Source organism: Shinella sp. R2-11, from assembly GCF_055330205.1.
This window is the reverse complement of the sequence record NZ_JBVAPC010000003.1, coordinates 1-224,277: the sequence shown is the minus strand read 5'-3', so window position 1 is coordinate 224,277 and position 224,277 is coordinate 1. Positions and strand designations below refer to the sequence as shown.

The 224,277-nt window shown below is 65.9% G+C and carries 201 protein-coding genes, 1 tRNA gene, 1 pseudogene and 1 riboswitch (1 of these 204 only partly in view); of the genes and pseudogenes, 90 read left to right on the top strand and 113 right to left on the bottom strand.

Annotation, left to right across the window (positions count from 1 at the left end):
• The 8 genes from ACZ1A1_RS09490 to ACZ1A1_RS09455 all read right to left on the bottom strand — a co-directional run.
• Positions 1 to 874, bottom strand: partial view of an ABC transporter substrate-binding protein gene (locus ACZ1A1_RS09490; RefSeq protein WP_463619710.1) — the 5' portion only. It extends 776 nt beyond the left edge of the window; the window shows 874 of its 1,650 coding nt (coding positions 1-874); the start codon lies at positions 872 to 874; the stop codon falls past the left edge of the window.
• Positions 875 to 1,048: 174 nt separating this feature from the next.
• Positions 1,049 to 1,663, bottom strand: coding sequence for a TerC family protein (locus ACZ1A1_RS09485; protein WP_463619709.1), 615 nt, complete (start codon positions 1,661 to 1,663; stop codon positions 1,049 to 1,051).
• Between the two features lie 196 nt (positions 1,664 to 1,859).
• The gene (locus ACZ1A1_RS09480) at positions 1,860 to 3,512 is read right to left on the bottom strand and encodes a metallophosphoesterase family protein (protein WP_463619708.1); all 1,653 of its coding nucleotides are present in this window, start codon (positions 3,510 to 3,512) and stop codon (positions 1,860 to 1,862) included.
• A gap of 32 nt (positions 3,513 to 3,544) precedes the next feature.
• Entirely contained in the window at positions 3,545 to 4,345 is an 801-nt protein-coding gene (locus ACZ1A1_RS09475) for an inositol monophosphatase family protein (RefSeq protein WP_463619707.1), read from the bottom strand.
• Positions 4,346 to 4,367: 22 nt separating this feature from the next.
• Entirely contained in the window at positions 4,368 to 5,429 is a 1,062-nt protein-coding gene (locus ACZ1A1_RS09470) for an ABC transporter ATP-binding protein (protein ID WP_463619706.1), read from the bottom strand.
• A complete protein-coding gene (locus ACZ1A1_RS09465; protein WP_463619705.1) occupies positions 5,426 to 7,660 on the bottom strand; it encodes an ABC transporter permease in 2,235 nt (744 codons plus the stop codon). Before ACZ1A1_RS09465 ends, ACZ1A1_RS09470 begins: the two co-directional genes overlap by 4 nt.
• A gap of 66 nt (positions 7,661 to 7,726) precedes the next feature.
• Positions 7,727 to 8,755: an ABC transporter substrate-binding protein gene (locus ACZ1A1_RS09460; RefSeq protein ID WP_463619704.1), complete on the bottom strand. Its 1,029-nt coding sequence runs from the start codon at positions 8,753 to 8,755 to the stop codon at positions 7,727 to 7,729.
• A 120-nt stretch (positions 8,756 to 8,875) separates the two neighbouring features.
• Positions 8,876 to 9,868, bottom strand: coding sequence for an ABC transporter substrate-binding protein (locus ACZ1A1_RS09455; RefSeq protein WP_463620099.1), 993 nt, complete (start codon positions 9,866 to 9,868; stop codon positions 8,876 to 8,878).
• Positions 9,869 to 10,164: 296 nt separating this feature from the next.
• Here ACZ1A1_RS09455 and ACZ1A1_RS09450 point away from each other — a divergent pair, with 296 nt between their 5' ends.
• The 3 genes from ACZ1A1_RS09450 to ACZ1A1_RS09440 are packed head-to-tail and all read left to right on the top strand — an operon-like array spanning position 10,165 to position 13,621.
• Entirely contained in the window at positions 10,165 to 10,851 is a 687-nt protein-coding gene (locus tag ACZ1A1_RS09450) for a winged helix-turn-helix domain-containing protein (protein ID WP_463620098.1), read from the top strand.
• A complete protein-coding gene (locus tag ACZ1A1_RS09445) occupies positions 10,848 to 12,980 on the top strand; it encodes an ATP-binding protein (RefSeq protein ID WP_463619703.1) in 2,133 nt (710 codons plus the stop codon). The genes ACZ1A1_RS09450 and ACZ1A1_RS09445 overlap by 4 nt, the downstream gene beginning before the upstream one ends.
• A 56-nt stretch (positions 12,981 to 13,036) precedes the next feature.
• Positions 13,037 to 13,621, top strand: a complete 585-nt coding sequence (locus ACZ1A1_RS09440) for a tyrosine phosphatase family protein (protein ID WP_313194319.1) — start codon at positions 13,037 to 13,039, stop codon at positions 13,619 to 13,621.
• Positions 13,622 to 13,658: 37 nt separating this feature from the next.
• Here the strand turns inward: ACZ1A1_RS09440 and ACZ1A1_RS09435 are convergent, their stop codons facing one another.
• On the bottom strand, positions 13,659 to 14,168 hold the full coding sequence (locus ACZ1A1_RS09435; protein WP_313194318.1) for an NUDIX hydrolase: 510 nt from the start codon (positions 14,166 to 14,168) through the stop codon (positions 13,659 to 13,661).
• 96 nt (positions 14,169 to 14,264) lie between these two features.
• On the opposite strand from ACZ1A1_RS09435, the gene ACZ1A1_RS09430 reads away from it, so the two are divergent.
• From ACZ1A1_RS09430 to ACZ1A1_RS09410, 5 genes are all read left to right on the top strand, one after another.
• Complete coding sequence (locus ACZ1A1_RS09430; RefSeq protein ID WP_463620097.1) at positions 14,265 to 15,605, top strand: ArgE/DapE family deacylase; 1,341 nt, start codon at positions 14,265 to 14,267, stop codon at positions 15,603 to 15,605.
• Between the two features lie 38 nt (positions 15,606 to 15,643).
• Positions 15,644 to 17,026 (top strand): MocR-like ectoine utilization transcription factor EhuR, encoded by a 1,383-nt coding sequence (ehuR, locus tag ACZ1A1_RS09425; protein ID WP_463619702.1) that lies wholly within the window; start codon positions 15,644 to 15,646, stop codon positions 17,024 to 17,026.
• An 81-nt stretch (positions 17,027 to 17,107) separates the two neighbouring features.
• Complete coding sequence (locus tag ACZ1A1_RS09420; protein WP_463619700.1) at positions 17,108 to 17,974, top strand: aspartate racemase/maleate isomerase family protein; 867 nt, start codon at positions 17,108 to 17,110, stop codon at positions 17,972 to 17,974.
• Positions 17,904 to 19,019 (top strand): M24 family metallopeptidase, encoded by a 1,116-nt coding sequence (locus tag ACZ1A1_RS09415; RefSeq protein WP_463620096.1) that lies wholly within the window; start codon positions 17,904 to 17,906, stop codon positions 19,017 to 19,019. The genes ACZ1A1_RS09420 and ACZ1A1_RS09415 overlap by 71 nt, the downstream gene beginning before the upstream one ends.
• The gene (locus ACZ1A1_RS09410) at positions 19,006 to 20,202 is read left to right on the top strand and encodes a M20 metallopeptidase family protein (RefSeq protein WP_463619699.1); all 1,197 of its coding nucleotides are present in this window, start codon (positions 19,006 to 19,008) and stop codon (positions 20,200 to 20,202) included. The genes ACZ1A1_RS09415 and ACZ1A1_RS09410 overlap by 14 nt, the downstream gene beginning before the upstream one ends.
• Before the next feature lie 8 nt (positions 20,203 to 20,210).
• Here ACZ1A1_RS09410 and ACZ1A1_RS09405 read toward each other — a convergent pair whose 3' ends face one another.
• The 3 genes from ACZ1A1_RS09405 to ACZ1A1_RS09395 are packed head-to-tail and all read right to left on the bottom strand — an operon-like array spanning position 20,211 to position 23,422.
• The gene (locus tag ACZ1A1_RS09405; protein WP_463619698.1) at positions 20,211 to 21,755 is read right to left on the bottom strand and encodes a DHA2 family efflux MFS transporter permease subunit; all 1,545 of its coding nucleotides are present in this window, start codon (positions 21,753 to 21,755) and stop codon (positions 20,211 to 20,213) included.
• Positions 21,748 to 22,971, bottom strand: a complete 1,224-nt coding sequence (locus ACZ1A1_RS09400) for an HlyD family secretion protein (protein ID WP_313194311.1) — start codon at positions 22,969 to 22,971, stop codon at positions 21,748 to 21,750. Before ACZ1A1_RS09400 ends, ACZ1A1_RS09405 begins: the two co-directional genes overlap by 8 nt.
• Complete coding sequence (locus ACZ1A1_RS09395; RefSeq protein ID WP_463619697.1) at positions 22,964 to 23,422, bottom strand: MarR family winged helix-turn-helix transcriptional regulator; 459 nt, start codon at positions 23,420 to 23,422, stop codon at positions 22,964 to 22,966. The genes ACZ1A1_RS09400 and ACZ1A1_RS09395 overlap by 8 nt, the downstream gene beginning before the upstream one ends.
• Before the next feature lie 341 nt (positions 23,423 to 23,763).
• Between ACZ1A1_RS09395 and ACZ1A1_RS09390 the strand changes: the two genes are divergently transcribed.
• The 3 genes from ACZ1A1_RS09390 to ACZ1A1_RS09380 all read left to right on the top strand — a co-directional run bounded on the left by ACZ1A1_RS09390 (position 23,764) and on the right by ACZ1A1_RS09380 (position 26,147).
• Positions 23,764 to 25,077, top strand: a complete 1,314-nt coding sequence (locus ACZ1A1_RS09390) for an MFS transporter (RefSeq protein ID WP_463619696.1) — start codon at positions 23,764 to 23,766, stop codon at positions 25,075 to 25,077.
• Between the two features lie 23 nt (positions 25,078 to 25,100).
• Positions 25,101 to 25,679, top strand: a complete 579-nt coding sequence (locus ACZ1A1_RS09385) for an LOG family protein (RefSeq protein WP_463619695.1) — start codon at positions 25,101 to 25,103, stop codon at positions 25,677 to 25,679.
• A 93-nt stretch (positions 25,680 to 25,772) separates the two neighbouring features.
• The gene (locus tag ACZ1A1_RS09380; protein ID WP_463619694.1) at positions 25,773 to 26,147 is read left to right on the top strand and encodes a GFA family protein; all 375 of its coding nucleotides are present in this window, start codon (positions 25,773 to 25,775) and stop codon (positions 26,145 to 26,147) included.
• A 57-nt stretch (positions 26,148 to 26,204) separates the two neighbouring features.
• Here the strand turns inward: ACZ1A1_RS09380 and ACZ1A1_RS09375 are convergent, their stop codons facing one another.
• The 3 genes from ACZ1A1_RS09375 to oiaX form a co-directional block, all read right to left on the bottom strand.
• Positions 26,205 to 26,402 (bottom strand): hypothetical protein, encoded by a 198-nt coding sequence (locus ACZ1A1_RS09375; RefSeq protein WP_463619693.1) that lies wholly within the window; start codon positions 26,400 to 26,402, stop codon positions 26,205 to 26,207.
• A gap of 74 nt (positions 26,403 to 26,476) precedes the next feature.
• The gene (locus tag ACZ1A1_RS09370) at positions 26,477 to 27,772 is read right to left on the bottom strand and encodes a four-carbon acid sugar kinase family protein (RefSeq protein WP_463619692.1); all 1,296 of its coding nucleotides are present in this window, start codon (positions 27,770 to 27,772) and stop codon (positions 26,477 to 26,479) included.
• 3 nt (positions 27,773 to 27,775) lie between these two features.
• Positions 27,776 to 29,032: a 3-oxo-isoapionate-4-phosphate decarboxylase OiaX gene (gene oiaX, locus ACZ1A1_RS09365; RefSeq protein WP_463619691.1), complete on the bottom strand. Its 1,257-nt coding sequence runs from the start codon at positions 29,030 to 29,032 to the stop codon at positions 27,776 to 27,778.
• A 148-nt stretch (positions 29,033 to 29,180) separates the two neighbouring features.
• Between oiaX and ACZ1A1_RS09360 the strand changes: the two genes are divergently transcribed.
• Positions 29,181 to 29,897 carry a transcriptional regulator NanR gene (locus ACZ1A1_RS09360; RefSeq protein ID WP_463619690.1) on the top strand — a complete coding sequence of 239 codons (717 nt, stop codon included), beginning with the start codon at positions 29,181 to 29,183 and terminating at the stop codon, positions 29,895 to 29,897.
• Here the strand turns inward: ACZ1A1_RS09360 and apnL are convergent.
• The 9 genes from apnL to ACZ1A1_RS09315 form a co-directional block, all read right to left on the bottom strand.
• Positions 29,894 to 31,759, bottom strand: coding sequence for a D-apionate lactonase (gene apnL, locus ACZ1A1_RS09355; protein WP_463619689.1), 1,866 nt, complete (start codon positions 31,757 to 31,759; stop codon positions 29,894 to 29,896). The genes ACZ1A1_RS09360 and apnL overlap by 4 nt on opposite strands.
• A complete protein-coding gene (locus ACZ1A1_RS09350) occupies positions 31,756 to 32,790 on the bottom strand; it encodes a Gfo/Idh/MocA family protein (RefSeq protein WP_463619687.1) in 1,035 nt (344 codons plus the stop codon). The genes apnL and ACZ1A1_RS09350 overlap by 4 nt, the downstream gene beginning before the upstream one ends.
• A 2-nt stretch (positions 32,791 to 32,792) precedes the next feature.
• Entirely contained in the window at positions 32,793 to 33,857 is a 1,065-nt protein-coding gene (locus ACZ1A1_RS09345) for an ABC transporter permease (RefSeq protein WP_415213381.1), read from the bottom strand.
• Positions 33,857 to 35,401: a sugar ABC transporter ATP-binding protein gene (locus tag ACZ1A1_RS09340; RefSeq protein ID WP_463619686.1), complete on the bottom strand. Its 1,545-nt coding sequence runs from the start codon at positions 35,399 to 35,401 to the stop codon at positions 33,857 to 33,859. The genes ACZ1A1_RS09345 and ACZ1A1_RS09340 overlap by 1 nt, the downstream gene beginning before the upstream one ends.
• Position 35,402: 1 nt before the next feature.
• Complete coding sequence (locus tag ACZ1A1_RS09335) at positions 35,403 to 36,038, bottom strand: DUF2291 family protein (RefSeq protein ID WP_463619685.1); 636 nt, start codon at positions 36,036 to 36,038, stop codon at positions 35,403 to 35,405.
• Positions 36,039 to 36,105: 67 nt separating this feature from the next.
• Positions 36,106 to 37,047: a D-ribose ABC transporter substrate-binding protein gene (locus ACZ1A1_RS09330; protein WP_313194298.1), complete on the bottom strand. Its 942-nt coding sequence runs from the start codon at positions 37,045 to 37,047 to the stop codon at positions 36,106 to 36,108.
• Positions 37,048 to 37,163: 116 nt separating this feature from the next.
• On the bottom strand, positions 37,164 to 37,991 hold the full coding sequence (locus ACZ1A1_RS09325; protein WP_463619684.1) for a phosphogluconate dehydrogenase C-terminal domain-containing protein: 828 nt from the start codon (positions 37,989 to 37,991) through the stop codon (positions 37,164 to 37,166).
• A gap of 304 nt (positions 37,992 to 38,295) precedes the next feature.
• Positions 38,296 to 39,996 (bottom strand): dihydroxyacetone kinase family protein, encoded by a 1,701-nt coding sequence (locus tag ACZ1A1_RS09320; RefSeq protein ID WP_463619683.1) that lies wholly within the window; start codon positions 39,994 to 39,996, stop codon positions 38,296 to 38,298.
• Between the two features lie 201 nt (positions 39,997 to 40,197).
• Positions 40,198 to 40,974 carry a hypothetical protein gene (locus ACZ1A1_RS09315; RefSeq protein ID WP_463619682.1) on the bottom strand — a complete coding sequence of 259 codons (777 nt, stop codon included), beginning with the start codon at positions 40,972 to 40,974 and terminating at the stop codon, positions 40,198 to 40,200.
• A gap of 299 nt (positions 40,975 to 41,273) precedes the next feature.
• Here ACZ1A1_RS09315 and ACZ1A1_RS09310 point away from each other — a divergent pair, with 299 nt between their 5' ends.
• The 4 genes from ACZ1A1_RS09310 to ACZ1A1_RS09295 all read left to right on the top strand — a co-directional run bounded on the left by ACZ1A1_RS09310 (position 41,274) and on the right by ACZ1A1_RS09295 (position 44,434).
• Positions 41,274 to 42,050, top strand: a complete 777-nt coding sequence (locus ACZ1A1_RS09310; RefSeq protein ID WP_463619680.1) for a DeoR/GlpR family DNA-binding transcription regulator — start codon at positions 41,274 to 41,276, stop codon at positions 42,048 to 42,050.
• A complete protein-coding gene (locus tag ACZ1A1_RS09305; protein ID WP_463619679.1) occupies positions 42,047 to 42,814 on the top strand; it encodes a triose-phosphate isomerase in 768 nt (255 codons plus the stop codon). The genes ACZ1A1_RS09310 and ACZ1A1_RS09305 overlap by 4 nt, the downstream gene beginning before the upstream one ends.
• A 13-nt stretch (positions 42,815 to 42,827) precedes the next feature.
• The gene (gene derI, locus ACZ1A1_RS09300; RefSeq protein ID WP_119255678.1) at positions 42,828 to 43,286 is read left to right on the top strand and encodes a D-erythrulose-4-phosphate isomerase; all 459 of its coding nucleotides are present in this window, start codon (positions 42,828 to 42,830) and stop codon (positions 43,284 to 43,286) included.
• A gap of 191 nt (positions 43,287 to 43,477) precedes the next feature.
• Complete coding sequence (locus ACZ1A1_RS09295) at positions 43,478 to 44,434, top strand: sensor domain-containing diguanylate cyclase (protein ID WP_313194292.1); 957 nt, start codon at positions 43,478 to 43,480, stop codon at positions 44,432 to 44,434.
• Positions 44,435 to 44,449: 15 nt separating this feature from the next.
• Here the strand turns inward: ACZ1A1_RS09295 and ACZ1A1_RS09290 are convergent, their stop codons facing one another.
• On the bottom strand, positions 44,450 to 44,947 hold the full coding sequence (locus ACZ1A1_RS09290; protein WP_463619678.1) for a hypothetical protein: 498 nt from the start codon (positions 44,945 to 44,947) through the stop codon (positions 44,450 to 44,452).
• A 260-nt stretch (positions 44,948 to 45,207) separates the two neighbouring features.
• Here ACZ1A1_RS09290 and ACZ1A1_RS09285 point away from each other — a divergent pair, with 260 nt between their 5' ends.
• Positions 45,208 to 46,482, top strand: a complete 1,275-nt coding sequence (locus ACZ1A1_RS09285) for a BtaA family protein (protein ID WP_463619677.1) — start codon at positions 45,208 to 45,210, stop codon at positions 46,480 to 46,482.
• Positions 46,479 to 47,126 carry a class I SAM-dependent methyltransferase gene (locus tag ACZ1A1_RS09280; protein WP_463619676.1) on the top strand — a complete coding sequence of 216 codons (648 nt, stop codon included), beginning with the start codon at positions 46,479 to 46,481 and terminating at the stop codon, positions 47,124 to 47,126. The genes ACZ1A1_RS09285 and ACZ1A1_RS09280 overlap by 4 nt, the downstream gene beginning before the upstream one ends.
• Before the next feature lie 43 nt (positions 47,127 to 47,169).
• On the opposite strand, the gene ACZ1A1_RS09275 is transcribed toward ACZ1A1_RS09280, so the two are convergent.
• The 4 genes from ACZ1A1_RS09275 to ACZ1A1_RS09260 all read right to left on the bottom strand — a co-directional run bounded on the left by ACZ1A1_RS09275 (position 47,170) and on the right by ACZ1A1_RS09260 (position 50,699).
• Positions 47,170 to 48,342 (bottom strand): pyridoxal phosphate-dependent aminotransferase, encoded by a 1,173-nt coding sequence (locus ACZ1A1_RS09275; protein ID WP_463619675.1) that lies wholly within the window; start codon positions 48,340 to 48,342, stop codon positions 47,170 to 47,172.
• A gap of 30 nt (positions 48,343 to 48,372) precedes the next feature.
• Positions 48,373 to 49,146, bottom strand: coding sequence for an amino acid ABC transporter ATP-binding protein (locus ACZ1A1_RS09270; protein WP_415215233.1), 774 nt, complete (start codon positions 49,144 to 49,146; stop codon positions 48,373 to 48,375).
• Positions 49,147 to 49,180: 34 nt separating this feature from the next.
• Entirely contained in the window at positions 49,181 to 49,849 is a 669-nt protein-coding gene (locus ACZ1A1_RS09265) for an amino acid ABC transporter permease (RefSeq protein WP_313194286.1), read from the bottom strand.
• Positions 49,850 to 49,919: 70 nt separating this feature from the next.
• Positions 49,920 to 50,699: an ABC transporter substrate-binding protein gene (locus ACZ1A1_RS09260; protein WP_463619674.1), complete on the bottom strand. Its 780-nt coding sequence runs from the start codon at positions 50,697 to 50,699 to the stop codon at positions 49,920 to 49,922.
• Between the two features lie 242 nt (positions 50,700 to 50,941).
• On the opposite strand from ACZ1A1_RS09260, the gene ACZ1A1_RS09255 reads away from it, so the two are divergent.
• Genes ACZ1A1_RS09255 through ACZ1A1_RS09240 form a run of 4 tightly spaced genes read left to right on the top strand, consistent with a single transcriptional unit; the run spans position 50,942 to position 53,838 of the window.
• Entirely contained in the window at positions 50,942 to 51,649 is a 708-nt protein-coding gene (locus ACZ1A1_RS09255) for a FadR/GntR family transcriptional regulator (protein WP_162911285.1), read from the top strand.
• Between the two features lie 58 nt (positions 51,650 to 51,707).
• Positions 51,708 to 52,193 carry a 2,4'-dihydroxyacetophenone dioxygenase family protein gene (locus ACZ1A1_RS09250; protein WP_313194330.1) on the top strand — a complete coding sequence of 162 codons (486 nt, stop codon included), beginning with the start codon at positions 51,708 to 51,710 and terminating at the stop codon, positions 52,191 to 52,193.
• Positions 52,171 to 52,926 (top strand): SDR family NAD(P)-dependent oxidoreductase, encoded by a 756-nt coding sequence (locus ACZ1A1_RS09245; protein ID WP_463619673.1) that lies wholly within the window; start codon positions 52,171 to 52,173, stop codon positions 52,924 to 52,926. Before ACZ1A1_RS09250 ends, ACZ1A1_RS09245 begins: the two co-directional genes overlap by 23 nt.
• Before the next feature lie 36 nt (positions 52,927 to 52,962).
• Entirely contained in the window at positions 52,963 to 53,838 is an 876-nt protein-coding gene (locus tag ACZ1A1_RS09240; RefSeq protein WP_463619672.1) for a helix-turn-helix transcriptional regulator, read from the top strand.
• Positions 53,839 to 53,895: 57 nt separating this feature from the next.
• On the opposite strand, the gene ACZ1A1_RS09235 is transcribed toward ACZ1A1_RS09240, so the two are convergent.
• Entirely contained in the window at positions 53,896 to 54,993 is a 1,098-nt protein-coding gene (locus ACZ1A1_RS09235; RefSeq protein WP_463619671.1) for a branched-chain amino acid aminotransferase, read from the bottom strand.
• 353 nt (positions 54,994 to 55,346) lie between these two features.
• Here ACZ1A1_RS09235 and mcpU point away from each other — a divergent pair, with 353 nt between their 5' ends.
• On the top strand, positions 55,347 to 57,452 hold the full coding sequence (mcpU, locus tag ACZ1A1_RS09230; protein ID WP_463619670.1) for a methyl-accepting chemotaxis protein McpU: 2,106 nt from the start codon (positions 55,347 to 55,349) through the stop codon (positions 57,450 to 57,452).
• Between the two features lie 67 nt (positions 57,453 to 57,519).
• On the opposite strand, the gene ade is transcribed toward mcpU, so the two are convergent.
• From ade to ACZ1A1_RS09215, 3 genes are all read right to left on the bottom strand, one after another.
• On the bottom strand, positions 57,520 to 59,307 hold the full coding sequence (gene ade / locus ACZ1A1_RS09225; RefSeq protein ID WP_463619669.1) for an adenine deaminase: 1,788 nt from the start codon (positions 59,305 to 59,307) through the stop codon (positions 57,520 to 57,522).
• A 66-nt stretch (positions 59,308 to 59,373) separates the two neighbouring features.
• Complete coding sequence (locus tag ACZ1A1_RS09220; RefSeq protein WP_313194278.1) at positions 59,374 to 60,771, bottom strand: NCS2 family permease; 1,398 nt, start codon at positions 60,769 to 60,771, stop codon at positions 59,374 to 59,376.
• A 48-nt stretch (positions 60,772 to 60,819) separates the two neighbouring features.
• Positions 60,820 to 62,622: an adenine deaminase gene (locus tag ACZ1A1_RS09215; protein WP_463619668.1), complete on the bottom strand. Its 1,803-nt coding sequence runs from the start codon at positions 62,620 to 62,622 to the stop codon at positions 60,820 to 60,822.
• 116 nt (positions 62,623 to 62,738) lie between these two features.
• On the opposite strand from ACZ1A1_RS09215, the gene ACZ1A1_RS09210 reads away from it, so the two are divergent.
• Positions 62,739 to 63,683, top strand: coding sequence for a LysR family transcriptional regulator (locus tag ACZ1A1_RS09210; protein WP_463619667.1), 945 nt, complete (start codon positions 62,739 to 62,741; stop codon positions 63,681 to 63,683).
• 16 nt (positions 63,684 to 63,699) lie between these two features.
• Here the strand turns inward: ACZ1A1_RS09210 and ACZ1A1_RS09205 are convergent, their stop codons facing one another.
• The 8 genes from ACZ1A1_RS09205 to ACZ1A1_RS09170 form a co-directional block, all read right to left on the bottom strand.
• Entirely contained in the window at positions 63,700 to 64,803 is a 1,104-nt protein-coding gene (locus ACZ1A1_RS09205) for a mannitol dehydrogenase family protein (RefSeq protein WP_463619666.1), read from the bottom strand.
• Between the two features lie 14 nt (positions 64,804 to 64,817).
• The gene (locus ACZ1A1_RS09200; protein WP_463619665.1) at positions 64,818 to 65,813 is read right to left on the bottom strand and encodes a Gfo/Idh/MocA family protein; all 996 of its coding nucleotides are present in this window, start codon (positions 65,811 to 65,813) and stop codon (positions 64,818 to 64,820) included.
• Positions 65,810 to 66,691 carry a sugar phosphate isomerase/epimerase family protein gene (locus ACZ1A1_RS09195; RefSeq protein WP_463619664.1) on the bottom strand — a complete coding sequence of 294 codons (882 nt, stop codon included), beginning with the start codon at positions 66,689 to 66,691 and terminating at the stop codon, positions 65,810 to 65,812. The genes ACZ1A1_RS09200 and ACZ1A1_RS09195 overlap by 4 nt, the downstream gene beginning before the upstream one ends.
• A gap of 23 nt (positions 66,692 to 66,714) precedes the next feature.
• Positions 66,715 to 67,548 carry a carbohydrate ABC transporter permease gene (locus tag ACZ1A1_RS09190; RefSeq protein ID WP_119255642.1) on the bottom strand — a complete coding sequence of 278 codons (834 nt, stop codon included), beginning with the start codon at positions 67,546 to 67,548 and terminating at the stop codon, positions 66,715 to 66,717.
• Positions 67,545 to 68,468, bottom strand: coding sequence for a carbohydrate ABC transporter permease (locus ACZ1A1_RS09185; protein WP_119255641.1), 924 nt, complete (start codon positions 68,466 to 68,468; stop codon positions 67,545 to 67,547). Before ACZ1A1_RS09185 ends, ACZ1A1_RS09190 begins: the two co-directional genes overlap by 4 nt.
• A 107-nt stretch (positions 68,469 to 68,575) precedes the next feature.
• On the bottom strand, positions 68,576 to 69,778 hold the full coding sequence (locus tag ACZ1A1_RS09180) for an ABC transporter substrate-binding protein (RefSeq protein WP_463619662.1): 1,203 nt from the start codon (positions 69,776 to 69,778) through the stop codon (positions 68,576 to 68,578).
• A 24-nt stretch (positions 69,779 to 69,802) separates the two neighbouring features.
• Positions 69,803 to 70,783, bottom strand: a complete 981-nt coding sequence (locus ACZ1A1_RS09175) for an alpha/beta hydrolase (protein WP_463619661.1) — start codon at positions 70,781 to 70,783, stop codon at positions 69,803 to 69,805.
• A complete protein-coding gene (locus tag ACZ1A1_RS09170; protein WP_313194268.1) occupies positions 70,780 to 71,466 on the bottom strand; it encodes a GntR family transcriptional regulator in 687 nt (228 codons plus the stop codon). The genes ACZ1A1_RS09175 and ACZ1A1_RS09170 overlap by 4 nt, the downstream gene beginning before the upstream one ends.
• 101 nt (positions 71,467 to 71,567) lie before the next feature.
• Here ACZ1A1_RS09170 and ACZ1A1_RS09165 point away from each other — a divergent pair, with 101 nt between their 5' ends.
• Positions 71,568 to 72,644, top strand: coding sequence for an ABC transporter ATP-binding protein (locus ACZ1A1_RS09165; protein WP_463619660.1), 1,077 nt, complete (start codon positions 71,568 to 71,570; stop codon positions 72,642 to 72,644).
• Here ACZ1A1_RS09165 and ACZ1A1_RS09160 read toward each other — a convergent pair.
• Positions 72,637 to 73,581: a LysR family transcriptional regulator gene (locus ACZ1A1_RS09160; protein ID WP_463619659.1), complete on the bottom strand. Its 945-nt coding sequence runs from the start codon at positions 73,579 to 73,581 to the stop codon at positions 72,637 to 72,639. The genes ACZ1A1_RS09165 and ACZ1A1_RS09160 overlap by 8 nt on opposite strands.
• 120 nt (positions 73,582 to 73,701) lie before the next feature.
• On the opposite strand from ACZ1A1_RS09160, the gene ACZ1A1_RS09155 reads away from it, so the two are divergent.
• From ACZ1A1_RS09155 to ACZ1A1_RS09125, 7 genes are all read left to right on the top strand, one after another.
• Entirely contained in the window at positions 73,702 to 74,748 is a 1,047-nt protein-coding gene (locus ACZ1A1_RS09155) for an aromatic ring-hydroxylating dioxygenase subunit alpha (RefSeq protein WP_463619658.1), read from the top strand.
• Positions 74,749 to 74,761: 13 nt separating this feature from the next.
• A complete protein-coding gene (locus ACZ1A1_RS09150) occupies positions 74,762 to 75,868 on the top strand; it encodes an FAD-binding oxidoreductase (protein WP_463619657.1) in 1,107 nt (368 codons plus the stop codon).
• Between the two features lie 159 nt (positions 75,869 to 76,027).
• Entirely contained in the window at positions 76,028 to 77,983 is a 1,956-nt protein-coding gene (locus tag ACZ1A1_RS09145; protein WP_463619656.1) for a DUF2817 domain-containing protein, read from the top strand.
• A gap of 52 nt (positions 77,984 to 78,035) precedes the next feature.
• A complete protein-coding gene (locus ACZ1A1_RS09140; RefSeq protein WP_463619655.1) occupies positions 78,036 to 78,836 on the top strand; it encodes a transporter substrate-binding domain-containing protein in 801 nt (266 codons plus the stop codon).
• Between the two features lie 77 nt (positions 78,837 to 78,913).
• The gene (locus ACZ1A1_RS09135; RefSeq protein ID WP_463619654.1) at positions 78,914 to 79,621 is read left to right on the top strand and encodes an ABC transporter permease; all 708 of its coding nucleotides are present in this window, start codon (positions 78,914 to 78,916) and stop codon (positions 79,619 to 79,621) included.
• Positions 79,622 to 79,624: 3 nt separating this feature from the next.
• Complete coding sequence (locus ACZ1A1_RS09130; RefSeq protein WP_463619653.1) at positions 79,625 to 80,311, top strand: ABC transporter permease; 687 nt, start codon at positions 79,625 to 79,627, stop codon at positions 80,309 to 80,311.
• An 89-nt stretch (positions 80,312 to 80,400) separates the two neighbouring features.
• Entirely contained in the window at positions 80,401 to 81,456 is a 1,056-nt protein-coding gene (locus ACZ1A1_RS09125) for a diguanylate cyclase domain-containing protein (RefSeq protein WP_463619652.1), read from the top strand.
• Positions 81,457 to 81,478: 22 nt separating this feature from the next.
• Here the strand turns inward: ACZ1A1_RS09125 and ACZ1A1_RS09120 are convergent, their stop codons facing one another.
• Positions 81,479 to 82,081 (bottom strand): hypothetical protein, encoded by a 603-nt coding sequence (locus tag ACZ1A1_RS09120; RefSeq protein WP_313194260.1) that lies wholly within the window; start codon positions 82,079 to 82,081, stop codon positions 81,479 to 81,481.
• Between the two features lie 224 nt (positions 82,082 to 82,305).
• On the opposite strand from ACZ1A1_RS09120, the gene ACZ1A1_RS09115 reads away from it, so the two are divergent.
• Positions 82,306 to 83,592 carry a glucoamylase family protein gene (locus tag ACZ1A1_RS09115; RefSeq protein WP_463619651.1) on the top strand — a complete coding sequence of 429 codons (1,287 nt, stop codon included), beginning with the start codon at positions 82,306 to 82,308 and terminating at the stop codon, positions 83,590 to 83,592.
• 2 nt (positions 83,593 to 83,594) lie between these two features.
• Positions 83,595 to 85,100 carry a mercuric reductase gene (locus ACZ1A1_RS09110; protein WP_463619650.1) on the top strand — a complete coding sequence of 502 codons (1,506 nt, stop codon included), beginning with the start codon at positions 83,595 to 83,597 and terminating at the stop codon, positions 85,098 to 85,100.
• Positions 85,101 to 85,108: 8 nt separating this feature from the next.
• On the opposite strand, the gene ACZ1A1_RS09105 is transcribed toward ACZ1A1_RS09110, so the two are convergent.
• Positions 85,109 to 86,875, bottom strand: a complete 1,767-nt coding sequence (locus ACZ1A1_RS09105) for an ABC transporter ATP-binding protein/permease (protein WP_463619649.1) — start codon at positions 86,873 to 86,875, stop codon at positions 85,109 to 85,111.
• 348 nt (positions 86,876 to 87,223) lie between these two features.
• Here ACZ1A1_RS09105 and proV point away from each other — a divergent pair, with 348 nt between their 5' ends.
• The 4 genes from proV to ACZ1A1_RS09085 all read left to right on the top strand — a co-directional run bounded on the left by proV (position 87,224) and on the right by ACZ1A1_RS09085 (position 91,299).
• Entirely contained in the window at positions 87,224 to 88,456 is a 1,233-nt protein-coding gene (gene proV, locus ACZ1A1_RS09100) for a glycine betaine/L-proline ABC transporter ATP-binding protein ProV (RefSeq protein WP_463619648.1), read from the top strand.
• 24 nt (positions 88,457 to 88,480) lie between these two features.
• The gene (locus tag ACZ1A1_RS09095) at positions 88,481 to 89,365 is read left to right on the top strand and encodes an ABC transporter permease (RefSeq protein ID WP_463619646.1); all 885 of its coding nucleotides are present in this window, start codon (positions 88,481 to 88,483) and stop codon (positions 89,363 to 89,365) included.
• Positions 89,366 to 89,417: 52 nt separating this feature from the next.
• Positions 89,418 to 90,293 carry a glycine betaine ABC transporter substrate-binding protein gene (locus ACZ1A1_RS09090; RefSeq protein WP_463619645.1) on the top strand — a complete coding sequence of 292 codons (876 nt, stop codon included), beginning with the start codon at positions 89,418 to 89,420 and terminating at the stop codon, positions 90,291 to 90,293.
• A gap of 223 nt (positions 90,294 to 90,516) precedes the next feature.
• A complete protein-coding gene (locus ACZ1A1_RS09085; RefSeq protein WP_463619644.1) occupies positions 90,517 to 91,299 on the top strand; it encodes a pyrroline-5-carboxylate reductase in 783 nt (260 codons plus the stop codon).
• A 64-nt stretch (positions 91,300 to 91,363) separates the two neighbouring features.
• Here the strand turns inward: ACZ1A1_RS09085 and ACZ1A1_RS09080 are convergent, their stop codons facing one another.
• The gene (locus ACZ1A1_RS09080; protein WP_313194251.1) at positions 91,364 to 91,798 is read right to left on the bottom strand and encodes an Lrp/AsnC family transcriptional regulator; all 435 of its coding nucleotides are present in this window, start codon (positions 91,796 to 91,798) and stop codon (positions 91,364 to 91,366) included.
• A gap of 128 nt (positions 91,799 to 91,926) precedes the next feature.
• On the opposite strand from ACZ1A1_RS09080, the gene ACZ1A1_RS09075 reads away from it, so the two are divergent.
• From ACZ1A1_RS09075 to ACZ1A1_RS09060, 4 genes are all read left to right on the top strand, one after another.
• On the top strand, positions 91,927 to 94,977 hold the full coding sequence (locus ACZ1A1_RS09075; protein WP_463619642.1) for an aminotransferase class III-fold pyridoxal phosphate-dependent enzyme: 3,051 nt from the start codon (positions 91,927 to 91,929) through the stop codon (positions 94,975 to 94,977).
• A 406-nt stretch (positions 94,978 to 95,383) separates the two neighbouring features.
• Complete coding sequence (locus tag ACZ1A1_RS09070) at positions 95,384 to 96,559, top strand: efflux RND transporter periplasmic adaptor subunit (protein ID WP_463619641.1); 1,176 nt, start codon at positions 95,384 to 95,386, stop codon at positions 96,557 to 96,559.
• Between the two features lie 13 nt (positions 96,560 to 96,572).
• On the top strand, positions 96,573 to 99,716 hold the full coding sequence (locus tag ACZ1A1_RS09065) for an efflux RND transporter permease subunit (protein ID WP_463619640.1): 3,144 nt from the start codon (positions 96,573 to 96,575) through the stop codon (positions 99,714 to 99,716).
• Between the two features lie 130 nt (positions 99,717 to 99,846).
• Positions 99,847 to 100,713, top strand: a complete 867-nt coding sequence (locus tag ACZ1A1_RS09060; protein WP_463619639.1) for a DMT family transporter — start codon at positions 99,847 to 99,849, stop codon at positions 100,711 to 100,713.
• 17 nt (positions 100,714 to 100,730) lie between these two features.
• Here ACZ1A1_RS09060 and ACZ1A1_RS09055 read toward each other — a convergent pair whose 3' ends face one another.
• From ACZ1A1_RS09055 to lsrF, 7 genes are all read right to left on the bottom strand, one after another.
• Positions 100,731 to 102,464 (bottom strand): glycerol-3-phosphate dehydrogenase/oxidase, encoded by a 1,734-nt coding sequence (locus ACZ1A1_RS09055; RefSeq protein WP_463619638.1) that lies wholly within the window; start codon positions 102,462 to 102,464, stop codon positions 100,731 to 100,733.
• Positions 102,461 to 103,963: an FGGY-family carbohydrate kinase gene (locus ACZ1A1_RS09050; RefSeq protein WP_463619637.1), complete on the bottom strand. Its 1,503-nt coding sequence runs from the start codon at positions 103,961 to 103,963 to the stop codon at positions 102,461 to 102,463. The genes ACZ1A1_RS09055 and ACZ1A1_RS09050 overlap by 4 nt, the downstream gene beginning before the upstream one ends.
• Before the next feature lies 1 nt (position 103,964).
• On the bottom strand, positions 103,965 to 104,930 hold the full coding sequence (locus ACZ1A1_RS09045) for an ABC transporter permease (RefSeq protein ID WP_313194244.1): 966 nt from the start codon (positions 104,928 to 104,930) through the stop codon (positions 103,965 to 103,967).
• A 5-nt stretch (positions 104,931 to 104,935) separates the two neighbouring features.
• On the bottom strand, positions 104,936 to 106,474 hold the full coding sequence (locus ACZ1A1_RS09040) for a sugar ABC transporter ATP-binding protein (protein ID WP_463619636.1): 1,539 nt from the start codon (positions 106,472 to 106,474) through the stop codon (positions 104,936 to 104,938).
• Between the two features lie 58 nt (positions 106,475 to 106,532).
• Complete coding sequence (locus ACZ1A1_RS09035) at positions 106,533 to 107,648, bottom strand: sugar ABC transporter substrate-binding protein (protein ID WP_463619635.1); 1,116 nt, start codon at positions 107,646 to 107,648, stop codon at positions 106,533 to 106,535.
• Positions 107,649 to 107,764: 116 nt separating this feature from the next.
• Positions 107,765 to 109,720 (bottom strand): SDR family oxidoreductase, encoded by a 1,956-nt coding sequence (locus ACZ1A1_RS09030; protein ID WP_463619634.1) that lies wholly within the window; start codon positions 109,718 to 109,720, stop codon positions 107,765 to 107,767.
• Between the two features lie 64 nt (positions 109,721 to 109,784).
• Entirely contained in the window at positions 109,785 to 110,672 is an 888-nt protein-coding gene (gene lsrF / locus ACZ1A1_RS09025) for a 3-hydroxy-5-phosphonooxypentane-2,4-dione thiolase (protein ID WP_119254921.1), read from the bottom strand.
• Between the two features lie 369 nt (positions 110,673 to 111,041).
• On the opposite strand from lsrF, the gene ACZ1A1_RS09020 reads away from it, so the two are divergent.
• Positions 111,042 to 111,839, top strand: coding sequence for a DeoR/GlpR family DNA-binding transcription regulator (locus tag ACZ1A1_RS09020; protein WP_313194239.1), 798 nt, complete (start codon positions 111,042 to 111,044; stop codon positions 111,837 to 111,839).
• Positions 111,840 to 111,979: 140 nt separating this feature from the next.
• Here ACZ1A1_RS09020 and ACZ1A1_RS09015 read toward each other — a convergent pair whose 3' ends face one another.
• From ACZ1A1_RS09015 to ACZ1A1_RS09005, 3 genes are read right to left on the bottom strand one after another with little or no spacing between them, the layout of a single operon-like run.
• Entirely contained in the window at positions 111,980 to 112,285 is a 306-nt protein-coding gene (locus tag ACZ1A1_RS09015) for an antibiotic biosynthesis monooxygenase (RefSeq protein ID WP_424548160.1), read from the bottom strand.
• A 35-nt stretch (positions 112,286 to 112,320) separates the two neighbouring features.
• Positions 112,321 to 113,883 carry an autoinducer-2 kinase gene (gene lsrK / locus ACZ1A1_RS09010; protein WP_463619632.1) on the bottom strand — a complete coding sequence of 521 codons (1,563 nt, stop codon included), beginning with the start codon at positions 113,881 to 113,883 and terminating at the stop codon, positions 112,321 to 112,323.
• 4 nt (positions 113,884 to 113,887) lie between these two features.
• Complete coding sequence (locus ACZ1A1_RS09005) at positions 113,888 to 114,835, bottom strand: sugar-binding transcriptional regulator (RefSeq protein WP_463619631.1); 948 nt, start codon at positions 114,833 to 114,835, stop codon at positions 113,888 to 113,890.
• A 240-nt stretch (positions 114,836 to 115,075) separates the two neighbouring features.
• On the opposite strand from ACZ1A1_RS09005, the gene lsrA reads away from it, so the two are divergent.
• From lsrA to ACZ1A1_RS08980, 5 genes are all read left to right on the top strand, one after another.
• Positions 115,076 to 116,578, top strand: a complete 1,503-nt coding sequence (gene lsrA / locus ACZ1A1_RS09000) for an autoinducer 2 ABC transporter ATP-binding protein LsrA (protein WP_463619630.1) — start codon at positions 115,076 to 115,078, stop codon at positions 116,576 to 116,578.
• Positions 116,571 to 117,602 carry an ABC transporter permease subunit gene (locus tag ACZ1A1_RS08995; protein ID WP_463619629.1) on the top strand — a complete coding sequence of 344 codons (1,032 nt, stop codon included), beginning with the start codon at positions 116,571 to 116,573 and terminating at the stop codon, positions 117,600 to 117,602. Before lsrA ends, ACZ1A1_RS08995 begins: the two co-directional genes overlap by 8 nt.
• Entirely contained in the window at positions 117,599 to 118,612 is a 1,014-nt protein-coding gene (locus tag ACZ1A1_RS08990; protein ID WP_463619628.1) for an ABC transporter permease subunit, read from the top strand. Before ACZ1A1_RS08995 ends, ACZ1A1_RS08990 begins: the two co-directional genes overlap by 4 nt.
• Positions 118,613 to 118,614: 2 nt before the next feature.
• Complete coding sequence (lsrB, locus tag ACZ1A1_RS08985; RefSeq protein WP_337182647.1) at positions 118,615 to 119,646, top strand: autoinducer 2 ABC transporter substrate-binding protein LsrB; 1,032 nt, start codon at positions 118,615 to 118,617, stop codon at positions 119,644 to 119,646.
• A 65-nt stretch (positions 119,647 to 119,711) separates the two neighbouring features.
• Positions 119,712 to 120,965 (top strand): class II aldolase/adducin family protein, encoded by a 1,254-nt coding sequence (locus ACZ1A1_RS08980; protein ID WP_463619627.1) that lies wholly within the window; start codon positions 119,712 to 119,714, stop codon positions 120,963 to 120,965.
• A gap of 9 nt (positions 120,966 to 120,974) precedes the next feature.
• Here the strand turns inward: ACZ1A1_RS08980 and ACZ1A1_RS08975 are convergent, their stop codons facing one another.
• From ACZ1A1_RS08975 to ACZ1A1_RS08965, 3 genes are all read right to left on the bottom strand, one after another.
• Entirely contained in the window at positions 120,975 to 122,843 is a 1,869-nt protein-coding gene (locus ACZ1A1_RS08975; protein WP_463619626.1) for an FUSC family protein, read from the bottom strand.
• 200 nt (positions 122,844 to 123,043) lie between these two features.
• Positions 123,044 to 123,820 (bottom strand): SDR family oxidoreductase, encoded by a 777-nt coding sequence (locus ACZ1A1_RS08970; protein WP_463619625.1) that lies wholly within the window; start codon positions 123,818 to 123,820, stop codon positions 123,044 to 123,046.
• Between the two features lie 11 nt (positions 123,821 to 123,831).
• Positions 123,832 to 124,569: a FadR/GntR family transcriptional regulator gene (locus ACZ1A1_RS08965; protein WP_409530022.1), complete on the bottom strand. Its 738-nt coding sequence runs from the start codon at positions 124,567 to 124,569 to the stop codon at positions 123,832 to 123,834.
• Positions 124,570 to 124,788: 219 nt separating this feature from the next.
• Here ACZ1A1_RS08965 and ACZ1A1_RS08960 point away from each other — a divergent pair, with 219 nt between their 5' ends.
• From ACZ1A1_RS08960 to araH, 3 genes are all read left to right on the top strand, one after another.
• Positions 124,789 to 125,772, top strand: coding sequence for an arabinose ABC transporter substrate-binding protein (locus tag ACZ1A1_RS08960; protein WP_460927208.1), 984 nt, complete (start codon positions 124,789 to 124,791; stop codon positions 125,770 to 125,772).
• 63 nt (positions 125,773 to 125,835) lie between these two features.
• Positions 125,836 to 127,368, top strand: coding sequence for an L-arabinose ABC transporter ATP-binding protein AraG (gene araG, locus ACZ1A1_RS08955; protein WP_463619624.1), 1,533 nt, complete (start codon positions 125,836 to 125,838; stop codon positions 127,366 to 127,368).
• Positions 127,365 to 128,315, top strand: a complete 951-nt coding sequence (gene araH, locus ACZ1A1_RS08950) for an L-arabinose ABC transporter permease AraH (RefSeq protein WP_463619623.1) — start codon at positions 127,365 to 127,367, stop codon at positions 128,313 to 128,315. Before araG ends, araH begins: the two co-directional genes overlap by 4 nt.
• A 63-nt stretch (positions 128,316 to 128,378) precedes the next feature.
• Here araH and ACZ1A1_RS08945 read toward each other — a convergent pair whose 3' ends face one another.
• The 18 genes from ACZ1A1_RS08945 to ACZ1A1_RS08860 form a co-directional block, all read right to left on the bottom strand.
• Entirely contained in the window at positions 128,379 to 129,266 is an 888-nt protein-coding gene (locus ACZ1A1_RS08945) for an aldose 1-epimerase (protein WP_463619622.1), read from the bottom strand.
• Entirely contained in the window at positions 129,263 to 130,018 is a 756-nt protein-coding gene (locus ACZ1A1_RS08940) for an SDR family oxidoreductase (protein WP_463619621.1), read from the bottom strand. Before ACZ1A1_RS08940 ends, ACZ1A1_RS08945 begins: the two co-directional genes overlap by 4 nt.
• A 7-nt stretch (positions 130,019 to 130,025) precedes the next feature.
• On the bottom strand, positions 130,026 to 130,757 hold the full coding sequence (locus ACZ1A1_RS08935) for an ATP-binding cassette domain-containing protein (protein ID WP_463619620.1): 732 nt from the start codon (positions 130,755 to 130,757) through the stop codon (positions 130,026 to 130,028).
• Complete coding sequence (locus ACZ1A1_RS08930) at positions 130,754 to 131,737, bottom strand: ABC transporter permease (RefSeq protein WP_313194221.1); 984 nt, start codon at positions 131,735 to 131,737, stop codon at positions 130,754 to 130,756. The genes ACZ1A1_RS08935 and ACZ1A1_RS08930 overlap by 4 nt, the downstream gene beginning before the upstream one ends.
• A 70-nt stretch (positions 131,738 to 131,807) precedes the next feature.
• Positions 131,808 to 132,782 (bottom strand): sugar ABC transporter substrate-binding protein, encoded by a 975-nt coding sequence (locus ACZ1A1_RS08925; protein ID WP_313194220.1) that lies wholly within the window; start codon positions 132,780 to 132,782, stop codon positions 131,808 to 131,810.
• Positions 132,783 to 132,915: 133 nt separating this feature from the next.
• Positions 132,916 to 134,118 carry a mandelate racemase/muconate lactonizing enzyme family protein gene (locus ACZ1A1_RS08920; protein WP_463619619.1) on the bottom strand — a complete coding sequence of 401 codons (1,203 nt, stop codon included), beginning with the start codon at positions 134,116 to 134,118 and terminating at the stop codon, positions 132,916 to 132,918.
• Positions 134,119 to 134,120: 2 nt separating this feature from the next.
• Complete coding sequence (locus ACZ1A1_RS08915) at positions 134,121 to 134,855, bottom strand: FadR/GntR family transcriptional regulator (protein ID WP_463619618.1); 735 nt, start codon at positions 134,853 to 134,855, stop codon at positions 134,121 to 134,123.
• 155 nt (positions 134,856 to 135,010) lie between these two features.
• A complete protein-coding gene (locus ACZ1A1_RS08910) occupies positions 135,011 to 136,258 on the bottom strand; it encodes an enolase C-terminal domain-like protein (protein ID WP_463619617.1) in 1,248 nt (415 codons plus the stop codon).
• A gap of 72 nt (positions 136,259 to 136,330) precedes the next feature.
• Entirely contained in the window at positions 136,331 to 137,086 is a 756-nt protein-coding gene (locus ACZ1A1_RS08905; RefSeq protein ID WP_463619616.1) for an ATP-binding cassette domain-containing protein, read from the bottom strand.
• Between the two features lie 3 nt (positions 137,087 to 137,089).
• A complete protein-coding gene (locus ACZ1A1_RS08900) occupies positions 137,090 to 138,061 on the bottom strand; it encodes an ABC transporter permease (RefSeq protein WP_313194215.1) in 972 nt (323 codons plus the stop codon).
• A 59-nt stretch (positions 138,062 to 138,120) separates the two neighbouring features.
• Entirely contained in the window at positions 138,121 to 139,101 is a 981-nt protein-coding gene (locus ACZ1A1_RS08895) for a substrate-binding domain-containing protein (protein ID WP_463619615.1), read from the bottom strand.
• A gap of 86 nt (positions 139,102 to 139,187) precedes the next feature.
• Positions 139,188 to 140,384 carry an AGE family epimerase/isomerase gene (locus ACZ1A1_RS08890; protein ID WP_463619614.1) on the bottom strand — a complete coding sequence of 399 codons (1,197 nt, stop codon included), beginning with the start codon at positions 140,382 to 140,384 and terminating at the stop codon, positions 139,188 to 139,190.
• A gap of 14 nt (positions 140,385 to 140,398) precedes the next feature.
• Positions 140,399 to 141,184 (bottom strand): SDR family NAD(P)-dependent oxidoreductase, encoded by a 786-nt coding sequence (locus ACZ1A1_RS08885; RefSeq protein WP_463620095.1) that lies wholly within the window; start codon positions 141,182 to 141,184, stop codon positions 140,399 to 140,401.
• On the bottom strand, positions 141,184 to 142,116 hold the full coding sequence (locus ACZ1A1_RS08880; protein ID WP_463619613.1) for an SMP-30/gluconolactonase/LRE family protein: 933 nt from the start codon (positions 142,114 to 142,116) through the stop codon (positions 141,184 to 141,186). Before ACZ1A1_RS08880 ends, ACZ1A1_RS08885 begins: the two co-directional genes overlap by 1 nt.
• Positions 142,113 to 143,147 (bottom strand): NAD(P)-dependent alcohol dehydrogenase, encoded by a 1,035-nt coding sequence (locus ACZ1A1_RS08875; RefSeq protein ID WP_463619612.1) that lies wholly within the window; start codon positions 143,145 to 143,147, stop codon positions 142,113 to 142,115. The genes ACZ1A1_RS08880 and ACZ1A1_RS08875 overlap by 4 nt, the downstream gene beginning before the upstream one ends.
• Complete coding sequence (locus tag ACZ1A1_RS08870) at positions 143,144 to 144,133, bottom strand: ABC transporter permease (RefSeq protein WP_313194210.1); 990 nt, start codon at positions 144,131 to 144,133, stop codon at positions 143,144 to 143,146. The genes ACZ1A1_RS08875 and ACZ1A1_RS08870 overlap by 4 nt, the downstream gene beginning before the upstream one ends.
• A gap of 2 nt (positions 144,134 to 144,135) precedes the next feature.
• On the bottom strand, positions 144,136 to 145,641 hold the full coding sequence (locus ACZ1A1_RS08865; RefSeq protein WP_463619610.1) for a sugar ABC transporter ATP-binding protein: 1,506 nt from the start codon (positions 145,639 to 145,641) through the stop codon (positions 144,136 to 144,138).
• A gap of 81 nt (positions 145,642 to 145,722) precedes the next feature.
• The gene (locus ACZ1A1_RS08860; RefSeq protein ID WP_463619608.1) at positions 145,723 to 146,715 is read right to left on the bottom strand and encodes a substrate-binding domain-containing protein; all 993 of its coding nucleotides are present in this window, start codon (positions 146,713 to 146,715) and stop codon (positions 145,723 to 145,725) included.
• Positions 146,716 to 146,865: 150 nt separating this feature from the next.
• Between ACZ1A1_RS08860 and ACZ1A1_RS08855 the strand changes: the two genes are divergently transcribed.
• Complete coding sequence (locus tag ACZ1A1_RS08855) at positions 146,866 to 147,555, top strand: GntR family transcriptional regulator (RefSeq protein WP_313194207.1); 690 nt, start codon at positions 146,866 to 146,868, stop codon at positions 147,553 to 147,555.
• Between the two features lie 9 nt (positions 147,556 to 147,564).
• Here the strand turns inward: ACZ1A1_RS08855 and ACZ1A1_RS08850 are convergent, their stop codons facing one another.
• Positions 147,565 to 148,479 (bottom strand): hydrogen peroxide-inducible genes activator, encoded by a 915-nt coding sequence (locus tag ACZ1A1_RS08850; RefSeq protein WP_415212426.1) that lies wholly within the window; start codon positions 148,477 to 148,479, stop codon positions 147,565 to 147,567.
• A gap of 166 nt (positions 148,480 to 148,645) precedes the next feature.
• On the opposite strand from ACZ1A1_RS08850, the gene katG reads away from it, so the two are divergent.
• Complete coding sequence (gene katG, locus ACZ1A1_RS08845; RefSeq protein ID WP_463619607.1) at positions 148,646 to 150,820, top strand: catalase/peroxidase HPI; 2,175 nt, start codon at positions 148,646 to 148,648, stop codon at positions 150,818 to 150,820.
• Between the two features lie 52 nt (positions 150,821 to 150,872).
• Here katG and ACZ1A1_RS08840 read toward each other — a convergent pair whose 3' ends face one another.
• A complete protein-coding gene (locus ACZ1A1_RS08840) occupies positions 150,873 to 151,049 on the bottom strand; it encodes a hypothetical protein (protein WP_313194204.1) in 177 nt (58 codons plus the stop codon).
• A 140-nt stretch (positions 151,050 to 151,189) separates the two neighbouring features.
• Between ACZ1A1_RS08840 and ACZ1A1_RS08835 the strand changes: the two genes are divergently transcribed.
• Entirely contained in the window at positions 151,190 to 151,882 is a 693-nt protein-coding gene (locus ACZ1A1_RS08835) for an AprI/Inh family metalloprotease inhibitor (RefSeq protein ID WP_463619606.1), read from the top strand.
• Between the two features lie 6 nt (positions 151,883 to 151,888).
• On the opposite strand, the gene ACZ1A1_RS08830 is transcribed toward ACZ1A1_RS08835, so the two are convergent.
• Positions 151,889 to 152,050 (bottom strand): hypothetical protein, encoded by a 162-nt coding sequence (locus tag ACZ1A1_RS08830; protein ID WP_162911275.1) that lies wholly within the window; start codon positions 152,048 to 152,050, stop codon positions 151,889 to 151,891.
• Positions 152,051 to 152,298: 248 nt separating this feature from the next.
• On the opposite strand from ACZ1A1_RS08830, the gene ACZ1A1_RS08825 reads away from it, so the two are divergent.
• Positions 152,299 to 153,177 carry a DMT family transporter gene (locus tag ACZ1A1_RS08825; RefSeq protein ID WP_409530020.1) on the top strand — a complete coding sequence of 293 codons (879 nt, stop codon included), beginning with the start codon at positions 152,299 to 152,301 and terminating at the stop codon, positions 153,175 to 153,177.
• 6 nt (positions 153,178 to 153,183) lie between these two features.
• Here ACZ1A1_RS08825 and ACZ1A1_RS08820 read toward each other — a convergent pair whose 3' ends face one another.
• The gene (locus ACZ1A1_RS08820; RefSeq protein WP_463619604.1) at positions 153,184 to 154,965 is read right to left on the bottom strand and encodes an IlvD/Edd family dehydratase; all 1,782 of its coding nucleotides are present in this window, start codon (positions 154,963 to 154,965) and stop codon (positions 153,184 to 153,186) included.
• A 165-nt stretch (positions 154,966 to 155,130) separates the two neighbouring features.
• Here ACZ1A1_RS08820 and ACZ1A1_RS08815 point away from each other — a divergent pair, with 165 nt between their 5' ends.
• Positions 155,131 to 156,033 carry a DMT family transporter gene (locus ACZ1A1_RS08815; RefSeq protein WP_463619603.1) on the top strand — a complete coding sequence of 301 codons (903 nt, stop codon included), beginning with the start codon at positions 155,131 to 155,133 and terminating at the stop codon, positions 156,031 to 156,033.
• A 112-nt stretch (positions 156,034 to 156,145) separates the two neighbouring features.
• Here ACZ1A1_RS08815 and ACZ1A1_RS08810 read toward each other — a convergent pair whose 3' ends face one another.
• The 3 genes from ACZ1A1_RS08810 to ACZ1A1_RS08800 form a co-directional block, all read right to left on the bottom strand.
• Entirely contained in the window at positions 156,146 to 157,717 is a 1,572-nt protein-coding gene (locus ACZ1A1_RS08810; protein ID WP_313194199.1) for a GMC family oxidoreductase, read from the bottom strand.
• A gap of 83 nt (positions 157,718 to 157,800) precedes the next feature.
• A complete protein-coding gene (locus ACZ1A1_RS08805) occupies positions 157,801 to 158,331 on the bottom strand; it encodes a gluconate 2-dehydrogenase subunit 3 family protein (RefSeq protein ID WP_463619602.1) in 531 nt (176 codons plus the stop codon).
• 56 nt (positions 158,332 to 158,387) lie between these two features.
• A complete protein-coding gene (locus ACZ1A1_RS08800) occupies positions 158,388 to 158,783 on the bottom strand; it encodes a VOC family protein (RefSeq protein WP_463619600.1) in 396 nt (131 codons plus the stop codon).
• A gap of 212 nt (positions 158,784 to 158,995) precedes the next feature.
• Between ACZ1A1_RS08800 and ACZ1A1_RS08795 the strand changes: the two genes are divergently transcribed.
• On the top strand, positions 158,996 to 159,304 hold the full coding sequence (locus ACZ1A1_RS08795; protein WP_313194196.1) for a ribbon-helix-helix domain-containing protein: 309 nt from the start codon (positions 158,996 to 158,998) through the stop codon (positions 159,302 to 159,304).
• Positions 159,305 to 159,307: 3 nt separating this feature from the next.
• On the opposite strand, the gene ACZ1A1_RS08790 is transcribed toward ACZ1A1_RS08795, so the two are convergent.
• Positions 159,308 to 160,123 (bottom strand): MerR family transcriptional regulator, encoded by an 816-nt coding sequence (locus ACZ1A1_RS08790; RefSeq protein ID WP_463619599.1) that lies wholly within the window; start codon positions 160,121 to 160,123, stop codon positions 159,308 to 159,310.
• Positions 160,124 to 160,326: 203 nt separating this feature from the next.
• On the opposite strand from ACZ1A1_RS08790, the gene ACZ1A1_RS08785 reads away from it, so the two are divergent.
• Together ACZ1A1_RS08785 and ACZ1A1_RS08780 are read left to right on the top strand one after the other, a co-directional pair.
• Positions 160,327 to 161,604: a 4-aminobutyrate--2-oxoglutarate transaminase gene (locus ACZ1A1_RS08785; RefSeq protein WP_119255582.1), complete on the top strand. Its 1,278-nt coding sequence runs from the start codon at positions 160,327 to 160,329 to the stop codon at positions 161,602 to 161,604.
• Between the two features lie 94 nt (positions 161,605 to 161,698).
• Complete coding sequence (locus tag ACZ1A1_RS08780) at positions 161,699 to 163,180, top strand: NAD-dependent succinate-semialdehyde dehydrogenase (RefSeq protein ID WP_463619598.1); 1,482 nt, start codon at positions 161,699 to 161,701, stop codon at positions 163,178 to 163,180.
• Positions 163,181 to 163,214: 34 nt separating this feature from the next.
• Here ACZ1A1_RS08780 and ACZ1A1_RS08775 read toward each other — a convergent pair whose 3' ends face one another.
• Genes ACZ1A1_RS08775 through ACZ1A1_RS08760 form a run of 4 tightly spaced genes read right to left on the bottom strand, consistent with a single transcriptional unit; the run spans position 163,215 to position 165,576 of the window.
• A complete protein-coding gene (locus tag ACZ1A1_RS08775; RefSeq protein ID WP_463619597.1) occupies positions 163,215 to 163,610 on the bottom strand; it encodes a type II toxin-antitoxin system VapC family toxin in 396 nt (131 codons plus the stop codon).
• 3 nt (positions 163,611 to 163,613) lie between these two features.
• Positions 163,614 to 163,853: a type II toxin-antitoxin system VapB family antitoxin gene (locus ACZ1A1_RS08770; protein WP_463619596.1), complete on the bottom strand. Its 240-nt coding sequence runs from the start codon at positions 163,851 to 163,853 to the stop codon at positions 163,614 to 163,616.
• Positions 163,854 to 163,910: 57 nt separating this feature from the next.
• On the bottom strand, positions 163,911 to 164,555 hold the full coding sequence (gene maiA / locus ACZ1A1_RS08765; protein ID WP_463619595.1) for a maleylacetoacetate isomerase: 645 nt from the start codon (positions 164,553 to 164,555) through the stop codon (positions 163,911 to 163,913).
• 4 nt (positions 164,556 to 164,559) lie between these two features.
• Positions 164,560 to 165,576, bottom strand: a complete 1,017-nt coding sequence (locus ACZ1A1_RS08760; protein WP_463619594.1) for a fumarylacetoacetate hydrolase family protein — start codon at positions 165,574 to 165,576, stop codon at positions 164,560 to 164,562.
• Between the two features lie 113 nt (positions 165,577 to 165,689).
• On the opposite strand from ACZ1A1_RS08760, the gene ACZ1A1_RS08755 reads away from it, so the two are divergent.
• Positions 165,690 to 166,250 carry a DUF2585 domain-containing protein gene (locus ACZ1A1_RS08755; RefSeq protein WP_463619593.1) on the top strand — a complete coding sequence of 187 codons (561 nt, stop codon included), beginning with the start codon at positions 165,690 to 165,692 and terminating at the stop codon, positions 166,248 to 166,250.
• A 2-nt stretch (positions 166,251 to 166,252) separates the two neighbouring features.
• Here the strand turns inward: ACZ1A1_RS08755 and hmgA are convergent, their stop codons facing one another.
• Complete coding sequence (gene hmgA / locus ACZ1A1_RS08750; RefSeq protein ID WP_463619592.1) at positions 166,253 to 167,581, bottom strand: homogentisate 1,2-dioxygenase; 1,329 nt, start codon at positions 167,579 to 167,581, stop codon at positions 166,253 to 166,255.
• Positions 167,582 to 167,662: 81 nt separating this feature from the next.
• Between hmgA and ACZ1A1_RS08745 the strand changes: the two genes are divergently transcribed.
• Positions 167,663 to 168,121 carry a MarR family winged helix-turn-helix transcriptional regulator gene (locus ACZ1A1_RS08745; protein WP_463619591.1) on the top strand — a complete coding sequence of 153 codons (459 nt, stop codon included), beginning with the start codon at positions 167,663 to 167,665 and terminating at the stop codon, positions 168,119 to 168,121.
• 82 nt (positions 168,122 to 168,203) lie between these two features.
• On the opposite strand, the gene ACZ1A1_RS08740 is transcribed toward ACZ1A1_RS08745, so the two are convergent.
• Both ACZ1A1_RS08740 and ACZ1A1_RS08735 read right to left on the bottom strand, forming a co-directional pair.
• Positions 168,204 to 168,761, bottom strand: coding sequence for a DUF488 domain-containing protein (locus ACZ1A1_RS08740; RefSeq protein ID WP_463619590.1), 558 nt, complete (start codon positions 168,759 to 168,761; stop codon positions 168,204 to 168,206).
• Positions 168,758 to 169,201, bottom strand: a complete 444-nt coding sequence (locus ACZ1A1_RS08735; RefSeq protein ID WP_463619589.1) for a DUF1810 domain-containing protein — start codon at positions 169,199 to 169,201, stop codon at positions 168,758 to 168,760. The genes ACZ1A1_RS08740 and ACZ1A1_RS08735 overlap by 4 nt, the downstream gene beginning before the upstream one ends.
• Before the next feature lie 401 nt (positions 169,202 to 169,602).
• On the opposite strand from ACZ1A1_RS08735, the gene ACZ1A1_RS08730 reads away from it, so the two are divergent.
• Entirely contained in the window at positions 169,603 to 169,908 is a 306-nt protein-coding gene (locus tag ACZ1A1_RS08730) for a hypothetical protein (protein WP_463619588.1), read from the top strand.
• 98 nt (positions 169,909 to 170,006) lie between these two features.
• Here ACZ1A1_RS08730 and ACZ1A1_RS08725 read toward each other — a convergent pair whose 3' ends face one another.
• Together ACZ1A1_RS08725 and ACZ1A1_RS08720 are read right to left on the bottom strand one after the other, a co-directional pair.
• On the bottom strand, positions 170,007 to 170,198 hold the full coding sequence (locus ACZ1A1_RS08725) for a DUF3008 family protein (RefSeq protein ID WP_119255569.1): 192 nt from the start codon (positions 170,196 to 170,198) through the stop codon (positions 170,007 to 170,009).
• Positions 170,199 to 170,343: 145 nt separating this feature from the next.
• Complete coding sequence (locus tag ACZ1A1_RS08720; RefSeq protein WP_119255568.1) at positions 170,344 to 170,814, bottom strand: Lrp/AsnC family transcriptional regulator; 471 nt, start codon at positions 170,812 to 170,814, stop codon at positions 170,344 to 170,346.
• Positions 170,815 to 170,952: 138 nt separating this feature from the next.
• On the opposite strand from ACZ1A1_RS08720, the gene putA reads away from it, so the two are divergent.
• From putA to purN, 3 genes are all read left to right on the top strand, one after another.
• Positions 170,953 to 174,615, top strand: a complete 3,663-nt coding sequence (putA, locus tag ACZ1A1_RS08715; protein ID WP_463619587.1) for a trifunctional transcriptional regulator/proline dehydrogenase/L-glutamate gamma-semialdehyde dehydrogenase — start codon at positions 170,953 to 170,955, stop codon at positions 174,613 to 174,615.
• 616 nt (positions 174,616 to 175,231) lie between these two features.
• The gene (gene purM, locus ACZ1A1_RS08710; RefSeq protein WP_463619586.1) at positions 175,232 to 176,305 is read left to right on the top strand and encodes a phosphoribosylformylglycinamidine cyclo-ligase; all 1,074 of its coding nucleotides are present in this window, start codon (positions 175,232 to 175,234) and stop codon (positions 176,303 to 176,305) included.
• Complete coding sequence (gene purN / locus ACZ1A1_RS08705) at positions 176,302 to 176,967, top strand: phosphoribosylglycinamide formyltransferase (protein WP_463619585.1); 666 nt, start codon at positions 176,302 to 176,304, stop codon at positions 176,965 to 176,967. The genes purM and purN overlap by 4 nt, the downstream gene beginning before the upstream one ends.
• A 145-nt stretch (positions 176,968 to 177,112) precedes the next feature.
• Here the strand turns inward: purN and ACZ1A1_RS08700 are convergent, their stop codons facing one another.
• Positions 177,113 to 177,889, bottom strand: coding sequence for a L,D-transpeptidase (locus ACZ1A1_RS08700; protein ID WP_463619584.1), 777 nt, complete (start codon positions 177,887 to 177,889; stop codon positions 177,113 to 177,115).
• A gap of 234 nt (positions 177,890 to 178,123) precedes the next feature.
• Between ACZ1A1_RS08700 and ACZ1A1_RS08695 the strand changes: the two genes are divergently transcribed.
• From ACZ1A1_RS08695 to ACZ1A1_RS08680, 4 genes are all read left to right on the top strand, one after another.
• Positions 178,124 to 179,521, top strand: coding sequence for a methylmalonyl-CoA mutase family protein (locus ACZ1A1_RS08695; RefSeq protein WP_463619583.1), 1,398 nt, complete (start codon positions 178,124 to 178,126; stop codon positions 179,519 to 179,521).
• 205 nt (positions 179,522 to 179,726) lie between these two features.
• Positions 179,727 to 181,856 (top strand): methylmalonyl-CoA mutase, encoded by a 2,130-nt coding sequence (gene scpA / locus ACZ1A1_RS08690; RefSeq protein ID WP_463619582.1) that lies wholly within the window; start codon positions 179,727 to 179,729, stop codon positions 181,854 to 181,856.
• A 325-nt stretch (positions 181,857 to 182,181) separates the two neighbouring features.
• A complete protein-coding gene (locus tag ACZ1A1_RS08685; RefSeq protein ID WP_463619581.1) occupies positions 182,182 to 183,141 on the top strand; it encodes a glutathione S-transferase family protein in 960 nt (319 codons plus the stop codon).
• Position 183,142: 1 nt separating this feature from the next.
• Positions 183,143 to 183,496: a hypothetical protein gene (locus ACZ1A1_RS08680; RefSeq protein ID WP_463619580.1), complete on the top strand. Its 354-nt coding sequence runs from the start codon at positions 183,143 to 183,145 to the stop codon at positions 183,494 to 183,496.
• On the opposite strand, the gene ACZ1A1_RS08675 is transcribed toward ACZ1A1_RS08680, so the two are convergent.
• The 4 genes from ACZ1A1_RS08675 to ACZ1A1_RS08660 form a co-directional block, all read right to left on the bottom strand.
• The gene (locus tag ACZ1A1_RS08675; RefSeq protein ID WP_463619579.1) at positions 183,493 to 185,118 is read right to left on the bottom strand and encodes a cisplatin damage response ATP-dependent DNA ligase; all 1,626 of its coding nucleotides are present in this window, start codon (positions 185,116 to 185,118) and stop codon (positions 183,493 to 183,495) included. The genes ACZ1A1_RS08680 and ACZ1A1_RS08675 overlap by 4 nt on opposite strands.
• 187 nt (positions 185,119 to 185,305) lie before the next feature.
• Complete coding sequence (locus ACZ1A1_RS08670; protein ID WP_463620094.1) at positions 185,306 to 186,316, bottom strand: ligase-associated DNA damage response exonuclease; 1,011 nt, start codon at positions 186,314 to 186,316, stop codon at positions 185,306 to 185,308.
• Positions 186,317 to 186,428: 112 nt separating this feature from the next.
• Entirely contained in the window at positions 186,429 to 186,875 is a 447-nt protein-coding gene (locus ACZ1A1_RS08665) for a MarR family winged helix-turn-helix transcriptional regulator (RefSeq protein ID WP_463619578.1), read from the bottom strand.
• Positions 186,876 to 186,938: 63 nt separating this feature from the next.
• The gene (locus tag ACZ1A1_RS08660) at positions 186,939 to 189,239 is read right to left on the bottom strand and encodes a putative bifunctional diguanylate cyclase/phosphodiesterase (protein ID WP_463619577.1); all 2,301 of its coding nucleotides are present in this window, start codon (positions 189,237 to 189,239) and stop codon (positions 186,939 to 186,941) included.
• Between the two features lie 233 nt (positions 189,240 to 189,472).
• On the opposite strand from ACZ1A1_RS08660, the gene ACZ1A1_RS08655 reads away from it, so the two are divergent.
• The gene (locus ACZ1A1_RS08655; protein WP_463619576.1) at positions 189,473 to 190,837 is read left to right on the top strand and encodes a TIGR03808 family TAT-translocated repetitive protein; all 1,365 of its coding nucleotides are present in this window, start codon (positions 189,473 to 189,475) and stop codon (positions 190,835 to 190,837) included.
• 94 nt (positions 190,838 to 190,931) lie between these two features.
• On the opposite strand, the gene ACZ1A1_RS08650 is transcribed toward ACZ1A1_RS08655, so the two are convergent.
• Both ACZ1A1_RS08650 and ACZ1A1_RS08645 read right to left on the bottom strand, forming a co-directional pair.
• Positions 190,932 to 191,432, bottom strand: coding sequence for a copper chaperone PCu(A)C (locus tag ACZ1A1_RS08650; RefSeq protein WP_463619575.1), 501 nt, complete (start codon positions 191,430 to 191,432; stop codon positions 190,932 to 190,934).
• A 109-nt stretch (positions 191,433 to 191,541) separates the two neighbouring features.
• Complete coding sequence (locus tag ACZ1A1_RS08645; protein ID WP_463619574.1) at positions 191,542 to 191,913, bottom strand: hypothetical protein; 372 nt, start codon at positions 191,911 to 191,913, stop codon at positions 191,542 to 191,544.
• Positions 191,914 to 192,129: 216 nt separating this feature from the next.
• Here ACZ1A1_RS08645 and ACZ1A1_RS08640 point away from each other — a divergent pair, with 216 nt between their 5' ends.
• The gene (locus tag ACZ1A1_RS08640; protein WP_313194170.1) at positions 192,130 to 192,789 is read left to right on the top strand and encodes a glutathione S-transferase family protein; all 660 of its coding nucleotides are present in this window, start codon (positions 192,130 to 192,132) and stop codon (positions 192,787 to 192,789) included.
• On the opposite strand, the gene ACZ1A1_RS08635 is transcribed toward ACZ1A1_RS08640, so the two are convergent.
• A complete protein-coding gene (locus tag ACZ1A1_RS08635; RefSeq protein ID WP_463619573.1) occupies positions 192,749 to 193,690 on the bottom strand; it encodes a LysR substrate-binding domain-containing protein in 942 nt (313 codons plus the stop codon). The two genes, ACZ1A1_RS08640 and ACZ1A1_RS08635, sit on opposite strands and share 41 nt — an antisense overlap.
• 103 nt (positions 193,691 to 193,793) lie before the next feature.
• On the opposite strand from ACZ1A1_RS08635, the gene ACZ1A1_RS08630 reads away from it, so the two are divergent.
• Positions 193,794 to 193,991: a hypothetical protein gene (locus ACZ1A1_RS08630; protein WP_463619572.1), complete on the top strand. Its 198-nt coding sequence runs from the start codon at positions 193,794 to 193,796 to the stop codon at positions 193,989 to 193,991.
• 54 nt (positions 193,992 to 194,045) lie between these two features.
• Complete coding sequence (locus tag ACZ1A1_RS08625) at positions 194,046 to 194,390, top strand: MmcQ/YjbR family DNA-binding protein (RefSeq protein WP_463619571.1); 345 nt, start codon at positions 194,046 to 194,048, stop codon at positions 194,388 to 194,390.
• Positions 194,391 to 194,402: 12 nt separating this feature from the next.
• On the opposite strand, the gene ACZ1A1_RS08620 is transcribed toward ACZ1A1_RS08625, so the two are convergent.
• Together ACZ1A1_RS08620 and ACZ1A1_RS08615 are read right to left on the bottom strand one after the other, a co-directional pair.
• Positions 194,403 to 194,798 (bottom strand): VOC family protein, encoded by a 396-nt coding sequence (locus tag ACZ1A1_RS08620; RefSeq protein WP_463619570.1) that lies wholly within the window; start codon positions 194,796 to 194,798, stop codon positions 194,403 to 194,405.
• Between the two features lie 112 nt (positions 194,799 to 194,910).
• Entirely contained in the window at positions 194,911 to 195,918 is a 1,008-nt protein-coding gene (locus ACZ1A1_RS08615; RefSeq protein WP_463619569.1) for an asparaginase, read from the bottom strand.
• An 81-nt stretch (positions 195,919 to 195,999) separates the two neighbouring features.
• Here ACZ1A1_RS08615 and ACZ1A1_RS08610 point away from each other — a divergent pair, with 81 nt between their 5' ends.
• Complete coding sequence (locus tag ACZ1A1_RS08610) at positions 196,000 to 196,737, top strand: DUF3750 domain-containing protein (RefSeq protein ID WP_463619568.1); 738 nt, start codon at positions 196,000 to 196,002, stop codon at positions 196,735 to 196,737.
• 64 nt (positions 196,738 to 196,801) lie between these two features.
• Positions 196,802 to 197,227: a GFA family protein gene (locus ACZ1A1_RS08605; RefSeq protein ID WP_463619567.1), complete on the top strand. Its 426-nt coding sequence runs from the start codon at positions 196,802 to 196,804 to the stop codon at positions 197,225 to 197,227.
• Between the two features lie 15 nt (positions 197,228 to 197,242).
• Here ACZ1A1_RS08605 and ACZ1A1_RS08600 read toward each other — a convergent pair whose 3' ends face one another.
• The gene (locus ACZ1A1_RS08600; protein WP_463619566.1) at positions 197,243 to 198,103 is read right to left on the bottom strand and encodes a sigma-70 family RNA polymerase sigma factor; all 861 of its coding nucleotides are present in this window, start codon (positions 198,101 to 198,103) and stop codon (positions 197,243 to 197,245) included.
• A gap of 108 nt (positions 198,104 to 198,211) precedes the next feature.
• Here ACZ1A1_RS08600 and ACZ1A1_RS08595 point away from each other — a divergent pair, with 108 nt between their 5' ends.
• Complete coding sequence (locus tag ACZ1A1_RS08595; protein WP_463619565.1) at positions 198,212 to 198,670, top strand: carboxymuconolactone decarboxylase family protein; 459 nt, start codon at positions 198,212 to 198,214, stop codon at positions 198,668 to 198,670.
• Positions 198,671 to 198,776: 106 nt separating this feature from the next.
• The gene (locus tag ACZ1A1_RS08590) at positions 198,777 to 200,201 is read left to right on the top strand and encodes an MFS transporter (protein ID WP_463619564.1); all 1,425 of its coding nucleotides are present in this window, start codon (positions 198,777 to 198,779) and stop codon (positions 200,199 to 200,201) included.
• A 6-nt stretch (positions 200,202 to 200,207) separates the two neighbouring features.
• Here ACZ1A1_RS08590 and ACZ1A1_RS08585 read toward each other — a convergent pair whose 3' ends face one another.
• The 5 genes from ACZ1A1_RS08585 to ACZ1A1_RS08565 form a co-directional block, all read right to left on the bottom strand.
• On the bottom strand, positions 200,208 to 201,209 hold the full coding sequence (locus ACZ1A1_RS08585) for an NAD(P)H-quinone oxidoreductase (RefSeq protein WP_463619563.1): 1,002 nt from the start codon (positions 201,207 to 201,209) through the stop codon (positions 200,208 to 200,210).
• Positions 201,210 to 201,304: 95 nt separating this feature from the next.
• A complete protein-coding gene (locus ACZ1A1_RS08580) occupies positions 201,305 to 203,095 on the bottom strand; it encodes an EAL domain-containing protein (RefSeq protein ID WP_463619562.1) in 1,791 nt (596 codons plus the stop codon).
• A 124-nt stretch (positions 203,096 to 203,219) separates the two neighbouring features.
• On the bottom strand, positions 203,220 to 203,657 hold the full coding sequence (locus tag ACZ1A1_RS08575; RefSeq protein ID WP_313194158.1) for an EamA family transporter: 438 nt from the start codon (positions 203,655 to 203,657) through the stop codon (positions 203,220 to 203,222).
• Positions 203,654 to 204,043 (bottom strand): fluoride efflux transporter CrcB, encoded by a 390-nt coding sequence (crcB, locus tag ACZ1A1_RS08570; protein ID WP_463619561.1) that lies wholly within the window; start codon positions 204,041 to 204,043, stop codon positions 203,654 to 203,656. Before crcB ends, ACZ1A1_RS08575 begins: the two co-directional genes overlap by 4 nt.
• Before the next feature lie 100 nt (positions 204,044 to 204,143).
• A riboswitch (Fluoride riboswitch) is annotated at positions 204,144 to 204,207 on the bottom strand.
• A gap of 62 nt (positions 204,208 to 204,269) precedes the next feature.
• Positions 204,270 to 204,818, bottom strand: coding sequence for an HdeD family acid-resistance protein (locus tag ACZ1A1_RS08565; RefSeq protein WP_313194156.1), 549 nt, complete (start codon positions 204,816 to 204,818; stop codon positions 204,270 to 204,272).
• A gap of 151 nt (positions 204,819 to 204,969) precedes the next feature.
• Here ACZ1A1_RS08565 and betI point away from each other — a divergent pair, with 151 nt between their 5' ends.
• The 7 genes from betI to cysN all read left to right on the top strand — a co-directional run bounded on the left by betI (position 204,970) and on the right by cysN (position 214,112).
• Complete coding sequence (gene betI / locus ACZ1A1_RS08560; protein WP_463619560.1) at positions 204,970 to 205,605, top strand: transcriptional regulator BetI; 636 nt, start codon at positions 204,970 to 204,972, stop codon at positions 205,603 to 205,605.
• A gap of 41 nt (positions 205,606 to 205,646) precedes the next feature.
• The gene (gene betC, locus ACZ1A1_RS08555; protein WP_463619559.1) at positions 205,647 to 207,176 is read left to right on the top strand and encodes a choline-sulfatase; all 1,530 of its coding nucleotides are present in this window, start codon (positions 205,647 to 205,649) and stop codon (positions 207,174 to 207,176) included.
• 1 nt (position 207,177) lies between these two features.
• Entirely contained in the window at positions 207,178 to 208,641 is a 1,464-nt protein-coding gene (betB, locus tag ACZ1A1_RS08550) for a betaine-aldehyde dehydrogenase (RefSeq protein ID WP_463619558.1), read from the top strand.
• Positions 208,642 to 208,844: 203 nt separating this feature from the next.
• The gene (gene betA / locus ACZ1A1_RS08545) at positions 208,845 to 210,497 is read left to right on the top strand and encodes a choline dehydrogenase (protein WP_463619557.1); all 1,653 of its coding nucleotides are present in this window, start codon (positions 208,845 to 208,847) and stop codon (positions 210,495 to 210,497) included.
• 386 nt (positions 210,498 to 210,883) lie between these two features.
• Complete coding sequence (locus ACZ1A1_RS08540; protein ID WP_463619556.1) at positions 210,884 to 211,636, top strand: phosphoadenylyl-sulfate reductase; 753 nt, start codon at positions 210,884 to 210,886, stop codon at positions 211,634 to 211,636.
• 45 nt (positions 211,637 to 211,681) lie between these two features.
• On the top strand, positions 211,682 to 212,635 hold the full coding sequence (gene cysD, locus ACZ1A1_RS08535; RefSeq protein WP_119255529.1) for a sulfate adenylyltransferase subunit CysD: 954 nt from the start codon (positions 211,682 to 211,684) through the stop codon (positions 212,633 to 212,635).
• 1 nt (position 212,636) lies between these two features.
• The gene (gene cysN, locus ACZ1A1_RS08530; RefSeq protein ID WP_463619554.1) at positions 212,637 to 214,112 is read left to right on the top strand and encodes a sulfate adenylyltransferase subunit CysN; all 1,476 of its coding nucleotides are present in this window, start codon (positions 212,637 to 212,639) and stop codon (positions 214,110 to 214,112) included.
• Between the two features lie 310 nt (positions 214,113 to 214,422).
• On the opposite strand, the gene ACZ1A1_RS08525 is transcribed toward cysN, so the two are convergent.
• Entirely contained in the window at positions 214,423 to 214,929 is a 507-nt protein-coding gene (locus ACZ1A1_RS08525) for an MgtC/SapB family protein (protein WP_463619553.1), read from the bottom strand.
• Positions 214,930 to 215,089: 160 nt separating this feature from the next.
• On the opposite strand from ACZ1A1_RS08525, the gene ACZ1A1_RS08520 reads away from it, so the two are divergent.
• From ACZ1A1_RS08520 to ACZ1A1_RS08505, 4 genes and pseudogenes are all read left to right on the top strand, one after another.
• A tRNA-Pro gene (locus tag ACZ1A1_RS08520) sits at positions 215,090 to 215,166 on the top strand.
• Between the two features lie 214 nt (positions 215,167 to 215,380).
• Positions 215,381 to 216,049 (top strand): annotated as a pseudogene (locus tag ACZ1A1_RS08515) (efflux RND transporter periplasmic adaptor subunit); the annotation flags it as partial.
• A complete protein-coding gene (locus ACZ1A1_RS08510) occupies positions 216,046 to 219,120 on the top strand; it encodes an efflux RND transporter permease subunit (RefSeq protein ID WP_463619552.1) in 3,075 nt (1,024 codons plus the stop codon). The pseudogene ACZ1A1_RS08515 and the gene ACZ1A1_RS08510, both read left to right, overlap by 4 nt.
• 36 nt (positions 219,121 to 219,156) lie before the next feature.
• Positions 219,157 to 219,564 (top strand): helix-turn-helix domain-containing protein, encoded by a 408-nt coding sequence (locus ACZ1A1_RS08505; RefSeq protein WP_463619551.1) that lies wholly within the window; start codon positions 219,157 to 219,159, stop codon positions 219,562 to 219,564.
• 447 nt (positions 219,565 to 220,011) lie between these two features.
• Here ACZ1A1_RS08505 and ACZ1A1_RS08500 read toward each other — a convergent pair whose 3' ends face one another.
• Positions 220,012 to 221,268 carry an ATP-binding protein gene (locus ACZ1A1_RS08500; protein WP_463619550.1) on the bottom strand — a complete coding sequence of 419 codons (1,257 nt, stop codon included), beginning with the start codon at positions 221,266 to 221,268 and terminating at the stop codon, positions 220,012 to 220,014.
• Positions 221,265 to 221,999 carry a response regulator gene (locus ACZ1A1_RS08495; protein WP_463619549.1) on the bottom strand — a complete coding sequence of 245 codons (735 nt, stop codon included), beginning with the start codon at positions 221,997 to 221,999 and terminating at the stop codon, positions 221,265 to 221,267. Before ACZ1A1_RS08495 ends, ACZ1A1_RS08500 begins: the two co-directional genes overlap by 4 nt.
• 209 nt (positions 222,000 to 222,208) lie before the next feature.
• Between ACZ1A1_RS08495 and ACZ1A1_RS08490 the strand changes: the two genes are divergently transcribed.
• Entirely contained in the window at positions 222,209 to 222,733 is a 525-nt protein-coding gene (locus ACZ1A1_RS08490) for a hypothetical protein (protein ID WP_463619548.1), read from the top strand.
• 303 nt (positions 222,734 to 223,036) lie between these two features.
• A complete protein-coding gene (locus tag ACZ1A1_RS08485) occupies positions 223,037 to 223,666 on the top strand; it encodes an invasion associated locus B family protein (protein ID WP_415215535.1) in 630 nt (209 codons plus the stop codon).
• Positions 223,667 to 223,718: 52 nt separating this feature from the next.
• On the opposite strand, the gene dgoD is transcribed toward ACZ1A1_RS08485, so the two are convergent.
• Positions 223,719 to 224,277 (bottom strand): galactonate dehydratase (gene dgoD / locus ACZ1A1_RS08480; RefSeq protein WP_463619547.1); only part of this gene is annotated, 559 nt, incomplete at its 5' end.

The window sequence follows — 224,277 nt, the reverse complement described above, 5'->3', positions numbered from 1 at the left end:
TCTTGGAAACGGCTTCCAGGTCGCCCGGCTCCAGGTTGCGGGCGACGTCCACGTCGCCGGCTTCCAGCATCAGGCGCTGGGTCGCGCTTTCCTTGACATGGCGGTAGATGACGCGGGTGAGCACGGGCTTTTCGCCATAGTAGTTGTCGTTGCGCTCCAGCACGACGATCTCGTTGGCGCGCCAGTCGCGGATCTTGAAGGGACCGGAGCCGGCATAGTTGGTCTTCATCCAGGCATAGCCGAAGTCGGTGTCGTACCTGTAGTCGTCGCTCGGCTTGGTGGATTCGGCGTGTTCCATCACCAGCTTCTTGTCGAGCACGGCGCCGACGGTCGCGGTGAGGCAGTTCAGCACGAAGCTCGGCGCATAGGGCTTGTCGACGGTGAAGACGAAGGTGCCCTCGTCCACGGCCTTCGCCTTTTCCGCGACGTTGTCGCCCGTCAGGCCGAACTGGGTGAGGATGAAGGCGGGGCTCTTGTCGAGCTTGACGACGCGCTCGAAGGACCAAGCGACATCCTCGGCGGTGAGCGGGTTGCCGGAGGCGAACTTGATGCCCGGCTTCAGCTTGAACGTGTAGGTGAGGCCGTCGTCGGAGACGGTCCAGCTCTCGGCGACGCCGCCCTTCACCTTGGTCGTGTCGGCGATGTCGAGGCGAACGAGCATGTCATAGGCATTGCCGATGAACTCGGCCGGCGTCAGCTCGAAGGATTCGGCCGGATCGAGCGTGATCGTGTCGTCGATGGCCCAGGCCTGGACGAGCGTATCGGCCGGCGTCTCGGCAAAGGCAGGCGCCATGCCGCCGGTGGCCAGCAGCAGCGTGAAGGCCGCGCCGGCGAGCAGCGGGCGAATGCGCGAATTGATCTTTTCCCTGTTCATTCCGGTTCCCCATTTTCGATTGTGCTTGAAGGCCGTGGCACGGGATCGATGCGCCGATGCCATTTCCGCAATACAATCATAATACTGATGGGAAAAACAATCCCCCTTCGGAGACTGTCCCGGTTCGCTTCTCGCAGCAATCGAAAGCCAGCCGAAAATGCCGCGCGGAAGGGGTCAGCTTGCCGGAATGTAGGGCATCACTTCGAGCGCGCCGCGATAGATCATGTCGAGCGCGACATAGAGGATGATCGCAAGGCCGATATAGGCGATCCAGCGATGCTTGTTGAGCAGGCGGGCGATGAAGTTGGCCGCGATGCCCATCAGCGCGATGGAGAGCGCGAGGCCGACGACGAGGACGCCCGGATGCTCGCGCGCCGCGCCGGCGACGGCAAGGACGTTGTCGAGCGACATGGAGACGTCGGCAACGACGATCTGCGTCGCGGCCTGGAAGAAGGTTTTTCGCGGGGCGCCCTCGGACGTGGCGCCGTCCTCGCCCTCCTCGTGCCCGCCGCGCAGTTCGCGCCACATCTTCCAGCAGACCCAGAGCAGAAGAAGGCCGCCGGCGAGCAGCAGGCCGATGATCGCCAGCAGGTGCACGGCGACCGTGGCGAAGATGATGCGGAGGACCGTCGCCGCAAGGATGCCGACGAGGATCGCCTTCTTGCGCTGGGTAGGCTCCAGGCCGGCCGCGGCAAGGCCGATGACCACCGCATTGTCGCCCGCCAGCACGAGATCGATCGCAATGACCTGCAAGAGCGCCGTGAGGCCGGCCGTCGTCAGAATTTCCATGCTTTGCCACCTTCGGATCTGCACGTTGGGTGGAGGCCATCCCCTGCCCGCCGATACCGATCAGTACCCTTTCGGATTTGCGCTTTGCAAGACCGGCGAAAGAAGATCAGGCCACGACGCGGGCGCAGCCACGGATTTCCCCGGGCGAGCGCGATGTTTCCCCTCTTCCATTAGCTTGTTGTTCCTGACTGCCGGCCTAACGGGCAATCCTGATGGCGTCGGTTTCCGGTGATCCGGTCAAGATCTCCCAGTCGCGTGAGAAAGTGAGGCGACGGAAATCGTCCTTCCGGAAGTGCCGGCGGAATATTCGCAGGAGGCTGGCGGAAAGGCCCCCGCCGGCCGGCATGCCGCAGATATCCAGCAGCGCATCGAAGGTCGCGCGCTCGTCCTCCGGCATTTCCAGGCGCCAGGCGGCGTTGTGGCGGGCGATATAGATCGCCTCGACCAGCCGCATGGCCGGGATGGCCGCGAACCGCGCGGCCTGCTCCGGGGAAAGCGCTATGCCCGCCCCTTCGCGCGCGATGTCCGCCAGCGTCATGCGCCGGATGGCGGCGCGGGCTTCCGGCGTCCATTCCTTCGCGAAGAAGCGGTGATGGACGATCTCGCGCAGGTGCCGGATGGCGAAGGCGTCGAAATCGCCGGCATCCAGCAGGTCGCCGACATCGAGGCCGCTTTGCTCCGCCTCCCGGCGATAGGCCGAGAGGATCGCCGGGTCGAGGGCGAGGTGCGCTACGCGTATGGTTTCTAGCTCGGCCCCGTCGTCGTGAAGCGTCAGCAGCCGGTAGCCGCCGGGATAGCCGGCGGTCGAGGGCACGGCGACATTGACGATGCGATCCTGCCGCGAAACGTTGTCGATGTGCAGGTGCCCGCTGAAATGCAGCCGGAGGCCGGCCCTCACGAGCAGCGCGGCGGTGTCCTTCGACGGCGTGCGGCGCACGAAGATCGTCCGCCCGAACAGCCGCCGCTCGTCCTCCAGGGTCGCGTCGAACGGGTCGACGGCGGGATAATGGGCAAAGGCGATCAATCGTTTGCCCAGTCGTTCGGCCCGCCGGGAGACATCGGCGATCCAGTCCAGCAGATAGGGCCGGTGCGCCACCAGCGCGTTGTAGCCGGCATCCGTGCTGTCGTCGAAAGCCTCTTCCGCAAGGTCGAAATCGCCGTCGCGCGGCACGAAGACATTGCCGTCGATGGAAAGCAGCCAGACGCCCTCGACCGGTTCGACCAGATAGGACGCATCGATGAAACGGCGCTCGTGGCGGCCGTCCGGCGAGGACAGAGTGTATTGCCGGTCCGCGAGATCGTCGGACGCGCCGAACGGCGTTTCCCAGTGCAGCGCGGTGCCGTCGCGGAAGAAGCCGAGCCCGCGCGGCAGGCTTTCCGCATAGGAGCGGCAGCGCATGGCGGCGTTGAACAGCACGCCCTCGCCATCCGGCCGCGATCCCGAGACCAGGAAGAACCCGCCGTCCTCCAGCAGGAAGCTCCGGTCGAGGCTTCGGCCGGAATAGCCGTAGACGTCATGGTTGCCGACGGTCGAGAAGAACCGCATGCCGAAGCGGTCGGCATAGGACTGCATCAGCGCAAGCGAGGCCGCGACGCTTTCGTCCTGCCCGTCGTCGGAATAGTCGCCGACGACGATGACATGGCGGATGCCCCGCGCGGCGATGTCCTCGAGCACCGCGCGAAAGCCCGCCTCGCTCTCGTTGAAGAGACGCGTCGACTGGACCGTGTCGGCGAGCGTGCGCAGCTCCATCCCGCCCGGCAGGCGGTCGGCCGCGATGCGGCCCCCGCGATAGTTGCCGCGCACATTGTGCAGATGCGGATCCGCGATGATGGCGAACCGTTGGTGCATTATCGTTCCTCTCCTGGCCGGGTGGGCAGCCTTCAGTCCAGTTGCGCGAGCCTTGCGAGCGCGTCGCGCGCGCCCGGCCCTGCGGCGACGACGGGGGAGCCTTTCGTCAGCCGCTCGCCTTCCGTCGGGAAGGGGTGATACCAGCCGCCTGCCTCCTTGACGAGGCAATAGCCGGCAAGGCAATCCCAGGCATGCATGTAGGGCTCGTAATAGCCGACGAGCCGGCCAGCGGCGACATAGGCCAGCATCAGCGCGCCGGAGCCGTTGCGGATGAAGTTGCCGCCCGCCTGCAGCAGGCGGCTGACGATGTCGGCGACGACCTCGGGCGTGACATGGCTGTTGGCGCCGATGCCGGTCAGGGCGTTCTCGACGGTGCGGGAGGGGTCGAGCGTCAGCACACTACCGTTGAGCTTCGCCCCCCTGCCGGCGGCGGCGGCATAGAGCTCGCCATGGCAAGGCGCGCCGATGACGCCGACGACCGGCACGCCCTCATGCAATACGGCGACCGAGACGCACCAGTTCGGCATGCCGTTGACGAAGGGCGCCGTGCCATCGATGGGATCGACGACCCAAGTATAGCCGGATGTACCCGCTGCAAGGCCGAACTCCTCGCCGAGGAAGCCATCTTCCGGGAACAAGGCCTCGACCCGGTCGCGGATCAGCGTCTCCACGTTGCGGTCGGCGATGGAGACCACGTCCTGAAGGTCGCGCTTGGTCTCGATCACCAGGGAATCGCGCCGGTTAAAGTAATCGAGCGCCATCGCCCCGCCCTCCTGCGCGAGAAGCTTGGCGAGGGCGAAGCGTTTGTCGAGGGCCGTCTCTTGCGACGTCATGCGTTTATTCCTTGCGATGGGGTCAGGTATTGATGAGGGCGATGCCGCGGTTCTTGAACTTGAGCGTGGCATCCGCGGCGGCGGGCAGGATGCGGTCGACGGCGTGGTCGACAATGAAGAGCGTGCCGACATCGGTCTCGACTTCGTATTCGACATGGTCGCCGAGGTAGGCCGAGTGCAGGATGCGGCCGGAAAGCCCCTCGCCGCGCCCTTCGGTGAGCGTCACCGAGCCCGGCCGCACGGCAAGGTTCGCCGCGCCGGGCCTTGCCCGCCCGGCCGGCACGCGATGCTCGAACCCGCCGACGCGGACCTTCGCCTCGTCGTTCTCGACGCCGATCACCTCGCAGGCGATCACATTGGCCTCGCCCATGAAGTCGGCGATGAAGGAGGAGGCGGGCGCCTCGTAGAGCTCGCGCGGGGCGCCGGACTGGGCGATCTCGCCGTCCTTCATGACGATGATGCGGTCGGAGACGGCGAGCGCCTCGTCCTGGTCGTGCGTGACATAGACGGCGGTGAAGCCGAGACGCTGCTGGAGCTCGCGGATATCCGTGCGCACCTTGCGGCGCAGGCGCGCATCGAGGTTCGACAGGGGCTCGTCGAGCAGCAGCACCTGCGGCTCCAGCACCAGCGCCCGGGCGACGGCGACGCGCTGCTGCTGGCCGCCGGAAAGCTCGGCCGGCAGGCGGTGACCCATGCCGGCGAGGCCGACGAGCGCCAGCCCCTCCTCCGCCCGCTCCCGCGCCTCCCTGCGCGAGAGGCCGGAGGATTCCAGGCCATAGGCGACATTGTCGAGCGAGGCCATGTGCGGGAAGAGCGCATAGGACTGGAACACCATCGAGACGTCGCGCTCGTTGGCCGGCAGCATGGTGACGTCCTTGCCGCCGATGAGGATGCGCCCGGCGGTCGGATGCTCCAGGCCGGCGAGCATCCTGAGCGTCGTCGTCTTGCCGCAGCCGGAGGGGCCGAGCAGCGTGACGAGCGTGCCGGGCTCGATGGTGAGCGACAGGTCCGGGATCGCGGTGAAGGCGCCGAAGGTCTTCTTGACGTTCTCGAAGGTGACGGAACCGGCTTTGGGCTTGATCATGCGATTTTCTCCTGGCGGGAGGAAGAGGACGGGGTGAGGCCGGCGACGCGGTTCTCGCGCCTGAGCCGCCGTTCACCGACGAGAAGCTGGAAGCCGGCGATGACCGCGATCATCACGACGATCAGCATGGAGGAATAGGCGATCGCCACGCCGTATTCGCCGTTCTCGACGAGGCCGACGATATAGGCGGTCGCCATGTTGTATTCGGCGCTGACGAGGAAGATGACGGCGCTGATGGAGGTGATGGCGCGCACGAAGGAATAGACGAGCGCGGCGGTGATGGCAGGGCGCAGGAGCGGCAGGATGACCTTGCGGATCGTGCGGAAGCTGCCGGCGCGCAGCGTCAGCGAGGCCTCGTCGAGGCTCTTGTCGAGCTGGCTCATCGCCGCGATGCCGCCGCGCACGCCGACCGGCATGTTGCGGAAGACGAAGCAGGCAATCAGGATCAGCGCAGAGCCGGTCATTTCCAGCGGTGGCAGATTGAAGGCCATGATGTAGCTGACGCCGATGACCGTGCCGGGAATGGCGAAGCTCATCATCAGCGCGAATTCGAAGACGTTCCGCCCGGTGAACTTCTGGCGCACGATGATATAGGCCGTCAGCAGGCCGACCGCGGCGGTGAGCGGGGCGGAAAGAAGCGCGATCTCCATGGTCGTCCAGAACGAGTTCCAGGCGACGCCCGTCCAGGCGATGCCCCAGGCCGTGCCATTGCCGAAGCTGACGGAGAAGGCCTTGATGTAGTGGTCGAGCGTCAGCGAGTTGTCGAGGCCCCAGGTCTTCACGAAGCCGCCGACGAGGATCATGCCGTAGATGACCAGCGTGAACAGGCCCCACGGGATGACCACCGAATGGACGGCGATGGAAAGCCCCTTCGGCAGGGCGATATGCGCCCCGCTGTCGCCCTTGCCTGTGACGGTGGCGAAGTTCTTGCCGGAGAGCCAGACGCGCTGGGCCAGGAAGGCCGAGAGCGTGAAGAAGAGCAGCACCATGGCGAGCACGGCGGCGCGGGACGGGTCGTTCTGCGAGCCGACGACGGCGAAGAAGATTTCCGTCGAGAGCACGCCGTGGCTGCCGCCGAGCACCAGCGGGTTACCGAAGTCGGCCATGCTCTCGATGAAGCCGATGAGGAAGGCGTTGGCGAGGCCCGGCTTCATCAGCGGCAGCGAGACGCGGCGGAAGGTGCGCCAGCGGTTGGCGCGCAGCGTGGTCGACGCCTCCTCCATCGACGGGCTGACGCCTTCGACGACACCGATCAGCACGAGGAAGGAGATCGGCGTGAAGGAGAGGACCTGCGCGATCCAGATGCCGGTGAGCCCGTAGAGCCAGCGGCCGGGCTCGATGCCGAGCAGGCTCGAAAGCCCCTGCGTGACCACGCCGGCGCGTCCGAAGAGCAGCGTCAGCGCAAGGCCGATGACGAAGGGCGGGGTGATGATCGGCAGGATCGTCAGCAGGCGCAGGCCCTTCTTGAAGGGAAACTGCGTGCGGGTGGCGACCAGCGCGAAGGCAAGGCCGAGCAGCGTGGAGCCGAGGCCCGTCATGATGGCGAGCCAGAGCGTGCGCCAGGCGACGCCGCAGCGGCCCGCGCCGATGACGCAATTGAGGCTCCAGATGCTCGGGTCCTGCAGGTTGCGGATGAAATTATCGGGATTGAACGAGCCGTCGAAATCCTGCACCGCGCCGATGAACATGCTGCCGATCGGATAGAAGACGAAGACCGCGACGAGGAAGACGAGCAGCGAGATCGAGCTGACGACGAAGGCATCGCCCTTCATGACGCCCCGCTCGGCAAGGCCGAAGGAGAACATCAGGACGAAGGTGATGGCGGAGAGCACCGCGCCCGCCCCCATCGAGGGCTGGCCGTCGGCAAGCGGGCCGAACAGGTTCTCGCTGATCGCCCAGGTCCAGCCGGAAAAGCCGATGGCCAGCCCCTGGAGCGCGAGGAACAGCACGCCGATCGCCCCCACCCATGCCAGCACGGCGCCGCGGCGCATCGGGTCCGCCATGCCGCGCGCCAGACCTGCGATGAGAAGGAGCAGCACGACGGCCGCAAGCCACGGGCGGCCATGCGCCGCGATCTGGACGAGACCGGGCGCGGCCTCTGTGGAAAGCGGGAAACCGGCCAGCCAGCCGAACCCGAAGAAGCCGTTCTCGATGCGATACCAGGGCAGAAGGGTCAATGCGACCGCGCCCAGGATCAGGACGATGTCCAGCCTGCGATTGCCATGCGTCATGGCCGACCTCGCTGTCTTTGATTGCGGGAAGGCGGCGCCCGGAGGAGACGGGCGCCGCTTGGGACATCAGTTGGCGGCAGCGCCGACTTCACGGTCCCAGCGCTCCAGCAGTTCCTTGCGCTTTGCCGGGTCGCCATAGGTCTTGAAGTCGTAGTCGATCAGCTTGATGTCCTCGAACTTCGGCGCTTCCTTCGGAATCTCCGCGTTCTTGTTGGAGGGAAGCTGGAAGGACTTGGCATCCTTCATGCGCGACTGGACTTCCGGGGTCAGCGCCCAGTCGTACCAGATCTTCGCATTGTCGAGGTTGCGCGCGCCCTTGATGATCGACATGGAGCCGATCTCGTAGCCGGTGCCCTCGCAGGGCGTGACGGACTTGACCGGGAAGCCTTCGGCGATCTGCGCCACGGCGTCATGCACGAAGACGATGCCGAGCGCCGTTTCGCCGCGCGCCGCCGCCTTCACCGGCGCGGAACCGGACTTGGTGTATTGCGAGATGTTCTCGTTGAGCTTCTTCAGGTAGTCGAAGGCCGGCTCCTCGCCCATGATCTGGACGAGGGAGGCGAGCGCAGTATAGGCCGTGCCCGAGGAGTTCGGATTGGCGATCTGGATCTCGCCCTTCAGTTCCGGCGCCAGGAGGTCGGCCCAGCACTTCGGCTCCTTGAAGCCCTTCGACTTGAAGATATCGGTGTTGTAGCCCCAGCCGAGCGCGCCGGCATAGACGCCGACCGTGCGGTAGCCCGAGCTTTCCGCCTGGCTCTTCGCCCAGTCGTTGAGTTCGTCGAGCTTGGGCGACTTGTATTCCAGCGTCAGGCCTTCGGAAGCGGCCTGCAGATGCGGGTCGCCCGTGCCGGCCCACCAGATGTCGGTCTTCGGGTTGCGGGCTTCCGCGCGGACCTTCGCATAGGTCTCGCCGGAGGACAGGCGAACCATGTTCACCTTGATATCACTATGGGTCTTCTCGAAATCGCCCTTCATCTGCTCGCAGATGACGACGTCGGCCGAGCAGATGAGGTTGAGCTCACCGGCCGCCTTCGCCGGCAGGGCGGCAAGCGCCGTTCCGGCGAAGAGCATGAGGGAAAGGGTCTTCATTTTCATTGGGCATCCTCCTGTTGCCTGGTCATGAATTCGGCTGCGAACGGCGCACGAGGGGGCCTTCGGCCTGCCCGCGAGGGCGGCGCGTCCGCGGTTTTCCTTGGGTCTTGCGTAAAGGCTCGCTCAGTTCGTCGCGGCGATCTCCGCGTCGAACCTTTCGAGCAGCCGACTTCGCTCTTCCGGCGAGCCGAAGGTCGCGAAGTCGTAATCCACCATCTTGATCATCGAGATATCGGGCGCTGCCAGCGGCAGGGTCGATTTCGCATTGGACGGCACCTGGTTCTGGCCGGATGCCGCGCCCGTGCCCTGCCCTTCCGGGCTGAGCGCGAAGTCGACGAAGCGCCTGGCCTCCTCCGGATGCCGCGCGCCCTTGACGATGCTGACGGCACCGATCTCGTAGCCGGTGCCCTCGCAGGGCGCGACGATCACCAGCGGATAGCCCGCCTGCTTCTGTGTGACGGCATCGTGCATGAAGGAGATGCCGATCAGCGTCTCGCCGCGCGCCGCCGCCTTGACCGGCGCCGATCCGGCGCTCGTATAGCGCCCGATATTGCGGTTGAGCGCCGCCATGAAGCGGAACGCCTCGTCCTCGCCGAAGAGCTGCACCAGCGTCGCAAGCGTCGTGAAGGCCGTGCCGGAGGAATTCGGATTGCCGCTCTCGATGCGCCCGCGATAGGAAATGTCGGCAAGGTCCTTCCAGCAGGCCGGCGCCGGCAGTTTGAGCTGGCGCAGGAGGTCGGCATTGTAGGCAAAGCCGAGCGCCCCGGCATAGATGCCCGCCGAGCGCCCGCCCGACATGGCGAAGAAATTCTGCGCCCAGGGCAGCATGTCGCGTTCATGCGCCGGGCGATAGGGTTCGAGGAGGTCTTCCGATCCGCCCTGGAGATGCGTGTCGCCCGTGCCGCCCCACCAGACGTCGACCGTCGGGGCGGCCTTCTCGGCGCGGATCTGGTTGAGGATGTCGCCGGTGCTCTTTCGGGTCATCGAGATCTCGAGGCCGGACTTCGCCTCGTACGCCTTCTTCATCGCCGCGCACCAGACCTCGTCGACGCCGCACAGAACGGTGAGCGCCGGGGCTGTCATGCCGGTCGTGACGCTGCATAGCCACAGGGCCATGCCCGCGCCGAAAGCGGTGATGCCTTTCACGATGTCCTCCCATTTGGAACGTCGCCGTCCCAATCTCCACAGTCAGGATGTCACATTCCCCGCCTGCCGCAATCGAAGAATGGTTACCGTTCTTACAGCCGTGGGCGGCCGCTGCATGGCAAAAATTACAAAGGTTACAAATGTGACAGATCCGCATAACACGAGCTGCTTTGAACATTCGGCAAGCGCCGCCTATGATGCGGGCGGGAGGACGTGCAGTGCTGATCGAGCGGATTCGGATTCTGATCGTCGAGGACGATCCGGACATGGCGGAACTTGTTTCCGACCTCGTGGAGGCGGAAGGCTGGACACCGCTTGTCGCCCCGTCGGCCGAGGCGGCCGCGGCCGTGCTCGCGCATGAGACCGTGCATCTCGTGCTGGTCGACCATAACCTTCCCGGCACGTCCGGGCGCACCTTCGCCCAGCGCCTGCGCGCCCAGACAAATATCGGCATCGTCATGGTGACGGCCGCCGGCAGCGCGGCGGACCGCGTGCTGGGGCTGGAGACGGCGGCGGACGACTATGTCGTCAAGCCCTTCGAGCCGATCGAGCTCACCGCCCGCATCAAGGCCGTGCTGCGCCGGACGATCCCCTCGCTGAAGCCGGAAAGCGAGCGCGAGCCGGAACCGGCCTCGCTCCGGCTCGGCGACTGGTCGGTGGACCTGAAGAACCGCCGTGCGGTATGCCTGTCCGATCCGGCGAAATCGCTCACCAGCGCCGAATTCACCCTTCTCGAAATCCTCGCCGATACGCCGAACATGCCGGTCAGCCGCGCGCATATCCTCGACCGGCTCGGCGCGGAGAGCGACCGCTATATCGACCGCAATGTCGATGTCCTCGTGCTCCGGCTGCGGCGCAAGATCGAGCGCAACCCGGACCTGCCGCGCCATATCAAGACGCGGCGCGGCAAGGGATACGTTCTCGACACGGACGACGGCGAGCCCGCTCCGTGATCAGCCGCCCCTTCCTTTCCTCGATCGCCTTCCGCTTGCCGTTTGCGATCGTCTTCATCTGCGTGCTGGTCTTCAGCCTCGCGACCATCGCCGTCTACGGCCTGCAGCGGGCGCGGGAAGAGATGGCCGCCTACGGGCTGCAGGCCTTTTCCAGCCTCGCCAAGGCCTCCCTCGTCTCCCGCCAGGTCTCGGACCTCGTGTCGAGCGCGCCGTTCCTGATGAATGCGACATCGCCCTACCGCGTCTCCAGCGAAAGCCGCTCCGTCGTCGCGCAGGTCGATACGCTGCTGCGCGCCATGCAGCCGGAAAGCGGCGAGAAGGCGGTCAAGGGCTTTGCCAGCGCGCGGATCGTCGAACTGCTGGAGACCATCCGCAACCAGACGACGACGCTTGCCGCCGATGCCGATTCCGCCCAGCAGCACAAGGCCGAGGCCGCCGCCGCGCTCGGCGAGATCGCGACCGGCCGCGGCATCGCCGACGAGGATTTCCGCCGCCGGCTGAACGGCATCGTGCAGTCGGCCTCCAATTCCGACAGCCTCTTCCAGCTCGGCGAGCTGCGCCGCCGCTATGTGGCGGAGACCACGCCGCGCCTCGAGCGCGCGGCGCCGGATATCCGTGTTTCCGCCGCCGAGCTCGCCCCCTATGAGCGGGTCTTCGAGGCACAGACCCGCTACCTGCTCGAAATGTTCTCGATCCGCGCGGCCGTCGCGCGGCTGCATGTCGTCTCGCGCGACCTGTCGCATGCCACGGAAACGCAGAGCGAGGCCGTCGCCCGCGGCCTCAACGACGACCTGCTCTCCACCTCCGACGTGCTGAGCCGTCTGCTCGTCATCGTCGCCTTCGCCGCGCTCCTGGTGCTTGCCATGGCGGTCCTTTCCATCCGCTCGGTCATGCGCGTTTCGCGCGGCATCGTCTCGCTTTCGAACGGCATGAACGCGCTTGCGGAGGGCCGCAAGGATGTCGAGACGCCGAGCTACGAGGGATCGGAAACGGAGCTCGTGCGGCTCCTGGAGGCCTTCCGCGCCTTCCGCGAGAGCGCCGAGCGCGTCTCGCGGCTCCGGCGCACCGCCGAGGCGGCCGCACGGACCATCCGCTCGACCTTCCGCAACATGAACGAAGGGATCGCGCTCTTCGATCCGCGCGGCCGGCCGATCACCATGAACCGGCGCGTCATCGAGCTTGTCGGCTGGTCCGGTTCGGCGCGGAAGCTGCCGGCGCGGAAATTCGTGGAGCCCATCCCCGAGATAGAGCCCGCCCTCCTGCCCGCGGATGAAGATCGGGGCGCGCTGGAGGACCGCGCCGTCCTGCGCCACCGCTCGAAGGCCGGGCGCGTCACCGAAGTCTCGCTCTCCCGCCAGCCGGACGGCGGCATCGTGCTCCTTGCCCGCGACGTCACGGACATGGACCGGCAGGAGGCGGAGGCGGCCAAGGCGCATCGCCTCGACGGCATCATGCGCATGACCCATCAGGTGAGCCACGAGGTCGGCAACATGATCGGCATCATCACGGGAAGCCTCGGCCTCCTGGAGCGCGAGACCGGCTTCAACGACCGGCAGAAGCGGCATCTCTCCCGCATCCGCAAGGCCGCCGACCGCGGGCGTTCGCTCGCCGGCAGCATGCTTTCCATCGGCAGCCAGCAGCCGATCCATCCGGGCGCGGTGGAGATCGGCGCGCTGCTGCGCGGCATGGCGGACGTGCTGGAGATCGCCATCGGCGAGAAATGCCGCCTCGACTTCGATATCGCGGAAGGCCTGCCGGCCGTGCTGCTCGATCCGGCCCTCTTCGAACAATCCGTGCTCAACCTCTGCCTCAACGCCGCCGCCGCGATGCCCGAAGGCGGAACGATCCTCGTGCGCTCCTTCCGCAACGAGACGGGCGTCGTCGTGTCGGTGAGCGACGAGGGTGTCGGCATGTCGCCGGAGGCGGCGGACAAGGCGTTCGAGCCCTATTTCACCACCCGCAACGAACAAGGCGGCGCCGGCCTCGGCCTTGCCGTGGTCTACGGCTTCGTGCGGCAGAGCGGCGGCGACGCGCGCATTCATTCCACCCCCGGCAAGGGCACGACCGTCGAACTGTGGTTCCCGGCCTGCGCCGAAGGCAGACCCATCATAACACCGCCATTTCCGTAGCGTAGGGCACGGAAAATGACACCAATCATTTGCATCGAAGACTGAAAGGACAGACCATGGATGTGATCTTTACCCCGGAACTGACGATTTGCGGCATCGAGGAGCTGCCGGCGCAGCGCGAGCGGAAGGTGACCCATGTCCTGTCCCTGCTCGACCCGGAGCTTCCCGAGATCGAGACTTTCGCGACCTATGGCCAGCACCACCGCACGACGCTGCGCTTCCACGACATCATCGTCGCCGCGCCGGACCGGGTGATGCCGCGTCCCGACCATGTCGAGGCCATCCTGAAATTCGGCTCGGACTTCCAGGCCCAGCAGAACGCGCAGGCGTCGAGCCACCTGCTCGTGCATTGCCATATGGGCGTTTCCCGCTCGACCGCCGCCATGCTGACGCTGATGGCGCAGGCCAACCCGGATGAAACGGCCGAGAACCTCTTCACCCGCCTCGTCACGATCCGGCCGCAGGCCTGGCCGAACTCGCAGATGATCGGCTTTGCCGACGAGCAGCTCGGCCGCAAGGGCGAGCTGACGGCCGCGCTCGGCCGCCATTACGGCCGGCAGATCCGCAACCAGCCGCAATATGGCGAGTGGATGAAGACCCTCGGCCGCCATGCCGAACTGCAGATGGCCATCCTCGACTGAAGGATCAGAATTCCGGCGGCGTAAAGCCGCCGGAGTTTCAGCGGGGAACGAACTCGACCAGCATGGACTTGAGCTCGATCTCGCGGACGCGCCGGGCGGCCTCGTCCGGGCTGACCCAGGCGAGAATGCGCTCGCCCTTTTCCTTGAACTTTTCCGCGACGCCCGTGACCTCGATCTGGAAGACGTCGACGATGCAGGGCGCGACATCGCCGTCGTCGAGCAGCTTCAGATAGGTGTAGCTGCCGACCGGCTTCTTGCGCACGGTTCCCTTGACGCCGGCCTCCTGCAACGCCTCGATGGCCGCCGCTTCATAAGGCTTCCTGCCCTTCATCGGCCAGCCCTTGGGAATGATCCACCGCCCGCTGTCGCGCGACGTCACGACAAGGATCTCGATCCCCTCGCCCGTCGACGCGGGGCGAAAGCAGAGGGCGGCATATTGCTGGCGGAAGGCACCCGAGAACAGCTTCTCGGGCGAAGCCGCGAGCTTCTGCAGGAGCGTCTTCGGCTTGCGCTCCCTCGCCCTCTTGTCCTTCTTGCCTGTCTTCACGGTCTCTGTCGCCGACGCTTTCAATCCGTTTCTGAATGATGGAGTTCGCCGCCCGTGTCAAAGCGGAAGTCGGGCTTCCTGCCGATCCGGCTTGAAATGGGCGGAGCAGCGGCTACGCTGCCCCGCACCCGCATTCAACTTCGGACCCGGCCCGCCATGACATCTGCAAATGCCCGTATTCTCAATGCCGTAGACCAGTCCTTTGAGAGTGAGGTCCAGTTTCTGGAAAAGCTGGTGGCCTTCCGTTCCCTCCGCAACGAGGAGGCCGAGGCGCAGGATTTCATTCGGGCGGCATTGCAGAAGCGCGGCTTTGCGGTGGAGCGCCTGCGCACCGATGCCTCGAAGATCGGACGGCACCCGGCCTTCTCGCCAGCCACGGTCGATTATACGGAAAGCTGGAACGTCGTCGGTCGCAAGGCTGCAGGCGGCTTGGGCGGCCGCTCGCTCGCCTTCAACTCCCATGTCGACATCGTTCCGGCGGGAAGCAGCCACCGCTGGGCCTCCGCCCCCTTCCAGCCGGTCCGCAAGGGCGACTGGCTTTACGGGCGCGGCGCCGGCGACATGAAGGCCGGCCTCGTCGCCTCCATCTTCGCGCTCGACGCCATCGCGGCGGCCGGCCTTTCCTTGCGGGGCGACGTCCAAGTCCAGTCCGTCGTGGAGGAGGAGATCACCGGCAATGGCGCCGCGACGCTCTTCGAACGCGGCTTCGTTGCCGATGCGATCATCAGCCCCGAACCGACGGACGAACAGCTCGTGCGGGCAAATGCCGGCGTCATCAAGTTCCGGCTGGAAACCAAGGGCCGCCCCGCCCATCCCCGCGAGCCGGAATCCGGCCAGAGCGCAATCGACCTCATGATTCGCCTGATCGGCCATCTCCGGGCGCTGGAGCGCAAATGGATCGACGAGCGGCAGGACAGGCGCTGGTTCAGCGATCTCGCCAACCCCGTGGCATTGACCATCGGCACGATCAGCGGCGGCGACTGGATCGCCTCCATTCCCAGCGATTGCGTTGCGGAAGGCCGCATCGGCTTCTACCCGGGCGAGGATCCGCAGGCTCGCGCGGCGGAATTCGAAGCCTTCCTCGCACGCATCCAGACGGACGATCCGGCCTTTGCCGGCGATCACCTGGTCGACCTCACCTGGGTCGGCGTGATGCATGCCGGCTACGAGCTTGCGGAGGGAACGCCGGCCGAAGCCAGCCTTCGCGCCGCCCACGCCCTGACGCATGCGGGAAGCGATCTCCCCTCCTATGTCATGGCCTGCTATCTCGACGCCGCGGTCTTCTCCGTGCACGGCAACATCCCCTCGCTCGTCTACGGCCCGATCGCCGAAAACATCCACGGCATCGACGAGCGCGTCAGCCTTTCCTCGCTGAAGCGCGTCACCAAGACGCTCGCCCTCTTCGCGGCGGACTGGTGCGGCATAGCGGAAAGCTGAGCCATTGAAATTGTCATGCATTTACGCCAGAAAAATGCATGACAAAATGGCAACCCGATCCCGCCCTCCTGCGGCGTCCCGTCTATATTTCCCTCGCCGACCAGTTCACGGCCGCGATCAAGAGCGGCCGGCTTGCGGCAGGCGGCAAGCTGCCGGCCCATCGCGACCTTGCCTATGACCTGAAGGTCTCCATCCAGACAGTCAGCAAGGCCTATGACATCCTGGCCCGCCGGGGCCTCGTGTCCGGCGAAGTGGGGCGCGGAACCTATGTGAAGCCGGGCGGCCCGGCGCTGCAGCCGCCCTACATCGCCGAGCGGCTGGCGAATGTCATCGACCTCTCCATCGTGACGCCCGTCTGCACCGCCATGCAGCTCGACCGGATGAAGGCGGCGCTGCACCGGCTCGGCGACACGATCCCGCCCTCCGCCGTGCTGTCCTTCCGGCCCAACACGATCTTCGCCCGGCACAACGAGGCGTCCGTCTCCTGGCTTTCCGGCCTCGGCGTGGAGGCGGCGCCGCAGAACGTGATGCTGACGAACGGCGCATCCTCCGCCTTCACCGTTGCGCTCATGTCGGCGGCCGGCCCGGGCGCGATCCTCGCGGCGGAAGAGATCTGCTATCACGTCATCCGCCCCCTTGCCGACTATCTCGGCATCAGGGTGCGGGCAATCGCCGCGGACGCGGATGGAATGCTGCCGGAGGCGCTGGAGGAGGCCTGCCTTCGCGAGGAGGTGCGGGTGGTGACGCTCCAGCCGAACCTTGCCAATCCCACCACCGTCCTGATGTCCGAAGGGCGACGGCGGGCGATAGCGGAGGTTGCGCGGCGGCATGACGTGACGATCATCGAGACCGATGTCTTCGGTCCGCTCCTGTCCGACCGACCGCAGCCGCTTGCGGCCCTTGCGCCGGAACGCACGATCTACATCACCGGCTTCACCAAGGTCGCCGTGCCGGGCCTGAGGATCGGCTATGTGGCCGCGCCCGACCATTTCGCTGCGACGATCGCCAACCGGCAATTGATGGCGAACTGGATGGCGACGCCGATCATGGCCGAGATCGCCACGCTATGGCTTGGCGACGGCACCATGGACGCCCTGGTCGGCTGGCAGCGCGAGACGCTGCGCGCCCGCCATCGCATCGTGGCGGAATCCCTCGGCAAGGCATCCTGCCGCACGCATCCCGAAGGCCTGCACGTCTGGCTGCCCCTTCCGCCCGATCATGACGAGCTCGCCTTCGTCTCCCAGGCGCGGGCGCGCGGCGTCGCCGTCGCCCCGAGCACGCCCTTCTGCCTCTCCGGCCTTCCCGCCGGCGCCGTCCGGCTTTCGGTCGGCGCGACGGAAGCGGAGGAGTTGCGCGCGGGCCTCGATATCCTCGCCTCGCTCCTGCGCGCCGCGCCCGACCGGAGCGTGCTATCGATCTGATAAATTGACACGTGTCTTTTTCGAAGATTGACGCGGTTCTTTCTGCGCGGCTCAATATAGGTCGAGAACTGCGGAGCGCGCATGATCGAGGAGATTCAGCCACGGCCGGCACTGGACGATCGCCCTGTACCCAGGCGCATCGGCCTGATCGCGCTTGCGACCGACCACACCGTCGAGGCGGATTTCAGGCGTCTCGTCGCAAGCGATGCCGTCGCCGTCCATGTGGCCCGCGTCCACTACGCCAACCCGACCACGCCGGAAAACCTGCGCGCGATGCATCCGCACCTTGCCGCCGCCGCCGGGCTCATCCTGCCCGGCGAGGCGCTCGACGCCATCGTCTATGGCTGCACCTCCGCCTCGGTCGTCATCGGCGAGGATGCGGTGGCCGCGGCCCTCGAAGCGGGCCGGCCGGGAACGCCGGTCATCACGCCCGCCGGCGCCGCCGTCCGGGCGCTTCGCGCCCTGCGGGCACGGCGCATCGATATCCTGACGCCTTACGTCCGGCGGACGGCGGAGCCGATGCAGGCATTCTTCACCGCAAATGGCTTTGATGTCGACCGCCTCGTCTGCCTCGGCATGGAGGACGACCGCGAGATGGCGCGCCTGCCGCTCGAGGAGATCGTGCGGCTGGCCGTCGAGACGGTCACGCCCGGCGCCGAGGCGCTGTTCCTCGCCTGCACGGCCCTCCGCGCCGCCCAATGCGCGCCCGAGATCGAGCGGCGAACCGGCCTACCGGTCGTCACCAGCAACCTTGCGGCCGCCTGCTCACCCTTGCCGACACCCGATAACCGCCACCCGACAGGATGCGTCCATCATGATCGAACTTCCCTTCGCGCTTTCCGAATACAAGGCCCGCCTCCAGGCCATCCGTGCGGAGATGGCGCGCCGCAATCTCGACCTGCTGATCGTCAACGACGTCGCCAACCAGCATTACATCACCGGTTATGACGGCTGGTCCTTCTATACGCCGCAGGTCGTTCTCGTTCCCCTCGCGGAGGAGGAGCCCGTCTGGATCGGCCGCGCCATGGATGCGGCCGGCGGCCTTCTGACCGCATGGATGAAGCCGGAGAACATCGTTGGCTTCCCGGAAGACCACGTCCAGCGCGCCGACCGCCACCCGATGGACTGGATCGCCGGCTGGATCACCCGCAAGGGCTGGGATCGCGGCAATATCGGCATCGAGCTGGAGGCCTATTACTACTCGCCGAAGGCGCATGCGCGCCTTACCGCCGGCCTGCCCAACGCCACCTTCCACGACGCGGACCTCTTGGTGAACTGGATCCGCAGCGTCAAGTCCGCCGCCGAGATCGATTATCTGCGCAAGGCCTCGCGCCTTGCCGAAGCCGCCGTGACCGCCGCCTATGACGTCATCGCGCCGGGCGTGCGCGAATGCGATGCCATCGCGCGGATCCAGGCCGCGCAGGTCGCCGGCTCGCCGGACTTCGCTGGGGACATCACCGCCCTTCCCCCGACCATCCTTGCCGGCGAAAATGCATCGGCGCCTCATGTCATGTGGAGCGACCGACGCTTCGGCGAGAACGAGACGGTCGCGCTGGAGCTTGCCGGCGTCGTCCGCCGCTATACGGCCGGCCTTGCCCGCACCATGCAGCTCGGCCGGATACCGGCCAAGGTCGGCGACACCGGCAAGGCGGTGCTCGAAGGCATGGAGGCCGTGCTCGCCGCCATCAAGCCCGGCGTCATGGCCGAGGAGGTCGAGGCCGCCTGGCGACAGGTCATCCAGCGCCACGGCCTGAAGAAGGAGTCGCGCATCGGCTATTCCATCGGCGTCGCATATCCGCCGGACTGGGGCGAGCATACGATCAGCCTGCGCCCGGGCGACAAGACCATCCTCAAGCCCGGCAACGTGCTGCACTCCATTCTCGGCATGTGGATGGACGGCTGGGGGATCGAGGTCAGCGAGACGATCCTCGTGACCGAACGGGGCTGCGAGACGCTGACCAACTTCCCGCGGGACATCCATGTCAAGGCCTGACCCCGACACCGCCGCGATGGAACCGTCGCTGGAACGCGGGATGATCGATATCCGGCGCCACCTCCATCGCAATCCGGAACTGTCGAACGACGAGCGCGAGACACAGGCCTACCTGAAGCAGGCGCTCGGGGCGGCAGGGCTGGAGAATGTCCGGCCCGTCGCGGGCTTCGGCCTTGCCGTGGATATCGCCGGAACGGCCGGGCCTTCGAACCGCAAGGTGGTGATCCGGGCCGATATCGATGCGCTGCCGATCACCGAGGCATCGGGCGTGCCCTTCGCCTCCGCGCGGCCGGGCGTGATGCATGCCTGCGGGCACGACGCGCATGCCGCGATGGGCTACGCCGCCGCGGTCCTGCTCGACCGGCAGAGATCGTCGTTCAGCGGCACGGTGCGCCTGATCTTCCAGCCCGCCGAGGAAGCCGAGCCGCTCGGCGGCCGGCGGGTGATCGAGGAGGGCCTTCTTGACGACGTGGACGCCGCAATCGGCATCCATGTCGATCCCTATACGCCCGCCGGACAGATCGCTGTCGGCGCCGGTCCCTACACGCTCGCCTGCGATATCTTCGACGTCGTCGTTACCGGCAATTCCGCCCATGCCGCCAAGCCCTCCGACGGGGTGGATGCGATCGCGGTCGCCTGTTCCATGGTGACGGAATTGCAGAAGATCGTCTCGCGCGAGATCGATCCCTACGACCCGCTGGTGGTTTCCGTCACCGGCATAGAGGGCGGCGGCGCATATAACGTGATCGCCCCCGAGGTGCGCCTGAAGGGCACGATCCGCAGCGGCCACGAGGAGACACGGCAGAAGGCCTGGCGCCGGCTGCGGCAGATTCTCGAAGGCGTCGCCGCCACCCATGATGCGGGCGTCGCGGTGAATATCCAGCGAGGCGAGCCGCCGGTCGTCAACGCGCCTGAAATGGTCGCCATCGTCCAGCAGGCGGGAGCCGAGGTCGTCGGACGGGACAACGTGCTCAACGCACCCGGCTGGACCGCAGCCGACGACTTCGCCTTCTACAGCGAGAAATGCCCGTCGGTCTATTTCCGCCTCGGCATCCGAAACGAGGCGATGGAGGCGATCCATCCGCTGCACCACCCGAAGTTCCGCGTGGATGAGACCGCCCTTCCCAAGGGGGCGATGACCCTCTCCGCGGCCGCGCTCCGGTTCCTCCGGCAACTGGAATAGCCGGTCCGCTAATCCACGATCGCGCTGTGATCGAGCGCCGGGGCCGCCTGCGGTTTCTTGAGCAGGAGGACGAGCGGCATGGCAGCGAGCGAGAGCAGCATCAGCAGCTTGAAATCATCCATATAGGCGATGATCGTCGCCTGCAGGGTGATGGTGCTGTCGAGCGCGGCGCGCCCCGCCTCGGTCAGCGGATTGAGATGCTGCTGCACGGCCGGATTGTTGAAGGCGTGGTTGAACGGCGTCACATAGGCGGCGATGCTTTCGTGGTTGCTCTGCACGTTCTCCGTGATCAGCGCCGTCACAAGCGAGATGCCGACGGACGAGCCGATGTTCCGCGAAAGGTTGTAGAGACCAGTGCCGTCGCCGCGCATCTGCGGCGGCAGGGTCGAGAAGGCCATGGTCGTCAGCGGCACGAAGAGGAAGCCGAGGCCGGCGCCCTGCACGAAGCCGACGGAAACGATGGTCCATTGCGACACGTCCGGCGTCCAGGCGGTCATGTCATACATCGCCCAGGCCGTCAGCCCGAGGCCGGCGGAAAGCAGGATGCGCGTATCCACCTTGCCGATCAGCCGCCCGATCAGGAACATGCACAGCATGGTGCCGAGGCCGCGCGGCCCCATGACGATGCCGGCGGTGATGACCGGATAGCCCATCAGCGTCTGGAGATAGGGCGTCATCAGCGCCAGCGACGCCAGATAGGTGATGCCGATCACGAAGATGAAGATCATGCTGACGGCGAAGTTCTGGTCGAGGAAGAGCTTCGGATTCACGAAGGGCTTGTCGGCCGTCAGCGTGTGCACGACGAGGAGATAGAAGGCCGCCGCGCAGACGATGGCCTCGACGAGGATTTCGCCGGAGGAAAACCAGTCGAGCTGCTCGCCGCGGTCGAGGAAGAGTTGCAGCGCGCCGATGAAGAGGCTCATCATGCCGAAGCCGAACCAGTCGAGCTTGGCAAGCGCGTCCCGCCGGGTCTCGTTCACGAAGACGACGATGCCGGCGAAGGCGAGCGCGCCGATCGGCACGTTGATGTAGAACACCCAGCGCCAGCTTATATTGTCGGTAAGCCAGCCGCCGATGACCGGCCCGAGCACCGGCCCGACCATGACCGAGACGCCGAAGAGCGCCATGGCCGAGCCGCGCTCCTCCACCGTGTAGATATCGAGCAGGATGCCCTGCGACAGCGGCACCAGCGCCGCGCCGAACAGGCCCTGCAGCAGGCGGAAGGCGACGATCTGGTTGAGCGACTGCGCAAGGCCGCACAGGACCGAGGCGAAGACGAAGCCGGCAATGGCCGTCAGCAGCACCCGCTTGCGGCCGAACTTGGCCGCGAGAAAACCCGAGGGCGGCGTCATGATGGCGGCCGCCACGATATAGGAGGTCAGCACCCAGTTGATCTGGTCGGCCGACGCCGACACGCTGCCCTGGATGAAGGGCAGCGCGACATTGGCGATGGTCGTGTCCAGTGCCTGCATGATGACGGCGAGGATGACGCAGGCCGTGATCGCGCCGCGATTGGCCACGATGACGGCCGGGGCGTCCGTGGAACTAGCCATGTTTCTTGCCGCTGACGCTGTCCAGCACACCCTGGATGGAATCCGGCAGGCCGCGGGCATGGCCGGTGTCGATATCGACGACGGTGCTCATGCCCACCCGCAGCGGCGGCTTGCCGTCGGTATCCTCGATGCTCACGCGCATGGGAATGCGCTGCACGACCTTGACCCAGTTGCCGGAGGTGTTCTGCGCCGGCAGGAGCGAGAAGGACGAGCCGGAGGCCGGGCTGATGCTCTCGACCTTGCCCTTCCAGGAAACGCCCGGATAGGTGTCGACATAGATCGTGGCCTCCTGCCCGGGCTTCACATAGGTCAGCTCGGTCTCCTTGGGATTGGCCGCGATCCACAGGCGGTCGGTCGAGACCAGCGAGAACGCCTGCTGCGATGCCTGGAGATAGGAGCCAACCTGAAGCGCGTTGACATTGGTGACCACGCCATCGAAGGGCGCGCGCACGACGGTATGGTCGAGTTCGCGCTGGGCATTGTCCACGCTGGATTTCGCTTGGAGATAGAGCGGGTATTCCTCGGCCGGCCGGTCGGCGTCGCCGCCGAGCTGGGCGAGCGTGACGGCCGCCTCGGCCTTGCTCACGGAGACCTTCTGGCGCGCGGTATCGAGATTGTGCTTGGCTTCGTCATAGGCCGAGCGGCTGGCGCTTCCGCCGTTCAGCAGGCTCTGCTGGCGGTCGAACTGCGCCTGGAAATAGGGCAGGTCCGCCTCCGCCTGCGTGATCTCCGCCAGCGACTGGCGATAGCTCGCCTTGAGGTTCTCGATCTGGTTGCGCTGGACGCCGAGCTGCGCCTTGGCGCCTTCGAGCGTGATGCGGAAGGCATCGGGCCGCAAAGTGAAGAGCGGCTGGCCGGCCTTCACGGTCTCGTTCTCATGCACGTCGATGCGCTCGACGATGCCGGAGACATCGGTCGCGATGCCCACCATGTCGGCCTGGATATAGGCATTGTCGGTCGCCATGACCTGCCCGCCGGTGACGTAATAATAGCCGCCCACCACGAGGGCGACCGGCAGCAGGGCGAAGAGGACCGGCCGGGCGAGCGAGCGCCGGCGGCGCGGCAGGACGGGTGCGGGCGTTGGCTCAGCGGTCGCGCCGGAAACGGGGGACGGCGCCTCGGCGACCGTGCCCTGCGCCTCCAGGGTTTCGCCTCTGTCGGCGGCATCTTCGGCATCGGCGTCGGTGATGACGCGGAAGGTGGGCTTGTCAGTCATGCTCTTGCTCTTTTTCGCCAGTCGGCGCCTCGCATGCCAGGACGAGGTTCGCCTTTATTTCGGAAAGCACAGTGAAGGTTTCTTCGAGCCGCTCCGGCGCGATGCCGAGCAGCGCCTCGGCGCGCGTCGCATCGGCGAGATCATGGATCTCGGCCAGCAGCGGACGCACCTCGTCCCGAAGGTAGAGGAGCCAGATGCGCCGGTCGGAGGGATGGCGCCGGCGCTCGATCAGTCCGCGCTCGGCAAGCTTGTCGAGAACGCGCACCAGCGCGATCGGCTCGATTTCCAGAAGCTCGGCCAATCCGCCCTGGTGAATGCCTTCGTTCTTCGACAGATAAGCCAGCGTGCGCCACTGCGAACGGGTCAGGCCGAGGCTTTGCGCCCTCTGTTCGAATCGCTTGCGCACGAGGCGCGCGATGTCGGCCAGCAGAGCGAGGGAATAGGCACTCATAGAGGAAGCTACTATTAGGGGGCTAATGATGGAGACGCATATCATGAGGATGGGGCGAAGACAACGCCTCCCTGCAGGATTTCGCCGGTCCTCACCAAAGAATGATCGCGGCGCCCCGCGCCGGGGGATCATTCAGCAATTCAATGAAAGGCATCGGGAGATTTAATTTCGAAAACCGGATGCGCGCGCCTATAAACAGGCGGCCGGAGATCGAACCGGCCTCCCCTTCCGTCCCGTCGCCACCCGCAGGGACGTCGTCACGCCGAACACATCGATACGGTTAGTCTGCACCCGCGCCCTCCGCGCCGGCGGGCGCGTGGCCGTAGTGCAGGAAGCCAAAGATGCCGCGATCCGAGACCACCGAGTTTGCCGAGGGCGCCACCAGCGAAGCGCCGGAATTACCGGCGGCCCGCGCCATGCCCGCCGGCTTCCTCGGGCGGGTCGCGTCCTCGCTCATCCTTTATCCCCGCTATCGGCTGCTGTGGATTTCCAATCTCTTCTTCTTTGCCGGCGTGTGGACGCAGACCCTCGTGCTCGGCTGGCTGGTCTTCGAGATGACGGGCTCGGAATTTTCCGTCGCCATCTTCACCGCGGCGCGGCTTTCGCCGCTGATGCTCGGGCCCCTTGCCGGCGTGATCTCCGACCGTTTCAACCGGCCGCGATTGCTGCTCGTCGCGTCGGGCTGGGCGTTCTGCGTCCTGACCGTCGTCGCCCTTCTCGTGGCGCTGAACAGCATATCCTTTGCCGGCCTCGTCGCGGCGGGGTTCTGCATCGGCCTTGCGCAATCCCCCTCGCAGCCGGCGCGCTTCACGCTCGTCAGCGAACTTGTCGGGCGCAGGAGCCTCAGCAATGCCAATGCGCTCAACTCCATCGTCCTGAACATGACGCAGGTGATCGGTCCGGCGCTCGGCGGCGCGATGATTGCGGCCTTCGGCGCAGCCGCGGCGCTGGCGATCTCGGCGCTCTGGTATCTCGTTGCCTTCCTCGCGCTCTGGCCGCTCCGGCAGGTGAAGAACAGCCATGAGGCCATCGGTCCCCAGAGACTCCGAATCCTGCTTTCGGCCGGTTTCAGCACGGTCCTCTCGAACCGTCTTCTCGGTTCCGTGCTGCTCGTCACCTTTGCCGCCAATATCCTGCTCTGGCCGATCTATCAGGGCTTCATGCCCGTCATCGCGAAGGAGCATCTGGGGCTTTCGCCGAGCGGCCTCGGCTGGCTGCTGGCCTGCGCCGGCATGGGCGGTCTTGCGGGCTCGGTGATCGTCGCGGCGCTCGGCGACTTCCGTTACAAGGGCGGCCTCTTCGTGCTGGGCACGGCCACCTGGGGCGCGCTCTGGGCGGTCTTCGCCCTCTGTTCCTCCGTGCCCCTTTCCTTCGCGCTGATGGTTCTCATCGGCCTTGCCGCGGCGCCCTTCGGCATCCTGCAGACGACGCTGATGCTGATGATGACGGAGCCGCATGTGCAGGGCCGCGTCATGGGCATCCAGGAATTGACCATCGGCGTGATGCCGCTTGCCAGCATCATGCTGGGCGCCGCGGCCGAGCTCATCGGTATCACCCATGTGGCATTGGTCAGCGGAACGCTGCTCGCGACCTTCCTCGCCCTCCTGGCGCTTCGCGTTCCCGCGCTGTTGCGTTACAGCGGGCACGGGGATTGAACGCCAGACGAAAGGAACAGGCCATGACGAAGACGCTCGGCACGATTGCCGTATTCTGCGGATCGAACACCGGCGAAGGCGACGCCTATGTGGACGGCGCAAGGGCGCTCGGCGCGGCGCTCGCGGAAGCCGGCATCGCCCTCGTCTATGGCGGCACGACCAAGGGGCTGATGACCGTCGTGGCGGACGCCGTCCTTGCCGGCGGCGGTACGGTCCATGGCGTCATCACCGAAAGCCTCCATGCGCGCGGGCACTCCCATCCCGGCCTCAGCCGCCACGAGATCGTGCCGACCCTCGGCATCCGCAAGGCGCGCATGATCGAGCTGGCCGATGCCTTCATCGCCCTGCCGGGCGGGATCGGAACGGTCGAAGAGCTGATGGTCGTCTGGTCCATGAACCAGCTCGGCGAATTGGACAAGCCCGCCGGCCTGCTGAACGTGGCGGACTTCTTCTCGCCCTTCCTCGCCTTTCTCGACCGGATGGTCGAGACGAGGTTCCTGCCTCCCGCGCATCGCGGAAGCATCGCTGTCGACAGCGATCCGGCAAGCCTCATCGAAAAGCTGCGCGCCCATGAACGCACGAACGCGCCCAAGTGGCTCTGACGGCCCTCGCCAACCCTTCGGAAGATCGATAGCCTGGAACCGCAGGGCGGCGCGCCCGTTCTCACAAGCACGACAAGGCCGAAGGGAGATCGCATGACGACGCTATCGGGACAATGCCTCTGCGGGCAGGTGCGGCTTTCCGTGCGGGGAGAACCGTTGCGTGTCGGCATCTGCCACTGCACCGACTGCCGGCAGGAGAGCGGATCCGCCTTCACCTTCTACGGTATCTGGCCGGCCGGCCAGTTCGACTATTCCGGCGACGTCGCCGACTTTAAGGGCCGCTGCTATTGCCCGCATTGCGGCGGCCGGCTGTTCTCGCTCGACGAACGGGAAGCCGAGGTGAAGCTCGGCACCCTGCCCCGGGCGCCAACGCCCTTCACGCCGAGCTACGAACTCTGGGTCAAGCGCCGCGAGACATGGCTCCGGCCCATCGAGGGCGCCACGCAGTACGAGGAAGACCGGACTTGAGTCTTGCCCGCGCCCCGGCGGAAGTTTGTCCGTCGGGGTGCAGGAAATTTCGAGAATCTATTCGTCGCTGTCACGCACCTTGGACGCCTCTTCCTTGTCGGTCCGGCCGGCTGGAATGGAGGTCGTCGTTACGGAAACGGGGTCGGAGCCCGGGAACGTCTCCTTCAGGCCCTCGTCGAGATCGTTTTTCGTGCGGCTCTTGCGCTGCTCCTGCTTGAGGGATTCGACAGCGGGGGAAGAATGATGGCTGTTCAAGACATGTCTCCTTCTGTTCGCCATGGAACAGACGAGAGGCCGGTTTTGTTCCCGCCTGCGCGGGTGCCGGGCGGCTAGACCCTGCCGGCCCGGATCATCGAGAAGTAGTCGTCTCCCCCGACCTGCCCGCCCTTGAGCGCCAGTTGCAGCCCGTCGCTCGCGCCGCCGTGCACGGTGCAGAGAGGCGATCCCGGCGTCTGGGGCAGCGGCATCTTGAGGGTCAGCGCGGAAATACCCATTTCTCCGAGGGCGTGGCTGGACGTGTCGCCGCCCGCCACCACGGCGCGGGAAAGACCTGCCCGGGCGACAAGCTCCGACTGGATGCGCCCGAGCGCCCGGCCAAGCCGGTGGCGGGCGCCGGAACCGAGTTCCCCGCCCCGATCCGCCGCCGGGCCGAGCGCGGTATAGAGCACGACGCTACGCCCGGTCTCAAGGATATGCAGGCCCGCCTCGACCGCTTCGGCGATGGCCGTTTCCGAGGCATCGCCAGAAAGCGCCAACGGATCGATGGCAATGCCGTCGAAACCGTTCACAAGCGCATGGCGGATCTGGCGTTCGGTGGTGGGCGAGACGCTGCCGGAGACCACCGCGATCCGGTCGACGGCCCCGGCTGCCGGAAAGTCCGGCTTTTCGCCGACCAACCCGGCCTCGCGCCAAGCGGAAATGAGGGCGTATTCCACACCCGAGGAGCCGCAGACGAACTGGCTGCCGGTGCGCAGCCGTTCCCACAGCATCTTGCCGGCCGCCGCCTGCGTCGCATGGTCCAGCACGTCGAGAAGGAGGATATCGGCCACCTCGGGCGCGGGATCGGCAAGGAGGGCCACATTGTCGACATGCGCGGTCGTCAGCGCGGTCTGGCGGGCGAGATGGAGAAGCAGGTTGGCCTCGTCCATCGGCGTGACGGGATGGCGGGACATGACCGGGTGGCGGTCGATGCGATAGTTGCGGCCCTGATAGGCGGCGAAGAGCTCGCCGAAGGCCGTGTAACGCCGGATCTGCGGCGCGCCGACGATGAGCGGCACGGTCGCCGCGTCGAAAACCTGCCGGCCGATCTCGATCGCGCGGCCGATATTGCCGACATGCGGCGCCGAGTCGAAGGTCGAACAGACCTTGTAGTGGCAGAGATCGGCATTAAGCGTCTTCAGCCAGCCGAAGGCTTCGCGCAGATGGATATCCATCCAGTCCGGCGTCTCGCTGCGGCTCGTGCCGGCAAGGCCGAAGGCACGGGCGCCGGCAAAGCGGGACAGGAGGGCGGCATCCGGCGCCTTGAGAAACAGCACGGTGTCGACCCCGTTGGAGGCGAGCGCCTCCATGACGTCGGTCGAGCCGGTGAAATCGTCGCCGTAATAGCTGATCAATGACCGCGCCATGGTTCAGGCCCCCTTGCCGCCGGAAAACTTCTCGATGGATCGGGCAAGCTCGGGATGCTCGCGGGCATAGGCCTTGAGCGGGATGTCGGCGACCGCGGCCTCCCACGCCTGCTTCACCGCCTTCACCCCGGCGCCCGGCCCGCCCGGATGGCTGACGATGCCGCCGCCGCATAGATAGAGCAGGTCCGTCGAGCCGCCCGTCGCGGCGATCGTATCCGGCGCCTGCCCGCCCCACTGGCCGGAGCCGATGACCGGCAGGGCCACATCCTTCTCGGAAAACAGCGGGGCCGTCACCGCCTTATAGGAGCGCACGAAGCTCTCGTCCGGCTCCCAGTATTTCACGCGGATGCCGTTGATCTGGAACTGGTCGACGCCGAGCAGGCGCCAGAACTGCTGCCAGACGGAGAACTCGAAGCCGAGCCCGGCATGACGCGTGAGAATATCCCAGCCGTTGCGGTGCGCGTGCAGCACCAGCCCCGATCTCTTGCGCAGGAAGGCAAGGCCGCCGAAGCCGACGGAATTGATGTTGACCACGGCGCAATTGCCGCCCGCCTGCAGCACCATGTCGTGGTTGTGCATCATCTCGTCCGGGTCGGCATGGCTGATACCGAAGGCATACATCACCTTCTTGCCGGTCTTCTGCTCGTGGTCGAGGATCCTCGGCATGATCGCGGCGATGCGCTCCCCGAGCGGCGAATAGGCCGGGCTCATCAGCTTCTCGTCGTCCTTGATGAAGTCGACGCCGGCCTCGATGAGTTCGCCCACCATCTCGGCCGTCTCATGCGGGCGAAGGCCCAGCGCCGGCTTGACGATGGTGCCGATGATCGGCCGGTCCTTCACGCCCGTCAGCGCGAAGCTGCCCGGAATGCCGAATTGCGGGCCGGGATGGGCGGCGGCGAATTCCCGCGGTAGCGTCATGTCGACGATGCGGATGCCCGTCATGCCCTTGATCGAGAAGACGCCGCCGATCGCGATGGTCATCAGCGCGGCAAGGTCGGTCCCGACGGCATCCATCGGGAAATCGATATCGACATCGGCGCGGTTGAACGGCCCGGCGCCGCCGCCTTCATCGGGGAAGGACGCATGGTCGGCCGGCGGCAGCGGACGGATGGCGACGACGCGGGCCGCCACCCGCGCCTTCAGCTCCTCCGTCTCGCCGGGCAAGGCCACGAACGTGCCGGTCGACTGGTCGCTGGCAATCTTCGTCGCCATGGCTTCCACCGAGCCGGGCGTCTCTATCCGATAGGTCAGGCGGATCACGTCTCCTCCTCCGCGGCGCATGGCAGCCGCTTGTGAAAGCTCTACAACTGGTATAATGAGTATTTATGCTATTGCAAGCCGACTTTGCGAAAGCTGTTGCAGCAACGGAACTTGGTGCATATTCCAACCTGTCGAAACCAGGTGACTCATGAACGTCGTTTCCGAACCGATCGTCCGCAAGAAACTCTCCGACGAAGTCTTCGCGCGCCTCAGGCACATGATCGAGACCGGCGAGCTCAAGGCCGGCGACGAGATGCCCTCCGAGCGGGAACTCATGGAACGCTACGGCGTCGGCCGTCCCGCCATCCGCGAAGCCATGCAGGCGCTCGCCGGCAAGGGGCTCGTCGAGATCTCGCAGGGCGAGCGCGCCAAGGTGCTGCGCATCACCGCAGAGACGATCATCCGCCAAGTGGACCTGCCGGCAAAGATGATGCTCTCCGGCTCCTCCGACACGCTGGAGCACCTGAAAAGCGCCCGCATCTTCTTCGAGCGCGGCATGATCCGCGAGGCGGCGACCCGGGCGACGGCGGAACAGATCGCCGAGCTTCGCGCCCTTCTCGAAAAGCAGAAACAGAGCCTCGGCGACGCGGACGCCTTCATCGACGCGGACATGGAATTCCACCAGTGCATCGCCCGGATTTCCGGCAATCCGATCTTCGCGGCCGTCAGCGGTGCGATGCTGGGATGGCTGAAATCCTACCATACGGAAATGCTGATCTGGACGGGCCGCGAGAATTTCACGCTCGCCGAGCACGAGGAAATCATCCGCGCCATCGAGAACGGCAATGCGGACCTTGCCGAAAAGGCGATGATCAAGCATCTCGAACGCTCCCGCGCCCTCTATGCCCTCAAGGGCCAGAACTAGAGCAGCACCTCGACGCAGGCATAGGGCGGCAGTGTGATCTGTCCGCCCGCCGGCAATTCCTCCCCATCAGCCGCGATCAGCGCAACCCGGCGCGGCATTGCGCCAAGGGTGACGGCCTGCGTCTCGGGCGTGATGTTGGCGAGGAGGATGCGCTCCTTCGTAGCGAGCCCCAGCACGGCATCCGGCCGCGACGTCTCCACGGCAAAGACCGCCTGCCCGGCAAGGGCGCCGAGCCGTGACAGGACATGCGCGAGCGGCCGCATTTCGCCCTTCGCGGTCGCTTCGCCCTCGCCCGCGACAAGCCCGAACGGCCCGACCAGCGTGGAGAGCGTCAGCACTTCGAGGCCGGCGGACGCGACGGTCGCGGCATAGGCCAGCGTCCAGGCGGCGCCGAAGGCGCCATTGTGCCGGGGATCGACATTGGCCATGGGGATGCGCGATCCGAACGGGTTGTCTTTCGTCGCGCTGCCATAGGGGTTCTGGCGCATGGCGATGGTCGAGGGGCCGATGCGGTAAGGCTTGTCGCCATGGATGGCGCGCGCCGAACGGACGACATGGTGCAGCGCCTCGAAGGTCTGCATGACGGAAAGATCGTCGGCCGCATGGACGATCGGGTTGGTGCAATGGCTGACATAGTCCACGAGCGCGCCGGGCACGCGCTTGCGGTTGAGCTCGGTGAAATAGCTCATCATGCCCCCGCCGAGCCGCATGCCGGGGAAGACCGCACGGGCGGCGGCATAGACATCTTCCAGCGGCGGGCATTCCGGCCACTTGCTGCCGGGCGGGGTCGACTGCCGATCCACCGAGGAGCAGACGAAGAGCGTGTCGAGCGGCAATCCCGCCTCCCGCACCAGCGCGGCGAATTCGCCCATCTCCACGTCCAGCGGGCGCCGGCATGGCACGGCCAGTTCGAGCGTCACCTTGAGGCCGGACCGGGCGGCGATCTCCGCATAGCCTTTCAGCGCCGAAAGACCATGGCCCGCGACGGGATCGAAATGCGCGATCAGGTGGCGCGCGCCGATCGTCCGCAACAGGCCGAAGGCGGCCCGTTCTTCGGCGAGGCACTCCGGCCGGAGCCCGACGCCGATTTCGGGAAAGGCAAGACCGGCCGGCGAAAGCTTCAGCGAAACCGCCTTCGACGCATCGGCAGCCGGCGCGTCCGCCTGCGCATGGATTTCCACGAGCACCTGCTGACCGAACGGTTCGTTCTTCGGCACCAGATAGGGCCAAGGCAGCGCGAGCGGGCGTACATAGGTCTTGTAGGAACCGTCGGTCCAGTTGCGCTGGTCCTCCATTTCGAAGATGTCGCCGCGGAACTCCGTCGTCGCCGAGATGCCCGGCGCGACCCGGTGATTGATCGCGGCGATATCCTTGAAGGGCTGCCATGGCTCGATCCGGTCCGGCCAGTGCGCGTGCTCGACGCTTCCATCGCCATGGCGCACCTCGACCGGCTCGCCGGCAACGCCGACGACCGGATGCAGCACGACGAAGCCGGCGCGGGCGGTCTCGAAATCTCCGTCGCTGACGCAATCGGCGCAAAATGCCACCCTTTCCGGCGTGCCGGAGATCGCAATCGCGCAGTCGAGATTGGTGCCCGACGGGGCCGTGAAGCGTGCCTTGTAGGTGACGGTGAAGCCCTGCCCTGTCTCTTCGGCAACAAGATCGGTGATAACTGCGTTGCAGGTCCCCCAGTCCTTGTCCCGGACGAGGAAGGAGACGGCGCGCAGCACCTCATGCCCGCGATAGCGGAGAGTACGCAGATTGCCGTCCTGAAGCGCCACGCTCAAATCTCCAGCGATCAGCGTGCGGCTTTCGGGTTCCCGCTCGCGCGTTCCATAGAGCCGGAGCAGGTCCTCGCTCATCCGAGAAGTTCCCCCAGCGCGATGGTCTCGCCGCGCTCGGCGCTGAGATAGGCGGCCTCGACGAGGGCGAAGGTTTTCAGGTTGTCGCGGCCGGACGTGTCCGGTTCCTCTCCCACCGCCAGCCGCTCGATCCAATGCTTCTGGATGAGCGCGACGCTTTCCTGGATATTGTGCCAGGGGCGCGAGGCCCAGGGCAGCAGGTTCGGCGCGACGACGCTTCGCGTCGTGCCGTCCGGGCCATGGACGGTGAGTTTGTAGTCCTTGCCGAGGCGGAGCGTGCCCTCGCTTGCGTCGATCTCGACGAAGGTCTCCGGGAAGGGCTCTTCCGGCAGCTTCGTGGCATAGCTGACATCGACGATGGAGGTGATGCCGTTGTCGTGGTCGAGCAGCATGGTCGCCACGTCCTCGCCGGCGATCTCCGGGTTGATGCGCTTCGTCCGCGCCGTCATGCGGCCGGCATCGCCGAACAGGAAGCGGGCGATATCGAGCGCGTGGATGCCGAGGTCCTCGATGATGAAACGCCTGCCCTTGGCGAGATAGGGCTGGCCGGAAAAGACGTCGAAGCCCGAGCGAAACGAGACACGGCCCCAGAAGGGCGTGCCGATCGCACTGCTCTCCAGCACCGCCTTGACCGCGAGGATCGGCGTCTGCCAGCGGAAGTTCTCATGGATCATCAGCGGAATACCTGCCGCCTCGGCGGCGGCGACCATGGCCTTCGCATCCGCCAGCGTCGGCGCGAAAGGCTTCTGGCAGATCACCGGCACCTTGTGTCGCGCGGCAAGCTCGACAAGCGCACGGTGACTGCCGACCGTCGTCGCGACATCGACGAAATCGAAGCCGCCATCGGCGAACATCTCATCGGCCGACCGGTAACGCCTCGCCACGCCGAACTGGTCGCCGACGATGCCGAGCCGCTCGGGATCGCGGTCGCAGATCGCCACGATCTCCACGTCCGGCAGGTCCTGCCAGCCGTGCATCTGGTTGACGGCGAAGAAGCCGCAGCCGATCAGCGCACCCTTGAATTTCGCCATGCTCAGCCTGCCTTTGCCATCTGCATCAGGGTCACGCGCTGCTGGAGGCGGCGCTGCGCCTGGTCGACCACCACGGCCACGATGATCACGAGGCCCTTGATCACCATCTGCCAGAACGAGCTGACGCCCATCATCACCAGCCCGTCGGAGAGGATACCGATCACGAAGGCGCCGATGATCGTGCCGCCGATGGTGCCACGCCCGCCCGACATGGATGTACCACCGAGAACGGCCGCCGCAATGGCGTTCAGTTCGAGGTTCGTGCCGGTCGCCGGATGCGAGGCCATCAGTTCCGAGGAGATGACAAGGCCGACAATGGCCGCACAGAAGCCGGAGAACATGTAGACGAACATCTTCACGCGGTTGACGCGGATGCCGGACATGCGCGAGGCGCGCTCGTTGCCGCCGACGGCGAAGATATGCCGGCCGAGCGGCACGAAGCGGGCGAAATAGGCCGCGCCCAGCGCGACGACGATGAGGATCCAGACGGAGACCGGCAGGCCGAGGATCGTGCCCGAGCCGAGATAGGAAAATCCCTGGTTGCCGAGGTCCTCGCGGCCCGTGAGATTGGGAAGCGTCTGGCCGTCCGAATAGAGCAGCGCCATGCCGCGCGCCACATAGAGCGTGCCGAGCGTGGCGATGAATGGCGCGACATTGAGGCGGGTGATCAGCAGGCCGTTGACCGCGCCGATCAGGACGCCGACCGCCATGACGATGACCGCCACCTCGACGATGTTGAAATAGACCGTATAGCCGAAGGGCACGGCGACGCCATACATGATGAGCCCGCCGGCGATCATGCCGCAAAGGCCGACGATGGAGCCGACCGAAAGGTCGATGCCGCCGGTGATGATGACGAAGGTCATGCCGATGGCGAGGAAGGCGTTCTGCGTCGCATGCTTCGACATCAGGATCATGTTCGCGGTCGACAGGAAGTTCGGCGCGAAGATCGAGAAGAAGATGATCACCGCAAAGAGCGCGATGAAGGTCCTCAGCTTCATCAGCGTGAGCAGAGCCGATCCGGTGGAGAGGCTGTTTTCGGCGGCAGTTTGCGTTCCTGTCGTCATCACGCATGCATCCTTTTGGTTTTATGTCCCTCCGCGGAGGCCGAGACGATCATCTCCTCGGTGGCATCCTTGCGATCCACCACCGTCACCAGGCGGCCGTTGCTCATGACGGCGATGCGGTCGGAGAGCGCCATGACCTCCTCGAGGTCGGAGGTGGAGAACAGGATGGCGAGCCCCTCGCCCGCCAGCCGGCGCATGGTGCGGAAGACGTCCGCCTTGGCGCCGACATCGATGCCGCGGCTCGGCTCGTCCATCAGCAGCACCTTCGGGCCGGTCATCAGCGCCTTGCCGATCACCACCTTCTGCTGGTTGCCGCCCGACATGGAGGTGACGTCCAGTTCCGGGTTCTTCGCCTTGATGGAGAGGTTGCGGATCGCATCGAGGACCGCCTTCTTCTCCAGCTTGAGATCGATATGGAAGCCGCCCCTCACGAACTGGCCGAGGCTTGCCATCGACAGGTTGTCGGCAATCGACATGGACTGGACGAGGCCTTCGCGCTGCCGGTCCTCCGGGATCAGCGCCAGTCCCTCGCGGATACGCCGGGTCGTATCGCGGCCCTTCAACTCTTTACCCTCGACGAAGACCTTGCCGGTCGCATGCTCGTGCCGGCCCATGATGCATTCGAAAAGCTCGGAGCGCCCCGCGCCCATCAGGCCGTAGATGCCGAGGATCTCGCCCGCGCGGACGCCGATGGAAACGTGATCGACCGCATAGCCGCCCTGCGCGCGCGGCAGGCAGATATCCTGCGTGCGGAAGACTTCCGCGCCCGGCGCATGTTCGACCTGCTTGGCGAAATCCTTGGCGTCGGAACCGATCATCGAGCGCACGATCCAGCGCGTGTCGATGTCCTTGACCATGGCGTGGCCGGTGATCTGCCCGTCCTTCAGCACCGTGATGTAGTCGCCGATGCGCATCAGCTCTTCCAGCCGGTGCGAGATATAGACGATGGCGACGCCGCGCGCCTTGAGGTCGGCGATCACGCGGAAGAGCACGTCGACTTCCGCCGCGCTGAGCGCCGAGGTCGGCTCGTCCATGATGAGGATGCGGGTGTCGAGCGATACCGCCCGGGCGATCTCGACGAGCTGCTGCTGGCCGATCGGCAGGTCCTCGGCCAGCGTCTCGGCCGAAATGCCGGCTTCGAGGCGGTTCAGGAATTCGTTCGCCTTCTCGACCTGCGCCTTGTGGTCGATGCCGCGGATGCCGCGGGTGATCTCACGGGTGGCGAAGATGTTCTCCGCGACGGAGAGGTTGCCGAAGAGGTTCAGCTCCTGGAAGACGATGCCGATGCCGTGGCGCACCGCGTCGGCGGGATTGTCGAGGGTGATGCGCTCGCCTTCCATCCAGATCTCGCCGAGCGTTGGTCGCTCGACGCCGGCGATGATGCGCATCATGGTGGACTTGCCCGCGCCGTTCTCGCCCACCAGCACGTTCACCGCGCCACGCCGCAGCTTCAGGTTCGCCTTCTTCAGCGCCACGATGCCGGAATAGGCCTTCGTGATGTCCTTCAGTTCGAGAATGACGTCGCCATCGTCGATGCCGCTCATCTCAGCCTCCGATGGTGATGGTGGCGGGAACGAGCTGCGGCAGCTGGCCGGCCGCCGGCAGCGGATAGGCGCCCGTCGCCGTGACCGTCTTGCCCGTCAGCCCCTCGCGCGGCAGCTTTTCCAGGAGCGTGCGGTTCACATAAGTATTGAACGACTTGCCGAACTGCGCCCATTCGATCTGGTTCTTGAAGGAATTGAAGTCCACGAAATCCAGGCTGTCGCGCAGCGCCGTGCCCCGTATGGCCGGGCCTATCGAAATGCGCACATCCGCCTTGGCGTCGCCGTCGACGTCCACGTCGACATAGCCGGCGCGCGATTTCGTCTCTTCTGCGACGATCGTTCCGTCGACCTTGGCGATGAAAGTCCAGGGCGCGTTGCCCTGCTTGGCCTTGTAGCCGTATTTCTGCCCCGCCGCGTCGGGATTGGCCGCCGTCGCCGAAAGGACCTCGGGCAGCGGCGCGGCGCGCTTTTCGAGATAGGGCACGACCTTGCCGTCCCATATCTCGGCGACAAGCCTGTCGGGATCGAAGGCGCCGGCCTGATCCTCCCTGTCCTTGTCGGCGGTCTTGACGAATTTGCAGCCCGCGAGCCCGAGAGCTGATGCGAACACGATGACGGCGGCGGCCTTGAAGCGCATGGATGGGGTACTCCGGCATGTGGCGAGGCGCGGGATGACGATCATCCCGCGCCCGCTCCCTCGAAGATCAGTCCTTCAGCGCGAAGGTCTCGAGCTTGTCGGCATTGTCGGCATTGATCAGCACGCAGTCCATGAGCTGCTTTTCCTCGGCCGGCGTCTTGCCGCCGGTGATGAAGTCATGCGCCTGCTGGACGGCGAGCTGCGCCTGGGCATAGGCCGGCTGCAGCACGGTGGCCTTGATGCCGCCCGCCTTGATGGAGTCGCGAACGTCGTTCGAGCCATCGAAGCCGGTGACGATGACATCCTTCTTGCCGGCCGCCTGCAAGGCGGCGATGGCGCCCATGGCCATCGTGTCGTTGCCGGCGATGACGCCCTGGATGTCCGGATTGGCCTGGAGGATGGTCTCCATCTTCGAATAGGCTTCCGTCTGGCTCCAGTTGGCCGACTGCTGCGCGACCATCTTCATGTCCGGATATTCGTCGATGACGTCGTGGTAGCCCTTGGAGCGGATCCCGGCATTGGTGTCGGATTCCTTGCCGACGAGCTCGACATAATTGCCCTTCTCGCCCATCAGCCTGACGAATTCCTCGGCGCCGAGCTGCGCGCCCTGGTAATTGTTCGAGACTATCTGGGAGACGGCGACGCCGGCGGCGTTGATCTCGCGGTCGATCAGGAAGGACGGGATGCCGGCATCCTTGGCCTTCTGCACGGCGGCGACCGAAGCGTCGGCGCCGGCATTGTCGAGGATGATCGCCTTCGCACCGCGGCCGATGGCCGTGTCGATGAGCTGCGACTGCTTGTTGGCGTCGTCGTCATGCACCAGCACCAGCGCCTCGTAGCCGAGTTCCTTGGCCTTGGCTTCCGCGCCGACGGCCTCGGCCTTGAAGAAGGGATTGTCGTGGCTCGGCGTGATGATGGCGATGAGGTCGGCGGCGAAAGCCGGCACGGCAACGCTTGCGGCCATGACGGCGACAAAGCCGACGGTGATCAGTCTACGGGTAACCTTCATGTTTTCCTCCCGGTTAAGCACCGGCCTCCACGGCCATCCCTCCATTGAAATCGGCCGATCCGGTGCGATCCTTCATGGGGCAGTGCGCCCCGCGGCGGGCCGGAGCCCGCCGGTATTCACGTGATGCGCTGGATACTTGCGGCGATTTCCTCAGGTTCGAAGACGCGCTTCCAGTCGTCCTTCATCAGGACCGGCTTGCCGAACTCGATCGCCTTGTTGCAGGCGTCGGAAAAGACGCCGGGCGTCTCCTCGAAAATGACGGCGCCGAGGACGTTCATGTGGCCGAGCAGGAAATCGCGCGCGGCCTCCTTGGCGACGCCGCGGCGCACGCATTCGTCCATCGCCTCGCGCATGACGACCAGAAGCGAGGCACAGACGGTTTCCGAAAGCCCCGGCTCCAGCAGCGCCATCTGCTCGACCGTGACGCGGTGCGAGCGCATGACCGGCGCCCAGATGACCCTGGCGATCTCCTCGCCCAGCGCATAGGCCTCTTCCGGGCCTTGCATCAGGGCGGAAACGATATGCTGTTTGGCGGCGATGCCGCCGAAGAAGTCGCGCTTGGCAGCCGGCTCCGTCTCGTCGTTGAAGATCGGCGGATGGCAGGGATGCGTGACGAAATAAGTGAGGTCCGCGCGCTCCGGCAGGTGGCCGGCGAAGGGCGCGGCCGCATCGAGCGCCACGACCATGGTGCCGGGCTTCAGCTTGTCGACAATGCCGGCGGCAACCTTGCCGATCGCCGTATCCGGAACCGCGAGGATGACGACATCGGCGCCGGCAAGGCCCTCGTCGGCGGAAACGCAGGAAAGGCCGAGATCGTCGGCAAGGCGCGCCTTGCCGGCATCGCTCACCTCGATATGGCGGACATCGAAGCGCGAACCCTTGAGGTTCTTGGCGAGCCGATACCCCATTTTGCCACCGGCACCGAACAGCGCGATCGATGTCATCGAAGACCTCCCTGAATGCATGCGGCCGAATAGCGATGGATCAGCCGGAATTTCCTCCACCGGGCACCCGGCGTGAGCCTATATTTCTCAACTGGTATAACATGTCAATAACTATCTCTCTGAATATGTGATATCTCGTGGCTCTGCTCATTCTGGAAATTGATAATTCAGATTCGCGGAGTCCGTTAAGGCATTGAAGAAATGCGATAATGATTATGGCGGCGAAAAGAAAAAGAGCCGAACGTCACGCGACGTCCGGCTCAATGTCACACTGAACATGTTGCGTTCAAGCTAGGACAGCCGCTCACAAACGGGCGGAAATCGTCCTTGCGATCAGCGCCAGCGAGACTGCGCCGGCATCGGGATGGCCTATGCTGCGCTCGGCGAGCGGACGGGCGCGGCCGAGCCGTGGGGAAAGCGGCGCCGTCGCCTGCGCCGCCTTCTCGCAGGCGACGCTTGCCTTCTCCCATACCTCTTTCAGCGGCGCGCCATTCATGCTCGCCGCCTCAAGCGCGGCGACGAAAGGCACGAAGGCATCGACGAGCGTCTTGTCGCCCGGCTTCGCCCCGCCGAGACGCATGACATCGTCGAGGGCGAGGCGCGCGCCGCGGACCACGTCCGCCCCTGTCGGGGCCGCGTCATCGGTAAATGCCCCACTCCACGAGCGGAGCAGAAGTCCCCAGATCGCGCCCGACGTACCACCCGCACGGTCCGCCCAGGCATCGCCCGCCACCGCAAGCGCGCTCCTCGCGCCCGCGCCGCCGGCAACGGCCTGATGGATCGCTTCACGCGCGGCCGTCGCGCCGCGCCGCATGCCCTGGCCGTGGTCGCCGTCGCCGGCAAAGGCATCGATCCGGCCGAGCTCGGCTTCCGCCTCGCCGAGGGCCGACACCATGGCGTCGAGGATACCCGCAAGGCACCGGGCGCCTTCCCGCGAGGCGGGCGTCGCGGGGCCGAAGGTCGGGGCTTCGTCTTCCGCACGATCCCGCACGGCCGCCCGCTGCGTGTGGAAAGTCTCGCCGCGGCGGAAGACGGGCGTGTCGCAAGGCGCCAGCCAGTAGCGTTCCAGCTCCTCGTCGAGCCACATCACCGTCAAGGAGCAGCCCTGCATGTCGAGGCTGGTGACATATTCGCCGACCTCGGGCGCGACCAGATCGACGCCCGCCGCCTGCAACTGTCCTTCGACGGCGCCCCAGAGCACGAAGAGTTCTTCATACTTGGTCGCGCCGAGGCCGTTCAGCAGCACGGCGGCGCGTCGCGCGCCGGCCGGGCGCTCCGCAAGGACAGTCTCGACCAGAAGCTTCGCCAGATCGCCCGCCGGCACGATGTCCGTGTCGCGGATACCGGGCTCGCCGTGGATGCCGAGGCCGAGCGCCATCATGCCCTTCGGCACGGTGAAGAGCGGGTCCTTCGCGCCCGGCAGCGTGCAGCCGCCGAAGGCGACGCCGAACGAGAAGGTGCGGCTGTTGGCAAGCCGGGTGACGCGCTCGACCTCATCGATCGGAAGTCCCGCCTCCGCGGCCGCGCCCGCCACCTTGAAGACCACGAAATCGCCGGCGATGCCGCGGCGCTGAAGATGCCGTTCGGCAGGCGCGCTCGCGACATCGTCCGTCACCGTGACGATGCGCACATCGATCCCTTCCGCCCGCAGCCGCTCCGCCGCCACGCCGAAATTGAGCACGTCGCCGGCATAATTGCCGAAACCGAGAATGATGCCCCTGCCATAGTCCGCATTGCGGCAGACACGGGCGACCGCCGCCGTCGAAGGCGAGGCGAAGATCTCGCCGGCAACCGCCGCATCCGCCATGCCCGGCCCGACATAGCCGGCAAAGGCCGGATAATGCCCCGACCCGCCGCCGACGATGACCGAAACCTTGCCCGGAGGTACCGCCGTCGAGCGAACCACGCCCCCCTTCACCAGCCGGACATAGCGCCCGTAAACGCGGGAAAACCCCGCCAGCGCCGACGCGGCAAAGGTTTCCGGATCATCGACGATCTTGGTCATGGGGTCCTCCTGCAAGCAATCACGCCGCGAAGATGCAACAGGATCCGGGCCGGGAAAAGGGCAAAGATGCTGTCGGAGGAAAGCGATCAAGGGGCTGCCGTCAGGCGAGGCGTGGCAGGCAGGCCTATGGGAGAGCAGCGACTTGCCGCTCACCCAGCGAGGCGTCAGGTCCAACCGACCTTCAGCTTATGGGTTCACTCTCTATTCCAGTGTCTCGATGATCGCGTCGACGTCCTTGCAATCCTGTTCGGACGGCATCGATCCCGCTCGCGCGTCGATTGCCATCGCCGCGTCATGCGCCGTCTTGACCCGGGCAATCGTCGCCGGAGACTGGTCCTTCACGAGCATGCTGGAGGTCAGCTCCGCAACCTCGCCGGTGCGGCGGTTGAGCTCCAGCTCGGTGCAGGCTCCGGCTGCCGGAACGTCGCCGGCTGAACTTGCACCAGCGTCGGATAGGCTCACCGTCGAAACGGCAAGATCGCAAGCGGAGGCGAACTGCTCCGCCTTGTCTTCACGATAGATGCATTCGAAATTGTAGGCCTTGCCGTCGCGCACGGTGAAGACGTAGCGATTGATCGCAACGCTTTTGAATCGCTTGTTGGCGAACACCATGTCGACGGCCGGCTGGCCGAGCATGGTGGTCATGGCCGACGATTTGAGCTTGATGGACGGCAGAACGGCTATGGCCTTCGTGAATTCGTCGACGATGGCCTGCTGGTTCTCCCCGGTCACATCCGCGATGTCGCCGGGATCGCGGGGACCAAGGAAGGAAATGAGCACATCTCCGTTTTCCATGCTGGAAGCGGTGACGCCGGTTACGTCGCCGGTCCCGTCCGCAAACATATGGCTCAGTGTGAAGCCATGCGGATACTGGAAACTGTACGAGCCATCGGTTGATTCGAAGGTGTCCTGCGCGAAGCTTCCGGTGGGCATGGCGAGGGCGAGCGCCAGCAGCGCGATACGAATGACGAAAGACATGGGACTCCACTTGATAAAAAGTCTGCGCAGGCCGCGCCGAAAACGATGATTTTCCGCGACCGGGAGTGCAGGGGGACCGAATGTAGGTGAACACCCGAAGCGTGGGAAAGCGCTACCTTTAGAACGGCATAGACTGAATGTCGATTGATCCCGAACCTTCCGGGCGCTTCCCCTTATTGATGAGCGAACGCGCTGCCGTTCCTTGACACACGACACAATGAAATCACAAAATCACAAAATATCTGTTATTTCCTGCGAGACGATGTTATGAACTCCAAGCAGCCTTAGAGGAGGACGCGGTGAAACGGGAAGAGCGAAGGCAGGAGATCATCAATCTTCTGGTCGAGAGCCGCGCCGTCGAGCTCGAAGAGGTCGCCGCGCGCTTCGGCGTTTCCAAAATGACCATCCACCGCGATCTCGACGATCTCGAACGGGCCGGCGTGTTGCGCAAGGTGCGCGGCGGCGCGACGATCGACGCCGGCACGCAGTTCGAGAGCGACTTCCGTTTCCGCGAACGGCAGGAAGCGGATGTGAAGCTGATGCTCGCCCGCACCGCCGCCGGACTGGTCGAGCCGGGCATGACGGTCATGATCAATGACGGCTCGATGGCCTCGGTGCTCGGCGACGTGCTGTGCTCGAAGAAGCCGATCACCATCATCACCAACAATGCCGCGATCATGGAACGGGCGAAGGGCATTTCCGGCGTCACGCTGGTCGGGCTCGGCGGCACCTATTCCGCCAAGTTCAACGCCTATCTCGGCATCGTCACGGAAGAGGCGCTGTCGCGCCTGCGTGCCGACATCGCCTTCATCTCGGCGCCGGCCGCCTCCGGGCGCCTTGCCTATCACATGGACGAGGCAGTGGTGCGCGCCAAGCGCGCGATGATGGCCTCCAGCCGCCAGGCATGCCTTCTCGTCAACAGCCGGCGCTTCGGCCACACGGCGCTGCACGTCCTCGCCGACCTTGCCGAATTCGACACGGTGATATCCGACAACCCCCTGCCCCACGATACGACGGCCGAGCTTGCCGACTGCAAGACCGTGGTGCGCATCGCCCACAAGGAGACAACGACATGAGCCAAGGCCGGAACTTCTGGGTCGGCACGAGCTGGAAGATGAACAAGACGCTCGCCGAGGCGAAAGCCTTCGCGGAAGGCCTCAAGGCCGCCGACGGCGACCGGAACGCCCGCATCCAGCGCTTCGTCATCCCGCCCTTCACCGCCGTTCGCGAGGTCAAGGCGCTGCTCGCCGGCACCTCCGTCAAGGTCGGCGCGCAGAACATGCACTGGGCCGACGAAGGCGCCTGGACGGGCGAGGTCTCGCCCGTGATGCTGAAGGACTGCGGCCTCGACCTCGTCGAACTCGGCCATTCCGAGCGCCGCGAGCATTTCGGCGAGACGGACGAGACGGTCGGCCTCAAGACGGAAGCGGCCGTGCGCCACGGCCTCGTACCGCTGATCTGCATCGGCGAAACCCTTGCCGACCGCGAGAGCGGCCGCGCGGCGGAAGTGCTGGCGCGGCAGGTGCGCGGCGCCCTCGGCAAGCTCGAAGGTGCGCAGAAGCAGGCCGAAATCCTGCTTGCCTACGAGCCCGTCTGGGCCATCGGCGAGAGGGGCATTCCCGCGACCGCCGACTACGCGGATGCGCGCCATGGCGAGATCGCCAGGGTGGCGGAAGACATCCTCGGCCGCCGCATCCCCTGCCTCTATGGTGGATCGGTCAACCCGCAGAACTGCGAGGAACTGATCGCCTGCCCGAATATCGACGGGCTCTTCATCGGCCGCTCGGCCTGGAAGGTTGAAGGCTATCTCGACATCCTGGCGCGCTGCGCAACGATCTGAAAGGAGATCTCCCATGAAACTTGCCATTGCCGGTGACAGCGCGGGCGAAGGCCTCGCCAAGGTCCTCGCAGACCACCTGAAGGACCGCCACGAGGTGCACGAGATCTCGCGCACGGATGCCGGCCCGGACGCCTTCTACGCCAATCTCTCCGACCGCGTCGCCTCGGCCGTCATCGCTGGGGAATACGACCGCGCGATCCTCGTCTGCGGTACCGGCATCGGCGTCTGCATCTCGGCCAACAAGGTGCCCGGCATCCGCGCCGCGCTGACGCACGACACCTATTCGGCCGAACGCGCCGCCCTTTCCAACAATGCCCAGATCATCACGATGGGTGCCCGCGTCATCGGCTCGGAACTCGCGAAGGCCATCGCCGACGCCTACCTCGCCCAGACCTTCGACGAGAACGGCCGCTCGGCCGGCAACGTCAAGGCGATCGACGAGGTCGACGCGAAGTACAACGCCGGAAAGTAAGCCGGCACCCGGCGCCGCGCCTTCACCGGTGCGGCGCCTCCCTATTGGCTTCCGCAAAATTTCCTCCTTCCTTTTGATGAAAAGCAAGCCGGGACGGTCTTCCCCCTACGGAAGCGTCGCTTTGAACAAATGCGTCTAACGCTTTGTTTAAGAGTAGCATCTAGATTTCCGGCAACAGCCATCCTGAGGACATGAAGCCCTTGGTCGACACGGAAGCCATGCTGCAATTGGCGCAGCTCGTGGAGAATGCCGGATCCCTCGTTGCGGTCTTCGACCCGGAGGACCGACTGCGGTTTGCAAACCGGGCCTTTCGCGCCGCCTGGTTCGTCGACGACGATGAACAGCCCCTCTGGCCCGATCTCATGCGGCGGAATTTCCACGCCCGGCGCGGCACCGTCGTCGTGGCGCAGGATTTCGAGACCTGGCTGCGCTCCACGCAGGCGCGGCGTGGCAAGACGGGCTTCCGCGCCTTCGAGACCGACCTTCACGACGGGCGCTGGCTCTGGATGACGGAGACGATGCAGCCGAGCGGCTGGATGCTCTGCGTCGCGAGCGACATCAGCCTCATCCGCGCCGACGAGCGCACGCTGCGGCAGGATCGCGACTTCGCGATCAAGGCCTCCTTCACGGATGAGCTGACCGGCCTTCCCAGCCGCCGCTTCGCGATGGCGCGGCTTGCGGAACTCGTCGGCGCATCCGGCGGCGAGGCCCGCGACGTCGGGTGCCTTGCCGTCCTCGACATCGACAATTTCAAATATATCAACGACCGCTTCGGCCACAGCGTCGGCGATGCCGTCCTGAAGGACTTCGCCATCACCCTGCAGCGCCATCTGCGCAAGACCGATATTCTCGGCCGCGTCGGCGGCGAGGAATTCCTTCTCATCCTGCCGAACACGGCGATGGAAGATGCCGAAGCCATCCTCGAGCGCATGCTGGCGGCGGTTCGCCATTCCCGCCCCGTGCCGGACCAGGCGAGCTTCCGCTACACCTTCTCCGCCGGGCTTGCCTGGGCGGAAAGTGGCGAGGAGCCGAGCGACATCTACCGCAGGGCCGATCTTGCCCTCTACGCCGCCAAGATGCGCGGCCGCGACCAGCTCAGCATCGAGATCCAGCCCCGGCGGCATCTCGGCGGGGCAAGGGCGGAATAAGGGGCGGCGTCCACCTTACTTCCACTCGTAGGTCTTCTGCCCGTGGTGCGGGCGTTCCGCGACGAAGGCGGCCTGATCCTTCGCATTCGAAACGAACTGCAGGGCGTCGCCGTCGTCGTTGAACCCGGCGAAGACCATCAGCATGGAGCGGGCAGCAGGCTGGCCCTTCTTGCGATAGGAGAAGTTGACGGCGCAGTGCGGATAGCGCGCATCCAGCGTCTCGGAGGCCGCATCCGTCAGGGCGACGAACTGCCCGAGGGCAAGGAACCGGTCGATGGCGGTAAAGGCCGCCGCCCGGGCCATCTGCTGGCTGGCGCTGGCGGCTGCCGGCCGGCCGTAGAAGAGGTTGTCCGTCTGCCCCTTGCGCCGCTTCGTCTCATAGACGACGAGGCCGCCGGCCACGGCGAGTTCCAGACGCACGTCGAAGGTCTGGAACCCTTCGGGGCGGCTGTCGAGATCCGTAAACAGCGTCCGCAGGTCGGCAATGTAATCGGCATAGAAGGCAACGTTCATCGGGTGCGTCCGTCTGTTGTCGGTCGAGTCGGGGCGGGCATAGCACAGGCGCATGCCGGGCGACACCGCCCCGGCGGGCAAAGCGCAACCCGCCATCCCCAGGCCCGGCGCGCGGATGTCATTCGGGTGTCATCGCGATCTGCTGAAACGGGCTCCATGTCGTTCGGCAATCGGGGCGATCGGGCGAGGCCGCATCGACGGCTTCCGCATCGCTCCCGGTCGCGGCGAGAGAGATGTTCCAGCTTGGGAAACGTGCCCCGATGATCGAAACGGCCACCTCCGCCATCCCTTCTCCTGCAGCAGCGTGCGCGGACGGGGCGGCCAAGCGCCTCCATCGCGCCGTGCGCCGCAATCCGCTGCTGACGCCCTCCGGAATGTCGGAATATCTCTTCTCGCGGCTGTTCCGGAGCCTCGTCTATGCGCAGATCTGGGAAGATCCCGAGGTGGACATGGCGGCGCTGCGGATCGCGCCCGGCAACAGCATCGTCACCATCGCCTCGGGCGGGTGCAACGCGCTTTCCTACCTCGTCGCCGATCCGGCCCGGATCGAGGCGGTCGACCTCAATCCCGCGCATGTGGCCTTCAACCGCCTGAAACTCGCGGCGGCGGCCCGCCTGCCTGACTACGAGACCTTCTACCGCTTCTACGGCAGCGGCGACGACCGGCGGAACATCGCGGCCTATCGCACCTATCTGCAACCCCATCTCGACACGGAGACCCGCACCTATTGGGAAGGCCGCACGGTGACCGGCCGCCGCCGCCTCTCCATCTTCCATCGCCGCCTCTATCGCCACGGGCTTCTCGGCGGCTTCATCGGGCTCGGCCACAAGATGGCCCGGCTCTACGGCGCCGACCCACGCGGACTGCTCGATGCCCGGACCATGGAAGACCAGCGGCGCTTCTTCGACGAGACGCTCGCGCCGCTGTTCGACAAGCGGCTCATTCGCTGGGCGACGGGGCGCAAGAGCTCGCTCTTCGGCCTCGGCATTCCGCCGCAGCAATATGAAGCGCTTTCGGGCGCGGGCAGCGACATGGCGACGATCCTGCGCCAGCGGGTCGAAAAGCTCGCCTGCGGCTTCCCGTTGTCGGAAAACTACTTCGCCTGGCAGGCCTTCGGCCGCGGCTATGGCCCCGGCGACAGGGCGCCCTTGCCGCCCTACCTCGCCCGGCAGAACCATGAGATCATCCGGGAGCGCGCCTCCCGCATTTCCATCACCAACACGTCGCTGACGGAATTCCTCGCGGCCAAGCCCGCCGGTTCCGTCGACCGTTTCATCCTGCTCGATGCGCAGGACTGGATGACGGACGGACAGCTCAACGCCCTGTGGGCCGAGATCACCCGCAGCGCGGCTCCCGGCGCGCGCGTCATCTTTCGCACGGCGCCGGCCGAAAGCCTGCTGCCCGGCCGTGTCGACGACGCGCTTCTCGACCGATGGGCCTATCACGAGGCGGAATCGCGCGCCTTGCACGACAGGGACCGCTCGTCGATCTACGGCGGCTTCCATCTTTACGTGCTGAAGGACCATGCGGCATGAGCGCGGTCTCCGACCACGCCCTGCTGATGGACCGGATCTACCGCTGGCAGCGGCGGTTCGGCATCTATGACGCGACGCGCAAATATTACCTGCTCGGCCGCGACCCGATGCTTGCCGGCCTCCGCCCAAAGCCCGGCGGCGCGGTGCTGGAAATCGGCTGCGGCACGGGGCGCAATCTGGTGAAGGCCGCACGGCTCTATCCCGAGGCCCGCTTCCACGGCATCGACATTTCGCAGGAAATGCTCGCGGCGGCGGAAAAGGCGATCGAGGGCGCCGGCCTTGGCGACAGGGTCCGGCTGGCACGGGCGGACGCCGCCGCGTTCGATCCGCAATCGGCCTTCGGTCAGGAAGGCTACGATCGCATCTTCATTTCCTACGCGGTCTCGATGATCCCGCAATGGCGGCAGGTCATGGCGGAGGCAATGGCGCGCCTTGCGCCGGGCGGCGAACTGCATGTCGCGGATTTCGGCGATATGGCAGGCCTGCCGCGCTGGTTCGGCCGCGCCATGACCCGCTGGCTCGGCTGGCATCACGTGACGCCGCGCGCCGATCTCTTCACCGTCGCCGCCGAACAGGGCGGACACAGCGTGGAGAAGCGGCTTCACCGCGGCTTTTCGTGGATCGCCGTCATCCGGAAAGATTGAAGGCGGACGCTCCCGGTGCGTTCGGACCGGGAGCGGTATTGTCCTACTTGCGCAGGAAGTTCTTGAGGCGCTCGAGGCCGTCGACGAGCTTTTCTTCCGAGACGGCATGGCACCAGCGCAGCCAGCCCTCGCCCTCTGCGCCGAAGGCGGCGCCCGGCGCAAGGCCGAGGCCCACTTCCCGCACCAGCCGCTGCGCCAGTTCCAGCGAATTCTCGTAGCCTTCGATGCGAAGGAAGGCGTACATGGCTCCACCGGCTTCCGGCACGCTTACGCGGTTCATGCCGCGCAGGCCCTCGACGAGGAGCGCGCGGGTCCTGGCGAGATGGGCGCGCAGGCGCTGCACCTCCGCCTCCCCTTCGACGATCGCGGCGGTCGCCGCCCGCTGGGTCGGCTCGAAGATGCAGGAGAAATTGTATTCGACCAGCTTGGTCGCATCCGCGATCAGCGCATGTGGAACGACCATCCAGCCGACCCGCCAGCCGGTCATCGACCAGGCCTTGGAGAAACTGTTGACCGCAAGGACCCGGTCGCCTTCCTGGTAGTGCCGCAGGAAGGAAGGGGCGAAGGACTGCGCGGCATCGTAGACCAGACGCTGGTAGACCTCGTCGGCGAGGATCCAGATGCCGTGCTTGCGGCAATGGGCGAGGATGGCGCGGATGCTCTCGTCGTCGATCGTCCAGCCCGTCGGGTTGTTGGGCGAATTGACGATGACCATGCGCGTATCCGGCGTCAGCGCGGCGAGCAGCTTGTCCACGTCGAGCGACCAGCGGCCGTCATCGACCGAGAGGGCGACACGCTCGACATTCGCGCCGAGGATGAGCGGCGCCTCGCTGATATTCGGCCAGAGCGGCGTCACCGCCACCACGCGGTCGCCCGGCGACAGGACGAGCTGCAGGGCGATCTGCAGGCCGCTCATGCCCGAGCCGACGGCGATCACCCGGTCGGCGGAAATGCTGCAGCCGAGAAGCGCGCTCTGGTAGGCCGCGATGGCCTCGCGCAGATAGGGGCGGCCGAGGTTCTGGGAATAGAACGTCTCGCCCTTCAGGAGGGAGTCCGCCGCCGCATCGCGGATGAACTGCGGCGTGGGCGTGTCGGATTCGCCGAACCAGAAGGGCAGGACATTGGATGCCCCCATCGCGGCATTCGCGACCTCGCGGATGAGCGAACTGGAGAGCGCGCGGACAGTAGGCCGCGCTTCGACAGCGGTGTCAATCATCGTGCGTGACTTTCGTTTATGCGTTTTGAATCAGCCGGCAGCGCCATGCATGATGGAGCTGAGGAAGGCCTTGGCGCGCTCCGTCTGCGGCGTGTCGAACAGCGCGTCGGGCGCGTTCTGCTCGATGATCTGGCCGCTTTCCATGAAGACGACGCGGTGCGCGACGCGGCGGGCAAAGCCCATTTCGTGCGTCACGACGAGCATGGTGACGCCCGTCGCCGCGAGGCTCTGCATGACGTCCAGCACCTCGCCGACCATTTCCGGATCGAGTGCCGAGGTCGGCTCGTCGAAAAGCAGGACCGCCGGTTCCATGGCGAGCGCGCGGGCAATCGCCACGCGCTGCTGCTGGCCGCCCGAAAGCTGGTCGGGGAACTTTTCCATATGCGCGCCGAGGCCGACACGCTCCAGAAGCTGGCGGGCGCGCTGTTCGGCTTCCGCCTTGGCAATGCCGCGCACGCGGATCGGCGCGATGGCGACGTTGCGCAGCGCCGTCATGTGCGGGAAGAGGTTGAACTGCTGGAAGACCATGCCGACTTCGGCGCGCACCAGCGCAAGGTTCTTGCCCTGCTCCACCTTCACGCCGTCGACGACGATCTCGCCCGAGGAAATGGTCTCGAGACGGTTGATGCAGCGGATCAGCGTCGACTTGCCCGAGCCCGACGGCCCGATGATGGCGACCACCTCGCCGCGCTTGACCTCGAGGTTGACGCCTTGCAGCGCGTGGAAGGTGCCATAGTGCTTTTCGACATTGCGCATCGCAATGATCGGATCGGCGCTCGAAGGCGCGGGCGTATTCTGGCTCATGTCGGTTGCTCCGAAAAGGCTGCGGGCGCACGCATCAGCGCGAGGGCTTTCTGCGGGCTTCGAGGAAGCTGACCAGGCGCACCAGCGGCAGGAGAAGGATCAGGTACAGCAGCGCGGCGCCGACGAGGGGCGACGGATTGGCGTAGAAGGCCTGCGTCTGCGTAGCCTGCTTGAGAAGGTCGGGCATGGCGACGACCGAGCCGAGCGCGGTGTCCTTGATCAGGCCGATGGACACGCCCGTGGTCGGCGGCACGACGAGGCGCATCGCCTGCGGCAGGATGATGTCGGACATCATGCGCGGCCAGCCGAAACCGAGCGACTGCGCGGCCTCGAACTGCCCCTTCGGCACGGCCTCGATGCCGGCACGGAAGGTCTCGGCCATATAGGCCGAGGCGACCGCCGAAAGCGCCGCCGCCGCCGCCCAGAAGGAGGACAGGCGGATGCCGACGAACGGCAGGGCATAATAGACGAGGATCAGCAGCACCAGCAGCGGAACCGCGCGGAACAGGTCGATGTAACAGATGGACAGCCAGCGCAGCGGGGTCGGCGCGTAAAGCCGGACCAGAACCAGCAGGAGGCCGAGCGCCAGAGAAATCACAAGGCTCACCGCGCCGAGCTGAACCGTCAGCCAGAAGCCTTTGAGCAACAGCGGCGCCGCCTGGATCAGCACGTCGATGTTGAAGAATGTCGTGAACAGATCCATGCGATCCCTCGATGGAGTGTTCGGCCCGGACGCGTCCAAGCCGAACGTTGACTGGGAGTGGACGGGAGGCTCAGCGCCCCGGAATCGGCTGGACCGTGACGGTGCTCGAATCGGCGGCGGCGTCGATGCCGAACCACTTCTTGTGCAGTTCCGCCAGCTTGCCGTCCTTCTTCAGGTCGGAGATGATGCCGTCGACCTCTTCCAGAAGCGGGCTGTCCTTCGGCAGCATCAGGCCGAACTGTTCCTGCGTCGGGATGGTCGCGACGATGGCGAACTGCGGCTTGTCCTTGATGTAGTAGGCATCGATCGGGCAATCGTGCACGAGACCGTCGATCCGGCCCGTCGCGATGTCCAGCATCGGGTCCTGGTTGCCGTCGTAGCGGTTGACCGAGCCGATCTTCAGCTTGCCTTCGTTCTCATTGGCCCACATCTCGCCGGTCGTGCCGGTGATGACGGCGAGCGCCTTGCCTTCGAGGCCCTCGACACCCTCGATGCCGCTGGCCGAAGCGACCGTCAGGCACTGGTTGGCATCGTAGAAGGGCTGCGTGAACGAAACGGCTTCGAGCCGCTTCGGCGTGATGGTGATGGAGCCGATGGCGATATCCGAACGGCTCGACTGGACGGCCGCGAACAGGCTCTGGAACGGCATTTCCTGGAACTCGACCGTCTTGCCGAGCTTTTCGCCGACGAGGTTCAGGAGGTCGACTTCGAAGCCCATCAGGGTGCCGGCACCGTCCTGGAATTCGAAGGGCGGGTTGGCGATGTTGGTCGCGACATTGATGTTGTCGGCATGGGCGACGGTTGCACCGACGACGAAGAAGGCCGATGCGAGCAGAGACTTGAGTTTCATGGGGTCCTCCCGAGATTGACGTCCGCTGTCTACCAGATGCCGGCATGCCCAAATATCCTCTCGCGGGGGGACAAGCGGAGCGAAAGCGCGTGGGCCGGCGGCAGCGTTGCGGCGCGTGATTGCCATTGGCCGGCCCCTTACGCCTGAAACGCGGAAAGAGGAAGATAGCCGATCAATCAGACTTGTCGACTTTATCATCAGATGATAAATGGAAGACATCACATCATTCATAAGGGCGACGGATGGCACGGGAAAAGCGCGCGGACGAAGTGTTGGACTGGCTCGGCACGGCGATCGCCCGCGGCGACTATCCCGTCGGCCAGACGATTCCGACCGAGCCGGAGCTGATGGAGCTTTGCGATGTCGGCCGCTCGACTGTGCGCGAGGCGATCCGCGTCCTCGGCAGCCTCGGGGTGGTGGAGACGGCATTGCGCCGCGGAACCGTGGTGACGGAGCGCGCGCGCTGGAATGTCCTCAACCGCGATGTGCTGCGCTGGGTGATGGCGAGCCGCGGCCATGCGGCCGATCTCATGTCGGCGATCAACGAGGCCCGCCTCGTCTTCGAGCCAGCCGCTGCGGCCCTCGTTGCCGAGCGGGCCGACCGGATGCAGATCATCGCCATCGAGACCGCCTTCGCGCGCATGGAGGCGGCAGCGGCAGCCGGCGATACCACGGCGGCCATCACGGCCGACCGGGCCTTCCACCTCGCCATCCTGAGCGCGACCGGCAATCCCATTCTCGAAGCCTTCGATTCCGCCATCGACGGGATTCTCGGCATCCTGTTCTCGGTCGCGGCCAACCACATGGAAAACTACCGGGCCAATCTTTCCAACCACCTCGCCATCATCGAGGCGATCCGCCAGCGCGATCCCGAGGCGGCGCGCGCGGCCATGACCGCCACCATCACCTTCACCACCCGCCGCATGAAGGAGGCAGGCCTCGTCGGCTGATCCCAACGCCCATGCGGCCTCAACGAACCAACCAAGGAGTAAGCGCGTGTATACAAACATGAAGGGGTCGACCCACGTCCTCGCCCCGAGCGAAATCGCCCTCAAGGCCATTCCCGACGACGATCGGGTCTGGGTTCCCCAGGCGCCGAACGTCTTCTTCCGCCCGATGTTCCTCAACACGCTGACCGGCCAGTGGTGCAACCTGCTCAAGGTCACGCGCTCGGGCATCCTGTCGCGCCACCTGCATCCCGCCCCGGTCTTCGGCATGGTGCTGAAGGGCAAGTGGCACTATTTCGAGCACGACTGGGTCGCCGAGGAAGGCTCCTTCGTCTACGAGCCGCCGGGCGAGATCCACACGCTCAACGTTCCGCAGGACTGTGACGAGATGATCACCTTCTTCAACATCTCGGGCTGCATGGTCTATCTCAACGAGGAGAACAAGCAGATCGGCTACGAGGACGTCTTCACCAAGATCGACATGTGTCGCGCGCATTATGAGAAAGTCGGGCTCGGAGCGGATTATGTCGACCAGTTCATCCGCTGATTGGGCCACGGGCTGGCTCGAGGGCCGCACGGTCCTGGTGACCGGCGGCACGGGCGGCATCGGCGGGGCGCTCGCGGAAGCCTTCCGCGATGCCGGCGCCCATGTCGTCGCCACCGGCGCGACGGAGCGTGAAATCTCGGAAGCCGACGCGCGGGAAAGCGCGGCCGGCATCGTCCACCGCCTCCTCGACGTGCGCAGCACCGAGGCGGTGCGCGGCTTCGTCTCCGCCTTCGAGGCCCTCGACGTCGTGATCAATTGCGCCGGCATCATCCGCCGGGGCGAGGAGCTGGACGCGGAGGTCTTCGAGAAGGTCGTCGACATCAACCTCAACGGCTCGATGCGCGTGTGCGAGGCGGCCGCGCCGCTTCTCGAAAGGTCCGGCGGGTCGATCATCAACATCGCCTCGATGCTCAGCTTCTTCGGCGGCGGGCTGGTTCCGGGCTACGCCTCCTCCAAGGGCGGCATTGCGCAGTTGACGAAGTCCCTCGCAATCGCCTATGCCCCCAAGGGCATCCGGGTGAACGCCATCGCGCCGGGCTGGATCGCAACCCCGTTGACCGTCGCCCTGCAGAACGACCCGTCACGCGCCGGGCCGATCCTTTCCCGCACACCGATGGCCCGCTGGGGGCGCCCCGAGGACCTGCGCGGCATCGCGCTCTTCCTCGCCGGCCCCCATGCCGGCTTCATTACCGGAAGCGTTATTCCCGTGGACGGCGGTTACTCGATCAGCTGATCCGATCGAGCCGACGTTCGAGATAAGGAGACGTGCATGTCCTTGTCCGATAACGCCCCTGCGACACGCTTGGCGATTCCCGAGCGTGTCCGCCCTCCAACGACGCGCCGGTCGGACGACGCGCTTGCGCGCCTCATTCAGGCTTCCGAGCAGCCCGAATTCGACCGCCACCTGACGGAGACCCTGCAGGAGCTGATCTCCTTCGACCTCGCGATGATCTCGCTCTACCGGGACAATACGCTGGTGGAAGTCAGCAGCCGCTCGGCGCCCGAACGGATCCACGAGGACGTGCTCGGCTCGTACCTGAAGCACACCTTCACGCACAGCCCGTTCTTCCAGATGCATCGCCGCAAGATGAAGAGCGGCTTCTACCTGATGGAGAACCTGGCGCGCACGCCGCAGCTTCGCAAACCCTCCTCGGCCGCGGAAATGCTGGAGATCGACGATGGCGAGGAGATCGGCTACCTCACCGCCGGCTGGCCCAAGCGCCTGAAGGAGATGGACCTCGCCCTCCGCCTTTCGGACCAGTACACGGTGCAGGTCGCCCTCTATCGCAGCGGCAACCGCGGCTTCAGCCAGGCCGACCTCGCCTCCGTCGAGCCCATCTACGCCTCCATGCTGGCCGTCTGCAAACAGCACTGGGACAAGCGCGTAAAGCATCTGGAGACGGACGACGATCCGATCCGGAGCGGGCTGCGGCGGCTCGGCTCGGCGGAGCTTTCCGCGCGCGAGCTGCAGGTCATCCGTTCCCTGATCGCCGGCCTTTCGGAAAAGGAAATCGCCGAGGAGCTGGACGTCAGCACCGAGACCGTGAAGACGCACCGCAAGCGCGCCTACCAGAAGCTGGACGTCTCCTCGCGCATCGAGCTCATGGCAAGGCTGCTCGGCCTCGACAGGTCGCAGCACATCTGAGCTGGAATCGAACGGCCCGCCCTCGGCGAGGGCGGGCCGGTTCAGGCTTCAGGCGGCTTACGCGCCTTCGATGGCGCGGACCCAATGGTGCTTGTCTTCGCGTGTGCCGCGCTGGATGCCGACCAGCGCCTCGCGCAGCTTGCCGGTGACCGGGCCGGTCTCGCCGTTGCCGATCCGGAACTCGCCGCCCGAATGCTTCACCGTACCGATGCCGGCGACGACAGCGGCCGTGCCGCAGGCGAAGGCTTCCGTCACCTTGCCGCTCTCTACGTCCGCCTTCCACTGGTCGAAGGAATAGCGCTCCTCGTTGACCGTGAAGCCTTCCTCGCGCGCGAGCGCGACGAGGGACTTGCGCGTGATGCCGGGAAGGATGGTGCCGCCGAGCGGCGGCGTCGTGATGGAGCCATCCTGCATGACGAAGAAGACGTTCATGCCGCCCAGTTCCTCGATCCAGCGATGCTCGGCGGCATCGAGGAACACGACCTGGTCGCAGCCCTGCGCCGCCGCTTCCGACTGCGCGACGAGGCTTGCGGCATAGTTGCCGCCGCACTTGGCCGCGCCCGTGCCGCCGGCGGCCGCGCGGGTATAGTTCTCGGAGACCCAGATCTTCACCGGCTTGGCGCCGCCCTTGAAATAGGGGCCGACCGGCGAGGCGATGACGCAGAAGATATATTCCTTCGACGGGCGAACGCCGAGGAAGGTCTCGCTGGCGAACATGAAGGGACGCAGGTAAAGGCTCCCCTCGCCTTCAGGAATCCACTTCGCGTCGATCCGCACCAGCGCCTCGACAGCGGCGAGGAAGTCCTCTTCCGGCAGTTCCGGCATCGCCATGCGGCGGGCAGAGTCGTTGAAGCGGCGCGCGTTCTCCTGCGGGCGGAACAGGACCGCGCGGCCATCCGCCGTGCGATACGCCTTCATGCCTTCGAAGATTTCCTGCGCATAGTGCAGCACGCTGCTGGCCGGATCGATCGGGAACGGCGCGCGCGCCGTGATTTCGGCGCCATGCCAGCCCCTGTCCTCGCTCCACCGCACGACGGCCATATGGTCGGAAAACAGCGTTCCGAAGCCCAGGTTTTCGAAGGCCTTGAGACGGCTTGCCTCGTCCATGGGATGGGCGTTCGGCTTGACGTCGAAGGAAAGACGGTTGGCTTGCATGGAGATGATCTTTCAGCAGTTCTCGGAAGATGGCGAAAATGCTCTCTTACGCCCTGTTTTTCAACGTTGCCATTCGAAAAATGTCATGGCGGACGATTTTGCGGCCGCGCCTCCCGCCCCGCGCGTTCGGGCACGCTCCGGTCGGCGACGGCAAGCCTCGATGCCGGCCGGGTGGCGAAAACTATCACCCCGTCTTTTAGGTGAGTTTTAACGATATCCCTTCACTGTCCCGCTCCGGGAGCATTCGCTTCGACACCGCCATGAAGGCATGATTTTTCAGCATTTTTCGTCATGCCAGACCTCGCGAGCCTTGAATGGCGTGCGGGCCGATGGTGGAGTACGGGGGGAATTCCTTGAGCAAGCGTCTCAACCTTATGACCAAGATACTGCTGGCGGCATCGCTTGCCGTCATCGCCGCCTTCTGCGGCTTCTCGGTCTATATCGACAATCTCCAGCGCAATGCCATTTCCCGCGGGGTGGAATCGCAGATCCAGTCCTCCGGACAGCTTGCCGCGACGGGCATCGCCAACTGGCTGAACGCCCGCGTCATGCTGACCGAAACCGCGGCGGAAGCTGCCGGCGGAGTAGCGAGCAAGGAAGAGATGCTCCGGCGTTTCGACAGCCCGCTGCTGTCGCACGAATTCGACATGATCTATTTCGGCGACGAGGCCGACGGCAGCTTCACCCGCATGCCGCCCGCCGAAATGCCGAAGGGCTACGATCCGCGCCAGCGCGGCTGGTACAAGGATGCCGTCGCGCTCGACGCGCCGCTGCTGACCGATCCCTACAACGACGCAGCCAGCAACCAGCTGGTGATCAGCGCCGCCATCCCCGTCAAGCGCGACGGCAAACTGCTCGGCGTCGCCGGCACGGACTTCTCGCTGAAGGGCCTGATCGGCGTGGTCGACGAAGTCACGCTCGGCGGCATGGGCTCGGCCTTCCTCGTCAATGGCGCCGGCACGGTCCTGGTGCATCCCGACGCGGCGCTGGTCTCCAAGCCGCTCGCCGACGTGTTCCCGGACCAGACGCCCGCCATCGACGGCAAGGGCCTGATGGAAACCCGGCTCGGCGGCAAGCCCGTCCTCGTCAGCTTCATGCCGATCAAGGGCCTGCCGGTCGGCAACTGGTATCTCTGCCTGATCGTCGACCGCGACCTCGCCTATGCCAGCATCGGTGAATTCCGCATTGCCGCCTCCATCGGCACGGCGGTCGGCGTCATCGCCATGGTCGGCGTTCTCGCGCTGCTGCTCTCCGCACTGGTGGTCAAGCCGGTCCTGCGCATGACCGGCATGATGAGCAAGCTCGCCCGCGGCGACGTTTCCGAACAGATCCCGGATGCCGACCGCACGGATGAGATCGGCCAGATGGCCGCCGCCGTCGCCGTGTTCCGCGAGAATATCGTCGAGCGCGGCCGCCTTGCCCGCGAGGCGGAGGAGAACCAGACGCTCACCGAGAAGGAGCGCCAGCAGCGCGAAGCGATCAAGGCCGAGGAAGCGAAAAACGTCAATTTCGCGATCGGAACCGTCGCCGATGCGCTCGGCCGCCTTGCCGAGGGCGATCTCGCCTCGCGCATCGACACGCCCTTCGCAGGCGATCTCGACCGGCTGCGCAACGACTTCAACCATTCCGTCGCAAGGCTGCACAAGGCCATGTCGACGGTCGGCGAGAAGGCCATGGCCATCGACGGCGGCGCCGGCGAGATCCGCGCTTCCGCCGACCAGCTCGCCCGCCGCACCGAGCAGCAGGCGGCTTCCGTCGAGGAAACCGCAGCGGCGCTGGAGGAGATCACCACCACCGTCAAGGATTCCACCCGCCGGGCGGAAGAAGTGGGCTCTCTCGTCGCCCGGGCCCGCACAGGTGCGGAAAAATCCGGCGAGATCGTGCGCCGCGCCGTCTCGGCCATGGAGGGCATCGAGCAGTCCTCCGGCGAAATCTCCAACATCATCGGCGTCATCGACGACATCGCCTTCCAGACGAACCTCCTCGCGCTGAATGCCGGCGTCGAGGCGGCGCGGGCCGGGGAAGCCGGTAAGGGCTTTGCCGTCGTGGCGCAGGAAGTGCGGGAACTCGCGCAGCGCTCGGCCAACGCCGCTAAGGAGATCAAGGCGCTCATCACCACCTCCGGCGATCAGGTGCGCTCGGGCGTGACCCTCGTCGGCGAGACGGGTGCGGCGCTCGAAGCCATCGTCCGCGAGGTACAGGAGATCAACAGCCACGTGGATGCCATCGTCCTTGCCGCGCGCGAGCAGTCGACGGGCCTCCACGAGATCAACACGGCCGTCAACACGATGGACCAGGGCACGCAGCAGAACGCCGCCATGGTCGAGGAACAGACCGCCGCCAGCCACGGCCTTGCGACCGAAGCCGCAGAGCTCAATGCGCTGCTCGCCCAGTTCAAGCTCGGCGGCACGTCCGCCGCGCCGAAGACCGCACGACCCGGCATGGCATACGCCGCCTGACCGGCACCCAAAACGGAAAAGCCCGCCGCGACAGGATCGCGGCGGGCTTTTTCATGAATGGCATAGTCTAGCGAATGATGACGTCCGTCTTTTCGAAGCGGGTGACGTCGATCAGGCCGACGTCAGAAATGCGCAGTTCCGGGATCACCACCAGCGCCAGCAGCGAGTGCTGCATATAGGCGTTGTTGAGCGTGCAGCCGCAGGCGCGCATGCCTTCCACCAGACGATTGGCCTTTTCCGCAACGACTTCCGCCCGCTCGTCCGACATCAGGCCGGCGACGGGAAGCTCGACCAGCGCAAGTTCCTTGCCGCCGGCAATCAGCACGATGCCGCCGCCGACTTCCTGAAGGCGATTGGCGGCCTGCGCCATGTCGGCCTTGTTGGTGCCGACGACGATCATGTGATGGCTGTCATGGGCGACCGTCGAGGCCATGGCGCAATCGGTATCGTAGCCGAAGCCGGAGACGAAGGCGCTCACCACGCCGCCCGTGCCGCGATGGCGCTCCACCAGCGCGATCTGGCAGACATCGCCTGCCCGGTCCATCGCGACCACGCCGTCCCTGACCGGCAGGCTGCGCTGCAAGGCCTTTGTCGGCGCCTGGTTCTCGACGACGCCGATCACCCGCACGTCCACCTGCGTGGCGCCGGCGGCGGCGATGTCGAAGTCCGCGGCGGTCAGCACCTTGCCGAGCTTGACCGTGTTCTTCGCGCTTGCCGGGTAGTCGTAGGCCGGAATATCGGCAACGAGCGCCCCGTCTTCCGCCAACAGCCGCCCGTGGGCGAAGACCATCTCGACCGGAAGGGCGGCAAGGTCGGGGGTCACGATCAGGTCGGCGCGGCGGCCAGGGGCAATCGAGCCCAGTTCGCGTTCGACGCCGAAATGCTGCGCCGTGTTGAGCGTCGCCATCTGGATCGCCGTGATCGGCCTGAGGCCCTGTGCGATCGCATGGCGCACCACCCGGTTCATGTGGCCGTCATTGACCAGCGTGCCGGAATGGCTGTCGTCCGTGCAGAGCACGAAGTTCCGCGGATCGACGCCGCGTTCGGTGATGGCCTTGACCTGTGCCGCCACGTCGAACCAGGCGGAACCGAGGCGCAGCATGGCGCGCATGCCCTGGCGGACGCGCGCGATGGCGTCGTCCACGGTGGTTCCTTCGTGGTCGTCGGCCGGGCCGCCCGCCGCATAGGCATGGAAGGCCCGGCCGAGGTCCGGGGAGGCATAGTGACCGCCGACCGTCAGGCGGGCGTTCTGCGTCGCGGCGATTTCCGCGACCATCTTGGGGTCGTTCGCGGCAACGCCGGGGAAATTCATCATCTCGCCGAGGCCGATGATGTTCGGCCATGCGAGGGCCTCGCGCACGTCCTCGGCGTTCAGCGTCGCGCCCGCATTTTCCAGGCCGGGCGCGCTCGGGACGCAGCTCGGCACCTGCACGAAGATGTTGAGGGGCAGGCTCTGCGCCTCGTCGTTCATCAGCTTCACGCCCGCCATGCCGAGCACGTTGGCGATCTCGTGCGGATCGATGAACATGGTGGTCGTACCGTGCGGGGCGACCGCGCGGGCGAATTCCGTCACCGTCACGAGGCCGCTTTCCACATGCATATGCGCATCGCAAAGGCCGGGAACGAGGTAACGTCCACCGGCATCCACGACCTGGGTCCCCTCGCCGATCGTATGGCCGGCATCGGGGCCGACATAGGCGAAGCGCCCGGCGGCAACCGCAATGTCGGTATTCGGGACGATCTCGCCCGAATAGACGTTCACCCACCGGCCGTTGCGGATGACGAGGTCCGCAGGCTTGCGCCCCATTGCGACATCCACCAGAAGCGGCGCGGTTTCAGACCATGATTGCAGCATTTCCGCCTGTTCCTTCCTAACCCGGTTTATGCACGCGGCGGCACGTTGCCGCGCCGCCGCAGGCGATCATTGAACCTGCATCACCAGCATGGCCGCAAGCACGGCGACGAACCACATGACCGGCCGCACCTCCCTCGCCTTGCCGAGCACCAGCTTCATGACGACGAAGCCGATGATGGCGAGCGACAGGCCGAGCGTGATGGAGAAGGTCAGCGGGATGAGCACGATGGCGAGGAAGGCCGGAATGGCATCCTCCATGTCGCCCCAATTGATCCGCCCCATCGGCTCCGACATGAAGAGGCCGGTCAGGATGAGGACCGGCGCCGTGGCGATTGCCGGCACCAGCGAGAGCAGCGGTGACAGGAACAGGAACGGCAGGAAGCAGAGCCCCGCGATGAAGGCGACGAGGCCGGTGCGCCCACCCTGCGCGATGCCCGCGCCCGATTCCAAGTAGACGGTCGCCGGGCTCGTGCCGAGCGGCGCGGAGATGAGGGCAGCGACGGCATCGACATGCATCGATTCCTTCACGTTGCGCGGCATGCCGTTCTCGTCCTTCAGGTTGGCCGCTTCCGCAAGGCCGAGGAAGGTCGAGAGCGCTTCCACGAAATTGGTGAAGAGGAAGACGAAGACGAAGGGCACATAGGCGATCTGCAACGCGCCGATCAGGTCGATCCGGCCGACGAAGCTGAAGTCCGGGGCCGCGAGAAGCCCGCTCCAGTTGACGAGCGTGTGCACGTCGGGCGTGCCGGCGAAGGCGCTGCCGTCGCCCCACCAGCGGCCGATCGGGATCGCAAGGAGGGTGGTGACGATCATGCCCGCCATCATGGCGCCCGGCACCCGGCGGATCACCAGCGCGGCGGTGATGACGAAGCCGGCGATGAAGGTGAGCGTGACGGGCGTGAACTGGGTGAGCGCGACGATGGTGTCCGGGCTCGCCACGATGAACTTGGCGTTCTCGAAACCGATCAGCGCGATGAAGAGGCCGATGCCGCAGGCAATGCCGTAGCGCAGGTCCTTCGGGATCGCATCGATGACGGCGGTGCGAAGGTTCAGCATGGCAAGGATGGTGAAGAGCACGCCCGCCCAGAAGACGCAGCCGAGCGCGATCTCCAGCGGCACGTTCGCGCCCATCACCATCGTGTAGGCGAAGAGCGCGTTGATGCCCATGCCGGGCGCGACCAGAATGGGGCTGCGCGCGTAAAGTCCCATCGCGCAGCTGCCGATGAGGCTGACGAGCACCGTCGCCGTCACGCCCGCCGAAAAGGGAATGCCGGCGTTCTGCAGGATCGCCGGATTGACCACGATGACATAGGACGCCGCCAGGAACGTCGTCAGGGCGGCGATGATTTCCGTGCGGACCGTCGATCCGCTCCGGGTAACCTCAAACAGGCGGTCGATGGTGCCGGCGAGCCGGGACTGTGCCTGGCTCGCGGGATCTTCCGCGACTTTCGACTGATAGTTCATGTCGTTCCTCCCCTATTGAACACCATCGATGCCGCCTTGACGGTTCTCCTACTCCGCCGCAAGCGTCTTCGCAGCAGCGGACCCGTCCGGATCGAGCGGCGAAATGATCTGCAGATTGACGCAATCGACGACGCCGAGATCGGTGATGGCATAGTCTGGGATCGCGGTGATCTGCAGCACGAACATGTACATGAACGGCCAGGGCAGATCGCAGCCGAGGCCGCGCGCCGCATCGTCGAGCCGCACTTCCAGCGCCGCCATCTCCTCGGGATCGATATCGGAGACGATGCCGCCGATCGGCAGGTGCAGGAATTCCACGACCTTGCCCTTGTCGACCACCACCTGGCCGCCATTGTTGGCGATGAGGTGGTTGATGGCGATCGCCATGTCCTGCGGATCGGCGCCGATGCAGATGATGTTGTTGTCGTCGGGCGCCGTGGAGCTGGCGATGGCGCCGGATTTCAGGTTGAAGCCCGAGACGAAGGCGACGGGGCGGTTCTGCGTCTTGCCGTAGCGCTCGACGACCGTCACGTACTGCACGTTCTGGCTTGCATCGGCGAGGACCTTGCCGTCGACGACCGGCAGGGTGACGTCGCGCCGCGTGCGCACGAAGATCTTCTCCGGCGTCAGCGCGATGGCGAGCACCCTTGCGGAGGACGACGTGCCGTCGAAGGGCACGGCGATGTCGGCGGCCGTGACGGGCTTCGCCTTGACCGATTGCAGCAGGCCGGCGCTGCGCTTCGGCGGAACGAGCTCGATCGCCATCCGCCCGTCGCGGGCAGCGAGCTTGCCGTTCGCTACCACGGCCTCGATGCGGAAATCGCGCAGGTCGTTGACGATCAGGATGTCGGCCGTACGGCCCGGCGAGATCGAGCCGACCTTGTGGTCGATGCGCAGCGCTTCGGCGCCGTTGATCGTCGCCATCTGGATGGCGGCCATCGGCGAGATGCCCATGGCGATGGCCATGCGGACCATGTTGTCGAGATGGCCGCGCGACAGGATATCGCTCGCCACCACGTCGTCCGTGCAGAAGCTGATGCGGCGCAGCGCCTTCACGCCCATCTCGGTGACGATGCGCAGATTGTCGGAAAGGAAGTGGGAAATGGAGGATTCGCGCACGACGACATGCATGCCGGCGCGCAGCTTTTCCAGCATCTCCTCCGGCGTGTAGCTTTCGTGGTCGGCCCGAACGCCCGACTGCATGTAGCCGTTGAGGCGCGCGCCGCGGGTCATCGGGCAGCAGCCCAGCACCGGCAGGCGGCTCGCCGCGCCGATCTCGATGGCCTGGAGGACGTCCTCGTCCTCTTCCTGGATGAATTCGCGCACCGTTTCCCAGATGCCGACGCATTCCGGCCAATGATGAGTGTCGCGGTGGTCCTTCGGGCTGAAATAATGGCCGACGGTGGAGCGCGGCATGGTGTAGGGCGTCTTGCAGGGCGCACCCCAGAACACCTTGAGTGGCGTCTCCTTGACCTCGTCGAGGAATTCGCGCGCCGCATCCGGCCCGCCGACGACGATGATCTGGTCGAGGCCGGTCACGATAGAGGTCGTGCCGAGCGGCACGACGGCCTTGGCGAAGCTGGTGAGCGAGAGCTTCGAGCATTCGACATGGAGGTGGCCGTCGATCATGCCCGGGGCAAGGTACTTGCCGGTCGCGTCGATGATCTCGGTCTGCGGCCCGATATATTCGCTGATGTCGCCGACGGCGATGATACGGTCGCGGTAGATCGCGATATCCGCCCGGTAGATTTCCTCGGAAACGACGTTGACCAGGCGGCCGCCCCGTACGGCAACGGTTGCCTTGGATTCCCCGCCGGATGCAGCGCGAATGAATTCTCGAATGTCGGACATGCAGGCCTCCTTGTTCCGCTCCGACTATTTCAGCCTCGCACCGTTTGAACAACTGGCCGAATTCAGGCTATTATCGAACGTATCGTCCAATATCTTGAACGAAAGGCGGCGGGAAAATGGACCTCTCGGTGATGGAATGCTTCGTGAAGGTGGCGGATGCCCGGTCGATTTCGGCCGCCTCGCGGCTGCACCGCCTGCCGAAATCGACCCTCAGCCACCGCATCCGCCAGCTTGAGGACGAGTTCGGCGTCGAGCTTTTCGTGCGCGAGGGTCATCAACTGCATCTGACCGACGCGGGCTCGGAGCTCCTGCGCCATGCGCGAAAAATCCAGGCGAGCTGCGACGATGCCGCGACCGCGATGGCCGAGATGCATCAGGAGGTCGCCGGGACCCTGCGCGTCGGCTCGACCGGCGAATTCGGCACGACCATCACGTCGGAACTGCTCTATGCCTTCCAGAAGACCTATCCGCAGGTCATCCTCGACGTGATCTTCCTGTCGGCCCGCCAGCCCTTCACCGACGTGTCCGACATGGCGCTCGACGGCATCTTCCATTGGGGCGAGCCGTCCGATGTCGATTATGTCAGCCGCCGGCTGGCGACCGCCTCCTACGGGCTCTATGCCAGCCCGGACTATCTGGCGCAGCACGGCCATCCGGCCACGACGGACGACCTTGCCAGGCACCGGAGCCTGCTCTTCCGCAACACAACGCGGCTGCAGCCCTGGTATCTCTCCCGCCAGGGCGTCGAGGAAACCGAGATTCTCGTGCCTTCCAGCTTGATTGCCAACGACTACTGGACCCTGAAATATTTCGCCGTCGCCGGACAGGGCATCACCTACCTACCGGGCTTCTTCGTGGAAACCGAATGCCAGAGCGACCTGTTGTTGCCGGTCCTGCCCGAATGGCGCTCGCGGGAGACGGCGATCAACCTCATCTATTCCCGCCGCCGCCACGTCTCGCGCCGCTTCAAGGCCTTCGTGACCTTCTGCATGGAATTCTACCGCCGCCGCGAGCGCGACCAGATCCCGCGCTATTTCGTCGAGAAGATCAGCCGGGGATAGGGCTCGCCTCGGAACCTTATGGAGCCGCAGACGCGACGATCCTTGCCAGGCGCGGTTGTCGACCCCCCTGCCCGGCCCCACACGCAAGCTCGATGAAGGCCGCGATGCGGCGCTCGATCTTTTGCGCGTGGTTCTGGGCGATATCGGCGAGGCGATGGTCGAGATAGGGGTTGGCGAAGCGCTCCAGCGTGACGGCCATGTATCGCTCCGCCGCCTCGCGCTGTCCGAGAGCGGCGAAGGCTGGCAGCACTTCCTCCCGGTAGATCGCCGTCAATTCCGCATGCACGTCGGGACGCGCGATGAATTCGCGCACGACCGGATCCCCCTCTCCGCCCTGCCGCCGCCAGATGTCGACGAGGACGGTGTGGCCGAGGTTCAGGATATGCAGCTTCAGCCGCTCGATCTGCTTGAGATCGTCGACCATCTCGATGGCCGGATGGGTGGAAGGGGCGACGACCCCGGCCCCCTTTTGGATCGCCCAGAGGGCGTAGGGTTCCGCGACGGCGCCGGCCGGTTCCAGCGGTTCCGAGACGATGCGGTCGACGAGACTGCAGGCCCAGACCACGTCCTTCTCGATATAGGAGAGGAGTTCCGGCGTGCCCGCCTGCGCGGCCGCGACCGCAAGAACGGCCTCCTTCAGCACCTTGCCGTTGTCGACCACGAGCTCCATCGGCATCACGACGAGCGGTCTTGCGCCCGCTGCATGGCGGGCGGCGAGCAGGTGGTAGAGCTTTGCCGGATAGCTCATCGCCGGATGATAGGCCTTCCCCCCGTCTTCCGGCCGTGGCTGGTAGCCGGCATCGCCCGTGTTGGACAGAACGAATTCCGCCTCCTCGACGAAGACCCGCACCACCTCCGGCCAATCGGTCGCGGCGGAAAGGCAGCGCCTCACGGAGGTGACGGTCCGCGTCTCGTCCACGGCCCGCCCGCCGGCAAGCCCGCGGATGCGGACCAGATAGCCCTCGGGCGCGGCGAGCGCGGCAAGCCTCCGGCTGCGCGCCGCATCGCCGGAGGTCTGGACGACGGTGATCGCCCGCGCCGGGCTTCCCTCCGAGAGGAACAGGTCCGCATGGGCCTGCAGGAACCGGCTGGTGCCGAACTGGATGACGGGCGTCTTCACCTTGGCCTCCGCTGTCAAAGCGCGAGTTCGCGCCGGAGGGTTTCGAGCCGTTCCATGGCGATGACGCCGTCGCGGATCGTCGGTGCGGGCGTTTCCGTTCCGGCGAGCGCCGGAACGACGTCGGCGAGCAGCGAATGGTAGCCCTTCGGGTCCTCGTTGGCGGCAGCGGTGAAGTTCGGCTTCCAGGTCAGCGTGTCGACGGCGTCCGAAAGGGTCGCCGCCGGGTCGTCCACCTTGAAGGGCGGATTGCGGTTCCAGCGCACCTCGATGACATTGTCGACCTCGATGCGCTGGTGGTCGCCCATGATCTCGATGCGCTCGACGGGCGTGCCGCGCGACTGCGCGGTGCCCATGGCGATGGTGCCGATGGCGCCGCATTCGAAATCGAAGTTCACATGGAAGAGCACCTTGCCGGGCGCCTTCTCCACCTTGCGGGCCGTCAGCCTGGTGACCGGCGAGACGAGGAAGGAGACGAGGTCCATGTAGTGCACGCAATGGTGCAGGAAGAAGCCGGTATAATCGACATTGCCGGCGAAATAGCCGGGCGCCGTCATGTAATAGCCGGTGATGCCGTAGATATCGCCGAAGCGGCCGGAACGCAGGATGTTCGCCGCGATCTTGTTGCCGGCGGAATAGCGCTTCATGAAGCCGACGAGGAGCGGCTTGCCCGACTTCTCCGAGGCCGCCAGCAATTCTCGCGCGCCGGCGGCGCTGCCCGACGGCGGCTTTTCCATGAAGACGGGAAGCCCGCGCTCCAATGCCATCCTGCCGAAGCGCAGATGCTGGTCCGGTCCGACAGCCATGCCGACCGCGTCGATATCGGCGCGGCGAATGAGCTCCTCCGCATCGCTCGTCAGGTTCGTCACGCCGAACTGCCGGCCGGCCGAGGCCAGCCGGTTGCCGTCGATGTCGCAGAGCGCGACGATCTGCACGTCATGGCGCACGAGCTGCGGAAGCAGCATCTGGGTGGCGTGGACGCCGCAGCCGATCCAACCGATCTTGAGTGTCATCGACGATATTCCGTGAGCAGGATGTGGGACTTAATGAATTTTGCGCTTTCGGCGAGGCGTTCGCTCTCGTCCTCGTGCGGCGCGCGCCACTGTGCGAAGGGAACGCCGAAGCGGTCGTCGTTGCGGCGGAACGGCTCCAGCGAGACGGGACCTTCATAGCCGATCTCGTGCAGCGCCCGGAACACCTCGACCCAATCGGTCGCGCCCGTGCCGGGGAAACCGCGATGGTTCTCGTTCGCCTGGAAATGCACGACGCGCCTGCCGCCGAGCCGAATGGCCTCCGCGATGGAAGCCTCTTCCATATGCATGTGGAACGTGTCGAGCATGAGCTGCACGGCGGGATGGTCGACCGCCTCCAGCAGCTCGATCGCCTGCTGCGTCGTGCAAAGGACGTCGCTCTCGAAGCGGTTGAGCGGCTCGACCGCGAGCACGACGCCGAGGCGTGCGGCATGATCGCCGGCTTCCTTGAGCCCCGCCACGCAACGGACCTTGCGGGCAAGGCGCTCCTCCTCGGCGACCGGCTGCGGCGGCCGGCCGGCAAAGACCAGCGGATTGCCGGTGAGCGGGCCGCCGACGATGGTCGCGCCGAGGGCTGCGGCGCAGTCGGCCGCGTATTTCAGGTAGTCGATGCCGGCGCGGTGGGCGGCCGGATCGTCCGAGGAAAGGTTGCGCTGCAGGTTGACGCGGGCGGCGAGCACGACGCCGAGGCCGGCGGCTTCCAGCGCGCGGCGCGTCTCGGCAAGGTCGAGCTCGCCGGGCTCCGGCACGAGAAGCTCGACGAAGTCGTAGCCGAGCCTTCGCATTTCGGCGAAGAGCGGGAAGTGCCCGGCCGTGAAGGGCCGCGCATATTGCATGGAGATCAACCCGACGGGGTTCATTGTCTGTCCTCTTTCATTCACAGTCAGCCCTTCACCGCGCCCTGGGTCAGCCCGCCGATCAGGCGGCGCTGCACGAGAAGGAAAAGGATGGTGGCGGGCATGGCGCCCACGACGGCGCCCGCGGCAAGCAGGCCCCATTCGATCTGGTATTCGCCGATCAGCGTCTGGATCGCGACCGTGACGGGCCGCACGTTCTTGCCGCCGAGGGTCAGCGCGTAGAGATATTCGTTCCAGGCGGTGATGAAGATGTAGATGCCGGTGGAGATGATGCCGGGCATCGTCAGCGGCAGCACGACGCGGCGCAGCGCCGTCAGCCGTGAGCAGCCGTCGATCATCGCCGCCTCGTCGAGGCTCTTCGGGATCGCGCCGACATAGCTCGTCAGCATCCACACCGCGAAGGGAATGGCGACAGTCGCATTGGCGAGGATGAGACCGAAATGCGTGTCGAGGATACCCGCTTTGCGCATCAGCACGAAGAGCGGCAGGATGAGCAGCACGATCGGGAACATGTTGATGAGCAGGAATTGCAGCATCAGCACCTTGCGGCCGGCAAAGCGGAAGCGCGAGAAGGCGTAGGCCGCCGTCACCGCGACGGCAAGGCCGAGCACCACCGTGCCGCAGGCGATGATGAGGCTGTCGAGCATGTTGCCGAGGAACGAGGTCTGGCGCAGCAGCCGCACATAGTTGTCGAGGCTCCAGCCGGCGGGCGAGACGGAGACGCCCGTGGCGTTCAGCGTCGCGGTCGGCGTCAGCGAGGTCAGCACCATCCAGGCGAAGGGCCCCATGGCGAAGAGCACGATGACCAGAACCGGCAGATCGGTGGTGAGGATGCGGCGGAGCGTGGAGGGCTTGTTCATCGTTCGACCTCCCGCATGGTCCGGGCGAGATAGACGGCGACGATCGCGCCGAGGAGGATGGTGAAGGTCACGGCAATGGTCGTGCCGTAGCCGAAATCGAGGTTCTGGCGGGCACGCACGAAGGCGTAGAGCGGCAGCGTATGGGTCGCATAACCCGGCCCGCCGCCGGTCATGACGAAGATGACGTCCATGGAATTGGCGACCCAGATGACGCGCAGCAGCCCCGCCGTCGCCAGCACCGGCGCGATGCCGGGCAGCGTGATGTGCACGAACTGCCGCCAGGCCGAAGCACCATCGATGGAAGCGGCCTCGTAGTGGCTGCGCGGAATGCCCTGGAGGCCGGCGAGGATCATCACCGCGAAGAAGGGGAAGCCCTGCCAGGTCAGCGTCGCGATGATCGCATAGAGCGCGAGCTTCGGGTCCGCAAGCCACGGCACGGCGGACTGCACGACGGAGAGATAGAGCAGGATGTCGTTGAGCACGCCGGTGTTCGGATCGTAGATCCAGCGCCACATCAGCGCGATCACCACGCTCGGCAGGGCCCAGGGGATGATGATGAGGGCGCGCGCAAGGCCGCGCCAGGGAAATTCCCGGTTGAGCAGCAGCGCCGTCACGAGGCCGAGGCCCATCTGCAGCGGCACGGTCAGGCCGATCCAGATCGCGGTGTTGCCGAGCGCCGTCCAGAAGACGGGATCGGCGAAAAGCTTGACGTAGTTGCCGAAGCCGACGAAGCGGCTGGCATTCGGCTTCCAGAGGATGAGGTCGTAGAAGCTGGTGATGAGTGCCTGCACCATCGGGAAGAAGACGATGAACAGGGTGACGAGCACCGCGGGCGCCAGCAGCATGTAGGGCATCAGCCGGACGCTCCAGGGCGTCGGGATGATCACGGCAGTCGATGGTGAGGCGGTGGTCGCGGTCATGCGGTCGTTCCCGGCCGTTGGCATTCGGAAGATCCCATCCGCCGAGATGTTCGGGCGCGGCGGATGGGAGGGGTGGAGCGGGCGCAGGACCGCCCGCTCCGGGGAGGTCACTGCTGCGCGAAGAGCGCCTCGAGCTGCTGCATCATCTCTTCGGAGGTGATCTGGCCGGTCAGCGCCTGCTGCATCGCGGTCTGCCAGGCCGTGTTGACGAATTCCGAGGTCGCCGTGTTCTGCGGCAGCACATGGGCGAAGGGCAGTGACTGAACGGTGGCGTCGACGAAGCGGCGCTCATGCTGCGTCCAGTTTGCCGAGCCGCTCTTGGTGACGGTCATCTGGCCGGTCGCCTTGTTGAACTCGACATTGTTCTCGCCCTCGGCGAGGAAGGAGATCCACTTCCAGGCTGCGTCCTTCACCTCCGAATTGGAGAAGATCGCAAGGGATTCGTCGCCGTAGGACGTCCAGCGACCGCCGCCGCATTCCGGTACCGGCACGGCCGAGACCTTGTCGCCGAGCGCCTTGACCATGTCGTTCGACGAGCCGATGTGGTGGATCGTCATCGCCGTGGTGCCGTTCTTGAAGGCGGCGGTGATTTCCTGGAAGCCGTCGTTCGGCGCGGAGGCCGGAATGACCTTGTCCTTCTGGAAGAGGTCGATGAGCCACTGGTTGGCGGCGATCGCCTGCGGCGTCGTCAGGCCGCCCGGTTCCAGCTTGGCGCCCTGCGAGAGCACGAAGGCGCCCCACTGGTCCCAGCCGCCCTTGCCGCCGCGAAGGCCGAAGCCGTAGGTCGCCGGCGCCTTGGTGAGCTTGATCGCCGCGTCGCGGAACTCCTCGCAGGTGGTCGGCGGCTTCAGGCCGGCTTCGGCGAAGAGGTCGGCGCGATAGTAGAGATAGAGCACGACATACTGGATCGGCAGGTAGTATTGCTGGCCGTCCGGCCCCTTGTTGAGCTCCAGCAGGTTCTCGAGCAGGTCCGCCTTGCCGGGCCAGGCGTCGATGCGCTCGGCAAGCGGCTCCAGCGCGCCCATTTCCACGAGGCGCGGCTGGGCGAAGAGCTTCACCATCGCCGCATCCGGCGCATTGCCGCCGACCAGCGCAGTATAGAGGTTATCGTAGTAGCTGTTCCACGGAACGTTCTCCGCTTCCACCTTGATGCCCGGATTGGCCGCCTCGAACTTGGCGACGAGATCGCCCATCGGGTTTTCCGGATTGTCGAAGTGATACCAGAAGCGAACGGTTTCCGCCGATGCGGTGCTGGCAAGCAGCGCCGTCGCAAGCGCGGCCCCGACCGCAAGTTTCCTCCAGATTTTCATTGTCTCCTCCTTTGAAAATCGAATTCAGTTTGTACCGGCCATCCGCCGGGCATCGGCGCCCGCTGCCGCCAGCGCCTCCCGCGCGGCGGCAAGATCGAGCGTGTTCTGCAGGAAGCCGTGCGTAACGCCCGGCACGACCGTCAGGGTCTCGTCGCGGCCGAGGCCCTTCAGGCGCTCTTGCAGCACGATGCTGTCGGACAGCAGCGGATCGACGCCCGCCGCCATCAGATGCAGCGGCGGCAAGGCGATCAGCGCCTCGTCCGATGCGAGCAGCGGACAAGCCAGCGGATCGGCCGAAACATCGCGGCCGCCGACATACCAGTGCCAGTAGCGCTGCATCTTGGCGGTCGTCAGGCCCGGCCCGTTCTCGAAATCGCGATAGGAATCGGTGCGGAAATCGCCCGCATAGGTTCCGTAGAAGAGCAGCGCGCCGGCGACGGGCGGGTGCCCTTCGGCCTGCTCGTGCAGCATGGCGGCGAGCGCGAGGTTGGCCCCGGCGGAATCGCCGGAAAGGATGAGCGGACCGGCGGTCACGCCGAGCGGCGCGGACGCGGCAAAGGCGAAGCGGATCGTCGCGACGACATCCATGAGGCCCGTGGGATAGGGATGTTCCGGCGAAAGACGGTAATCGGGCAGCAGCACCGGCAGGCCGCTTTCCAGCGCGAGGACGCGCGCGCAGCGCTCATGCGTTTCCGGGCTGCAGAAGGCAAAGCCCCCGCCATGCACGAAGACGACCGCGCCGGCGCCATGCCTCGGCGGCACGAGGACCTTGAGGCGCACCCGCGCCGAGCCGAGGCCCGCATCCGCGTCGATCCACGCCTCGCCGACGGTCGCCATCTCGGGCATGTCGACATTCCAGCACCGGTTGCTTTCCTCCGAGAGCGCCCTGCCCTCGGCCGGCGGCAGGGTCGTCGGGTCGGGCTGCGGCCCGGTCTCGGCGGCCACGCGGGCAAGCAGCGCGGCCATTTCCGGCGAAAGCCGGGTCATGTCGGGCGCGATGCTCATTGCGTCGCCTCGGGGAAGACGTCGGGACCGAGGTCGACGATGGTTGCGATGTGGTGGCGAAGCGCCGCGCTCGCCTGCGCGACATCCCTGTTCTCTATCGTCTCGATGATCGCGCCGTGGCGCTGGGCGGTCGCCACCAGATCGCGCGGCGTGGTGCTGCGCGAAATCTTGAAGCGGTGATTGTGCACGAGGCAGCGGTGCAGGATCGGATCGAGCGCGGGAAGCTGCGCGTCCTGGAAGATGCGGCGGTGGAAATCCCGGTCGAGGGAGGCAAGCTCGAGTTCGTCGCCGGCGGCGGCCGTATCGAGCATTTCGGCGAAGAGTGCCTTGAGGTCGGATACGAGTGTGCGGCTCGGCATCTGCAGCGCGCGCAGGATGCCGCTGCACTCGATCTGCTGGCGCACGCGGAACATCTCCACGGCCTCGGCCTCGGTGCATTCGGAAACCTGCGTGCCGCGATGCCCCTGCCGGCGCACCAGCCCCTCTTCCTGCAACTGGAGCAGCGCCTCGCGCACCGTGCCCTGGCTGCAGGAGAAATGCGCGGCGAGGTCCAGCTCCGTCAGCGCCGCACCGGCCGGAAGGACTCCGAGCATGATGTCGCGCTTGAGCGCATTGAAGGCGGCCGCCGACTTTGCCGGCCTTGCCGCGCTTCGCGCATTCGACGGTGCAGAAAAATAGGTCATCGGCCGGCTCGCATGATTGCCAATCGCGTCTTGTATCATTATTGATATTGATATCGATAATGAAGGTCAAGGGCAGAGTTGACCTTTCGGAGGAGAAAGCCGTGACAGCAATCGCCTTGAGGCAGATCCGCAAGACCTATGGGTCCCTGCAGGTCATCCACGACGTCGACATCGATATCGCCAGCGGCGAATTCCTGGTCCTCGTCGGCCCGTCCGGCTGCGGCAAGTCCACCCTCCTCCGCATGATCGCCGGGCTGGAGGAGATTTCCGGCGGAACCCTCGATATCGGAGGCAGGATCGTCAACGCGCTGCCGCCCTCCGACCGCGACATCGCCATGGTCTTCCAGGACTACGCGCTCTATCCGCATATGAGCGTGCGCGAGAACATGGCCTTCGGCCTGAAGATGCGCGGCACGGAGACGGCGACCATCGAGGGCCGCGTTTCGCAGGCCGCCGACATCCTGAAGATCGAGCCCTTCCTCGAACGCCGCCCCGCGCAGCTTTCCGGCGGCCAGCGCCAGCGCGTCGCCATGGGCCGCGCCATCGTGCGGGAACCCTCGGCCTTCCTTTTCGACGAGCCGCTTTCCAACCTCGACGCCGCCCTGCGCGTCGAGATGCGTCTGGAGATCGCCAAGCTGCACAATCGCATGAAGGCGACGACCGTCTATGTCACGCATGACCAGGTCGAAGCCATGACGCTCGCCGACCGCATCGTGGTCCTCAATGCCGGCAGGATCGAGCAGATCGGCCCGCCGCTCGACCTTTATCATCGCCCCGCAAGCCTCTTCGTCGCGCGCTTCATCGGCAGCCCGACCATGAACACCATGCCGGCGGCGATCGTCGCCACGGACAATAGCAGCGCAATCCGCCTCAGCGACCGCACCCTGCCGCTTGCCGGCCTCGACACCCCACCTCCGCCCGGCGCCGCCACCTTCGGCATCCGTCCCGAGGACCTGATCGCCTGTCCGCAGGAGGAAGCCTGGTTCAGCGGCGAGCTCGCCGTCGCCGAACGGCTCGGCAGCCAGACCTACGGCTATGTGGAGATCGGCCAGCCCCGCATGCTGACCGTCGAATTCCCGCGCGACACGCCGATCCGCGTCGGCGACCGGATCCACGTTCGTCCGAACATGCAAGCGATCCACCTCTTCGACGCGGACTCCGGCCTTCGCATCAACTGAGCGGCGGCGGGACGAGGTCCGCGCCGGGGGCGGAGGCGAGGTCCTGCTGCCTTCCGGTGGTCAGCAGCCATTTGTGGAACCTCTGGCCGACGGGCCTTTCGAGAGCCGCCCGGTCCCAGGCGAGGTAATAGCTTTCCGGCAGCTTCATGCGGATGTCGAAGGGAACCACGAGACTACCGGCGGCCACCTCGTCCCGCACCATGGAGATCTGGGCGAGGACGAAACCCCTGCCATTGGCGGCGGCGTCGATGGCACTGCTCGACAGGGTGAAGGAAAGGCCGGAAAACGTCTGGCGGCCATCGGCATCGATCAGCCTTGCCCAGTCCCGCCATTGCGGCGACGCCTTGTAGTCGGATTCCCACTCGACATTGAGGAGCGGGAATTTGAGGATATCCTGCGGACAGTCCAGAACCCGGTTGGCGAGGAGCGCCGGCGAACACGCCGGAACCACCCAGTCGGTGAAGAGGTTGGCGACATGCTCGTGCACATTCGCGCGCCGGCCGTAGGTGATGCGGAAATCCACATGCTCGATGCCGATGCGCGGCTCCTGCTCCTCGCCGAGAATGCGCACGCTCGATTCCGGACAGAGGGACTGCCAGTCGAAGATCTTGCGGCTGACCCACTTGTTGGCGACGGATGTCAGCGCGCTCAGCACGATCCCCGTCTCGTTGCGGGCGCGCGTCAGCACGCCGGCGGCATGCGAAAGCTGCTGGAATCCCTTCGCCACTTCCCGGTAATACACCCGCCCCCATGACGACAGCTCGACCCGCCGGCCCCGCCGCTCCAGCAGCGTCAGCCCCAGACATTGCTCCAGATTGCGAACCAGCTGGCTCACCGCACCGGGCGAAACGCCGAGGTCCTCGGCCGCCGCGCTGACCGAGCCGCACCGTCCGATCGCCTCGAAGGCTTGCAGGCCGCGCAGGGACGGGTTCGGCATGGTAAGGTTCCTCCGGAGGCGTTGCAGTTTAGAATTTCTAAAAAAGAACGCAGCCGCTGGCAACTTGTTAGCACGAAAAAATCGACGAACACTCGCTTGGCAAAACGCAAGGAGAGCGAGATGTTTCTCAAGAACGCCTGGTATGTTGCGGCCTGGGACAACGAGGTCGGCCGCGAACTGAAACCCGTGACCATCCTGGGCGAGAACATCGTCCTCTACCGCCTTCAGGACGGCACGCCCGCCGCGTTGGAAGATGCCTGTCCCCATCGCAAGCTGCCGCTCTCCATGGGCCGCATCAAGGGCGACGACGTGGAATGCGGCTACCATGGCCTGACCTTCGACTGTTCGGGCACCTGTACCCGCGTTCCCGGCGCCGAGCGCATCCCGCATGTCGCCAAGGTGCGGTCCTATCCGGTTCACGAGCGCTACGGCCTGTTGTGGATCTGGATGGGGGATGCCGCCAAGGCGGACCCCGGGGACATCTTCGAGGTCGAGCATTTCGACGATCCCGCCTGGGGCATCAACCGCGGCGAATCCATGATGCTCCACTGCAACTATCTCTACATGACGGACAACCTGCTCGATCCGTCCCATGTCGCCTGGGTGCACCAGTCGTCCTTCGCCAGTTCGGCCTGCGAGGAGACACCGCTGGAGACGACCGTCAAGGAAGACGGCGTGACCGTCTGGCGCTGGATGATCGATTCCGAGCCCGCCCCCTTCTATGCGCCCTTCCTGCAATTCGAGGGCAATACCGACCGCAAGCAGCACTACGAGGTGCGCTATCCGAGCAACGCCATCATCAAGGCGATCTTCGCGCCGGCCCACACGGGCGGGGAAGGCCGCGCGCTGCCGGACAACACCTTCCTCATGGACAGCTACAACTTCATGACCCCGGTCGATGAGAACCGCACCAAGTATTACTGGTTCCAGATGCGCAATTTCGCGCCCGACGACGCCAAGGTCTCCGCGAGCTTCGCAAAGTCCGTGCGCGGCGCCTTCGAGGAGGACCGCGTGGTGCTGGAGGCGGTTCATCACGGCATGGCCAACATGCAGACGCCCAATCTCGACCTGAAGATCGATGTCGGGCCGATGCGCTTCCGCCGCAAGCTCGCCCAGATGATCGCCGCCGAGACGCAGGCCGCCGCCGTCGCGGACGCCGCAGAGTAAGGATAGACCCCGGATGCCCGATGCCGCGGCTTCGCGCTTCCGCCCCTTCGAGGTCGTTTCGAAGGTGCGCGAAAGCGCCACCATCACGTCTTTCCGCCTTGCCCCCCTCGAACGGCAGCACTGGCGGCCGTTCGAGGCGGGACAGTTCCTCACCATGCGCGTTCCCGACCGCAAGGGCGGGCATGTCTTGCGCAACTATACCGTCTCCTCCTCGCCGCGCGAGGAAGGCAGCTACCGCATCACGGTGAAGCGCGAGGCAGCGCCCTCGAAGGACGTGCCGGAAGGGCTGAGCTCCTGCTGGCTGCATGACGAGATCGAGCCGGGCGCCGTGCTGGAGATCGACCCGCCGCGCGGCGCCTTCCGGCTCGATGCCGCGAGCCGCCGGCCCGTCCTGCTCCTGTCCGGCGGTGTCGGGCTCACGCCGACGGTCTCCATGCTGGACGTGCTGGCGAGGGAAAGCGATCGCCCGGTCTGGTTCATCCATGCCTGCGACGGCGCGGCCGTCCATGCCTTGCGCGACGAGGTGGAGCGCCTTGCGGCGCTGCGGCCGGGCATTTCGGTGCATTTCTGCTACCGCTTCGCCGAAGACGGCGACCTCGATGCGGGCCGCTGCCATTCCACCGGCTTCGTCTCCCGCGCGACGCTCCAGAGCCTGCTGCCGCTCGACGACTACGAGGTCTATATGTGCGGGCCGCCGCCCTTCATGCAGGCCCTCTACGGCATCCTCACAGGGCTTGGCATCGGCAGGGAACGCATCGCCTACGAATTCTTCGGCCCGGCAAGCCTCTTGTCGGAGAGCGGCGCGGCGCCGGTGCAGCCGGAAACGCCGCCGGCCGTCACGCCGGTCGCGGATGCGGATGGCGACGGGCTGCGCATCGTCCTGCAGAAATCCGGGCGCAGCCTCACATGGGACGGCAAGAGCGAATCCATCCTCGCCTTCCTGGAGGCGAAGGGGATAGAGCCCGCCTTCTCCTGCCGGGCGGGCGTCTGCGGGACCTGCGAGCAGGGCCTCGTCTCGGGGGAGGTCGATTATTTCGAGGAACCGCTCGACGAAATGCCGGCAGACCGGGTACTCCTGTGCTGTACCCGCCCGAAATCTTCCATCGTGCTCGATCTCTGACGCCGGACAGGCCTGCGGGAAAGGAACCACTGCCTGCAAGGAAAGGCGCAAACCGCCTTCCTTGAAACCAGACCAAGACAGGCCGGCCAACGGCCTCACAGGGGAATGAGAATGAACGCCAAAGCAGTTCTGCACACAGAAAACCGGGAGCACTGTCGCATGTCCCCTTCCGCCCTCTTCACCGGCGATTTTTCGGACCTGCGCAGCCGGTTTCTCGCCGCCGCGGGCCAGGCGGGCGCCAGCCTCGTCGCCTACCCTCATCCCCTGCACGGGCCGAACGGCGAGCAGCTTTCGACCGACGTCGCCTATCTCGGACGCCCCGATGCCGCAAAGCTGATGGTGCTGATCTCCGGCACGCATGGCGTCGAAGGCCCCTTCGGCTCGGCCTGCCAGACGGCCTGGCTCTCGCAGAACACGCCCTGGCAGCTTCCCGACGACACCGCCGTCCTCGCCATCCACCTGATCAATCCCTGGGGCACCGCCTGGAGCCGCAGGGTGAACGAGGACAATGTCGACCTGAACCGTAATTTCATCGACTGGCAGAAAGGGCCGCCGCGCAACGAACGCTATGCCACGCTGCACGACGCCTTCGTCTGGCGCGCCTGGGAAGGCCCGGAGCGCGAGCGGGCGGCCGAGGCCTATGAGGCGGCGAAGCGGCGTTTCGGCGGCTATGCCGGCCTCGCCCCCATGATCGAGGCGGGCCAATATGCCTATTCGGACGGCCTCTACTATGGCGGCGACGGCCCCGTCTGGTCCAACCGCACGCTCATCGAGATCCTTTCGACATTCGCCCGGCAGGCATCCGAGGTCGTGGTCTTCGACCTGCATACGGGCGCCGGTCCCTATGGCTATCCGGCCCTCCTCTCGGTAGCCGAGGGCGAGCATGCCGGGCTCGACTGGGGACGGCACATCTTCGGCCCCGCTCTTTCCGTCGTCCTCACCGGCACGGACGCGACGACCGACACGGGCATTGCCGCGACCGCCACCGGCTATGTCTCGGCCGCCGTGCGCAAGGCGCTGCCGAAGGCGCGCGTCCTGCCGCTGGTGGTGGAATGCGGCACGCTCAACGGCGAAACGGTCATCGAGGCCGTCCAGGCGGACAACTGGCTGCATCTCTACGGCAAGGTGGACACGCCGCTCGGCAAGCGCATCAAGAAGGCGCTGCGTGCCGCCTTCATTCCCGAGGACGAGGACTGGCGGAACACGTGCCTTGCCACGGCGCTGCGTCATTTCGACCGCGCCTTTGCCGATCTCAAGGCCGTCGGCGGCGCGGGTGCCGAAAAGCCCGTCCCCGCCGCCGCGCCAGTTGCCGTCGTCGTCCATGCGGAGACGGTGCATCCGGGCGCCGGCGAGCGCCCGGCGCTGGAAGTGCACGACCTCCACAAGCGCTTCGGGCAGCTTTCGGTGCTGAACGGCGTCAGCCTTACGGCCCAGCCCGGCGAAGTCGTCTCGATGATCGGCTCCTCGGGCTCCGGCAAGAGCACGTTCCTGCGCTGCATCAACCTGCTGGAACAGCCGCACGACGGGCGCGTCGTCATCGACGGCGAGGAAATCCGCATGAAGAAGACACCGGACGGCAATGCCGTGCCGGCCGACATGCGGCAGGTCGAGCGCATCCGCTCGCGGGTCGGCATGGTGTTCCAGAACTTCAATCTCTGGCCGCACATGACGGTGCTGGAGAACATCATCGAAGCGCCGCTGCATGTGCTGAAGGAAGAGCGGCCGGCCGCCGTCGACCATGCGCATGCGCTTCTCAGGAAGGTCGGCCTTTCCGAAAAGCACGCCCAATATCCCGGCCAGCTCTCCGGCGGCCAGCAGCAGCGCGCGGCCATCGCCCGCACGCTCGCCATGCGCCCAAAGCTCATCCTGCTCGACGAGCCTACCTCCGCGCTCGATCCCGAGCTTGTCGGCGAGGTGCTGCGCGTGATCCGGCAGCTGGCCGAAGAAGGAAACACGATGATCCTCGTGACGCACGAAATGCAGTTCGCGCGCGAGGTCTCGCACAAGATCCTCTTCCTCCACCAGGGAAAAGTGGAGGAAGAGGGTGCACCGGCGGACGTCTTCACCAATCCGCGCTCCGAACGCATGCGCCAGTTCCTGGCCCGTACGCTCTGATGCCTGCCGGCCCCGCCAACCGAAAACAACGTTCAACATGGGGAACCAGAACATGAAGCTGATGAAAAGCCTGCTGCTCGCCGCGTGCTTCGCCGCCGGCACCACCGCCGCCTGGGCGGCCGAAGGCGAATTGTCGATCGGAACGGAAGGCGCCTATCCGCCATGGAGCATGGCGGACGCCGCCGGCAACGTCACCGGCTTCGACGCCGATGTCGGCAACCTGCTCTGCGCCAAGCTTGAGGTGAAGTGCCAGTTCGTCGTGCAGGCCTTCGACGGCCTCATCCCGGCTCTGAAGGCCAAGCGCTTCGACGTCATCATCTCGGGCATGTCGATCACCGACGACCGCAAGAAGGAGATCGACTTCTCAATCGGCTATGCCGAGCTTGCCAACATGTTCGTGGCGCCAAAGAACTCCGACCTTGCCGGCATCAAGGACCTCGACAGCCTGGTCAAGGCGCTCGACGGCAAGAAGGTCGGCGTGCAGGCGGGCACGACCCACGCGCACTATCTCGAAAAAAACGTGCCGAACGCCGACCTGAAGACCTACGACACGCTCGACCAGATGCAGATCGACCTGGCCAGCGGCCGCGTCGACGCCGCGTTTTCCGACGTGTCGGCTCTGGAGGACTTCCTCGCCAAGCCCGAAGGCCAGGATTTCCAGCTCGTCGACGTCAAGATCGCCAGCTCTTCCGATCCGACCCTCGGCGAAGGCATCGGCGTCGGCATCGCCAAGGACAATACCGAGCTGAAGGCCCGCATCGACAAGGCGCTCTGCGAGCTTGTCGCCGACGGCTCGATCGGCAAGGCCAGCCAGACCTGGTTCAAGTCGGACATTTCCCGGCCCTGCCAGTAATAGCAACCGCGCGTTCCCCGGCAGCAGGCGCCGGGGAACGCCGCATCCGGAAGGCATGAAGGGTTCGGGCGGGAACGATGGAACTGGGAATCTGGCAGGTATGGGAAGGCGGCTGGATCGCCGCGATCCTGCGCGGGGCGGCGGTCACGGTCGCCCTCGGCATAGCGAGCATGGTCTTCGGCATCGTCATCGGCGTCGCCTGCGGGCTCATCAAGTGGGGGCGGATCTTCCCGCTGACGCTGATCGTCGACTTTTATACGTCGATCGTGCGCGGCGTGCCGGAGCTCCTAATCATCTATCTCCTCTTCTTCTCCTCGGTTGAGTTCGTGGCGCGCGTGGCGGCGGCCTTCGGCTATGCGGGGCTCGCCGGCAACGGCTATGCTTTCGTCATCGCCGTCATCGCCATCGCCTCCATTTCGGGCGCCTATTCGACCGAGGTGGTGCGCGGCGCCCTCGCCGCCATCCCGGCCGGCCATATCGAGGCGGCGCGGGCGCTCGGCATTCCGGGACGCCGCATCTTCCGCCGTATCATCGCGCCGCAGATGCTGCGGATCGCCGTGCCCGGCATGAACAATGTCTGGCAGACGACGATCAAGGACACCGCGCTCGTCTCGGTGGTCGGCTTGCAGGAACTGATGCGCGCGGCCTTCGTCGGCGCGGGCTCCACCCGCCATCCCTTCATCTTCTATTTCATTGCCGCCATCGTCTATCTCGCGATCACGCTGGTGAGCCAGGGCGGCTTCGACCGGATTGAGCGCCTGCTCCAGCCGAAGAACAGGAGCTAGGCCATGGATCTCGAACTCGTTCGCCTTGCCGTGCCGACCCTTGCCAAGGGCGTGTGGCTGACGGCGGTGCTGACCATTACCTCCGTCGCCATCGGCTTCAATCTCGGGCTGGGGCTCGCGGTCATGCGGCTGTCGAAGAACCGGCTGCTGAGCAGCTTTGCCAAGGGTTACAGCACGGTCTTCCGCGGCACCCCGCTGCTCGTGCAGCTCTTCCTCTTCTATTACGGGCTCGGCCAGCTTTCCTTCGTGCGCGACAATCCGGTGCTCTGGTGGATCGTCGGCGACGGCGTGCGCTGCGCCGTGCTGGCGCTGGCGCTCAACACGGCGGCCTATACGTCGGAAATCCTGCGCGGCGGCCTCATGTCCATTCCGGGCGGCCTGATGGAGGCGGCACAGGCCTGCGGCATGTCGCGCTTCCTGTGCTTCCGCCGCATCGCCTTCCCGCTCGCCATCCGCCAGGCGCTGCCCGCCTATGGCAACGAACTGGTGCTGGTGGTGAAGGGAACGAGCCTTGCCTCGACGATCACCGTGCTGGAGATCACCGGTCACGCCAAGCGGCTGATGAGCCAGACCTATGCGATCCTGGAGATCTTCGCCATCGCAGGCATGCTCTATCTCCTGATCAACCTGATCCTCATCACGCTCATCCGCCTACTGGAGGCAAGCCTCACCCGCTACCTGCCGCGCTGAGGAGGCGGCGGCGGGCCGCCCTCACTTCAGATTAATGTTTTCATATTAGGACTTGTAGCAAGGGGCCTTGCCACAAGCCGGTGACGAAGATGGAAAATCCAGCAACGAGCGCGCAATCGCCGAGTGCCGACACGCAAGCCACGCCGCAATCGGCGCTCTACGGCCTGTTGGAACGGCTGCGGCGCACCCTCGCCGGCCCCTTCGATCGCCGGACGATCCTGGAATTGCGCCGGCAGATCGAGCGCCAGTCGGCCCTCACCCGCCGCATCGAGGCCGCGCTTGCCGGCGCCGATATCTTCGAGCGCGCCTCCATGGCCGCGGGCATGGGCACCTGGCAATGCGAACTGCCCAGCGAGCAGCTGACCTGGAGCAGCGGCACCTACCATCTCTTCGGCCTGCCGCAGAATTGCGGCCTGGTGCGCGGCGATATCCTCAGAAGCTACAGCGAGGATTCGCTCGCGCGGCTGCAGAGGACCCGTGGCGAGGCGATCCGCAACGGGGACGGCTTCGGACTGGACGCCGAGATCGAGAGCCCGGAATTCGGCCGGCGATGGATACGGATATCCGCGACGGTCGAGCGCCGCGACGGCGAGCCCGTCCGGCTTTTCGGCATCAAGCAGGACATCACCGCCGAAAAGACCGCGCTCGACCACATGCGCCATCTCGCCGAGCACGACGTGATGACCGGCCTTGCCAATCGCACCCGGTTCCAGCTGCGGCTCGCCGACATGTGCGGGCCGGACGGATCGGGCGGCGCGCTGATGCTCGTCGACCTGGACGGCTTCAAGGAGATCAACGACACGCTCGGCCACGCCCTCGGCGACGAGTGCATCATCGAGTTCACCCGCCGGCTCTGTGCGACCTGCACGGGCGCCGAACTGGTCGCCCGCATCGGCGGCGACGAGTTCGCGATCCTCTTCGGTCCCGCCAGCAGCCGTCAGGCGATCGAACGCACCGCGCGGCAGGTGGTCGATGCAGGCAAGCTGCCGATGAGCTGTTCGGGGCATGTCTTCAGCGTCAGCGCCTCCATCGGCTTCGCCTTTGCCGAAGCGGAAACCCCGACCGGCCTCTTCACCAAGGCGGACCTTGCGCTCTATGCCGCAAAGGCAGACGGTGGCGACACTTACCGCGAATTCCTGAAGTAGAACCTGAACAGTATCCGGCCCTCTACTGGTCGGGCGAAAGGCCCGTCGTCTGCTCCATGCGGCGCATGCACTCGTCGTTTCCGGCAAAACGGTAGGTGCTGTAGACGGCAAGGCCGTATCCCTCGTCGCCGGCAAGAACGACGCTGGCCGATTGCAGGTTCTGGAAGCGGCGTTGCAGGTGGTTCCACTGGTTGAAGATCTGCCGCTCCTCGGCGGTGATCGTGTGCTTGAGGAGAAGGTCGCTGCCGGCGGCCGGCGTATGGGCCACGTCGACCTTCTCGTCCGGCTCTCCGAGTTCCTTCGTCATCCTCGCCGTGACATCGGCAAATATCTGGCGGGTGAGATGGCCTTCATCGTCGTCGGCTCGATAGGGCGTGATGGCAGTCAGGTTGCAGACGCCGACGCCGTCGACGAAAGCGAGGATATATTCCTCGTAAAGCGGATCCGCCCCCGGCAGCTTCGGGCATAGATATTGTCCCGTGGCGTCCGCCGGCCCCTCCGCCAGCGGCTCGCAGCCGAGCGCCGAGGGCCGCGCATCCTGGGCAACGCCGAAGGGTGCGAGATTCGGCTGGATCGCCATCGTGTTGGCGATGATCGCAGCGATAAGGCCGAGAAATGCTTCCATGGGTAACGTCGAGATCCTGTTGCGAGCGGCGGCTTCCTGACGAAGTGTACCACGCGGACGTTTGTGAATTTAGGCGCTGTAGCACATTGGCTCCTGTCCCGCGATCACATCAATGGGAATGGAAACGCCGGCCCGGCGGTTGCGTTCGAGGGGCCGGTTGCTATGGTGGGCGAATGCCACAGCCGCCCGGTCGGCTGCGTCTATCCATTTGCAGGACAGGCTCCATGAGCGGCTTGAGGCGACTTTCGGACGAGGCACTGGTTGCCCGGCTTCAGCATGCGGCCTTTTCCTACCTCATCGACCATACCGACGAAGAAACCGGGCTCGTGGCCGATACGTCCCGCCCGGGATCGCCCTGCAGCATCGCCGTCGTCGGCTTCGCCCTCTCCTGCTATCCGATCGCCGTCAGGAACGGCTGGCTGTCGCGCACCGAGGCCGCGCGGCGCACGCTGAAGGTGCTGAAATTCTTCCTGGCCAGCCCCCAAAGCAAGGCGGCCGACGCCACGGGCTACCGGGGCTTCTACTATCATTTCCTCGACATGAAGACGGGCAGGCGCGTCTGGCAATGCGAGCTGTCGCTGATCGACACCGCCCTCCTGATGGCGGGCATCCTCGTGGCGGGCTGCTACTTCGACGGGGGCGGCGAGGAAAGTGACATCCGCGACCATGCCGACGTGCTCTACCGCCGCGTGGACTGGCACTGGGCACAGAACGGAACCTCGGGCCTGTCGCAGGGCTGGAAGCCCGAATGCGGCTTCCTCCACTATGGCTGGGAAGGCTACAACGAGGCGACGATCCTTTACGTCCTCGGCCTCGGATCGCCCACCTTCCCGCTGACGGCAAGCTGCTACGATACCTGGAGCCTGACCTATCAGTGGGAAAACCTCCTCGGTCATGACGTCCTCTATTCCGGCCCCCTTTTCACGCATCTGTTTTCCCATGCCTGGATCGACTTCCGCGGCATTCGCGATGCCTTCATGCGCGAGAAGAACAGCGACTATTTCGAGAACACGAAAAGCGCGATCGCCGTCCACCGCGAATACGGGGAGCGCAATCCTTACGAATTCGAAGGCTATTGCCGCGATTTCTGGGGCGTGACGGCGGGCGACGGCCCCTCGGTTGCGGCGATACGCCGGAAAGGCCGGGACCGCCGGTTCTTCGGCTACATGTCGCGCGGCGTGCCCTATGGCCCGGACGACGGGACGATCTCCCCCTGGGCGATGCTCGCGACGCTACCCTTCACGCCCGAGGCAGCGCTTTCGGGCACGCGCCATCTCCTCGAGAACTATCCGCAGGTCTGCCCCGGCGACCGGTTCTCCAGCGGCTTCAACCCGACGCTGCTGCCCGCTTCGGGCGGCTGGCTTTCCGAGGGCTGGTACGGGCTCGACCAGGGCCTTCTTGCCATGATGATCGAAAATCACCGCAGCGGCCTGATCTGGGAGATTTTCCGGGGCTGCGGATATGTGCGCGACGGTCTTGCGCATGCGGGCTTCGAAGGCGGGTGGTTATAGACATGCAGCGCACGGCACCACGGGCAAGCCCCCCAGACGAGGCCCCTTATCTTCGGCGGGTGCGGCCGCAGGACTGGCGCAATCCGGAGCCGAAAGGCATCTACGACCTCGTGGTCGTCGGCGCGGGACCGGCGGGGCTTTCGGCGGCCGAATGGGCCGCGCGGCGCGGTTTCTCGGTCGCGCTCGTCGAGCGCGCGCATCTCGGCGGGAACTCGCTCAATGCCGGGTCCGTGCCGTCGAAGGCGATCATCCGCACCGCGCAGGTATATGGCACCATGCACGACGCCGACGAGTTCGGCGCGCCCATGCCGGTCGAATCCGCCCTCGATTTCGGCGATGCGATGGCGCGCATGCGCAGTATTCGCACGCGCATCGCGGTCTATCATTCGGCCCATGACCTCACCGCCCTCGGCGTCGACATCTTCTTCGGCACCGCCCGGTTCGCGAGCGCCGACGCCCTGTTCGTCGACGATACGCGCCTGCGCTTCCGCAAGGCGCTCGTCGCCACGGGTGCGCGGCCGCGAATCCCGGACATTCCCGGCCTCGACGAGACCGGCTATCGCACGAGCTCGACGATCTTCGACATGACGGCGCTGCCGCGGCGCCTTGCGGTCGTCGGCGGGGGGCCGCTCGGCTGCGAACTGGCGCAGGCCTTCTGCCGGCTGGGCGCGCATGTGACCATCGTGCAGAACGATCCGAAATTCCTGCCGCGCGAGGAGCGCGACGCCGCCGAGGTCCTCTCCTGGTCCATGGCGCGCGACGGCATGGAGATCCGCCTGAACACCGCCGTCGTCGGCGCGCGGCGCGAGGGCGACGTCAAAGTGCTTGAAACGCTCAACAACGAGCTGAAGGGCGAGATCGCCGCCGACGAGATCCTCGTCTGCACCGGCCGGCTACCCAATGTCGACGATCTCGACCTTGATGCCGCCGGCGTGGCGTTCAGCCCCCTGCGCGGCATCAAGGTCGATGAGTTCCTGTGCAGCAGCAACCCCGACATCTATGCCGCCGGCGATGTCTGCCTGTCGCTGAAATTCACCAATGCGGCGCAATCCTCGGCGCGGATGGCGGTGGAGAACGCGCTGTCGCAAGGCCGGCTGCGGCATGACGCTTCGGTCATTCCCTGGTGCACCTTCTGCGACCCGGAGATCGCCCATATCGGCCTGCAGGTCTGGGAAGCCCGCGTGCAGTCCATCCCGATCAAGAGCTATACAGTGATGCTGAGCGACGTGGACCGCGCCATCACGGACGGGCAGGAGACCGGCTTCGTCAAGATCCACATCGCGGAAGGCAGCGACCGCATCCTCGGCGCGACCATCGTCGCCTCACGGGCCAGCGAGCTGATCAACGAAATGGCCGTCATCATGAGCACCGGCATCGGCATGGAGGCGCTTGCCAAGGTGGTCCACACCTATCCCGCCCAGTCCGGCGCGATCATGCTGGCGGCGCAGGCCTACCGGCGCGACGTCGACCGCGCGGCCCGGGGTTCTCCCGGAAGCGGACCGGCCTGAAGCGCCGGTCAGGCCTTGTCGCGGGCGGGCACGAGGCGGATGGTGCGCGTGAAGAGGTCGCCCTTCATCTCCTCCGTTCCCATCGCGATGATCGCCGATCCCGCCAGTTCCTCCCGGAATATGGCGGCAATCCTCCCGCTGTCGCCGCCGGTGGCAAGGTCGCCGATATCGTCGATGACGATCCAGTCCGGGCGGTGGAGCATGAGCTGGACGATGCTCAGCATCCGCCGCTGGTCGTTTCCAAGCTCATGTTCCCAGCGCGCGCTGTGGTCGAGCGAGGATGAAAGACGCTCAAGCCCGGCCCGTTCCAGCGCCTTGAGGATCTCCCCATCCGGGCAGGCATCGGCATCGCGGGGATAGCACAGCGCCGCCCTGAGCGTGCCGGGCGGTATATAGGGATCGCGCACCACGACGGCGATGCCGGCGTCGCGCGGCAACTGGATGCTGCCCCTGCCCCAGAGCCAGAGACCGGCAAGCGTGTGCGTCAGGAGCGTCTTGCCGGCACCCGGCGCCCCGGCGACGAGCAGGCGGTCGCCGGGACGGATCGTCACATGCGGCTCGGAGAGCCGCACCTTTCCGCCCGGCACGTCCATTTCCAGGTCGTCGATGACGATGGCGGGCTCCGGCGAGCGGGTGAAGGCGATGCGCTCGTCCGTCCCGCCGGCCGTGTCGGCTTCGAGGACGGCAAGCCGGAAGGCCGCGACCCGCCGCAGCGTCGCGCGCCAGTCGGCGATGGAGCCGATATTGTCGACGAACCACCGCAGCGAGGCATGGAACTGGTTGAACGCGCCGACGGCCATCATCAGCCCGCCGAACGTCATGTCGCCGCCGAAATAGACCGGGGCGGCGATGACGATGGGCGCGACGATCGTCACCCAGCCATAGCCCGACGTGACCCAGCCGAGCCGGATCGTCGCAGAAACGATGCGGTGGGTGGCGAGGATGACGGCCCCGAGGTCGCGCTGCAGCCGCCGCGCCTCGTCCGCCTCGCCGGATGCGACCGATATCGCCTCGATCTGCTCGTTGACCCGCACGAGGGAATAGCGCAGGTCCGCCTCGCGCGCATAGCGGTCGCCGTTCAGCGCGATCAGCGGGCGGCCGACCATCCAGCTGAGCCAGGATGCCGTTCCCGAATAGACGATCGCCGCCCAGACCATGTAGCCGGGGACCTGGAAGGCGGCGCCCCACAGGTGGAAGACGAAGCCCGACGACAGCGCCCACAGCACGCCGACGAAGCTCACAAGCAGGACGCCGGCTTGCAGCAGGCCGACGCCGAGATCGACGGAAAGATCGCACAGCCGATGGGCGTCCTCGTGCAGCCGCTGGTCCGGATTGATGCCGATCTGCCCCCTTCGGGCGACGCAGAACGCACGGCCCGGCCGGAGCCATTCGTCGATCATGTCGCGGGTCAGCGCCTCCCGGAGCCGCAGGTGCAGCATCTGGTTGAGCCATTGCTGCGCGACATTGAGAACGAGCAGCGCGCCCGCGATCTCGAAGAAGACGAGGAGTTGCGCGAGGAAGGCCTGCATGTCACGCTGCTGCAGCGCGTCGTAGAACGGCCTGTTCCAGCCGTTGAGAACGATCTGGCCATAGGCCGTGGCAAGGATGACCGCGAAGATGCCCGCGGCGAGCAGGACCAGCGCCCGCCTGAGCGGTGAACCGCGAAAGGCGGCGGCCATGGTGGCGAGATATTGCCGCAGCGGCCGTTCCTCCACACCGTCACGCATCCGGCCGGACCCTGCCTTAACCGCGATGCCGCCGCTGTCCCTGGTCATGCCGTGCCCTTCGAAGAGAATGGCGCGAGACTACACCGCGCCCTCGGGCGCCGTCCATTCAATCGGGCGTGACATGTCGGATTGCGAGGGATAGCCGGGCAGATTGAGACCTCGGCAAAAGATCGCGAAACCATTCCATTTTCAATGGAAATGAGAGAGCAAAATGGAATTTTTTTCTTCAACTGTGGACATTGCGGCATCGACGTGCCATAAGATGTCCAAATTGCGACGCGCTATCGCTTTTGCGAAGCCTTTCGGCCTGCGCGTCCTTCCATCCCGCTGATAGCGTCATCAGCTCACAACAGACAAAGGAGAGCGCCCTGCTTCCGGAGCCGGGCCCAGTAAGATATGGCTTTTGTAACTGAGAGCGATCTTCCGGCGAACGACCGGCCGGTGAAGATCAGCATCAGGAATGTTTTCAAGGTTTTCGGCGAACGGCCGGAAAAGGCCCTCGAGCTTCTCGCGGCCGGCAGGTCCAAGGCCGAGATCCATGCGGCGACCGGCTGCACCATCGGCGTCAACAACGCGACCTTCGACATCCGCGCCGGCGAGATCTTCGTCATCATGGGGCTTTCGGGCTCCGGCAAATCCACCATGCTGCGCCTCATCAACCGGCTGATCGAACCCACATCCGGATCGATCGAGATCGAGGGCCGCGATGTCGCCCGCATGCCGCGGGGCGAACTGATCGCGCTCCGCCGCCGCGACATCAGCATGGTCTTCCAGTCCTTCGCGCTCCTGCCCAACCGCACCGTCATCGACAATGCCGCCTTCGGGCTGGAAGTCGCCGGCGTCGGGGAGGCCGAGCGCAAGCAGCGCGCCCGCGCGGCGCTGCGCGCCGTCGGCCTCGACGGCTACGACGACAGCCGCACGGACCAGCTTTCCGGCGGCATGAAGCAGCGTGTCGGCCTTGCCCGTGCGCTCGCCGCCGAGCCCTCCGTGCTGCTGATGGACGAGGCCTTCTCCGCGCTCGACCCGCTCATCCGCACGGAGATGCAGGACGAGCTGGTGCGCCTCCAGGCCGAGCACAGCCGCACCATCGTCTTCGTCAGCCACGACCTCGACGAGGCCATGCGCATCGGCGACCGCATCTGTATCATGCAGAACGGCGAGGTGGTGCAGGTCGGCACGCCGGACGAGATCGTGCTGAAGCCGGCCAACGACTATGTCCGCTCCTTCTTCCGCAATGTCGACGTCTCTCAGGTCTTCCGCGCCGGCGACGTCGCCCGCAAGACGCAGGTGACGATCATCGAGCGGCAGGGCGCCTCCGCCGCCGCGGCGCTGGAGCGCATGGAGCATTACGACCGGGACGTCGCCATCATCCTCGGCCGCGACAAGACCTATCACGGCATGGTCAGCCGCAATTCGCTGATCGAGACCGCCCGCGACGGCGCGAGCGATCCCTACCGCCGCGCCTTCCTGCCGGATATCGAGCCGATCCCGGCGTCCGAGAGCATCTCCAACGTCCTCGGCAAGGTCGCCGCCAGCGCCTTCCCCGTGCCGGTCGTCGACGAGGCGAACCGCTATCTCGGCTCCATCAGCAAATCCGCGCTTCTCGAAACGCTCGATCGCACCGCCTGATCCGGCCCCTTCGGAGACTATCCAATGACTTTCGATATCGGTGACGGCGTCGACAGCGCCGTCAACTACATCCTCGACAATTTCGCCCCGCTGCTCGACCTCATCGCCGCCGCCATCGGCGCGGTGACGAACAGCATCCAGGCGACGCTCATGGCGACGCCCATGCTCATCGGCCTTGCCCTCTTCGTGCTGCTTTCGCTCTGGCGCGTCGGCTTCGGCTTTGCCGTCTTCACGGCCCTTTCGCTCTGGCTGGTCGATCATATGGGCCTGTGGTCCGCCATGATGGAGACGCTGTCGCTGGTCCTCGCCTCGACGCTCGTCGCCATGCTGATCGGCCTGCCGCTCGGCATCGCCATGGCGCGCAGCGACCGGACCGCCGCCGTCGTGCGCCCCGTGCTCGACCTCATGCAGACCATGCCGGCCTTCGTCTATCTCATCCCGGCGGCGATGTTCTTCGGCCTCGGCGCCGTGCCCGGCACCATCGCCACGGTCATCTTCTCGATGCCGCCGGTCGTGCGCCTCACCAATCTCGGTATCCGCCAGGTCCATGTGGAATTCATCGAGGCCGGCAACGCCTTCGGCTGCACCGCCGCGCAGCTTCTGTTCAAGGTGCAGCTTCCCAACGCCCTGCCCTCCATCATGGCCGGCATCAACCAGACGATCATGCTGTCGCTTTCCATGGTGGTGATCGCCTCGATGATCGGTGCGGGCGGCATCGGCAACACCGTGCTGACGGGCATCCAGCGCCTCGATGTCGGCACCGGCTTCGAGGGCGGCATCGCCGTCGTCATCCTCGCGGTGATCCTCGACCGGATCACCCAGAGCCTCGGAAAGGAACGCGCCGGCCTCTGGCGCGCCCTCTTCCGCCGTCAGGCGCCGCAGCCGGTGGCATCCACCGCGACCGCCTGAAGATGGCGACCTTAAGCGCCGCCGAATGCGAACCTTCAAAAAAGGAGCAACCATGTTCAAGACACTCGCTGCAATGAGCCTTGCCGCCGGCATCGCCGCCGCCACCTTCGGCACCGCGCTGGCCGCGGACAAGGCGCCGGTGAAGATCGGCTGGGCCGCCTGGTCCGACGCCGAATTCGTGACCAAGCTCGCCGCAAAGCTCATCAAGGACGAGCTCGGCCAGGAGGTCGAGCTCGTGCAGACCGACGTCGCCCCGCTCTACCAGGGCGTCGCGCGCGGCGACCTCGATGCCATGATGATGGCCTGGCGGCCGGAAACCCATGCCGACTACTTCGCCCGCGTGAAGGACAAGGTGACGACGCTCGGCACCGTCTATGATGGGGCGAAGCTCGGCTGGGTCGTGCCGAAATACATCCCCAAGGGCGCCATCGCCTCCATCGAGGACCTCAAGAAGGACGATGTGAAGGACAAGCTGAAGGGCCGCGTCGAGGGCATCGATCCGGGCGCGGGCCTCACGCGGCTCTCCGAAAAGGCCGTCAAGGACTACGGGCTCGACGGCTACAAGCTGCAGATCTCCAGTGAGGCCGGCATGCTGACGACGGTCGACCGGGCGTTCCGCAAGGAGGAATGGTTCGTCGCCACCTCCTGGAGCCCGCACTGGATGTTCGGCAAATACGAGCTGCGCTACATCGACGATCCGAAGGGCGCGCTCGGCAAGGCCGAGCATGTGGATGTCCTCGCCCGCAAGGATTTCCAGAAGGACAATCCCGAGGTCGCCGCCTTCCTCTCGCGCATGAAGCTGCCGATCGGCGATCTGGAAGCCGCGATGTTCGACGCGCAGGAAACCTCCTATGAGAAGGCCGTCGACAAGTATATCGCCGGCCATCCCGATCAGATCAAGGCATGGCTCGCCAAGGAAGACGGCTAGACCTCTCACCGCCTGCCAAGCATGACGGAAGGCCCCGGAGCTATCGTTCCGGGGCCTTCCGGCGTCGTGAGCCGCCTTCCTCTTCCAGCGCGCCCCGCGGAATCCAAACCCGTCGCCTCCTCGCATTCGCGGACGGGCGACGGGCTCTTGCGATCTCGGCCCATGGCATGGCAATGCTTCCACACGAATGATCGTTCAGCCCTTCAGCGTGACGGAACATCCCATGTCCCTACCCCGGAAAATCGGCTTCATCGGAACAGGCGCCATCACCGACGCGATGGTGCGCGGGCTTCTCGCCCATCCCGCGGCCGTGCCCCATGTCATGGTTTCCTTCCGCAGCGCGGATGTCTCGGCAAGGCTCGCCGCGGATTTCGCCGAGGTTCTGGTTTCGGACGACAACCAGGCCATCGTCGACGGCTGCGATACGGTCGTTCTGGCGATCCGCCCGCAGATCGCCGAGGAGGTCGTCCGTCCCTTGCGCTTTCGCGACGGGCAGAAGGTGATCAGCGTCGTCGCGGCGACCGGCAGGCAGGCGCTCCTCGACTGGATCGACGCGGATGTCAACCTCACCCAGGCGGTCCCCTTGCCCTTCGTCGCCCGGCGCAAGGGCGTCACCGCCGTCTATCCGCCGGATGCGGGCACGGCGGCCATCTTCAACGTACTCGGCAATGCCGTCGAATGCGAGACGAAGGCGGAATACGACCTTCTCGCCGCGGCAAGCGCCCTGATGGCCACCTATTTCGGCATCATGCACCGCACGACGGAATGGCTCGCGGAAAAGGGCCTGCCGGAGGAAAAGGGCCGCGCCTATCTCGCGCCGCTCTTCGCGGGCCTCTCCGAAACCGCGCTTCACGGCGGCCGGCAACTCGACTTCATGGAGATGAGCCGCGAATACGCCACCAGGGGCGGCCTCAACGAGCAGGTCTTCCATGATTTCGACCACCACGGCGGCACCAGCGCCCTCACGAAGGCGCTGGACCGGGTGCTCGAACGGATCAGCCGCTAGAGTATTTCCAGCAAAAGTGCGAAGCGGTTTTGCGTTCGGAAATGCTGCAATGCTTAGGCATTGTTCAGCTCCGCTCGATATCGCGCCGCAGCACGATGGAGGTGGTGAGGTCCTCGACGTTTTCCATGGTCGAGACCTCGTTGCGCAACTCGTTCAGCGCGTTGATCGACCCCACCTCGACTTCCACCACGAGGTCGAGCTGGCCGCTGACGGAGGAGACCTTGCGGACCGAGGCGAAGCCGGCAAGCCGGTCGAGCACGCCGATCGAGGGCGTGCGTTTCAGGGTCACGAGCAGGAAGGCCTGGATCTGCCCGTCGTCAAGCTGGCCGATATCGGCCCGGTAGCCGCGGATGATGCCGGCCTTTTCGAGCCGCGTCACCCGCTCCGTCGTCGCGCTGCGCGAAAGGCCGACCCGACCGGCGAGCGTCTTCATGGGAATACGCGCCTCGCGCGAAAGAATGCTGAGGATCGTCCGGTCCATGGCGTCCGTATCCTGCATCGCTCCCTCCCTGAAATGACCCCGACAAGATGACGGTTATTATAAACAAAGTGCAGGCACAACCGGCATAATGCCGGATGCGGCGATCCGGCGTCCGTGCAAATCTCGACGGCGAAACGAGGATTGCCATGAACGACATGCTGACGACCACCCCGGACTTTTCCATCGAAGCCGCCGCCGCCCTCCTTCGCGAGCATTACGGCCTGACCGGCACGCTTTCGCCGCTCGCCAGCGAACGCGACCAGAATTTCAAGGTGGAAACGCCGGAGGGGATCTTCATCCTGAAGCTCGTCAATGCCGCCGAGCCGGAGGTCGAGAGCGATTTCCAGACGGCGCTGCTCGCCCATGTCGGTGCCCATGCCGGCGATCTGCCCATACCGCACATCCGCCCGACGCCTGCCGGTGCCAGCCTTGCCCGCGCCACCAGCCCGGGCGGCGTCAGCCACCGCGTTCGCCTCGTCAGCTGGGTGCACGGGCAACCCCTTGCCGAAACGCAGCGCAGCGATGCCGCGCTCGCATCCCTCGGCCGGATGCTCGGCCGGTTCGATGCCGCCCTGAAGGGCTTCATGCATCCGGGCGCGCTGCGCGACCTCGACTGGGACATCCGCAAGGCCGGCCGCTCGGCCGAACGGCTGCACCATGTCACGGCTTCCGAGGACCGCGCGTTGCTCGAACGATTCCTCGCCCGCTTTTCCGGTCTTGAACCGCGCCTTGCGACCCTGCGCGCCGCCGTCATCCATAACGACGCCAATGACTGGAACGTACTGGTCGACGCGGCCGATCCGGATCGCGTTTCGGGCCTCATCGATTTCGGCGATGCGCTCCATGCGCCGCTAATCGCGGAAGTCGCCATCGCCGCCGCCTATGCCGGCCTCGACCATGCCGATCCGATCGGCGCGGCCGCCGCCATCGCCCGCGGCTTCCATGCGGAATATCCGCTGCTGGAAGAGGAGGTCGACCTTCTCTACGATCTCATCGCCATCCGCCTCGTCACCTCGGTCACGATCTCCGCCTCGCGCCGCGCCCATACCGACGACAATCCCTATCTCGCGATCAGCGAGCGGCCCGCCTGGACGCTGCTGCGCAAGCTCGACCGGATGAACCCGCGCTTCGCCACCGCCATCCTGCGCAAGGCCTGCGGCTTCGAGGCCGCGCCCGGCGCGCACGACGTCATCGACTGGCTCGCCGCCAACCGCAAGACCCTGGCGCCGCTGCTCGAACGCCCCGCGGCGACCTATCCGGCCGCACTGGTACCCTATGGCGACCCGGCCCATCCGATGACAGTCAAGTCCGCTGCCGAGCAGCCTGACGCGGCACAGGCCATCTGGGAAGAATATTGCCACGAAAACGGCATCGAGCTCGGCATCGGCCCGTGGGGCGAGGAGCGCACCGTCTATGCCGGCGAGATGTTCGTCTCGCGCTTCATCGAGGGAACGCGCCGCACGCACCATCTCGGCCTCGACCTCTTCTTGGCGGCCGGCACGAAGGTCTTCACGCCGCTTGCCGCCATGGTCGTCAGCGTCGAGATCGAGAAGGATCCGCTCGGCTACGGCTGCCTGATCGCGCTGCGTCACGAGCCCGAGGGCTGCCCGCCCTTCATCTCCCTCTGGGGCCATCTCGCCCACGAGGCGATGGGCCGCCTCAAGGCCGGCGACCGGCTGGACGCCGGCGCGCTGGTCGGCGAGATGGGTGCCCCTTCGGAAAATGGCGGCTGGGCGCCGCATCTCCATCTCCAGCTTTCCACCGACACGGACCTTTCGGCCACCGAAATCCTCGGCGTCGGCGAGCCGCGCTATCTCGACGTCTGGGCCGAGCTCTTCCCCGACGCCCGCACCTTCGGCGGCATCGCGCGGGAATTCTACGAGCGGGAGGGCCGCTCGCACGAGGAGATCGTCAGGCTGCGGCGCGAGCTGTTGCTGCCGAACCTCTCCATCTCCTACGAAAAGCCGATCAAGTTCGTGCGCGGCGAAGGCGTCTGGCTGATCGACGACGGCGGACGGGCCTATCTCGACTGCTTCAACAATGTCTGCCACATCGGTCATGCCCATCCGGCCGTGGTGGAGGCAATGGCGAAGCAGGCCGCAACGCTCAACACCAATACCCGCTACCTGCACGACAATATCGTCGCCTATGCCGAGCGCCTGACGGCGACGCTGCCGAAGGAGCTGACGGTCGCGGGCTTCGTCAACAGCGGCTCGGAGGCCAACAGCCTCGCGCTGCGCATGATGCGCGCCCATACCGGCCGCGAGAACGCCATCACGCTCGACTGGTCCTATCACGGCACGACGCAGGAGCTGATCGACATCAGCCCCTACAAGTTCCGCCGCAAGGGCGGCAAGGGACCGAAGCCGCATGTCCATGTCGCAGCCGTGCCGGACAGCTACCGCGCCCCGGCCGACTGGCCTTCCGAGGAGCACGGCAGGCGCTTTGCAGAAAGCGTCGCGGAGCTGATTTCCGCCATGCAGGCGAAGGGCGAAGGCCCCGGCTTCTTCATCGCCGAATCCATCCCGAGCGTTGCCGGCCAGGTCTTCCTGCCGGAAGGCTATCTTAAGGAGGTCTACCGGCTGGTGCGCGAGGCGGGCGGCGTCTGCATCGCGGACGAGGTGCAGGTCGGTTTCGGCCGTGTCGGCAGCCACTGGTGGGCCTTCGAGACGCAGGGCGTCGTCCCCGATATCGTGACGATGGGCAAGCCGATCGGCGACGGCCATCCGATGGCCGCCGTGGTGACGACCCGCGAGGTCACCGACAGCTTCGACAACGGCATGGAATATTTCAACACCTTCGGCGGCAACCCGGTCTCCTGCGCCATCGGCCTTGCCGTGCTCGACGTCATCGAAAGCCAGGACCTGCGCGGCAATGCGCTTGCGATGGGCAATTACCTGATGGACGCCTTCCGCGACATGCAGACACGCCACGAGGTGATCGGCGACGTGCGCGGCCTCGGCCTCTTCCTCGGCATCGAGCTGGTGACCGACCGCAAGAGCAAGGCGCCCGCAACCGAATTCGCCCGCGCCGCCTCCAACGGCGCCCGCCGGCGCGGCGTGCTGATGGGCACGGAAGGCCCGCACGACAACGTGCTGAAGATGCGCCCGCCGATGATCTTCTCAAAACGCGATGCGGATCACCTGATCGCGGTGCTCGAAGAAACCTTCGCCGACGTCGCAAGGACGCTCGGCTGAGGCAAGCCACAACGACGACCGAATGCCTTGAGCCGGGAAAGCCCTTTCCCGGCCGGTGACGACCGAGAATCAGGAAAACCTTCGCCGCGGCTCGACGCTGCGGCGAAGCACTTTTGGCAGCGGGACAGTGCCTCCCCGCCGTGGTCCCGTTTATGTCTGGTGGCCCCATTTTCGGCGATACACGCCTAAGTGGAATTAGGTGGACAAGATTTCACAATCAGGAAGCCACTATATTCATAAACCAATAGATGAATTATAACAAATAACATACTGTAATATATAAATTTTCCTTTACTTCTCAGGGAGAGCTTTCACTTAAAAGCGTCACCACAATTATGCCTAGAGTCTGACGGCACAGTCTGACCGGTTCAACATCTGTCCGGCAAAGCCGGCAAGGAGCACGGTCATGGCGCGATGGGCAAAGGCGGTCGTTGCGGGTGTGCTGTGCGTGGCGGCCGGCGTCCTTCTGGGCGCGCGCTGGAGCGGCGGCTCGCTCCCCAGCGCCACGCATGCCGAGAGCGCCGCGGCCCCCGCCTCCGCTGCCCGTCGCAATGCCGGCAAGCCCGCGGTCGTCGTCGCGGCTGCCGTCGCACGGGACTTTCCCCTGAAGGTGCAGACCTTCGCCACGGTGCAGGCGCCGGCCACCACGGCGATCAGCGCCCGCGTCTCCAGCCAGGTCACCGAAATCCATGTGAAGGACGGCCAGATCGTCAAGGCAGGCGACCTTCTCTTCCTGCTGGACGACCGCGCGCTGCAGGCGCAACTGGCGCGCGACCAGGCGAGCCTCGCCAAGGACGAGGCGGGGCTTGCCAGCGCCATGGCCGAGCTCGACCGGGCAAAATCCCTCCTCGGCTCCAGCATCTCGCAACAGACGCTGGAAACCGCGCAGGCCGCCGCCAACGCCGCGCAGGCGACCATCGGCGCGGACAGGGCGACGATCGATGCCGACAATGTCCAGCTGAGCTACACCCGCATCACCGCGCCCTTCGACGGTCGGCTCGGCACGGTCGGCGTCAGCGTGGGCGACATGGTGGGCGGTACCGGTTCCATCACAAGCCTTGCGACCCTGACCGCCATCGACCCAGTGGAGGTCTCCTTCCGGTTGCCCGAGCGGGAACTTCCCGCCATCAAGGCCGCGCTCGACGCCGGCCAGCCGCCGACGGTCACGGTGCTGCGCCCGGACAGCGGCGAGACCGTGGCCAAGGGGCCCCTCGATTTCATCGATTCCGCCGTCGACAACACGTCCGGCACCATCGCCATGCACGCGACCTTCGAGAACGGCAGCCAGGCCCTGTGGCCCGGCCAGTCGGTGACGGTCGTCGTCGAGAAGAGCGTCCTTGCCGCGGCGATCACCGTGCCGGCCGTCGCCATCCAGCCCGGACAGGATTCCGCCTTCGTCTTCGTCGTCAAGCCGGACGACACGATCGAGCGCCGGCCGGTGACGGTCGCCGCCTCCGACGACGTTTCCGCCGCCGTCGGCAAGGGGCTTGCCGCAGGAGAAAAGGTGGTCGTCGAGGGCCAGTTGAACCTGCGTCCCGGCCAGGCGGTCACGACGGCCGACGCGCCGTCGGCCGATTCATGAGGATGGACGGGCCATGTCGCTCTCGCAATTCTGCATCCGCCGCCCCGTCGCCACGCTGCTCCTGTCGATCGCCATGGTCGTCGCCGGCCTCTTCGCCTATGTGAACCTTCCGGTCGCGGCGCTGCCGCGCGCCGATTTCCCAGTCATCAACGTCTCGGCCTCCCTGCCCGGCGCCTCGGCCGAGACGATGGCGCAGTCGGTGGCCACGCCGCTCATCAAGCAGTTTTCGACCATCGCCGGCATCGACAGCATCTCCACCACGAATGCGCTCGGCAGCACCTCCATCGCCATCCAGTTCGAGCTGACCCGCGACATAGACGCCGCGGCCGCCGACGTGCAGGCGGCGATCACCCGCACGCAGCGCCAGCTTCCGCCGGAAATGACCAATCCGCCGAGCTACCGCAAGGTCAATCCCGCCGATGCGCCGATCCTGCTGCTTGCCCTCAGAAGCGACACCGTTCCGCTGACACGCCTCGACGCCTTCGCCGAGGACGTCATCTCCCCGACGCTGTCGACGCTCGACGGCGTGGCGCAGGTCTCCGTTCTCGGCAGCCAGCAATATGCGGTGCGCATCCAGATCGACCCGGATGCGCTGGCCGCCCGCGGCATCTCGGTTCCCGCGCTCCAGCAGGCCATCGCCGACGCCAACAGCGATACGCCCCTCGGAACGCTCCGGTCCGAGGGGCGGCAACTGACCCTCGTCACCGATGGCGGCCTCGAGAATGCGGCCGCCTTCTCGAAGATCATCGTCAGCAACGGCGCGGGTGGCCCCGTGCGGCTCGGCGACGTGACGAAGGTGGTCGATTCCGTCGCCAATACGCAGGTCGCCAGCCGGTACGACGGTTCGCGCGCCATCATCCTCGCCGTGCAGCGCCAGCCGGATGCCAATACCGTCGCCGTGGTCGACCGCGTGCAGACCATGCTGGAGACCTTCCGCCAGCAATTGCCCGCCGGCGCGAGCCTTGAGACGCTGAACGACCGCTCCCGCTCCATCCGCGCGGCCGTCAGCGACGTGCAGTTCACGCTGATGCTGACGATCGGCCTCGTGGTGATGGTGATCTTCCTGTTCATCCGGCGCCTGCGCGCGACGCTGATCCCGGCCGTCGCCGTGCCTGTCTCCATCATCGCCACTTTCGCGGTGATGTATCTGCTCGGCCTTTCCATCGACAACATATCGCTGATGGCGCTCACCATTTCCGTCGGCCTCGTGGTCGACGACGCCATCGTGATGCTGGAAAACATCGTCCGGCACATGGAGGAAGAGGGCAAGGGCGCGTTCCAGGCGGCGCTCGACGGCGCGTCGGAGATCGGCTTCACCATCATCGCGATCTCCCTCTCCCTCGTCGCGGTCTTCCTGCCGATCCTCCTGATGGGCGGCGTCGTCGGCAAGATCTTCAACGAATTCGCGGTGGTGGTCACGGTCGCGATCCTCGCCTCGGCCTTCGTCTCCCTCACCCTGACGCCGATGCTCGCCGCCCGCCTCCCCAAGGGGGCGATGCCCACCGAAGGCGTGCAGGAGCGCGGCATCGGCGGCTGGCTGGAGAAAGGCTTCGCCAAGGTCCTTGCCGGCTACGACCGGGGCCTTTCGCTTTGCCTGCGCTTCCGCTTCGCGGTCCTTCTCGTCTTCTTCGCCACGATCGCCGTCACGGTCTATCAGGTCTCGACGATCCCGAAGGGGTTCTTCCCGCAGGAGGATATCGGCCAGCTCCAGGTCACCACGCAGGCACGGCCCGACATTTCCTTCGACGCCATGTCCGCCCTGCAGGCCAAGGTCGAGGACGTCTTCCGCAATTCGCCCTATGTCGCCAATGTCGGCAGCTCGGTCGGCGCCTCCGGTCAATCCTCGCTGCTGAATTCCGGCCGGCTTTTCGTGGAGCTCAAGCCGAAGACCGAGCGCCCCGCGCTTGCAACCGTGCTGCGGGACCTGCGCCGGCAGCTCTCCACCATCGCCGGCATCCAGACCTTCATGTCGCCGGCGCAAAATCTCTCCATCGGCGCGCGCGGGTCGGCGAGCCAGTACCAGCTCGTGATCCAGAGCCTCGACCAGGACAAGATGAACGAATGGTCGGGCAAGCTCGTCGACGCGATGCGCGCCGAGCCAGCCTTCTTCCTCGATGTCAATTCCGACCTGCAGAACAGTGCGCCGCAGGCGCGCCTCGTCGTCGACAAGGACAAGGCGGCGGCGCTCGGCGTCGACACGGGCACCTTGCGCAGCGCGCTCTACGGCGGCTTCGGCTCGCAGCAGATCAGCACCATCTTCTCGGCATCCGACAGCTATGACGTGATCATGGAACTCGATCCCGCCATCCACTGGTCGCCGGAGCGGCTGGAGCAGATGGAGGTGCCGGCCGGCACCGGCAAGCTCGTGCCGATCGGCGCCTTCGCGCGTATGGAGATGACGGCGGGCCTTCTCACCGTCAACCAGCTCGGCCAGCTCCCGGCCGTCACCCTTTCCTACAACCTGCCCGCCGGGATGCCGCTCGACGCCAGCATGGCGGAGATCACCCGCCTGAAGGCTGACATCGGCCTGCCCGCGGATGTCTCCACGCAATATTACGGCACGGCGAAGACCTTCCAGGATTCCGTCGCCAACCAGGGGCTCTTGATCCTCGCGGCCGTCCTCACGATCTATATCGTGCTCGGCATCCTCTACGAGAGCTTCATCCACCCGCTGACTATTCTTTCGGGCCTGCCGTCTGCCGTATCGGGCGCGCTCCTCGCCATCGGCGTCTCGGGCTTCGACCTCTCGGTCATCGCGGTGATCGGCCTCCTAATGCTCATCGGCATCGTCAAGAAGAACGCCATCATGATGATCGACGTCGCGCTGACGCTGCAGCGGCAGGGCCTTGCCGCGCGCGACGCCATCCACAAGGCCTGCCTCCTGCGCTTCCGCCCGATCATGATGACGACGCTGGCGGCGATCATGGGCACGCTGCCCATCGCGCTCGGCAGCGGCGCCAGCTCCGAGCTCCGCCAGCCCCTCGGCGTGGCCGTGGTCGGCGGCCTGATCGTCTCGCAGACCCTCACCCTCTTCGTGACGCCGGTGATCTACCTCTACATGGAAGGGCTCAAAGATGCGGTCCGCAGGCTCTTCGGCGGCACGAGGGAGAGTGCACCGGCCGATGCGCTCCCCGTCCGGATATCGTCCGAGCCCTGATGCGCTCGTCGCCAAGATCGCCACCGGTCGTGCGGCGGCGTGAAATAGAACCGCGGGAGGGCATGTTTACCCGCGCCCCGGCGGAAGGCCTGTGCTATCTGGGGGAAACGATTCTTCAGCAGACTGTCCCATGAGCGCCAAGACCCGCGGCTACCTCTTCGCCTTCCTGGCGATCTGCATCTTTGCCGGCCAGGATGCCATCACCAAATATCTCGGCGATCGCTACCCGGCGCTCTTCATCACCATGATACGGTTCTGGGCGTTCGCGCTCTTCGTGTTCGGCTTTGCCGCCACCTCGCCGGGCGGCATCAGGGCGGCCATCCGCACGCGGCGGCCCTGGCTGCAGATCGTCCGCGGGCTGCTGCTCGTCGCGGAGATCGTCATCATCGTCTTTTCCTATGTGCATGCCGGGCTCGCCATGAGCCAGTCGATCTTCCAGGCGACGCCATTGATCATCACCGTCCTGTCGATCCCGCTTCTCGGGGAAGCCGTCGGCTGGCGCCGCGGCACGGCGGTGCTGGTCGGCCTTCTCGGGGTGCTGGTGATCATCAACCCCGTCGACGTCCATTTCGACATGTCGCTGCTTCTGCCGCTGGCCGCATCGGTGCTGTTCGCGCTCTACAGCATCGCGACGCGCGCGGTGAGCCGCGAGGATACGGCCGTGACGAGCCTCTTCTATGCCGGCGTCGCCGGCGCCGTGGCGATCTCGCTGATCGGGCCGTTCCACTGGAGCGCGGTAGAACCGTCCGACTGGTTCGCCCTCGCCGCGCTCTGCGTCTGCGGCACGCTCAGCCACTATTTCCTCATCCGCGCCTACGGGCTGCTGCCGGCCGCGGAAGTCCAGCCCGTGACCTATTTCCAGCTCGTCCTCAACGTCATCATCGCCGTCAGCCTCTTCGGCGAGAACGTCACGCTCAACATGATCATCGGCGCCCTCATCGTCGTCGGCGCCGGCCTCTTCACCATCTGGCGCGAGCACCAACTGGCGAAGCGGTGAGGGTCATCCGCCGCGCCTCAGACAAATCGCGGCGCCGGTCCGGCCAGCCCGGAAACGTCAATCCGGTGCAGCTTGCGGTAGCGAGATACCAGCCGCTCCAGCTCCGCCGCCCGTCGCGCATCGTCCCAGCCGCGAAACAGTCCGATGACGTCGACCAGTTCCTGCAGCGCATCATGGCCCAGTGGGCGCTCCAGGAACACCGAGCTGCGCCCGAAGAGGAAATCTTCGGCATGCAGGACCAGTTCGCTATCGCAGATGACCGCGATCTCCTCTCGCGAGAATTCCGGCAAGGCGGCAAGGAAGGTCTCGCCCTTTGCCAGCGCCGGCGCGACCGTTTTTGCGCGCGAGCCGTAGCGGGCGACAAGCTGGCGGGCTCTTTGGCGGGAAAGCCCGTGCTCATCCGTGATGGCGGACAACAGGCGCTCCGTCGAGGCAGAGGCCTGGGAAAGGCCCGCTCCGCCGCCGATGGGCAGATCCGCCGTCGAAGATGAGCGGCGCTTGCCCAGATGGACGAGTATCCTGTCGGTCGCTTCAGCCGAAAAGGCCCGGAAGGTGGTCCATTTGCCGCCGACAAGCGAGACGATCGGGAAGCGGCGCTCGCCTTCGGGGGAGAGTTCCGGCATCGAGTGATCGCGGCTGATGGCGCCGGGGTCGCTTGCATCGTTCGCCGGCAGGGGGCGAACGCCCGCATAGCTGAAGAAGATGCTCGCACGATCGACCGGAACCTGCGGGAAGAGCCGCCGGAACGCGCCGAGGAGATAATCCACCTCCTCGTCGTCACAGGCCACGCCGTCTGGATCGTCGACCGGGATATCGGTTGAGCCGAGCAACACATGTCCCATGAAGTTCGACAGGATGCAGATGCGCCCGCCCTCGGCCTCGAAATAGATCATCCGGCCGTGCAGCGTTTCGGCGAGGGCCGGAAGGTCGAGCAGGAGATGGCTGCCCTTGGTGCCGCCGATCATCCGGCGCCCGGGGGCCGCGCTGGCATTCACCCGGTCGATCCAGGCGCCTGCGGCGTTGACCAGCACGTCGCATGTCAGCGGGAACAGCTCGCCCGTATCGACATCCTGAAGCTCGATGCGGTTGCCCTTGATCCCGCTGAAACGCAGATGGTTCAACGCCATGCTGCCGGGATTGGCGGCCATGCCGTCGAGGGCGAGTTCCACGACGAGCCGTTCGGGCGACGTGATCCAGGCGTCGTAGTAGGAAGCCGCGATCTTCAGGTCCGGATCCAGATCGGGAATTTCGCGCAATATGTCCTGCCGCGCAATCATGCGGTGGCGGGGCATGGTCCGGTTCAGCGCGCCGTAGAGATCGTAGAGCCAGAGGCCGAGCTTGATCACCAGCGCGCCGCGCTCCGTGATCTTCGCAGGCATGCGCAGGAACTTTCGCAACGCCGGAACGATGCCGCCGAACCAGGAATGGATCGGGATGATCATTTCGAGCGGCCGGACATAGTGCGCGGCATTGCGCAGCAACCGATTGCGTTCCTCGGCGGATTCCCTGACCAGCCGGAATTCGCCCGTCTCGAGATATTTGAGTCCCCCATGGATCATGCGTGAGGGGGCCCTGCTTGCGCCGGCGCAGAAATCGCCCTGCTCGACGAGCAGACAGCCGACGCCCTGGAGACTGAGGTCGCGGAACGTTCCCATGCCGTTGATCCCGCCGCCGACGATCAGGACGGGGACATGGCCGATGCGGCGCAGGGCCTCCAGCCGGGCTTCGCGCGTGGTGTCGCCGGCGCTCATGGGGCGGTCTTCTCCTTGTAGCGATGCATGACCGTGTCGATGGCCTCGCGATAGCGGCCATAGCCGGCCTGAAGGCGGGGTACGGCCCGGCCCGGCTGGTAGATGCGCAGGTCCGGCGCGGTCCGCACGGTCGCCTCCTCCCAGTTGCCGTAGACATTCACAGCGATTCCCGCCGCAATGGCCGCGCCAAGCGCTCCGGCCTCCGGCATTTCGGGCACCTCGACGCGGCGGTTCAGCGCATCGGCGAAGAGCTGGCCGAAAAAGGGATTGCGGCTGCTTCCGCCCGTCAGCCGCACCTTGCCGACGCTTCCGTCCGGGTCGATGAGATCGACATGGTGGCGGTGGTTGAAGACGATGCCTTCCGCGACGGCGCGCAGCATGTGGCCCCGCCCATGCCAGCCGCGCAGCCCGAGAAAGGCCGCTGGCACATCCTCGGCATGGGGAGACCCGTAGAGATAGGGAAGGTAGACGATATCTGACGGATCGTCCGCGACGGCGTCCAGCTCGGCCTGAAGCAAGGCGAAGGGATCGCCGCCAGCCAGCGCGTCCCGCGCGGCCGTTCCAAGGAACCAGTCGAGATTGGCGCTGGAGGCGGGGGAAACCGACATGTTCATCCATTGGCCGGGGCGCAATCCATTGCGCGCATTCCAGCCCACCGACGTTCTCGGCATGTCGACCAGCATTTCATTGATCGAATAGGTGCCGGCGATGACGGCGATCGTGCCGGCTTTCGTCACCCCGGCCCCGACGGCGCAGGCCGTCACGTCATGCAATCCGGTGGCAACCGGCGTGCCGGCCGCAAGCCCCGTGGCGAGCGCCGCCTCCTCGGTGACATATCCCGCGATCTCGCAGGGCATCAGCACGTCCGGAAGGGCATTCGCGACGGCGGCAAGGCCGAAGAGGGCGAGCGCCTCCTCGCTATAGCGCTGCGTTCCTATGTCGGTGAAGGCGACGCTTGCCTCGGTGAAATCGGTCGCCACCCTGCCCGTCAGGCAGAAGCGGAGCCAGTCCTTGCAGGAGAGGACCGCGGCGATCCGCTCGAAGCGGTCCGGCTCGTGCGCCTTCATATGGGCAAGCAGCGGCGCCGGGGAGGACGCGAAGGGGCGCTGCCCCGTCAGTTCCAGCGCCTTTTCCGATATGCCCGTTTCATCCCAGTGGCGCAGCAACGGCTGGGCGCGGCTGTCGAGCGAGGTGGCGGCAAGGCCGAGCGGCGCACCAGCGCCGTCGAGCAGATAGAGGCCGTCGCCATGGCCCGCCACGGACACGGCGGCCGGGCGGACCGTCGCGCCGACGCTGGCGCTCGCCTGTTCCAGCGCCTCACGGATTGCCGCGGCGGAGGCTTGCCAATGCGCCGTCATGTCGCGCTCGACCTGCCGGGGCACGGCCTTGATCTGCGCGATCTCGCGGCGGGCAAGGGCCACGACCTTGCCGTCGTCCCGGAAGACGACGGCCTTGGTGACGGTCAGGCCGCTGTCCAGCCCCAGGAGATAGGCCGGCATTTCAGGACTCCAGCCGTGCGTGGCGCAGCCGCTCCTGCAGGCTGGCGAGATAGATCGCCACCAGAAGCACGCCGCCGAAGACGACCTGCCGGATCGAAGGCGGCACGCCATGGAGGTTCATGAGGTTCTCGATGATCGAGATCACCAGCACCGCCGCGAAGACGCCGCCGACATTGCCCTTGCCGCCGGTCAGGGCCGTTCCGCCGAGAATGGTGCCGGCGAAGACCATCATGATATCGCCCTGCCCCATGTCGGCCACGACGGATTCCAGCCGGCCGACCTCGAGAAGCCCGCCGAGCGACGCCAGGAAGCCGGCGATGACGAAGCAGACAATCTTGGTCCGCTCGATGTTCACGCCCGCCACGAAGGCGGCATGCTCGTTGTTGCCGAGCGCGAGGATATCCTTGCCGAGCCGGTGGCGGTCGATCATCAGCCATGCCAGGACGAAGATCGCGATCCACACAAGGACGGCCACCGGCAGGATGCCGAAGAGCTTGGCCGAGCCGAGATAGACATAGCCCTCCGGCAGATAATAGACGCCTTCCGGGATCAGATAGACCACGATGCCGCGCATCAGCAGCATCGTTCCGAGGCTGACGAGGAAGGAGCTGACCCTCAGCTTGACGGAGAACAGGCCGTTCACCAGCCCCGCGATGGCGCCGAACAGCAGCGTGCAGAGCACGGCAACGATCGGGTAGCTGTCGAGCCCCATCCCCTGGAAGAAGAACACGACGGCCAGCGCTGGCGCGAGGGCGAAGGTCGATTCCAGCGACAGGTCGACATTGGCGGTCAGCAGCACGAAGAACAGACCGAGCACCATGCAGCCGAGCGGGGCTGCCGCCCACATCACGTTTAGGATGTTGCGCGCCGAAAGGAAGCCCGGCACCGCCAGGCCGGCAAGGCACAACAGCGCGAGCAGGGCCCAGATCAGGTGCTTTTCCAGAATGAGAAAAACGAATTTGTTCACCGAAGTCATACCCGCACCTCTACGCCCTGTATCGCCTTGTAGATCGTCTCGACATCGAAGCCCGGCATGCCGCGCTTCAATTCCCGGACCGCACGTCCCTGATAGAAGATCAGGATCCTGTCGCAGATCTCGGCCAGCTCTTCCTCGCTTTCCGAGATCATGATGACGCCCGCATCGCGCGACAGGTCCTCGCGGATCATCTTCAGAATGTCCGGCTTGGCCGATATGTCCACGCCGCGCGTCGGTTCGTTCAAAAGCACCAGCCGCGGCGCCGTCAGCGAGAGACGGCCAAGCAGGATCTTCTGCTTGTTGCCGCCTGACAGGCCGTCTATCGGCACGTCGAGGCCGGGTGTCTTGACCTTGAGGCGCGTCACGATGGACCGGGCGACGGCCTCGCATTCGCCGCGCCGCACGAAGCCGAGCCGGTTCGTCAGCACCGGAAGGCCGGCGATGATCGCGTTTTCCAGCACGGAGCGGTTCTGGATCACCGCCTGCTCCTCGCGATGCTTGGGCAGGAAGGAGACGCCCGCCGTCTGGGCCGCCTTGGGGCTTTTCAAATGCACCTCGACGCCGTCCATCTCGATGGAGCCGCCATGGTTCGGAACGAGCCCGTAAAGCGCCTCGATGGCCGCGTCCTTGCCGGAGCCTTCAAGGCCGGCAAAGCCCAGCACCTCGCCGCGATGAAGCGCAAGGTCGAGATGCGCGAGGGAGCGGCCGGCCTTCAGCGCCCGCACCGTCAGCACGGGCGGAGCGGTGAATTCGGGCTGGTCGGTATAGTTGATCTCGGTTCGCGCGACGTCGCCGACAATCCAGTCGGCCAGTTCCCTGCCGGTCGTCGCCGCCGTCTCCAGCGTCGCAACGCGCTCGCCGTCGCGCATCACGGAAACGCGGTCGGTAAAGCCCATCACCTCGCTGACATGATGCGAGATCAGGGTGAAGGACAGGTCCGGCTGGTCGATGATCAACCGCCGCAGGAGGCCGAGCAAGCTCTCCTTGCGCTCGCTCGTCAGCGATGCGGTGATCTCGTCCAGGAGGATCGTGCGCGCCTTCTCGATGAAGACCGCGCGGCCGAATGCGAGAAGCTGCTGGGTCTCCAGCGGCAGGTCCCCCATGCGATCCTCGGGGCGGGCGCGAAGGCCGAGCTCGCCGATGACCTCCGCCGATTGCCGGCGCGTCACGGAGGGGGCAAGGAAATTCAGGCGGCCGCCCGGATGGCGCCCCATGAAGAGGTTGTCCGCCACGGAAAGGTCGGCGGCGAAGGCCGGCTCCTGGGTGACGAGCGCGATGCCGAGTTTCTTGGCCCGCGCCGGGCCGGAATGCGTCGGCGTCAGCGCGCCGTGTTCGGTGACGATCTGCCCCTGGCTCGGTGCGAGCAATCCCGCCACCATGGAGACGAGCACCGACTTCCCCGCGCCGTTCTTGCCGATCAGACCGTGTATCTCGCCCTTGCGGACGCCCAGATCGACGGAATCGACGGCCAGAACGCCGGGAAACCGGCGGGTCACGCCTTGCACGGCGAAGCTCAGCGAAGGGTCCAGTGTCATGTGAACTCCTGTTGCGGGAATGGCTGCGAGCGCCTGAACGCCCGCAGCCGAGGCCCGGTTACTTGCCGAAGTCGGGCATCTTGCCCGTCTGCTCGACCGTCATTTCGTTCGCCCAGTTGTGCGGGTCGTCGTAGTTCGCATCGCCCGGCACGCTATAGGCCTGCGTCTGGTACCAGGAACCCTCGATCGCGTCGGGCGTCAGCACCTTCACCGGCGCCCAGACGGGATCTTCCCCGTCGAGCAGCACCTTGCCCTCTTCCGGCAAGGCGTTGCCGGACATCAGCGTATAGAGCATCCGCATGGAGATGATGCCTTCGCCCGTCGCCGGCTGCACGGAGATATGGTCGATCTCCCCGCGGGCCATGGACTGGAATTCCGGCACCGTGCCGTCGATGGTCGCAACCGGGATGTGCTTGGGATCGTCGATCGGGAAGAGCAGGTCCTGCGCCTTGAAGGCCGGAACCGCGCCGCCGATGCCCATCGTGCCGTCGATGCTGGCGATGCCGAGGATCTTGTCCGCGCCTTCGCGCGAGATCACGTCGTCGACCACCTTGCGCGCCTTGCCGCCGTCGCAGCCTGCTTCCTGCTCGACGATCTTGACGCCGGGATATTTGGCGGCGATCGGATCGAGCGCCGACCGGTAGCCGGTGTGGCGCGCGATATCGAAGGAAGCGGTGATGATGCAGCGCAGTTCGATGAAGACGCCGCCCTTTTCAGCCCAGCCCTCCCCGCGCAGCGTGTCGAGGCGCTTGACCAGCGCCTCGCCGCCAAGGCGGCCGGCCGTCTCGTTGTCGAAGGCGACGAAGGTCTGCTTGACGCCGGGGACCCAGGCATTGGTCGTGACGACCGGAATATTGGCCTCCTGCAACTGCTTGACGATGCTGCGCATGGCCTCACCGCGCCAGGGCGTCAGGAGCACGCCGTCCACGCCGCTGTCGAACTGCGCCTGAAGCGCCTTGAGCTGCTGGCCGGCATCGTTCGCGCCGAAGACGTTGAACGTGATCGTGTCGCCGGTCGCGGTCTGGATGCGCTTTGCCTCCTGCTGCTGGCCGAGCGCGACGCCGTTGAAATAGATGTCGTTCGGTTCCCACCGGATGACGGCAACCTTGTAGTCCTTGGCGGACACGGCCCCTGCCATCAGGCACAGTGCCGATACCGTGGTCAGTCCTTTCAAAAAGCCTCGCATCCTATCCTCCTCTTGTGCTGGTGCTTGCTTTACAACCGGTTCTTCCTGCTGTCGCTCTTCGGAAGCTGGCCTTTTACGATCCAGCCGCCTGGTATTCCTCCGGTTCAGATGACCCGGTCATTGCCGCCATCCACCGGAATCTGTGCGCCCGTCGTCCGGGAAAAGGTGCTGTCCGCCAGCGCGACCACCGCGCGTGCCACGTCCTTCGACGTGACCTCGGTCCGCATGAGGTTGCGCGCCTTGTATTGCTCGACCGTCAGGCCGTAGCGCCGCGCCGACGTCGCCAGCGCCTCGGGCGTCCACAGGTCGGTGTCGAAGACGCCGTCGGGATGGATCGCGTTGACCCGGATACCCTCCGGCGCCAGTTCGAGGGCGGCGACGCGCATCAATTGCGTCAGCCCCGCCTTCGAGACGGAATAGGCGGCCGCGCCAGCGCCGGGCGCCAGCACGTTGCGGGAGCCGATGAAGACCACGCTCGGATCGACGCCGTGGCGCAGGAACGGAACGGCCTGCTTCAGAAGCTTGCGATGCGAGGTCAGATTGACCGCGAGCGATGCGTCCCATGCCGCATCGTCCAGCACCTCGATATTCGCGCCGGCGCGGAAGATGCCGACATTGGAGACCAGGATGTCGAGGCCGCCATAGTCGTTCACGACCTGCCGCAAGGCCGCGCTGACCTTCGCTTCATCGGTCAGTTCTACGACGATGCCTTCATAGCCCGGACGGTCCATATGGTCCTTGACGGCGGGGTTGATGTCGAGCCCCACGACCACCGCGCCGCAATCACGCAGCGCCTCGGCCGCGGCACGGCCGATGCCGGTGGCGCAGCCGCCGACAACGGCGACCCTGCCGGCCAGCGGCGGCAGCGCGCCCTGCGCCCGCAGCTTGGCCTGCTCCAGTTCCCAATATTCCAGCGCGCGCAGGTCGGCCTCGTCGAGCCCCTGCCAGCCGCCGAGACGAGCCGCCAGCCGAAGGGCGCGCAGATTGGCCGCGGCCACGTCCGCCGAGACGCGCGCGCGCGCCAGCGTCGGCCCGAAGCTGCGCACCGCGCCGTCGGAAAGCAGGGCCCAATGGGGATGGGGCGGCAGCGGTATCAGGTCCTTGTCGCCGCCGCGCTCGACATAGGCGCGGTATTCGGCGGCGAAGTCCTCCAGCGCCTTTTCCGGCGCCTCGCCGATGACGGCGGGAAAGGGCTTGTTGTGAATGACATGTTCGGGCGTCAGCGTGCCATGGCGCGAAAGCCGGGCGATCGCCGCGATCTCCGAAGCCGGCACGCCGGGCACGGGACGCGAGATCATGGCGCGGCCGGCGATGCGGCTGACGGCCCCGCGAAGACGGGCGATATCGACGGGATCGGTCGCGGCATCCGGGGTAGCCGGCAGGGGCGGAATACGGGCGGAAAGCCAATCCTCGGCGCGGGCGCAGATCGCCACCATGCGGTCATAGCTTTCCCGGGCCGTATCGCCCCAGGTGAAGACGCCGTGATGCTCCAGGATGATCGCATCGGCCTCTGCGAATTCCGGCGAAAGGAGCGCCGCGCGCATCTGGCGGGCGAGATCGAAGCCGGGTTTCACATAGGGCAGGATCATGACGCGCGGGCCGTAAATCTCGCGCAGCAGCGCTGTCCCATTCGCGCTGTTGGAGACGGTCAGCACGCCGTCGGCATGGGAATGGTCGACATAGGCGGCGGGAAACAGCGCATGAACGATCGCCTCGATGGAGGCGGCCGCGGCCTGCGGATCGAGGCGGGCGCGCTTGACCTCGGCCACCATGTCGCCGTCCGTCAGCGTTTCAAGCTCGGCGAGCGCCAGCAATGCGGGAAGATCGAGCGCGGTGAAGCCCTCTATGCCCATCGTGCCCAGGTCGAAACCGCTGGCCTTGACCCAGATCACCTGCTGCTCGTTTCCGAAACGGTCGGTGAGAGCCCCCTTGTAGGACGTGTTGCCGCCGCCATGCAGCACCATGGCCGGGTCGCAGCCGATGAGCCGCGACGAGTAGGCGCGCAAGTCGAGGCCCATGACGGCCTTGTCCGCTTCAGCCTCGTTCCAGAGGTTTTCCATGCGATGATCCTTGTTATGCAGCCGGGCCGCAAGACCCGGCCCCTCCCTTCGGCGATGGCGGCGCTCAGGCCGCCGTCTTGCCGTGCAGGTCCTGGAAGAGCTCATAGCCCTGCGCACCGGTCCGGCCCTCGTGCACGACGGCGGCGAGCGCGGCGAGCATCGCCACCGGATCGGTCGACTGGAAGACGTTGCGGCCCATGTCGACGCCGGCCGCGCCCTGGTCGATGGCGCGATAGGCCATTTCCAGCGCTTCCCGCTCCGGCAGCTTCTTGCCGCCGGCAATGACGATCGGAACCGGGCAGCCGAGGGTGATGCGCTCAAAGCCTTCGTCGACATAATAGGACTTGACGAACTGCGCGCCGATTTCCGCCGCGATACGGGTGGCGAGGCCGAAATATCGGGCGTCGCGAGCCATCGCCTTGCCGACGCCGGTGACGGCCATGGTGGGAATGCCGTAGCGCGTTCCGGTATCGATCAGCTTCACCACATTGGCGATCGACTTGTGCTCGTATTCCGCACCGATATAGACCTGCGCCGCCATGGCGGCCGCGCCGAGGCGGATGGCGTCGTCGATCTCCACGCTCACGAGCTCGTTTGAAAGCTCCGTCAGGATCGAATTGCCGGCCGAGCAGCGCAGCACGACGGGCTTGAGCGATTCCGGCGGGATCGAGCTGCGCAGGCCGCCGCGGGTGCACATCAGCACGTCGGCATGGGCGGCGAGCGGCGCGATGGTCAGGTCGAGCCTTTCGAGGCCGGTGGTCGGCCCCTGGAAGTAACCGTGGTCGAAGGCCAGCATCACGGTGCGGCCGGTATCGGGACGGAAGACCTGCGAAAGCCGCGCCTTCATGCCCCAGTCGTGATGCGCATTGCCCTTGAGGAAGAAGCGCGAGGTATCCGCCGGACGATCCCGTCCCCAGTCCTTGCCGTCCTTGATGTCGTCCAGATCTGCCATGTCATCCTCTCTTCTGCCGCCAGCCGGCGACGATCTGCCGACGCGCGCCATCGCTGGCCCGGAGCCTGAAGCTCCCCGCCGGAAACGCCGTCTTGCCTGTCGGTGACCTCCCACCGTCGAATGACCGATTCCTAGCAATCGATTTTATAAATATCAAGGATTTTGTTATTTCTATCGGAATTTATGTTGCATCGCCAAAAAACGGCAAATGCATGCGCCCCAGAAAACCACGCTTATAATCTGAGAGAACCCGCTAAATATGCTGATAATCCGTCATTTTTCCAGATTTCGCGTTTGCGCAAGAATTCGATGGACATGCCACGCGAATTCCCCAATAAAGGAAAAATGTTAAATTCAGAGCGGGACGACATGGACGATCATAACAATTCCGATCCCGAGGCCGCCTCTTCCAAGGCTGAGAGGAGGCGCACGAAAATCATCCAGACGCTGATGAGCGGCTCGTCGACCCAGATCCGGGACCTTGCCGAGTCCCTCGGCGTCAGCCTGATGACCATCCATCGCGACCTTTCCGTGCTCGAAAAGGAAGGGCTCGTGCGGCGCCTGCGGGGCTCGGTGTCCGCGGAGAAGTCGCTGCTGTTCGAGAGCAGCTACAATTATCGCGGGCGCAAGAACGTGGAAGACAAGCGGCGGCTGGCGCGCGCGGCGGTCGCCCGGCTGGAGCCCGGCAATGCCGTGATGATCGACGACAGCACCACCACCTACTATCTGAGCGAATTCCTGCTGGATGTCGCACCGCTGACCGTGGTGACCAATGCGGCGCCGATCCTGGAAAAGCTCCGCCACGCCCCCGAAATCGACCTGATCTCGACGGGCGGGCGCTATCATCCGGGCTATCACGGCTATTTCGGAGCCAATTGCGAAAAGGCGATCCGCTCCTACCATGTCGATGTGGCGATCCTGTCGACCACGACGATCCAAGGGCTTTCGCTCTATACACCCGACGAGATCGTGGTGCGCGCGAAGCAGGCGATGATGCAGGTGGCGCGCAAGCGCATCCTCCTCGCCGACGCCACGAAGTTCACCTTCAGTGCGCTGAACTATGTGGCGGAAATCACGGATTTCGACCTGGTGATCCTGACGGGCGACATACCGCCCGGCAAACTCGACCTCATCCGCGCCTCGAAGGTGAATGTCGAGATCGTCTAGGAGACGCAATCCGGCAGGTGGGACGATGGCGACAAGCGTATCGGATATCGTGTTGCGTTTATCACAAATCCCGTTTCGAGGCCTCCGGGCGCGCCACGCTTTCACGCATGGGCGCGCGCCGGTTCAGGTCGAGGCTGGCCTCACGCGGCCAGGAAGTCCGCCATCTCGACCTTGTAGAACGTCTTCGTCCGCGGGCCGGCGAGGATGGGGTCGATCCGGCGCACGCATTCCTGATAGTGTGGCGTCTTGCGGTGCTCGTCGAGTGCTTCGGGCGACTTGAAGACCTCGTAGATGACGAAGCTGTGCTCATCCTCGGGGTTGCGCAGCACATCGAAGCGCAGGTTGCCCGGCTCGAGCCGCGTGCCCTCGTAATTGATGCGGAAGGCCTCCAGAAATTCATCGGCGTGGCCCGGTTTGACATTGATGCTGACCATCTGGATGAGCATGTCGTAATCCCTGTTGTTGTATCGATGATGAAAGGTCAAAGGCCCGGCGCTTTCCACATGGCCGTGGTGACGCCCTCGTCGACGAGCTGGCGTTGCAGCGCATAGGCCCGCGCCCAGCGTTCGCCCGCCTCGTCGTAGATGGCCTTGTGCGCGAAATTCGGCTCGAAACGCCTGTCCCAGCGCACCCAGCCCTCGGCCGCCTCGACGAAATCGCGGCGAAGGCCGATGCCGATGGCGGCGGAGGCCGCGCAGCCGAGCGCCGTCGCTTCCTTGACGACGGGGGTGACGACCGGAAGGCCGGTCGCATCGGAGAGTATCTGCGACCAGTGGGCGGATTTCGATGCGCCGGCGGCGAAGACGATCTTGTCCGGCGTCTTGCCGGAGAGCTCGAAGATGGCCGAAAGGTTGCGGGCCGCGACGATGGCGGCGTTTTCCTGCAAGGCACGGAAGATCGCGGCCTTGCCGGATTTTTCCGGGTCAATGGACAGGTTCAGCAGCGACGGGGCGGCATGATACCAGTTGCCGTAATGCATGACGTCGGAGAAGACCGGGATGATGCCGTAGGCGCCGACGGGCACCCCCGCCGCCTTCTCTTCCAGCAGCCGGTAGGCATCGCCGCCCGGTCCGGCGGCAAGCACTTCCTCCGCGCCAAAACTGTCGCGGAACCAGCGCATGACAATGCCGACGAAGAAGCTGATCGCCTCGGCCTGGTTGAGACCGGTGACGACATGCGGGTTGATGCGCAGGTCCATCGACGGGTCGGAGACGGCGGGGCCGACATTGACCACCTGCTGCCAGAAGGTGCCGCCGAGCACCGCGCAGTCGCCCTCGTTGACGACGCCGATGGCCGCAGCCCCGCTCTGGCAATCACCGCCGCCCATGACGACGGGCGTGCCGACGGCAAGGCCGGTCTCGTCCGACGCCTTTTCGGTGACTCGGCCGATGACCGTGCCCGGCTCGACGCTTTCGGGGAAGATATCGCCGCGCATGCCTGCCTTCGCCATGGCCTCCGGCAGCCAGTCGCGTTTCGTCAAGCTGTAGAGGCCGGTGGTGCCGGCATTGGAGGGATCGCTGGCGATGACGCCGGAAAGGCGCGCCAGAACCCAGTCGGAAAGCATGCTGATCCTGTCGATGCGGGCGTAGACGTCCGGCAGGTTGCGCTTCAGCCAGAGAAGGCGCGGCAGGGCGCCGAGCGCGAAGGTCTGGCCGGTCTCGGCATAGAGGTCGCGTTCGAGGCCCGGAAAGTCGCGCTTCAGGTCGCGCACTTCGCTGACGGCGCGGCTGTCGACATTGGCGCAGGCCCAGATCTCCCGGCCGGCGCGGTCATAGGCGACGATGGCCTCGCGCATGCTGGTGGCGCTGACGGCGCGGATATCGGCGGCCGCGATGCCGGCCTCGGATATCGCCTGCCGGATGGCGCGCGACAGGAGCGACCAGTTGCCTTCGACGTCGAAATCCATGGAGCCGGGAAAGCGCGGATCGGCCTTGTGCCACCATTCGTGCTGGGCGCTGGCGATCTGGTTGCCGTTCTCGTCGAAGATGACGGCGCGGCCGCTGCCGGTGCCGGCGTCGACGGCCAGCAGGTATGAAGTCGTCATGGGTTCAGTCCTTGATCTCGATGAGGCCGGCGGCCGTCGTCTCGTCGGTGATGAGGATGCCGACGAATTTTCCGCGCAGCGCCGCGTGGATGGCCCCGACCTTGTGAATGCCGCCCGCCGCCGCCACGACCTTTTCGGCACGCGACAGCGCCGCGAGCTTCACGCCGATCACCCGGTCGTGCAGCGGCAGGTCGAGCGGTTCGCCGCGCTCGTTGTAGAACTGGCAGAGGATATCGCCGACCGCGCCCTTGCGGCGCAGCGGCTCCACCTCGTCGGGGCTGACATAGCCCGAGCGCACGACGGTGGAGGCGGCGGAAAGCTCGCCGATGCCGACGAGCTGGTAGCTGGCGTTGAGCGCCATGTCGAGGAGGTTGGCGACCGCCGGCTCCGAGGAAAGATTGCGCGCCACGTCCGGATCGCGCACGACGAGCGGCGCGGGCACCAGATGCACGCCGCTGCCCCAATTGGCCGTGCGCATGCCGTCGACATAGGTGCCGACGCCGCCGGTGAGGCTGACGAGGCCGATATTGCGCTCGTTGGCGAGATGGCCGAGCCGCTGGATGGTGTTGGAAACGGTGGCGCCCCAGCCGACCGCCAGAAGATCGTCCGTCTGCAAGCGCTGCATGAGGAACTGCGCTGCCGCCTGCCCGAGCCGGTCGCTCGGATCCTGGTCGGGAAGCTGCGGCACGACATAGGCCTCGAGCAGCCTGTAGCGTTCCTTGATCTGCCGCTCCAGCGCAAGGCAGCCCTGGTAGCGCGAATTGATGCGCACCTGGATGATGCCCGAGCGGCGGCCGCTTTCGAGCAGGCGCGAGACCTTGATGCGCGACATATTGAGCTTCTCGCCGATCTCGTTCTGCGTCAGCCCGTCGTTATAGTAGTACCAGGCGATGCGGGTGAGGATCTCCTCGTCCGTATCGGCGTAGCTCCATTCCCCGTTGTCCGACGCCATGCAAGCGGCTCCCTCGGTCTATTTCTGATCATTTGAATAACAAAAAAACTTTTGATACGTCAACGCATCCGCATGGCGAAAAATTCTTTGCGGCCGCAATCCGTTGATTTTCGCGGATAAATCATATTTTGCAGTGCAATATTCCGCTTTTGCGATGCCGTCCGGCGCTTTGAGCATATTGACGACCACCAATCACTATGATCACATGATTGGCATAGATTACATATGAACAGGTGCAGAATGACGGGTAGCCCGGCGGCCGGGAGGGTCGCGACGCTGACGGACATCTGGAAGTCCTACGGTGCCGTTCCGGTGCTGAAGGGCGTCTCGCTCGCCTTGCAGGCCGGGGAAGTGCACGCGCTTCTCGGCGGCAACGGCGCCGGCAAGTCGAGCCTCATGAAGATCATGTCGGGCGTCATCCCGGCCAATTCCGGCGAGATCGAGATCAACGGCCGGCCGCTTACCCATGCCTCGCCGGCCCATGCGCAGGACCTCGGCCTCTATCTGGTGCCGCAGGAAGCGCATATCCTGCCCAACCAGAGCGTCCTCGAAAACATCTGCCTCGGCCTTGCCGCCTCGCCCAAGGCCCTGCGCCCGCGCGTCGAGCAGCTCGTCGCCGAACTCTCCGTCTCGCTCGACCTCGACGCCCAGGCCGCCGCCCTCGAAATCGCCGAGCGGCAGATCGTCGAGATCCTGCGCGGCCTCGTGCGCGACGCCCGCGTGCTGATCCTTGACGAACCCACCTCCGCCCTCACCCCCTTCGAGACGAGCGCGCTCTTCCAGCGCGTGCGCAAATTGCAGGCGCAGGGCGTCGGCATCTTCTTCATCTCGCACAAGCTGCGCGAAATCCGCGAGATCTGCGGCACGATCAGCGTGCTGCGCGACGGCGTCATCGTGCTTTCCGGCCCGCTCGAAGCCTATAGCGACGCCGAGATCATCGACGCGATGAGCCGCGTGCAGATCACGGAGGCCTCGGGCAAGGATCGCACCGGCCGCAAGGTCGCGCAGATCGGCCAGCCGCGCCTCAGCGTGCGCGGCCTCAGCGGCGAGGGTTTTCGCAATATCAGCCTCGACGTCAGGGCCGGCGAGATCCTCGGCCTTGCCGGCGTGGTCGGCGCGGGGCGCACGGAATTCGCTGAAACGCTCTTCGGCCTCCGCCCCCAGACGGCGGGCAGCGTCGTCTTCGACGGGGCGGAGCTGAAGAAGCGCTCGCCGCGCATCTGCATCGACCACGGCCTCGTCTACCTGCCGGAAGACCGCCAGCAGCACGGCCTCTTCCTCGAAGCGCCGCTCTTCTGGAACGTCTCGTCCTATCTCGTGCATCGCCTGCCCTTCTTCCTGCGCCCCGGTGCGGAACGGAAGGCTTTCGATGAGTTCCGGTCCAGCATGGGCATCAAGTGCACCGGTCCCGGCCAGGAGGCGCGCGGCCTTTCGGGCGGCAACCAGCAGAAGGTGCTGCTGGCAAAATGCCTCTCGGCCCGGCCGAAGGTGCTCATCCTCGACGAGCCGACGCGCGGCGTCGACGTCGCCGCCCGCAACGACATCTACGACCTCATCCGCAAGCTCGCCGCAGAAGGCGTCGCCATCGTCCTCATCTCGTCGGACTTCGACGAGATCGAACAGCTCGCCGACCGAGTCGAGGTCATGGCCTTCGGCCAGTCCGGCGGGGAACTGACGGACGACATCTCGGTCGACGCCATCGCCCGCCTTGCCTTCGGCGCCTCGGAGGCCCGCCATGCTTGACCTCTTCGCGCGCAATCGCGTCGCAACGCTCATCGCCGTTCTCGTCGTCGCCTATGCCGCCATCGGCGCGGCCGCGCCCGGCTATCTCTCCGGCGCGACGGCCTCGGTCGTCGTCTCCAACAGCCTCGTGCTGATGCTCATCTCGCTCGGCACGATGATCGTCATCCTGACGCGCAACATCGACGTTTCCAGCGGCTCGGTGCTCGGCCTCAGCGCCGCCGTGCTGGGCCTCTCGCTCAATGCCGGCCTCGGCCTGCCGCTCGCCATCGCCTTCTGCCTGATGACGGGGGCAGCGGCCGGCGCCTTCAACGGGCTGATGGTCGCCTATCTCGGCATCCCCTCCATCGTCGCCACGCTCGGCACGCTCGGCCTCTATCGCGGCATCATGCTCGTTCTGACCGGCGGACGCTGGATCGAGGACCTGCCGCAGGGCCTGAAGGCGCTCGCCGGCAACCTCGGCCCCGGCTTCTCCGCGCTCACTGTCGTCGTGCTCGTTCTCGTCGTGCTTGCATGGCTCGTGCTGCGCAAGACGCGCTTCGGCCGCTATTTCTACGCCGTCGGCGACAACCGCGCCGCCGCACACCATCTCGGCGTGCCGGTCAGGCGCGTGCAGTTCACCGCCTTCGTCGCGACGGGCATCTGCGCCGCGCTCGCCGGCCTCGTCTTCGCCGCGCAGATCGGCTTCATCCCCAACCAGGCCGGCAACGGCATCGAGCTGAAGGCCATCGCCGTCAACGTGCTCGGCGGGGTGAGCCTGCTCGGCGGCACCGGCTCGGTCGCGGGCGTCTTTTCCGCCGTCATCTTCATCACCTCCATCGACAGCGCGCTGGTCTTCCTGAAGATACCCGCCTACTGGAACGACTTCATCGCCGGCGCGATCCTGCTCTCGGTGCTGCTGCTCGACGGGCGCATCCGCCAGATCATCGACCGCCGCATCCGCGCCCGCCGCTATGCCGTGCACGAGCGCGGCCCCGCCCAATCCGCTGAAACGACGACGGCGCGCAGCGTGGAGGCCGGCCGATGAAGAAGCTCATCTTCCGCTGGGAGACCGCCCTCCTTGCCATGCTCGTCGCCGAGCTTGCCATCTTCGGCCTCGTCAATCCGCGCTTCCTCAATGTCGCGAACCTGATCTACGGCACCTCGGACTTCGTGCAGATCGGCATTGTCGCCCTGCCGCTGACCCTCGTCATCATCGCCGACGGCATCGACGTCTCCTTCGCCTCGGTGATCGGCCTTGCCGCCATCGTCTTCGGCGTCGCCACCTTCTACGGCGTGCCGCTGCCGCTTTCGATCGCGCTGGCGCTCGTCTCCGGCGCGCTCTGCGGCCTTCTCAACGCCACCGTCATCCACCTGTCGAAGATCCAGCCGCTCGTCGTCACGCTCGGCAGCCTCTATCTCTTCCAGGGCACCGCAACCGTCGCCTCCGGTCTCGTCGGCGCGGGCGGCTACGAGGGCATCGGTAATTTCCCGGACGCCTTCAACGCCTTCGGCTATGCGGAAGTCCTCGGCCTGCCGGCCCCGCTCGCGCTGTTCCTCGCGCTCGCCCTCGTGCTGGTCGTGCTCCTGCACTTCACGCGCTTCGGCCGCGCCGTCTTCCTCTCCGGCCAGTCGGAAAGCGCGGCGCGCTTCGCCGGCATCCCGGTCGGCCGCGTGCAGACGATCACCTATGTCATCACCGGCGTCTCGGCCGCCATCGCCGGCCTCGTCATGTCGGCCTATTTCGGCTCCGCCCGCGTCGACCTCGGCTCGGCGACGCTGCTGCCGGCCGTCACCGCGGCCGTGCTCGGCGGCGCCTCCATCTATGGCGGGCAAGGGTCCATCCTTGGCACCCTGATCGCCACCTTCGTCATCGGTTACCTGCAGCAGGGCCTGCAGGCGGCCGGCGTCCCCAGCCAGATTTCCAGCGCACTTTCGGGAGGGTTGCTGGTTATCGCGGTCGCATTGCGCCACGGAAGCGCAATGCTGGCCGATTTCATCGCCGTCGCCCGGCAAAGAAGACAGACCCGGGCGGCAGTCACTTCAGGAGGAGAATGAGAATGATCAAGAACATCATGAAATCCGGCGCCGTCGCCGCGGCGCTTCTTGCCGGCACCATGCTCGCCTCGGGCGCGGCCCATGCCGAAAACCAGATCGCCTTCATCCCCAAGCTGGTGGGCGTCGGCTTCTTCACCTCCGGCGGTGCCGGCGCGACGAAGGCCGGCGAGGAGCTCGGCGTCAAGGTCACCTATGACGGCCCGACGGAGCCCAGCGTTTCCGGCCAGGTGCAGTTCATCAACAACTTCGTCAACCAGGGCTACAATGCGCTGATCGTCTCCTCCGTCTCGCCGGACGGCCTGTGCCCGGCGCTGAAGCGCGCGATGGATCGCGGCGTGCTCGTCATGACCTGGGACAGCGACGTCAACCCGGATTGCCGCAGCTACTACATCAACCAGGGCACGCCCGAACAACTCGGCGGCCTCCTGGTCGACATGGCAGCCGAAGGCGTGACGAAGGAAAAGGCCAAGGTCGCCTTCTTCTATTCCAGCCCGACCGTGACCGACCAGAACGCCTGGGCGGAAGCCGCCAAGGCGAAGATCGCCAAGGAGCATCCGGGCTGGGAGATCGTCACCACGCAGTACGGCTACAACGACGCGCAGAAGTCGCTGCAGACGGCCGAAAGCATCCTCCAGACCTATCCGGACCTCGACGCTATCATCGCGCCCGACGCCAACGCCCTGCCGGCCGCCGCGCAGGCAGCGGAAAACCTGAAGCGCGCCGAGGGCGTCACCATCGTCGGCTTCTCCACGCCGAACGTCATGCGCCCCTATATCGAGCGCGGCACGATCCAGCGCTTCGGCCTGTGGGACGTCACGCAGCAGGGCAAGATCTCGGTCTATGTCGCCGATCACGTCCTGAAGAACGGCCCGATGAAGGTCGGCGACAAGCTGGAGATCCCCGGCGTCGGCACGGTCGAGGTCTCAGCCAACAAGGTGCAGGGCTACGATTACGAGGCCGACGGCAACGGCATCATCCTGCTGCCGGAGCGCACCGTCTTCACCAAGGACAACATCGCCAACTTCGACTTCTGACAACATATGGACGGCGGGCGGCTCCGGCTGCCCGCCGCACTCATTTCAAGGACAGGACAATCCGCATGAAAAGCCGCTGGAACGACGAGGACGCAGCCCGTTACGTGGAGGCCGCGCGCGGGGCCGGACAGAGCGAAGCCCTCGGCCTTCGCATCTATACCTCCCGCATCATCGGCGGCGACCCGGACCTCGTGCTGCACGGCGGCGGAAACACCTCCGTCAAGGTGATCTCGGCCGACGGCGAAGCCCTCATGCACATCAAGGGCAGCGGCTGGGACCTCGACACGATCGAGGCGCCGGGCCTGCCTGCCGTCCGTCTCGCCCCGCTGCTCGAAGCCCGCAACGGCCCGAAGCTCTCCGATCCGGACATGGTCGCCCTGCTGCGCGCCAGCCTCATCGAGGCGGACGCGCCGAACCCGTCCGTCGAAGCCCTGCTGCACGCCTTCCTGCCCTTCGCCTTCGTCGACCACACCCATGCGACGGCGATCCTGGCGCTCGCCGACCAGCCCGACATGCGCGAGACCATCAGCCGCGTCTACGGCGAGCGCCTTGCCTATGTGCCCTATGTCATGCCCGGCTTCGACCTTTCCATCGTCGCCGACCGCATCTACCGCGACCATCCGGGCTGCGAAGGCCTCTGGCTGGAGAACCACGGCCTCTTCACCTTCGCCGACGATGCCCGCGCCTCCTACGAGCTGATGATCGAATTCGTCACCATGGCGGAAGACGAGCTGGCGCGTAAGGGCGTCACGCTCTCCGGCCCGCAGCCGAGCGACGGCGAGGAGGACGCGGCGCTGACGGCGCGGCTGGAAGCCGCGCTTGCCCGCGACGGCTCGCCCTTCGCCAGGGGCGTCTTCCTCGACTACCGCTCCACCGCCGCGATCCGCGAACATGCCGGCAATGAAAACGTCGAGGCGATCGGCCTGCGCGGCACCGTCACGCCGGATCACGTCATCCGCATCAAGCCCTGGCCGATGATCATCGAGGCCAATGCGGACGAGGCCGCGATCGACGTTGCGCTTGCAGCCTATGCCGATCGCTACCGCGCCTACTTCAAACGCAACGCCGCCCGCACCAATGAGCCGAAGCAGATGCTGGACGTCTATCCGCGCCTCGTTCTGGTCCGCGGCAAGGGCATCTATGCCCTCGGCGCCAACGCGAAGGCCGCCAGGATCGGCGGCGACCTCTGCGAGCAGGCGACCCGCGCCATCAACGCCGCCGAAGCCTATGGCCGCTTCACGCCCATCGGCGAGGCGGACCTGTTCGACATGGAATACTGGTCACTGGAACAGGCAAAGCTGAAGGTCGCCGCTCAATAGCGTCTTCCGTCAGGCCCGGCTGGACGGGGTGACGATCGAGCTGCCCAGCAAGCGGATTTCCGCTTCGAGAAATGCCGGAACCTCGGGATCGGGCGGCGGTGCGGTGCCGTTGTGGAACGCATTGACTATCCCGGCGAGGCAGGCGTGCAGTTGCGCTGCGCCTTCCTTGCCGAACAGTTCTTCCGCAAGTGCGGTATTTTCCCCTGTCGCCGATGCGGCCTCGATCCGCCAGGCGGCGGCGAGCAGGCGGTAGGCGAGGCGCTGGGTGGCGACGACGGCGGGCCAGAGCGGTTCCGCCGTGGCCCGGCTTTCCGCACCGCTTCCGGCCGCCGCATCGTAGCTTTGCAGCAGCAGGATTATGTGATGCTGCAGGTTGCGCCGGGCGCCGCGCACGCCCGCCGTATCGGCATCGCCCGTCGCAAGATGCTGGGCGACCAGATCGATCGCCCCCCAGGTCCGGAACAGTTCCTGCGAAATCGCCCGTTTCGTTCCCCGTTTCGCCAGAAGCAGGAACGCCGCGACACCGATCGCGCAGCCGAGAAAGGTATCTTCCGCGCGGACCCAGACCTGATGGGGAATGTCGGCCACCGGATGACCGCCGGAGGCGATGGTGAGGGCAATCGCCGTGATGAAGACGACCGCGAGCCCGTAATTGCGCAGCACCAGCAATTCGATGATGAACTGGAGGAGGGCAATCGTGGCCGCGAACCACAGCCCTTCGGGGTGAAGATACAGGACGACGCCGGCGAGGACCGTGCCGATCAGGGTGCCGCCAACCCGCTGGATGCCGCGTTGCAGCATCGTCGCCCGGTCGAGGCCCTGGTAGAGCATCAGCACGGCGGCGGCGGTGATCCAGTAGGCATGCTCGATATTCGTCAACCAGCCGAAGAGCCCGCTCACCGCCGAAGCCACCGCCACCCGCAGGCCGATCTCGAATGCCTGCGCGCCCGGCCTTGCGCCTTCCTTCAGGAGCTGCCAGCCGCTGACGCGGCCGAGCGGGATATGGCCGGGATTGGTGACGTCCACCGGCATCGCCCCCTGCCGGGCGATTGCCTGCACGCGCTCGACATTCGCCTGCGGGATCGGTTCGCCCGCCCCCACCGCATTGATCGCCTCGGCGAAGATCATGTGCAGTTCCCGGCCCTCGGCGCGCAGCCGCGACAAGGTTCCGTTCGGGCGAGGCTGCACGGGCTGCTGGCTGACCAGCACCGTCCATGCGAGATGCAGCGCAATGGCCGCCTGATGCCGGGCCGTGTCCCCGCCCGGGGTCGTCGCCGCGATGAGAAAATCGCCGACCGCGCGGGCCGCCGCCTTCAGGGCCAGAACCTCGGGCCCGCGCGGCGCAAGGATCGCCCCTGCCATATGCAGAACCCAGGCGAAAGCCCCGCCGGCAAGGACGAGCGTGCCCACATGCCACCAGGACAGGTGCTCCGCCCCCATCGCCGTGCCGGCCGCGACCGCAAGCGTGAAGAGATAGGCCCCCGGCGGGGAGACCTTCAGCGCGCTGCACAGGAAGGCGGCGGCGGTCGCGAGCAACGTCACCACCGGAACGGTCAGCCACTCGGTGCCGCCCGCCACCACGCCGATCATCACGGCAAGCGCGAAGGATACCGCGATCGCGCCAAGATGAAAGGCGCGGTTCAGGAACGGCCGGTCATTGCCGTAGACGGCGGTGAAGCCGCCGATCGTCGCCATCAGTCCCGCCGGCAGGTCCCCCGCCGCCCAGCCGATCGCCGCGGGCACGCCCATGGCAAGGGCTGCGCGGAGTGCAAACGGCCAGCGCCGGGCACCCGGCTTGTTCAGGGCGAACAGCGAGCGCAGCTGGAGCGCGCGCGCCGCTGGCGATGGAAGATCGGGTTTTGCAATCGGATCGGGCATGAGGATTCCGGCGGGTTCGGCAGGCCGAAACTAGTTCGCCTCTTCCGGATTAACAATCGCATGGATCAGGTTTTCCGGAAGGAGGCGGCATTGCTACCTGCGGCCTGTTGGCGGTGATACGGCGCGCGTCAGGAGCGTGGCAGGCGCATATCGGCCACGAATGCCTCCTTCTGCCAAGGGCCCGTTTCCGTGCGAACCGCTCAGGGATGGTGGAGCACCGTCATCCCGCCATCGACCGTCAGGCAGGTGGCATTCATGAACGGGCATTCGTCCGAGATCATGAAGAGCGCCGCCTTGGCGATTTCCTCCGGCGTCGCGATGCGCCCGCCGGGATGGAGCTTCAGGGTCTCCGCCTCGGCTGCCGCGGGATCGGGGAAGCTGTTCCAGTAGTCCACGACCTTCTGCGTGCGCACATAGCCCGGCGCCAGCGCGTTCACGCGCACGCCCTGCCCGGCATATTCGAGGCCGAGGGCCTTGGTCATGCCGAGCAGGGCATGCTTGGCAACCGGATAGGGGAAGCTGTGGGGAACGATGGTGAAGGCATGGGTGGAGGCGATGTTGAGGATGACGCCGCCGCCTTCCTCGATCAGGCCCGGCAGCACCGCGCGGCTGCAATTCCAGGCGCCCTTGAGATTGATGTCGAAGCAGCGCTGCCAGTCGGCATCGGAAAGCTTCAACGGTTCGAAGAAGACATTGACACCGGCATTGTTGACGAGCGCGTTCGGCCGGCCGATCTCCAGCATTGCGGCTGTCACGGCACTCTCGATGGCCGCTGCATCCGTGATATCGGCAGCCGCATGGCCGATCCGCCCGCCGGCCGCGCGCAGGCGCTCCGTCTCAGCGGAAAGCAGGTCGCCGTCGCGGTCGATCAGGAAGAGGCTCGCCCCTTCCGCAAGAAAGGCCTCGGCCATGGCGAGGCCGATGCCTTGCGCCGCCCCTGTGACGACGATCCGCTTGCCTTCGAGACGTCCTGCCATGTCGGTTCTCCTCAGCGGCCGTTCGACGACGGATGATTGCGGACGGCGATCGCGATGTCGCGCGCGGCGATGTCGAGCATGCGGCGCGAGCATTCGCGGGCGGCTTGCCTGTCGCGAAGGCGCAGCGCCTCGACGAGCTGCCTGTGGATTTCCACCGCCTCGCCGCGCGCATCCGCCGCCTCGTTGGACGCATGCAGGGAGAATTCCAGCGCCGCCCGGATGATGCTGGCGAGCTGCATGAAGACCTGGTTGTGGCTCGCCTTCAAAAGCCCCGCATGAAAGGCGACGTCGGCCTTGGTGAAGGCTTCGAGGTCCCCCTCCGCATCGCGCATCTCCTCCCAGGCACGCTCGATCTCGGCGACCTCCTGCAGCGTCGCCCGCTCGGCGGCGAATTCCGCGGCGAAGGGCTCGATGGCGCGGCGCGCATCCAGCACGCAGTTGAGGAGGTCGAGTTCGAAGATGCGCGGACCGATCCATTCCAGCACCTGCTGGTCGAGGATGTTCCACTCCTCCTTCGGGCAGACGACGGTGCCGACGCGCGAGCGCCCGCGCACAAGCCCCTTGGATTCGAGGCTCTTCAGCGATTCCCGGATCACCGTGCGGCTGACGCCGTAGCGCAGGCACAGCTCGTTCTCCGTCGGCAGGAAGGCGCCGACCGGGAAGACATCGGCGCAGATATCTGTCGCGATCGTCCGCGTCACGTTCTTCTGCACCCGGGGCCGGCGCACGCTCCCCTCGCCTTCGGACATATCCGGGCGCTCACTCTGTTGCTGCACGACCATTCTCCATCCCACTCAGCCTGCGATGCATAACCGGTTTCAGCCGCGCTGGCGACGGCCGGTTTCGCGTCGATCCGACATCACTATCATACATCGATATTCAATTCATCATACAAAGACAATTGACGGATATGATGAAAAACCCTACACCAAGGGCACTGCAGACGCAGTTGTTTTGGGAGAGAGACAATGGGCTTTATCAAGGCAGCCATCCTGGCTGGCACCGTCGCCGTATTCGCAGCAACCTCCGCCTTCGCCGCCGACGTCAAGATCGGCTTCATCGTGAAGCAGCCGGAAGAGCCGTGGTTCCAGGACGAGTGGAAGTTCGCCGACGTCGCCGCCAGGGAGAAGGGCTTCACGCTCGTCAAGATCGGCGCGGAAGATGGCGAGAAGGTTCAGTCGGCCATCGACAATCTCGGCGCGCAGGGCGCCCAAGGCTTCATCATCTGCACGCCGGACGTCAAGCTCGGCCCCGGTATCGTCGCCAAGGCCGCCGCCAACGATCTCAAGCTGATGACCGTCGACGACCGCCTCGTCAATGCCGATGGCAGCCCGATCGAGGACGTGCCGCATATGGGCATTTCCGCCACCAAGATCGGCGAGGCCGTCGGCCAGACGATCGTCGACGAAATCAAGAAGCGCGGCTGGGACATGAAGGATGTCGGCGCGATCCGCGTCTCCTACGACCAGCTCCCGACGGCGGTCGATCGTGTCGAAGGCGCACTCTCCGTGCTGAAGGCCGCCGGCTTCCCGGAAGCCAACATCTTCGACGCGCCCCAGGCCAAGACCGATACGGAAGCCGCCCTCAATGCCGCGACCGTCGTTCTCAACAAGAATGCCGGCATCAAGCACTGGGTCGCCGTCGGCCTCAATGACGAAGCCGTCCTCGGCGCGGTGCGCGCCACCGAAAGCGTCGGCATTGCCGCCGACAGCATGATCGGCGTCGGCATCGGCGGGGCGGATTCGGCGATCAACGAGTTCAAGAAGCCCGCAGCCACCGGCTTCTTCGGCACCGTTATCATCTCGCCGAAGCGCCACGGCTACGAGACCGCGCTCAACATGTATGACTGGGTCGCCAACGGCAAGGAGCCGGAAAAGCTGATCCTGACCGCCGGCCAGGTCGCGCTGCGCGACAATTACGAAACGGTTCGCAAGGACCTCGGCATCGAATAATCATCCTCTGAGGACGAGCTCAGCCCGGCGGCATAGCCGCCGGGCCTCTTTCGGGGTGCTGACATGACGGACTTTCTCGAATTCAGGGCGATATCCAAGGGATATCCCGGCGTGCAGGCGCTCGCCGACGTTTCCTTCTGCGTGAAGAAGGGCGCCGTGCATGGCCTGATGGGCGAAAACGGCGCAGGCAAATCCACCCTCATCCGCGTGCTCTCCGGCGACCAGTCCGCCGATGCCGGCGAGATCCTCATCGACGGCAAGACGCAGCATTACCGCTCCGTGCGGGATGCCTTCGAGGCCGGTGTCATCGTCATCCACCAGGAACTCCAGCTCGTGCCCGAACTGACGGTCGCCGAAAACCTCTGGCTCGGCCGCTTTCCCGGCAGGGCCGGCGTCATCGACCGCACGCGCCTCGTCGGCGTGGTCAAGGAGAAGCTTGCGGAGATCGGCATCGACATCGATCCCGCCGCCAAGGTCGCCTCGCTCTCGATCGGCGAGCGCCAGATGGTGGAGATCGCCAAGGCCGTGATGGCCGATGCGCGCGTCATCGCGCTGGACGAGCCCACCTCCTCGCTCTCCTCGCGCGAAAGCGAAATCCTCTTTGCGCTGATCGACCGCCTGCGCGCGCAGGGCAAGGTCATCCTCTACGTCTCGCACCGCCTCGATGAGATTTTTCGCCTGTGCGACAGCCTCACGGTGCTGCGCGACGGCAAGCTTGCCGCCCATCATCCCGCGATTACCGAGATCACGCGCGAGCAGATCATCGCCGAAATGGTCGGGCGCGAGATTTCCAACATCTGGGGTTTTCGCCCGCGCGAGCGGGGTGCCGTGCGGCTGGAGGTCAAGGACCTTGCCGGCCGCAAGCTGCGCAACCCGATCGGTTTCTCCGTGCGCCAGGGCGAGATCCTCGGCTTCTTCGGCCTGATCGGCGCCGGGCGCAGCGAGATGGCGCGCCTCGTCTACGGCGCGGACAGCCGCCTGCAAGGCACCGTCAGCGTCGATGGAAGAACGGTCATACCCGACAGTCCGCCACACGCCATCCGTGCCGGCATCGTGCTCTGCCCGGAGGACCGCAAGTTCGACGGCATCGTGCAGGGCCGCAACATCGAGGAGAACATGGCGATCTCCTCGCGCCGCCATTTCTCCCCCTTCGGCATTCTCCAGCCGAAGAAGGAGGCGGAACTGGCCGAGCGCTTCATCGCCAGGCTGCGCGTGCGCACGCCCTCGCGCAAGCAGGACATCGTCAATCTCTCCGGCGGCAACCAGCAGAAGGTCATTCTCGGCCGCTGGCTTTCCGAACAGGGCGTGAAGGTCCTCATCATCGACGAGCCGACGCGCGGCATCGATGTCGGCGCCAAGTCGGAAATCTACGAAATCCTCTACGAGCTTGCCGGCCAGGGCATGGCGATCGTCGTCATATCGAGCGAATTGCCCGAGGTGATGGGCATCACCGACCGCATCATGGTCATGTGCCAGGGCCGGGTGGCCGCCGATATCGAGCGCGCCGATTTCGACGAGCGCCGCATCCTCGCCGCCGCTCTTCCCGATGTGGCCAATGCCAGCGAACTTCCAACACAGCAGGTCCAGTCGCGATGACGTCCTTGAAAAAACTCCTCCTCGGCGAGCAGGGCCTCGTCGTCATCTTCGCCGTCGCCTTCGCCATCGTGGCGCTCACGGTTCCGAACTTCCTGACCGAGCGCAACATGCTCGGCCTGCTGCAATCGGTGGTCACCATCGGCATCGTCGCCTGCACGATGATGTTCTGCCTCGCCTCGCGCGATTTCGATCTGTCGGTCGGCTCCACCGTCGCCTTTTCCGGCATGATCGCCGTCATGGCCTCCAATGCCTCGGGCTCGATCGTCATCGGCCTCATCGCCGCGCTTCTGTGCGGCGGGGCGGTCGGCCTCATCAACGGCGTGGTCATCGCCCGCTTCCGCATCAACGCGCTCATCACGACGCTCGCCACCATGCAGATCGTGCGCGGCTTCGCGCTGATCGCCTCGGACGGCCGCGCCGTCGGCATCAACGATCCCGGATTCTACCAGCTTGCCCTGTCGAAATTCCTCGGCATCCCGACGCCGATCTGGGTCATGGCCGTCTTCTTCATCGTCTTCGGCTTCGTGCTGAACCGCACGGTCTTCGGCAAGAACACGCTGGCGATCGGCGGCAATCCCGAGGCCTCGCGCCTTGCCGGCGTCAATGTCTCCAACATGCGCATCTGGATCTTCGCGCTGCAGGGCTTCGTCTGCGCGGTGGCCGGCGTGCTGCTCGCCTCGCGCATCACCTCGGGCCAGCCGAATGCCGCCACGGGCCTCGAACTCTCGGTCATCTCGGCCTGCGTGCTCGGCGGCGTCTCGCTTGCCGGCGGCCGGGCGGCCATGACGGGCGTCATCGTCGGCGTGCTCATCATGGGCATTGCGGAGAACGTCATGAATCTCCTCAACATCCAGGCATTCTACCAATATGTCGTGCGCGGCCTCATCCTGCTGCTCGCCGTGCTGCTCGACAACCTCCGCTCGGCAGCCGCCGGCCGGCGGACCTGATGCGCCTTGCCGATCTCGCAAAGGCCGCGTCTCCGACACCGGACCGCGGCCTTTACGCTTTCATCATGCGGGATGGATCGTGATGCGCATGGAGACGCCGAGGCTTTCGCCCGGTTCCAGCACCTTGAGCCCATGGTCCTGCGGCTCACCGGGCAGGTTGAAGGCGTCCACGGGATGCGTCACCGGCTCGAAGCAGACGAAGTCCGCATCCGCGGCGGGCGAGAAGACGACATAGCGGTTCAGCGCCCCGCTCGCCTCGATATCCGCCGCAAGCCCTCTTCCCGGCCAGACGATCCGCGCCTTGCCGTCCCAACCGTCGAACCAGTTGTTGATCCATCGGACAGGAAGAAGCCGGGGTTGGTTGAAATCCATGTCCGGATGTTTGGCGACGGGCTCGCGGCCCTTCGGAAGATGATCGGCCTGCTCCAGCCAGACATCCGTGGCGGGGGCGGCGAGCGTCGTATCCGCATCGCGCACGAACCAGGGATGGAAACCAAGGCCATAAGGCAGCCGGATGGCGGCGCGGTTGGTGACGTCGAGCGTCATGACGAGCCCGGCACCGTCGAGGCGATACGTCACCGCCGCGTCGAAACGGAATGGCCCCGGCCCTTCCGCCGACAGCGCAAGGCTCATGAAATCCGCCCCTTCCGACGCGACATGCCACGCGGCCGAAAAGCCGCCGCCGTGGAGCGGATAGGCCTCGCTCTCCATGTTGCGGGGCAATGCATGGAAGACACCGTCGAACGAGAAGCCGCCGCCGGAAACGCGCCCGGAAAAAGGCACGAGCAGGATATTGGACAGGGCGAAGGGATGCGCCGTCCCGGGATCGACCGTCCGGAAGATCGGCTGCCAGCCTTCACCATGCCGCACGTCGAACGCCGTCAGCCCGGCGCCGAGATCGGGCCGCACGGTGATGCGCGCCCTGCCGTTGGAAAGCGAAACCGCCATCACCAGCCGCCGTCGACAGCGATGTTCTGGCCGGAGATCATGTCGGATGCCGGCGAGACGAGGAAATGCACCAGTTCCGCCACGTCCTCCGGCTGGATGCGTGCCTTCAGCGACTGGTTCTCTAGGATCCAGTCGTTATAGGCCTGCAGCCGGTCGGCGAAGACGCGCGCCTCCGCCTCCGACACCACCGCGCCGGGCGAGACCGCATTGACGCGCACGCCATGCGGCCCGAGCTCGCGCGCCAGCGACTTCGTCAGCCCCAGCATCGCGCCCTTGGAAGCGACATAGGGGACATAGCCGTCCCAGCGGCCGTTCAGCGTGACCGAGCAGAAATTGACGATCTTGCCATAGCCCTTTTCCTTCATGGCCGGCGCCACGGCGCGGGCCAGCGCGAAGGCGGCGGAGGAATTGACGCGGACCTGGTCCTCGTATTCCTCCAGCGAGAATTCCTCGAAGGGCTTGTTGATGATCAGCGCGGCATTGTTGATGAGAATATCGATGCCGCCATGCTCGCGAGAGAGCGCGGACACGCGCCTTTCCGCGGAGGCAAGGTCGTTCAGGTCCTCGCCGACATAGAGGGCCCTGCCCGCATTCGCGCGGGCCACCTCGGCGGCAAAGTCTTCGCCGCCGCCGGCGCCCGGACGGTCGAGCAGCAGCAGGCTCGCCCCGGCGCGGGCCAGCCGGTCTGCCTGGGCGCGGCCGAGCGTGCCGAGCGCGCCGGTGAGAAGGACGGTCTTTCCTGTCAGCTCTGTCATGGTCTCCTCACAGAAGCGCGTGGACCTCGTCGATGGAGGTTTCGGAAGTGGGCTTGTCGAACACGATCTCGCCGCGGGCCATGGCCACGATCCGGTCGCAGGACTGGAAGACATGCTGCATGTTGTGCGAGATGAAGATGCCGGTCAGCCCCTGTGCCTTCAGGCCCCGCACGAAGCCGATGACCTTGTCGGTCTCCTTGACGGAGAGATGGTTGGTCGGCTCGTCGAGGATCAGCACCTTCGACTTGAAATGCATGGCGCGGGCGATGGCGACGCCCTGCCGCTGGCCGCCGGAAAGCTCGCCGACAAGTGCATCCGGCGAGCGCAGGTGCAGGTCGACATCGGCGATGGCCTGCACGCTTTCGGCGCGCATGCGTTTCTGGTCCATGAGGCCGACACCGAAGAGCGACCATTTCATCGGCTCGCGGCCGATGAAGAGATTGCGGGCGATCGACATGGTGGGCACCATGGAATTGTACTGGTAGATCGTCTCCAGCCCATGGCGCATCGCGTCCTTGGGGCTGCGCAGGTCGACCTTCCTGCCTTCGATCAGCACCTCGCCGGAATCCTGATGGTGGACGCCGGAGAGGATCTTGATGAGCGTCGACTTGCCCGCCCCGTTGTCGCCCACCAGCCCGACGGTCTCGCCGGGATGGATGGTGAGGTTGACGTTCTTCAGCGCGTGCACGCCGCTATACCATTTCTGCAGGTTGCGGCATTCGATGACCGGTGTCGTCACTTGTGCGCCTCCACCTTGATCTTGCGGGAAATCTTGCCCATCCAGGCATTGGCGATGACGGCGAACATGGTGAGCACGCCGATGGCGAACTTGAACCAGTTGGCATCGACGCGCGACAGGACGAGGCCGTTGTCGATGGTGCGGATCAGCAGCGTGCCGATGATCGCGCCGAAGACCGTGCCGATGCCGCCCGCCAGCGCCGTGCCGCCGATGACGGCGGCGGCGACCGCCTGCAATTCCAGCCCCTCGCCGATGGAGGGAAGCGGCGAGCCGAGGCGCAGCACCTGCAGAAGGCCGGCGAAGCCCGCCAGCACCGAGCAGAGCATGAAGCAGACGATCTTGACACGCTTGACGGGGATGCCCATCGAGGCAGCCGCCTCGTTGAAGCCGCCGGTCGCGCGGATCCAGTTGCCGAAATTGGTGAGCGACAGCATGGCCGCGGCCAGTGCCGCGATGCCGACGAACCAGAGGAAGGACATGCGGAACAGCGCGCCCTGCCAGATATAGTCCGTGAACAGCCAGGTCGGCAGGTCGGCCGGCAGCAGCGGCGGGAAGCCGCCGGAGATGACAATGGTCAGCGACCGTGCGATGAACAGCATGCCGAGCGTGGTGATGAAGCTCGGAATGGCGAATTGCAGCGTGACATAGCCGTTGATGAAGCCGATCACCGCGCAGACCAGAAGCCCCAGCAGCACCGCGCCCGTGAATGGCACGCCGGCATTCAGCATCACGGCCATCGACATCGGCATCAGCGCGAAGACCGAGCCGACCGACAGGTCGAACTCGCCGCAGATCATCAGGATCGTCACGCCGATGGCGACGAGCGCCATTTCCGGCAGCAGGCCCATGACGCCGCGCACGTTCTCGAAGGAGAGCAGGACGCCGTTCGACTTCACCTGGAAGACGACCAGGAGAACGATCAGCAGGGCGAGGCCGGCAAGCTCCGGCTTGTCGAGATAGATTTTCAGAAACCGCTTCATGGACCGCCACTTGTGGTTCGGCGTCTTGCCTTTCGGGGCAAGACGCCGGTTGCGTGTCGGGCGCGCCGGATCAGCGCAGGCCCTGCTTTGCCATTTCGAGAATGGTCGGAACGTCCTTCGGCGTGACGATGCCCTGCCCGGTATCGATGTCCGAGGGCGTCAGGCCGGCCGTCTTCCAGAGATAGGCCTGCATGACGGGCATGAAGCCCTGCATGTAGGGCTGCTGGTCGACCTGCACCTGCACATAGCCGGCTTCCATCTGCTGGAGCACTTCCGGCACGAGGTCGAAGCCGCCGAGCAGGACCTTGCCCGGCTCGATGCCCCGGTCCTTCAGCACCTTGGCAACGCCCGCGTGCCAGTAGCCCGTGTCGAAATAGGCCGTCGTGTCGGGATTGGCGTTGAGATAGGCGCCGATGCGGTCGGCCGTGAGGGCAAGGTCCGTCGCCGAATCGATGCGCGTGATGGTGATCTGGCGGTCGGCGTGCTCGGCCTTGTATTCCTCGAGGAACTTCATGACGCCGCCGGCCCGCTGCTCGGACCATGTCTGGCCCGGCGCATTGACGCCGACGAGAAGGTTGAGCGGCCCGTCCTTCGGGAAATTCTCGGACTGCGCCTTGGCGAGCGAATAGCCGGCCGCGGTGAAGCCCTGGCCGATGAAGGCCTTGCGGGCGTTGCCCTTGGCGCCTTCGCTGTCGTCGACATTGACGGCGAGCACGAGGATGCCGGCGTCGACCGCTTCCTTGATCACGTTGTCATAGGCATTGTTGTCGACGATGGCGACGAAGATCGCATCCGGCTTTGAGGCGATGGCCGCCTGGAGGTTGGCCACGGCCTGCTCGACCGAGCCCTCCGTCTGCGTGAGGATCAGCTGGCACGAGGCGCCGACCTTCTCGCAGGCATCGTCATAGCCCTTCTTCACCGACTGCCAGAACGTATTGGACGCGGACGAATGGCTGATGAAGGCGATGTTGAGCCCCTCGGCGCTGGCGCCGGACGCCATGAATGCCAGCCCGAGGGCTGTTCCTGTTACCAGTTTCCGGATCATGATGCATACCTCCCGTTGAACATCGATCGTGGTTGTCCGGCGCTCCTTCACGCCGTCATGGAACTCCCTGCCCGGCGCCCTGCGGCCCCGGGCAATCATCAGAAAATCGCGCCCGTCCGGACACCCGGGGGCCCTACCCTTCGAGTGCCGACATGCGGCGCGAGACGTCAAACTTCCGGTCGAGGTCCGACGCGAGATCGACGCCATGTCCGGCCCCCGGCGGAATGGTGATCATGCCGTTCCTCACGGTCGGCAATTGCGTCGTCAGCTCGGCGTACCAGGTCTTGTAGTAGGCGCGCACGCTCTCCTGCACGAGCGCGTTCGGCGCATTGAGCGAAAGATGCGTCGATGCGGCCAGCACGACCGGCCCCGTGCAATCGTGCGGCGCGACCGGCAGGTGCCAAGCCTCGGCCATGGTGGCGATCTTCTTCGCCTCCGAAATGCCGCCGCACCAGGAAAGGTCGAGCATGACCACGCCCGCGGCGTCCGTCTCCATCAGGTCGCGGAAGGCCCAGCGGGTGGCGAGCGTCTCCGAGGCGCAGAGCGGCGCACGGCTCGCCGCCGCATAGCGCTTCAGGCTGGAGAGCGAATCCATCTTGATCGGGTCCTCGTGCCAGAAGGTGGCATAGGGCTCCAGTGCCCGCGCGATCTGGATGGCGGGCGTCAGCTGCCACATGGAATGGAACTCGACCATAATGTCCATCCGGTCGCCGACGCGCTTGCGGATCTTCTCGAAGGGTTCCAGCGCCTTGCGCAGGTCCGGGCCGGAAATATACTGCCCCGCGCTCTTCTCCGCGGCGATATCGAAGGGCCAGATCTTCATGGCCGTGATCCCCTCCGACAGCAGGTCCTCGGCAAGGTCGTCCGCCCGCTCCAGGAAGCCGTTGAGGTCGTCATAGTCGCGCTGCGGGCCGCCTATGCCGTAATTGGCGGTCTGCTGGCCCTTGGCCTCGCGCATGTATGTGTTGCCGGCGCAGGTGTTGTAGGTGCGGATCTCCCGCCGCGAAAAGCCGCCGAGGAGCTGCGCGATCGGCAGGCCGGTCACCTTGCCGAAGAGATCCCAGAGCCCGATGTCCACGGCGGAATTGCCCCGCATCTCCGCCCCCGTCGACCGGAAGCCGAGATAGCCCGTCAGATCCTTGGAAATCTTGTCGATCTCAAGCGGATCGCGGCCGAGAAGCTTCGGCGCGACCACCTCATGGATGTAGGCTTCCACCGTCACGGCCATGAAGAAGGTCTCGCCGAGCCCGACCAGCCCCTCGTCCGTGTGGATGCGGACCCAGAGAATGTTGGGAAAGGCTTGGGCGCGGACCGTTTCGAACGCGGTGATCTTCATGTTCAATACACTCCCGCCGCCAGCAGCGCCTTCACCGTCAGATCGAAGTGTTCCACCATCGCCTGCTCGCCCAGCGTCGGGTCTCCGCTGGCGATGGCCTGCGCGATCGTCATGTGGCCGTCGACGCTTTCCTGCCGCGTCTCGTTGCTGGCCCGGCTCGCCCAGCCGATGGGCCAGGTCTGCCGCGTGACCACATGGAAGGAGCCGACGATCAGGGCGAACATGGGATTGCGCGAGGCGGTCGCGATCGCCTCGTGAAACGCGATGTCGTGCTCCATCACCTTCTGCGGATCCTGAAAGTCGCGCTGCATCGCTTCGGCGAGCGCGATGATCCCGGCCGCCTCCTTGTCGGTGCGGCGCATGGCGGCGAGCACGACGGTGCGGCGCTCGATCGTCCGGCGCACGTCGAATATCTGCTGGATCGTCACCTGGTCGGTGTAGACGGCGTGATCGGTGACCAGCGCCAGGACATCGGCCCTTGGCGCCGCGACCCGCGGCCGGCGGCCATTACCGATATCGATCAGCGTCAGCGCGGCAAGGGAGCGATAGGCCTCCCGCACGATGCTGCGGGAAACGCCGAGCTTTTCCGAGAAAGCCCCCTCGCTCGGCAGCCAGTCGCCGACCTGCAACCCGTTCTCGCGGATATGGGTCTTCACGGCATTGACGACGCTGCCGAGCAATCCATCGGCTTCCGCACGAATGCGGGGTGGCGTACCGTCCGGCGCGATCTCTATCAAGCTACCCTCCAACCTATCATATAGGTATAGCATGACCTTTAATTAGACTCCGGCCGGAAACGTGTCAATTCGAAAATCGGCGCCGCGTGAGGACCAGCCACAGCGGGGAGCCGGACGCGGGGTGCCGTGCGGATCGAGCGCCATGTCCCGACCCCTCAGTAGTCGATGACGCGGTCGTCGTTGGGATCGGCCCAGCGCGTGTTCGGTACGACGGAGAACCAGCCGTCGCGCGAAGGATCGCGGTCGTAGGGATAGCCGCCCAGCGTCTTGTAGAGGTCGGCATATTTGCCGAGCTTGTCGCGGTCGATCTCCACGCCGAGGCCCGGCGCGGTCGGCACCTTGATCGCGCCGTTCTCGTAGCGCATCGGCCCGCCGACGATGATGTCGTCGACAAGCTGGTGGTAATGCGCATCGGCATGGAAGACGAGGTTCGGCAAGACGGCGCCGAGATGCAGCATGGTGGCGAGCTGGATGCCGAGTTCGCCGGAGGAATGCACGGCGATGCCGAGCTGGAAGGTCTCGCAGACACCGGCCGCCTTCACGCAGGGCCGGATGCCGCCCCAGAAGGTCGTGTCAAGCAGGATGACATCGACCGCCGGGTTGAGGATGTTCGCGGCAAGCTGCTCGAAATTGACGACCACGGTGTTCGTGGCCAGCGGCATGCCGGTGTTCTCTCGCACGCGGCGCATGCCGTTGAGGCCCCAGGTCGGGTCCTCGTAATAGTCGTTGTTGAGATCCTCGATACCCTTGGCGAAACGGATCGCCTCCTCGACGGAGAAGGCGGCGTTGGGGTCGTAGCGCACGCTGTCAGGCCCCAGCGCCTTCGCCCAGGCGCGATAGACCTCCAGCTCGTAGTCCGGCGGGAAGACGCCGCTTTTCAGCTTGTGCGAGGTGAAGCCGCATTTCTCCTTCAGCTCCAGCGTCTGCGCGATGAGCTGGTCGGCCGTGCGCGTTTCGCCGAGGCCCGTGTCCTTGTTGGGCAGGCGGAAGAACATGTAGCTGGCGAAGGGCACCGTCTCGCGCATCCTGCCGCCGAGCAGGTCGCAAACCGGCACGCCGAGGAACTTGCCCATGATGTCGAGACACGCGAATTCGATCGCAGCATGCATCTGCGTTCGGTTGTTGTAGAGGCTGGCCGTCGGATTGCAGATCATGAAGCGGAGGTTTTCCAGCTCGAAGGGATCATGCCCGACGAGGTAGGTTTTCAGCGCCCGGAAGGCGGCTTCGGCGCTCTCCCCGCCGCCCCCCATCTCGCCGAGGCCGACGATGCCCACATCGGTCTCCACCTCGACGATGGTGCGCACGAAACGTCCCCAGTGGGCCCCGTTGGAATGGCGCAGCGGCGCCTCCAGCGGAACGGTGACGGTCGTGGCACGGATATCGGTAATTCTGGGTCGCTTCATGGGAGGCTCCAATGGAACTGTCTGTCGAAAAAGCCGGGACATCTGGCGTCCCGTCTCTGGCCGGAAAGGCCGCTAGCTGATCATCCGGGTCATCTCGTCGACGCTGATCTCGCCGGCGGGCAGATCGGCGATCTTCTCGCCGCGGGCCATGGCGACGATCCGGTCGGAGATCGGATGGATGTGATGCAGGTTGTGGCTGATGAAGATCGAGGTGACGCCGAGGCCCTTCAGCTCGACGACATGGTCCAGCACCTTGTTGGTCTCCTTGACCGAGAGGTGGTTGGTCGGCTCGTCGAGGATCAGCACCTTCGAGCGGAAATGCATGGCGCGCGCGATGGCGACGCCCTGGCGCTGCCCGCCCGAAAGCGCCTTGACCGGCGTATCGGGCCCGCGCAGGTGGAGGCCGACGCCACGCAGCCCCTCCATCGCCTCGCGCGCCATCTTTGCCCGGTCGACGATGCCGAGGCCGGGGCGGCCGAATTTCAAAGGCTCGCGCCCGATGAAGAAATTCTGCGCGATGGACATTTCCGGCACCATGGCCGTGTACTGGTAGATGGTCTCGATGCCGAGGCCCATCGCCACTTCCGGGCCGGTGATGGAGACGCTGCGGCCTTCGATGAAGATGTCGCCCTGGTCCTGCGTGTGCACGCCGGACAGGATCTTGATCAGCGTCGACTTGCCGGCGCCGTTGTCACCGACGAGGCCTATCACCTCGCCGCGGCCGGCATGGAAATCGACATTCTTCAGGGCATGGACGGCGCCGTACCATTTCTGCAGGCCGACGCATTTGATGATCGGCTCTCCGGCCGTATTGGCGGCGATGCTCATGGCTTACCCCTTCATGCCTTCGGCTTTCAGCCGGGTCTGCGTGTTGAGGACGACCGCCACGACGATCATGGCGCCGACGGCGAACATGAACCAGTTGGCGTTGACGCCGCTGAGGATGAGGATGTTCTCGATCATGGCGATCAGCAGCGTGCCGACCACCGCGCCGAGAATGGAGCCGACGCCGCCGGTGAGCGCCACGCCGCCGATGACGGCCGCGGCGATCGCCTGCATCTCGAGCCCGGTGCCGAGATTGGGCACGATCACCTTGACGCGGAAGCTCTGGATGATGCCGGCAAACCCCGCGAGCGTGGCGCAGAGCATGAAGCAGGCGATCTTCACCCGCTCGGTCTTGATGCCCATGTCGCGCGCGGCCTGCGGGTGCCCGCCGGTCGCATAGATCCAGTGGCCGAAATCCATGCGCCGCAGCACGAAGCCGAGAGCGAGCGCGATGGCGATCATGTAGAGAAGCGACACGCGCGGCGCGACGAGACCGAGATCGAGGCGCCCCACCAGCCAGGAGACGTCGAGTTCGCGCGGGAAGACCGGCGGGAAGCCCCCGGCCAGCACGACGGCGAGGCTGCGGGCCATGAACAGCATGCCGAGCGTGGCGATGAAGGACGGGATCTTCAGCCGCAGCGTGATCAGGCCATTGGCAAGGCCGATCAGCGCCGCCAGCACGAGGCCGGCAAGGATGGCGACCGCAACCGGCCAGCCTGCCTGCATCAGGAGGACCGTCACCATCGGCGACAGGCCGAAGACGGAACCGACGGAAAGGTCGAATTCCCCGGCGATGATCAGGATCGTGATGCCCATCGCGACGATCGCCAGTTCCGGGATCGGCTGCAGGTAGACGGTCATGTTGCCGGTCGCGAAGAACCGGTCGTTGATGAAGCTGAAGGCGACGAACAGGGCGGCGAAAATCAGCAGCGCCGCCATTTCCGGCCGCGCCATCAGGTTGCGGACATTGGGTTTCATGGTCTCTGGCCTTTAAAGGGCTCTCCCGCCTTCCGGCGGAAGAGCCGGTGAATGGCGATCTAGCGGACGCCCATCGACATGAACTTCTCCACCTGCTCCAGGTCCTTCGGCTCCACCACGGCCTTGCCGGTGTTGACGTCGAAGGCGCTGAGACCGAACTTCTTCATCATCGCGAGCTGGAGGATCGGCAGATAGCCCTGGTAATAGGGCTGCTGGTCGATGGTGATGTCGACATAGCCCTTCTTCATCTCGTCGAGCACGACGGGCACGAGGTCGAAGGTCGCCATGTGCAGTTGGCCGGGCTTGATGCCGAGGTCGCGCAGGCACTCGCCCGCCCCCGCGCCCCAGAAGCCGGCATCGACATAGGCGTTGGTGTCCGGCTTGCCCTGCACGTACTGGCAGATGCGGGACGCCGTGACGGAAATGTCGTTGGAGCTGTCGATCACCTCATAGGTGATCTCGCGGTTCGGCTCGGCCGCCTTGGCCTCCTCCAGGAATTTCTTGGCGCCACCGATGCGCGCCTCCGCCCAGCTTTCCCCCGGACGGGAGAGGCCCAGCAGCGCGTGGATGGGCTGGTCGGCCGGGATTTTCGCATGCAGGCCCTTCATCAGGACATAGCCCGCCTCGAAAAGATCCTGTCCCACGAAGGCGTTGCGCGCATTGCCGGCAGCGCCCTGGCTGTCGTCGACATTGGCGGTGATGACCGGAATGCCCTTGTCGACGGCCTTCTTCACCGTCTCGTCGTAGAGGTCGTCGTTGACGATGACGGTCACGATGCCGTCGACGCCCTGCTCCACCACCGTTTCGAGATTCTGCAGGTGCTTCTGCAGGTCACCGTTCGGCGTCGTGAAGATGAGCTGGCAATCCGCCTCGAACTGGGCGCAGGCATCGTCCATGCCCCGCTTGATCGATTGCCAGAAGCTGTTGTCGATGCCGGTCTGCGTCAGGTAGACGAATTTCGGCTTGTCCGCGGCCCCGGCGGTCCCGGCCGCAGCGAGTGCGGCGCCCAGCGCCAGTGCTGCCAGCGATGTCTTCAGCATGTCATTCCCTCCCATGATCTTCGCTTGCGCTCTCTGCCGAGAGGCCAGCCGCGGAGCGCGTGGCGCGGCCGGCCGTTTTCCGGGCGCTACCGCGCCTCCCCCAGCACACGGAGGATTTCGTAGCAGGCGCCGAAGGGGTGATAGTCGGTCTTGCCGGGCGGGCTCTTGATGTCGCTCTGCTTTTCGCCGGCAGGCGACAGGATGCGGAACCAGCAGCCGTGGTCGTGATCGACCAGATGCCGCCAGCTATAGCGCCAGAGGCGGTCGTAATCCTGCCAGTAGCGCTCCTCGCCGGTGCGCTCCGCAAGGCCGGCGGCGGCGGCCACCGTCTCGCAATGGACCCAATGGTACTTGTCGAGATCGTAGAGCTTGCCATCCGGGCCGTAGCTGTAGTGCATGCCGCCGAATTCGAGGTCCGCGCTTCTGGCCAGTGCCGTCTCGTAGAGCAGGATGGCCTTGGGCAGCATCCAGTCGCGCGGGCGGTACCGCTCGAGGATCAGCAGCAGCTTGGTCCATTCCGTCATGTGGCCCGGCAGGTAGCCGTAGGGCCGGAACAGGTGCTTGGGATCGTGCTTGTTGTAATCCCAGTCGATCGTCCAGTCCTGGCGGTAGTGCTCCCAGACGACGTCCCCGGCACCCGCCGCAAGCTCGACGCAGATGCGGCGGGCGAGCGTTTCGGCGCGGTCGAGATAGCGCGCCTCGCCGGTCGCCTCATGGGCCGCCAGCATCGCCTCGGTCATGTGCATGTTGGCGTTCTGGCCGCGATAGGGGGAAACCCGCTGCCAGTCACGGCCGATCTCGTCCTTGTAGAGCGCGCGTTCCGGCTCCCAGAAACGGCTTTCGAGCAGATTCCAGGTCTCGGACACCTTTTCGGCCATGCCGGCGATGCCGGCCTTCATCGCCGCGGCATAGGCGAGCAGCACGAAGGCGTGGCCATAGCAGTGCTTGGTCGTGTCCACCGGCTCGCGGCCGTGCATCAGCCAGAAATAGCCGCCGAAATCGGGATCGCGGTGCACCTCGTCGAGATACTTGACGCCATGCGCGGCCGCTTCGGCGAAATCCGGCCGCTGGAACAGCACGGCGGCCGTCGCATAGTTGAAGATGAAGCGCGTGGTCGAGACGAGATGCTGCGTCTTGCGATCGGTGATGAAGCCGTCGTCGCGATATTCGTTGTAGTATCCGCCGTCTTCCCTGTTCAGGCAGATCGGATGGTAGAAATCCATGATCTCGCGCAGATGGGCGGAAAGGAACGTCTTCGAGCGGAAATCGGGAAACGGTTTCATGGTCAGCCTTCCGATCAATCGGGAATGATGATGCCGAGCTTGGAGAGCACGCCGCCGTCGATCTTGATATCGGCACCGGTGATGAAACGGGCCTTGTCGCTTGCCAGGAAGGCGACGAGATCGGCGACCTCGGCCGGCTTGCCCACGCGGCCGAGCGGGTGGCCCCTGCCCCAGGCATCGAGCGTCGCCTCGGCCGTGCTGTCGCCTTTCCACAGATCGGCCGCCCAGCGCAGCATGGGCGTGTCGATGGAGGCCGGGCAGACGGCGTTCACGGTGATGTTGTCCGGCGCGTGGTCGAGCGCCATGGCGCGCACGAGGGCGTTGATGGCGCCCTTGCTCGCCGTGTAGGCGGCAACGCCCGCCTGCGAGGCATAGGCCTGCACGGAGGAGATGGCGACGATCGCCCCGCCGCCGCGCTTCTGCATTTCCGGGACGGCGAATTTCGCGGCGAGGAAGATGCCCTTGAGGTTGATGTCGAGCACGTTGTCCCAGACCTCCTCGGGCGTGTCGACCACCGTGCCGTAGCGCTGGATGCCGGCGCAGCAGGCGAGCACGTCGACGCCGCCATGGCGCGTGACGGCGGTGTCGACGGCTGCCGCCATGGCGTCCTTGCTGCGCACGTCGCCGACGAAGCCGGCAGCGTTCGCGCCGATGGCCGCCACCGCGTCGTCGACCGAAGCCCTGTCGTTGGCGACGATCAGCACCTTGCCGCCGCCCGCGGCGAAGCGATGCGCGCAGGCAAGCCCCATGCCGAGGCTGCCGCCGGTAACGATGATGCTCTTGCCGTCAAATTCACTCATCATGCTTTCTCCGAAACGGAAGGGTTTTGGGCACAGGCCCCGAATTTCGGCTCGGGAAGGCCGCGGCCGACGCCCTCGACGGCAAAGAGCCCGCCTTCCAGCGGATGCACGTCGAGATGGTCGGCCGGCATGGTGAAGCGCGCCGACGTGACATAGAGGGTGGAAAGATCCGGCCCGCCGAAGGTGCAGCTCGTCGGCCAGCCCGCCGGCAGTTCGACGAGGCCGACGAGATCGCCATCGGTGTCGAAGCCCGCGACCGCCGCCCCGCCCGCCACGCGGCAGTTCCACAGCCGGTCCTTCGCATCGAGGCAGGAGCCATCCGGAAAACCACGCGGGAAACCGGCCGCAAGCGTGCGCCGGTTGGCAAGGGCCCCGGTGGGGACATCGCAATCGAAGAGATAGAGTTCGTTCGCCAGCGTATCGGCGAAGAAGAAGCGGCCATCCTGCGTCCAGGCCATCGTATTCGTGATACCATATGCGTTGGGCGTCAGTTGTGCGACCCGGCCGTCCGCATCGATGCGGTAGATGGCCCCGGCATTGCTGTCCATGTCCTTGGGCGAGCCGTCGGGATGGAGATTGCTCTGCATGGTCGATACCCAGAAGGCACCGTCCGGCGCGACGCGCCCCTCGTTGAGGCGGTTGTCCGGCAGGTCCGGCTCCGGCACCGCGAATTCCTCGAAGGCCCCGCCCGGCCGCCACAGGCAGACGGTGCGGCGCAGGCCGACGATGAAGCCGCCATCCGTCCGCATGCCGATGGAGGTCACGAAATCCGGCGTCGGCCAGACATCGTGGCGGCCATTTGAGGGTTCCAGCCGGTGAATGCGGCGGCCGACGATATCCACCCAGTAGAGCGCCTTCTCCTCGCCCGACCAGACGATGCTCTCGCCGACGATATCCTTCGCATCGAGGAGCAGGGAAACCGTCGTCTTCATGGCAGCACCACCGATTTGATCGAAGACGGGTCGTCGCTCGCCCTGGCGAGCGCCGCCGCCGTTTCCTCGAGGCCGAAACGGTGCGTGATCACGGATTTCAGGTCCACGAGGCCGCTTGTCGCCAGCGCGATCGCTCTCGGATACATGCCGGCATAGCGGAAGACGCCGTGGATCGAGAGTTCCCGCTCCATGGCGGGCCAGAAGTCAACCGAGGCAGCGCCCGTCGGATTGATGCCGACCAGGGCAAGGCCGCCGCGCGGGCGGATGCGCGGCAGGGCGCGCGTGACCGCCGTCGGCGCCCCGCTGCATTCGATGACGGCGTCCACCTCGGCAATCGTCCCGTAGGCCGGATCGGCGGCCGCGTCATGCGCCTCGAAACGCGGGAACCGGGAGACGAGGCCGATGCGGGCCGGGTTGATATCGGAAAGGATGATGCGCGTGGCGCCGCGCGCCGCCGCCGCCTGCCCCGCCAGAAGCCCGATCGGCCCGGCGCCGACGATCAGCACGGAACTGCCCGGCTTGAGGTCGAGCCGCTCCGTCGCCCACAGCCCGACGGCCAGCGGCTCGATCAGCGCCGCCTCCTCGAAGGAGAGGCTGTCGGGAATGGCGAAGGTAAAATCGGCCGGATTGACGACCCGCCGCGCGAAGGCGCCGTGATAGGGGGGCGTCGCCATGAACACAACGTCGCGGCAGAGATTGTAGGCACCCGACCAGCATTGCTCGCAATGGCCGCACGGCCGCTGCGGCTCCAGCGTCACGCGGTCGCCGATCTTAAGATGCGTGACCGCATCGCCCGTCGCGACGACCGTGCCCGCCGCCTCGTGGCCGAGCACGATCGGCCGGTCGCAGACGAGATTGCCGATCCGGCCGTGGCGGAAATAGTGCACGTCCGATCCGCACACGCCGACGGCGGCGACCTCCACCACCACATCGTTCGGCCCGGCGACCGGCTCAGGCCAGTCCTGCATTTCGACATGGCTGGGCGACAGGAGCACGGCCGCCCGGTTCGGCCTCGTGACGTTCGCGTTCATGTCCGCCCCCGCATGCGCTTGATGCTGATGATGTTGACCATGACGGCGACGAGGATGACGACGCCGCGCACGATGCCCTGGGCGAATGGATCAACGCCCATCAGGACGAGGCCGTTGACGAGGGCGGCGATGAACACGACGCCGAGCAGCGTCCCGAGCATGGTGCCGCGTCCGCCGAACAGGCTGGTTCCGCCGACGACGACGGCGGCGATGATGTCGAATTCCAGGCCCGAGGCCGCGCCGCTGTTGCCGGAGCCGAGGCGGCTCGCCATCAGGATGCCCGTCAGCGCCGCCAGCGCGCCGGTGATGGCAAAGACGAGGATGCGCACCCGCGCGACGGGAATGGCCGAGAGGCGCGCGGCCTCGGCATTGCCGCCGACCGCATAGACGCTGCGGCCGAAGACCGTGCGCGTCGCCACGAAGCTGAAGACGGCGAAGAGCACCAGCATGATGACCGCGGGCGTCGGAATGCCGAGGAACCAGCCGGCACCGAGGCGCTGGAAGCTGAAATCCATGATCACGATCGGCACGGCATCCGACATGACCTGCGCCGTGCCGCGCAGCCCGAGCCAGAGCGCCAGCGTGACGATGAAGCTCGGCACATCGAGGAAGGCGCGCAGCACGCCGGTAAAGCAGCCGATCAGCGCGCCGAGGACGATGACGATCAGGGCGGCGGCGGCAAGCGGCACGCCGGACTGCGCCAGCGAGGCGAGAAGCACGCCGGCAAAGGCGACATGCGGGCCGACGGAGATGTCGATCTCGCCGCTGATCAGCACCAGCGTCATGCCCCAGGCGATGATGCCGACGAAGGCGGCATCGCGCAGGATATTGAGCTGGTTGGGCAGCGTCATGAAATTCGAGGCGAAAGCGGCCAGGAAGGCATAGAGCACGAGGATGGCGACGAGGAGGCCGATCTCGTTGGCGCGCCCGCTGAGGAAGTGCCGCAGGTCGAACTTCTGATAGGATTCGGATTGGATAGGGGCCATCGTCAATGCACTCCGTGTTCGCCCGTCGTCAGCTCGGCCAGCGTCTCCGTGCGGATCGCCGCCCCTTCCACCTCGCCCGTGATGCAGCCGCCGCGCAGGATCAGGACGCGGTCGCAGACCTCGCAGAATTCCTCGATCTCGCCGGAGACGAAGACGACGGCGAGGCCGTCGGCGGCGGCATTCCGCATGAGCTGGTAGATCTGCCGCTTGGCGCCGATGTCGACGCCGCGCGTCGGCTCGTCGAGCAGCAGGATGCGCGGCGCGGCATTCAGCGCCTTGCCGATGACGACCTTCTGCTGGTTGCCGCCGCTGAGATTGCCGAGCGCCTCGCCGGGATGGGCAAGCTTGATGCCGAGTGAGCGGATCGACGCGGCGACCTTTTTGCGCATGGCGGCCCGGTCGATCACGCCGCCACGGGAGACCGAACCCCAGCTCGCCATGACGAGGTTCTCGTCGATGCCGAGCATCATCACCGCACCCTCGCCGCGACGATCCTCCGGCGTCATGAAGATGCCGTTCGCCCGCGCCTCGCGCAGGCTCGCGGGCCTGAAATCCCTGCCGGCGAGCGTCATGGAACCGCCCTCGGCGGCGCGCAGCCCGGCGATGGCCTGCAGGAGCTCCGTGCGGCCCGATCCGAGCACGCCCGCGATGCCGAGCACCTCGCCGGCCCTGATCTCCAGGCTCGCGCTTTCGACGCGCGGCGCGACACGGAGGTCGCTGATCGTCAGCAGCGGGCTGAATCTGCCGGGTTCGCCGATGGCGCGCGCGCTGCCGCCTTCGCCCTGCGTGCCACCGAGCAGCATGTCGACGATCTCCCGGTTCGAGACATCGGCGACCGGGGCGGTCGCGATATGGCGGCCGTCGCGCATGATGGTGACGGAATGCGCCACCTTGCGGATTTCGTCCATGCGGTGGGAAATATAGATGATGCTGGTGCCCTGTTCGGCGAGCTGCCGCACGACGCGGATCAGCGTTTCCGCCTCCTGGGCGACGAGCGAGCTGGTCGGCTCGTCGAGGATGAGCAGGCGGGCGCCCTGGCTGAGGGCGCGCGCGATCTCGATGAGCTGGCGCTCTGCCACGGAGAGGCGCGCCACCGGCTGGCGCGGATCGAGATGAAGGCCGAGCAGGGCGAGCGCATCATGCGCGTCGCGCTGCATCCGGGGCCAATCGACACGCCCGCCGCGCGTCGGCCAGCGGCCGAGGAAGACGTTTTCCGCAATGGAAAGCTCCGGCACCACGCTCAATTCCTGGTGCACGGTGGCAATGCCGGCCTTGATGCCATCCATCGGCGCACGGAGCGCGACGGATTTGCCGTCGATCAGGATCTCGCCCTCGTCCGGCCGTTCGACGCCGGCGAGGATCTTCACCAGGGTCGACTTGCCCGCCCCGTTCTTGCCGAGCAGGGCGCGGACCTCGCCGCGCGCCAGGGCGAAGTCCACATCCCGCAGGGCGACGACGCCGGGATACGCCTTGGATATGCCGCGCATGTGAACGAGCGGTTCGACCATGGGACCATGCCACTGACTGCGTTGACGAAAAGGGAAGGCCGCGGCAAGCCGCGCCCTCCCCCGGGAGGAAACCGGCCGGTTTCAGGGGATGCCGTCGGGCCGCGCTTCCAGCCAGGCCTTCACCTTGTCGGGGTCGGAGGACAGGAACATCTCCGTCGGCACGATGGTGAGATAATTGTCGATCGCCTCGCCCTTGATGGCTTTCAGCGCCATGAGCACGGAATCCTTGCCCATCTGCTGCGGCTGCTGGCCGTTGGTGGCGATCAGCGTTTCGGGGGCGTTGATGAGATATTGCGCGAGCTGCACGCTGATATCGTTGCCGAACACCACCGCCTGTCCCTGGCGGCCGGAGGCCATGATGCCCTGGATGGCGCCGATCGTGCCGTTGTCCGTCGTCGCGAACATGGCGTTGATCGCCGTGTCGCCGGTCAGCATGGTCGTCGCGGTCTCCGTCGACTTGCCCGGTTCGAAGCCGGCCTGGTCGGCCGCCCATTCGACGCCCGGAACCTTCTCCTCGACGGCCTTCTTGAAACCGGCCTTGCGCTGCACGCAGGCCTCGTAGACGTCGCAGTTCAGGATGCCGAACCGGGGCTTGTCGATCCCCTTGTCCTTGAAATAGTCGCCGGCGACGACGCCGACATCGTAGCCCAGCTTGTACTGGTCGGTCGTCACCAGCGCCTTGACGTATTTCTTGGCGTCCTCGTCGTTCACGCAGGTGTTGTAGCAGACCACCGGAATGCCGGCCTCCGCCGCCTGCTTGACCACCGGCACGGAAGCCGTGGCCGAGACCGGCGACATGATGATGGCGCCGACCTTCGAGGAGATCAGCGTGGAGGCGAATTGCGCCTCCTTGGCCGCATCGCCCTGCGAATTCTGCCCGAGCAGGCGCACGCTCTCGTCGCCGGCGCCCGCCTCGATGCCCTTCTTGATGCCGCCGTAGAAGCCTTGCGCATCGAGGTAGAGCGCCCCGATCGTCAGGTCCTCGGCGCTCGCGGCACCCGCCATGAATATCGCCAGCGCGCTGGACGCGATTGCCCGCACGATAGCGGGCCGCAACTTTTCATGCAGTGTCATCGGTCTCCTCCCAAATTCCTTGCATTCTTGTATGCAAGATTCTCGAGCCGGTCAAGCATCGACGTTGGTACGAGTGGAAAATCATTATTTCCCGGGTTATCCTGCGCGCGAGGGTGATTTGCATGCAAGAAAACAAGGGGCATTCAACCCATGACGCGTGACACGAAGATTTCAGCGGCGGAGCATTGCTACCGTACCCTTTCGCGAAAGATCATCGGCCTCGAATTGAAGCCGAACGAACCGATCGGGGAGCATGCCATGGCCGAGCTCCTCGGCGTCAGCCGCACGCCGGTGCGCGAGGCGCTGTCCCGGCTTTCCGCGGAGGGGCTGGTCGATATCCGGTCGCGGGCGGGCGTCGTGGTCGCGCCGATCCGCATGGACGCGGTGCGGACCGCGCAGTTCGTCCGCGAGCAGCTCGAACTTGCGATCGTGGCGGAAGCGGCCCGGCAATCGAACCGCCGCATCCTGCTCGGCATCCGCCAGGCCATCGAGGAGCAGGAGCTTGCCATTCAGGAGGACAATTCGGACCTCTTCTTCGAATGCGACGAGCGCATGCATGCCCTCTATTGCAGCCTGGCCGGCCGCGACGGGGTCTGGGGCTTCATTTCGGATGCGAAGAAACACATGGACCGCGTCCGCCGCCTTTCGGTGCAGGCGGGTCAGCTCGACCAGCTCGTGCACGACCATCAGGAAGTGCTGGATGCCGTGACGACGGGCGACGTGAACCGCGCCCAGGAGGTGATGAAGCTGCACCTGCGGCGGGTCATGATCGATCTCAGCGAGCTTTCCCGGCGGTTCTCGTCCTTCTTCGCGCCGGAAGCGGCGCAGGCCGCCGACTAGCAGGGACGCTCAGACACCGGCCGCGCGGATCTGTTTCTCCAGCCCGGTTTGCCGGACGATTTCGGCGATGCGGGTGAACTGGGCGGAAAGCGGGTTCGTCTTGCGCCAGACCATGCCGATCCTTCGCGTCGGGCGCGGCTCGGCAAGGCGCGAGATGCAGACCGAGGCGGAGCGCGTCTCCGTCTCGACGGCCATCTGCGGGATGAGCGTCACCCCGATGCCCGCGCCGACCATCTGGACGAGAGTCGAGAGCGAGCTTCCCTCCATCAGTTCCCGCGTCGAGGACGGCGTGATGTTGCAGAGCGACAGCGCCTGCTCGCGGAAGCAGTGCCCTTCCTCCAGCAGGAGCAGCCGCATCTCGTGCAGCCTGTCGGAACTTGGCACGGGCTTGCCCGCATCCTCGGGCGGCCGCACCAGCACGAATTCCTCCTCGAAGAGCGGCACCTCTTCGAGCGCCGGCTCGGATACCGGCAGGGCCACGATGGCCGCGTCGAGCTTGGCTTCGGCAAGGTCCTCGATCAGCCGGTGCGTGATCGCCTCGCGCGGCCGCGGATCGAGCTCGGGATATTGCCGCGTCAGCGCCTTGATGACACCCGGCAGGAGATAGGGCGCGATGGTGGGGATGACGCCGAGGCGGAGCCGGCCGGCGAACGGCCCATGCGAGGCGCGGCCGAGATCTCCGAGTTCGTCGACGGCGCGCAGGATCGCCCGCGTCCGGCCGGCGAATTCCTCGCCGAGCCCCGTCAGGCGGATGCGGCGCCCGCCCCTTTCCACCAGCGGCGCGCCGACCAGATCCTCCAGCTCGCGGATCTGCACGGAGAGCGCGGGCTGTGAAATGGCGCAGCTTTCCGCGGCGCGGCCGAAATGGCCGAGCCGGGCGAGCGCATCGAAATAGCGCAGGTGTTTCATGGAGAGGCCAATCATAACCTGAGCATATCGCAGCCTTTAGGTTTTACAATTGGAATTTATGGGAGAGGTTTGCTAGTTCTTGGCCACTCGGAAGACGTTTCCGGCGCCGCCGGCCCAAGAGGCGCGCCTGCAGGAGCGCTTCCGGTATCCGTAGCTCGAAGAAAATCCGTTGGAGGACCAAATGGATACGAAGACGACGACGACCGGCAAGTGTCCGGTCATGCACGGCGGCGCCACCGCTCTCGGCAACTCCGTCATGGAATGGTGGCCCAACGCGCTGAACCTCGACATCCTGCACCAGCACGACAGCAAGACCAACCCGCTCGGCAAGGACTTCAACTACCGCGAGGAGCTCAAGAAGCTGGACGTGGAAGCGCTGAAGGCGGACCTGCGCGCCCTGATGACCGACAGCCAGGAATGGTGGCCGGCCGACTGGGGCAGCTATGTCGGCATGATGGCGCGCGTCTCCTGGCACGCCGCGGGCTCCTACCGCGCGGCCGACGGCCGCGGCGGCGCGGGCACGGGCAACCAGCGCTTCGCCCCGCTCAATTCCTGGCCGGACAACGTCAACACCGACAAGGGCCGCCGCCTGCTCTGGCCGATCAAGAAGAAATACGGCAACAAGATCTCCTGGGCCGACCTCATCGCGCTCGCCGGCACCATCGCCTATGACGTCGCGGGCCTGAAGACCTTCGGCTTCGCCTTCGGCCGCGAGGACATCTGGGCGCCGGAAAAGGACGTCTACTGGGGCAACGAGAAAGAGTGGCTCGCCCCGAGCGACGGCCGCTACGGCGACGTCGCCAATCCCGCGACGCTGGAAAACCCGCTTGCCGCCGTGCAGATGGGCCTCATCTACGTCAACCCGGAAGGCGTCAACGGCAAGTCCGACCCGATGGCGACGGCCGCGCAGATGCGCGAGACCTTCGCCCGCATGGGCATGGACGACGAGGAGACCGTCGCGCTGACGGCCGGCGGCCATACCATCGGCAAGTCGCACGGCAACGGCAAGGCGAGCAACCTCAGCCCCGACCCGGAAGCCGCCGGCCCCGAATTCCAGGGCCTCGGCTGGATGAACACGCACGGGCGAGGCATCGGCCGCGACACGGTCGTCTCGGGCATCGAAGGCGCCTGGACCTCCGAGCCGACGAAGTGGGACAACGGCTTCTTCGAAATGCTCTTCAAGCATGAATGGACGCTGACGCACAGCCCCGCTGGCGCATCGCAGTGGGCGCCGATCACCATCGCCGAGCAGGACAAGCCGGTCGACGTCGAGGATCCCTCGATCCGCACCATTCCGATGATGACCGATGCCGACATGGCGCTGAAGGTGGACCCGATCTACCGCGAGATCTCGCTGCGCTTCATGAACGATTTCGCCGCCTTCTCGGATGCCTTCGCCCGCGCCTGGTTCAAGCTGACCCACCGCGACATGGGCCCGAAGTCCCGCTATGTCGGCCCGGACGTTCCGGCAGAGGACCTCGTCTGGCAGGATCCGATCCCGGCCGGCAGCACCGGCTATGACGTCTCGGCCGTCAAGGCGAAGATCGCCGCGTCCGGCCTTTCGCCGGCCGACCTCGTCGCCACGGCCTGGGACAGCGCCCGCACCTACCGCGGCTCCGACTACCGCGGCGGCGCGAACGGCGGGCGCATCCGCCTCGCCCCGCAGAAGGACTGGGAAGGTAACGAACCGGCGCGCCTCGCCCGCGTCCTGTCCGTCCTCGAACCGATCGCCGCGGCCTCGGGCGCAAGCCTTGCCGACGTCATCGTGCTGGCCGGCAACTGGGGCGTCGAGCAGGCCGCGAAGGCCGCCGGCTTCGACGTCACCGTGCCCTTCGCGCCGGGCCGGGGCGATGCCACCGCCGAGCAGACCGACGCGGACAGCTTCGCGCCGCTCGAGCCGCTCGCCGACGGTTTCCGCAACTGGCAGAAGAAGGACTATGTGGTGAGCCCGGAAGAGCTGCTGCTCGACCGCGCCCAGCTCATGGGCCTGACGGCACCGGAAATGACGGCGCTCATAGGCGGCCTGCGCGTCATCGGCACGAACCATGCCGGCACCGCCCATGGCGTCTTCACGAACCGGGTCGGCGCGCTGACGACGGACTTCTTCACGACGCTCACCGACATGAACTATTCGTGGGTCCCGACCGGCGCCAACCTCTATGAAATCCGCGACCGCAAGACGGGCGTGACGAAGTACACGGCAACCCGCGTCGACCTCGTCTTCGGTTCGAACTCGGTGCTGCGCGCCTATGCGGAAGTCTATGCCCAGGACGACAGCAAGGAGAAGTTCGTCAAGGACTTCGTCGCCGCCTGGACCAAGGTCATGAACGCCGATCGCTTCGATCTGGCGGCATAACCAATCCATCCGAAAACGCCTTCCCCCGCCTGCGGGGGAAGGCAGTTCCATTTCAGGACCGGTCCGGCTTCTTCGCCGTATCCTTCGCCGATCCGGGCTTGGGAGCCGAGGGATCCTGGCCGCCCTTTTCCCGCGCATGGGCCTCCGGCCCCGCGACGATGGTGCCGGGTTTCGTCTCGTCCCGGCCACCCTTTTCCTTGCCCTTCGCTGCTTCAGCCTGTCTTTCCATCTGCCTGCCTCCTTTCAAGGTCGCGGGCTTAACGTGCCGGCCGAAGTCCGGTTCCCATGTCCCGCTTGCCAATGCCGGAAATCGCCTGCACTTTATGCGCGAAGAGCGATCACGCGGGGTTCGGTCGAATGGGGCGTTCCATGAAGTTTCGCAGGAGAATGCTGCCCGTCGTGCTCGCCGCCGGCCTTTGCGGGCCGGCGCTGGCGGACGATGCGGCCGACTGGGCAAAGCCGCTCGCCGGCGACTGGACCTTTTCCGGCGTTTCCGAAGGCGATCCCTATTGCCGCGTGACGCTCGGGACCGAAGGGGCGATCGGCGGCGCGGGCGTCGACATCTCCGCGACCTGCCTGCGCAACTTCCCGCTCGGGGACGTCGCCGCCTGGACCCTTCGCGACGACGGGATCGCCTTCATCGACCCGCTGCGCAAGACGGTCATCGCGCTGTCCAAAAGCGAGGATGGGTCCTATGGCGCAACGCTCGACGACGGCCGTCAGGTCTCGCTCGACCGCAGCGCGCCGCAGGAACCGCAATCGCTGAAAGAACTGCTGGACGGGACCTTCACCCTCAGCGGCGCGAATGATGCCGAAGCCTGCGGCTTTGCCGTCAGCGCCCGCTCGTCGACCGTCGGGACGCTCGAACAGGCCGGCGCATGCCCGGATCGGTGGAAGGGCAAGGGATGGGCGAAATGGCGGTTCGCCGCCGGCAAGCTCGACCTTCTGACGAAGAAGGACAAGGTCATCCTGACCCTGGTCCCGGCGGACGGCTTTACCTTCACTGCAGAGGAAGACGCCGGACCGATCTATTTCGGCCCGGGAGCCGTTCAGGGCGAATAGGTGCCGTCAGAGGCTCTGCGGCGCAAGAAACTGGTAATAGGCCCAGACGAGGACGATCACCACGACGACGGCGAGCCAGATCAGCCCCTTCTTCGGTCCGGGCGATGCGGGCTTGTTCTCCGGCTTCGGCTTCCGGCGTTCGAACTTCAGAACATTGTTGTCGTCCAAGGCGCCCTCCCTCGCAAAGCCCGCCGCCGGTTTAGGGGTTTGGAGCCGGGCCGGCAAGCGGGGACATTAGAAATATCCTCCATCCCCGCCACCCCTTCAAGCACGGATCGCGAGGAGCCACGCCTTGCCATTCCGATGGACAAAGAGACCGCCGCGGAAAGTTTTTCATCGAAACCCGCGCGCCCATCTGGCTCTGGCGGTCGCGGTCTGATAGCTCAGCCGGCTATACCGATAGCCGGACTGTTGCCGTGTCCCCCATTGCCGCCTCCCGTCATGCCCGCCTCGCCCTCATCGCCCTCATCGCCGGAGGTGTCGCCATCGGCGGATCGCCGATCTTCGTGCGGCTTTCCGAAGTGGGGCCGATGGCCACCGCGTTCTGGCGCGTGTCGCTGGCCCTCCTGCCGTTCTACGTCATGTCGAAGGTGGCGAAGGAAGGCGGCGAAACGCCGGCCGGCCTGCGCGACTATCTCGTCCTGCTGCTGCCGGGTCTCTTCCTCGCGGCGGACCTTGCCGCCTGGCATCTCTCGCTGCACATGACCTCCGTCGCCAATGCGACGCTGCTGACCAACCTCGCCCCCGTCTTCGTCACGCTCGGCTCCTGGCTGTTCTTCCGCACGCGCATCACGCCCGTCTTCCTCGCCGGGCTGGCGATCGCGCTGGTCGGCGTCATCGTGCTGAAGGGCGGACCGGCGGCCATCGGCGGCGGGCAGCTCGCGGGCGATGCGACGGCCATCGTCGCCGCCTTCTTCTATGCCTGCTACATGCTGGCGCTCGGCCATGTGCGCTCGCGCTTCTCCACGCTGCGCATCATGGTGTGGACGACGCTTTCGGCCGCCATCTGCATGCTGCCGGTCGCGCTTGTCTTCGAAAGCGCCATGCTGCCGACGGCGGCCTTCGGCTGGGCGATGCTGATCGGCCTTGCCTTCATCAGCCATGTCGGCGGACAGGGCCTCGTCACCTATGCCCTCGCCTACCTGCCGACGGCCTTCTCCTCGCTCACGCTGCTCCTCCAGCCGGTGGTCGCCGCCATCCTCGCCTGGATCCTGCTGGCCGAGCCGGTCGGCATCCTGCAGGCGGTCGGCGGGGCTATCGTGCTGGCCGGCATCCTCGTCGCCCGCCGGGGTTGATGCCCTTCAATGGTTGTGGCGGGGCGGCGTCTCCGCGATCTTGCGGAAATCCGCCGCGCCGTCGATGACGGCGCCGTCCGAAAGCTGGGTGACGGTCTGGCGGTAGATGCGCTGCCAAGGCGTCGCATCCGCCGGCACCGGCGGAACGCCGTCCGCCCTGCGCCGCTCGATCTCCGCCTCCTCCACCAGCATGTCGCAGCGGCCCTCTGCAAGATCGATGCGGATCACATCGCCGGTGCGCAGCCAGGCGAGCCCGCCACCCGCGGCGCTTTCCGGCGAGGCGTTGAGGATCGACGGGCTGTCCGCCGTGCCCGACTGACGCCCGTCGCCGATGGTCGGCAGGCTGGTGATGCCGCGTTTGAGGAGATGATCCGGCGGCTGCATGTTGACGACCTCCGCCGAGCCCGGCCAGCCGAGCGGCCCCGCGCCCCTTATGACGAGGATCGTCCGCTCGTCGATGCCGAGCGCCGGGTCGTTGATGCGCCGGTGATAATCCTCCGAGCCGTCGAAGACGACGGCCCGTCCCTCGAAGACGCCTTCGCGCCCGGGCTCGCTAAGATAGCGCTTGCGGAACTCGTCGGAGATCACCGAGGTCTTCATGATCGCGAAGTCGAAGAGGTTACCCTTGAGCACGAGGAAGCCGGCCCGCTCCTTGAGCGGCGCGTCGAAGGGGCGGATGACCTCGCGGTCGGTCGCCGCACGGCCCGCGAGGTTCTGCACGACGGTACGGCCCGTGACGGTGGGACAGGTCCCGTCGAGCTTTCCGGCATCGAGCAGCTCGCGCATGATCGCCGGCACCCCGCCGGCCCGGTGGAACCGCTCGCCGAGGAAGCGGCCGGCGGGCTGCACGTCGGCGAGCAGCGGGATATCGTAGCCGTAAGCCTGCCAGTCCTCGGGCTCCAGCGCCACGCCGGCGTGCCTGGCCATCGCCATCAGGTGCGGCTGCGCATTGGTCGAGCCGCCGATGGCCGAGTTGACGCGGATGGCGTTGAGGAACGCGGCGCGCGTCAGGATATGCGAGGGGCGCACATCCTCCTGCACCAGTTCCACCACCCGCCTGCCGGTGCGGTAGGCCATCTGCCCGCGCTCGCGATAGGCGGCGGGAATGGCGGCGCAGCCCGTCAGCGACATGCCGAGCGCTTCGGCCAGCGCATTCATGGTCGAGGCCGTGCCCATCGTGTTGCAATGGCCGATGGAGGGCGCCGATTCCATCGCGGCGGCGAGGAAGTCGTCCTCGTCGATGGTGCCCGCCGCCAGCTTGCGGCGCGAGCGCCAGATGACCGTGCCGGAGCCGACGAGGTCGCCATCGTGCCAGCCGTCGAGCATCGGCCCGCCGGACAGCACGATGGCCGGGATGTCGACCGTCGAGGCCGCCATCAGCGCGGAAGGCGTGGTCTTGTCGCAGCCCGTCGTCAGCACGACACCGTCGAGCGGATAGCCGTAAAGGATCTCGACGAGGCCGAGATAGGCAAGGTTCCGGTCGAGCGCGGCGGTCGGGCGCTTGCAGTTCTCGAAGATCGGATGGGTCGGGAACTCGATGGGAATGCCGCCCGCATCGCGGATGCCGTCGCGCACGCGCTTTGCGAGCTCCATGTGATGGCGGTTGCAGGGCGTCAGGTCGCTGCCGCTCTGCGCAATGCCGATCACCGGCTTGCCGGAGCGCAGTTCCTCCGGCGTGATGCCGTAGTTCATGAAGCGCTCCAGGTAGATCGCCGCCATGTCGATATGGTCGCGGTTGTCGAACCAGTCCTGCGAGCGCAGCCGGCGTCCTGTCTTCTCATTCGTCATCGAAAGAACCCTTGCAGATATCGGGCACAGTCTTCCACCCCTCTCCGCCCGGATCAACCGGCAGAGCGCCCGGCGCGCGGTTTATGCAGCCATCAAAATTGCTGACTGGATCGGCCTGCCGGAATATGTCACAGCCCTCGGGTTCCAAGACATCGAGCTTCCGCCATGACCGACATCGCCGCTTCCTCCCCTCATTCCGGCTCCGCCCGCCTCGGCGTGCTCTTGATGCTGCTCGGCATGGTCATGTTCTCGCTGAACGACGTGCTCGGCAAATGGCTGGTCTCCACCTATTCCGTCGGCCAGCTCATGCTGATCCGCAGCCTTGCCGCGCTCTTCGTGCTGATGCCCTTCTTCTGGCGCATGGGCTGGCGGCGGCTGATCAACGTCGATCGGCCGAAGCTGCATGTCCTGCGCACCACCCTCTTCGCCATCGAGGCCTCCGGCTTCTACTTCGCCGTCGCCTATATGCCGCTCGCCGACACCATGACCTACTGGCTCGCCGCGCCGATCTACGTCGCCGCGCTCTCGCCGCTCATGCTGGGCGAGAAGGTCGGCTGGCGGCGCTGGACGGCCATCGTCGTCGGCTTCGTCGGCGTCCTCATCGCGCTGTCGCCGTCGAAGGACACGTTCACCCTGCCCGCGCTGATCGCGCTTGCCGGCAGCATGGCCTTCGGCCTCGCCATGGTGCTCGGCCGGTCGCTGCGGACGACGCCCGATACGACGCTGGTGTTCTGGCAGGTCGCCGGCGCGGCCATCCTCGCCGGCATCTGGTGCCTTGCCGATCCGGCGGGCTGGACGCCCGTCAAGCCGCTCGATTTCGGCCTCCTCAGCCTTCTCGGCATCGTGGCGATGAGCGCGCACATGCTGGTGAACCGTTCCCTGAAGCTCGCCGACGCGGCGACCGTGGTGCCGCTGCAATATACGATGCTGCTCTGGGCAGTGGTCTTCGGCTGGATCTTCTTCGGCGATGCGCCCCGGACCGCCATGCTGGTCGGCGCCGGCTTCATCGTCGCCTCCGGCCTCTTCATCTTCTTCCGCGAACAGCAGTTGAAGCGCCGCGCCGGCTGAAACGCATCTGCGCGAAAAGGTGGCCGGCCAGGGCCGGCCCCAGTTGGCGCGGCTCGACCGGCCGCGCGCGGTCACCGGCCGTCGGGGCGGCCGGGGAGGATCGCGATGGACCTCAGATCGTCCCGGCGGCCATTTCCTTTGCGATATGGTCGGCCTGGCGGATGGCGAGCGTGACGATGGTCAGCGTCGGGTTTTCCGCCGCGCCGCTGGTGAACTGGCTGCCATCCGAGACGAAGAGGTTCTTGATGTCGTGGGTCTGGCCCCATTTGTTGACGACACCGTCCTCGGCCTTCTCGCTCATGCGGTTGGTGCCGAGATTGTGCGTGGAGGGATAGGGCGGCGTCGGGAAGCTGCGGGTCGCGCCGACGGCCTCATAGAGCGCCTGCCCCTGCTTGTAGGCATGGTTGCGCATGGCGACGTCGTTCGGATGGTCGGTGAACCAGACATCCGGGATCGGCATGCCGTACTGGTCCTTCAGCTCGCCATGCAGCTTCACCGCGTTCTGCTCCTGCGGCAGGTCCTCGCCGACGATCCACAGGCCGGCCATGTTGGCATAGCTGTCCATGGCAGAGGCGAAGGAGCGGCCCCAGCCGCCGGGATCGAGGAAGGCGGCCATGAAGGGCACGCCGAGCGAGAGCGTCTCCAGCTCGTAGCCGCCGACGAAGCCGCGGGACGGATCGTGCCGCGCCTCGTCGCGGATGATGCCGGCCATGGTGGTGCCGCGATACATGTGCACCGGCTTTTCGAAGACGGCATAGACCGACCCGGTCGTGTGGCGCATGTAGTTCTTGCCGACCTGGCCGGACGAGTTGGCAAGCCCGTCCGGATATTTGCCCGATGCGGAATTGAGCAGCAGGCGCGGGCTTTCGATGGAATTGCCGGCGACGCACACGATGCGGGCCTTCTGGCTGTGCAGCTTGCCGTCCTTGTCGGCATAGACGACGTTCGTCACCTTGCCGCTGTCGTCGTGTTCGATCTTCACGACATGCGAGTTGGGACGCACCTCCAGCTTGCCGGTCGCCTCGCCCTTCGGGATTTCCGTATAGAGCGTCGACCACTTGGCGCCCCACTTGCACCCCTGGAAGCAGAAACCGGTCTGCTGACAGCTCATCCGGTCGTCACGATCGGCCGAGTTGATCGCCATGTTGCCGGTGTGACATTCCTTGTAGCCGAGCTTGTCCGCGCCGGCCTTCAGGATCTTGAAGTTGTTGTTGCCGGGCAGGCCCTCGATGCCGTTGGTGCGTGTCACGCCCATCTTGTCCTCGGCCTTGGCGTAATACGGCTCCAGTTCGGCGAGCGTCAGCGGCCAGTCGAGCAGATTGGCGCCCTCGACCTTGCCGTAATGGGTGCGTGTCTTGAACTCGTGCTCCTGGAAGCGCAGGGACGCGCCGGCCCAGTGCGTCGTGGTGCCGCCGACGGCCTTGACGATCCAGGCCGGTAGGTTGGGAAAGTCCTTCGCGACCCGCCAGCCGCCGCCGGTCGTGCGATGGTCGAGCCAGGCGAGCTGGGCGAAGCTGTCCCATTCGTCGTTGATGAAGTCCTCGTGCTCGATCCGTGAACCGGCTTCCAGGATGACGACGTCGATCCCCTTCTGCGCCAGTTCGTTGCCCAGCGTGCCACCGCCGGCACCCGAGCCGATGATGACGACCACGCCGTCGTCGTTGAGATCATAAGGAGCTGCCATGGTTTCCTCCCGAAACATGTGCGGTCGGCGTCGTGGACGCCCTGCGGCCGCGCCTCCTCCGGCGCGGGGCCGTCAGACCGCCGTCAAAGCCATTCGATGTCGTTGAAGCCGCGGGCGATGTAGCCGCCCTTGGAATAGGATTCGCCCTCGTAGCCGAAATGCGGCCAGAGCTCCTTCTGGTTATAGAAGGAGACGACGAGATCGCCGCGCACCGCCTGGAAGAAGGGCGTCGTCTCGATGTCGCGCAGGATATTCACCCGGTCGTCTTCCCAGCCGAGGCCGCGATAGCCGCCCTCGCCCGCCCGCTTGTCGAGATCGGCGATGCCCACCTCGATCAGTTCCTTGTGCTTGGCGTCCGTGCCGGCCTTGGTCTCGTGCCCCTTGACCGCGATGGCGTAGAAGCGATCGGGGACCGCGTCGTGCGGGTAGATGTCGCGGGCAAGCTTGATGAGGGTCGCCATGGTCTCGGGCGTAAGGGCCGCCGTCTCCATGCCCCAGGCCCGGTCGGGGCTGATCACCGCGTTGCCGGTGATGATGAGCGCCGCGCCGAGCGTGCCGCGCTTGAGAAGCTCGCGCCGGGAAAGCCCGGGGCGCTGCTCGTAGATGGTCGTCATATCACGTTCCTCCCATTGCATCTGGGAGCGGCGGCCTCCTCCGGCCGCCGCTCCGTTCATTTGAAGCGGCCGTGCCGTTGCAGGACCTCGATCTTGTAGCCATCCGGATCGGTGACGAAGAAGAAGCGGGCGAGCAGACCGCCGTCGCGATTGAACTCGACGATCTTGCCCAGCGTGTAGCCGAAGGCCGCAAGGCGCGCGTGCTCGCCGTCGAGGTCGGCCACCGAGACGGCGAGATGGCCGTAGCCGTCCCCGAGGTCGTAGGGATCGGTCCTGCCCTTGTTGATCGTCAGTTCGATCTCGAATTCGCTTTCCGCATTGCTCATGTAGACGAGCGTGAAGGTCTCGAAATCGAGCCGGTCGGCGACGGCGAGGCCGAACGCCTTGCCGTAGAAATCCACGGAACGTCCTTCGTCAAGGACGCGGATCATGGAATGAATGGTCTTTGCCACGCTGGCCTTCCCCTGCTTGCAGTTCGACTTGTGAGAGGAAGTCTGCGCCCGGATCGGCGGGGGCGGGTAGCAGCCCGCTACCGCATGTTGATTTTCATTTCCGGAGTTTTAAACGAAGGATTTTGCGTGCTTTTCGCCGCTACGGGATGATTTGACCAAAGCCGGCCCCCACCGCATAATCGCATCATAAAAACACGACTGGAGGATATGCCATGTGTGAGGTCTTTGCGGGCCAGGATCCGCAACGCTACCGGCCCGTCAACCGTTCGGTGCGAATCGGGGGGCATTCGACGAGCATCCAGATCGAGGCAGCCTTCTGGGACCTGATCGACGAGATGTCGGCAAGCCAGGGAATGTCGACCTCGCGCTTCCTCTCGACGCTCTATGACGAGGCGCTGGAGATCAACGGTTCCGTGCCGAACTTCGCCTCGCTGCTGCGGACGAGCTGTCTGATCTACATCATGGGCGGGGCGGCCAAGGGCGAGCCGCCGCGGGAGTTCCACATCGTCGCGGCGGAATGAAGCCTAGAATGTCGGGGGCGTGTTGATCCAGATCAGCACGGTCTCGCCATCGTGGCGATTGCGCCAGGCGTGGCGGCGGCAGCTTGAGAAATAGAGGCTGTCGCCGGGGCCGAGGTCGTGGAATTCGTGGCCGTCGAGCACGATCTCGACCTGCCCGGAAAGCACATGCACGAATTCCTCGCCGTCATGCGTGTAGGCGCCATCGCTCGATGCGCCGGGCGCCAGCACGAAGCGGTGGCAGTCCATCATGTTGCGCCCGTCCGCCAGCACCTGCACGGTCACGCCCGGGGAAGTCTCGGGCCAGAACTTCCACTCCCCCGCCCGGACGACGGAGCGGTTGTCCTCTTCCTCCTCGCCGGAGAGCTTGGAGACGGTCGTGCCATAGTAATCGGCAAGGTCATGCAGCACGCGGAAGGTCACGCCCTGCGAGGTGCGCTCGAAGGTGGAGAGCACCGAGGTCGCGATGCCGATATCGCCCGCGACCTGCTCCAGCGTCTTGCCCGCGGCATGGCGGAGGCTGCGCAGCTTGCGGCCGACGCCCTGCGGCGCGTCGCCCTCCGAGGCTCCCGTATCGGCGGCGGGCTCCTCGGCTTCCAATGCCTCGCGGATGGCGGCGGGGTTGAGGCCGCGTTCCGTGCGATACCAGGCGATGCGCTTCAGCCGGGTCACGTCCTCGGCACTGTATTGCCGGTGCCCCGTTTCCGAGCGGCCGGGCACGACGAGGCCCTGCGTTTCCCACAGGCGCAGCGTGGAGGCCGAAACGCCGGCAAGCCGCGCGGCTTCCGCCACCTTGTAATGCACCGGCTCGCCGGAACCCATCGCGCCAAATCCCTGATTCTGTATTATCCTTCGTATAGCATTTCCGGGCGCGCCGGCCGGTTGGAAAATCCGTCGCATTGCGCGCGTAGAATGCCATTGCATTCTTGCAGAAAAAATGTAGGAATTCCACACGAGACTTGCAGAAAAAATGTAAGTTAATGCAAGCCCAGCGAAACGAAGCCTCCAGATCCAGGAACAGCGCCATGACCGCCACGCCTCTGACAGACCGCAAGAACGCCGCCATTTCCCGCGGCGTCGGCATGACCACGCAGATCTACGCCGACCGCGCGGAGAATGCCGAGATCTGGGACAAGGAAGGCAATCGCTATATCGATTTCGCCGCCGGCATCGCCGTGGTCAACACCGGCCACCGTCATCCGCGCGTCATCGAGGCCGTCAAGAAGCAGCTCGACCGCTTCACGCATACCTGCCACCAGGTCGTTCCCTATGAGAACTACGTGGAGCTCGCCGAGCGCCTGAACGCCATCACCCCCGGCAACTTCGCCAAGAAGACGATTTTCGTGACGACCGGCGCGGAAGCCGTCGAGAACGCCGTGAAGATCGCCCGCGCCGCCACCGGCCGCCAGGCCGTCATCGCCTTTTCGGGCGGCTTCCACGGCCGCACCTTCATGGGCATGGCGCTGACCGGCAAGGTCGTGCCCTACAAGGTCGGCTTCGGCGCCATGCCGGGCGACGTCTTCCACGCGCCCTTCCCGGTCGAGATGCACGGCACGAGCGTCGAGCAGTCGCTCGGCGTTCTGAAGAAGCTTTTCGCCGCCGATGTCGACCCGAACCGCGTCGCCGCGATCATCGTCGAGCCGGTGCAAGGCGAAGGCGGCTTCTATCCGGTCCCGGTTAATTTCATGAAGGCGCTGCGCGAGATCTGCGACCAGCACGGCATCCTGCTCATCGCCGACGAGGTGCAGACCGGCTTTGCCCGTACCGGCAAGCTCTTCGCCATGGAGCACTACGGCATCGCGGCGGACCTGATGACCATGGCCAAGGGCCTCGGCGGCGGCTTCCCGATCGCGGCCGTCACCGGCCGCGCCGAAATCATGGACGCCCCCGGCCCGGGCGGCCTCGGCGGCACCTATGCCGGCAACCCGCTCGGCGTTGCGGCGGCCCATGCCGTGCTCGACGTCATCAAGGACGAGGATCTCTGCAACCGCGCCGAAAACCTCGGTGCACGCCTCAAGCAGCGTCTCGCCTCGCTGCAGGACAAGGTGCCGGAAATCGTCGACATCCGCGGCCCGGGCTTCATGAACGCCGTCGAGTTCAACGACGTCACCACGAAGCAGCCGAGCGCCGACTTCGCCAACAAGGTGCGCCTGAAAGCCCTCGAAAAGGGCCTAATCCTGCTCACCTGCGGCGTGCACGGCAACGTCATCCGCTTCCTCGCGCCGATCACCATCCAGGACGAGGTTTTCGCCGAAGCGCTCGACATTCTCGAAGCGGCGATGGTCGAAGCCCGCGCCGCCTGACCGGCGGCGCAAAGACCGAACCACATCCTCTGAAGGCGACACCCGGGGCATAGCTCCGGGTGAACGGCCTTTCCTGTCCGAAAGGAACGCTATCATGGCCTTTTACGACGCTCTCACCAGGCACCTGAAATCGACCGAATTCCTGCGCGATGCCGGCTATGTCAACGGCAACTGGATCGGCGGCAACGGCGCTACGACCTTCGACGTCCTCAACCCCGCGACCGGCGAGAAGCTGGCGACGCTGCCGGAAATGGGCGCGAGCGAGACCGCCGCCGCCATCGACGCTGCCTACAAGGCGCAAGGCCTTTGGGCCGCCCGCCCCGCCAAGGACCGCAGCATCCTGCTGCGCAAGTGGAACGACCTGATCGTCGCCAATGCCGACGAGCTGGCCGCGATCCTGACCGCCGAAATGGGCAAGCCCCTGCCGGAAGCGCGCGGCGAAATCCTCTACGCCGCCTCCTATGTCGAGTGGTACGCGGAGGAGGCCAAGCGCATCAACGGCGAGACGATCCCCGCTCCCTCCGTCGACAAGCGCATGCTCGTCATCAAGCAGCCGGTCGGTGTCGTCGGCACGATCACGCCCTGGAACTTCCCGGCGGCGATGATCGCGCGCAAGGTCGCCCCGGCGCTCGCCGTCGGCTGCACGGTGGTTTCCAAGCCGGCCGAGCAGACGCCGCTCTCGGCCATCGCCCTTGCTGTGCTGGCGGAAAAGGCCGGCATTCCGGCCGGCGTCTTCAACGTCATCCTCGGCACCGATGGCCCGGCCATCGGCAAGGAACTCTGCTTCAATCCGAAGGTGCGGAAGATCTCCTTCACCGGCTCGACGGAAGTCGGCCGCATCCTGATGCGGCAGTGCTCCGACCAGATCAAGAAGGTCAGCCTGGAGCTCGGCGGCAACGCGCCCTTCATCGTGTTCGACGATGCGAACCTCGACGCCGCCGTGGAAGGCGCGATGGCATCGAAATACCGCAATGCCGGCCAGACCTGCGTTTGCGCCAACCGGCTCTACGTGCAGTCGGGCGTCTATGACGCCTTCGCCGAGAAACTGGCGAAAAAGGTCGCCGAACTCTCGGTCGGCAACGGCTTCGACAAGGGCACGACCATCGGCCCGCTGATCGAGGAGGCCGCCATCGACAAGGTCGAGGCCCATATCGCCGACGCCGTCTCCAAGGGCGCGACGGTCATTGCCGGCGGCAAGCGCATCGAGGGCGAGGGCACCTTCTTCGAGCCGACCGTACTGAAGGGCGTCGCCCGCGGCATGACGGTTGCGAAGGAAGAGACCTTCGGCCCCGTCGCCCCGCTCTTCCGCTTCGATACGGTCGAGGACGTGATCGAACAGGCTAACGACACCGAATTCGGCCTCGCCGCCTACTTCTTCGCCAGCGACCTCAAGAAGGTCTGGAAGGTGGCCGAAGCGCTGGAATACGGCATGGTCGGCGTCAATACCGGCCTCATCTCCTCCGAAGCCGCCCCCTTCGGCGGCATCAAGCAGTCCGGCCTCGGCCGAGAAGGCTCGACGCACGGCGCGGAGGACTATCTGGAGATGAAATACGTCTGCATGGGGGACGTTGCCTGACAACCTCGGATCGCCCCGCTCCGACGGGGCGGTTCTATGCAGCTTCGATATCCGTCCTGGAGAAGTCGTCGCCTTTGTAGAGCAGCGGCAGGCCGAGCTGTCGCGCGCAGGCATAGGCGAAGCAGTCGCCGAAATTCAGGCTCGCCGGATGGCGGCCCTTGCCGAAGCGTTGGTGAGCCATAACCGCCTGTTCGGTGGTGTTGCAGTCGACGGGTTCGACCTTGACCGCAAGCAGCCGCAAAAAATCGGTGACGAGGGCAAGCGCATCCATCGGCGCCATTCGCCGCTGGCGTCCCAAGGCAAGAGATGTTTCCCAGATCGCCATAGGTGACGTATAGCATATTTCGGCTTGCTGAAGTCTCGCCAGGAGCGACTCTGCCTCATCTTCGGAGGCCAGAACCGCGACGAATGCCGAAGCATCGACGAACATCGATCAGTCCTCGTAGAGGCTGTCGATGAAGGCCTTGTCGGCGGCCGGGCCGACCTTTGGGTATTTCGCGTCGATATCGCGGATAAAGGCCTTCGCCCTGTCCACCAAAGACGGCTCGCTTTCCACCCGCTCCAACTCATGCGCTAGCGCCTGCCGCACCGCCTCGGTCTTGCTGACCTTGCGCAGCGCCGACAGCCGGTCGGCAAGCCGATCGACTTCCTGATCCTTGACGTAAAGCGGCATGGTATATCCTTCCCTATGCGGAAGTATATATAGCATGCGGCGCCCGTCTTTCAAAGCTTAAGCCGCCTTCACCGCCTCCGGGTGCGCCGCCTTGAAGGCCGGCAATGCGAGGCAGGTTTCGGCGATGCGGCGCACCTGCTTCAGGCCGGATATGTCAGCGCCCCACCGGTCAGCGTTATAGACCTGTGGGACGAGGCAGAAATCGGCCATGGTGGGGGTGTCGCCATGACAGAAGGCGCCGGTGGCGGGGTTGTCGAGTAGAGCCTCGACGGCGGTGAGGCCTTCGCCGATGAACTTCTTCATCCATTCGGCGCGGACCGCGTCTCCACCGCCGGTGATCTCCATGACATGGCCCACGACGCCCGTATTGCAGACGGCGTGGATCTCCATGGCGATGGCGTAGGACAGCGTGCGCACGCGCTGCCGGCCGAGCGGGTCGGCGGGGAGGAAACGCGCCGCGGGGCGCGTTTCGTAGAGGTATTCGATGATGGCGAGGGACTGCGTCAGCGTCTCACCGTCGATCACCAGTGCCGGCACGAGACCCTGCGGGTTGCGGGCGCGGTGTTCCGGCGCGCGCTGCTCGCCGGCAAGGAGATCGACGGAGACCCGACGATAGGCAAGGCCGAGACTTTCGAGCGCGATGCGCACGCGGTAGCTGGCGGAGGAGCGCCAGTAATCGTAAAGGACGATCTCCTCGCTCATCGGGTCACTCCTTCTCGTAGCGCGTCACGGTCTGCTCGATGGCACCGAAGATGGAATGGCCGGCCTTGTCCTTCATCTCGATGCGCACGATATCGCCGAACTTCATGAAGGGCGTCTTCGGCGCACCGGCAGCGATCGTCTCGATGGTGCGGACCTCGGCGATGCAGGAATAGCCCGCCCCGCCCTCGGCGACCGGCTTGCCGGGACCGCCGTCGAGCTTGTTGGAAACGGTGCCCGAGCCGATGATCGAGCCGGCGACGAGCGGGCGGGTCTTTGCCGCATGGGCGACGAGCTGGCCGAAATCGAAGGTCATGTCGACGCCGGCATCGGCCTTGCCGAAGGGCGTGCCGTTGAGCGAGACGAGGAGCGGCAGGTGCAGCTTGCCGGCCTTCCAGGCATCGCCCAGTTCGTCGGGCGTCACGGCGACGGGGGAAAAGGCGGAGGAGGGTTTCGACTGGAAGAAACCGAACCCCTTGGCGAGTTCGCCGGGGATGAGGCCACGCAGCGAGACGTCGTTGACGAGCATGACGAGGCGGATCGCATCGCGCGCCTCCTCCACGCTCGCACCCATCGGCACATCGTCGACGATGACGGCGATCTCGCCCTCCATGTCGATGCCCCAGGCCTCGTCGGATGCGAAGATCGGGTCGCGCGGGCCGAGGAAGCTGTCGGAGCCGCCCTGGTACATCAGCGGATCCGTCCAGAAGCTCTCCGGCATCTCGGCATTGCGGGCCTTGCGCACCAGCTCGACGTGGTTGACATAGGCAGAACCGTCCGCCCACTGGTAGGCGCGCGGCAGCGGGGAGGCCGCGTCGTGCTCGTGGAAGCGCGTCGTCGGCTGCGAGCCGGTCTCCAGCCCTTCGGCGACCCGTTCCAGCCGCGGCGCGACATGCGCCCAATCGTCGAGCGCGGCCTGCAGGCTGCGGGCGATATGGCCCACTTCCGAGCAGCGCGTCAGGTCGCGCGAGACGACGACCAGGCGGCCGTCGCGGGTGGAATCCTTCAATGTCGCAAGTTTCATGCGTGTCGCTCCCGATCTTGTTTCCGGCCGGCGGATCGTGTCATCTTCCGGCCGCCTGTCTCCACCCGCATGCGCCGCGTCCGCGCCGCATCGCCTCTCCAAGGAAATCCCGCGTGAACCGCACGGTCCGAAATTCCCTGCTGATCGCCGCCGGCTTCATCGCCGTGACGGCCGCCATCCTTTATACGATGGGTCAGCCGCTCATCTGCAAGTGCGGATATGTGAAACTATGGCATGGCGTGGTGGTTTCCTCCGAAAACTCGCAGCACCTTAGCGACTGGTACACGCCGAGCCACATCATCCACGGCATCCTGTTCTTCGGCTTCTTCACGCTGGTCCTGAAAAAGGCGAGCATAAACGTGCGCCTCGCCCTCGCTCTCGTCGTGGAATGCGCCTGGGAAATCCTCGAAAACACCGACATGGTGATCAACCGCTACCGCGAATCGACGGTCTCGCTCGATTATTTCGGCGACAGCGTGATCAATTCCAGCGCGGATATCCTCGCGATGGTCGTCGGCTTCTTCCTCGCCTCGCGCCTGCCCGTCTGGGCAAGCGTCGCGCTCATCGTGATCTTCGAGGCGATGACCACCTACCTCATCCGCGACGGGCTGGCGCTGAACATCCTGATGCTTGTCTGGCCCATCGAAGCGGTGAAAGCCTGGCAGGGTGGCTGAATTCACTTGATTCCCGGCGTGCCGTCGAACCGGCGCTCCAGCCCGTCCCAGCAGTCGAGATAGTTGTCCTGCAGCGTCTCCAGCTCGGCCGCGAATTTCGTGAGCTGCTGCGGAAAGCGCGTCTCGAACATGAAGGCCATGGTGTGGTCGAGCTTCACGGGCTTCAGCTCGCTGTTGGATGCTTTCTCGAAGCCGGTGGCATCGGGGCCGTGCGGCAGCATCATGTTGTGCAGGCTCATGCCGCCGGGCACGAAGCCCTCCTCCTTGGCATCGTACTGGCCGTGGATGAGACCCATGAACTCGCTCATGATGTTGCGGTGATACCAGGGCGGGCGGAAAGTATGCTCGGCGACCAGCCAGCGCGGCGGGAAGATGACGAAGTCGATATTCGCCGTGCCGGCCTCCTCCGTCGGGGCCGTCAGCACGGTGAAGATCGACGGGTCGGGATGGTCGAAGAGGATCGCGCCGACCGGCGAATAGGTGCGAAGGTCGTATTTGAATGGCGCGTAATTGCCGTGCCAGGCGACGACGTCGAGCGGGGAATGTCCGATCTCGGTGACGTAGAACTTGCCGCACCATTTGACGTGGACGCGGCAGGGCGTCTCCTTGTCCTCATAGGCGGCGACGGGCGTCTTGAAGTCACGCGGATTGGCGAGGCAGTTGGCGCCGATCGGGCCGCGATCCGGCAGGGTGAGCTTCGCGCCGTAATTCTCGCAGACATAGCCGCGCCAGACATCGCCCTCGCCGATGCGCGAGACCTTGAACATCATGCCGCGCGGGATGAGTGCGATTTCCAGCGGCTCGACATCCATGATGCCCATTTCGGTGAAGACGCGAATTGCGCCCAGCTGCGGCACGACCAGCAGCTCGCCGTCGGCATCGAAGAAATAGTCGTCCACCATGTCCGCGTTGAACGTATAGGCATGCGCGGCCATGCCGACCTGGGTCAGGACGTCACCGGCCGTCGTCATGGTGCGGATGCCTTCGAGGAAGGTCTGCTCTTCCTTCGGCGCGGGCAGCGGATTCCAGCGAAGCTGGCCGAGCGGCAGGGAATGATCGTCGAGGCAGGGCGCGGTCTTCCAGTGCGGGTAGTTCGCATGGGAAAAGCGGCGCGTGTGGCGCACGCTCGGGCGGATGCGGTAGAGCCAGGAGCGCTCGTTGGTGCCGCGCGGGGCGGTGAAGGGCGAGCCGGAAAGCTGTTCGGCGTATAGGCCGTAATTGCACTTTTGCGGGCTGTTCTGGCCCTGCGGCAGGGCATCAGGCAGCGATTCCGTCTCGAAATCGTTGCCGAAGCCCGGCATGTATTTCAGGCTGTTGGTGCTCTCCGCCATGGCTTGCCCTCCTCCGCGAGGCTCCTTATCAGATAGTTACAAGCGTAACTGTCCATTTTGTAACCATCAAGGCGACCCGCCATGGACTTCAAGCTCGAAACCTTCCTGCCCTACCGGCTGAACCAGGCGGCCGAGCGGGTGAGCCAGCGCTTCGCCGCGCAGTACCGCAACCGCTACCGGATGACCCGGCCGGAATGGCGGGCGCTCGCCGCGCTCGGCTCCTACGGCCGCATGACGGCGACGGAGATCGGCGCCAATTCCAGCATGCACAAGACGAAGGTCTCCCGCGCCGTCCGGGCACTGGAGGAAAAGCGCTGGCTGAAGCGCAGCGAGGACGCCGAGGACCGCCGCTTCGAGCATCTGGAACTGACCCCGGCCGGCCGGCGCATCTTCACCGAGATGATCGAGCTCGCGCATGACTACGAGCGGGAAATGGCGCAGCTCCTCGGCGCCGGCGCTCTTGCGCAACTGGAGGCCGGCCTTGCGGCGATCGAAGCGAAGCTTCCGGGCACGATGCCTTTGCGGTCGTCCCGCGAATGAGGGGACGTTGCATCCAGCATAAGCATTCGCCGGGATAGCGCGCCGCCGTCATGGCAAGCGGGTGTGTCGCTACGAGCCGATATCATCGATCGGAAGGAAGCGGCTCGCCGGGGGCGGGATAGACCACCGTTCCGTCCGCTTGCGGCTCGGCGCCGGGAGTCAGATGCGCCTCCTCGATCCGGCCTTCGCCCATGATGTGGAAGACGGTTTCGCCCTGCGCGATCAGGTAATCGGAAACGATGCGGCGGTGGCAGCGCCACCAGACTGCCTCGGCGCACATCATCGCGCAACGCCACCGATGCCCCTCCGTGCGAAGATGTTCCAAGCCTGCATGGAAAGCGTCGGACAGCGCATAGTCGGCGTAATTGTGAAAGCTCCTGTTTTGCCAGAGGCCATTGATCTGCGGCGGCAAGACCGGCCTGCGGCCGCGAAGCCCGCCGAGCGCCGCGACATGCTCGTAGCCTATCTGCATCTCGGCCAGTGCGGCGGACAACGCGTCGTGGTTGAACTGCGGATTGGCGCGCGACATCGGCATCTTGCGGATATCGACGACCCGTTCGACGCGCGCGGAACGCAGCAAGGCGACGAACTCCGCAAGGCTGCGGTTGGAATGGCCGATGGTGAAGAATGGCAGCGTCATCGCCCTCTCGCATGAATGAGCTCCAGCGTATGCCGGTCGGGTTCGCTGGCAAAGAAGCGTTTCAGCGCAAGGCGGAACCGTCTCTCGCTGCCGCCTGCCGCCTCGTCGAACAGGGTCATCGAGGAGCGGAATTTCAGGTCGTCGGGGGAACCGAAGATGTCATGGACGGAACGCTCCTCCACGGCGAGCACGGCATCCACTGCTTCGGCCAGTCTCCCGGCAAGCACGGGGTGGTCAAGATAGGCCCTCGCCTCGTCGAGAGAGCCGATGCCGTAGAATTTCGCGGTGGGGGATCGCCCGAGCGCGCGCAATTGCGGGAAAACGAACCACATCCAATGGCTTTCCTTGCGTCCGGCCCGCAGCTCCGCGATGACCGTGTCGAAGACAGGGTCCTGTGCCGCGACGAAGCGGGAAAGCGCGAACCGGTCATCCTGCGCCATCGCATCCTCTCCTGATACCGGCCGCATCCTAGCAAAGCGACCGACGGCCGGTGGCGTATCCGTCCAACGACCGAGCGCATCGTGTTGTTTCGCCCTCTCCGATCGTTTGACGCGGTTCTTGGACGACGCGCCATCGGCGCTCTTGAATTCCCGCCGCCCTCTCCCCATCTCTCGCTCACTGCCCGTATTCGACGACTGCCTGCAGCGATGGTCCCCTGTCGCGCGTTCGTAGTTGTCCGGGCTCGAAGGGCGCTCCCCGAAAGGGTCGAGCGCCCTTCGTCATTTCAGGGTCTCGGCGCGAAGGCCGCGCCGCGCAAAATAGGACGGACTTCGCAAAGTTTGGGTTGACCCGTTTTGCCGGCGAGGCGACACTTCGCTTTACACAGGACGGAGGAAAGTCGATGGACGAACCAGAACGCTGGCGCCAGATGGCGAGCGCGCCGAAGGACGGTAGCCGGATCCTCGTCACGGTCCGCTCGTCCGAGCAGGGGCCGGCGGAAGTCGATGTCGCCTACTGGTCGCATAGCGACCGCTTCGGCGGCGAGGGCTGGCGCGCCTCCGATTCCGCCCCCGGCTGCATCATCGAATATGCCGAGCCTGAACTGAAGTGTTGGATGCCCATGCCCTCGGCCAATTTCGGCCGCGCCGCCGCGCCCTCTCCATGGCAGGGCGACGATGCCCAGCAGCTCGACGGGTCGGGAATCTAAGCCGTATCCATGTCTGAGGGGTAACGCGGTCTCGGCTGCGCGAAACGCGCGGTCGGGCCGCCCTCGCCGGGGCTGAAGCGCGGGCCTGCGCGAGAGCGTCAGTCGGATTTCGACTTGTGCTCCGGCTTGCCCTTGCGCTTGGTGGAGGCCATTTCCTCCAGCTCCTTTTCCGACATGGATTTCTCCATGCCCTTCGAGGCGCCCTTCAGCTCGCTCTTCTTCATGTCGCCGCGCTTTGCGGCAAGGGCCGCACCGGCGGCCTTCTGCTGCGCTTTCGATTTTGCCGGCATGCCAGCCTCCTTTGTCGATAGGAGCGCAAACGCGGGCGGCCGTGCGATGTTCCGGGGCATGCTTGGCCCCTCATCCCCCTGCCGGGACCTTCTCCCCGCAGGCGGGAAGAGGGCTAGGGTGAGGGGCAGGCCACAGGCGATACCGTCACCCCCGCTCCTTCACCGTCTCCATCGCCACATTGGTCGAGGTATTGGCGACATAGGGCAGGTTCGAAATCCTCTCGCCGAGTACCAGTCGGTATTTCTTGATGTCGCGGGTGCGAATCTTCAGCAGATAGTCGAAGCGGCCGGCGATCATGTGGCACTCCTCGACCTCCTTGATCTTCTTCACTGCCGCGTTGAAGCTGGTCAGCGCCTCCTCCTGCGTGTTGGTCAGCTTCACCTCGGCGAAGGCGATGTGGTCGAGGTTCATCTTCGAGGGATTGAGGATCGCCTTGAAGCCCTGGATGAAGCCTTCGGCGATCAGCCGCTTGAAGCGGTTCTGACAGGGCGTCTTGGAGAGACCCACCTTCTCGGCCAGCTCCGCGACGGGAATGCGGCCGTTTTCCGTGAGTTCCTCAAGAATTTTTCGGTCGAAGGCATCCAACGACCCATCAGCATGGGAAATATCGGGCAAATCACCCTCCAATCTGCAGAAAATAGATGCGATCAGCCTAATCGAAGGCGATTTGAAGTCCATTTGTTTTTTAGTGCCGTGATATTGTCCGCGCCAGTTTCCCGGATATCATGCAAACCGCTTCTCATAGGTCCCGCCATGCAGAAACCCTTCGCCGATTTCGCCCCGCCGATCCGTCCCCAGAGCGCGCTGCGCCAGGCGATCACCGCCGCCTATCGCCGCCCCGAGACCGAGTGCCTGCCGCCGCTCGTCGCGGCCGCACGCGTCACCGACACGCAGCGCTACGATATCCGCAGCACCGCCCGCACGCTGATCGAGGCGCTGCGCGCCAAGCACAAGGGTACCGGCGTCGAGGGACTGGTGCAGGAATACTCGCTGTCGAGCCAGGAAGGCGTGGCGCTGATGTGCCTTGCCGAGGCGCTGCTGCGCATTCCCGACACCGACACGCGCGACGCGCTGATCCGCGACAAGATCGCCGAAGGCGACTGGACCTCCCATATCGGCGGCGGCAAGTCGATGTTCGTCAATGCCGCGACCTGGGGCCTCGTCGTCACCGGCAAGCTCACCTCCACCGTCAACGACCGCGGCCTTTCCGCCGCGCTGACGCGCCTCATCGCGCGCGCCGGCGAGCCCGTCATCCGCCGGGGCGTCGACATGGCGATGCGCATGATGGGCGAGCAGTTCGTCACCGGCGAGACCATCGAGGAGGCGCTGAAGCGCTCCAAGCCGCTGGAAGCGCGCGGCTTCCGCTATTCCTACGACATGCTGGGCGAGGCCGCCACGACCGCCGCCGACGCCGAGCGCTACTACCGCGACTACGAGGCCGCCATCCATGCCATCGGCAAGGCCTCGGCCGGCCGCGGTATCTATGAAGGCCCCGGCATCTCCATCAAGCTCTCGGCGCTGCATCCGCGCTATGTCCGCGCGCAGGCCGGGCGGGTCATGGGCGAACTGCTGCCGAAGGTGAAGGCGCTCGCCGCCATCGCCAGGAGCTGCGATATCGGCCTCAACATCGACGCCGAGGAAGCCGACCGGCTGGAACTCTCGCTCGACCTCCTCGAAAGCCTCTGCTTCGACGAGGATCTCAAGGGCTGGAACGGCCTAGGCTTCGTGGTGCAGGCCTATGGCAAGCGCTGCCCCTTCGTGCTCGACTTCATCATCGACCTCGCCCGCCGCTCCGGCCGACGCGTCATGGTGCGCCTCGTCAAGGGTGCCTATTGGGACGCCGAGATCAAGCGCGCGCAGCTCGATGGCCTCGAAGGCTTCCCGGTCTATACGCGCAAGATCTATACGGACGTCGCCTATGTCGCCTGCGCACGCAAGCTGCTCGCCGCGCCGGATGCCGTCTTCCCGCAATTCGCCACGCACAACGCGCAGAGCCTCGCGACGATCTACCAGCTCGCAGGCCCGGATTTCGCGGTCGGCAAGTACGAATTCCAGTGCCTGCACGGCATGGGCGAGCCGCTGTATGACGAGGTGGTCGGCAAGGACAAGCTCGACCGGCCCTGCCGCATCTACGCCCCCGTCGGCACGCATGAGACGCTGCTCGCCTATCTCGTCCGCCGCCTCCTCGAAAACGGCGCGAACTCCTCCTTCGTCAACCGCATCTCCGACCCGAAGGTCTCGGTGGAATCGCTGATCGCCGATCCGGTCGACATCGTCGCCGCCATGCCCGTCGTCGGCGCGCAGCACGACCAGATCGCCCTGCCCGTCGACCTCTTCGGCAAGAGCCGCGAGAACTCCAGGGGCCTCGACCTCTCCAACGAGACGACGCTCGCGGAACTGGCCGGCGAGCTTGCCGGCACCGCCGCGAAGCAGTGGCACGCCGCACCGCTTCTGGCGGACGGCTCCACGGCCGGCGAGACCAGCGACGTCCTCAACCCCGCCGACCACCGCGACCTCGTCGGCCGCGTCACCGAGATCAGGGCGGAAGACGCCGAGCGCATCGTCGGCATGGCGGCGGACAGCGTCGCCGCCTGGGCCGCGACCGCCCCCGCCGAGCGCGCCGCCTGCCTCGACCGCGCGGCAGACCTCATGGAAGCCCGCATCGAACCGCTGATGGGTATCATCATGCGCGAGGCCGGCAAGTCGGCGGCCAACGCCATCGGCGAAGTGCGCGAGGCCGTCGACTTCCTGCGCTACTATGCCGAACAGGCGCGCCGCACGCTCGGCCCGTCCCATCTGGCGCTCGGCCCGATCGTCTGCATCAGCCCGTGGAACTTCCCGCTCGCCATCTTCACCGGACAGGTCGCCGCCGCCCTCGTCGCCGGCAATGCCGTGCTGGCGAAGCCCGCCGAGGAGACGCCGATCATCGCGCATGAGAGCGTGAAGATCCTGCACGAGGCCGGCGTTCCGGCCGGCACGCTGCAGTTCGTGCCCGGCGCGGGCCGCGTCGGCGCGGCGCTTGTCGGCGCCTCCAAGACGGCCGGCGTCATGTTCACCGGCTCGACGGAAGTCGCCCGCCTCATCCAGGCCCAGCTTGCCGAGCGCCTTTCGGAAAGCGGCAAGCCAATCCCGCTGATCGCCGAGACCGGCGGCCAGAACGGCATGATCGTCGATTCCTCGGCGCTTGCCGAACAGGTCGTCGGAGACGTCATCGCCTCGGCCTTTGACAGCGCCGGCCAGCGCTGCTCGGCGCTGCGCGTGCTCTGCCTGCAGGACGACGTCGCCGACCGGACGCTGACCATGCTGAAGGGCGCGCTCAAGGAACTGACGCTCGGCCGCACGGACAGCCTCAATGTCGATATCGGTCCGGTCATCACGGCAGAAGCCCGCGACGGTATCGTCAAGCACATCGAGCACATGCGCGAACTCGGCAACAAGGTCGAGCAGCTTCCGCTGCCGGCCGGCACGGAGAACGGCACCTTCGTGCCGCCGACGATCATCGAGCTGAAGACGCTTTCCGACCTCAAGCGCGAGGTCTTCGGCCCTGTGCTGCACGTCATCCGCTTCCGCCGCGCCGATCTCGACCGGCTGATCGACGACATCAACGCCTCCGGCTACGGCCTCACCTTCGGCCTGCACACGCGCCTCGACGAGACGATCGCCCATGTCGTCAGCCGCATCAAGGTTGGCAACATCTACGTCAACCGCAACATCATCGGCGCGGTCGTCGGCGTGCAGCCCTTCGGCGGGCGCGGCCTTTCCGGCACCGGCCCCAAGGCGGGCGGCCCGCTCTATATCGGCCGCCTCGTGCAGAAGGCACCGGTCCCGCCGCAGCAGGATTCGGTGCATACCGACCCGGCATTGCGCGACTTCATCACCTGGCTCGACCGCAAGGGCAAGGCTGCCGAAGGCGAGACGGCGCGCAGCTTCGCCAACCGTTCCGCACTCGGCCTCGAGCGGGAGCTGCCCGGCCCGGTTGGCGAGCGCAACATCTATGCACTGCATCCGCGCGGCCGCATCCTCCTCGTGCCGAAGACGGAAGCCGGCCTCCTGCGGCAGATCGCAGCGGCGCTCGCGACGGGCAACCAGATCGCCATCGACAATGTCGAGGCGCTGAAGCCGGCTCTGGCGGACCTCCCCGCCTCCGTCGCCGCCCGCCTGACGTGGACGGCCGACTGGGCGAAGGACGGCCCCTTCGCCGGCGCACTCGTCGAGGGCGAGGCGGAGGACGTTCAGCGTGTCAACCGCAAGATCGCCGGCCTTCCCGGCCCGCTGGTGCTGGTGCAGGCGGCGACCAGCGCGGAACTTGCCAGCGACCCGGAAGCCTATTGCCTCAACTGGCTGCTGGAGGAGGTCTCCACCTCCGTCAACACCGCCGCCGCCGGCGGCAATGCCAGCCTGATGGCCATCGGCTGACAGATAGTCGCGGCGGGTTCCGCCGCGACATTCCTTCCCGTGGGCATGAGGACCGGCCCCTCATGCGGCCTGCCGGCCACCTTCTCCCCGCAAGCGGGGAGAAGGGGATATGCCGCGCTGGTTTCCTCTCCCACGCGTCTAAGCGATGCGTCCCTTTCCCTCCTTGCGGCAAAGCAATCGCATATGGGTTCGACGTTGCCGCTCGTCCCTTCTCCCCTCGGGGAGAAGGTGGCCCGAAGGGTTGGATGAGAGGGCCGGGTGCTCCCCTTTGGCTTCCTCCTGCCTTCAGCATTCCCCCGCATCCGCCAGCCGACAATTTCTTCCCATTGCGAAGAACGCGAAGGGCGATAGGGTTTGCCTCCATGTGCCAAAGCCCTGCTCCTTGCCGGGTGAGGGGCGACCGCAACGCCGGCCAGCAATTCGGTGAAAAAATCCCCGCTTTCCCGGCATTCTTCTTGCACTTGCGGCCCCATCATGCCAATCGGGCGCGAACAGCTCAGAGCAGCCGGGCCCGCCTTCATCCGCTCACCTGCTCTGTCCATTTGTTTTGCCGCATTTGTGCGACGGCAGGCGGAAGCGCCTGCCTGCAGAATGCTCCAGCGCCGGAGACGAGAGCATGAGCCAGTCGGAGAAGAACGGTCTGACCTATAGCGATGCGGGCGTCGACATCGACGCGGGCAACCTGATGGTCGAGAAGATCAAGCCGGCCGTGCGCTCCACGCGCCGCCCGGGCGCGGACGGCGAGATCGGCGGCTTCGGCGGCCTCTTCGACCTCAAGGCGGCCGGCTTCAAGGATCCGGTGCTCGTCGCCGCCAACGACGGCGTCGGCACCAAGCTGAAGATCGCCATCGACGCGGACCGCCACGACACGGTCGGCATCGACCTCGTCGCCATGTGCGTCAACGACCTCGTGGTGCAGGGTGCAGAGCCCCTCTTCTTCCTCGACTATTTCGCCACCGGCAAGCTCGATCCCGAACAGGGCGCGGCCATCGTCGAGGGTATCGCCGAGGGCTGCCGGCAGGCCGGCTGCGCGCTGATCGGCGGCGAGACCGCCGAAATGCCGGGCATGTATTCGCATGGCGACTACGACCTTGCAGGCTTTGCCGTGGGCGCGGCCGAGCGCGGGCAGTTGCTGCCGGCGGGCGACATCGCAGAAGGCGACGTCATCCTCGGCCTTGCCTCCTCGGGCGTTCACTCCAACGGCTATTCGCTGGTGCGCAAGATCGTCACGCTCTCCGGCCTTGCCTGGGATGCGCCCGCCCCGTTCGATAGCGAAAAGAGCCTCGGCGAAGCGCTGCTGGCGCCGACGAAAATCTATGTGAAGCCGCTCCTCAAAGCGATCCGCGAGACGGGCGCGATCAAGGCGCTGGCGCATATCACCGGCGGCGGCTTCCCGGAAAACATCCCGCGCGTGCTGCCGAAGCACCTTGCCGCCGAGATAGACCTCGACGCGGTCAAGGCCCCGGCCGTCTTCTCCTGGCTCGCCAGGACCGGCGGCGTGGAAGCGAAGGAAATGCTGCGCACCTTCAACTGCGGCGTCGGCATGATCGCCGTCGTTCCCGCCGACAAGGCCGATGCGGTCTCTGCCGCGCTTTCCGCCGAAGGTGAAAACGTCTTCCGCCTCGGCCGCATGGTCGCCCGTGAAGAGGGCGCGGCCGGCACGATCTACAAGGGCACGCTCGCCCTATGACGTCGCCCCGCAAGCGCGTCGTCGCCTTCATCTCCGGCGGCGGCTCCAACATGCTGGCGCTGGCGAAGGCGGCAGAAGCACCGGATTTCCCGGCCGAGATCGTCGCGGTGTTCTCCGACAAGGCGGAGGCGGGCGGGCTTGCGAAGGCCGAGGCGCTCGGCATTTCGACCCGCACCTTCCTGCGCAAGGACTTCGCCAGCAAGGAAGCGCACGAAGCGGCAATCCTCGATGCGCTGGACGCGCTCTCGCCCGATATCATCTGCCTCGCCGGCTACATGCGCCTGCTCTCCGGCACCTTCATCAACCGCCATGAAGGCCGCATCCTCAACATCCACCCCTCCCTGCTGCCGCTCTTCCCCGGCCTTCATACGCACCAGCGCGCCATCGACGCCGGCATGCGCCTTGCGGGCTGCACGGTGCATTTCGTGACGGAGGGCATGGATGAGGGGCCGATGGTCGTGCAGGCGGCCGTGCCGGTTCTGCCGGCCGATACGGCGGAGACGCTCGCCGCGCGGGTGCTCACCGTGGAGCACCGCAGCTATCCGATGGCGCTGCGGCTCGTCGCGGAAGGCAAGGTGCGGATGGAGGGCGGCAAGGCCGTTGCCTCGGGCGACCTGCCGCAGGTGGACGGCGCGTATCTGATTTCGCCGGCGGCGGTCTGAGAAAAGACCCCCTCTGCCTGCCGGCATCTCCCCCACAAGGGGGGAGAAGGAGGAGGCTGGCTCACCGTTCAAAATGAAACGCAGAGGGTCGGCACGTTAAGTCCCTCCCCCTTGTGGGGAGGGATTTAGGGAGGGGTTTTCCCGATCAGATCACCAGGATCGGCGCCTTGCCCTTCACGCGATCGTAAAGGTCGATCACATCCTGGTTGAGCATGCGCACGCAGCCTGACGAGACGGCCTTGCCGATCGACTTCCATTCCGGCGAGCCGTGCAGGCGATAGAGCGTGTCCTGGCCGTTCTGGAAGATATAGAGCGCCCGGGCGCCGAGCGGATTGTTGAGCCCACCGGGCATGCCGCCGTTGGCGCCGGAATATTTGACGAGTTCCGGCTGGCGCTTGACCATCTCGTCCGGCGGCGTCCATTTCGGCCAGGCCTGCTTCCACTGGATGACGCCGCGGCCCGACCAGGCAAAACCCTGCCGGCCGATACCGACGCCGTAGCGCATGGCGCGGCCCGACGGCAGGATGAGATAGAGGAAGCGATTGCCCGTATCGACGATGATCGTGCCGGGCTTTTCGGCGAAGGGGCTCTCGACCTCCTGCCGGTAGAAGCGCGCGTCGATCTGCTGGTAGGGCACGGCCGGCACCTGGAAGCCGCCGTCGTTTACCGGACCATAGATCGAGGCATAGCGCGAGGATTCGGGCAGCAGGCCCGAGGGCGGCGTCTGGCCGTAAAGGCCGATCGGCTGCCGGTTGTCGATATATTCCGGGCGCCCTTCCAGCGCGGGATTGCGGAAATAGGGCCGCGTCTCGTAGCGGAACTGGTCCGTGTTCATGGACGAGGTGCAGCCGGCAAGGCCGCTTGCCATGGCGAGGCCGGAAAACTGGAGGAAGCGGCGGCGGGAAAGCGCGGTATCGGTCATGAAAGCGTGGGCACCCGTTTATCGGAAAGGCAGAATGAACGAAGAGGCTGAATCACCAACTAACAAAAGGCGAATTGGGTCCGCAATCCTGCCCTAATTGTGGCAGCCGCGACTGGCCCGAGGCTTGCGCGCCGCAATTTCCACCCGCTGTCGCCCGAAGGCCACTCTACCAAAGTGGTCCTTTACGCTGTATCCCGAATGGAAGAAATTCCGGGAAACGGAGAACGCGACGGGATGGACGCGAGCATATTGAAGGATGCGGACTTTGCGCCGCTCGACGAGGCGGATTGGCGCAAACTGGCCGAAAAGGCGCTGAAAGGCGCGGATTTCGAGGCGAGCCTCGTCTCGCACAGCGACGACGGCCTTGCCATCCAGCCGATCTACAGCCGCCGCGAAGGCGCAGCGCCCCTCGCCCACGGCCATGCCGATACGCCGCACGCGGGCGGCGCCTGGACCGTCAACCAGCGCCGCGACGATGCAGACCCTGCCCGCGCCCGCGCGCAGATGGCCGACGACCTCGAAAACGGCGCGACCGGCATTTCCCTCGTCTTCCGCGGCAGCGCCGCGGCGCACGGCACGGGCATTGCGGCCGGCAGCGAGACCGCCTTCCGCAAGACCGCCGCCTCGCGCGCCGCCGCGCCCTTCTCGCTGCGGCTCGAAGCCGGCTTTGCCGACCGGGCGCTCGCGACGACGCTTGCCCGCGCGCTCGCGGAGGCCGGCGCGCAGACGGCGCCGGTGCATTTCGGGCTCGATCCCTTCACCACGGCGCTTGCCGGCGGCCGCGGCGAAAGCGGCGCGCTGAGCGGCCTTGCCAAGGAACTGATCGGCTTCGGCTTTTCCGGTTCCGTGCTGAATGCCGACGGGCGGCTGGCGCACAATGCCGGGGCGAGCGAGGCGTTGGAGCTTGCCATTGTCGCGGCGGCGCTGGCGGAGAGCCTGCGCCTGCTCGATGCGGCGGGCATCGCGCCGGAAGACGCCTTCGCGGCGACCTGCCTGTCGCTTGCCGCCGACCAGGACCAGTTCCTCACCACGGCGAAGATGCGCGCGGCGCGGCTGATCCATGCCCGCATGCAGGCGGCCTGCGGGATTTCCGGGCCGAAGCCGGCGCATATCCACGCCGAGACGAGCTGGCGCATGCTGACGCGGCGCGACCCGGAAACCAACATCCTGCGCAACACCATCGCCGTCTTTGCCGCCGGCACCGGCGGGGCGGACGAGATCACCGTGCTGCCGCACACGCTGGCGCTCGGCCTGCCCGATCCCCTCGCCCGCCGCATCGCCCGCAACACGCAGGTCGTGCTGATCACCGAAAGCAACCTCGCCCATGTCGCCGACCCCGCCGCCGGCGCCGGCGGCATCGAGGCGCTGACGGAGGGGCTGGCGGAAAAGGCGTGGGAGATCTTCACCGGGATCGAGAAGACGGGCGGGCTTTCCGCCGCCATCGTCTCGGGCGCGGTGCAGGCCATGGTCGAGGCGGCGCGCGGCGCACGGAAGGCAAGGCCCATAGTGGGCACGACGCTGTTTCCGCTGAAGGACGAGCGGCCGGTGACGGTGCTCGGTCCGCTCGACGAGACGGCACCAGCGGCCGGGCTGCGGCCGGTGCTGCTGGTTGATTGCGTGGAGGCGGCGTGATGGGCGCGGCCTACCCCCCTCTGCCCTGCCGGGCATCTCCCCCACAAGGGGGGAGATCGGCAAGACGCGAAAACCTTGCTCAATCAGCGACGCTGGAGATGGGCGAGACGGCGCTTCATCTAATCTCCCCCCTTGTGGGGGAGATGCCCGGCAGGGCAGAGGGGGGTGAGGCCACAGCGCAATGCCGTATCAAAGGAGCCGCCGCATGAGCCGGATTCCCGACTTCTCCTCCATCCCCTGGTCGAAGCCGACGGCGCCCGCCGCGACCAGCGAGGCCGTATGGGCAACACCGGAGGACATCGCCGTCGCCGGCGCCTATGGCGAGGCGGATCTTTCCGGCCTTTCCTATCTCGACACCTGGCCGGGCGCGGCGCCCTACTTACGCGGCCCCTACCCGACCATGTATGTCCAGCAACCCTGGACGATCCGGCAATATGCCGGCTTCTCGACGGCGGAGGAATCGAACGCCTTCTACCGGCGTAACCTGGCGGCCGGGCAGAAGGGCCTTTCCGTCGCCTTCGACCTTGCCACCCACCGCGGCTATGACAGCGACCATCCGCGCGTTGCGGGCGACGTCGGCATGGCGGGCGTCGCGATCGATTCCATCCTCGACATGCGCCAGCTCTTCGACGGCATCCCGCTCGACCAGATGAGCGTGTCCATGACCATGAACGGCGCGGTGCTGCCGATCATGGCGCTCTTCATCGTGGCGGCGGAGGAACAGGGCGTTTCCGAGGACAAATTGTCCGGGACCATCCAGAACGACATCCTCAAGGAGTTCATGGTCCGCAACACCTATATCTACCCGCCGCAGCCCTCGATGCGGATCATCTCCGACATCTTCAGCTATACCAGCCGGCGCATGCCGAAGTTCAACTCCATCTCGATCTCCGGCTACCACATGCAGGAGGCCGGGGCGACGGCGGACCTGGAGCTCGCCTATACGATTGCCGACGGCATCGAATATGCTCGCGCCGGGGTCGCCGCTGGGCTCGATATCGACACCTTCGCGCCGCGCCTTTCCTTCTTCTGGGCGATCGGCATGAACTTCTTCATGGAAGTCGCCAAGATGCGCGCCGCGCGCCTCATCTGGGCCGCGCTGATGAAGCGAAACTTTTCGCCGAAGGACGCCCGGTCGCTGGCGCTGCGCACCCATTGCCAGACCTCCGGCTGGTCGCTGACGGCGCAGGACCCGATGAACAACGTCATGCGCACCATGGTGGAGGCGATGGCGGCAACGCAGGGGCATACCCAGTCGCTGCACACCAATTCCTTCGACGAGGCGTTGGCGCTGCCGACCGACCACTCCGCCCGCATCGCCCGCAACACGCAGATCCTTCTCCAGAAGGAGAGCGGCACGACGCGCATCATCGATCCCTGGGGGGGCTCGGCCTATGTCGAGCGGCTGACGCACGACCTTGCCGCCCGCGCGCTTTCCCATATCGAGGAGGTGGAGGCGCTCGGCGGCATGGCGAAGGCCATCGAGAAGGGCATTCCCAAGCTGCGCATCGAGGAGGCCGCCGCCCGCACGCAGGCGCGCATCGACTCGGGCCACCAGACCGTCGTCGGCGTCAATTTCTCGCGGCCCGAGCGCGACATCGAGGTGGACGTGCTGAAGGTCGACAATTCCGAGGTGCGCGCCCGCCAGCTCGCGAAACTCCAGCAGCTCAAGGGTACGCGCGACACGGCGGCGGCCGAAAGCGCGCTCGACAGGCTGACAGAAGTCGCCCGCAGCGGCGACGGCAACCTCCTGGAATTCGCGGTGAAGGCGGCGCGGGCGCGGGCGACCGTCGGCGAGATCGCCTTCGCGCTGGAAAGGGCCTTCGGGCGGCATGTCGCAGAGATTCGCACGATCTCCGGCGTCTACCGCAAGGAGATGGGCGCGGACGACCGCGCCTTCAACACCGCCGCCGGCAAGATCGCCGCCTTCGAGAAGCTCAGGCACGAGAAGCCGACCATCCTCGTCGCCAAGATGGGGCAGGACGGGCACGACCGCGGCCAGAAGGTCATCGCCAGCGCCTTCGCCGACCTCGGCTTCCATGTTGTCGTCGGGGCGATGTTCCAGACGCCTGAAGAGGTGGCGGAGCTGGCGATCCGCGAGGGCGCGCATATCGTCGGCGCCTCCTCGCTCGCCGCCGGGCACCTGACGCTGGTGCCCGAGCTGAAGGCCGCTCTCGTCAAGCGTGGCGCGCGCGACATGCTGATCGCGGTGGGCGGCGTCATCCCGCCGCAGGACTTTCCCGCGCTGGAAAAGGCCGGGGCCGATGCGATCTTCCCGCCGGGAACCGTCATCGCGGACGCCGCCTCGGCGCTGATCGACCGGCTGATGGCCTGAGCGGTCGCCGCCTTGCGGCTGGCCGGCGCATTCGGAGTTTGCCCCTCACCCTAACCCTCTCCCCGCAAGCGGGGAGAGGGGGCTTGCCCCACGAACGGCTATTGTTTGAGGAAAACGGTCCGACATCTCTACTTCTCCCCGCCTGCGGGGAGATGGTGGCCGGCAGGCCGGATGAGGGGCATGCCCACCACGCGAAGCAGCCGGGCCTTTCCAAGCAGAAGGCGACCATCCGGCCTTTGTGAACGCTGTGTCAATCCATCGGGCAATTGCGGTTTCCGCGCGCGAGAGATACGCCAGTCCTACACAACCGAAACGAGGTGACGCGATGCTCGTCAATGGCAAATGGACGGAAGACTGGCAGCCGGTTCAGGCGACGGACGCCAAGGGCGGCTTCGTGCGGCAGGTATCGAGTTTCCGCAACTGGGTGACGCCGGACAGCAGCGCCGGCCCGACGGGCGAAGGCGGCTTTGCGGCCGAACGCGGCCGCTACCACCTCTATGTCGCACTCATCTGCCCCTGGGCCTCGCGCACGCTGATCGCGCGCAAGCTGAAGAAGCTCACCGATGTCATCTCCGTTTCCGTGGTCGAGCCGGCGCTGTCCGAGCAGGGCTGGCGCTTCGGCGACTTTCCGGGATCGAATCGTGACGACCTCAACGGCGCGACCTATCTGCACGAACTCTATTCCCGCGCCGAGCCGACCTTCACCGGCCGCGCCACCGTTCCGGTGCTCTGGGACAAGGAGCGGAAGACCATCGTCAACAACGAGTCCGCCGATATCGTGCGCATGCTCAACACCGGCTTCGGCGCTCTGGCCGACGAGAGCGTCGACCTCTACCCGCAGACCCTGCGCGCCGAGATCGACGCCCTCAACGAGCACATCTATCCTGCGCTCAACAATGGCGTCTACCGCGCCGGCTTCGCCACGACGCAGGTCGCCTACGAGGAGGCCTACCAGGGCGTCTTCGCCATGCTGGACGAGTTGGAAGCGCGCCTTGCCGACGGCCGGCCGTTCCTGACGGGCAATACCTTCACCGAGGCCGATATCCGCCTCTTCGTCACGCTCATCCGCTTCGACGCCGCCTATTTCGGCCTCTTCAAGTGCAACCGCCAGCGCCTCGCCGACTATGCGGCACTCTCGGCCTACACGAAACGCGTGCTCGACCTCCCCGGCGTGCGCGATACGGTCAATATCGACCACATCAAGCACGGCTACTATTCCATCAAGTCGCTGAACCCGAACCGCATCGTGCCGCTCGGACCCGATCTTTCGGCGCTGGGACTCTGATATGCCGATGATGGTTTGGGCGGTGACGATCCTTGGGCTGATGGCAACTTTTCCGGAAGCGCTTCGCGTCTATCGCAAATACGGGCCGCTGCTCGCCGGCGTGATCTGGCTTCTGCTCATTGCGATCATCTGGGTGTACGCTCTTGCCATCATGATGGGTTTCGAAACGACGCTGCCCACCTACCTCATCGTCACGCACCTGCTGCTGGTGGTGGCTGCTCCGGCCGCGCTGGCGATCCATATGGGACGCAAGTACAACATGTCGGTCGGCGTTTTCATGGGCGGCATGCTGCTGCCCCTCACCTTCTTCGTCCAGGCGATGCTGTCTTTCGGCCATTACGGAGGCCACTCCTAAACGTCCTTCGCCTCCACCATCGCCATCAGCGTTTCCAGCCGGTCGGCGTCGGTCGGCAGCTTGTCTTGCCGGAGGCGGGCGATGCGGGGGAAGCGCATGGCGACGCCGGACTTGTGGCGGGTGGAGCGGTTGATGCCCTCGAAGGCGACTTCCAGCACGAAGCCATAGCCGGGCTCGGCGCGGACGGCCCGCACCGGGCCGAAGCGCTCGGTCGTGTTGTTGCGCACATAGCGGTCGAGCACTTCGAGCTCGGCATCGGTGAAGCCGAAATAGGCCTTGCCGACGGGCACCAGCACGTCGCCGTCCGGCCCTTCCGTCCAGACGCCGAAGGTGAAGTCGGAATAGTAGCTGGAGCGCTTGCCGTGGCCGCGCTGGGCGTACATCATCACCGCGTCGATATTGTAGGGATCGCGCTTCCACTTGAACCACGGCCCCTTCATGCGGCCGGCCTGGTAGGCGCTGTCGCGGCGCTTGATCATCACGCCCTCGATGACGGGATCGGGCGGCGCGCGGCGAAGGCTGTCCAGCGTCTCCCAGCTTTCGAAGGGAACGAGCGGGGAAAGGTCGAACCGGTCGTGCGGAGCCTTGCCGATGATATCCGCAAGGCGCGCGCGGCGCTCGAGGAACGGTGCCGGGCGAATGTCGGCCTCGCCGTCGAAGAGCATGTCGTAGGCGCGCACGAAGGCGGGGTATTCGTCCAGCATCCGCGCATTGACGGTCTTGCGGTTGAGGCGCTGCTGGAGATCGGAGAAGGTACGCGTCGGGCTGTTCATGCGCGCCGTGCCGCCGACCAGAAGCTCGCCATCCACCACGCCTTCAAAATCGATAGCCTCCAGCACATCCGGGAAGGCGCCGGAAATGTCGTCGCCGGAGCGGGAATAGAGCCGGCGCGTCGTGCCGGATGACGAGAGCTGCACGCGGATGCCGTCCCATTTCCATTCGGCGGCGAAATCGGCGGGATCGAGAGCGTCGAGATCGCCCTGGCCCACCGGGTTGGCGAGCATGACGGAATGGAAGATCGCGGGCGTCGCCAGCAACGGGCGTCCGGCCCTGCCCTCCAGCCAGGCGAAGAGCGGCTCGTAGGGCGGCTGGAGGCCGTGCCACAGGGTTTCGATCTCGGTGACGTCCCGGCCGGAGAAATCGGCGAGCGCCTGCTTGGCGAGCCGGGCGGAAACACCGATGCGCAGGCCGCCGGTCGCGAGCTTCAGGAAGGCGAAGCGGGCGGAGGGATCGAGCCGGTCGAGCAGGTCCCGTACCGCGCCGCGCACCTCGGTGCGGCCGAGCGCGTTCATGCGTGCAACGACCGCGCCGAGCCGCGGCTGGGCGTCGTCGGCCACGCGCTCCTTGCGCTCCTGGTCCCAGACGAGCGCGATGGTCTCGGCAAGGTCGCCGACATAGTCGTAGGAGTAGCGGAACAGCACCTCGTCCATGCGCTCCAGCACCAGTTCGCGCAGGAGCGCCGGCTTGACGCTCTTGAGGTCCAGCGTCCCGGCGATGGCGGCAAGGCCGTAGCCGCGGTCGGGATCGGGCGTGTCGCGGAAATAGTCGGCGAGCAGCTTGAGCTTGCCGTTGCGCGAGGGGGTGAGGACAAGGCGGTCGAGGAGGGTGGCGAAGGCTCTCATGGGCGGGAGCTTTCGGGAGGCCGGCGCGGGTATACCCCCCTCTGCCCTGCCGGGCATCTCCCCCACAAGGGGGGAGATTGAGATGTGGCAGCGCCTTGCCCCCAACCGATCTCCCCCCTTGTGGGGGAGATGCCCGGCAGGGCAGAGGGGGGTGTGCCGCAAGGTTGACGCCGAATGCCAAACACCATCAATCCCCCTCGTCCTCATAGCCCACCAGATGCAGCGGGCGCGCAGGAACGCCGGCGAGCTCGCACCAGCGAACCAGCGCCTCCTCGCGGCCATGCGTCACCCAGACCTCCTGCGGCGCGAGTTCGCGGATCGTCTCGGTAAGCTCCGGCCAGTCGCAATGGTCGGAGATGACGAGCGGCAGCTCGACACCGCCCTGCTTGGCGCGCTGGCGCACCATCATCCAGCCGGAGGCGAAGGCGACGAGCGGTTCGTTGAAGCGCCGCGCCCAGCGGTCGGCGAAGGCCGAGGGCGGGCCGACGATGACGGCGCCGCGGAAATCGGCGGGGCTGCTTTTCTCGATCGTCGCGGGACGCAGGTCGCCGAGATCGATGCCGCAGCTGACATAGTAGTCGCACAGATGGGCGAGCGAGCCGTGGATATAGACCGGCGCATCGTAGCCGCAATCGCGCAGGAGGCGGATGACGCGCTGCGCCTTGCCCAGCGAATAGGCGCCGAGAAGGTGGCTGCGCTCGGGAAACTGCCTGAGTGAGGTCAGGAGCTTGCCCATCTCGGCCTTCGGCTCGGGGTGGTGGAAGACCGGCAGGCCGAAGGTCGCCTCGGTGATGAAGATATCGCAGGGCACCGGCTCGTAGGGCGTGCAGGTCGGGTCGGCGCCACGCTTGTAGTCGCCCGAGGCGACGATCCGCATTCCATCCTTCTCGACGGCGATCTGCGCCGAGCCCAGCACATGGCCCGCCGGATGAAAGGAGACGGTGACACCGGCAAGGTCGATGCGCTCGCCGAAGGCGGCCGCCTGCATGGAGCCGCAGAAATCCTCACCGTAGCGGATCGCCATGATGTCCAGCGTTTCCCGCGTTGCCAGCACCGCGCCGTGGCCGGCGCGGGCGTGGTCGGAATGGCCGTGGGTGATCAGTGCCCGTCCGACGGGGCGGATCGGATCGATGTAGAAATCGCCTGCGGGGCAATAGAGGCCGGCGGGCGCCGGACGGAGGAGCTGGTCGGGCTTCATGACGGGAAAGATAGGCGTTTTCGCGCCGTCTGCCAGTGGGAGACCCAAGAGCCGTACCGCGCGGATGGATCTTCGGGTCGAGCCCGAGGATCCGCACCACACGGCAAGCCCGCTATGCAATCGCCAGCATGCCCGCCCGTAGCGCCTTCATATCGATGGCGGAAAGCTGGGCGTCGACCTTCTCATGCGTTTCCTTCCAGATGGGGAAGGCCCGGGTGAGCAGGCGGCGGCCGTCAGGCGTAAGGCGCAGCAGGCGGCCGCGTCGGTCTCGGGGGTCGGCCTCGACGGTGACGAGGCCGCGGCGCTCCAGGGGCTTGAGGGCGGCCGTCAGCGTGGTGCGGTCCATGGCGAGCACGGCGGCGACCGGGCCCATGGGCGGCGGCTCGGGGCGGTTCAGCGCCATCAGCAGGGAGAACTGGCCGTTGGTGAGGCCGAGCGGGCGTAGCGCATCGTCGAAGCGGCGGGCAAGCGCCCGCGCCGCGCGCTGGGCATGCAGGCACAGGCAATGGTCGCGGACGAAAAGCGTGGTCTCGTAGGGAATCATGGGATCGTCGGTCATGTCTTCTACTGTTGATATCAACGTAACAAAGTCAAGACTCACAGGATTGCCAACGCACGAATATCAGAGGTTCGGAATGCAGAGGATCGCCTGCAGGGCGCGCGCATCGATCGGATGGCTGAGATAGAAGCCCTGGATTTCGTCGCAGCCGGCCTCGCGCAGGAAATCGATCTGCTCGCGCGTCTCCACCCCTTCGGCGATGACGCGAAGCTGCAGCGAATGGGCGAGCGAAATGACGGCGCGGGCGATGGCGGCATCGTCGCCGTCGTCCGGCAGGTCCCGCACGAAGGACCGGTCGATCTTCAGCCGGCCGACGGGAAAGCGCTTCAGCGAGGCAAGGCTTGAATAGCCCGTGCCGAAATCGTCGATGGCGAGATGCACGCCGAGCCGCTCCAGCCGGTGCATCGTCTCCACCGCCTGCTGCACGTCGTCCATGATCATGCTCTCGGTCAGCTCCAGCTCGAGATAGCGCGCCTCCAGCCCGCTTTCCGAAAGGGCGGCGGCAACGCGCTCCACCCAGTCCTTTTCCTGGAACTGGCGGGCCGAGACGTTGACGCTGACGACGATGGGCGGCAGGCCGGAGATCTGCCATGCCTTGTTCTGCCGGCAGGCCTCGCGCAGCGTCCAGTCGCCGATGGGGCCGATAAGGCCGGTCTCCTCCGCAAGCGGAATGAAATCGCCGGGCGCGACGAGGCCGCGCTCGGGATGACGCCAGCGGATCAGCGCCTCCACGGCGAAGATGCGGCCGGTGGAAAGGTCCATCTGCGGCTGGTATTGCAGGAAGAGCTCGGAGCGGGCGAGCGCGCGGCGCAGCTCCTCCTGCCGCACCAGCTTCTCGTGGGCGCGGTTGGCGAGCTCGGCCGTGAAGACCTGCATGGCGTCGCGGCCGATCTCCTTGGCACGGTACATGGCGGCATCCGCCCGGGCCAGGAGCTCGGTGGCGTTGCGGCCGTGCTCGGGATAGGCGGCAACGCCCATGCTGCAGGTGACCTGGAAGGAGCGGCCCTCGATCTCCACCGGCTCGGCCACCGCCCTGCGGACGGCGTGCAGGCGGTCCTCCACCGTCTCGCCCCGGCGCATGGCGCCGCTGATCAGCACCACGAACTCGTCGCCGCCGAGGCGCACGATGCTGTCGCTCGCCCGCACGCAATTCATCATGCGCGTGGCGACGATCTTCAAGAGCTCGTCGCCAGCATGATGGCCCAGGCTGTCGTTGACCAGCTTGAAATTGTCGAGGTCGAGGAAGGCGAGCGTCATGGTGCCGCCGCACTCGTCCGCCGCCTCGATGGCGGAGGCGACGCGCTCGTCGAGCATGCTGCGGTTCGGCAGGCCCGTCAGCGTGTCGTGATGCGCCATGAACTGGATGCTGTCTTCCGCCTCCTTGCGCTCGATGGCGATGCCGGCGATGTGCGTCGCCATGCCGACGAGCTTGGTGCATTCGGCGGAAGGCTCGCCGGGCGTGCGGGAATAGAGCGCGAAGCTGCCCAGCACCTTGCCCTGGTAGGAGCGGATGGGCGAGGACCAGCAGGCGCGGAAGCCGTAGGGCAGGACCAGTGCCTTAAAATCCGCCCAGAGCGGATCGGTCGCGATATCGCTGACGATGACGGGCTCGCCCCGCCACATGGCCGTGCCGCAGGAGCCCATGGCCGGGCCGATCTCCGCGCCCTCGATCAGCCGGCAGAAGGCCGGGTCGAGGTTGGGCGCGGCGCCGTTGACGATGTGCCTGCCGTCGGGCGCCAGCATGAGGATCGAGCCGGTGACGTCCGGCACATGAGCTTCGATGAGCAGGATCAGCGAGGAGAACACCTCGGCCAGCGGCGCCCCGAGCGCGATCATCTTCAAGAGATGCGCCTGGCCGAGATGCAGGCTTTCCGAGCGCTTGCGCTCGGTGATGTCGCGGGCGATGCCGACGATGCCGATCACGTCGCCGCCGGCATTGCGCACCGGCAGCTTGGAGGTGAGCAGCCATTTGAGCGTGCCGGAGGAATCGCGGATCAGCTCCTCCATGTCGAGCATGGCCTTGCCGGTGCGGATGATCTCCTGCTCGGTGTTGAAGAAGCCGCGGGCGACATGCTCGGGATGGATGTCGAAATCCGACAGGCCCTCCAGGCTGTCTATTCCCTCGCGGAGATTGTCGCTGACGATCGCCCGGTTGGCGACGACGAAGCGGCTGTTGCGGTCCTTGAAATAGAGATAGTCCGGGACCTCGTCGATCATGGCTTCGAGCCAGAGGGTCCGGTCGTTCTGCGCCGCCGCCAGCGGGAAGAGACGCGCCGCCTCCTCGATGAGGCGCTGGCTCGCGGACATCAGGCGCGCCGTCTCGTCGGCGCCCTCATTGCCAAGGTGGGACAGTTTCATCGGCATGGATGCTGCAATTCCCCAACGCAAGAAACGAAACAGCGGGTCGCACCCTCTTTCCGGAACGCCCGAAACTACACCTGAAGTCGTTATCCAACCCTAAAGGAAACCGGCGAAATGCGAACGATCCGGCATTCCTGCGGGACAAAAACAACCCAAGCGGGCAGATCGAAAAGCGTGCCGTTCCGGCACGGATCCGGCTGGCACGGTTCCTGCTCCTTCGGCTGCAAGGAGCTTTCATGGTTACCAGACGGTTATTTCTTTCAGGACTGGGCGCGGCGGGCGTCGCCACGACGGCCGCGGGCCAGGCGCAGCGGCTGCCGGTGATCGGTGTCGACCTGCGCGGCAGCATCGACGCGGCGGCGCACGGCATCCGCCCCGGCGCCGGCGACCGCAAGAGCAAGGCCTTCGCCAGGCTTCTGCGCGAGGCCGCCGCGAAGAACACGCCGGTCTTCCTGCCGCCCGGCGACTATGTGATCTCGAACATCACGCTGCCGGACAATACGCGGATCACCGGTGTGCCGGGCGCAACCCGCATCGTCTATGGCGGCGACGGCCACCTCTTCGCCGCCGACGGCGTCGGGCGGATCGAGCTTGCCAACCTCGTCCTCGACGGGGCGAACCGCTGGCTGGACGACACGGTGCAGGGCCTCGTGCATCTGAGCAACGCGGCGACCGTCACCATCGAGAACTGCGAGATCAGGGGATCGTCGAAGACGGCGGTCTACCTAGAGCGCTCGGGCGGGCGCATCGAGCGCAACCGCCTTTCGGGCGCCGCCGACCATGCGCTCCATGCCGTGGAGAGCCATGACCTTTCCGTCACGGGCAATCAGGTCTTCGACTGCGGCAATGGCGGCATCCTGATCCATCGCTGGCAGAAGGGCCGCGACGGCACCATCGTTTCCGGCAACCGGATCGCGCGCATTTCCGCGACGCGCGGCGGCACCGGCCAGTACGGCAACGGCATCAACGTCTTCCGTGCCGACAACGTGATGATCTCGGGCAACCACATCTCCGGCTGCGCCTTCTCGGCGATCCGCTCCAATGCCGGCTCCAACGTGCAGATCGGCAGCAATACCTGCCTCGACAGCGGCGAGACGGCCATCTATTCGGAATTCGGCTTCGAAGGCGCCGTCGTCACCGGCAATCTCGTCGACGGCGCGGCCAACGGCATCGCCGTCGTCAACTTCAACGAGGGCGGTCGGCTTGCCAGCATCACCGGCAACGTGGTGCGCAACCTCAGGCTCGAAGGGCCCTATGTGCACGATGGCGCGGGCTTCGGTTTCGGCATCGCCGTGGAGGCCGACACCGCCGTCTCGGGAAACACCATCGAGAACGCGGCGAAATGGGGGCTGATGCTCGGCTGGGGGCCTTATATGCGCGGCCTCGTCGTCAGCGGCAATCTCGTGCGCAAGAGCCCCGTCGGCTGCGGCGTGACGGTGGTGGAGCAGGCCGGCTCGGCGCTGATCTCCGGCAATGTCTTCGAGGAAACGCCGGAGGCGGCCATCGCCGGCTTCCGCTGGAACGAGCGCGTCACCGGCGACCTTGCAAAGGACGGGTCACCGCAAGCGCATCTGACAATCGAACGGAACCGCACGGGCTGAGCCCGTCCCGCGATGCGCCCCTCCTTCTTGCCCGAACGGGGAGGCGCCATGGTGGATGAGGGGGCATCCTTCCGCATGCTCCCTCATCCGCTTTTCAGCCGCCGTGGCCTTCATGGCCGCCTGAAGCGTCCTCGCCCTGCTTGGCGGCGGGCTTTGCGGCTTCGATCTTGAAGTCCACGTCGAGCTTGCCGGCCTTTTCGAAGTTCAGCGTCGCCTTGAAGGTCTCGCCCTCCTTGAAGGGATGCTTGATCTTCATGAACATGACATGGAGGCCGCCGGCCTTCAGCTCGACGGTGGCGCCGGCGGGGATCTCGATGCCGTCGGGCAGATGGCGCATCTTCATCACGTCGTTCTCCATGGCCATTTCATGGAGCTGCACGTCGTCGGAAACGTCCGGCGCGGTGATGGAAACGAGGCGGTCGCCTTCAGTGCCCTTGTTGGTGATGGTCAGGAAGCCGCCGCCGACGGGCTGGCCGGGAAGGGTCGCCCGGGAGGCCGGATGATCGACCAGCAGGTTTCCGACCATGAATTCATGGGCGAAGACGGCGGAAGCGGAAAGCGCGAGCGCGGCAAGGGTTGCGAGAATGCGTTTCATGGACATGTCCTTTGTGACGTCTGTATCGGGAGGAGGCGCGGCGGACACATGAGGTTCCGCCGGTCCGGGTTTCCAGCGCAAGGCGGCAAGCCGTCGCGCGGGCGATCGATCAGGCGGACAGGAAGGGCGGGGCGCGGGGCGGGGCGCCGGGGCGCTCACGGCGGGGATGAAGCGCTTCCTCCCCGAGCGGAAGGGGCGCGACGCGGCGGAAGGCGAGCACGGCGCCGACGACATCGGACGGCACAGGCATCAGGAGGCTGCCGCCGATGCGGCAGGCCTCGCACTTGGCCGACAGATGATGCCTGACCTTGCCCTCGACATGGTCGTCGAGACAGATATCGCCGATCGTACCATCGGGCAGGACGTAGCGGGAAAGCTCGAAGACGTTCGGCCCCGCGGCAAAGACCGGCTGGTGGGCGAAGCCGACGAACAGCAGGGCGACCGCGCAGAGAATGCGCAGGCAAAGAGCCCGGCCTGTCATGCCTCGTGCCATCGTGCACCCCCATCCCCGCCAATGCGGACAGTTCGCCATTAGTCCCCTGCCCCCGGAAGGTCAATGCGGCAAGAAGCCCCCGCCATCACCACAATTCATGGATCGATCAGGCGCGCGCCCTACCTTTCGGCCCGGCCGCCGCCTAAGGTGGCGGCATGGCCCGTCTCGTTCCAGCAAGGCCGGACGGCCGCCCAGGAGGATTTCATGCTGACGATCTATGGCGTCTACCGCTCCCGCGCCTCGCGCAATTACTGGATGGCCGGCGAGCTCGGCCTTTCCTTCGCCTCCGTGCCGGTGATCCAGGCCCGCCGCGTCGACGACCCCACGGCGACGGATGCGCCGCTCAACACGCAGTCGCCGGATTTCCTTTCGGTGAACCCGACCGGCCTCATTCCCTGCATCGACGACGGCGGCTTCGTGATGACGGAATCGCTGGCGATCAACCTCTACCTCGCCCGCAAGCACGGCGGCCCGCTTTCCGGCCAGACGCTGACGGAAGAGGCGGAGATGCTGCAATGGACGATGTGGGCGGCGACCGAGGTCGAGCCCCATGCGGTGAAGATCGTGCTGACGATGGATGCCAGGGCAGCCGAGAGCGAGCAGGGCCGCCTTGCGATCCGCGGCGCCGTCAAGGCGCTGAAGAAGAGCTTCCGGCGGCTCGACCAGCATCTTGCCGCCAGCGGCCATGTCGTCGGCGGCCGCTTCACCGTCGCCGACCTCAACCTTGCCGAGGTGTTCCGCTATGCGATGAGCCAGCCGCAGCTCTTCGAGGAGGCGCCGCATGTCAAGGCGTGGCTCGCGGCCTGCCAGGCGCGCCCCGCCTTCAAGGCGATGATGGCGGCGCGGCTCGCCGAGCCGGAATGACCGCGCCGGCAAAGCCGTCCGCATCCTCCGCCATCGCCGCGCGCAGCCAGCGCTTGAAGGCCGAGACCTTGCGCGGTTCCGGCACGCCCGGGGCAGCGACGAAGTAATAGCCCATGCCGGTTTCCACCCGGATCGGGAACGGCGCGACGAGCCGCCCCTCCTTCAGCGCCCAGGAGGCGAGCACCGGATAGGCGAGCAGCACCCCCTGCCCCGAGAGGGCCGCATCGAGGCAGAGCGAGGCATCGGAAAAGACGTGCCGCGCCCGCGGCGGCGGCACGTCGAGCCCCGCCGCCTCCAGCCATCGCTCCCAGGTGAAAGGGTCGTGCCCGTCGATGACGGCCGGCTGCTCGGCAAGGTCCTGCGGCGTGCGCAGGCTCTCCGCCAGCGCCGGCGCGCAGACCGGGAACATCACCTGCGGCATCAGGAACTCCGCCGTCACGTCCGGCCAGTTGCCCGGCCCGACGCGGATGCCGAGATCGACATCCGAACGCGCCAGGTCGACGAGATTCGTCGTCGCCTCGATGCGCAGGCCGATATCCGGATGGACGGCGCTGAAACGGTCGATGCGGTGGATGAGCCAGCGCGAGGCGAAGATCGGCGCCACCGAGATCGTCAGGATATCGTCGTCGCGCCGCCGCGTGGTGGCGACGGCCTCGGAGAGCTGGCGGAAGCCGGCCGAAAGCCGCGCGAGGAAAGGCCCGCCGAAATCCGTCTCGCGCATGCCCCGGGCGGTGCGCTCGAAGATCGTGCGGCCAAGCTGCTCCTCGGCCTTGATGACCTGCTGGCTGACCGCCCCGACGGTGACGCCCAGCTCTTCCGCCGCCGCCTGCAGCGAGCCGAGCCGGCCGACCGCCTCCAGCGCCCGCAGGCCGTTGAGATGCACGCGGTTGAGGTTCTTCATATAGATTTCCTATAGCTATCTCTCGAACTATTCGATTGCGGAAGCAGCACGAAAGCGCGATTATCAATCATACTCAATCGTAACGAACCGCAAGGAGAAGGCAATGATCAAGATTTTCTCCAGGCTCACCGGCGCCCTTCTGGCGAAGATCGACGCGACGGAGGCACCGGTCTGGGTGCGCGATCCGCTCGCCCATCCCGAGATCGAGGCCATGGATTCGCGCCGGCTCGGCGACCTGCCGTTCGGCCTGTTCCGCATGCCGGCCGAGGCCGGCCCCTGCCGCCGCGGCAGCGCCGCCTGATCCTCCCTCGAACATCCGCCCTCCCCGGTCTATGCTGGCCGGGGAGGATTTTTCATGCCGGATGAAAAGGATCTGCTGCTCGCCCGCCTTCGACGGCTCTGCGAAGACCTGCCGGGCGTCGAGGCCGGCACATCCTACGGCACGCCCGCGCTCAAGGCGGGCGGCAAGCTCTTCGTGCGCGTCAAGGACGCCGGAACGCTGGTGCTGATGGCGCCGATGGACGAGAAGGAGCGCCTGATCGAGATGGCGCCCGGCACCTATTACGAAACCGATCACTATAGAGGCTGGCCGGCCCTTCTCATTCGCGCCGCGGCGATCGACGATGAGGACCTGCGCCGCCGGCTTGCCGAGGCCTGGCATTTCAAGGCCCCGGCGAAGCTGCGCAAGATGCGCGACTGAAGGCGCCGCCGATCAGCCGCCCGACTGGTCCATGTGCATGAACTCCCAGACATTGCCGTTGATGTCCTGGAAGGAGCAACCGTACATCGGGCCGAATTCGATATTCGGCTTCCATTCGCGCCCGCCGGCGGCAAGCGCCCTGGCCTTGAAGTCATCGACTTCCTGACGGCTGACGGCGGAAAAGCAGGTGAGCACCTGGGTCTGCTGCTCCGGATCGCCGACCTTGCCGGTCACGAACTGCGCGAACTTCTCCTCCGTCAGGTGCATGACGAAGACGTTCTCGTCCACCACCATGCAGGCCGCCGTGTCATCGCTGAACTGCTCGTTGAAGGTGAAGCCCAGCGCACCGAAGAAGCGGCGGGTGGCCGGCAGGTCCTTGACCGGCAGGTTGACGAAGATCATGCGCATGGAAGTCCTCCTTGTTGTGTTTCGTCATGCGGGCAAGGCCCGTCATGCCACAAGGACGTCACGCCACACGCATTCCCGACAGGGCGGCCGCGTTTTTTTTCGGCGGCTCGCCTCAGGCGGCGAAGGCGTCCGTCACGCGGATGTCTCCGACATGGATGCCGTTCCAGTTGGACATGGAGCGGTTGGCCATGGCCATCAGCGTCGCATGGATGGCCGGCTCTTTGGTGAAGAAACGGGCGAGCGTGGCGGCGACCATGCTCTCGGCGGCGCGGGTCGTGCCGTCCTCGCATTTGAGGGCGATGGCGATGCCCTTTTCCGGGATCGCGGCGCAGAAGACGCCCTCGGCGCCGGTCTTGGCGAAGATACGCCCGGGCGCGGCCTCCATCAGGCGGGTGCAGGCGCGGCGGGTGCCGGCGACGTAGAAGGGCTCGGCCATGCAGGCATCGATCAGGCGGCGCGAGGCCTTCGCGCGCACCGGGTCGAGGCCGACGCCGGTCGCCATCTTCGCAAAGCCGTGGGCAAGGCTCCTCAGCGGCACGGCATAGGTCGGGATCGAGCAGCCGTCGGTGCCGCAATTGTCCACCGCGAGCGCCGCGCCCGTCAGGTTCTCCATGACGCCGCGGATCTCGGCCTGCACGGGATGCTCGTAGCGGACATAGCCCTCGAGGTCCTTACCGGTGTGGCAGGCGGCGCAGACGAAGCCGGCATGCTTGCCCGAGCAATTGTTGTGCAGCGCCGTCGGATGGTCGAGAAGGCGCGCCTGGTTGATGAGGACCGGCTGCTCGAAGGACCAGTGCGAGCCGCATTCGAGCACGCTCTCGTCGACGCCCGAGGCGGCGAGCATGATGCCGGCAAGGCGCACATGCGCCGGCTCGCCGCTGTGCGAGGAACAGGCGAGAGCAAGTTCCCGGTCGCCGAAGGCATGGGCGTCGGCCGCGCCGCTCTCGATGAGCGGCAGCGCCTGCATGGCCTTGCAGGCCGAGCGCGGGAAGACGCCCGCATCGATATCGCCCTGCGAAAACACCACCTTGCCATCGCCGTCCAGCACGACGACCATGCCGCGATGACGACTTTCGACGAGATTGCCGCGCGTGACTTCGACAAGAACGGGGTTTGCCATGATCATGCCCTCAATTTTCCGATTTCGGCTGCGGTATTATCCGAAATTCACGACCCTGCCCACTCGGTTTCGGAGCGCCCCATGAAATTGCTGAGGAATGTCCTCGTCCTCTTTCTCGCGATCTACCTCATGCCGGCGCTCGCCTCGGCGGGCTACTGGTACATCAAGGACCGGCCGGCCAGCTGGCGCGACGCAAACTGGACCTCCGCCGGCATCCTGCCGAAGGCCGGGGAGACGCCGCAGGCGACGATCCACATCTTCTCCGCCGCGACGGGCGGCATGAAGGGTGCGGTGGCGAGCCACGCCTGGATCGTCACCAAGGAGGCCAACGCTTCGACCTACAATCGCTACGACAAGGTCGGCTGGGGAACGCCGGTGCGCAGGAACGCCTATGTGCCGGACGCCTACTGGTACTCCAACACGCCGCGCGTGGTGGTCAGCGTCAGCGGCGAGGAAGCGGCGCGGCTGATCCCGAAGATCGAGGAGGCGATTGCCGCCTACCCCTATTCCAGGCCCGGCGCCTACCGCATCTGGCCGGGGCCGAATTCCAACACCTTCGTCGCCCATGTGCTGCGCTCGGTGCCCGAACTCGGCGTCGTCCTGCCGCCGGATGCCGTGGGCCGCGACTACCTGCCGGAGGGCAGGCTCTTTGCCGTCGATGCCGACGGCAGGGACATGCACGCAACGCTCTACGGCCTCCTCGGCGTCTCGGCAGGCGTGCGCTCGGGACTGGAGCTGCACATCATGGGCCTCGTCGCCGGCGTCGATCTGGCACGGCCGGCGATCAAGATACCGGCAATCGGGCGGATCGGGATATAGACATGCCGGTGCCGTCAACCGATTGTAGGCCGCAACACGGCTGAGGCAGGAGCGGAAGGCGAGCATGAGCGACGAGAGAAAAAGGCACGCGGCGGCGTGTCACTGCGGCACCGTCAGGTTCCGCGTGCGGCTGACGGACGCGTTCGACACGATCCGTCGCTGCTCCTGTTCCTACTGCCGCATGCGCGGCGCCGTCGCCGTCTCCGCGGCGCTCGCAGATATCGAATTCGAGCAAGGCGAGGACAACCTGACGCTCTACCAGTTCAACACGGGCACGGCGAAACACTATTTCTGCAAGACCTGCGGCATCTATACCCATCACCAGCGCCGGTCCAACCCGAACCAGTTCGGCATCAACGTCGCGTGCATCGAAGGCGTCAGCCCCTTCGACTTCGCGGCGGTGGAAGTGATGGACGGCGTCTCCCATCCCTCGGATTCCGGCGCCGGTCCCCGGGTCGCCGGAATCCTCCGGTTCGAGCCGACGGCCTGACGCCGCCTCACGGCATCAAAGATACACCACGTCCATGGCGGCGATCCGCGCCGGATCGGCGATCGATTCGATCTCGACGATCCGCTCGCCCTCCAGCTCCATGAGCACGACCACCCGGAGCTGGCCACCGAGGATGACGGCGAGGCCGAGGGCGCCGTCGATGCGCGCGAGCTTCGCGGCGGTCGCCTTGCCCTTGAAGCTGGTGGCGACGGCATGGGCGCCGTTGATCTCGGCGAGCGAGCCGAGCCGCACCGCATCGGCATCCGCATGGAAGACGACCTCGGGATCGAGCACGGCGAGCAGGCCCGAGAAGTCGCCGTCGCGCGAGGCGGCGAGGAAGGCGGCGACCACGCCCTTGCGGCGCTCGTAATCGGCCGATGGCGTTTCCGGCAGGCCCTGCACGCGCCGGCGGGCACGGCTGGCGAGCTGGCGCGCCGCGACGGGGGAGCGATCCACGATACGGCCGATCTCCTCGAAGGGCACGTCGAACATGTCGTGCAGCACGAAGGCGAGGCGCTCGGCCGGCGTCAGGCGCTCCAGCACGACGAGAAGGGCAAGGCCGACGCTATCGGCAAGGGCGGCCTGCTCGTCGGCACGCGCGGCCGGATCGGCATGCTGCATCTCCCCCTCGCCGTCGAACGGGTCTTCGCGGCGCTTGCCGCGGGCGCGCAGCATATCGAGGCAGATGCGGCCGACGACCGTCGTCAGCCAGCCGGCGGGATTGTCGATGCCTTCTCCGGCGCGCTGAAGCCGCAGCCAGGCCTCCTGCACCGCGTCCTCGGCTTCCGCGCGCGAGCCCAGCATGCGGTAGGCGACGGCGCCGAGACGCCCCCGTTCGGCCTCGAAACGCTCGGCCCAGAAATTTTTCTCGCTCATCGGTCACACTCCTTCGTCCAGCGGCGTCATGGCCATGACGAACGAAGCCGCACCGGTGTGACAGAGCTTCCAGCCGTCGACACGAAAATCATTGCAAGGAGCAACGAAATGCAATCCCGTATGACCAACATCGTCGCCGTCCTCCCCGATGCCATGACCGCCATGCAGGCGCTGCAGGGTGCCGCGCAGAAATCCGGCCTGCCGGAAAAGACCGCCCATCTCGTCCACCTGCGGGCCAGCCAGATCAACGGCTGCGGCTTCTGCGTCGATCTGCATCCGCGTATGATGAAGAAGGCCGGCGAGACGGACCGGCGCATCTTCTCCGTCGCCGCCTGGCGCGAGGCGCCGTTCTATACGGATGCGGAGCGCGCCGCGCTGGCGCTGACCGAGGCGCTGACGCGCATTGCCGACCGCGAGGAGCCGGTGCCGGACGCGATCTGGAACGAGGCCGCCCGCCACTTTGACGAGAAGGCGCTGGCCGCCCTCGTCGTGGAGATCGCCGCGATCAATGTGTGGAACCGCTTCAATGTCGCGACGCGGCAGGTCGCGGGCGAATGGAACCCGTAAGAACGTCCTTCGCCACCCCGTTTCAGTGAAAAGTCACGGCTTGAACTGCGGTTTGGGCCGTGCGACCTCTGCCTCAACCTCTTTTTGCATCGCAAGGCCGCATTCCATGTCCGATAGCGTCGTCACCCCGAAGGAAGCCGCGCCACGGCTTTCCAGCCTCTTCCGCCGCGCCAGCCTGTTCGGGACATTGATGCTCGGCGGCGGCATCATGCTGCATGCGGTGGAGACCTATATCACCGCGACGCTGATGCCTTCCATCGTGCGCGACATCGGCGGCCTTTCGCTCTTCGCCTGGGCGACGACGATCTATGTCGCGGCCTCGGTGCTCGGCTCCACCTTCGTCGCCGTCCGGCCGGAAAGCGTGACGCTGAACCGCTGCTATGTCGCCGGAGCGGTGCTGTTCGGCATCGGCAGCCTCGTCTGCGCCATCGCGCCGACCATGGAGACGGTGCTCGTCGGCCGCGCCGTCCAGGGGCTCGGCGCGGGCTTCCTCGTCGCGCTCGGCTATGCCTTCATCCGCTTCGTCTATCCCGAGCCGCTGTGGAGCAGCGCCTCGACGCTCTATGCCGCCGTCTGGGGCATCGCGACCTTCCTCGGCCCCACCATCGGCGGCATCTTTGCCGCCGGCAGCGCCTGGCGCGAGGCCTTCGCGCTGCTCGTGCCGCTGTCGATCGTGATGGCGCTCGCCGCGCCGAAGCTGCTGCCGTCCGGCGAAGGCGAGCGGGTGACGACAAGGACGCCTTTCGCACAGATCCTCCTGCTGGTGGCGGCCGTGCTCGTGCTTTCGCTCGCAAGCTCGGTGACGAGCGAAGCGCTGCGCGCCCTCCTCGCCATCGCCGCGGTTGCCGGCGTCGTCGCCACCGTCGCCATCGAGCGTCGGGCGGAGGCGCGTCTGCTGCCCGCCGGCACGATCCACCTCGCCTCGCCGCTCGCCCGCGTCTACCTCATCATGCTGATGCTGCTGGTGACGATCTGCTCGGATGTCTACATCCCCTATTTCCTGCAGGTGCTGCACGGCGTCACACCCATCGTCTCGGGCTATCTCGTGGCGCTGCTGGCGCTCGGCTGGACGACGGCGGCCTTCACCACGGCGCGGCTCAAGGGCCGGAGCGCCAACCGGGTCATCGTCGCGGGCGCGGCGGTGGAGGCGTTGGCGACGGCCATGCTGATCTTCGCGCTCGCCCGGCACAATCCCGAAAGCGAGTTCTTGGTGCTGGCGACCGCCACCCTCTTCATCTTCCTCATGGGCTTCGGCATCGGCATGGGCTGGGCGCATCTCGTGACCCACGTCCTGCATCTTGCGCCGGCCGGCGAGACGGACAAGGCCTCGGCGGCGATCACCACCATGCAGGCGCTGGGCGCCGCCTTCGGCGCGGCCCTTGCCGGCATCATCGTCAATTCGACCGGGCTGCTTCATCCGGGCGGCGTTGCGGGCGCGCTGACGGCGGCGCACTGGCTCTACGGACTGCTGGCGCTGCCCGCGGCCATCGCGATCCTCTTCGCCCTCCGCCTGCCGAATGAGGACGGCTGACCCGGCTCAGCCGAATGTCAGCACGATCTTGCCGATATGGTCGCCCTCTTCCATCATGCGATGGGCGGCGGCGGCCTCGCCATAAGGCATGACGGCATGGATGACCGGGGCGACGCGCCCCTCCTCCAGCAACGGCCAGACCTTTTCTAAAAGTTCGTCGCGGATCGCCTGCTTTTCCGCCGCCGTGCGCGGGCGCATGGCCGAACCCATCACCCGCAGGCGCTTGAGCATGATGGGGGCGAGGTTCACCCGCTCCGCCACCGCCCCGCCGAGGAAGGCGATGATCGACAGGCGCCCGTCGCGGGCGAGCGACTTCAGGTTCCGCTCGAAATAGGCCGCGCCGATCATATCGAGGATGACATCGACACCGGCCTTGCCCGTCTCCTCAGCGATGACGGCGGCGAAGTCCTCGCTGCGGTAGTTGATGGCGCGGCTCGCGCCGAGGCCGAGGCAGGCCTCGCACTTCTCCTGCGAGCCCGCCGTCGCGATGACGCGCGCGCCGAGGGCGGCGGCAAGCTGGATCGCCGTCGTGCCGATGCCGCTGGAGCCGCCATGGATCAGCACGCTTTCGCCGGCCTTCAGGTCCGCCATCATGAAGAGATTGGCCCAGACGGTGAAGAAGGTTTCGGGCAGCGCCGCCGCCTTCACCGCGTCGTAGCCCTTTGGGAAGGGCAGCGCCTGCGAGGCCGGCACCGCGCAATATTGCGCATAGCCGCCGCCATTGGCGAGCGCGCAGACCCTGTCGCCGACCGCATGGCCGGTGACGCCCTCGCCGAGCGCGACCACCTCGCCTGCGATCTCGAGGCCGAGAATGGGGCTGGCATCGGGCGGCGGCGGATATTCGCCCTTGCGCTGGAGGACGTCCGGCCGGTTGATGCCCGCCGCCTCGACACGCACGAGGATTTCACCGGCGCGCGGCTCAGGGGTCCTGCCCTCCGTCACCGCCAGATTGTCCGGGCCGCCATGCTCGCTGAGCCCGACATAGGACATGGTCGATGGAACTGACATGGCTTTCCTTCCTGCGCTTCATGGAGAACTTCAATTCGACGGTTCTAGCCCAAAGCGCGTGTCTTTTGAATCGGTTCCGGAGGAAAGTTGAATCGTCACTCCAGCGTGGAGGAGAGGATGAGGCCGGCATCGCTGCCCTTGGCGGCGGCCTTGAGCGCGGCGATGCGGCTGCTGATCTGCGCCGCCTCGCCGATCATGTCGCCGAGCGGCACGACGAGCACCACGGCCGAGCAGCGCATCAGCGGGAAGCTGGTGGCATTGCCCGCCCTGTCGTGGCCGCGGATTTCCCCGGCGAGCCGATCCTCCGGCGAATAGAGCGAGCGCACCTCGCGGGCGAAATCGGCAAGCAGCCGCTCCAGCGTCTCCCGCACGGCCTCGACCGGCCGGCCGCAGATGCCGGCGAAGAAATCGTCGCCGCCGACATGGCCGACGAAGACATCCTCGCCGACGAATTCGCGGCGCAGCAGCGAGGCGAAGAGCGAGATCGCAAGGTCGCCCTTGTGGAAGCCGTAGTGATCGTTGAACGGCTTGAAATTGTCGAAGTCGAAATAGCACAGGCACCGGAGCTGATCGCCGTCGAGTGCCTTGTCCTGCAGGTAGTCGCGGATCGAGCGGTTGCCGGGAAGGCCGGTCAGCGGGTTCTGGTCCTCCGCCGTCTTCAGCCGCTTCTCGTTGATGATCTTCAGGAGCGAGGAGGCCGAGAGGATGCCGGCATAGCGCATGTTCTCCGTCAGGATCACGCATTCGTTGCCGCCCATGCCGGTGAAGACGTCGAGAAGCTGCTCGGCGGGCGTATCGAGATCGGCAATGGGCGCGGCGGTGACGAAATGCGACAGGCTCTTCTGATAGAGCCTGTTCTTCAGGAGGTCGCGGCCGAAGGGGTGATAGCTCAGTTCCTTGACGTGATATTCGTGCAGGATGCCGCGCGGCTCGTCATTGGCGTTCAGCACCGGGAAGAAGGTGCGCTTGGGATCGCGGCGGAAGAATTCGAAGACCGATTCCAGGCTCTCGTTCTCGCGCAGCACGGCGACGTGCTCGATCTCGCGGCGGATGAGGATGCTGTCCAGCGTGCGCGAATTGCGGCGCGTGCCGCCGGCACGGGCGACCTGCGCATAGACGGGGCTCAGCGCCGAGAAATCCGTGACGGGACGGGAGACGAACCAGCCTTGGACGAGATCGCAGCCCGCCTCGCGGCAGGCGACGAATTCCGCCTCGGTCTCGACGCCCTCCGCGATGACGCGGATGCCGAGCACATGGGCGGCATTGACGGTGTTGCGCACCAGATGGCGCTTGCGCGCATCCGCCTCCATGCCGGAGACGAAGTGGCGGTCGATCTTGAGATAGTCGACCGGGTGATCGCAGAGCAGCTTCAGGCCGTTATGGCCGACGCCGAAATCGTCGATGGCGAGCTTGAAGCCGGCAAGGCGCAGCTTGCGTACGAGGACGGCGAAATCGGGCAGCGTATCGTTGTCGAAACGCTCGGAAATCTCGAAGCAGATCGAGGAGGCCGGAATGCCGGCGCGGCCAAGATGGCCGGCGAGCCGCTCCACGAGGTCCGCGCCTTCCGGCACGAGACGGGAATCGAGATTGACGAAGAGCGTGCGCGAGCGGAAATCCGGCAGGGCCGCGAAGGCCGCGATGGCGCGGCTGTTGACCATGTGCTCCAGCGCCAGGAGCTGGCCGGCCTCGTGCGCCCGGTCGATCAGGTCGAGCGGCGAGCGGAAGCCGAGGCGGTCGAAGCCGCGCATCAGCGACTCGTAGCCGAAGACCGCGCCGGTCGCCACCTCCACGATGGGCTGGAAGGCGGTCTCGATCACCAGCTTGGCAAGCGTGACGATCTCGCCATCGCCGAAGCGTCGAAGGGCTAGCAATTCGGCGGCGGACATGCGCAGCTCCAGGGGGCGTGAACGATGCGCTGAAGTCTCCGCCGCGATCCCTGAAGAAACCGTTTCCTTAGTATGACAATTTAATGAAAGCGCAGCAACTACAAGGAGTTGAAAAAGAATCTGCTCATATTGGAAGCGCCAGCAGCAAGGCGCCGCCGCCGATCATCACCACGGCGATCCAATGGGCGGTCGAAAGCTGCTCGCCGAGGAAGAGGACGGCGAAGACGGCGACGAGCACGACGCTCAGCTTGTCGACCGGCGCGACCTGCGCGGCCTTGCCGATCTGCAGCGCCCGGAAATAGCAGAGCCAGGAGGCGCCGGTCGCCAGCCCCGAGAGAACGAGGAAGATCCAGCTCTTCATCGGCACCTCGCCTGGCGCCTGCCAGTTGCCGGCAAGCGTCAGCATGAGCGCGATGGCAAGGAGGATGACCACGGTGCGGATGAAGGTCGCGAAGTCGGAATTGACCTCGGTGATGCCGATCTTGGCGAAGATGGCGGTGAGCGCGGCGAAGACGGCGGAGCCGAGCGCCCAGACCTGCCAGGATGTCAGAAGACCCTTCACACTGCACCTCCTGCGAGCATTGTGCGCGCCAGCGCAAGTCCGGCCGCGACGGCGATGAGCGAAAAAAGAACGGAAGCCCCGACATAAAGCGCCGCCAGCCCCGCCTCGCCGCGCTCCCAGAGCAGCGCCGCATCGAGCGAGAAGGCGGAAAAGGTGGTGAAGCCGCCGAGGACACCCGTCGTCAGGAACAGTCGCGCTTCCTGCGGCAGGTGGCCGCGAAAGGCGAAGAAACCGGCGATCAGCCCCATCAGCAGGCAGCCCAGCACGTTGATGACGAGGGTGCCAGCGGGAAAGGCCGTGCCGACCAGCCGCGCCGCAAGCACGTTCACCCCGTGCCGGCCGGCCCCGCCGATGCCAGCGCCGAGAAAGACGATCAGATAGTTCATGTCCGTTGCCTCAAAGGTCTGCGTTCGGTTTGCGGACAACAAAAAACCGCCCTCGGGCGGTCGCCAGAAACGCTCCCGCCGTCGACGGCCATCGCTGGCCGGTCTGGCAGGAGCTATCAGCCGGTGAACGGCAGTTGTCGGGGAGCTCCATCCCCATCCCACACCGGATTTCTAGGCGCTGGCGGGGCGGCTGTCAAACGCCCCGCCTGTCCCTGGGCCGGAACGGCTATTTGCGCAGCGCAAGGCCGAAGGCGATGAGCGCCCAGCCCTGCATGGCAAGGTCGAAGGCGAGGAAGAGGCCGAGGAGCCAAAGGCTGTTGACCGGCCAGCCGAGGATGAAGACCACGCCGGCGAGCGCGGTGACGACACCGCCCGCCATCAGCCAGCCCCAGCCGCTTTCCGGCCGCACGCGCCAGGCCGCGAAGATGCGGAAAATACCGGCGACGAGCAGCGCGGCCGCCATCAAGAGAGTCAGCACGGCCGAGGTGAGCACCGGATTGACGAAGGCGAGCACGCCGGCGGCGAGATAGAGCAGCGCGCTCAGCGCCCAGGAGATCGTCTCCCGCCAGGCCTTCACCTGGAAGGCATGGGCGAGATGCACGGCGCCGCCGACGATCATCAGCATGCCGACATAATAGACGGAAGCAACCGTCGCCATGAAGAGATTGGCGGCGGCGATGCCGCCGAAGACGAGCAGGATGACGCCGAGGGCGACGAACCAGCCCCATTTCGCACGCACTTCGGAGAGAGGGTTCATTCCGGGGGAGAGGACCATGGTGCACCTCGAAAAATGAATGAAAACAAAGTCAGCCTAGCACAGAACGAATGGGCTTTGCGACAGGCGATTGCGATGCTTTCGCGGCATCAGATTTTTATTGATTGATCACTCAATTAAAAATATCCTTGATATAAATCAGGGGAACGACATGCCGAAGGTTGGAATGGAACCGGTGCGCCGCAAGGCGCTGGTGGACGCGACGCTGCGGGCGGTCGGCGACCACGGCTCGCTGACCGTGACCATGTCGGAGATCGCCCGCCATGCCGGCGTTTCCCCTGCCCTTGCGCATCACTATTTCGGCTCCAAGGAGCAGCTCGTCATCGAGACGATCCGCAGCCTCCTGCGCACCTTGCGCGCGGATGCGGTGGCGGCGCTGAAGGATGCGGCGACGCCGCGCGAAAGGCTTTCTGCGGTCATCCGCGTCAATTTCCAGGCGCACCAGTTCGCGCCGGAAACGGTGGCCGCGTGGCTGGCCTTCTATTCGGAGGCGCAGCGCTCGGAGGCGGTGCGGCGGCTGCTCGTCGTCTATGCGCGGCGGCTGAACTCCAACCTGCTCGCCAGCCTGAAGCAGCTTTGCCCGGCCGGGCGCGCCAGCGAGATCGCCGACGGCGCGGCGGCGATGATCGATGGGCTCTATCTGCGGCAGGGCCTGAAATCGGCGCCGGTCAGCATCGAGTCCTCCATCGCGCTGACGGAAGGCTACCTCAATGCCCAGCTTGCCGCTGTCGCAGGCGCCGCTTCCGCCGCCGCGGCCCGGCGACCGCCCGTCATACAGCCGCGATAGAAATTCCGGATACCCGTTTCATTCCTTTCAAGGACCAGCCCGTGACCGCCAGCAAGCCGAACATCCTGATCATCATGGTCGACCAGCTCAACGGGACCTTCTTCCCCGACGGGCCGGCGGACTGGCTGCATGCGCCGCACATGAAGGCGCTCGCGGCGCGCTCGGCGCGGTTCCGCAACAACTACACGTCCTCTCCGCTCTGCGCGCCCGCCCGCGCCTCCTTCATGGCCGGGCAGTTGCCGAGCCGCACGCAGGTCTACGACAATGCGGCCGAATACATCTCCTCCATCCCCACCTTCGCGCATCACCTGCGCCGCGCCGGCTATTACACGGCGCTGTCGGGGAAAATGCACTTCGTCGGGCCGGACCAGCTGCACGGCTTCGAGGAACGGCTGACGACGGACATCTACCCGGCCGATTTCGGCTGGACGCCGGATTACCGCAAGCCCGGCGAGCGCATCGACTGGTGGTATCACAACATGGGCTCGGTGACAGGCGCGGGCGTCGCCGAGATCACCAACCAGATGGAATATGACGACGAGGTCGCCTTCCTCGCGAACCAGAAGCTCTACCAGCTCTCCCGCGAGAACGACGACGCGTATCGCCGCCCATGGTGCCTCACCGTCTCCTTCACCCACCCGCACGACCCCTACGTGGCGCGGCGGAAGTTCTGGGACCTCTACGAGGATTGCGCGCACCTGACGCCGGAGGTCGGCATGCTGGAGGAGCAGGATCCGCATTCCGCCCGCATCCTGCATTCCTGCGACTACGCCAAGTTCGCCATCACCGGCGAGCATGTGCGCCGCTCGCGGCAGGCCTATTTCGCCAATATCTCCTATCTCGACGAGAAGATCGGCGAGCTCGTCGACACGCTGGCGCGCATGCGCATGCTGGACGAGACGCTGATATTCTTCTGCTCGGACCATGGCGACATGCTCGGCGAGCGCGGCCTGTGGTTCAAGATGAACTTCTTCGAAGGCGCGGCCCGCGTGCCGCTGATGATCGCCGGCCCCGGCGTGACGCCGGGCCTGCATCTCGCTCCCACCTCCAATCTCGACGTGACGCCGACGCTCTGCGACCTCGCGGGCATCTCCATGGACGAGGTGATGCCGTGGACGGACGGGGAAAGCCTCGTGCCCGTCATCGACGGCGCGGAGCGCACGACACCCGTGCTGATGGAATATGCGGCGGAAGCCTCCTATGCCCCGCTCGTCGGCATCCGCGAGGGCAAGTGGAAATATATCCACTGCGAGCTCGACCCGGAACAGCTCTACGACCTCGAAGCCGATCCGAAGGAACTGACCAATCTCGCGGTCTCCGACAATCCTGTGATCCGCGCGACGCTGGAGGCCTTCCGCCAGATGCGCGAGGCGCGCTGGGACATGGCCGCCTTCGACGCCGCCGTGCGCGAGAGCCAGGCGCGGCGTTGGGTGGTCTACGAGGCACTGCGCAACGGCGCCTATTACCCCTGGGATCACCAGCCGCTGCAGAAGGCATCCGAACGCTACATGCGCAACCACATGAACCTCGACAATCTCGAGGAATCCAAACGCTATCCTCGGGGAGAATGACATGAGAGCCCAACCGAAAGCCTCGCACTTTATCGACGGCGACTATGTGGAGGACGTCGCCGGCACGCCCTTCGAGAGCCTCTATCCCGCCACCGGCGAGGTGATCGCGAAGCTGCATGCAGCAACACCCGCCATCGTGGAACAGGCCGTCGCCTCGGCGAAACGCGCGCAGAAGGAATGGGCGGCGATGAGCCCGACGGCGCGCGGCCGCATCCTCAAGCGCGCCGCCGAGATCATGCGCGAAAGGAACCGGGAGCTTTCCGAGCTGGAGACGCTCGATACCGGCAAGCCGATCCAGGAGACCATCGTCGCCGACCCGACCTCGGGCGCCGACGCCTTCGAATTCTTCGGCGGCATCGCAGCAGTCGGCCTCAACGGGGATTACATACCGCTCGGGGGAGACTTCGCCTTCACCAAGCGCGTGCCGCTCGGCGTGTGCGTCGGCATCGGCGCGTGGAACTATCCCCAGCAGATCGCCTGCTGGAAGGGCGCGCCGGCGCTGGTCTGCGGCAATGCCATGGTCTTCAAGCCCTCGGAGAACACGCCGCTCGGGGCGCTGAAGATCGCGGAGATCCTGATCGAAGCGGGGCTGCCGAAGGGTCTCTACAACGTCATCCAGGGCGACCGGACGACCGGGCCGCTGCTCGTCAATCACCCCGACGTCGCCAAGGTCTCGCTGACCGGCTCGGTGCCGACCGGCAAAAAGGTCGCGGGCGCGGCCGCCGCCGACCTCAAGCATGTGACGATGGAGCTCGGCGGCAAGTCGCCGCTCATCGTCTTCGACGACGCCGACCTCGAAAGCGCCATCGGCGGGGCGATGCTCGGCAACTTCTATTCCACCGGGCAGGTCTGCTCCAACGGCACGCGCGTCTTCGTGCAGAAGGGCATCAAGGAGAAGTTCCTCTCGCGCCTCAAGGAGCGGACGGAAAAAATCCTGATCGGAGATCCGATGGACGAGGCGACGCAGCTCGGGCCGATGGTCTCGAAGGCACAGCGCGACAAGGTTCTCGACTATATCGAGGATGGCAAGGCCGAGGGCGCGACGCTCATCACCGGCGGCGGCATCCCGAACGACGTGTCGGGCGACGGCTACTACATCCAGCCGACCGTCTTTGCCGACGTCACCGACGGCATGACCATCGCGCGGGAAGAGATCTTCGGGCCGGTCATGTGCGTGCTCGACTTCGACCATGAAGACGAGGTGATCGAACGCGGCAACGCCACGGAGTTCGGCCTCTCCGGCGGCGTCTTCACATCGGACATCACCCGCGCGCACCGCGTCGTCGACCAGCTCGAAGCCGGCACGCTCTGGATCAACACCTACAACCTCTGCCCCGTGGAAATCCCCTTCGGCGGCTCCAAGCAATCCGGCTTCGGGCGGGAAAACTCGCTTGCCGCGCTGGAGCACTATTCCGAGCTGAAGACGGTCTATGTGTCCATGGGCAAGGTCGAGGCGCCGTATTGATTTGATGGTGAATGCCCCTCATCCGCCTGCCGGCACCTTCTCCCCGTAAACGGGGAGAAGGAAGTCGCTGCCCCGGTTTCCTCCATATCGGGGGTGGTCATGGCCGGATTGAGCGCGTGCCACATCCCCTTCGCCCCGCTTGCGGGGAGAAGGTGCCGGCAGGCGGATGAGGGGCCAAGCGTCACACGAAAGAGAACACCGCCATGCAGAACGCAGACTACATCATCATCGGCTCCGGTTCGGCCGGCTCGGCGCTCGCCTACCGGCTCTCAGAGGACGGCAGGCATACGGTCATGGTGCTGGAATATGGCGGCTCGGATATCGGGCCGTTCATCCAGATGCCGGCGGCACTGGCCTGGCCGATGAGCATGAAGCGCTATAACTGGGGCTATCTCTCCGAGCCGGAGCCGAACCTCAACAACCGCCGCATCACCGCGCCGCGCGGGAAGGTGCTCGGCGGCTCGTCCTCCATCAACGGGCTCGTCTATGTGCGCGGCCATGCGGAGGACTTCAACCGCTGGGAGGCGCTCGGCGCGCAGGGCTGGGCCTATGCGGACGTGCTGCCCTATTACAAGCGCATGGAAACCTCGCTCGGCGGCGAGGCGGGCTGGCGCGGCACGGACGGGCCGTTGCATGTGCGGCGCGGGCCGGTGACGAACCCGCTCTTCCACGCCTTCATCCAGGCCGGCCAGCAGGCCGGCTTCGAGACGACGGAAGATTACAACGGCTCCAAGCAGGAGGGCTTCGGCCTGATGGAGCAGACGATCTACAACGGCCGTCGCTGGTCGGCGGCGAACGCCTATCTGCGTCCGGCAATGAAGCGGCAGAACGTTTCCCTCGTGCGCTGCTTCGCGCGGAAGATCGTCATCGAGAACGGCCGCGCCATCGGCGTCGAGATCGAGTGGGGTGGGAAGATCGAGATGGTGAAGGCGAACCGCGAGGTGATCGTCTCGGCCTCCTCCTTCAACTCGCCGAGGCTGCTGATGCTGTCGGGCATCGGCCCGGCGCAGCATCTCAAGGACATGGGCATCGAGGTGAAGGTGGACCGGCCGGGCGTCGGCGCGAACCTGCAAGACCACATGGAGTTCTATTTCCAGCAGGTCTCCACCAAGCCGGTCTCGCTCTATTCCTGGCTGCCGTGGTTCTGGCAGGGCGTGGCGGGCGCGCAGTGGCTGCTTTCTAAGGGTGGGCTCGGGGCCTCCAACCAGTTCGAGGCCTGCGCGTTCCTCCGCTCGGCGGCGGGGCTGAAGCAGCCGGATATCCAGTATCACTTCCTGCCCGTTGCCATCTCCTATGACGGCAAGGCGGCAGCCAGGAGCCATGGCTTCCAGGTGCATGTCGGCTACAACCTGTCGAAATCGCGCGGCAGCGTGACGCTCCGCTCGGCCGATCCGATGGCCGATCCGGTGATCCGCTTCAACTACATGAGCCACGAGGAAGACTGGGTGAAGTTCCGCCATTGCGTGCGCCTCACCCGCGAGATCTTCAGCCAGAAGGCCTTCGACGAGTTCCGCGGCCCGGAAATCCAGCCCGGCGAGAAAGTGCAGACGGACGAAGAGATCGACGCCTTCCTGCGCGAGCATCTGGAAAGCGCCTACCATCCCTGCGGCACCTGCCGCATGGGGTCGGCGGACGACCCGATGGCGGTGGTCGACCCGCAGACCCGCGTGATCGGCGTCGATGGGCTGCGTGTGGCGGACAGTTCCATCTTCCCGCATGTCACCTACGGCAACCTCAACGCGCCGTCGATCATGACGGGGGAGAAGGCGGCCGACCACATCCTCGGAAAACAGCCGTTGGCCCGCTCCAATCAGGAGCCGTGGGTCAATCCGCGGGCGGCGGTGAGCGACCGGTAGGCGGTGGTGGTTCTGTTGAATGGAGCCCCTCATCCGGCCTGCCGGCCACCTTCTCCCCGCAAGCGGGGAGAAGGAGATATGCCGCGCCCGCTTCCCACATCTCTAAGGTTGCGTGGGGCAAGTCCCCTCTCCCCGCTTGCGGGGAGAGGGTTAGGGTGAGGGGCAGCTCCACATGCGCTCGTTCTTGCCTCATAAGGACGCGCCCTATTTTCTACTAAATTCATAGAATAATATCAAAGCCTTCCCCGGCGGCAGGATTTCTGCCCCGAGCCGCAGATGGAGAGATATTTGCTCCTCGGCCTGAGGCTTTGGAAATCCGTTTTGCTGTCTGCTCTCCGCCAACCCTGCGATAATCCGGCAAATTCTCGCAAAGGCTTGGAAACGGAATGACTGCTCTTACCGGAAACGGGATCGCGGAAGCCCTGAACGACAAACTGGCTGGTCTCGACCTTGCCGGGCGCCTCGCGCTCGTCGCCGAGCTCGGCGGGCGCGCCGTCTTCACCACCAGCCTCGGCATCGAGGACCAGGTCATCACCGCCGCCATCGGCACGGAGCGCCTTGCCATCGACGTCGTGACGCTGGAGACGGGCCGTCTCTTCAAGGAGACCGTGGACCTCATCGAAGAGACCGAGGGCCAGTACGGCATCACCATCGCCCGCTACGTGCCCGCGCAGGACGACATCGACGCCTATGCGGCGCAATACGGCCTCAACGGCTTCTACGAGAGCGTCGAGGCGCGGCATGCCTGTTGCGGCGTGCGCAAGCTGAAGCCTCTTCAGCGCGCGCTCGACGGAGCCTCCTTCTGGATCACGGGCCTGCGCCGCGGCCAGTCCGGCAATCGGGCGGACACGCCCTTCGCCGAGTACGATGTCGAGCGCAACCTCATCAAGATCAACCCGCTCGCCGACTGGGACATCGACCGCATCAAGGCCTACGTCGCCGACAATGCCGTGCCGGTGAACCCGATGCATTCCCGCGGCTATCCCTCCATCGGCTGCGAGCCCTGTACGCGCGCCATCAAGCCCGGCGAGCCGGAGCGTGCCGGCCGCTGGTGGTGGGAGAACGACGAGAAGCGCGAATGCGGCCTGCACGTCCACGAAGCCACCGCCTCCCCCATCCCGGCCCCCAGCGCGGCCTGACCCGAACAGCCCTCCCAGGGCATCCCATCCGGAGTGAAGAGTTTAATGTCCGATATCCGTAACGAGGCGGAAGCTAAGCCGAACGCCACGCCCAAGCCCCCGCTCGATCCGCACCTGAAGGCGCTGGAAAACGAGGCCATCCATATCTTCCGCGAAGTCGCCGCCGAATTCGAGCGCCCCGTCATGCTCTATTCGATCGGCAAGGATTCCTCCGTCCTCCTGCATCTCGCCCGCAAGGCCTTTTATCCCGGCCGCGTCCCCTTCCCGCTGCTGCATGTCAACACGGGCTGGAAGTTCGCCGAGATGATCGAATTCCGCGACAATATCGTCAAGGAATACGACCTCGACCTCATCGAGCACGTCAACCCGCGCGGCGCGGCGGAGAACGTCACGCCCTTCAGCCATGGCTCGGCGCTCTACACCGATATCATGAAGACGGAATCGCTGCGCCAGGCGCTCGACGCCGGCAAGTACGACGCGGCCTTCGGCGGCGCGCGGCGCGACGAGGAGGCTTCGCGCGCCAAGGAGCGCATCTATTCCTTCCGCACGCCGGACCACCGCTGGGACCCGCGCAACCAGCGCCCGGAACTGTGGAACGTCTATAACGGCATGATCCGCCAGGGCGAGAGCGTGCGCGCCTTCCCGCTCTCCAACTGGACCGAGGTCGACATCTGGCGCTACATCCAGGCCGAGGACATCCCCATCGTGCCGCTCTATTTCGCGAAGAAGCGCCCCTATGTGGAGCGCGACGGCATGATGATCATGGCCGAGGATCCGCGTCTCGAACTGCTTCCCGGCGAAGTGAAACAGGAAGGCGTCATCCGCTTCCGCACGCTCGGCTGCTTCCCGCTGACCGGCGCCATCCGCTCCAATGCCGAAACGCTGGACGACATCATCGCCGAGCTGGAGACCGCCACCGTCTCCGAACGCCAGGGCCGCGCGATCGACCGCGACCAGTCCGGCTCCATGGAAAAGAAGAAACGCGAAGGGTATTTCTGAGATGACCGTTTCCGCCACCGCAACCGCCGAAATCCTCCCCCTTGAGGAACCGGCCCGCGCGATCCGCGATTCCCGCCCGCTTCGCCTCATCACCTGCGGCTCGGTCGACGACGGCAAGTCGACGCTGATCGGCCGCCTGCTCTGGGACACCAAGGCCGTCAAGGAAGACCAGGCCGCCACGCTCCACCGCGACAGCGGCAAGCAGAACGATCTCGGCCTGCCCGACTTCGCGCTGCTGCTCGACGGCCTGCAGGCCGAGCGCGAGCAGGGCATCACCATCGACGTCGCCTATCGCTACTTCTCGACGGACCGCCGCTCCTTCATCGTCGCCGACACGCCCGGCCACGAGCAGTACACCCGCAACATGGCGACCGGCGCCTCCACGGCTGACCTTGCCGTGCTTCTGGTCGACGCCCGCGCCGGCATCCTCGAGCAGACGCGCCGCCACGCCACCATCGCCTCGCTGATGGGCATCCGCCAGTTCGTTCTCGCGGTCAACAAGATCGACCTGACGAACTACGACCGCGCCCGCTTCATAGAGATCGTGCACGATTTCAAGGAATTCGCCCTGACGCTCGGCGTCAAGCAGATCACCGCCATCCCGATCTCCGCACTGAAGGGCGAGAACGTCGTCTATGACGGCCGCGCCGCCATGCCCTGGTACGACGGCCCGACGCTGGTCGAGACGCTGGAAAAGGCCACGACCCGCTCCAACCAGACGGTCGGCTTCCGCCTGCCCGTGCAGCGCGTCTCCCGCCCCGGCGAAAGTTTTCGCGGGTATCAAGGTACGGTCGCCGGCGGTTCGGTGAAGCCGGGCGATTCGGTCGTCGTGCTGCCCTCGGGCATGGTCGCCAACGTCACCAAGATCGTCACCTTCGACCTCGTGCGCAACGCCGCCGTGGCGGGTGACGCCATCACCCTCGTGCTCGACCGTCAGGTGGACGTCGCGCGCGGCGACATGATCGTCGCCATCGACAGCCAGCCGATGACCGGCCGCAGCTTCGACGCGCAGCTCGTCGCCCTCCAGCCGGAAGGCATCGAGCCGGGAAAACGCTACTGGCTGAAGAGCGGCTCGCGCCGCCAGCGCGTCACCGTCGAGCCGGTGAGCCAGCTCGACCTCAAGACCTCCAAGTGGGGCGCGGCGGAAAAGCTCGGCATGAACGCCATCGGCAAGGTGCATCTCACCTTCGACGAACAGGCGATCTTCGACACCTATGAGCAGAACCGCACGACCGGCGCCTTCATCCTGATCGACCCCGACACGAACAACACGGTGGCCGGCGGCATGATCACAGGCCGCCGCTCCGAGCTCGGCGGCATCCATAAAGAAGACCAGCGCGTGCTGCTCTCACTGCCCGCCGACCTTGCGGAAAAGATCATGGCGAGCGAACTCTTCGCCAGCCGCCGCCACGACGTCGACGTGCGCCACACGAGCGCGGGCCGCGCCGCGGAAGTGCTTGCCGATCTGGACGAATAGTCTTTCCTGAAACACATTGGAAAGCGGCGCCCTTGCGGCGCCGCTTCTCGTTTGAACTGCCGCGGGAAACAGAAAGGCACCCTTTGCCGGAAGCAAAGAGTGCCCATGACAGGATATGTCACATCGTCTGCAACTGCTCAGAAGAAGAAATACCAGAGCAGGAGAACGATGAAGAGCGGAACGCCCATCAACCAGAGAATCAATGCCCGAGCCATCGGTATTTTCCTTTTCGTTATTGCGTTGAGACAATAACGTCACACCCGCCCTATTGTTCCATCAGCACATCCCGATGGAAAAACGGACGCGTCTCTCATCTCTGCTTGCCATCCTCTTCCTTCGACCTTTCCGCGCCGAGGCGCGTCTCGAACTTTCCGAGGATGAACAACACGATGAAGCAGGCAAGCGTCGCGAAGAAGCCGACGAACCAGTAGCCGAGGCCGACGGAAAGCCCGACGGCGCCGGCAAGCCACATGCCCGCGCCGGTCGTCAGTCCCCTCACCTCGCCACGCGAGAACACGATCATGCCGGCGGCAAGGAAGGCGACGCCTGCAGTGACGGCCTCGACGACCCGGAGCGGATCGATACGAACCTGCTCATCGGAAAAGCTGGCCATATGCACGCTTTCGAGCGCGAGAAGAGCAAAGACGCAGGCCGCGAGCGCAACGAGGATATGGGTACGAAGGCCCGCCGCATGATCACGATATTCCCGCTCTGCACCGATGACCGCACCGAAAAGAATCGCCCCCACCATGCGGGCAAGGATGACCGGATAGGGCACCTGCGTGTTCGGAAAAAGGTCTGCAACGATCTGTTCCATGGCCCGGCAAACGCCGGATCCAGCCTCCGGTTCCCGGCATTTCGAGCCTTTCAAAAAGTTTTCCCCGGCGTTCCGGCACTTTCCCCAACATCGCGAATTTTTTTGATATTTTGCGCTTGTCGAAACCGAAAGCCTGTTCTATAGGAGGCGCCACTGGTCACGGAGTGTAGCGCAGTCTGGTAGCGCACCACGTTCGGGACGTGGGGGTCGAGTGTTCGAATCACTCCACTCCGACCAGTTAAAATCCTTTCAAAACAAGGATTTACGGCCATCCAGAGGGCTGACAAAATTTCCCGATACGAAAACTGATAGAAACTCTGACGGAACCCCCTCGTCGGTCCGTGATGACCGAATCGAAAAGACCCTCCAAAGAGGACCTCTTCCCGTTCAGTCGACCTGCCACGTAGGCAGCAGCACTACCATTGCTCGGAGCTAGGCAATAAGGTCTCCAAAATACCTGATCGCCGAACAGACGGCGACCGCGGGCGTCGAATCCGCCGAGGCCTCGCTGGAAAGCCAGAAGATCCAGCTCGCCCAGACGACCATCGTCGCCGTCGACGACGGGCTCGTCACCTCCCGCTCGGCCCAGCTCGGCGCGGTCGTCTCCTCCGGCACGGAGCTGTTCCGGCTGGTGCGCCAGCAGCGCGTCGAATGGCAGGCGGAAATCTCGGCCCGCTACCTTCCCCGCGTCAAGGAAGGCCTGACGGCCACGATCTCCGGTCCCGGAGACCGGCGGATCGAGGGGAGCGTCCGGCTCGTCGGGCCGACGGTCAGTACCGATACCGGCCGCGCGCTCGCCTATGTGGCGCTGCCGGCGGAGGGACACCCGCCCGTCGGGCTCTACGTCACCGGCCAGATCGAGCTGGAGACGACGCCGGCGCTGACCGTGCCCGAGACGGCACTCGTGCTGCGCGACGGCATCGCCTACGTCTTCACCGTGGACAAGGACAGGCGCGCGACGCGCCTCCGCGTGGAAACCGGCCGCCGCAACGGCGGCGAGGTGGAAGTCCTCTCCGGCCTCGACCGCACGGCCGACGTCGTGACGACCGGCGGCGCATTCCTTTCGGACAAGGCCCTCGTCCGCGTCGAGGACACGACGGCAGAAGGAGCCGCCCGATGAACTTCTCCGCCTGGTCGATCCGCAATCCGGTCCCCGCCATTCTCCTCTTCATCCTGCTGACCGTCGGCGGGCTGCTGGCCTTCGACAAGCTGCCGGTGCAGAATTTCCCCGATATGGATCTGCCGACCATCAAGGTCAGCGCATCGCTGGAGGGCGCCGCCCCCGCGCAGCTCGAAACGGAAGTCGCCCGCAAGATCGAGGACAAGCTCGCCTCACTTAGCCTCCTCGACCATATCACGACGACGATCACCGACGGCTCGGTCGCCATCAACGTCTCCTTCCAGCTCGAAAAGGACAGCGAGGAGGCACTGAACGAGGTGCGCAACGCCGTCGACAGCGCGAGCGGCGACCTGCCTTCCCAGATGCAGACACCGGGCGTGACGAAGGTAACGGTGCAGGGCTCGCCCCTCCTCACCTATGCGGTGCGCTCCTCCCGTCTCGACGAGACGGAGCTTTCCTGGTTCGTCGATAACGACATGACCAAGGCGCTGCTCGCCGTCTCCGGCGTCGGCGAGGTCAGCCGGCTCGGCGGCATCGACCGCGAGGTGCATATCGACCTCAATCCGCAGGTAATGACCTCGCTCGGCATCAGCGCCGCGACGGTCTCCTCGCAGCTCAAATCCGTCCAGTCGGACGCCTCGGGCGGCCGGGCGGAGATCGGCGGAGCGAAGCAGTCGATCCGCACGCGCGGCGCGGTCTCCTCCATCGAGGACCTGAAGGCGCTCGCCATTCCGCTGCCCAGCGGCGAACTGGTCCGGCTCGACGAGATCGGCACGGTGACGGACAGCTTCTCCGACCGCGCATCCATCGCCTATCTCGACGGCGAGCCGGTCATCGCCGTGCAGGTGAAGCGCTCGAACGGCTTTTCCGATACGGGTGTCGCAACCGCCATCGAGACGGCGATGAAGGATTTTGCCGCCGCCAACCCAGACGTCGAGATCGTCGAGGCCTACAGCACCGTCGGGCCGATCGTCGAGAACTACGACGGCTCGATGCACATGCTCTACGAGGGCGCGATCCTCGCCGTCGTCGTGGTCTGGCTGTTCCTGCGCGACTGGCGGGCAACCCTGCTTTCGGCCGTCGCACTGCCGCTCTCGGTCATCCCGACCTTCCTCGTCATGTACCTTTCCGACTTCAGCCTCAACACGGTGACCCTGCTCGCGCTCTCGCTCGTGGTCGGCATTCTCGTCGACGACGCGATCGTCGAGGTCGAGAACATCGCCCGCCACCTGCAGATGGGCAAGCCGCCGATGGAGGCGGCGCTCGAGGCGGCGGACGAGATCGGTCTTGCCGTCATCGCCACCACCTTCACCCTCGTCGCCGTCTTCCTGCCCACCGCCTTCATGAGCGGCATTCCGGGCCTCATCTTCCGCCAGTTCGGTGTGACGGCGGCCGTCGCGGTGCTCGCCTCGCTGCTCGTCGCGCGCCTTTTGACGCCCATGATGGCGGCCTATGTCATGAAGGCGCATCCCGTCGAGGAGAAGGACGGCCGGATCATGCGCGCCTATATGGCACTCATGAAGACCTGCCTCAGCCACCGCAAGCTGACCATGCTCGGCGTCTGCGTCTTCCTCGGCCTGTCGCTGTCGACGATCCCGCTGCTCTCCTCCGGCTTCCTGCCCGCCTCGGACGATGCGCAGACCAAGGTGACGCTGACGCTCCAGCCGGGCAGCACGATCGAGCAGACGGATGCGCTCACCCGCAAGGCGCAGGAAATCGTCGCCGGGCTGCCAGACGTCACCCGTGTCTTCTCTGCCGTCGGCAGCGCCTCCTCGGGCGGCGGGCCCGATTCCTCCACGACCAGCGACACGGCGAGCACCACGCTCGTCGTCAACCTTACGGAGATCAGCGCGCGGGACCGCAAGCAGGCCGAGATCGAGAACGATATCCGCACGGCGCTCGCCGTCCTGCCCGGCGTCCGTGTCGAGGTGGGCACCGGCGGCAACGGCACGACGCTGGAGATCACGCTCGCCAGCGACGACTCCGATACGCTCGACCAGGCCGCTGGCGCGCTGGAAGAGGAGCTGCGCACCCTTCAGGGCATCGGCGCGGTGACCTCCAGCGCCTCCCTCCAGGCCCCGGAAATCCAGATCGTGCCGGACCTCGACCGCGCCGCCGCCCTCGGCGTCACGACCGAAGCGATTTCCGAGGCGGTCCGGGTGGCGACGAACGGCGACTATTCCGCCTCGCTCGCCAAGCTCAACCTGCCGCAGCGCCAGCTGTCGATCCGCGTGCGCTTCGATCCCAGCAACCGCACGACGCTCGACGACATCGCCAACCTGCGCGTCGCCGGCACGCGCGGTAGCGTCGACCTCGGCTCGGTAGCCGAGATCCGCATCGGCGGCAGCCCTTCGGAGATCAACCGCATCGACCGGTCGCGCAACGTCACACTGTCCGTCGAACTCAACGGCCGCATCCTCGGCGACGTCAACCGCGAGGCGCAGGCGCTGCCGGCCCTCAAGAACCTTCCGGACGGCGTGTCGCTCGTCGAGCAGGGCGAATTACAGCGCAGTTCCGAACTCTTCGAGAGCTTCGGCATCGCCATGGCGATCGGCGTCTTCTGCATCTATGCCGTGCTGGTCCTGCTCTTCCACGACTTCCTCCAGCCGCTGACCATCCTGATGGCCCTTCCGCTGTCGCTCGGCGGCGCGCTCCTGCCGCTCGTCATCACCGGCACAAGCTTCTCCATGCCTGCGGTCATCGGCCTGCTGATGCTGATGGGCGTGGTGACGAAGAACTCGATCCTGCTGGTCGAATACGCGATCATGTCACGCCGCGCCGGCCTCTCGCGCTTCGACGCTCTCGTCGACGCCTGCCACAAGCGCGCCCGCCCCATCGTCATGACGACGATCGCGATGGGCTGCGGCATGCTGCCCGTAGCCTTGAGCCTCAGCGGCGGCGACGGCAGCTTCCGCCAGCCGATGGCCATCGTCGTGATCGGCGGCCTGATGACCTCCACCGTCCTCAGCCTCGTCGTCATCCCCGTCATCTTCACCTTCGTCGACGACTTCCTGCAAGGCCTGAAGCGGCTCTTGCACGGAAAGAGTGAAGACAAGCCACAGATCGCCTAACCGTGAGGACCGATCGAGCTCAGAGGGAACTGCCGCATGACAAGAGCACCGAACTCGATCGATATTCAGGTGGGGGAGAAAATCAGAATCCGCCGCCGGCTGTTGGGCTTTTCCCAGGCGGAGTTGGCATCCACCATCGGCATAACGTTCCAGCAGGTCCAGAAATACGAGAAGGGTACTAACCGGGTCAGCGCCAGCCGGCTTCAGCAAATCGCGGAGCTTCTCAAAGTGCCGCCGTCGTATTTCTTTCCGGCCGACACGACATCCGGTACACTGGGCGAAACGCCCTTCGACGAGCTTGCCCGCTTTGTGATGGCCCGCGAAGGGGTCGAACTCAATATGGCATTCATTCGGATAAATTCGCGAACGTTGCGCGCCAGAATCATACGGCTCGTAACGGCGGTCGCCGAAACAGGCAGCCGCCAGGATGAGGCCGAAGAATGACAAAGCTTCGTAGTTCCATCGAACAGGAATAAAACGACCGCGAAGGGCAAATTAAACTTCCTGCTGCAATATTTACCTTCCTTTGGAAGCAACTTGACATGAGAGTCGCCTCGCGTTTTCGCGCGCTGCCCGCGCCGTGGGAGTGCTTTCGCTTTTCCACTCGAATCGTGAAGGCGCTCCTGCTTATCCGCGGTAGGCAGGACTAGCGCTCCATTACAATTGGCCGCACCGGTTGTGGCCGCCTTCAGGCCGGCATCTACAACCTCTTCGACAAGGAATATTACGACGCTCTGGAGACCAAGGACGTGACCTCCATCACCTCGGCGAACCGGGCCTTCTATTGCGAGCCGGGGCGATACTTCAAACTGTCGATCACCAAGACGTTCTGAAGATATGAAGCAGGAGGCGTAGCAAGCCAGCGGCGTCTTCGCTCCATCGGGAGACGGCCTACACTTCGGATATCTCGATCAAGAGCGGAAGTGTGACGGTCTGGGCGAGGCCGGAGGGTTTGCGGTTAGCGATGTCGATCGTGCCGCCGAAACGCTCGACGATCTCCTTGGCGATGGCCAAACCGAGGCCGGCGCCGGAGCTCGTCTTGCGGCGGGCGGCATCGACACGGAAGAAGGGCTCGTAGACCTGCCCCATGAGGTGATCGGGAATACCGGGGCCTTCATCGAGGATCGCCAGTACCGCATTTCTATCTTCTCGCCGAAGAGTAATCGTCCCTCCCCGGCCGTGTGTCGCTGCATTGATGGCGAGATTGCGCAGGGCGCGCTTCAGGGCCAGCGGCGCGGCGGCGACCGTCAGCGGCGCCAGCGTCGAGAGGGTCACCGCAAGATCGAGCTGGCCGAGTTCATCCGCGATGTCCCTGATCATGTCGTCGAGCCGGACCGGCTCTGCCTCCTCCATGCTGGCTTCCTCCCGCACGAGGCGGATAGCGCTGTCGGCGATGGCATCCAGTTCCTCAAGGTCGGCGAGCCACTTGCCGCGCTCCGCATCGTCGGCGATGAACTCGGCCCTGAGCCGCATGCGCGTCATCGGCGTGCGAAGGTCGTGGCCGGCGGCGGCGACCAGCCGCATGCGGCTTTCCATCGCCGTCTGCAAGCGGGCTGAAAGCCGGTTGAGGGCCTGCGCCGTCGCGCGCACCTCGCCCGGCCCCGTTTCCGGGACATGCGCCAGCACGCCGTCCGCGCCGATGCGCCCGACCGCGCTTTCGAGCAGTTGCAGCGGCCGAATGATCTTCGAGGCGGCGAAGATCGACACGGCCGTGCTGCCGAGGATGATCAGTACGATCCAGCCGGCCAGCACCATCCACCCGCCGGGCGGCGGCCGGTTATCGGGAATTTCTGCAAGGAGCCAGCTCTTGTTGCCGATGTCTACCGAAGCCGTCATGGAAGGGCTGCCATCATTGCGCGCCACGACGACCGTCCTTCCGCCGAGCGCCTTGGACAGGAGATCCGACATGACCGGGTCCTGCACCCCGGAAGCGGGCGTGTCGCGTAGAACAAGGCCCGCCGCGACCGCAGCCGGTCTGTTCCCCTCGGCGAGCGAAACGAGAAGCTGAAGCTGCCGCACGACCGGATGGGTGCGTTCCCCCGCAACGGGCGGCTGCAAGGCCCGGCTCGCCGCAAAGGTTGCAAGTCCCACGACCGTGACGATGGCGAGAATGAGCAGGGCAACGATGCGGGCGCGCAGCGATCTCATCGCATCACCGGCAGAATCCTGACCGGCACGGCGAGCTGGTACCCGCTGTTGCGCACAGTCTTGAAGATCGGGCCCTCGCAACGCTCACCGAGCTTGCGGCGAAGCCGGCTCATGAGGACGTCGATCGAACGGTCCAGCGGATCGCGTTCGCGCGATTGCGTCAGGTCGAGCAACTGATCGCGTGACAGCAACCGGCCCGGCCGCTCGAGGAAGACACCGAGAAGATCGAACTCTGCCCCCGTCAGCTCGACATCCGGCCCGCCGGACACGGCCACGCGGCGAAGAGCGGGATCGACTTCGAAGACGGCGAAGCTGTAGCATTTGGTATCGGGCTGCGCGGACAAGGCCGCCTCGTCGCGCCCCGCCCGGCGCAGCACCGCCCGCATCCGCGCCACAAGCTCGCGCGGATTGAAGGGCTTTCCGAGATAATCGTCCGCGCCCAGTTCTAGGCCGATGATCCGGTCGACATCCTCCTTCAGCGCCGTCAGCAGGATGACCGGGACGGAAGGCCGCTGGTCGCGCAGGCTCCGGCAGATATCGAGGCCGGAACCGTCCGGCAGCATGACATCGAGAACGACGAGAGCGGGATTGCGGTCGGCGATGGCGGCTTCGCATTCCCGGCGGTCGGCCGCCACGGACACGCGAAAACCCTGCTCCTTGAGGTAGCGGGCAAGCAGGGAACGGATTTCCGGATCGTCATCGACAATCAATATGTGCTCGGGATTGTTCATGCCTTTCCACTGCCTTGGCCGCGGAGGGATTCCTAGCCCTCGCGCGGGGAGCGTCGGGGAAATTTGTAACAGAGTTTTGCTTGACCGCGCCCGGAAACATTCGTTTACAAAAATGCCGGCGGCGGAAACCTGCCGGCAACAGAGAGCCCAATCCCCGACATGCAACGCTTCTATTCATGGCCCCAGCAAAGACATGAAAGGAACATCGCATGAAACGCAGACTTGTGACCGTGGCGCTGCTGTCGACCCTTGCCGTGGCATCGATCGCCACGCCGTCCTTTTCGCAGATGCCGGGCCGTGATCTCCCGCCTATCGGCCTGCTGCTGGCCTCGAAGCTCGCCGCCGCGGAGACCTATGTCGGCGTGACGCCCGACCAGCTCTCCGCATGGCATGCCTACACCGCTGCTCTGATCGCTCTGGTCGAGGCCAGCGGTCCCGGCGCTGGCGACCCTGGCTTTGACGGCGCCCGCCCGCAGCCCTTTGGAGAGCCGGAACTGGAGCACAAGCCCGACATGAAGGACGGCAAGCCCATGCCCCTCTTTTCGGAACGCCTCGCCGAGCGCGCGGCCGGCATGACGGACAAGGCAAGGGCCTTGCAGGCGGCAATCGAAACCCTGCGCGGAACGCTGGACCCCGACCAGTTCCGCCGGCTGGCGGAAGCGGAGCGGACCTTTGCACCGGGCGGCCATCCGCCCTTTCCCGGTCCAGAAGAACGGCATGCCCGACCCGACTGATCGCCAGTCTTATTGATGGCTTGTCCCTCTCCACCGTGCTCATGCCCCCACGACACGGTGGAAAAGCCATCGGTGACGGCCGGCCGGACGCCCGTCCGCATTCGCGCGTCCGGCCGGTCGCGACCTTCCAGAATTTGGCCGCCCCCCTTCCGGCAAGGATGAAAACGATGCTCGACCTTCTACTCCTGCTGCGCATGGCAGTTCCGGCGATCACGATCGCAACCGTCGCCCTCGGCCACCGGATAACCCAACATTTCGGAAGCGCACGACATTCTCTCGCCCGCGATCGCTGGGAATGATCGCATGACGCTGAACCGAACAGTCGCCCGCGCGGCCACCATCCTCATTTTGGCGGCCGGCATGGCTCATGCCAGCCTCCCATCGAAGGTGGGAGACGCCGCTAACACCGGCAATGCCCTGCAGCTTGCCCAGAACGACACGGCCGGAACCGGCGGCCGCCAAGCCGGAGACGAGGGCGCGCCTCTCCCGAACGGCGCTGACGCCATCAAGGAAAACTACGGCGACTGGGCCGTTGAATGCAGGAATTCCGGAGCCGTACGCGAGTGCCAGATGGGGCAATATCAGGAAGACAATACGGGTCGAAAAATAATCGCGATCAGCATGTCCGCGCCGGAAAACAGCGTCGCCCGGATTACACTCCTGATGCCCTTCGGGCTGAGCCTTGCCGACGGCATCCGCCTGCAGTTGGATGACGGCTTCTTCATCAAGGAAGGCCGCTTTGCGACCTGCATATCGGACGGGTGCCTTGTTCCGCTGATTCTTTCCACAGCCGAAATCAGCCGGATTGCAAACGTGAGCACGATGACGATCATCGGAAAGGTCTATGGCCAAGGCGCTACGCCGACCTTCAAGATTTCACTGAAAGGCTTCTCGACGGCCCTCGCCCGCTTGACGGAACTTGCGAAAACGTGACGCTCGAACAGCGCAAGAGCGACCGATCGTCAGCAAGGATACCCGATGGACCTCACCACTCGGCGACGCTGCCGTCCTCGTGACGCCAGATCGGGTTGCGCCAGCGGTGGCCTTCCTTGGCCCGCTCGACGACATAGGCCTCGTCCACCTCCACGCCGAGGCCCGGCCCCTGCGGGATCGACACGAAGCCGTCCGCATAGTGGAACACCTCCTTGTTGGAGATGTAGTCGAGGATGTCGTTGCCCTTGTTGTAGTGGATGCCGAGGCTCTGCTCCTGGATGAAGGCATTGTAGGAGACGGCATCCACTTGCAGGCAGGCGGCCAGCGCGATCGGTCCCAGCGGGCAATGCGGCGCCAGCGCCACGTCATAGGCTTCCGCCATCGCCGCGATCTTGCGGCATTCCGTGATGCCGCCGGCATGCGACAGGTCCGGCTGGAGGATGTCGACATAGCCGTCCGAGAGGACCGACTTGAAGTCCCAGCGAGAGAACAGCCGCTCCCCGAGCGCGATGGGCGTCGAGCAATGGTTGGCGATCTCCTTCAGCGCCTCGCGGTTCTCCGACAGCACCGGCTCCTCGATGAACATCAGGTTGTAGGGCTGGAGTTCCTTC

What these genes read in the sequence shown, in the direction of transcription:
- betB (WP_463619558.1), top strand. Translation starts at nt 207,178, where the DNA reads ATGAGAGCCCAACCGAAAGCCTCGCACTTTATCGACGGCGACTATGTG.
- ACZ1A1_RS08490 (WP_463619548.1), top strand. Translation starts at nt 222,209, where the DNA reads ATGAAACGCAGACTTGTGACCGTGGCGCTGCTGTCGACCCTTGCCGTG.
- ACZ1A1_RS09130 (WP_463619653.1), top strand. Translation starts at nt 79,625, where the DNA reads ATGGATCTCGAACTCGTTCGCCTTGCCGTGCCGACCCTTGCCAAGGGC.
- araG (WP_463619624.1), top strand. Translation starts at nt 125,836, where the DNA reads ATGACGGACTTTCTCGAATTCAGGGCGATATCCAAGGGATATCCCGGC.
- ACZ1A1_RS08510 (WP_463619552.1), top strand. Translation starts at nt 216,046, where the DNA reads ATGAACTTCTCCGCCTGGTCGATCCGCAATCCGGTCCCCGCCATTCTC.
- ACZ1A1_RS09410 (WP_463619699.1), top strand. Translation starts at nt 19,006, where the DNA reads ATGTCAAGGCCTGACCCCGACACCGCCGCGATGGAACCGTCGCTGGAA.
- ACZ1A1_RS08645 (WP_463619574.1), bottom strand. Translation starts at nt 191,913, where the DNA reads ATGACAGGCCGGGCTCTTTGCCTGCGCATTCTCTGCGCGGTCGCCCTG.
- ACZ1A1_RS08495 (WP_463619549.1), bottom strand. Translation starts at nt 221,999, where the DNA reads ATGAACAATCCCGAGCACATATTGATTGTCGATGACGATCCGGAAATC.
- ACZ1A1_RS08730 (WP_463619588.1), top strand. Translation starts at nt 169,603, where the DNA reads ATGGACGAACCAGAACGCTGGCGCCAGATGGCGAGCGCGCCGAAGGAC.
- ACZ1A1_RS08975 (WP_463619626.1), bottom strand. Translation starts at nt 122,843, where the DNA reads ATGCCCGATCCGATTGCAAAACCCGATCTTCCATCGCCAGCGGCGCGC.
- ACZ1A1_RS08685 (WP_463619581.1), top strand. Translation starts at nt 182,182, where the DNA reads ATGCTCGTCAATGGCAAATGGACGGAAGACTGGCAGCCGGTTCAGGCG.
- ACZ1A1_RS08590 (WP_463619564.1), top strand. Translation starts at nt 198,777, where the DNA reads ATGTCCGATAGCGTCGTCACCCCGAAGGAAGCCGCGCCACGGCTTTCC.
- ACZ1A1_RS08780 (WP_463619598.1), top strand. Translation starts at nt 161,699, where the DNA reads ATGGCCTTTTACGACGCTCTCACCAGGCACCTGAAATCGACCGAATTC.
- ACZ1A1_RS08565 (WP_313194156.1), bottom strand. Translation starts at nt 204,818, where the DNA reads ATGGTCCTCTCCCCCGGAATGAACCCTCTCTCCGAAGTGCGTGCGAAA.
- ACZ1A1_RS09210 (WP_463619667.1), top strand. Translation starts at nt 62,739, where the DNA reads ATGGACCTCTCGGTGATGGAATGCTTCGTGAAGGTGGCGGATGCCCGG.
- ACZ1A1_RS09050 (WP_463619637.1), bottom strand. Translation starts at nt 103,963, where the DNA reads ATGCCGGCCTATCTCCTGGGGCTGGACAGCGGCCTGACCGTCACCAAG.
- ACZ1A1_RS09275 (WP_463619675.1), bottom strand. Translation starts at nt 48,342, where the DNA reads ATGATTGACACCGCTGTCGAAGCGCGGCCTACTGTCCGCGCGCTCTCC.
- ACZ1A1_RS08610 (WP_463619568.1), top strand. Translation starts at nt 196,000, where the DNA reads ATGAAATTGCTGAGGAATGTCCTCGTCCTCTTTCTCGCGATCTACCTC.
- ACZ1A1_RS09335 (WP_463619685.1), bottom strand. Translation starts at nt 36,038, where the DNA reads ATGCGCTTCAAGGCCGCCGCCGTCATCGTGTTCGCATCAGCTCTCGGG.
- ACZ1A1_RS09235 (WP_463619671.1), bottom strand. Translation starts at nt 54,993, where the DNA reads ATGCAAGCCAACCGTCTTTCCTTCGACGTCAAGCCGAACGCCCATCCC.
- ACZ1A1_RS09030 (WP_463619634.1), bottom strand. Translation starts at nt 109,720, where the DNA reads ATGGAAAACCTCTGGAACGAGGCTGAAGCGGACAAGGCCGTCATGGGC.
- ACZ1A1_RS08960 (WP_460927208.1), top strand. Translation starts at nt 124,789, where the DNA reads ATGGGCTTTATCAAGGCAGCCATCCTGGCTGGCACCGTCGCCGTATTC.
- ACZ1A1_RS09150 (WP_463619657.1), top strand. Translation starts at nt 74,762, where the DNA reads ATGCCCGATGCCGCGGCTTCGCGCTTCCGCCCCTTCGAGGTCGTTTCG.
- ACZ1A1_RS09405 (WP_463619698.1), bottom strand. Translation starts at nt 21,755, where the DNA reads ATGGCTAGTTCCACGGACGCCCCGGCCGTCATCGTGGCCAATCGCGGC.
- ACZ1A1_RS08870 (WP_313194210.1), bottom strand. Translation starts at nt 144,133, where the DNA reads ATGGCCCCTATCCAATCCGAATCCTATCAGAAGTTCGACCTGCGGCAC.
- ACZ1A1_RS08900 (WP_313194215.1), bottom strand. Translation starts at nt 138,061, where the DNA reads ATGAAACCCAATGTCCGCAACCTGATGGCGCGGCCGGAAATGGCGGCG.
- ACZ1A1_RS09485 (WP_463619709.1), bottom strand. Translation starts at nt 1,663, where the DNA reads ATGGAAATTCTGACGACGGCCGGCCTCACGGCGCTCTTGCAGGTCATT.
- ACZ1A1_RS09345 (WP_415213381.1), bottom strand. Translation starts at nt 33,857, where the DNA reads ATGACGACAGGAACGCAAACTGCCGCCGAAAACAGCCTCTCCACCGGA.
- ACZ1A1_RS09170 (WP_313194268.1), bottom strand. Translation starts at nt 71,466, where the DNA reads ATGACCTATTTTTCTGCACCGTCGAATGCGCGAAGCGCGGCAAGGCCG.
- ACZ1A1_RS08835 (WP_463619606.1), top strand. Translation starts at nt 151,190, where the DNA reads ATGAAGTTTCGCAGGAGAATGCTGCCCGTCGTGCTCGCCGCCGGCCTT.
- ACZ1A1_RS09080 (WP_313194251.1), bottom strand. Translation starts at nt 91,798, where the DNA reads ATGCAGGATACGGACGCCATGGACCGGACGATCCTCAGCATTCTTTCG.
- ACZ1A1_RS08525 (WP_463619553.1), bottom strand. Translation starts at nt 214,929, where the DNA reads ATGGAACAGATCGTTGCAGACCTTTTTCCGAACACGCAGGTGCCCTAT.
- ACZ1A1_RS08790 (WP_463619599.1), bottom strand. Translation starts at nt 160,123, where the DNA reads ATGGGTTCCGGCGAGCCGGTGCATTACAAGGTGGCGGAAGCCGCGCGG.
- ACZ1A1_RS09085 (WP_463619644.1), top strand. Translation starts at nt 90,517, where the DNA reads ATGTCCCTACCCCGGAAAATCGGCTTCATCGGAACAGGCGCCATCACC.
- lsrK (WP_463619632.1), bottom strand. Translation starts at nt 113,883, where the DNA reads ATGACGACTTCATACCTGCTGGCCGTCGACGCCGGCACCGGCAGCGGC.
- ACZ1A1_RS08940 (WP_463619621.1), bottom strand. Translation starts at nt 130,018, where the DNA reads ATGACAGAGCTGACAGGAAAGACCGTCCTTCTCACCGGCGCGCTCGGC.
- ACZ1A1_RS08745 (WP_463619591.1), top strand. Translation starts at nt 167,663, where the DNA reads ATGGACTTCAAGCTCGAAACCTTCCTGCCCTACCGGCTGAACCAGGCG.
- ACZ1A1_RS09190 (WP_119255642.1), bottom strand. Translation starts at nt 67,548, where the DNA reads ATGAACAAGCCCTCCACGCTCCGCCGCATCCTCACCACCGATCTGCCG.
- ACZ1A1_RS08595 (WP_463619565.1), top strand. Translation starts at nt 198,212, where the DNA reads ATGCAATCCCGTATGACCAACATCGTCGCCGTCCTCCCCGATGCCATG.
- ACZ1A1_RS09155 (WP_463619658.1), top strand. Translation starts at nt 73,702, where the DNA reads ATGTTTCTCAAGAACGCCTGGTATGTTGCGGCCTGGGACAACGAGGTC.
- ACZ1A1_RS09285 (WP_463619677.1), top strand. Translation starts at nt 45,208, where the DNA reads ATGATCGAAACGGCCACCTCCGCCATCCCTTCTCCTGCAGCAGCGTGC.
- ACZ1A1_RS08675 (WP_463619579.1), bottom strand. Translation starts at nt 185,118, where the DNA reads ATGAGAGCCTTCGCCACCCTCCTCGACCGCCTTGTCCTCACCCCCTCG.
- ACZ1A1_RS08980 (WP_463619627.1), top strand. Translation starts at nt 119,712, where the DNA reads ATGAAAAGCCGCTGGAACGACGAGGACGCAGCCCGTTACGTGGAGGCC.
- ACZ1A1_RS08625 (WP_463619571.1), top strand. Translation starts at nt 194,046, where the DNA reads ATGCCGGATGAAAAGGATCTGCTGCTCGCCCGCCTTCGACGGCTCTGC.
- ACZ1A1_RS08920 (WP_463619619.1), bottom strand. Translation starts at nt 134,118, where the DNA reads ATGAAGATCACCGCGTTCGAAACGGTCCGCGCCCAAGCCTTTCCCAAC.
- lsrF (WP_119254921.1), bottom strand. Translation starts at nt 110,672, where the DNA reads ATGGCAGATCTGGACGACATCAAGGACGGCAAGGACTGGGGACGGGAT.
- ACZ1A1_RS09090 (WP_463619645.1), top strand. Translation starts at nt 89,418, where the DNA reads ATGTTCAAGACACTCGCTGCAATGAGCCTTGCCGCCGGCATCGCCGCC.
- ACZ1A1_RS09295 (WP_313194292.1), top strand. Translation starts at nt 43,478, where the DNA reads ATGAAGCCCTTGGTCGACACGGAAGCCATGCTGCAATTGGCGCAGCTC.
- ACZ1A1_RS09315 (WP_463619682.1), bottom strand. Translation starts at nt 40,974, where the DNA reads ATGTCTTTCGTCATTCGTATCGCGCTGCTGGCGCTCGCCCTCGCCATG.
- cysD (WP_119255529.1), top strand. Translation starts at nt 211,682, where the DNA reads ATGTCCGATATCCGTAACGAGGCGGAAGCTAAGCCGAACGCCACGCCC.
- katG (WP_463619607.1), top strand. Translation starts at nt 148,646, where the DNA reads ATGGATACGAAGACGACGACGACCGGCAAGTGTCCGGTCATGCACGGC.
- scpA (WP_463619582.1), top strand. Translation starts at nt 179,727, where the DNA reads ATGAGCCGGATTCCCGACTTCTCCTCCATCCCCTGGTCGAAGCCGACG.
- ACZ1A1_RS09075 (WP_463619642.1), top strand. Translation starts at nt 91,927, where the DNA reads ATGAACGACATGCTGACGACCACCCCGGACTTTTCCATCGAAGCCGCC.
- ACZ1A1_RS09475 (WP_463619707.1), bottom strand. Translation starts at nt 4,345, where the DNA reads ATGACGTCGCAAGAGACGGCCCTCGACAAACGCTTCGCCCTCGCCAAG.
- ACZ1A1_RS08815 (WP_463619603.1), top strand. Translation starts at nt 155,131, where the DNA reads ATGACCGACATCGCCGCTTCCTCCCCTCATTCCGGCTCCGCCCGCCTC.
- ACZ1A1_RS08965 (WP_409530022.1), bottom strand. Translation starts at nt 124,569, where the DNA reads ATGTCCGAAGGCGAGGGGAGCGTGCGCCGGCCCCGGGTGCAGAAGAAC.
- ACZ1A1_RS08990 (WP_463619628.1), top strand. Translation starts at nt 117,599, where the DNA reads ATGAAGAAGCTCATCTTCCGCTGGGAGACCGCCCTCCTTGCCATGCTC.
- ACZ1A1_RS08970 (WP_463619625.1), bottom strand. Translation starts at nt 123,820, where the DNA reads ATGGCAGGACGTCTCGAAGGCAAGCGGATCGTCGTCACAGGGGCGGCG.
- ACZ1A1_RS09110 (WP_463619650.1), top strand. Translation starts at nt 83,595, where the DNA reads ATGCAGCGCACGGCACCACGGGCAAGCCCCCCAGACGAGGCCCCTTAT.
- purN (WP_463619585.1), top strand. Translation starts at nt 176,302, where the DNA reads ATGACGTCGCCCCGCAAGCGCGTCGTCGCCTTCATCTCCGGCGGCGGC.
- ACZ1A1_RS08740 (WP_463619590.1), bottom strand. Translation starts at nt 168,761, where the DNA reads ATGACGCTGCCATTCTTCACCATCGGCCATTCCAACCGCAGCCTTGCG.
- lsrB (WP_337182647.1), top strand. Translation starts at nt 118,615, where the DNA reads ATGATCAAGAACATCATGAAATCCGGCGCCGTCGCCGCGGCGCTTCTT.
- ACZ1A1_RS08865 (WP_463619610.1), bottom strand. Translation starts at nt 145,641, where the DNA reads ATGGTCGAACCGCTCGTTCACATGCGCGGCATATCCAAGGCGTATCCC.
- ACZ1A1_RS09070 (WP_463619641.1), top strand. Translation starts at nt 95,384, where the DNA reads ATGGCGCGATGGGCAAAGGCGGTCGTTGCGGGTGTGCTGTGCGTGGCG.
- ACZ1A1_RS09465 (WP_463619705.1), bottom strand. Translation starts at nt 7,660, where the DNA reads ATGACGCATGGCAATCGCAGGCTGGACATCGTCCTGATCCTGGGCGCG.
- ACZ1A1_RS09055 (WP_463619638.1), bottom strand. Translation starts at nt 102,464, where the DNA reads ATGAGCGCCGGCGACACCACGCGCGAAGCCCGGCTGGAGGCCCTGCGC.
- ACZ1A1_RS09390 (WP_463619696.1), top strand. Translation starts at nt 23,764, where the DNA reads ATGCCGCGATCCGAGACCACCGAGTTTGCCGAGGGCGCCACCAGCGAA.
- ACZ1A1_RS08860 (WP_463619608.1), bottom strand. Translation starts at nt 146,715, where the DNA reads ATGACACTGCATGAAAAGTTGCGGCCCGCTATCGTGCGGGCAATCGCG.
- maiA (WP_463619595.1), bottom strand. Translation starts at nt 164,555, where the DNA reads ATGAGCGAGGAGATCGTCCTTTACGATTACTGGCGCTCCTCCGCCAGC.
- ACZ1A1_RS09140 (WP_463619655.1), top strand. Translation starts at nt 78,036, where the DNA reads ATGAAGCTGATGAAAAGCCTGCTGCTCGCCGCGTGCTTCGCCGCCGGC.
- ACZ1A1_RS08795 (WP_313194196.1), top strand. Translation starts at nt 158,996, where the DNA reads ATGTGTGAGGTCTTTGCGGGCCAGGATCCGCAACGCTACCGGCCCGTC.
- ACZ1A1_RS08585 (WP_463619563.1), bottom strand. Translation starts at nt 201,209, where the DNA reads ATGTCAGTTCCATCGACCATGTCCTATGTCGGGCTCAGCGAGCATGGC.
- ACZ1A1_RS09330 (WP_313194298.1), bottom strand. Translation starts at nt 37,047, where the DNA reads ATGAAGGTTACCCGTAGACTGATCACCGTCGGCTTTGTCGCCGTCATG.
- derI (WP_119255678.1), top strand. Translation starts at nt 42,828, where the DNA reads ATGAAACTTGCCATTGCCGGTGACAGCGCGGGCGAAGGCCTCGCCAAG.
- ACZ1A1_RS08785 (WP_119255582.1), top strand. Translation starts at nt 160,327, where the DNA reads ATGACCGCCACGCCTCTGACAGACCGCAAGAACGCCGCCATTTCCCGC.
- ACZ1A1_RS08805 (WP_463619602.1), bottom strand. Translation starts at nt 158,331, where the DNA reads ATGACGACCATCTACGAGCAGCGCCCCGGGCTTTCCCGGCGCGAGCTT.
- purM (WP_463619586.1), top strand. Translation starts at nt 175,232, where the DNA reads ATGAGCCAGTCGGAGAAGAACGGTCTGACCTATAGCGATGCGGGCGTC.
- ACZ1A1_RS09250 (WP_313194330.1), top strand. Translation starts at nt 51,708, where the DNA reads ATGAAGGGGTCGACCCACGTCCTCGCCCCGAGCGAAATCGCCCTCAAG.
- ACZ1A1_RS08670 (WP_463620094.1), bottom strand. Translation starts at nt 186,316, where the DNA reads ATGAAGCCCGACCAGCTCCTCCGTCCGGCGCCCGCCGGCCTCTATTGC.
- ACZ1A1_RS09350 (WP_463619687.1), bottom strand. Translation starts at nt 32,790, where the DNA reads ATGGCGAAATTCAAGGGTGCGCTGATCGGCTGCGGCTTCTTCGCCGTC.
- ACZ1A1_RS08650 (WP_463619575.1), bottom strand. Translation starts at nt 191,432, where the DNA reads ATGAAACGCATTCTCGCAACCCTTGCCGCGCTCGCGCTTTCCGCTTCC.
- ACZ1A1_RS09395 (WP_463619697.1), bottom strand. Translation starts at nt 23,422, where the DNA reads ATGAGTGCCTATTCCCTCGCTCTGCTGGCCGACATCGCGCGCCTCGTG.
- ACZ1A1_RS08820 (WP_463619604.1), bottom strand. Translation starts at nt 154,965, where the DNA reads ATGACGAATGAGAAGACAGGACGCCGGCTGCGCTCGCAGGACTGGTTC.
- ACZ1A1_RS09470 (WP_463619706.1), bottom strand. Translation starts at nt 5,429, where the DNA reads ATGATCAAGCCCAAAGCCGGTTCCGTCACCTTCGAGAACGTCAAGAAG.
- ACZ1A1_RS09440 (WP_313194319.1), top strand. Translation starts at nt 13,037, where the DNA reads ATGGATGTGATCTTTACCCCGGAACTGACGATTTGCGGCATCGAGGAG.
- ACZ1A1_RS09325 (WP_463619684.1), bottom strand. Translation starts at nt 37,991, where the DNA reads ATGACATCGATCGCGCTGTTCGGTGCCGGTGGCAAAATGGGGTATCGG.
- ACZ1A1_RS09265 (WP_313194286.1), bottom strand. Translation starts at nt 49,849, where the DNA reads ATGGATCTGTTCACGACATTCTTCAACATCGACGTGCTGATCCAGGCG.
- ACZ1A1_RS09290 (WP_463619678.1), bottom strand. Translation starts at nt 44,947, where the DNA reads ATGAACGTTGCCTTCTATGCCGATTACATTGCCGACCTGCGGACGCTG.
- ACZ1A1_RS09095 (WP_463619646.1), top strand. Translation starts at nt 88,481, where the DNA reads ATGACTTTCGATATCGGTGACGGCGTCGACAGCGCCGTCAACTACATC.
- ACZ1A1_RS08895 (WP_463619615.1), bottom strand. Translation starts at nt 139,101, where the DNA reads ATGCTGAAGACATCGCTGGCAGCACTGGCGCTGGGCGCCGCACTCGCT.
- ACZ1A1_RS08540 (WP_463619556.1), top strand. Translation starts at nt 210,884, where the DNA reads ATGACTGCTCTTACCGGAAACGGGATCGCGGAAGCCCTGAACGACAAA.
- ACZ1A1_RS09040 (WP_463619636.1), bottom strand. Translation starts at nt 106,474, where the DNA reads ATGACACTGGACCCTTCGCTGAGCTTCGCCGTGCAAGGCGTGACCCGC.
- ACZ1A1_RS08655 (WP_463619576.1), top strand. Translation starts at nt 189,473, where the DNA reads ATGGTTACCAGACGGTTATTTCTTTCAGGACTGGGCGCGGCGGGCGTC.
- ACZ1A1_RS08725 (WP_119255569.1), bottom strand. Translation starts at nt 170,198, where the DNA reads ATGCCGGCAAAATCGAAAGCGCAGCAGAAGGCCGCCGGTGCGGCCCTT.
- ACZ1A1_RS09270 (WP_415215233.1), bottom strand. Translation starts at nt 49,146, where the DNA reads ATGAGCCAGAATACGCCCGCGCCTTCGAGCGCCGATCCGATCATTGCG.
- putA (WP_463619587.1), top strand. Translation starts at nt 170,953, where the DNA reads ATGCAGAAACCCTTCGCCGATTTCGCCCCGCCGATCCGTCCCCAGAGC.
- ACZ1A1_RS08615 (WP_463619569.1), bottom strand. Translation starts at nt 195,918, where the DNA reads ATGGCAAACCCCGTTCTTGTCGAAGTCACGCGCGGCAATCTCGTCGAA.
- ACZ1A1_RS09120 (WP_313194260.1), bottom strand. Translation starts at nt 82,081, where the DNA reads ATGGAAGCATTTCTCGGCCTTATCGCTGCGATCATCGCCAACACGATG.
- lsrA (WP_463619630.1), top strand. Translation starts at nt 115,076, where the DNA reads ATGACGGGTAGCCCGGCGGCCGGGAGGGTCGCGACGCTGACGGACATC.
- ACZ1A1_RS08810 (WP_313194199.1), bottom strand. Translation starts at nt 157,717, where the DNA reads ATGGCAGCTCCTTATGATCTCAACGACGACGGCGTGGTCGTCATCATC.
- ACZ1A1_RS09360 (WP_463619690.1), top strand. Translation starts at nt 29,181, where the DNA reads ATGAACGTCGTTTCCGAACCGATCGTCCGCAAGAAACTCTCCGACGAA.
- ACZ1A1_RS09220 (WP_313194278.1), bottom strand. Translation starts at nt 60,771, where the DNA reads ATGAACTATCAGTCGAAAGTCGCGGAAGATCCCGCGAGCCAGGCACAG.
- ACZ1A1_RS08505 (WP_463619551.1), top strand. Translation starts at nt 219,157, where the DNA reads ATGACAAGAGCACCGAACTCGATCGATATTCAGGTGGGGGAGAAAATC.
- betA (WP_463619557.1), top strand. Translation starts at nt 208,845, where the DNA reads ATGCAGAACGCAGACTACATCATCATCGGCTCCGGTTCGGCCGGCTCG.
- ACZ1A1_RS08700 (WP_463619584.1), bottom strand. Translation starts at nt 177,889, where the DNA reads ATGACCGATACCGCGCTTTCCCGCCGCCGCTTCCTCCAGTTTTCCGGC.
- ACZ1A1_RS09125 (WP_463619652.1), top strand. Translation starts at nt 80,401, where the DNA reads ATGGAAAATCCAGCAACGAGCGCGCAATCGCCGAGTGCCGACACGCAA.
- ACZ1A1_RS09115 (WP_463619651.1), top strand. Translation starts at nt 82,306, where the DNA reads ATGAGCGGCTTGAGGCGACTTTCGGACGAGGCACTGGTTGCCCGGCTT.
- ACZ1A1_RS09215 (WP_463619668.1), bottom strand. Translation starts at nt 62,622, where the DNA reads ATGTCCGACATTCGAGAATTCATTCGCGCTGCATCCGGCGGGGAATCC.
- ACZ1A1_RS09195 (WP_463619664.1), bottom strand. Translation starts at nt 66,691, where the DNA reads ATGAACCCCGTCGGGTTGATCTCCATGCAATATGCGCGGCCCTTCACG.
- ACZ1A1_RS09385 (WP_463619695.1), top strand. Translation starts at nt 25,101, where the DNA reads ATGACGAAGACGCTCGGCACGATTGCCGTATTCTGCGGATCGAACACC.
- hmgA (WP_463619592.1), bottom strand. Translation starts at nt 167,581, where the DNA reads ATGGCGGAGAGCACCAACAGCCTGAAATACATGCCGGGCTTCGGCAAC.
- ACZ1A1_RS09020 (WP_313194239.1), top strand. Translation starts at nt 111,042, where the DNA reads ATGGACGATCATAACAATTCCGATCCCGAGGCCGCCTCTTCCAAGGCT.
- ACZ1A1_RS08850 (WP_415212426.1), bottom strand. Translation starts at nt 148,479, where the DNA reads ATGATTGGCCTCTCCATGAAACACCTGCGCTATTTCGATGCGCTCGCC.
- ACZ1A1_RS09240 (WP_463619672.1), top strand. Translation starts at nt 52,963, where the DNA reads ATGTCCTTGTCCGATAACGCCCCTGCGACACGCTTGGCGATTCCCGAG.
- cysN (WP_463619554.1), top strand. Translation starts at nt 212,637, where the DNA reads ATGACCGTTTCCGCCACCGCAACCGCCGAAATCCTCCCCCTTGAGGAA.
- ACZ1A1_RS08695 (WP_463619583.1), top strand. Translation starts at nt 178,124, where the DNA reads ATGGACGCGAGCATATTGAAGGATGCGGACTTTGCGCCGCTCGACGAG.
- ACZ1A1_RS09370 (WP_463619692.1), bottom strand. Translation starts at nt 27,772, where the DNA reads ATGGCGCGGTCATTGATCAGCTATTACGGCGACGATTTCACCGGCTCG.
- ACZ1A1_RS08735 (WP_463619589.1), bottom strand. Translation starts at nt 169,201, where the DNA reads ATGGCGCAGGATGACCGGTTCGCGCTTTCCCGCTTCGTCGCGGCACAG.
- ACZ1A1_RS09340 (WP_463619686.1), bottom strand. Translation starts at nt 35,401, where the DNA reads ATGAGCGGCATCGACGATGGCGACGTCATTCTCGAACTGAAGGACATC.
- ACZ1A1_RS09415 (WP_463620096.1), top strand. Translation starts at nt 17,904, where the DNA reads ATGGCGCGCCGCAATCTCGACCTGCTGATCGTCAACGACGTCGCCAAC.
- ACZ1A1_RS08775 (WP_463619597.1), bottom strand. Translation starts at nt 163,610, where the DNA reads ATGTTCGTCGATGCTTCGGCATTCGTCGCGGTTCTGGCCTCCGAAGAT.
- ACZ1A1_RS09420 (WP_463619700.1), top strand. Translation starts at nt 17,108, where the DNA reads ATGATCGAGGAGATTCAGCCACGGCCGGCACTGGACGATCGCCCTGTA.
- ACZ1A1_RS09320 (WP_463619683.1), bottom strand. Translation starts at nt 39,996, where the DNA reads ATGACCAAGATCGTCGATGATCCGGAAACCTTTGCCGCGTCGGCGCTG.
- ACZ1A1_RS08660 (WP_463619577.1), bottom strand. Translation starts at nt 189,239, where the DNA reads ATGCCGATGAAACTGTCCCACCTTGGCAATGAGGGCGCCGACGAGACG.
- ACZ1A1_RS09450 (WP_463620098.1), top strand. Translation starts at nt 10,165, where the DNA reads ATGGCGGAACTTGTTTCCGACCTCGTGGAGGCGGAAGGCTGGACACCG.
- proV (WP_463619648.1), top strand. Translation starts at nt 87,224, where the DNA reads ATGGCTTTTGTAACTGAGAGCGATCTTCCGGCGAACGACCGGCCGGTG.
- ACZ1A1_RS09260 (WP_463619674.1), bottom strand. Translation starts at nt 50,699, where the DNA reads ATGAAACTCAAGTCTCTGCTCGCATCGGCCTTCTTCGTCGTCGGTGCA.
- ACZ1A1_RS08905 (WP_463619616.1), bottom strand. Translation starts at nt 137,086, where the DNA reads ATGAGCATCGCCGCCAATACGGCCGGAGAGCCGATCATCAAATGCGTC.
- ACZ1A1_RS08620 (WP_463619570.1), bottom strand. Translation starts at nt 194,798, where the DNA reads ATGCGCATGATCTTCGTCAACCTGCCGGTCAAGGACCTGCCGGCCACC.
- ACZ1A1_RS08875 (WP_463619612.1), bottom strand. Translation starts at nt 143,147, where the DNA reads ATGAACGCGAACGTCACGAGGCCGAACCGGGCGGCCGTGCTCCTGTCG.
- ACZ1A1_RS08910 (WP_463619617.1), bottom strand. Translation starts at nt 136,258, where the DNA reads ATGAAGCGACCCAGAATTACCGATATCCGTGCCACGACCGTCACCGTT.
- ACZ1A1_RS09160 (WP_463619659.1), bottom strand. Translation starts at nt 73,581, where the DNA reads ATGCCGAACCCGTCCCTGCGCGGCCTGCAAGCCTTCGAGGCGATCGGA.
- ACZ1A1_RS09180 (WP_463619662.1), bottom strand. Translation starts at nt 69,778, where the DNA reads ATGAAAATCTGGAGGAAACTTGCGGTCGGGGCCGCGCTTGCGACGGCG.
- ACZ1A1_RS08680 (WP_463619580.1), top strand. Translation starts at nt 183,143, where the DNA reads ATGCCGATGATGGTTTGGGCGGTGACGATCCTTGGGCTGATGGCAACT.
- ACZ1A1_RS08930 (WP_313194221.1), bottom strand. Translation starts at nt 131,737, where the DNA reads ATGAAGCGGTTTCTGAAAATCTATCTCGACAAGCCGGAGCTTGCCGGC.
- ACZ1A1_RS08925 (WP_313194220.1), bottom strand. Translation starts at nt 132,782, where the DNA reads ATGATCCGGAAACTGGTAACAGGAACAGCCCTCGGGCTGGCATTCATG.
- ACZ1A1_RS08580 (WP_463619562.1), bottom strand. Translation starts at nt 203,095, where the DNA reads ATGTCCGCCGCCGAATTGCTAGCCCTTCGACGCTTCGGCGATGGCGAG.
- ACZ1A1_RS09185 (WP_119255641.1), bottom strand. Translation starts at nt 68,468, where the DNA reads ATGACCGCGACCACCGCCTCACCATCGACTGCCGTGATCATCCCGACG.
- crcB (WP_463619561.1), bottom strand. Translation starts at nt 204,043, where the DNA reads ATGAACTATCTGATCGTCTTTCTCGGCGCTGGCATCGGCGGGGCCGGC.
- ACZ1A1_RS08855 (WP_313194207.1), top strand. Translation starts at nt 146,866, where the DNA reads ATGACGCGTGACACGAAGATTTCAGCGGCGGAGCATTGCTACCGTACC.
- ACZ1A1_RS08665 (WP_463619578.1), bottom strand. Translation starts at nt 186,875, where the DNA reads ATGACCGACGATCCCATGATTCCCTACGAGACCACGCTTTTCGTCCGC.
- ACZ1A1_RS09175 (WP_463619661.1), bottom strand. Translation starts at nt 70,783, where the DNA reads ATGAGCATCGCGCCCGACATGACCCGGCTTTCGCCGGAAATGGCCGCG.
- apnL (WP_463619689.1), bottom strand. Translation starts at nt 31,759, where the DNA reads ATGAGCGAGGACCTGCTCCGGCTCTATGGAACGCGCGAGCGGGAACCC.
- ACZ1A1_RS08760 (WP_463619594.1), bottom strand. Translation starts at nt 165,576, where the DNA reads ATGAAACTTGCGACATTGAAGGATTCCACCCGCGACGGCCGCCTGGTC.
- ACZ1A1_RS09460 (WP_463619704.1), bottom strand. Translation starts at nt 8,755, where the DNA reads ATGAAAATGAAGACCCTTTCCCTCATGCTCTTCGCCGGAACGGCGCTT.
- ACZ1A1_RS08600 (WP_463619566.1), bottom strand. Translation starts at nt 198,103, where the DNA reads ATGAGCGAGAAAAATTTCTGGGCCGAGCGTTTCGAGGCCGAACGGGGG.
- ACZ1A1_RS09005 (WP_463619631.1), bottom strand. Translation starts at nt 114,835, where the DNA reads ATGGCGTCGGACAACGGGGAATGGAGCTACGCCGATACGGACGAGGAG.
- ACZ1A1_RS08840 (WP_313194204.1), bottom strand. Translation starts at nt 151,049, where the DNA reads ATGGAAAGACAGGCTGAAGCAGCGAAGGGCAAGGAAAAGGGTGGCCGG.
- ACZ1A1_RS09065 (WP_463619640.1), top strand. Translation starts at nt 96,573, where the DNA reads ATGTCGCTCTCGCAATTCTGCATCCGCCGCCCCGTCGCCACGCTGCTC.
- ACZ1A1_RS08630 (WP_463619572.1), top strand. Translation starts at nt 193,794, where the DNA reads ATGATCAAGATTTTCTCCAGGCTCACCGGCGCCCTTCTGGCGAAGATC.
- ACZ1A1_RS08890 (WP_463619614.1), bottom strand. Translation starts at nt 140,384, where the DNA reads ATGAAACCGTTTCCCGATTTCCGCTCGAAGACGTTCCTTTCCGCCCAT.
- ACZ1A1_RS08605 (WP_463619567.1), top strand. Translation starts at nt 196,802, where the DNA reads ATGAGCGACGAGAGAAAAAGGCACGCGGCGGCGTGTCACTGCGGCACC.
- ACZ1A1_RS08880 (WP_463619613.1), bottom strand. Translation starts at nt 142,116, where the DNA reads ATGAAGACGACGGTTTCCCTGCTCCTCGATGCGAAGGATATCGTCGGC.
- ACZ1A1_RS09105 (WP_463619649.1), bottom strand. Translation starts at nt 86,875, where the DNA reads ATGACCAGGGACAGCGGCGGCATCGCGGTTAAGGCAGGGTCCGGCCGG.
- ACZ1A1_RS09455 (WP_463620099.1), bottom strand. Translation starts at nt 9,868, where the DNA reads ATGGCCCTGTGGCTATGCAGCGTCACGACCGGCATGACAGCCCCGGCG.
- ACZ1A1_RS09145 (WP_463619656.1), top strand. Translation starts at nt 76,028, where the DNA reads ATGTCCCCTTCCGCCCTCTTCACCGGCGATTTTTCGGACCTGCGCAGC.
- araH (WP_463619623.1), top strand. Translation starts at nt 127,365, where the DNA reads ATGACGTCCTTGAAAAAACTCCTCCTCGGCGAGCAGGGCCTCGTCGTC.
- ACZ1A1_RS08885 (WP_463620095.1), bottom strand. Translation starts at nt 141,184, where the DNA reads ATGAGTGAATTTGACGGCAAGAGCATCATCGTTACCGGCGGCAGCCTC.
- ACZ1A1_RS09015 (WP_424548160.1), bottom strand. Translation starts at nt 112,285, where the DNA reads ATGCTCATCCAGATGGTCAGCATCAATGTCAAACCGGGCCACGCCGAT.
- ACZ1A1_RS09060 (WP_463619639.1), top strand. Translation starts at nt 99,847, where the DNA reads ATGAGCGCCAAGACCCGCGGCTACCTCTTCGCCTTCCTGGCGATCTGC.
- ade (WP_463619669.1), bottom strand. Translation starts at nt 59,307, where the DNA reads ATGCTGCAATCATGGTCTGAAACCGCGCCGCTTCTGGTGGATGTCGCA.
- ehuR (WP_463619702.1), top strand. Translation starts at nt 15,644, where the DNA reads ATGACAAAATGGCAACCCGATCCCGCCCTCCTGCGGCGTCCCGTCTAT.
- ACZ1A1_RS09305 (WP_463619679.1), top strand. Translation starts at nt 42,047, where the DNA reads ATGAGCCAAGGCCGGAACTTCTGGGTCGGCACGAGCTGGAAGATGAAC.
- ACZ1A1_RS09280 (WP_463619676.1), top strand. Translation starts at nt 46,479, where the DNA reads ATGAGCGCGGTCTCCGACCACGCCCTGCTGATGGACCGGATCTACCGC.
- ACZ1A1_RS09480 (WP_463619708.1), bottom strand. Translation starts at nt 3,512, where the DNA reads ATGCACCAACGGTTCGCCATCATCGCGGATCCGCATCTGCACAATGTG.
- ACZ1A1_RS09135 (WP_463619654.1), top strand. Translation starts at nt 78,914, where the DNA reads ATGGAACTGGGAATCTGGCAGGTATGGGAAGGCGGCTGGATCGCCGCG.
- ACZ1A1_RS09380 (WP_463619694.1), top strand. Translation starts at nt 25,773, where the DNA reads ATGACGACGCTATCGGGACAATGCCTCTGCGGGCAGGTGCGGCTTTCC.
- ACZ1A1_RS09245 (WP_463619673.1), top strand. Translation starts at nt 52,171, where the DNA reads ATGTCGACCAGTTCATCCGCTGATTGGGCCACGGGCTGGCTCGAGGGC.
- ACZ1A1_RS08485 (WP_415215535.1), top strand. Translation starts at nt 223,037, where the DNA reads ATGACGCTGAACCGAACAGTCGCCCGCGCGGCCACCATCCTCATTTTG.
- ACZ1A1_RS09255 (WP_162911285.1), top strand. Translation starts at nt 50,942, where the DNA reads ATGGCACGGGAAAAGCGCGCGGACGAAGTGTTGGACTGGCTCGGCACG.
- ACZ1A1_RS09400 (WP_313194311.1), bottom strand. Translation starts at nt 22,971, where the DNA reads ATGACTGACAAGCCCACCTTCCGCGTCATCACCGACGCCGATGCCGAA.
- ACZ1A1_RS08635 (WP_463619573.1), bottom strand. Translation starts at nt 193,690, where the DNA reads ATGAAGAACCTCAACCGCGTGCATCTCAACGGCCTGCGGGCGCTGGAG.
- ACZ1A1_RS09430 (WP_463620097.1), top strand. Translation starts at nt 14,265, where the DNA reads ATGGGCGGAGCAGCGGCTACGCTGCCCCGCACCCGCATTCAACTTCGG.
- ACZ1A1_RS08995 (WP_463619629.1), top strand. Translation starts at nt 116,571, where the DNA reads ATGCTTGACCTCTTCGCGCGCAATCGCGTCGCAACGCTCATCGCCGTT.
- ACZ1A1_RS08640 (WP_313194170.1), top strand. Translation starts at nt 192,130, where the DNA reads ATGCTGACGATCTATGGCGTCTACCGCTCCCGCGCCTCGCGCAATTAC.
- ACZ1A1_RS09200 (WP_463619665.1), bottom strand. Translation starts at nt 65,813, where the DNA reads ATGACACTCAAGATCGGTTGGATCGGCTGCGGCGTCCACGCCACCCAG.
- betI (WP_463619560.1), top strand. Translation starts at nt 204,970, where the DNA reads ATGCCGAAGGTTGGAATGGAACCGGTGCGCCGCAAGGCGCTGGTGGAC.
- ACZ1A1_RS08770 (WP_463619596.1), bottom strand. Translation starts at nt 163,853, where the DNA reads ATGCCGCTTTACGTCAAGGATCAGGAAGTCGATCGGCTTGCCGACCGG.
- ACZ1A1_RS08500 (WP_463619550.1), bottom strand. Translation starts at nt 221,268, where the DNA reads ATGAGATCGCTGCGCGCCCGCATCGTTGCCCTGCTCATTCTCGCCATC.